The following is a 226,212-nucleotide window of genomic DNA, read 5'->3' as shown; positions in this document are numbered from 1 at the left end:
GGCGATTGAGCAGATCGATTAGGTCGAGTCGCAGCCGTGAAGTGAGGAGCAAGTTAGGATAATCTGTTTGAAATACAATATCCACATCGCTGTCGGGGCTAGCTTCCCCACGGGCGTAGGAGCCAAAGTAACCCAATGCAGTTAGTCGAAAGCTTCCTCCCCGCTGCTCTTTAAATTCTCGCAGAAGCCTTTGCAACTGCTCCGGAGAAATGATGAGCTGACTCTCTAAAGGGGAAATGGTCATGGCATTGCCTAGCTTGATTGCCTGCCTGCAATAATTCTAGCGTGTGTTTTTTTAGAGTCAACAATAATACCAGTTCAGCAAGGTGCTAGCGGAACCGAACAAATCTCTATTCATTGTTTGGTTTTACTTCGATTCACCCAGCCTAATTACTATCCTACCATTGCAACCTGTGTGCCAGACCTGAGCCTAGTCTGTGCTAGGGACTGCCTGTATTCTGAAGCTTCAGCTATTTTGGTAATCCTAAACTCAGAAGTACAAGTGTTCAACTCCTTGTCAATTTGCTGCACAGCTTTTTCGATTTCCTCTAGAGATGCCTTAAAAAACTCTTTTCTTGTGTTGACAGCATTCACACGCCTGGCATCAAACATTCTGTGCAGGCTTAATTCTAGTTCGGGAGCATTGCTACAAGAAATCATTGCATGAATGTCAAACGGAAAGGGAACTGATGCATCGCTTAATTCCTTGACCCTATCATCTGGGTTAAGTCTTCTAGTCATGCCTATCTTGTAAACATTCTCACCGAAAGAGCCAATATTTGAAATGATATATACATGACCAGACTTGGTCAGTTGCGCTTGCGAAATAGCTCTTTCTTTATTAGCTTCAGCTTCAGCAACTCTTCTTTGCAACTCCTCAATCCTTGCCTGTAGTTCTTTCTGTAGCTTTCCTGTGGCACTTTCCGCTTCCCTTTTGGCTTTTTCAAGTGCCTCTTGATACTGTCGCTCTTCCTTCTCGGCTTCTAGTCTTGCGCGTTCCAATTCCTTCTGCGCTCTTTCCTCTTCTCGCATCTGTTCTCTTATTTGCCGCTGCTCTTCTTGCTCCTGATACCGCTTCTCCTGATATTCATACGTAAGCCTTAGTTCTTGAATTTTCAGCTCAAGATATTCTGGCGTAATTTCGCAATGGGTAGTCTGTGAAAGCTTGTTTAGAGATTCATACGCTTTTTGAATTCGTTTCTCCATTGTTTGAATATTGTTGTATTTGACCTTGCTTACAGCAGCATCACATTCCCCATTGAATGCTCGAAGTACAAGCTTCAAAAAGCTCTCGACCATTCTTTGGCCTTCCTTCTTGCTTCCAGAGACCGTCCATTCTGTTTCACATACTGCTGCGCGTCGATTTTTGATAAGTTGCTTTTGTCTTAAGCGAATCTCGTCAAGGCGATTCTTATACTCTACTGCTTCCTTAAAGTCATACTTTGACTCGTAAAAACCAAAATCCTCTACAAAATCTTTTTCTTCTAGTTCAAATAGCTTTACATTTAGGGCACTGATTTTGTGGGTTATCTCTTGTTCTTCAGAGTCAGCTTGTTTCTGGAGAAGTTTGATGCGGTCTTGAAGAATTGAAGCTTGGCCTTGAAGCTTTTTGACCTCTTCTTCTTTTGAAATCAATCCTCCATATTTTTCGTCTACAGCTTGCAGTCTTTTGTTGGCCTCCTGAGTGCGCTGCTGCGCTAATTTATTTTCTTCCTTGCTCTTTTGTAGCTGCTGATGGAGCAACGCTGTAGCAGTGGCAAGGCCGATTGAAATCAAAAACAGCAAGAATGTCATAGCTTGAAATCGTGAGGGTCTTTTCCTTTTTCATAAGATTCCCTAAAAACCCTAAGAAAACCAAGCCTTTTAAGGCCATAGCCGCACTAAAGCAGACCCCCGAGTTTTTGAAAAACTCGGGGGTCTTGGCGAGAGCCTACAAGGGGCGATAGACGCGGTAGTTGATGTTGGGGAAGATGTTGTCTACTACCTCGATTTTTTCTAGCCAGCCAGAGTCGATTTTGCCGCGTAGGATGTCATCCCAGAGCTTCTGGAAGCGCATTAGGTGCGATCGCGTCCGCCGCACCGCATAGGGCACCATCGTCCCTGTTCGCATGATGAAGGCCCAGTCGGACGATTGTGCCAGCAGCAGTTCTCGCGCTGCCTGGTTGAGGGCGCGCCACTCTAGCTCATCGGCGGGTTCGCGGCGGGCCAGGTCGATCATGCGCTCGGCGGCCTTGTGCAGGTGGGGGTAGATCCAGGCGTTGGTTTCGTTCAGCCAGTACTCGTGGAAGCCTTTGTAGCCCCAGCTCGACTGGGAGGGGCGGCAGACCTGCTGGGTGGGGTGCCCCTGGAGGTAGTCGCTTAGGTGGGTCATTTCGTAGGTGTTTTGGTCAAACCAGCTCTTGCGGAACAGGTAGTCGAGGAACCAGGGGCCTTCATACCACCAGTGGCCAAACAGCTCGGCGTCGTAGGGCGAGACAATAATCGGCGGGCGCTGCATCAGGCCGTGGAGGTGGCCGATCTGTTGCTCGCGGTTGTACATAAAGTTGGCGGCGTGCTCGGCGGCTTTTTCTCGCGCCCAGTAGGGGTCGTAGAGCTGCTTGTCTGACAGGCCCAGGCCCTTGCCGGTGATTTTGTGGTACTTGATGCCCACATTCTTGCGCTGGCCGTTGGGCATGATGTAGGGCTTGATGTACTCGTACTCGGCATCCCAGCCCAGGTCGCGGTAAAACTCGCGGTACTCGGGGGCACCGGGGTAGCCAACCTGCGACGACCACACCTGCTGCGACGACTCGTGGTCGCGACCAAAGGCGGCCACACCGCTCTCGGTAAAGATGGGGGCATAGCTGCCGAAGCGGGGGCGAGGGCGGGCGTAGAGAATGCCGTGGCCATCGGTGAGGAAATAGCGCAGGCCAGCGTCGGCCACCATGCGCTCTAGGCCTTCGTAGTAAGCGCACTCGGGTAGCCAAATGCCCTTAGGGGCGCGGCCAAAGGTATCTGCATAGTGCTCGGCAGCTACCTGAATCTGCGCCCACACGGCCTCGGGGTACATTTTCATCAGCGGCAGGTAGCCGTGGGTGGCACCGCAGGTGATGATGTCAAGGTTGTTGCTGTCTTGGTACTGCTTAAAGGCGGTGACCAGGTCGCCGCTGTAGCTCTCCCACACGTTGCGCACGTGGTTGAACTCTTTGGCGTAGGTTTCGGCTAAATATTGCAGGTGGCCGTTGTGGACGTGGCGCTCGACCTCTAGCTCGGTGAGTTCTTCGAGCATAGCCAGGTGGGCATCGAAACGCTCTTGCAGCAGCGGATCGCGCAACATGGAGACCAGGGGCGGGGTCATGCTCATGGTGAGCTTGAAGTCGACGCCGTCGCGCTTGAGCCCCTCAAACATAGTGAGCAGGGGCACGTAGGTCTCGATGATCGCCTCGTAGAGCCATTCTTCCTCTAGGACGTAATCACTCTCGGGGTGACGCACGTAGGGCAAATGGGCATGGAGTACGAGCGCGAGATATCCAGTAGCCATAGGGTGCCGTTGAAGGAAGTGAACTGAGAGCCGAGCTGTCGGGAGGGTAACCGCCGTGACCAAATTCTAAGGCAAAAGGTAATCGCTAACGGCACTGTGGGCTGCATCCACCAGCCGGGGATGCTCAAGCCGTTTGCTGGGATTTGCGGTTTGCCAGATCGGCACTGGTATGCCATGAAGTGACGACCCCAGAAAGTTCATGGAGAACTCTCTGGGGAAAGGTTAATCGCGATCGCAGGCTACTGGGCTGCGCCCACCGCTCTAAGCTCAGGATCGGCCTCTACTTTGGCCGTGGCAGCTTCGCTGGCTTTGGTATCAGCCCCAGCAGGTTCACTGGCCGCGATCGCATCCGCTTCGGCCTCGATGAAGTCTGCTGCTTCGATTTCAACGGGTTCATCGGCAGCGATCGCCTCTGCCTTAGCCTCAGCAGGTTTAGCTTCATCCACTTCAGACTCTGCTGCAGCGACGGAAGTAGGGACTGAAGCGGGGGCCTGGGGCGCTACCACGCTAACCGGGGTAGTCTTGGCGGGTTTGGCCGTTGCCTTTGTCACGGTCGGGATGTCGCCGGTCAGCATGAGCTGACGAACGATGCCGCCATCTAGGTCGGTTAGCCCTTTGGCTTGGGAAATTTCGACAATTTTTTGGCCCAAAGCTGCGCCAGCTTGGGTAGCTTCTTCTAGCGTACTGTAGGGCTGTTGGGCGAGCCGCTGCACGGCCAGGGTGAGTTCCTTGTTGCCGCGCCGGGTGGAAGGCTGAATGCCACCTGCCACCAGCGCAGCTTTTGCCCCGCGCCGGAGAGCCTGTTGAACCTGGCGATTGCCTGGGGTGGATGTCTGCGTCGATGCCATAGCGTTGTCCTCAGTTACTGCGTTTTGGTGGGCCAGGAATGGCCCAAGGTCACGCTACAGCAGGGCTAGAGGTTTGCCTTGCTGTGTGGAATACATCGGGGAGGGGGATGGAGGGGTGGGCGGGTAGCCGGGTGGAGGGGTAGGGGGGTGGTAGAGGCGATAGAGTGTTAAGCCAAGGGGTTTTTGCTCACAATCAGGAATTCAACATTCAAAGTTCAAAAGGCAAGTAGCAGACGAGATTTATGGGAAAAGTCTTTGGTTGGGTACTTTGTACRGCNTTGRSCMTSSYSGGYTGSYRGMKRSAGSCSRCRGTGCCGNTNGNGNNYASMWKWYGMCKYWSWMKKTRGWSRCGKYRGWKAMCCTNMCYKACNSCWCSSYTYTYAGNTCRMTKCCNYMAACGGCCGCTCGCTACCGACAGGAGGGGCTGGCGTTTCGGCAGCAGGGCGACTTTGAGCGGGCGATCGCAACCCTAAAAATTGCCGCCGCCCTCAACCCCCGTAACCCCGAGGGCCAGGTGCTGCTGGGCTGGACTCAGCACCTGGCCGGGTACTCTGCCCCCGCCATCGACGCGCTGCAAGCCGCCCTCACCTACAACCCCGAGTACGTGCCCGCCCTCAACGCCCTGGGCATTGTTTACCTGGTAGATGGTCAGCTAAATGCGGCGGTGGATACCCACGTTCTGGCGGCCTCCCTCGAACCGGATAACGAAATCGCCCACTACAATCTCAGCCTGGCCTACCAGCGGCTGGGGCAAACCGAGCAGGCGATCGCCGAAGCCATTATCGCCACTGAGCTAGAGCCCAACAACCCTCACCCCTGGGTAGCGCTGGCGCTGGCCCACTGGTCGGCAAAAAACAATGCCGAAGCGATCGCCAACTACCGCCAGGCCCTGGCCCTCGACGGTCGCTACATCAGCCGAGACTATTTAGATCACCTGGGGCAGGCCGGTTTTAGCCCAGAGCAGATTGAAGCAACCGAGACCATTCGGCAGGCAACAGGGCTGTAGAGGTTTGAAGCATCAGGTTTAGAGGTGACGTACAGGCTGAAGTTTAAACCCTAGGCTCTGCGCCCTTGACATTCGCTTAATGCTGCCATGGTAGTGGTACTAAGGCTTGGCCTCTACCTTTAGATAGGCATGTCGCCGGTCACGCTGTGAGACCCTGCTGTTAACAATCCCGGTATTTTGAGACTATGCCCCCTGCAACTCTGCCTGAGCTATCGGCCCAAAACGTGCTCTACGCCCGCGCCCGGCTGGGCGAAGGACCGCTGTGGGACAGCGACCAGCAGGTGCTCTACTGGGTCGACATTCTCAACCACCGCGTCCACGTATTTGAGCCCAGCAGCGGCGATGACTGCCACTGGGACGTGGGCGATGTGGGCAGCGCCATAGCCCTGATGCGGGGCAACCGGCTGCTGGTGGCGATGGGCAACCGCATTGCCAGCCTTGATCTCAGCTCTGGTGCCGTAGAAACCCTGCACACCTTTGAATTTGATGCCCCCGGCACCCGCTTCAACGACGGCAAGTGCGACCCCCAGGGCCGCTTTTGGATCGGCTCGATGAGCCCCGAAAACCCTGGCCACGCCGCCCTCTACCGCTACGACCCCGACGGCTCGGTGCGCACAATGGAAACTAACCTGACGATTTCTAACGGGCTGGGCTGGAGCCCCGACGGCGGCACCTTTTATTTGACCGATTCGCCCCAGCGCAAGATTTTTGCCTATCGGTTTGATGGCGAAACGGGAGAGATCAGCGATTGCACCGTCGCCGTTGACCTGGGCGATGAGCCGGTAGAACCCGACGGTCTCACCATTGACAGCGAGGGCAATATTTGGACAGCCCTATGGGATGGCTGGTGCGTGGCCTGTTTTAGCCCCACAGGCGAGGCCCTAGGCCGGATCAAACTGCCGGTGCAGCGGCCTACCTGTCCTACCTTTGGCGGCCCCGACCTATCGACAATCTACGTCACTACGGCCTCGGTGGGGCTGAGCCAAAAAGAGATTCAGCAGGGGTTTTACTCAGGCGATGTGTTTGCGATCGCGGCCCCGGCACCAGGGCTACCACCCAATCCGTTTGGGCTTGGGTGAGTTTTGTAGACGCGCCACCCACCCCGCTTCACTGCTGAGAGGCCACAGAGCTTGTCAGCCAGCTCAGGCACCCCAGGTGAACGGCGAAATCTGAGGGGCAGGCGTTTGTCTGCACAGTCAGGGTTCCACCCTACTTACATGAATTAATTCGAACCGTTTTTAGACGGGAACGAACGGCTGTTTTCACTAAATACTTCTCACTATTTTACATAGCTAAAACCGGAGATTGTTGCCACTTCAAAAAGCTTCGCAAAAACTCCAAAGGTTCTGTTTTCGTGCGGTTTTTCGCCGTCATTTTATACCTGAGACAGACGCTCAACCCTATGGTGCTTTGCTAATCTACCTCTAGGTAGAGCGCAAACCGATGCGCCAGCTCAGTGAAACCCATTAAATTATTAGCGAGGCAAAATTCCCATGAAAGGGCGAAGTTCCTCTGCCAAAAATATTGGAAATCGAGCAGAACAAACTGCAAAGGATGTTGCCGAAAACCCCTGGATGGAGGGCCTAGCGCGAGCAGGATTTGCGGCTAAAGGGATTGTGTACGCTCTAGTTGGCATCCTGGCAGCCCAAGCGGCCCTTGGGTCGGGCGGTCAAACTACCGATACGCAAGGTGTCTTGCCGACTATCGTCGCCCAGCCCTTTGGTAAGGTGTTGCTTAGCCTGGTGGCGATTGGCTTGTTGGGCTATGCCCTGTGGCGATTTGTGGAGGCGATCGCCGACCCCGAGCACAAGGGGCACGACATCAAGGGACTTCTCCAGCGCTGTAGCTACGCCGGCAACGGACTGATCTACGCCGGTTTAGCCCTGACTGCAGCGCAAATTGCCCTGGGCTCTGGCAGCGCTAGCGATAGCGATGCAGCCTCTCGCGATTGGACCGCGCGACTGCTGGCTCAGCCCTTTGGCCAGTGGCTAGTTGGCACCATTGGTGCCCTCTTTATTGGGCTAGGCGTTTACCAATTTTACAGAGCTTATAAAGCGACCTTCAAGCGGCAGCTCAAGCTCCGCGAAATGAGCAGCACCGAAGAGAAGTGGATCACGCGCACTGGCCGCTTTGGGTTTGCGGCTCGGGGTGTTGTCTTTGCCATCATTGGCTTTTTCTTTATTCAAGCGGCGCGGCAGTCTAACCCTGACCAGGCACTGGGCTTGGGGGGTGCCCTCGGCTCGCTGCAGCAGCAGCCCTACGGCGCATGGGTGCTAGGCGTTGTTGCCCTGGGGCTGCTGGCCTACGGCATTTATTTCGTTGTGCAGGCGCGGTACCGCTACATTGGGGCCAGAGCCAACGCCCAGCGCTAAACGCCCAGGGGGTGACGGTCTGAATCCTAATTCTTCGCGCCGCTAGCGCGACATTTCCACAAAAACAACAGCCGTAGCCGTTCCCATCGACGCCGTGCCCTGAGTAAAGTCGATAGGAACGGCTATTATTTGGGGCAAATCCTAGTTGTCTATCTCCGATTGGTTGAGGGCAAACGGTTGTTTGCCCCTATGGGATAGCCATTTTGAGCTATGTCTTTGAACTTGAACTTGATGTAACCCACCGCCGCCAGTCCCAACCGTAGCGCCTGGGACTGTGCCATTGATGCCCCTTGCGACCCATTCACTTCAGAGAACGAATATAGCCTGCGACATAGGCAATGCCCTGGTAGCCAGCCTTACCATGACAACCACAGTCCACAACTTTGGTTAAAACCTATGTCGTCCTCCGCAAACCGCGAGCTAACTCAACCTACCCTCGTCGATCGCACCTTCCGCGATCGCGAGGGCAACATTGTCATTGGTCAAATGCCCAACCTGCCAATTCTGGTGGCGGTGGGGGCAACCATTTTGCAGGCCGTTCTCCCCAGCGGCAATTTGCAGGTGGTAACCGCGCTGGTTGCCTTTGGCACCTGGTATACCTGGGCCTGGCAAGAACTGTTTGCCGGAGTCAACTACTTCCGGCGATCGCTGGGGTTGCTGACCCTGGTAGGTCTTATTACCCTCACCCTCAATTTGATCAGTCGTTACTAGGAGCTGTCATTCAAGTAGCTGCTAAACGCCCAAAATCAAGGTTTACAGCCCCTAGCCCATTCTTGGGGTCGGGCGTGGCAAGGCTTGCGATATCGGGCTTTTGGCCGCAATTGATGACACACCCTAGGAGGCTCTACGACCCGGCTGGCTCCTGCTGTTGCTGACGCACCAGCTCAACGCCCCGCGAGGTGCCCAGCCGGGTAGCTCCTGCCTGCACCAGCGCCACCGCCTGGGCGGCTGTACCAATGCCGCCCGAGGCTTTGATGCCCACCCGCCCCTGGGTAATCTCCCAAAGCTGGCGCACCACCTCGACGGTAGCTCCTCCCTGCCAGCCGGTGCTGGTTTTGAGAAAGGCCGCCCCCGCGTCCATACAGACTTCGGCAGCCAAGATGATTTCTGACGGGCTGAGCACGGCGGTTTCGAGAATCGCTTTGACTAGCAGCCCGGTCTCTTCACAGATGGTGGCAATCTCTCGGTGGATTGCCTCGGTTTTGCCTTCCTTGAGCCAGCCCAAATTGATCACCACGTCCAATTCGTCAGCTCCCCGCTCGGCGGCCTCCTGGGCTTCGTAAAGCTTGGTAGCCGAGGTGGTCGCCCCGGTGGGAAAACCAATCACCGTACAGACTTTAACCCTGCTGTTGTGCAGCAGATCGACTGCCTGAGCCACGTGGCAGGGCGCAATGCACACAGCCGCAAACCCGTAGCGATCGCCCTCAGCACACCACTGGGCCACTTGTTCTGCTGTCGCCACTGGATTCAGCAACGAGTGATCAATTAAAGGAGCCAGATCAATGCCATCTTCGGTTGCAGGTAGTCGGGCCATGTCTTACTGCCTCTAGGTGCCAAGATTATGTTGCCAGAAATTCAGGCCCGCTTCGGCGGTGCATTGGCAAGTTTGGAGCGCCTGGCAGCGCAGTTTTGCTCATTCACCGCACTGCACCAAAGCTGTAGCTCGCTAGCTCACTATGGCACCCAGCGGCTCACCATACCGAAAGTTACTTAGCTCACCCTGCGGTTGCCCTGCCAAGTTGAAGAAATGTATCGCAAGGATGCGTAGATCCACGAGGATTTTAGCCGAGCCGTTCAGCTACTTGCTTTAAACAACTTAAAGAAGCCCGTTATTGGCCTCATTCTGGCGAGTGAATGCGACTTAACCAAGCCTTAATTTAGAGCGCTTAAGCCTGAGAAAAAGCCACGCTTATTCATAAACATATTCCTGTCTTACTGCGATCCCGAAATAAACAATTGAAGGGTTGCTAAAGTGCGATCGCTCTAATGTAACTTTAGCATTCGTCAGCCCGACATTAGCACGGTTAATATTGTTTAACTAGTTTACATTACTTCACCTCAACAAGAGTGCTTTGGGTAGTTTCTTAAGAAATAAGCTGCTCCCTGTTTTAATGCACAACCGCCAAACCTGTCATCAAACGATAAAGACTACCATTTTTGACCGTAATAGCAGCAAAAACTGCTATTGCCGAAACTTTAGGTGTTACTTCGATGTTGACCCCTAGGGCTCAAAAGCTAAAACAAGGATGTTGATTCGAAATCGTTTTTGCAGGATTAGTTAAATGAGTCTTGAGCCAACCGAATTCATGTCGAAGATGGTGTCGCGTACTGGCCTCAGCGCAGACGATCAGAAAACACTTCAGACAAACGCCAATTGGGGTTTAGAAATCGCGCCTGAAATGGCCAACTATTTCTATGACTACATGGGCCGCGATGCCGAAATGAGCGCCATTCTAAATGAGTCTGAAGGCCGTATTCACAGACTGCGCGAAACCTTTGTGGCCTGGTTTCACGAAATGTTTACCGGCATGGATAACTGGGGCACTGACTACGCCGATCGGCGCTGGCGAATTGGCCTCATCCACGTTCGCATTGGTATTGGCCCTCAGCACGTCGTACCGGCGATGGCTGTAGTCGTCCATGAGGCCGGCAAGCGCGCCCAGGTCGACGGCAAAGACCAGCAGCTGTGCGATGCCCTTAGCAAAATTTGCATGGTTGACCTGGCTTTTATCGAGCAGGCCTACATCGAAGTATCGTCAGCGGCGGTACTGAAAGAAACAGGCTGGTCTGAAGGTCTCTTTAGACGGCTTGTAGCAACTGGCGCAGCAACGATGTAGCGGTCGCCAACTCAACTTTTAACTGACTGAATGTCCCTGTCTTTTTTCCTCAAACTTTTTCCTTAACCCGAGAGACTCACCATGGCGATTAGCACAGAAAAACTAACCCACATTCTTCAGAGCTTTGTTACGTCTACCACCGATATTCAAGGGGCTGCGGTAGTCACCCCCGACGGTCTGCCCCTGGCCGCCAGCCTGCCCGGCAGTATGGATGAAGAACGGGTTTCAGCCATGTCGGCGGCTATGCTTTCGCTGGGCGATCGCATTGGTAGCGAACTGGCTCGCGGCGGCATCGATCGCATCTACGTAGAAGGCGATAAAGGCTATGGCATTCTGACCAGCTGCGGCGAAGATGCCGTGTTTCTGGTTCTGGCCGACAAGGCAGCAAAACAGGGCCTGCTGCTGCTCGAAATTAAGCGCACCCTGAGCGAGCTTAAAGCCGTTTTGATGTAGCCCTTTGCCGGTAGCGGAGTGGGTTGCCCCCCCCGGTTTAGCAGTTTGCTCCGCCCTCTCTTTATTCCTTCGTTGCCGCCTCCAGCCATGGAAATTATGCGTTTAGTGGTCACTGGCCCCGTGGGGGCCGGTAAATCGACCTTCATTCGGTCAGTGAGCGAGATTGAGGTGGTCGACACCGATCGCCGCGCCACCGACGAGGCCCTGCTGATCAAAAAGCGCACCACCGTAGCCTTTGACTTTGGCCGCCTGCAGTTTGGCCCCGATATGGCCCTGCACCTCTACGGCACCCCCGGCCAGTCGCGCTTCGACTTCATGTGGGACATTCTGATTCAAAAGGCCCACGCCTACATTTTGCTGGTGGCAGCCCATCGGCCCCACGAGTTTCGCGAGGCCCGCCGGATCATGATGTTCATGCAGCAGCGATCGCCCGTGCCTATGATCATCGGCCTCACCCACACCGACTGCCCCAACGCCTGGGATGCCGCCAACATTGCCCTGGCTCTGGGCTACCCCAACCCCAACCGCCGTCCGCCGCTGGTGACGGTCAACGCCAACGAAACGGCGTCAGTAGCCCAGGCGGTAATTGCCCTAGTGCAGCACACCTGGTCGGGCAGTCTGGCCACCACCTAGCCACCCGTTGCCCAACCGCCCGCTGAAAATCTCGCCATTTTGTGCGGGATTTACGGAGGCAGTGTTGAAGCTACCGAGACCACGCGCGTAGCCACCCACGTCCAGTCCGACGCAGCGTTGGCAGAGCCTGGCCTTTGGTCAATCGCCCCCCTCCCATCGTCCATTCCCTCTCTCTGCTTACCGAAAAGGAACAGCACCATGACTGTTACCGGATACCTAGCCGATTTCTCCCTGCCCGAACTGTTTCAGCTGCTGGAACAGGGCAACAAAACTGGGTTACTCACCATCTGCACCCTGACCGACACCCTTACGGCTGAACGCTTTAACCACCATATCTGGTTTAGCCAAGGGCAAATTGTCGCCGCTGGCAATGCCCTCGACCAGCGGGGGCTCATGCGGCTGATTGCCCAGCGCGGCTGGATGGGCGACAACGCCGTCTCCCGCTTGGCCCAGACCTGCCAGATCAACACTCCCCTAGGGCTGTGCCTCAAAAACCAGGGGGTGCTGACCGCTGAACAGCTCAAACTGCTGTTTTATACCCAGGTCATGCGCCAGGTGTGCGCCCTGTTTGCCCTGCCCGACGGCTGGTTTCAGTTTGACCCCAAAGCACCCACCCCACGGGCCGAAATGACCGGGCTAATTGCCACGGCCACCGATGTTACCCTGGCGGGGCTGCGGGCGCTCAAAGACTGGAACGCCCTGGCGGAGAAACTACCGGATCCTTCTTCGGCCTTAGTCAGCACCGTCGAGGGGAAGCCCAGCCTGCGCCTCAACCCCAACGAGTGGCAGGTGTGGGAGTTTACCAACGGCACCATGGCGCTGGCCGACGTGGCCAAACAGCTCAACCTGCCCGTGGCCAAGGCTCAGCAAATCGCCTTTCGCCTAATTGTCACGGGCCTGGCCGAAGAAATGCCGCTGATGGCCACACCACCAACTTCGTCAGCTAACCTGATCGACCCCGAAAGTCTCGAACTCGGTGTTGCCAGCACAACTAGCAGTGGAGCCGCTCCGGTAAGCAACTCGTTTTTGCAAAATCTAGTCGGTTTTCTCAAAGGCAAGGTGTAGCCATGACCCACGGCACATTGCGACTACTGCAAGGCTTTTTGGGCCTGCTTAAGCTGGCCGATCTGGTCACCAGCCTGCCCGGCCTCGCCCTCACGCTGTGGCTCTGGCTCTACCTCACCCTACCCTACGACACCGCCCTAACCCTCTGGCTCATCGCCCTGGTGCCCTTCGTAGCCTACACCAGCACCGAAACCCAAAACTGATCCCTCCCACCCATCTATCCTCCTAACCATCCACCCCCCGACTTCCCCACTTCCCATGAACTCCACCACCCTTCAAACCTTCACCTGGGATGACTCCCTCAGCACAGGCGTACCGATGATCGACGCCCACCACAAAGAGCTAATTGCCGCTGTGAATGACTTGGGATTGGCGATCGCTCACCACAAAGGCGCTACCGCCATCAAAAAGCTGTTTGCCTTTCTCAAGTTCTACGCCGAGTGGCACTTCGAGCACGAAGAAGCCTGCGCCGCCAAGCACCAGTGCCCGATCGCCGAGGTCAACCAGCAGGCCCACGCCCAGTTTATTGAAACCTTTGGCAACCTGCACGAGCAGTACAAAGCCAGCGACGCCAGCGAGGCCGTAGCCCTAGAGATCTACCAAAAACTGGTGGCCTGGCTAACCAGCCACATTCTCAAAATCGACACCCACATCGGCCGCTGCATTCGCAGTTCAGCATCTGTGTAGAGGCAAACGCCGTTTGGTACCAACCCAAGGGCTAATTAGCAAAATTCAGCCCCATACCCACAGTCGATTTTCCTATCTAGAAGCATCCTTAGAGCCAGCGCCGTTGGTCAGACGCTCGCTCTCGCTGAACTGGGTTTGATCAAACATATGCAATGTGCGAATCGGGTAGGGAATGGAAATACCCGCCTCGTCGCAGGCCGCCTTTAGCGCCATCGACACCTGAGACTTAACCCGTCGCACCTCGGCAATCTGCGGCGTTGTCCAGTAGCGCACCTTAAAATCAATCGAGCTTTCGCCAAAACCCACCACGTCTACTTCCGGCGCTGGGTCGCTCAGCACGCCATCGGCGCGGCCAATAACCTCCAAAAAGGTCTGCTTGGCCAGCGGTAGGGGCGTAGTGTAATCGACCCCGATATCCAAGTCGGTGCGACGGCTGCGATAGGCTGTCAGCACCCGCACCGGGTTGGTAAACACCATCGCATTGGGAATTTCCACCATTTCTCCGGTGTAGGTGCGCAGCTGGGTTGAGCGAATTTTAATCGACTCTACCGTACCTTCGTAGTCGCACATCATCACCTGATCACCCAGGCGAAAGGGTTCTTCCACCAGCAGCAAAATGCCCGCCAAAAAGTTTTTAAAGATGTCTTGAAAGGCAAAACCAATCGCCACCGAGCCAAGCCCCAGCAGCCCAATGATGTCGCCCAAGCGTAGGTCAGGAAACGCCACCACCGCCGCAATAATGAAGCCCAAAGCCCATGTGCCGATGCGAGTCACCTGCACCGCCAGCAGTTGCAGCGATCGGCTGGGCAGCAGGCGCTGGGTCATTTTGCGTACCACCCGCTGGGCTACCTTAGCGGCATAGCCGGTCAGCAGCACTATCACCAAACCTATCAGCAACCCCGGCAAGAGCTGAATAAACTGCCCCACCAAATCAAGCAGGCTGGTCTGAACGCGCTCAAGCAGGGGATTCATGGTGTTAGATCAAATCTGTTACAACAAACCTCTCGCAGGGTAGCACCGACCAGCGCGATCGGCATCAGACCCAGAGGGCTTGACCATTGTTAGGGAAATAGCCTTGGTTAAACAAGGCAGGGTAATATCCCACACCCAACGAAGCATGCCCCGTGGACTACAGTGAGCATCCCAAAAACGTTTCATACCCGCGCTTGAACTGACTTTTGCCGTCGCCCTCTACAATGCTGCCGTGGGCCACAATCACTCGCTCAAAATCCCAGCGCAAGACCTGCTCAACCGAGGCCTTGACCTTGGCTTTCTCTGTCGTTGCCACACGCTCTAGCAGCGATGGGCTCAGGCTTTTGTAGCCGCCACCAATTTTAGTCACCAGCTGCGTCAGCCACGGAAAGCTTTCGTCGAAGCAAAAGGCCGTATCCGTCAAAATCAGCGTGCGGCTAGCGATATGCAAGAATACCCATTCCTCAAGCGGATCAGGGCCGCTAGGGGCAAGGGTTTTAAAGCCGTCGAAGAACAGGTACTCCAGGCCAGGCCAGGGGGGTTCTGGGCTGTCGGCGTTGGCGAAGCCTTGCCTGTGGCAAATCGCCCGATCGATCGCTAACTCTGGCTTTTTTGCCCTTAGCCCCGCCGTCGCCCAAAACGTCGCCGCCGGGTACACCGCTTTGAACTCAGCCGCGAACAGATAGTGATACAGGTTGGGAGCAATGATGTGCGCAACCGTCCCCAGCTCATTCAGCTCGCTCACCAACCCATCACTCACCTGAATTGGCGAAATCACCACCAGCTCATTGCCCGCCAGTCGCACTACCGTCATGCGGGTGCCAATGCCCAGGCCAAAGTAGCGAAAAGGCTGCTCGACCACCCAAAGATCTCGATCAACTGCTTTAAGCATCATTCCACCTCACCCATCTACCCATCCACCCATCCACTCCCTACGGCAGCCAGGGATATTGCCGAAAATCGGGCTCCCGCTTCTCCAAAAACGCCTGTTTGCCCTCGGCTCCTTCTTCGGTCATGTAGTAGAGCAGAGTAGCGTTGCCCGCCAGTTCTTGCAGCCCCGCCTGGCCGTCGCAGTCGGCGTTAAAGGCGGCCTTGAGACAGCGAATGGCGATCGGGCTTTTTTGCAGAATTTCCTGGGCCCACTGCACCCCCTCGGCTTCCAGCTGCTCCACGGGCACCACGCAGTTCACCAGGCCCATATCGAGCGCCTCCTGGGCGCTGTACTGGCGGCACAGGTACCAAATTTCGCGGGCTTTCTTTTGGCCGACAATGCGAGCCAGGTAGCTGGCCCCAAAGCCGCCGTCAAAGCTGCCCACCTTGGGGCCAGTTTGGCCAAAAATGGCGTTGTCAGCAGCAATGGTGAGGTCACACACCACATGCAGCACGTGGCCACCCCCGATCGCGTAGCCCGCCACCAGCGCAATCACTACCTTAGGCATCGAGCGAATCAGCCGCTGCAAGTCGAGCACGTTGAGCCGGGGCACGCCGCCCTCATCCACGTAGCCGCCGTGGCCGCGCACGCTCTGGTCGCCGCCCGAGCAAAAGGCGTACTTGCCGTCGGTGTGGGGGCCTGCCCCGGTCAGCAGCACCACGCCGATACGGCTGTCCTCGCGGGCGTTGGAGAAGGCTTCGTACAGCTCAACAATGGTTTTGGGGCGAAAGGCGTTGCGCTTGTGGGGCCGATTGATGGTGATTTTGGCGATGCCATCGGCCTTTTGGTAAATGATGTCTTCGTAGGGCTTTACGTCTTGCCAGTCAACCTGCATGGGGAGATCGTCCAGTTAACACAGGCTTCTAGCGTCTCACACTGGGGAAACCTCAAACCATATTCACCGCATCCGAGACGATCCTAGAGTTTGCTGCCCACCCATAGACTAAGCACCGACCCTATCAGCCATGGCATGATTAGAGGAGTGGTTCAAGTTGTGCCATCGCTCTACAAATTTGCCAATTTCCCTTCTCGCGCGAGGTGATTTCATGGACGGTGTGCAGTTTTTGATCAATGAAAAAGGAGAGAAAACCGCCGTCCTGCTAGATCTTGAGCAATGGGGAGATCTTTGGGAAGACTTTTACGATATTCTTGTCACGCGATCGCGGGCAGAGGAAGAAACCGTTAGTTGGAGCGATCTCACAGCTGAGCTCGAACAGGAAGCTTCACCCGATGGCACCGTATGAGGTTCAGTTTAGAGCCTCAGCTGCCAAGGAGTTTCGTAAGCTCACCTTAGACATTAGAGGCCGCCTTCAAAAAGCTATTGATGGGCTCAAAACTGAACCTCGACCTGCTGCCACGAAGAAATTGGCAGGCGAAGCCAGCCTTTACCGCATCCGCGTGGGCGACTACCGTGTCATCTATGAAATTGATGACACCAATCAACTCATCGTTGTCACTCGGGTTAGACACCGTCGCGATGTTTATCAGTAAACCAACTTCGGCATGAAGTCAGACCCTCGTTGCGTTTCCTAACTCTCCTACATCTGCTTTAGATGGTGAAGGCTAAAGAGCTGATGCTTATCGGTCCAAACCTGAACAGGCTGAAATCCGGCCTCCATTGCCAGCAGCTGAAACTCATTGACGGTGTATTTGTAGGAGTGCTCGGTGCGCAGGGTTTCGCCCGCTTTGAACGAAATCTCTGCATCGCCCAGACGAACGGTTTGATCACAGAGGCTTGCGATCGCCATCTCAATTCGCCCGGCTTTCTCGTTGTAGTGGGCTCGATACTCAAACTGGGTCAGGTCAAAGTTGGCCCCTAGTTCGCGGTTGATGCGTGTCAGCACGTTGAGGGCAAAGGCAGCAGAAACTCCTTGGGCATCGTCGTAGGCCGGTTCTAGAATGGCGGCGGATTTCTTCAGGTCTACCCCAACAATTAGATCGCCCAGCACTGCTACAGTTTTGAGAAAAGCGATTACCTCTGCCGGTTCCAGGTTGCCAATTGAGGAGCCGGGGAAAAAGCCGATGGTGGGGCGATCGCGCAGTTCAGGGATCGTGGCAAGGGGCAACGGTTGGGTGTAGTCGGCGCAGACGGCGATCGCATCCAATCCCTCAAAATCAGCCATTAGCGCCGCACAGGCCTCCTGCAGGTGCTGGCGCGAAATGTCGACCCCCACGTAGGTTTGCACCTGGGGGGCCGCATGCAGCAAAATGCGAATTTTCTGGCTGCTGCCGCTGCCCAGTTCCACCAGGGCGCGGCGATCGAGAGCCACAGCAATTTCTTTGGCATGGGCGTGCAGAATCGCCATCTCGGTGCGGGTCAGGTAATACTCCGGCAGCTCACAGATGGCATCGAATAGCTCAGATCCTCGCTTGTCGTAGAGAAATTTAGGAGAAATCGTCTTTTGGCTCTGGCTCAGCCCCCGCAGCACCGCGCTACGAAAATCTTCTACCGGCGGGTGAAAGTCGTACAGCTTAACGGCGGGCTGCTGGGTCTGAAAGCGGGGGCTAGCAGTCATAGGAAATTCCTTGAGTTCGATAGTCGTAGAATTCGGCAGCCGATAGCGGCAGGCGTGAAGAGCGGCAGGTTTAAGGAGCATGGCGCAGCAAGCCAAGTGCTTCCCCAGCCCGTCATTAAAAGGGACTCGCCAAGGGGCAGAACAGCCGAGCCCCCGACTGACTCCCTCTCCCAGGGAAAGAGGGCCAGAGACAGCGCAACGAGGTCTGGGTCACCGCGCTAGCCGAATGCCGCTAAACTGCCAGCGAGCGCTGGGCGGGAAAAAGTTGCGATAGCTGGGGCGAATGTGCCCAGGCGGCGTTACGCAGGAGCCGCCTCGCAGCACCATTTGGTTGCACATAAATTTGCCGTTGTATTCTCCCACCGCGCCAGGGGCGGGGCGAAAGCCGGGGTAGGGTAGGTAGGCGCTCTGGGTCCATTCCCAAACATCACCGTAGAGCTGCTGAAGCTTGGGCGTGCCATCGGCGGGTTGGGGGTGCAGGTGGTCGGCGGCGAGGAGGTTACCCCCGCTAGAGGCATAGGCGGCGGCTACTTCCCACTCGGCCTCGGTGGGAAGACGGCAGCCGCGCCAGGTGGCAAAAGCATCGGCCTCGAAGTAGCTGAGATGGCACACGGGCTCCATCAAGTTCACTGGCTGTAAGCCGCCTAGAGTAAAAATCCACCACTGGCCGTCGCGCTGCTCCCAGTAGAGAGGGGCCTGCCAGCCTTCGCTCTGCACCATGGCCCAGCCCTCGGCGAGCCAGTGGGCGGCGGTTTGGTAGCCCTGGTCAGCCATAAACTCCAGGTATTCACCGTTGGTAATCAGGCGGTTGGCCAAGGCAAAATCTTGCAGGTAAACCAGGTGAGCAGGGCCTTCGTTATCAAAGGCAAAGCCCTGGGCTTGGTGGCCAATGGTGTGCAGCCCGCCAGCAAAGTCTACAAACTCCAGCGGTGTGGGGCAGGCGCATTCGACCACGGCGACATCCTGGCGGTAGGCGGGGCGCAGGGGGTTTATGGCCAGGTTGTACTTGAGGTCGGTGAGCAGCAGTTCCTGGTGCTGCTGCTCGTGGTGCAGACCCAGGTTGACCAGTTCCCCAACGGCAGGATGATAACTGAGCTGCTGCAAAAGCGTTGCCATTGCCCCATCGACGTGGGCCCGGTACTGGTAGACCTCGGCCACTGTAGGCCGCGACAGCAACCCGCGATCGGGGCGAGGATGGCGATCGCCCACTGCCTCATAGTAGGAATTAAACAAATACCCAAAGCCCGGATGAAACTCCAGGTAGCCCGGCAGATAAGGGCGCAGCAGAAAGGTCTCAAAGAACCAGGAAGTGTGGGCCAAATGCCACTTGGGGGGGCTAACATCGGCCATTGCCTGCACCCCGTAGTCTTCAGTTTCGAGGGGCTGACAGAGCGTCTCACTGAGGCTGCGCACAGCCCGGTACTGAGTAATCAGGTCGTGGTTAGCTAAATTGGCCGCTGAGGACGGGGCAACGGGGGAAGAAAGCGTCATTTATTGGAGCTTTTGAGGACATTGCTGGCAATTGTGGCAGACATAGACCCATCGCTAGATGATGATTGCCTTAAATTGCCTAAGACCTTTCTGAGAAAGTTCTTCGCCCTAGCTTGACCCCTCCCTTGGGCACTGACATCTATCCACAGAACAGCATTTCAGCTGAGATGATGGGGGCAAAACCTCTCCACAGCTAGTACGGTTCTACCTACCCAGCCACAAAAGGGAGCCTGTTACCTTAGTTACATAGGTTTCAGGAATGGCTGCACTCCCCTATGTAGAAGCAAACAGCGATGTAGACAACAAATAGTAGCCTTCTACATCTGATAGGGAATACTAACCACATCCAGCTCAATCTGATAAACCCAGGCCGCACTTACTGCCAGCCAAGCGAGGTATCCACCGTGAGCAATTCTTCCAACAAAGCCCAAGACCTTTTTAACGGCTTTAAAAACGCTGATCAGGTCAACTCTCTCATGCAGTACGTTCACAGCATGAGTCCAGAGACTGTCTCTCAACTCTCTAGCCCAGCCTCTACCGAGGTGCAGCAGATGATGGAGCACAACATCATTGGGCTGCTGGGCGGGCTGCCCTCTCAGCACTTTGACGTTGAAATTACCACCAACCGCGAAAGCCTGGGCCGCCTGCTAGCCTCTGCTATGATGAGCGGGTATTTTCTGCGCGGTGCCGAGCAGCGGATGGCCTTCGAGCACTCGCTGCTGTCGGCAGAGTCATCCTTTGAGGCTGAGTGAGCGATCGTCCAAGACTAACCCAGGGGGAAGCCTCTCCCCCCGTTTCCTCCTCAGGCCGTCGCCGTGATACCGCACGCGATGCTGAAGGATTCTACACAACGAGCACAACGAGTAAAGCGAGGGTTCTCAACCAGCCCCGACTTTCCCCCAATCCGGCCCAGGCGCATTTGCCCTGGCCGGATTTTCCTGTGGGGGCGCTGCGAGGGGCACTGCTGGCCTGGTATGGCGACTGGGGCCGCACCCTGCCCTGGCGCAATATCGACAACCCCTACGCCATTTGGGTGTCGGAGATGATGCTGCAGCAGACCCAGGTCAAAACGGTGCTGCCCTACTACCAGCGCTGGCTAGAGCAGTTCCCAACGGTGGAGACCCTGGCGGCCGCCGACCAGCAAACGGTGCTCAAAGCCTGGGAAGGACTGGGCTACTACGCCCGCGCCCGCAACCTGCACCGGGCGGCCCAGCAAATTGTGGCCGACCACAACAGCGAAATTCCAAGGGATTTTGACACCATTACCGCCCTGCCCGGCATTGGCAAAACCACCGCCGGGGGCATTCTTAGCTCGGCCTTTAACCTGCCCCACGCCATTCTTGACGGCAACGTGAAGCGGGTGCTGGCCCGGCTGGTGGCGCTGCCGGTGCCCCCAGCCCGTGCCCTCAACGACCTGTGGCGGCTGTCTGAGTACGTGCTCGACCCCGATCGCCCCCGCGACTTTAACCAGGCGCTAATGGATTTGGGGGCGACGCTCTGTACGCGGCGCAACCCGGCATGCGATCGCTGCCCCTGGCAGGCCCACTGCCAGGCCTATAATCGCAATATTCAATCGGAGTTGCCCATGTCAGAACCCAAAGGGCCCCTGCCCCACAAGCAAATCGGCGTCGCCGTGATCTGGAACGACCAGCAGCAAATTTTGATCGATCGCCGCAAGCAAACCGGTCTACTGGGCGGCCTGTGGGAGTTTCCCGGTGGCAAAATCGAGCCGGGCGAAACGATTGAGGACTGTATTGCCCGAGAAATTCAAGAAGAGCTGGGGATTGAAATTGCGGTGGGCGATCGCCTCTGCACCGTCACCCACGCCTACTCGCACTTCAAAGTCACCCTCAATGTGCACCACTGCACCCATCTGAGCGGCGAGCCGCAGCCGATCGAGTGCGACGAGGTGCGCTGGGTGAGCCTGGATGCGATCGAGGAATACCCCTTCCCCAAGGCCAACATCCACATCATTGACGCTCTGCGAGCCCACGTGGCGGGCCAAGCGCCCGTAGATGTGGTCGAAGTCGCGCCTGCAACGTAAATAAACCGCCATATTTTACAGACATCGCTCCTGCTCTCGGTTTTGATAGAAAGGACTGTTTGGAGCGCTGCGGCTATGGGTACTGGCAACCGGAGACTGGGGTGGAACGAGTGGGCTGGCTGGTCGAGGATTCTTCCTGTGAGCCGAAGGTTAACCTTGGGTTTAATTGGCTCAACTCTGGCCGTGAGCACCATACCACCACTGGCTACCCACGCCGCCGCAACCGAAAGCTGGCGGCACTTGCCCCACAACACCGCCCTGGTGCTGCTGCTCGACACCACCCCTGACACCTGGGGGCAACTCAGCCAGTACCAACTCTTTAAGCTGCTGGCTGAAGAACAGGGACTGACCCCGACCCTGCCGGGGCTGCCCTACCTGCCCTACGGAATTGACTTTGCCAGCGAGGTGGCCCCCTGGATAGGCGATACGGCTGCGGTGGCGCTGCTGCCAGTGCCGCCTGGGGAGACTGCGACCATTGCCGATGCCTCGATTATGGTGGCCCCGATCGCTAACACTGAGGCCTTTGCCGCCTTTCGCGACACTTTTTTTGAGCTGCAGGGGAATGCCCCTGAGATCACCGCCGCTTTGGGCACCGAAATTTATTTTTGGCCCGGCCCCGAGGTTGACGACTGGTCTGAGCCAGCCAGTCCTGAAACCTGTGCTTCTACTGAAACTGAAGCCGACCTCTGCGATGGGGAATCTGACAACTGGGAGTCAGAGTTGGATCTAGAAGCCCTCGATAACCCCACCCCTGATACCGGAGAGGCCGAATTTTCGCCCCTTAAGGCTCACCCCGAGCCAGCACAAATTCTGCGCTTTAACCAGGCCGTGGGGCTCCCCCTTACCGTCAAACCCTTCCACGAGGAGGAGGAGTTTGAGGTCGAGGTGCCGGTGCCCCTGCCTGAGTTTGGGCCTAGCGGTCTGGCCGTAGCCTTTTTGCCCGACGCCCTGATTACAGCAGAAAACCCCGCCGCCATTGAGCAATACCTGCGCCTGCGCCAGAGCGAAGCCCAAAACTCCCTCGCCGATAGCCGAGAATTTCAGCGCACCCTGAGCAATCGGCAGCGCACCCAGGCGCTCTTTGCCGTCTACGGCAACGCTCTGGAGCTGCTAAACTACGACCTCTCGGAGACGGCACTACCCGCCGCCGAGCTGCCGCTGCCGCTCCCTCCGGCCAGCCTGGATGACGATACGCTGCAAACCCTGCGATCGCTCAATTTCGGCGGCACCCTGGAGGCGCTGGTGTACCCTGCGGCGACCGGCACGCAGTTTCGGGGCCGCTATTACTACGATGCGGTGCCCTTTACCTTTGGCCTCACCCCCGCAGTGGCCAACGCCAACAGTCCCCTGGAACTGCTGCCCGCCTCGACCTTTGTAGTCATGAGCGGTCGCAATATCACGGGCTTTTGGCGCACTGTGACCAGTATTTTAGATCGGGCCAGCGACTTTACTCGCGACGGGTTAGCCACGGTGCGCGCTGGGTTCACCCTCTTCACCGGGCTCGATCTCGACGACGATGTCTTCGGCTGGATGGACGGGGAATATGCGATCGCCGCTTTTCCCACCCAGGGCGGCCCCCTGCGGTACGTCGGGCTGGGGCTGCTGCTGCAAACCAGCGATCGCCCCACCGCCGAGCGCACCCTCGCCGCAGTGGATGACCTGCTGCCCAGCGTTGGCCTGGCCGTCAATTCTAGAACCGTCAACCGGCAGCCCGCCACCAGTTGGGAGCTATTTTCTAGCTTGAATAGCGACTACCTGCCTAACCTCAGCGTGGGCAGCCACGGCTGGGTCACCGACGATACCCTGGCCATCACCTCCGGGGCAATACCGATGGCCAGCGTTTTGGCCCCCTCGCCCCACGATCCTTTGGCCGACTTTTTCTTGTTTGACCAGGCTACGGCGGCGTTTCCCACCCCCAACAACGGCTACTTTTATCTCAACGTGGGCGCTACCCTGGCCCTGGCCTACCAGGTGTTTGACCTCCACGGCGACCCCAGCTTTGATTTTGCCAAACCCTACCTCGGCAGCGTGCGCAGCCTCAGTGCCACCACCGCCCAAACCCCTAACTACATAGAGTTTCAGGGGCAGCTAGGTCTGGCCCCCAGCCGCGATTAAGCCGCCGCAATTTGGTCGTCAAGCCTACGCATACCGCTGCTTGACGGGCTGGGGCAGCTCAAGGGCGCTGGCGGCAACCTCCGCTGCAACGACTTCGGGCTGATAGCTGCGAATAAAGGCCTCAAACTGGGCCATCAAAGCCGGGTCGCGCCAGCCCCGCTCCACCTCCTGCCACATAATGCCCAGCGACTCTGCGAGGGAGAAAGCGGGCTTGTAGGGGCGATCGTGGGTGAGGGCATCAAAAATATCGATCAGCTGAAAGATCTGTGCCAGTCGGGGAATTGCCGCCCCAGCCAGCCCGTCGGGATAGCCGCTGCCGTTCCAGCGCTCATGGTGGTGGCGAATGATCGGCAGCACCCCCTGCATGGTGCGCAGCGGTTGACAGATGCTTTCGCCAATGGCGACGTGCTGCTCCATGACCCCCCGTTCGGCCTCGGTGAGGGGACCAGTTTTAAGCAGTACCGCGTCGGGAATACCCACTTTGCCGATGTCGTGCAGGTAGCCCGCCCAGGCCAGATCGCGAATGTGAGCCGGGGAGAGGCCCAGGTATTCGCCAAAGCTGCGGGCCAGAATGACCAGGCGATCGCAGTGGTCGCCGGTATTGGGGTCACGGCTCTCGATCGTACGGGCAATGGAGAACAACACCTTCTCGGCGTGGTCGAGGTCCTCGTTGAGCCGCTTTTGGTGAATCAATGACTTGACCCTGGCTGAAAGCTCCAGCTGGTCGAAGGGCTTGGTGAGAAAGTCGTCGCCACCTGCTTCAATGCCGCGCAGGCGGGCCTCGCGATCGCCCAGCGCGGTCACAAACACCACCGGAATCAGCCGTGTGTTTTCGTTTTCCTTGAGCTGACGGCACACCTCAAAGCCATCGAGGCCGGGCATCATCACATCCAGCAAAATTAGGTCGGGCTGGTGCTGAAAAATGCGGCTAAGGGCATTTTGGCCACAGTGGGCCTGCTCTACCTGGTAGCCCTCCACCGCCAGCAGCGCTACGGCGGCCATACGGCTGGGGGCGTGGTCGTCAACCACAAGCACACGGGGCGGCAAAGAAGTTTGGTAAAGCACAGCAACAACCTGAGGGTGGCAACAACCGGGCACAAGATGCACAAGGTGTAGATCTCTAGCCTATCGAGCAGGGGGGACTTTTTGGTGCAGGGGCAGCCACCGCTTGCGCCAGCGCGACGTTGGTACTAGGTCTGAAACAGCTTGTTCTTGCTGGCGGCGGTGATGAATGGCAGCGGCACTGTCCCTGAGAGTTAGATCGCGGTAGGGCACCGCCGCCCGAGTTAGCAAATGCTCCTGCTCTTGCTGCGACAGCGGGGCTAGCCCCACGGAACCTATTTGAGCAAGAGTACCCGGCCAGCGACGACCCGCAGCATTCACCGGGCCAACCGACAGCCCGGCGAGCCGAAACGCCGTTCGCACCGCCGCCGCACAGGAGTAGGTAACCAGTTTTCCCTTGGGGTGCAGGCAGGCCGCTAGCCGCTGGATAAATTCTACTGTCCACAGTTCGGGGCAGTGGGGCGGCGAAAAGGGGTCAAAGAAAATGACATCAGCCTGAAAGTTTAGCGTTTCTACGGCCTGAATGCGCTGCCGAGCATCACCCCAGAGCAGAGTGGCCTCAAGCCAGGGGCGCTGGGCCCGTCCGGTACTAGCCAGATCCTGCAGACAGGCTTGCACCGGGGCGGGCCAGCCGCTAATTAATCCGCTGTCTACCGCCTGACGAGGCACGCGGGGGTCTAGCTCCAGCGCCACCAGCCGCACTTGGCAGGCCGGGTTGACCCGCAGAATAGTGTCTAGGGCCGCCGCCGTGTTGTAGCCCAGGCCGTAACACACGTCCAGCAGAGCCAGGGTGGGTGCCTGGGCCAAACTGGCCAGGCCAGTAGCCTCGACGTAGGTGGCGTAGGCTTCGGTGTAGGCCCCCTGGCGGCTGTGAAACCACTCGCCAAAGTCCTCCGAAAACAACGTCATTGACCCATCGGCGGTGGGTTCTAAAACCAGGGCTCCGGTCGGAGTGGGCATAGGTCGTGGGCTCAGGTAGCGGTCTGAGGGCGTGTGATCAATTCTCGCTACAACCCTTGTTCCACCAGCAGTGCTACGCCCGACCCAAAAAACAGGCCAGAGGCTGAAACCGCCGATTTTTGAGCCACCAGCAGTTAGCAGTTAATTGTGACAGCCCCAAGGGCTGGAGGCTTGAGATTTGGCCTTACCATTGTCAATGGTTACCGATCGCAATTAAAGCGATAAGGGATTTTAACCCTCAGGCCTCGGGTTTAAAGCGAGAATAGGGATGTTAAGAAACGTTTTGGTTGCTAAACCTGGGGCCTAAGTCACACCTTCGGCACGCGGTTGGTTGGCAGCACCTAATTTTGTTTGCAGGAGGTTCTCCATGGTTGTAGCGACACCAGCGCAAAAGCGCCTCACCGTTCAGGTAGAAGCGGTAGCCGAAGACACCACCACCATTCGTTCCCTCGACTGGGATCGCGATCGCTTCGACATTGAGTTTGGCCTGCAAAACGGCACCACCTACAACTCCTTCATCATTCGCGGCGAAAAGGTGGCCCTAGTTGACACCTCCCACGCCAAGTTTCGCGAGCTGTATCTCAAGACGCTGACCGGCGAAATCGACCCCAAAACCATCGACTACCTGGTGATTAGCCACACCGAGCCCGACCACAGTGGTCTGGTGCGCGACGTGCTAGAACTGGCCCCCCAGGCGGTGGTGGTGGGCGCTAAGGTGGCGATCGCCTTTCTCGAAGACCTGGTGCACCGCCCCTTTGAGCGCATGGTCGTCAAAAACGGCGACACTCTTGAGCTGGGCAACGGCCACACCCTGGAGTTTATTAGCGCCCCCAACCTGCACTGGCCCGACACCATCTTTACCTACGACCACAAAACCGGCGTGCTGTTTACCTGCGACGCCTTTGGCCTGCACTTTTGCAGCGATGCCACCTACGACGAAAATTTAGAGCTAATTTCCCCCGATTTTCGCTTCTACTACGAGTGCCTGATGGCCCCCAACGCCCGATCGGTGCTGGGCGCGATGAAGCGCATGGATGCCCTGCCTCCTGTGAACATGGTGGCCACGGGCCACGGCCCCCTGCTGCGCTACAACGTGGCCGAGCTGACCGGGCGCTACCAGCGCTGGAGCCAGGAAAAAGCTAAGGCCGAAGACCTGGTAGCGGTGTTCTACGTGTCTGACTACGGGTACAGCGATCGCCTCTCCCAATCGATTGCTCGCGGCATTACCAAAACCGGCGTTGCGGTCGAGATGATGGACATGCGATCGGCCGACCCCCAGGAGGTGACCGAGCTGGTGGGTCGGGCCAAGGGCTTGGTGATCGGCATGCCCCCTGCCTCTGGGGTCGGCGCTAAAGAAACCCAGGCCACCCTGGGCACTATTCTGGCGGCGGTGCACGGCAAGCAAACCATCGGCCTGTTTGAGTCCTACGGCGGCGACGACGAGCCGGTAGACCCGCTGGCCAACAAGTTTCAAGATTTGGAGCTAATTCAGGCCTTTGCCCCCATTCGCATCAAAGACACCCCCACCGGAGGAATTTACCAGTCCTGCGAAGAGGCCGGTACTGACCTGGGCCAGGGGCTAGCCCAGGCCGTCAAGCTGAAGAAGCTCAAGTCCCTCGATGCTGACCTGGAAAAAGCCCTGGGCCGCATCAGCAGCGGGCTTTACATCATCACCGCCCAAAAGGGCGAGCTGTCTAGCGCTATGCTAGCCTCCTGGGTAGCCCAGGCCAGCTTTCAGCCCCTGGGCTTTACGGTGGCGGTGGCCAAAGACCGCGCCATTGAGTCGCTGATGCAGGTAGGCGACACCTTCGTGCTCAACGTGCTCGAAGAGGGCAAGCACCTGGGCTTGATGAAGCACTTTCTGAAACGGTTTGCCCCCGGTGCCGATCGCTTTGCTGGCGTGCGCACCCGCCCCGCCAACAACGGCTCGCCCCTGCTAGCCGACGCCCTGGCCTACCTGGAGTGCGAGGTCACCAGCCGCATGGAAGTCAGCGACCACTGGATCGTCTACTGCACCGTGCAGGACGGCAAGGTGTCTGACCCCGAGGGCCAAACCGCCGTCCACCACCGCAAAGTGGGCAACTATTACTAAGCCGAGATCGGTAGGGTCCGTCATCGTCTAAGACAGGCAGAATGCACCCAGTTCTCTGACTGAGCAGTGGGCGGTGGTGGGCAGTGCCCTACAATTTGTGAGATAGTCCAGGGATTTGTGGGATAGCCGTTCCGGCTGTTCGCCTGGGGGCAATGATGTCTTCTAAGATGGAGTACTTGACTGAAGTACTCCAGGTTCTTTGAGGTTTATTGTTGTCGTCCTTCGCTGCGATCGCTGTCACCCCCGCCGGGCTCAAAGCTCTGCTGCCCCTGGTCACGGGTCTCCCCGCCGATCTGTGGGTTCCCCAGAGCCTGGTTGCCGATGCAGAAGCCTGGAATGTTGAGGTTCAGGTCTGCGATCGCTCCCTCAAAGACACCCTTGCTGACCTGTGGATCACCCACGACGGCCTCATCTTCGCCCTGGCCACCGGGGCGGTGGTACGGCTGATCGCGCCCCTGCTGATGGATAAGGCCAGCGATCCTGCCGTGGTCGTGGTGAGTGAATCGGGGGCACAGGCAATTGGCCTCTGCGGCGGCCACCAGGGCGGCGGGGACAAGCTGACCCGCCAGGTCGCCCATCTGCTCAATGCCGATCCAGTCATTACCGGGGCATCCCAGTCTCACGGTCTGCCGGGGGTGGATGTGTTGGGGCTGCCCTTTAGCTGGAGCAAGGGCAGCGGCAACTGGACAGGGGTAAGCGCAGCGGTGGCCCACGGCAAACCCGTCGAGGTCTTGCAGGATGCTGGTTCTACTCTCTGGCAAGAACACCTGCCTCCAGGCCATCCCTTCGTATTTGAGGCGGTGAAATCTCCAGCGGCGAGACTGTGGATTAGCCCGATTCAGCGGCGCTTTGACCCCGACAGCAGCTTCCCCAAGGCCCAGTGGCACCCGCGCGTGCTGTGGGTAGGCATCGGCTGCGAACGGGGCACGCCTCAGGCGGTGATCGAGGCGGCGATCGAGCGGATTTTTCGGGCCGGGCATTTTGCCCTGGGGGCGATCGCGGGCATTGCCAGCCTCGACCTCAAGGCTGATGAAGTGGGGTTAGTAGCCCTCTGTGCCGAGCGCCAGTGGCCCCTGCGCTGTTTCACCGCCGAGGAGCTAAAGGCGATTCCGGTGCCTAATCCGTCCACGGTTGTGGAACAGGCGGTGCAGACCCCCAGCGTGGCCGAAGCCGCCGCCACACTGGCATCAGGCGGCAAGCTGCGGGTCGCGAAACAGGTGGTGCGCGTGGAGGGGCAGCCAGGGGCGGTGACGGTGGCGATCGCCCAGGCCGAGCGCGAGTACATTCCCCACCCCGGCCACCTGGCGCTGGTGGGCACCGGCCCCGGCGACCTGAATCAAATTACCCCGGCTGCGAAGGGTGCGATCGCCCGTGCCGACGCCGTAATCGGCTACGGCCTCTACATCGACCAAATTCGCCCCCTCTGCCGCCCCGGCCAAATTGTCGAACCCTGGCCCATCACCCAAGAACGCCAGCGGGCCGATCGCGCCATTGACCTGGCCCGCTGGGGCCTGAGCGTAGCTGTCGTGTCGTCGGGCGACTGCGGTATCTACGGCATGGCCGGGCTGGTGCTCGAACAGCTCCAGGGCAGCGGCTGGGATGGTGAAACGCCCTCGGTGGAGGTGTTTCCTGGCATTTCGGCCCTCCAGGCGGCGGCGGCACGGGTAGGGGCACCGCTAATGCACGACTTCTGCGCCATTAGCCTCAGCGACCTGCTCACCCCCTGGGAGGTGATTGTGAAGCGGCTGGAGGCCGCCGCCGCCGCCGATTTTGTGGTGGCGCTCTACAACCCCAAATCGAAGACACGCACCGAGCAGATTGCGATCGCCCACCGCATTTTTATGGCCCAGCGATCGCCCGATACCCCCGTGGCGGTAGTCAAGTCGGTCTATCGCCCCGACGAAGTCATTCACCGCACCACCCTGGCAGATCTGCTAGAAGCCCCTATCGACATGCTGACCTTGGTATTAATCGGCAACCAGAGCACCCAGCGCCACGGCCCCTGGCTGATCACCCCCCGAGGCTATAACGGCGGCCCCAAAAGTAAACCAGAAGGTGGGCCAGAAAGGGCCGGGTAAACGTACCCGTCAGGGTGAGGGTACAGGGGCCAGTCTGCGACTAGGATTGGGGAGGGTGCCGCAAGCGTAGATAGGTTTCTCTTTCCCTACCGAGGAGGTTGACGATGCCACCTGAGGATCTGACCTCTGCTGCCCCTGCCCCCGAGATCGCGACCACGATGATTAGCAGCCTCAGCGCCTACGGCAGGCTCTACGGGCTGCCCAACTCCCCAGAGCAGGTGCAGGGTATTCTGGGCACTCTGTTGCGGCTTTACCAGCCCGACCTGCCCGCTGCCCTCGTCGATGCCCTAGCTCAGCAGGTGCTTGACGGCCTCACCCCTGACGCCCTCAAAAATGCCATTGTCAATCGCGCCAGCAGCGCCCTGGCCAAAGCCGCCCGCCGCTGGCAGCAACACCTGAGCGACCAGGCCAAGGGCGTCTTAACCGCCTACGTGCAGCGCTACAGACCCACCGCAACCCCAGACGCCTTAAGCAGTATGGCCACCTCGGTAATACCGCTGGTGAGCGATGGCAAAATCACTCGCTCAGAGGCGATCGGGCTGGTGAGCCTGGTAGTAGAAACCTTTGATTTAGAGAGTGCAATACGCGGAGGCGTTTCGGCAGAGCTGGCCGCCGTAGTCGACAATGCCTTCGCTGCGCTGGCTCAAACTCTTGCCGTCATCCTGAGCCAAAAACCCATGGCCGAAGCCGTCGGCGAAACCGTCACCGCCTACGTTGAAAAGTACGCCCCCGGCCTTGTCACCATTGGCTCTGACTTAATCGCCATGGCTCTCAGCGCCGTGCTTCAAAACCAGGTCGATTTCGACTTCGACGTTGAGCTCGCCGTCATCGATCAGGCCTTGCTGATTGAGCAGGTGAGCTTTCAGCTCAATATTTTGCGGCAGTCGCCGTCCCCTACCAAGGCCGCCGAGGCGATCGCAAACCAGGTCAGCACTGCCGTCGAGCACTACCGCCAAAACCGCGAGGGCAGTGTCGATGTCACGGCTGGTCTGGTCACCGACGATGGGCTCTCGATCTCCAGCCCCTTTACCTCCACCCGCCGCCTGAGCGATCGCCCCCCCTCAGACTTCCCCGCTCTCGAATAGTTTAGCCTCGGCCCGCAGCGCCTCCAGGCTTTGCCACAGATCGCCTGTGTGCAGCCACCCCACGTAGCCTGAGTACAGACAGTCGCCCTCAGCTGAAGCCAAGAACACGTGGTGAATGCCCATAGGGCTGCGCCACAGGCGAATGCTGGTGCCATCGGCAAAGGTGTGCCAGGGCACAGCGCGGGCAAAATCGCGCCGATGGGCATCGGTCATGCCCGGTATCTGGCGCAGCTGGTCTACCAGAGCGTGGAGCAGCAGCGGCGCGCTGAGACTGCTGCTACTCCAAAACTGCTGAATCTGCTCGATTACCCGAGGGTGACAGCGCAACGCGGCATGGCTAATGCCCCCTAGGCAGACAAACTGCCCATTGGGCACCCGCGTACTCTCGACGGTAATGGTGCCATCACTGCCGCCATCGACATCGCCGGCAATCACTAGAGTAGGAATAGCGGCGGCGACACGGGCCGCTAGCGGGCGGCGATCGCGGCCCAGGTCGGCGGCAATGCCTACCCCCACCTGCAGCGGGTCGAGAATGCGGCCCAGATCTGACCCGCCGACCGGAGAGCCCACCAGCACCAAAAAGTTGACTCGCGGCCACCATTCAGGGTGCCGGTTCAGCACCTCCAGCCAAATCAGCCCGCCCATGGAGTGGCCCACAATGCGCACGGACAAGCTGGGCTGCCGCACCAGGGTAGCCGTGGCCAGAGCGTCTACCTCATCTATCAAAGGAGTTATCCGCAGCCAGGTCATGGCGTAGTTCAGGCAGGGGGCCACAATTTGCGCCTCCCCTGTAGCTGGCTCGCCTGCAACCAGCGCCTCGGCCAGGGTCATCATTGACTGGTTGGTGTCGGCCCAGCCGTGCTGAGCAAAGAGAATGTAGGGTTCAGGCATTCTTTAAGCGGCTCTAGGCCCTTTCTTTGCGAAGGGCAAGGGCAGCCCCCAGCAGCGAAGATCCACTCAATAGTAGGCTAATACCCATGTATAAGCCAATCAGCCATAGAGCGTTGAAGGGCCAGCGATTGATCGCTAAAATTCCCAAAATTAGCGTAACAATGCCATTGATGGCCACAAACCACGACATGCTGCCCCCGGCCCGATGGCTAAACGCCATGGCAATGGTAAGCACGCCCTCGGCCATAAATAGCAGCCCCAAAGCCAGGGCGAGCAGCGCTGTGGCTTTGTCGGGGTTAAACAAGATATACAGCCCTGCGATCGCGTAGAGAATGCCCACCCCCAGGCTCAACCCCTGTCCCTTAAATGCCCTTGACTGAGACGACTGCACAACCTGAAAAACCCCGCCGACCAGCGCTATCCACCCGATAGCTGAGGTAAAAGCAACCGAGGCGACGGCGGGCATTAAAATAGCCAAAACCCCTAAAAAAATTAGCCCTACGCTGAGGGCAATTACCAAGCCCGTTGCCGCGTTGGTCGCCCTAATCTCAATACTCTCAGTACTCGGGGGAGGTTCCATAGTCATGACAGCACCTCGATGAATAGGATCTGCTGATGGAATAGTTGGCTAGTTCAGCCCGTGAACGTAGTTGATTCGAAGCGAATATCGGCGTTGCTGACTTGAGGCATGAATTTAGGTAGGGGCATAGACGAACCAGGCCATCTGATTCATACCTGTGCTTAGCAACTCCCAAATATCGATGCACCGCAGCAGCTACACCAAGTCCAGCTCGAGAAGTGGAGTTTTCCTACCGGCAAACCTCCTCTTCTGACCTTGAATCTGGTCTCGTGTCGCCAGTTCAGCAACCTTATACCCTACTTTTATAATGCAGCGCTATCCCCTGGAGGAGATAGCTACCGTGCCCTAACCGCAACGTTTTGTACCCATGACCTACCCCTGCAATTTGGTAACCGCCGACTGGCTGGCCCAGCACCTCAACGACCCCAATGTGGTGGTGGTCGACTGTCGCTTTGCCCTGGCCGACCCTCGGCAGGGCCAGCAGCAGTATGCCGCTGGCCACATTCCTGGGGCCTGGTACCTGGATCTCAACCAGGACCTGTCTAGCCCGGTGCAAACCCACGGCGGTCGTCATCCCCTGCCCGACCCTGAGGCTTTTAGCCAAAAGCTCTCAGCGATCGGGGTAAGGTCTACCCCGCCCACCCTGGTGGTGGCCTACGACGATGCGCGCTTTGCCTTTGCCGCCCGCCTCTGGTGGCTGCTGCGCTATCTGGGCCACGACCAGGTAGCGGTTTTAGACGGCGGTTGGTCGGGCTGGATGCAGGCAGGCCAGCCGACAACGACAGAATTGCCTACGCCGCAGCCCGGTCACTTTGCCCCTGCGCCCCGCCCCGACTGGATAGTCGATATTGGGGCCGTGCGCCAACTCGGCAAAGAAACGGTGCTGATCGACTCGCGATCGCCCGAACGCTACCGGGGCGAAGTCGAACCCATCGACCCCGTCGCGGGCAGCATTCCGGGTGCGGTGAACTACTTTTGGCAGGATGTTTCCCACCCGAACGGCGAGATCCAGTCTCCCCAGACCCTGGCCCAACATTGGGCTACCCTGGATGCCGCCGATGAAATCATTGTCTACTGCGGTTCGGGCGTCACCGCCTGCGTCAACCTGCTGGCCCAAACCCTGGCCGGGCGACCCATGGCCAAGCTGTACCCAGGCGGCTGGAGCGATTGGTGCTCTTATCAGTAACGCCTACCGCTAATCCTGGTGGAGAGGCAAGGCTGGAGTGGGGTCCTCTTGGTTAGAAGAAGCCTCTGCCGGGGTGCTGCCCTGGGCCTCTAGCTCTGCAATCGTAGGCACGTTGTCCTGCCCTAGATGGGTTGAGTCTGCGCTGGCAACCACAGGCGTACGTTTTGAAAACCCCCAGGCAAAGACCAGGGCAATCACCAGCACCATCACCCATTCGGGAGGTACCAGGGTGGGGTCAATCACCCGCACCAGCAGACGAATACCGACGAACGCCACGGTAATAAATCCGGCGTCTTCTAAGTGCTCAAATTCTTCTAGCCAGCGAATAAACAGCCCCGCCATAAATCGCAGAGTGATAATGCCTATGGTGCCGCCCAGCAGAATCACCACCACATCTTTCGAAAGGGCCAGAGCCGTGGTGACGCTATCGAGGGAAAAGGCCAAATCGGTAAACGCAATTACCGGAATGGCCTGCAAAACACTGGCAAATCGAGGCTCATGGTGCTGAGCGTCGGCATCGGTGACCGCCGTAAAGTGCTTAAACACCAGCCACAGCAGGTAGGCTGCCCCCATCACCTCAAACTGCCAAAATTGCAGCACCCAGCCCGCTGTCAAGATCAGCCCTACCCGCAGCACAAAAGCCATCACCAAACCCAGGTTCAAGGCTCGACGCTGCATCGCTTCGCTGTCTAGCCCTTGGGCGATCGCCGCCAGGGCGATCGCATTGTCGGCCGACAGCACCGCCTCCAGGGCAATCAGCACCGGCAGCAGCAGCAGGGTATCGACCCCAAAGTTGTTAGAGATATCCAGCAGGCGATCTAGCATTAGCTCAGGTCAGCCACCTAGGGCAGCAACAGTAAAGGGCTAGGGTAAAGGCATAACGCTCGACTGGCTCCGGGCGCAAACGCCACAGGTACAATCCTGTGGGCGTAAACCCCAAGGGCGCGACCCAGAGGGCGCAACTGGGCCAGAAAGTTTCCCAGCCTGCGTCCGATTCGGTCAGCGGCGTAATGGCTTCAGTCTAACGTGCCCCACTTCCCTAGAATAGTACGGTTACCATCCGCCCGCAGGGGAGACATCCGGAGTGCTAAGTTCGCTGCTGAGTCAATTTCGACAACGGTATCCCCAGGGCAGCCTGACCTCTGATCTGCTAACCATCCACGACGGGCTGTACGTGGTGCGGGTCTACGCTGGCGTAGATGGTATTACCCTGGCCAGCGCCTTGGGGGCCAACACCGCCCTAGAGGCAGCGGAGGATGCCGCCACYRNCNCCRKGCMMKMSRKCKCSTSRSCRYCWWMGKCGCSSYGMCSRKCGTTNCCRKCNNSSYTMKCSWWCSGNTCGACSGTCNWGCNCGSCCAGCRMYCCKGRYGCNNCRKSGCCSSCGCAYTCSMACNKCYCCRSCCCGNMCSTSCTCANCRCCTMRRGYSRRWTCSRCRGCNRAKYYCSAWCTNKWGCGYGCCARCNSSCCYRMRGMYMGKCTYKGCCCRSCGNMCKMRMMCCMYSGKMRCCSGYKWMYCWSACCMTNTCSMCKGGCSCAWSSYGNGCCANNGCNCANGNWACMGSSSCGRCCSTCNAYCNRMCSCCSACCNCNTNGNTRGCMCKMCMCKGMSSRMGKYCGSWWCTNSGSCKCCRRWCTNNCCCKANNCCASGGNNKYCGNTRKYCKRYMGSGKYSATNGWSCAYGNYGRWTYKAYGNKMTCNGRSCAGCGNNWMSCWGCSMYYTSCNWTGNCCKNGNTYSGACANCRYTGYCSASACYGANRWMGMANTTCNWKCGACYNGGNTKRSGWKTMWWCCWGGKYCGYGNSTYWYYMRAARMAWCMTMMRGMARGMRWTYGCKCNSWCGRSSTCASMGMMGAMKMMCKRCYKSASTTCCNKAMWGTKSYTRRAMRYSCWSMMSACCCNCCGNGSWGCCSSYRMSSCKCCCMYSRWCKANRMWWYCMMSMAGMANNRTSCSGRSKKCAWMGKSCKMRASRYGCYGCSCGNANTCGKCTNCGGNNMCATSAMCGYSANNGCGGGCGAGACCCTACAGAAGTGCGATCGATCACCTGGTCGATCAGGCCGTATTCCACCGCCTCGTGAGGGCTCATAAAAAAGTCGCGCTCGGTGTCTTCGGCAATTTTGTCGTAGGGCTGGCCGGTGTTGTTAGCGATCGCCTCATTCAACTGCTTTTTCAGGTAAAGAATTTCTTTAGCCTGAATTTCAATGTCGGTGGCCTGACCCTGGGCACCACCGAGGGGCTGGTGAATCATGATGCGGGAGTTGGGCAGGCTCATGCGCTTGCCCTTTTCGCCTGCAGTGAGCAAAAATGCCCCCATGCTGGCTGCCAGGCCCAAACAGATGGTGCACACCTGCGGGCGAATGTGTTTCATGGTGTCGTAGATGCCCAGGCCCGCACTCACCGACCCACCAGGGGAATTGATGTACAGGTAGATGTCTTTGTCAGGATCCTCGGCTTCAAGAAACAGCATTTGGGCCACAATCAGGTTGGCCGAGTCGGCAGTGACTTCTTGACCGAGAAAGATAATGCGCTCCCGCAAAAGCCGGGAATAAATGTCAAACGCGCGCTCGCCACGCCCGGATTGCTCAATAACGGTTGGGATCATCGTGATAAGCCACTTCGTACGGGTTTACCTGATTCTAGCGAGTTGTGTTCTCCAAAGGGACGGCAACATGGAGGGATAGCCGAATCGTAGTTTGCTATTCTGGCAACCATACCCCTTCCCCAGGCGCAGCCATGGCCGTTAGCGTTGATCGAATTTTGCGGTGGAAGCAGACGGGCGCACCGGCCCAGCCGATCGCCGTACTCACCGCCTGGGATGTGATGTCGGCGCAGATTGTCGATGCGGCAGGGGCCGACATTGTGCTGGTGGGCGACTCGCTAGCGATGGTGGCCCTAGGTTACGACACCACCCTACCGCTAACCCTGGAGGACATGCTGATCTGCGCCAGGGCGGTGCGGCGCGGGGTGACGAACGCGCTGGTGGTGGTAGATCTGCCCTTTCTCAGCTACCAAGCCAGCGGGGAGGACGCCATTCGCGCTGCGGGTCAGATGCTCAAGATCGGTGCCCAAGCCGTGAAGCTGGAAGGGGGCCACAGGGAGGTGGTTGAAACGGTGCGTCGCCTTGTGCAGTGGGGCATTCCGGTGATGGGCCACGTAGGGCTGACGCCGCAGTCGGTGAACCAGTTTGGCGGCTTTCGCAAGCAGGGCAAAACGCAGACGGAGGGCGATCGCATTCTGGCCGAGGCCAAAGCCCTAGAGCAGGCGGGGGCGTTTTCCATTGTGCTAGAGCACATTCCCCCAGAGCTGGCCCGCGACATTACCAAGGCGCTGGCCATTCCCACCATTGGCATTGGCGCGGGAGGCCACTGCGACGGGCAAGTATTGGTGACGGCCGATGTGCTGGGGCTCTCGGCCTGGCAGCCGCCCTTTGCCAAGGTCTACGCCAACCTGAGGCAGCAGGCGATCGAGGCAGCCCAACAATTTTGTGGAGAGGTGCGATCGGGAAAGTTCTCCGTATGATATATCGGGGCAGTACCCCGCATGAAATTCCGTTAAGCTAAGAACGCTGGCAATTGACACAGACACGATTTATTACGGTTGATACCCTCGCTATGACCACAACACTCCAATTTAAGTACGACGTCAAAGACATTTCCCTGGCAGCCCAGGGCAAACAGCGAATTGAGTGGGCCGGGCGCGAGATGCCTGTGCTGCGCCAGATTCAAGACCGCTTCGCCCAGGAAAAGCCTTTAGCGGGCATTCGGATTTCGGCCTGCTGCCACGTCACCACTGAGACGGCTCACCTGGCGATCGCCCTCAAAGCTGGCGGTGCCGATGCCGTACTGATTGCCAGCAACCCCCTTTCCACCCAAGACGATGTGGCCGCCAGCCTGGTTGCTGACTACGGCATTCCCGTATTTGCCCTGCGCGGTGAAGACAGCGACACCTACCACCGCCACGTCGAAACCGCCCTCGACCACCGCCCCAACATCATCATCGACGACGGCAGCGACGTGGTGGCAACCCTGGTCAAAGAGCGCCAGGCCCAGCTGTCTGACATCATCGGCACCACCGAAGAGACCACGACCGGCATCGTGCGCCTGCGGGCCATGTTCAACGACGGGGTGCTCAGCTTCCCCGCCATGAACGTCAACGATGCCGACACCAAGCACTTCTTTGACAACCGCTACGGCACCGGCCAGTCGACCCTCGACGGCATTATTCGCGCCACCAACGTGCTGCTGGCGGGTAAAAACGTAGTGGTGGCTGGCTACGGCTGGTGTGGCAAAGGTACCGCCATGCGCGCTCGGGGCATGGGGGCCAACGTGATCGTCACCGAGATTGACCCGATTCGGGCGATCGAGGCCGTCATGGATGGCTTCCGCGTCATGCCGATGACTAAAGCCGCTCCTCTGGGTGACCTGTTCATCACCGTGACCGGCAACAAGCACGTCATTCGCCGCGAGCACTTCGAGGCCATGAAAGACGGTGCGATGGTTTGCAACTCAGGCCACTTCGACATTGAAATTGACCTCAAGTCTCTGGGCGAAATGGCCAGCGAAGTTAAGCAGGTGCGCAACTTCACTCAGCAGTACCTGCTCACCAGCGGCAAGTCGGTGATTGTGCTGGGCGAAGGCCGCCTGGTCAATCTAGCCGCCGCCGAAGGCCACCCCAGCGCCGTGATGGACATGAGCTTTGCCAACCAGGCCCTGGCCTGCGAATACCTGGTGAAAAACAAAGGTTCCCTTGAGCCCGGTCTGCACTCCATCCCGGAAGCGGTAGATAAGGAGATTGCCCGCCTCAAGCTGGTCGCCATGGGCATCGAGGTCGATAGCCTGACGCCTGAGCAGGAAATCTACATCAACTCCTGGACTGTAGGCACCTAGTACTAGACCAGAGAAATTCTGGTTGCTGTTGTAATGCTGTGGGGGGGATAGAGGTTACGCCTTTATCCCCTCCTTAGGCTTTATGGGTATGGTCTGGATGGCAGAGTTCTGTATATCTACATCCATGACCAAACTATTTTCCAAATTGTGGGCCGCTGTTGCCCTCGGCGCAGCGCTAGGGGTGATTATTTTCAACCTCTTTAGAGTTAGCCCAGCGCTCTCGACCGTAGCTGAAGCCCCCCGCCTGGTGCCCGCCATCCTCAACGGCAACCCCATCAGTGTGCTGTACGTAACCCGCAGCAGCGATACGGTGCTGGTGCGCTGCTACCCTGGCTTTGAGCCGTCCATTGCCGTGCGCCCTATGGGCGGCAACTCTCCCCAGGGGGAAGGGGTGTTAACCTGCGTCAATAGCGAGCCCGATCGGCCCTGATCTAGCTAAAAAACCATTAAATAGCCCCCGAGGCCAAGGCTCCGGGGGCTGCTTAGTATAGGGATTTAGCTATAGATTGCGTAGGTCTGTCGTATCTGTACTTAGAATGCCCTATAGCCAGCGTTAGGTCACCCCTAATGTGCCATCTTTACGGCAGGTTAGTCGAGGTTTAAAGGTTCTCAAGAGTTTGGCGAACTGTGACCTCTATCACTTACAGGGTTTCCTAAGCCGATGTTACAAAGCTTAGCTGCGCGATAGGCAATTTTTCCACGGCTAGGCAAACGAGGAAACGTTTAAGATGAAACCCGGTAGCACGGATTCTCCGGAAAGCTGGGTAGGCAACCGTCTCACCGCCGCCGCTTGCCCAGGTCGATAAACCTCTACCCGCTGCCCTTTAGGGTCAAACAGCCAGCCCAAACGGACGCCGCTGACCATGTACTCGTGCATTTTGGCTTGCAACAGCTCCAGGCTGTCAGTAGACGATCGCACTTCCATGACAAAATCTGGCGCGATGGGGGGAAACTTGCGCCGTTGATCAGGGGTCAGCGCCTCCCAGCGGGATTGTTCGACCCAGGCGGCATCGGGGGAGCGCTTGCTGCCGATCGGCAGCTGGAAAACAGTGGACGAGCTAAACACCACACCTAGCTTGGTTTGTCGGTTCCACAGGGCTAAATCGGTCCCCAACTCCATTTCTTGGTTGCCGCTCTCGCCGCCAACAGGGGGCATAACTATCAGTACTCCTTGGGCATTTTGCTCGATCGCCATCTCTGGGTTATGGATGCAGAGCTGGTAAAACTGCTCATCAGTAAGATGAACAGCTTTAAGGTTAATTTCGAGGGGCAAATCCAGGGTGGTCATAGGATGCTCCAGGGGGAGTGGGCGATCTCTAACTGGGGGCAGTGCCTTCTATGGTAGCGACTCGTCTATGGTGTGAAAATCGTCAAAAACCGTTGCAGGCGAACAACTCTACGGAGTGAACTGTCTAAACTATTCACTAACTTGCGCCACCGATCGTGATTTTGACCGTGATTCGTCACCGACTTCAGCCCAATCTCCTGGGCGTTTCCCCAATTTATAGCTATTCCATGGGTAGATAACCTCTGCCTTGTCGTTGCCCTGGTTTGCCCAGGGCGTTTGGCTTATGGGGATGTCGCTAGCGGTGAAGCGAGTGAGCAACAAACCCTCGTTTTTATATCCGTTTAACCATGAGCTATAGCTTTGACATCATTGGTATTACTCCAGTGCTGCAATTCTTTAACCACCAGCAGCAGGTGGAGGCAAAGCGCGATCGCGCTCAGGCCTACCTCGGCAGCTACTGCTGCACCCTCGACGCTTTTATCAGCGCCACTGAGGTCGTACACCGCAGGCCCGATTGGGACTGGGATGCGATCGTCAGCACCATCGTCAACTTCTGGCTCAGCCAGGAAAAAGACGTTCTCCACTGGAAGCAGCAGTTTGCCGCCGCCCAAGACGACCCAAACCTGGGCGACCAGAACTTAATTGTGGCTCGCGTCATCAATTACGACAGCCTGCGCCACGAGTTTGAAACCCTGTTTGACGGCTAAGACGCGAAGAACATGCCAGAATAAAGGCTGAATTTAACATCCAGCATTCGATAGGTTCCGTTGATCAGGCTTCTGGTAAAAACTCGCGATATCTTCCTGCGCTGGTGGGGCGACTTCACCCTTCAAACCCGACTGATGGCGGGGGCAACCCTGGTGGTGTCGCTGATTACCAGCGCCCTTACCTTTTGGGCCGTCAACACTATCCAAATGGATGCCCGCCTCAACGACACCCGCTTTGCCCGCGACCTGGGCCTGCTGCTGGCCGCCAATGTTGCTCCCTTGGTCAACGAGGCCGATCGCACCGAACTGGCCCGTTTTTCCTACAGCTTTTACCAGAGCACCTCTAGCGTGCGCTACATGCTCTACGCCGACGAAAACGGCGATATTTTCTTCGGCATTCCTTTCTCAGAGGCATCGGTCCAAAGCTCCCTCACCCTGAGGCGGCGCATGCAGCTGCCCGAGGGCTATGCCCAAAACACCGATCGCCCCCTGGTACGCCAGCACCTCACCCCCGTGGGTGAAGTTACCGATGTGTTTGTGCCGCTCAATTACAACGGTCAGCATTTGGGCGTTCTGGCCCTGGGCATTAACCCCAACCCCACTGTAGTTGCCTCGTCCCACCTGACCCGCGATGTCACCGTTGCGGTATTTGTCTCGATCTGGGTGATGGTGATTTTGGGGGCAGTCTTCAACGCCCTCACCATTACCCAGCCCATTAAAGAACTGGTGGTGGGGGTCAAAAACATTGCCGCTGGCAACTTCAACCAGCGCATTGATCTGCCCCTAGGCGGTGAGTTGGGCGAGCTGATCTACAGCTTTAATGATATGGCCGAGCGCCTGGAAAGCTACGAAGAGCAAAACATTGAAGAACTCACCGCCGAAAAAGCCAAGCTCGAAACCCTAGTTTCGACCATTGCCGACGGCGCTATTTTGCTCGATAGCGACATGCACGCGGTGCTGGTTAACCCCACCGCCCGCCGCATCTTCGGCTGGGAGCACCAGACCCTAGACGGCGAAAACATTCTGGGTCACTTCCCTGCCCCGGTGCGGGTGCAGCTCACTCGCCCCCTGTTTCAGGCGGTCAAGGGCGAATCAGAGGCGATGGAGTTTCGGGTGCCGATCACCGAGCCCAGCCACCGCACTTTGCGCATTTTGCTCAACACGGTGCTTGACCAGGCCAAAGAAAACGTTAAGGGTCTGGCCATTACCGTGCAGGATATCACCCGCGAAGTGGCCCTCAACGAGGCCAAGGCTCAGTTCATCAGCAATGTCTCCCACGAGCTGCGCACGCCGCTGTTTAACATCAAGTCGTTTATCGAAACCCTGCACGAGTACGGCGAAGACCTCAGCGACGGCGAGCGCAAAGAATTTCTCGAAACCGCCAACCACGAGACCGATCGCCTCACCCGCCTAGTCAACGATGTGCTCGATCTGTCGCGCCTGGAGTCGAGCCGCCAGTACCAGCTCGAAGCGGTAGATATCATTCAGCCCATCGAGCAAACCCTGCGTACCCACCGTCTCAATGCCAAAGACAAAAAGATCGAGCTGCGGCAGGATGTCGAACCCAACCTGGCCCCGGTGATTGGCAACTACGATCTGCTGCTGCAAGTCTTTAGCAACCTGGTCGGCAACGCGCTCAAGTTCACCGAACCCGGTGGTCAGGTGATGCTGCGGGCGCACCAGATTGTGCCACCTGGGGATGGTCCCGACGACGGGGGCTACGTTCGTATCGAGATTTCAGACACCGGCATTGGCATTGCTCCCGAAGACCAGCAGGCCATTTTCGATCGCTTCTTCCGCGTTGAGAACCGCGTCCACACGCTGGAGGGCACCGGCCTGGGCCTCTCGATCGTCAAAAATATCATCGAAAAGCACAGCAGCCAGGTGCACCTGGTTAGCGAAGTCGGCGTCGGCACCACCTTCTGGTTTGATGTCGCTGCCTACCAACCCGATGCGATCGAGGTGCTGGCCAAAGACACCACCCACGTCAAAGCAGAGAGTAAAGATCTCGCGATCGCCGCCATCAGCTCCTCCTCCTCAGACACGTCACTCGCACCCAAAGCCGACCAAAATTGATTCTTGGCAGGATGGGTATGGTGTGCCATAAAACCCTAAACCGTGGAATGCAGCCAGGGCTGTAATTGTTCAAACAGGTGTTTAACCAAAACCAAATCCTTCACGCCGGGCTGATGTTCAACGCCGCTAGAAAGGTCAATGCCGTCGGGGTTGAGAGTCGCAAGCGCCGTAGGAATATTCTCGGGAGTTAGCCCGCCCGCCAGCATCCAGGGGCAGGCGGGTCGAAACGATACCAAAGCGTCCCAATCGAGCGTTAGCCCGGTGCCGCCCAGCTGTTGGGGATGGTAGGCATCGAGCAGCAGCGCATCGACGTAGGGAGCGTAGGTTTCGGCCCGCAGCAGGTCGGCGGCGGTGCGAACTCGAATGGCTTTGATTAGAAAGATGCCGGGTAGCTCGGACAAAAGCTGCTGGCAGTGTTCGGGGCTTTCCCGGCCGTGGAGTTGGATATGGCTGAGGTTGGCCTGACGGGCGATCGCAGCCATCTCTGCCAGAGGTGCATTGGCAAACACGCCCACGGTTTTGGTCACGACGCCAGCGGCATCAAGCGCCTGGGTGATGTTAGCAATGGCGGCGGGGGCCAAGTAGCGGGGCGACTGGGGCACGCAGATAAAACCCAGGTGGGTGGCACCGTGGCGAGCGATCGTGATCGCCTGCTCTGCTTGAGTAATGCCACAAATCTTGACCCGCATGTTAACTCTATTGAACATTTCGCTGAGGGGGTGTCGCCGGATTTTTATAATCCAACTAGGCCTAAATGCCCATGCTAAGGCCATATCTAAGCTAAGCGTTAAGCGATCGCCGTTAAATTCTGTTTCTCAAGCCCCAATTTTAGACCTCTAGCGGAGAAATAACATTGCTGTTTTCTAACCTACTGCTTGCCGCCTACACCGTACCCACCACGCCCGAATGGTCGTACAAAGTGGCGCTGATCATGATTACCTGCAATCTGTTTGTGCTGGCCATTGGCAAGTATGCCATTCGCAAGCCTGGGGCGGGTCCAGCGCTGCCCGTAGGCCTACCAATGGTGTTTGAAGGCTTTGGCCTGCCCGAGCTGCTGGCGATCGCCAGCTTTGGCCACATTCTCGGCGCGGGGATGATACTGGGCCTGGGCAACGCCGGTTTGTTGTAGTATCCCCCCCTGCACCGCCCAGCGGGGCGATGGGCCAATTGATAGAATAAAGCCATAGCCCAGACCCAAGTGCCCAAGTCTTCAATGGGGCACCGGGTCTGGTTTAGCATTTGAGACTGTTAATTAGGGGGTAGGCAATGCAATCTAGCTGGCGAATTGGGGCTATTTTGGGTATTCCCCTGTTTATCGATAGCTCCTGGTTTATTATTTTGCTGCTGGTCACCGTGTCCTACGGGCTAGAGCCTAGCTGGCACTCGGCCTGGGGCAACCTGGCCTGGGTAATGGGGTTTGCCCTGGCGCTGCTGCTGTTTGCCTCGGTGCTGCTCCACGAGCTGGGCCACAGTATGGCCGCTAAGGGCCAGGGCATTGCGGTTAACTCGATCACGCTATTTTTGTTTGGCGGCATTGCCTCCATCGACAAAGAGTCGAAGACCCCTGAAGACGCGCTTAAGGTGGCGATCGCAGGCCCCCTGGTCAGCTTTGGGCTGTTTTTGCTGCTCACTGCCGTTTCCCTAATTCCGGCCCTGCCGACCCCGGTATCGGTAATTACCGGCAGCGTGGCCCAGATCAACCTGGTGCTGACGCTCTTCAACATGATTCCCGGACTGCCGCTGGACGGTGGCCAGGTGCTCAAAGCCCTGGTCTGGAAGGGAACCGGTAGCCGCATCAAGGGCATTCGCTGGGCGGCCCGGTCTGGTCAGCTCTTGGGCTGGTTGGCGATTACCTTTGGGCTGGTCATGGCTCTGGCTTATCACGCATTTTCGGGTTTTTGGATTGCCGCCATTGGCTGGTTTGCCCTGCGCAACGCCGCCGCCTACAACCAGGTGACTAACCTACAAGAGGCCATGCTGGCGCTTACCACCGCCGATGCTATGACCCGCGACTTCAAGGTGGTTGATGCCAATATTTCGCTGCGGCAGTTTGCCGACACCTACCTGCTTGAAGAAAACCGCGCCCCCGCTTACTTCGCCGCCTCTGACGGGCGCTACCGGGGTCTGGTCAGCGTTGACGACATGCGGGCAATCGAGCGCAGCCAGTGGGAAACCCTGCCCCTGGCCCACATCGCTAAACCCCTACTCGACATTCCTTCGGTGCGGGAGGGCACACCACTGACCGAGGCCATCGATCAGCTCGAAGCGCTCCAGATCCCCAGGCTCACGGTGCTTACCCCCGCCGATGCCGTCGCAGGCACAATTGATCGGGGCGATGTGGTGCGCGCGATCGCTGACCATTTGGGTCTGCGCGTTTCCCCCGCCATGATTCAGCGCATTAAAGACGAAGGGCAATACCCGCCGGGGCTACAGCTGCCCTCGATCGCCAAGGCGGTGATCGAAGAGGCGCGGGCTTAGGATATCTATCCTAGCTTTTCCCGTCGGGCATCCTGCGTAAACGGTTCTGCTTAGCTGCCAGCATCTTCGGTAGCTGAGCGGAGTCGAAGCTACCAGCGGAGAGAGCCACCCAAAAGATTTAGCTCATACCGAATTCCGATACTAACGCCTCATCCGAATCATCGGCGATGGTGGCCACAATGGTCAGCAGCCGAGAGATTTCAGCAGGCGAAATATCCTTGAGAATGCGGCTTGAGATCACTAGCACCTGATCGCCAGAGATGCCAAAGCGGGCTTCTAGGGTTTCGTTGCAGTTTTTCTCGAGCAGCTGCTTCATGAGCTTGGGCTCGTCTTTGGCGGGCAGGCTGAGCACGGGCGACCACGCCGTCAGCGTATCGGTCTCGGTTTCACCAGTTAGCTGCACGTACACGTCTACGCTGCCATACTTAAACCGCCACAGGTGCCCCTCGGTGGTTTGGCTAACCATTGCCCCATCGCCCTGATCGAGACTGGCAATTACTGCCTCAATGGTATCCAAACAAGGCACGGCATCAATGTCTTTCTCGGTTAGCGAATTGACGTAGGACTGTTCCATATCGATCGCGTCATTAGCCATGACAAACCCTTGGTAGCTACTGCCAAATCAACCTATCTGAGGGCCAGCCCGCAAAGCGCAGCATGACCCGATAATTTCCAAATTCTAGGGCTAACTGGCCTAGAAACAACCTCCTATCCGGGAGATTGCCGCGGCTATCCGGCCGCTTCCACCTGCTCCTGAAACTGGTCTTCGAGGGTGTCAAAGCTATAGTCTCTCACTTCGGGCACCTCGGGCGGCACCTCAAACCCAGTCAGGGTGCAGGCTTGACGGCGCTCGGCCCGCGACGAGTAGCGACAGAGGTGCTCAATAAAGTGAAACACCACCTTGGGGTCAGACCATTTCATTTCGGCCCGCTGCTTGAGAATAATCAGCGCCTCTTTGTCGCTCATGGAGCTACGCCACCCCTTGCGCTGACGACACGACACCCAGGCGTTGAGCACCTGAAAAATGCGGGCCAGGGAATTTTGCGGAATCGCCCGCAGGTGGTACTGCTCTAGCACATCGGCGACTTCCTCAAGGCCCGCATCTCGGGCTAGCTGAGCACTCTCCCTAAACAGCACCTCCATTTGAGCCACGGCGGCACTGTGGTCGCGGTATTCCTGCTTGAGGCTCTGGTCGTCGAGGTAGATGGCCCCCAGGTTTTTAAAGTGGGCGGCGAGAAATAGGGTTTTTTTGTCGCGATCGCCCAGACCGGCAATGGTGCCGTAGGCCAGACACAAATCCGCTAAAAAGATTGATTCTTCAAACAGCCAGGGCTGCCTGCGCTTGAGCAGACTGCGCAGTAACTTAATAAAGCTGTGAAAGCTGGGGTAGCTCATGGGTCAAGGGTTCCCTGAGAAGGCCGGCGGCAAACAGAATGAAACACCGCTAGATGGAGCGTTGCAGACTACTTAGGGCACTAGGGGCAAAAAACCTCTAGCTGTAACCCTAACGTGGCTAAGCCACCCTAGACACAGGGCCATAGCCCTTAGCCTGCACCCAACCTGGTTGCCGAATCAGTGGAGCCAGTGGTTAGTATAGCAACCGCCCTCCGGGTTAAAGGACCCCTATAAAGGTGGTTTAGGCAGTTGTAAACCAAGTAATTACCCGGTCTCAGCCAGCTGCTGAGTAAATCCGTCCTGCGCTAGTTGGCCAATGCTATGTTTTCAGAGAACATCCCAAGTTTAAGCCAAAACCAGGGCGGCGAGACGTGGCAAGCCGCATCTCTCTAGCTCCAGTCGGCCAGCCGGGTTTAGGGAGCGACCCAGCCGAGGGAGGCCATCCAGTCGGCCAGGCCGTTGAGAATGAGCTGCACCCCAATCGCCATCACAAACAGCCCCAGCAGGCGGCTCATGGCCTGAATGCCGCTGGCCCCCAGCACCTTGAGCAGCAGCGTAGACGATCGCAGCGACAGAAAAATGGCCAGCCCAATTAGCCCGATCGCGGCGGCAATCGCCAGCAGGTTCAGCGCCGTGGCCACCGAAAAATCGCCGCCAGCCTGGGCGGCCAGGCCAAGGGTTACCGCGATCGCCCCTGGCCCCCCCAGCAGCGGAATGGTCATGGGCATAAAGGCGATATCTTTGTGCTCGTCAACCCGTTGGACGGCCTCCTGGCTATCGACATTGGTGAGCTTGGGGTCGGAATTCATCGCCCGCCAGGCCGCGTGGAATACCACGATGCCCCCGGCGATGCGCACCACCGCCAGGGAAACGCCAAAAAAGCGCAGCACGCTGCCCCCTACCAGCAGGGTGCCCACCAGCAGCAGCACCACATTGCGGGCAATGCGCAGGGCGTAGTGATGGCGCAGGCTAGCGGGCACGCCCGTGGTCAGCACCAAAAAAATTGGCACGCTGCCAATCGGGTCTACGACCGGAAACAGGGCCGCAATACCGCCTACTACAAAGTCAAAAAATGTGCGCACCGCTGGACTGCCTCCAACAGGTCTTTGTTCTCAGAATACCGCCTGCGGCCGATCGGTTTGGTGATCTGGGCGGCAGTCCGCCAGGTGCGCCTCAGCGGAGTCGCCAGAACAGCGGTCAGAGCAACGCGACCCAAACGTAGGTGATGGCCAGAGTTAGCAGCGTCAGGGGCAGGCCAAAGCGCAGGTGCTGGCCAAAGGTGAGGGGGTAACCCTCAGCGGCAGCGGCTTCGACCATAATCAGGTTGGCCACCGAGCCAAACAGGGTGAGGTTGCCCGCCAGGGTAGAGCCCGCCGCTAGCAGCAGCCAGCCCTGGGTATCGCCGGGGGCAATCAGCGTTTGAATTAGTAAGACGGCTGGAACGTTAGAAATCAGGTTCGACAGCACGGCCGTTACCGCCAGCAGTCCGGCAGGGTGGGTCACCCAGGGGGCCACTCGGTCGAGCACCTGAAGCGACTGCACTGCCTCGGTCAGCACAAACAGCCCCGAGAACAGCACCAGCAGCGACCAGTCGACCGCTGCCAGCACCCGCTGGGGCTTAATGCGGCGAGTAATCAACAGGGCAGCCGCCGCTAAAAACGCCGACTCGGCCAGGGGCAGACCCACCACAAAGGCGGCCAGCAGCAGGGTAGAAACCACCAGGGTTTTAACCAGTAGGGGGCGGTGCAGGCGCAGTCGAGGCAACTGGGGGGGCGGGCAGGGGGCCAGCGATCGCAGCTCTGGGTATAGCCACCACAGCAGCCCCACCTGAAGCACCAGCCCCACCAGCGCCACCGGCAGCAGCGCCTGGGCAAAGGCCAGGTAGCCAATCCCCGAAAACGACCCCACCAAGATGTTTTGAGGATTACCGCTGAGGGTGGCGAGGGAGCCAAGATTAGTCGCCCCCGCGATCGCCAACAGGTAGGGCACCGGGTTGAGCTGCAGGGCACGGGTGAGCTGCAGGGTCAGCGGCGTGCTCACCAGGGCCAGGGTGTCGTTGAGAAATACCGCCGACAGTGCCCCTGTCCCCAGAGTGAGCAGCACCAGCAGACCCAGGGGGCTGCGAGTCAGGCGCAGCAGCTGCACCAGGGCGAGCTGAAAGAACCCAGCGTAGGAGAGGTAGGCATTGACCACCATCATGCTGAGCAAAAACACGATGGTGTTGGCATCGATGGCGGCCCAGGCGGCCTCTAGGGGCAGCGTGCCCAGGGCCACCAGCACCGCCGCGCTGACCAGGGCAATGGTGGCTCGGTTCATGCGCAGCCCCGGCACGTAGCCCAGGGCCAAACTCAGGTAGCTGAGCACCAGCACCAGCCCCTGCGCTAGGGTGAGTGGGTTAACGGTGGTGGTCATGGTCCCAGCCGACCGACCAGCTGGGGGCGGCTCGACAGGGGCGGGTTGAGTTCGATGGTGGCCACCACCTGGCCGTGGTCAGACTGCCAGGGTTCGATGCTGTCTTCCAGCAGGGTTTGATCAAAGATGTGGTCGTTAAAAACCGAGACGTAGGTAACGCGGCCGATGCGATCGCGGTTTTGAGCCGAAAATTCTTCGCTCACCATGATGTGGTCGAGGCTGTCGTAGTGGCCGTTGTGGATGTGGGTGTAGTAGTGGTCGCCGTAGCCCAGCCGGGCCTGAATGTCTTTGACCTGGTACAGCAGCACGTCCCACACGGGGGCTTTTTTGCGGTAGGGCCAGCATTCCCACGGCGGCTGCCCAGTCACAATTTGCGTGGTGACGGCGGTGTGGTTGTCGTTGACATCGCCCACGACAATGACCGGGTAGTTGCGATCGCGCAGTCCTTCCATCAGCAAAAACCTGAGGGCAGTGGCCTCGGCGGTGCGGCGAATCAGCGAGCGGGCGTGGCCCTTGGCAATTTCGACCGGGTCGCTGCGATCGACGCCATTGCTCATCATGGGCCGCTTCGACTTCAGGTGCACCACAAACACCGTGCACTGAATGGCCTCCGTCAGGGCCAGATCTACCGCCAGCACCGGATGCGAAAACCGCCGGACCGGAATCTCAGCGCCGTCTAAATCCAAAATGCTCTCGGGCGGAAACTCGTCGTACACCCGCTGCCCCAAAATCGGGAACCGCGTCGCCAGCGCCACCCCCGGCCCCCGCCCAAACCCGTCGGCCATAACGATTTCGTGCTGCTGGTGGTACTCGCTGCGGTGCAGCGCTTCTTTGAGCGCCCCCCGGTGAAACACCTCCTGAAAGCCGCAGATATCTACCGTCATGCGATCGAGCTGTGCCCCAATCCAGGCCAGCTTTTTGAGGTAGTCGGCCTGGGAGTGAGCCTCGCCGGGGTAAAACTCGCGATCGGGCAGCATTAGATTGTTGAGGTTGAACGTGCCGATGCGAAACTGGTTGCGTTCCATAGCGGTGGCAAAAGGGGAGTGCGTTTAAGAATAGCCCCGTTGCGTTAGTAGAGAGCACATGGTGATAACCAGCCCCGACCTCACTCTATGGCTCAGGGCAAATTGGTTTCAGAGTGCAGTTTCATATCAGCTTCGGGGGACAGGGTTTCAGAGGCGGCGGCGCTAGCCGGAATCGCTTCGGCAAACTGGGCCTCTTGCAGAGTGAGCTTGATGGCGGCCAGCACCCGAGAGGTGACCTGCAAAAACGACTGTTTGCGCGAGTTAACCCAAAACTGCGCCTCTAGGTTCACAGTAGATGGGGTCAGTTCACGCACGAGCACGATCGGTTCGGGGTCAAGCTCAACCCCCTCGACCTGCCTCATCTGCTGCTGAATGCGGTGAAACAGGTCGGGCAAGTCGGCATTGTGATCAATACCCACGGTGACGCTGCTGAGGCGAATTGGCGAGGCGGTGTTGTTGGTGATGCTGCTCTGAAACACCTCCTGATTGGGAATGTACACCAGGCGACCGTCATAGGTTTGCACCGTGGTCGCCCGCAGCTGAATTTGGGTGACGGTGCCCTCGTAGCTGTTGATCACCACCTGGTCGCCAATGCAAAAGGGCCGCGTGGCCAGCAAAATGACCCCCGAGATGTAGTTGCTCAGCACGTCGCGCAGGCTAAAGCCGATCGCTACGCTGGTCAGGCCCAGGGTGCCGAGCAGGGCGGCAAAATTTAGCCCCATCACCCCCAGCGCCACGACTGCGCCCAGGGTCCACACGCCGCCGTAGCAGAGGCGGCTGATCAACTCTTCGGTGGTGCGATCGCCCTCGGTTTTTTGGGCCCATACCAGCACGGCATGGCGCACCGCTGCCGCCAGCAGCCAGGTCAGCACCAAAATTACCAGCGCCCCCAGCACGGCGGGCAGGTTGTCCACCGTATTGCGCAAGAGGTCCTGGGCCGTGCGCCGAATGCGGTAGGTCACCGCCACCGCCAGGTTGGTGCGGGCCATTGCCTGGTTGAGCAAATCGGCCCAGCGCTGGGCCAGGGTGGCAATATCGGTGTCAAAGTCGAGGGCATCTTGGGCGGTGACGGTCATGATCAGCCGCTGGTTGACCTGCAGGGTGGCCAGGCCGCGATTCACCGAAGGCACAGGAACCGCCTCAGGATCACTATCCATCCTGGAACCGTGGTCTAGATTGACCGTCACAGGCGCTAAGTCGGTATCTTGGTTAAGCAGGGCGGCAATGCGGCGGTTAATTTGCTCGGCCCGTTCAACGGCGCTAATATCGGGCAGTCCCCCCACCTGAAACACCGGCTGCCCCCGCACCACTACATCGGCGAAAAAGGCTGCTTCAGCGTCGGGTGTTGTCTGGGCGATCGCCACGCTGCCAGAGTGGAGACATAGCCCCCCTATGAGCCCTAAAAACAGCCCCAGCCCCAAAACCAGCCGCCCCAGCCGCCCTGGCCAGGGGACTACTCGCCTTGAGTAGACCTTCCCGCAGAGCGCCCATTGCCGAGGCCGTCTACCCCCCAACCACCGCAGACATCGAGCCATACCCACCAGCCAGCTAGAACGTTTCCATTCAATCCCATATCTGGCCCTATGGAAAACCACCCCTCCAATGCGACCCGTTCTGCCGTCGCCGCCAGCCCCGTCCGGCGACGGCTTTTGGTGACTGGCGCTAGCGGTTTTTTGGGCTGGCACCTGTGCCGCGCCGCCCAGGCCACCTGGCAGGTGGAGGGCACCTACCATCGCCATCTGCCGCCCCTGCCGGGGGTAACGCTGCACGCCATTGACCTCAACGACCTCAGACGGGTAGCGTCCTGGCTGAGCGAACTAGCGCCCGATGCCGTCATCCACACCGCCGCCCTGTCGCAGCCCAATCGCTGTGAGCAAGCGCCCGACCTCTCCTACGCCATCAATGTAGAGGCAACGCGGGTGCTGGCCCAGGTGTGCGGCGCTTCCGGGACGGGTCGCAGCGCGAATCGCAACATTCCCTTTGTCTTTACCTCCACCGACCAGGTGTTCGACGGTCAAGCTCCCCCCTACAGCGAAGCCTCCATCCCCAACCCCATCAGCCTGTACGGGCGGCACAAGGTCGAGGCCGAAACCCTGATTCAAGCGCTGCACCCCAGCGCTGTGGTCTGCCGCATGCCGCTGCTCTACGGCCCCCCTAGCCCAAGGGCCGAGTGCTTTTTGCAGGGTTTTGTGCGCACCCTGGAGGCAGGGCAGCCGCTGCACTTGTTTACCGACGAGTTTCGCACCCCCGCCTACGTCGAAGATGCCGCCACCGGTCTGCTGCTCGCCCTTGAAACTACCGGCCTACTGCACCTGGGCGGCCCCGAACGGCTCAGCCGCTACGATTTTGGCCGTCGCATGGCCGAAGTCTTTGGGCTCAAGCAAGACCTGATTATGCCCTGCAAACAAGCCGATGTCGCCATGCCTGCCGCTCGCCCCCCCGATGTGTCTACTAATAGCGAGCGGGCCTTTGCCCTGGGGTACTGCCCCCGTGGAGTCATTGCGGGGTTAAAAGCCACCCAAACTTGGCGACATGACGGAGCAGTCTAGAGATTGGGCAGGGGGAAGGGTGCCGTTGGAAGTGAACTATTGCACCCTTCGCCAGCATAGTCATAATTCCCTTAGAGAATTTAGGAAAATTTTGGATTAAACCAAAATCCAAGCTTAGAACTGAAGTTTTGTCGGCAGGAAAACTCCAGTTTTTCCGCTGAAATGGGAGTAAAGCGCCAGAATGACTCAATTTACTCATTAAAAGTTGGTTTATACCAAGTACTCCTAAACCTTGGTTGCCTCACCCTGATCGGCTGAGGGCAAATGGTCGCTTGGCCCTGCGGCATACCTGTTTTGATGCGTGGTTTTTGAACTTGGACTTGCCCTAAAACAGCCGTCCCCAGACCCTTTGGGGCGGCTTCACCAACGACTTATCTTAGAGAACGGCTATGGCCGTTGTTATCGTTGGGGGTGCCACATCAGCAGCATGGAATTGCTCTATAAATAGCCATCCCTTCGACTTCGCTCAGGGACCGGCTATGGCTGTTTTTATCGTTGGGGGTGCCGCGCTAGCGGCATGGACGATTGGTATAAGAGCCCGCTTACAAAAGTAAGAGTGTTCTCATAAACGGCCATGGCGGCTGTTTTCTATGGCAATTTAAATTAAATTGAATGCTGCCGGAAAAGATTTTAAACAGGCCGTTTGCGGCGGGCAGAGTTAGCAAAAAAATTTAGGTACAGAAACGATTGGGGGCTGCAACTGCTTTGCAGCCCCTTTGACATCGCTTACCGGCCCAAAGCAGGTTGCCTCTCCACCCGTAGGGATAGCCTCTACTGAAAGGTAGAAGCTCAGAATAAAAAATGTAAAGTAAAGTGAACGCAGCGGTTTAGGGGTTAAGACATGGCGTTTGGGCAGCTTCGAAAGGCAAGGCGCATCCCCATAGGGGTAGCAGGTTTTTTGTTGGTGGGTGGCATTGCGATCGCGACCGTTGCCTGTGGTGGGCCAGCAGAACCCACAGCCCAGGCCCAGCCTGAGCAAGAGGAAGAAGGGCCTGTCGTGGTCGATGTAGCCGAGGCCAAAGCCGCCGAAGATGCGAGCCGTATTTACCCCGGCACAACCCGTCCAGCGAGGCAAGTGTCGCTGCGATCGCAGGCCGAAGGGCGACTGCTGGGCCTAACGGCCGATGTGGGCGATCGGGTGCAGCAGGGCCAGGTGGTGGGCAACCTCGACAATGTGCTGTTACAGACCGCCGTGGGTGAAGCCCAGGCCGAGCTGGCCGCCCGCCAGTTTGAGGTCACTCAGGCCGAGGCCGAACTGGCTGATATTCGCACCTCCATCGAGGAGTCGCGGGTCAGGTTTCAGCAGGCCAGCAACGATGCCCAACGGCTCCAAACCCTGGCCAGTCAGGGGGCCGTTTCTACCCAGGAGGCCGAACAGGCTCAAACCACCCTGGTCGCCGCCGAACAGGCCCTGCAATCGTCTCAGGAACAGGTGCGCACCCGGCAGCAGGCGGTGTCAGCCGCCCAGCAGCGGGTCGAGGCCCAGCGGTCTATTCTGCGCGAAACCCAGCAGCGGCTCTCCTTTGCCAACCTCACCGCATCCCTTTCTGGGGTGGTGCTAGAGCGCATCGCTGAACCTGGCGACCTGGTACTGCCCGGCGAACCGATCTTGACCCTGGGCGACCTGTCACGGGTGCTGGTGGTGATTGAGGTCGCGGATAGTAACCTCAGCGAATTTAGCCTGGGGCAGTCGGTAGAGTTAACCATTGATGCCTTCCCCGACGAAACCTTCACCGGCCAGGTGACACGCATTTCGCCAGTGGCCGACAGCACCTCCCGCCTGCTGCCCATAGAAATCACCGTCGCCAACCCCGGTGGCCGCATCGGCAGCGGTCTGCTGGCCCGCGTTACCAGCGTGGGCAGTCAGTCTAGTGCGGTTGTCGTGCCGGAGAGCGCTCTAGAGACCGCTGAAACCAGCGATAGTCAAATTTTTGTGATTAACGAAGCCGACGGCAGCCTCGCCGTCGAAGCCAGAACGGTGCAGGTGGGCGATCGCGCCGATGGTCAAGTCACCATTCTCTCGGGCCTCACCCCCGGCGAGCAGTATGTCGTCCGCAGCAACCAGCCCCTGGAGTCGGGGCAAACCGTAGAGCTAAGTCTCACCTCTGAAGGGTAGGCGAGTAGGCAAGTAGGCGAGTAGGTGAGTCCCATACCCATCCACCCGCTACCCATCCACCCGCCCGCTCATCCACCCGCCTACCCATCCACCCGCCTACCCATCCACCCGCCTACCCATCCACCCCCCCGCCCATCCACTCCCACACCTCCTACCCATGACCCCCTCCTCCTACCCCAACAACCGCTTCAGCATCAGCGGCTTGGCCATTCGAAGGCACATTGGCACCCTCATGCTGGGGCTGACGGTGCTGGTGATGGGCTTTTTCATCACCACTCAGTTGCCCGTTGACCTGCTGCCCTCCATCACCTACCCCCGCATCGGTGTTCGAGGCGATGCCCCAGGGTTGTCGCCAGAGGTCGCCGTAGACGAAATCACCCGTCCCCTCGAAGAGGCGCTATCGGCCACCGAAGGGGTGATTCAGGTATTTTCTCAAACGCGGGAAGGGCAGATCAGCATTGACTTATTTTTTGAGCCCGGTGGCAACATTGACCAGGCGCTCAACGATGCGACCGCCGCCCTCAACCGCGCCCGCAGCTCCCTGCCCGAGACGATCGAGACCCCTCGACTGTTCAAGGCCGATCCCTCCCAGCTGCCGGTCTACGAAATGGCTCTGACATCCGCTGACCTCAGCCCCCAAGAACTGCGGATTTTCGCTGAAGAAGAACTGGAGCGAGAACTCCAACAGGTGCCTGGGGTAGCCAGTGCCGACGTGTCTGGGGGGGTTAACGAGGAGGTGCAGGTCAACCTTGACCTGCGCCGTTTGCAGGCTGCCGGTATTGGTGTGACCAATGTGCTGGATGCCCTGCGCGATCGCAACCAGGACGTGTCAGGCGGTCGCCTGCGCGGTGGTCAAGAGGAAACCCTGACCCGTCTGGTAGGCCGATTTCAGTCGGCGGACGAGATTCAAAACCTGGCGATTACGGTGCCTGGCACCACCCCACCCCAGCAGGTCTACCTGCGCGATGTGGCCACGGTTGTTGACGGCACTGAGGAGCAGCGCATTGCCGTCAGTCTCAACGGGCAGCCAGCGGTCAAAGTGAGCATTCAAAAGCAGCCCGACGCCAACACCATTGACGTGGTCAACGGTGTCAAGGCCAAACTTGACGAAATGCGCCAGTCGGGGCTGATGCCCGAAGGGCTCGACATGACCGCCACCCTTGACGAGTCGAGGTTTATCAACAACTCGATTCAAAATGTGGCCATCGCTGGTCTGACCGGGGCAGCTCTGGCCGGCATTGTCGTACTGCTCTTTTTGGGATCGCTGCGGCAGACGTTTATCATCGTCACCGCGATTCCCCTCGCCACCCTGGTTGCTCTGGTCTTGATGGGGCTGTTTGGTCTATCGCTCAATATCTTTAGCCTCGGCGGTCTAGCCTTGGGCGTGGGCATCGTAGTAGACAACTCCATTGTGATGCTAGAGAACATGGCCAATCGGGCCGAAGAGATGGAGCGATCGCGCCAGGAAGGGCGGCACAACATTCAAGAGGCCATTTTTCAAGCCGAAGCGAGCAGCCAGGAGCTAGAGAGCGCCCTACTGGCCTCGACCACGACCAACCTAGTGGCCGTACTTCCCTTTTTGTTCATTGGCGGCATTGTCTCGCTGGTGTTTAACGAGCTTATCTTGACAATTAGCTTTTCGGTGGCGGCGTCGCTGGTGGTAGCCCTCACGGTTGTGCCAACGCTAGCCTCGCGGCTGATTATGGGACGCAGTACGCGATCGCTGCAAAGCCGGGGGCCCTTTCGCTGGTTCAACAATCGCCTGGAGGGCATCACCCTGGGCTACGGTCGGCTCCTAAACCAGGTATTGCGACAGCGGCTGCTGGTCATTGCCCTGGCCCTGCTAGTGTTTGGCGGCGGTAGCTATTTCATGGTGGGTCAGATTCCCCAGGAAATTTTGCCCCGCATTAGCACCGGCCAAGCTCGGGTGAACGTAAACCTTCCTCCGGGCACTACTGTGGAGGCCAACCAGCGGGTCATGCGGGCCATTGACGAGGTGCTGCTAGCCCAGCCCGAAACCGACTACGTCTTCACCACCGCCGGGGGGTCTCTGTTCGGCACCAGCACCAACGAAAACACCCTGCGGGGCAGCAGCACCATTACCCTCAAACCTGGTACCGACACGGTTGCCTACGTCGATCGCGTGAATGCCGAACTCAGTCGACTACCCCTTCTAGAGACCCGCATCAACGTAAGTCCGGAGTCGGTGCGGGGCCTCAATCTAACCAACTCCCCAGTGCGGGCCGATCTAGATCTGGGCCTGCAGGGGGAAGATGTCGATGCCCTCTTCGAAGCTGGAGAGCAGGTGCTCGCGGCCTTAGGTGAGCAGGCGACGCTGGCCCGCTACCGCCCCGATGGCGAACCCCCTCAGGAAGAAGTACGAATTTTACCCGACTGGGCGAGAGCCACCGACCTGGGTCTTTCGTCGGTGGATATTGGCAACACCATTCAAACGGCTCTAAACGGTTCGGTGCCCACCCAGCTTCAGCGCGGCAGTCGCCTGGTGGATGTGAACGTGCAGCTAGAGCCGGGCAGCGTGCAGCGAGCGTCTCAACTTTTAGATATTCCCCTGTTTACAGAAGACGGGGCACTGGTGCAGCTCGGCGACATTGCTCAGGTAGGGCTCGGCCCCGCCCCTGGCCAAATTCAGCGCATCAACCAGCGGCAGGTCTTTTTAATCTCGGGCGACCTGGCAGATGGGGCTAGCCTGGGCGAAGCGCTGGCCGAGGCAGACGAGATCATCGCAGGGCTAGACCTGCCCGAGGGTGTGACCCGGCTGCCTAGCTCCGCCGCTGCCACCAACCAAGATCTGCAAGATTCCCTCAAAGTTTTAGGGGCACTGGCAGCCTTTCTGGTGTTTGTGGTGATGGCGGTGCAGTATAACTCGCTGATCGACCCGCTGATTATTATGCTGACGGTGCCCTTGGCCCTGGCAGGGGGAATTCTAGGTTTGTTTCTGACCCAGACAGCGATCGGGGCTACCGTCGTCGTGGGCGCAGTATTGTTGGTCGGTATCGTAGTCAACAACGCCATCATTATGGTGGAGCTGGCCAACCAGATCTACGAGGCCACAGACTGCTCTCGACGGGAGGCCATGCTGCGTGCGGCCCCCCGTCGCCTGCGACCTATTTTGATGACCACGTTTACCACGGTGCTGGGCCTGTTTCCCCTAGCGCTGGGCATTGGTGAGGGGTCTGAGTTCCTGCAACCCCTAGGCGTAGTGGTGTTTTCAGGGCTGTCGCTGGCCACAGTGCTAACGCTGTTTATCATTCCGTGCTTCTATACCCTGCTACACGGCGGCCTGGGCGGCGGCAAAAAACGGCGGGCGATCGCCACCGACGACCTGTCCGAGTCGGTCGATGCATCAGAGGTAGCGCAATCCTAGAGCGCAATCCTATATCAAGGCACTGGAGGGTTAGGAATGGCAAAGCTTGGCGAGACACCCCAACTTCTTCCTCGCCCTGGCAGCACGCTCCTTGTCCTAATCCAAGGCTTTTGAACTCGGACTTGCCCTGACTATAGCCGTTCTCTGAGCGAAGTCGTTGGTGAAGCCGCCCCAAAGGGGCTAGGGGCGGCTATGGCTGTTTTTACTGTTGAGAATGTGGCCCTAGCGGCATGGCCGACCGGAATCAAGGCCTGATTCCTGGCCTGAGCTAAAGCGCCTTAATCGGTGTTGATCATGCCTTCTTCAGGGTTGACCAGTCGCCAGAGTTTCTGCTTGATCTGGGTGTCAAACACTTCCCACTTGAGGCGGTTGTACTCGGAGTTTTCGTAGAAGCCTGACAAAAAGCCCACCGGAATTTCAAACCCGCCCGCCATCGATCGCCCGCCGCCAAAGAAGCGGCCCTCGCTGTCCTGACCAAAGGCCTCTTTAATGAACTCGTCGGGGTCGAGGGTAATTTTGCTGGTGCGCAGCGAGCCAATCACCACCTCGCGCTCCTCGTCTTCGTCGTGGACGATGCCGTAGACCACGGCGGTGTGTACGTTCTCTTCGGTGACTAAAAAGTCAGCCGCCTGGGGAATGGCGTCGCGATCGTCGTAGCGCAGATAGCCGACCCCGGCAATCGACACGTTGTTTTGTACCTTGCGGTTGCGCAGCGATCGCTCGATCACATCCATCACCCGCTTTGAGCGCGAGGCCTGCAGCACTGCGCTGAGCAGCTGCCCGTCGTAAAACTGGCTCAGGTAGGCCGCCGCCATAAAGTCGCTGGCCCCGGCGTGCATGAGCTGGTTAGTATCGGCCCGCAGGCCGTGCATGAGGGCAGTGGCGCACTTGGTGTGCTTGCTGTTGTTGCGATCGAGGTTGAGCAAGCCCTGCTGCAGGTACTGGGTCAAGATCGTCGCCGTAGCCCGAATGTGAGGTCGCAGGTCGATGTACTCAGCATCGAGCTTAGACTGGGGAGCATGGTGGTCGATCACCAGCACCAGGGGCAGCCCCGCCTCGCGCAGATGCTCGTAGAGCTGGCTGGTAGTGCCCTGGTTATCCACCAGCACCAGCCCCTGGTAGTCGGCCAGGTGAGCGCTATCGGCGGCGTTTAACCAGCGGCGGGCAGGCAAGCCAGTCAGGCGCACCAGGGCAATGTTTTCCTGGTGGCTGAGGGTGCCAGCGTAAATAATGTCGCACTCAATCTTGTAGTTGGCGGCAATCAGCTTGTAAGCCCAAGCCGACGACAGCGCGTCGGGGTCAGGAAAGTCTTGCAGCAGCACCAGATGTCGATCTTCTCGATGGGCCTCCAGCAGGCGGCGCACCGCCTGTACCGGATCGTCGGAATCGCTGTCTGGTTCGGGCCTTGGCACCAGAGAGATAGCGCTGTTGCCGTTGGGCAAGGCTACCTCTGAAACCTCGGAGTCGGAGTTAAACGTCATCATAGACATTATCCTGTGTGACAGCGCACCTGGTATTCAACTGAGCTAACTTTCCTCACCCTAGAGCTAAAGACGCCACCCAGGCAGACTGCGTTATCGTCACGATCGGACCTATCTTCACGCGACTGCTTTCGACGTGAAAGGCCCTACCGAAGCACCCCCTAGAGAGTCAACAGCGCTGTAGCTCTATGCCTATTATTACAATTTGCCGTGGAACCGACAGTTTAATGCTAACCAGAGCCAGATCTCAGCCTTAAGGCATAGCTGAGCCCTACGAAATACCAATCACGTATTTTTTCCATTCCTGATGCACCCCGCTGTGAATCTGTCGAGTCACTTCGAAGTAGAGACTGCTGTGGGGCTTACGGGGCTGGCTAAACAGCGGCATGTTGGCCTCTCGGGGGGTGCGGTTGCCCTTTTTGACGTTGCAGCGCACGCAAGCTGTTACCATATTCTCCCAGGTATCACCGCCGCCGCGCGATCGCGGCACCACGTGGTCGAGGGTCAAACCGTCGCCGCTGTAGCTGCAATACTGGCAGGTGTGATTGTCCCGCTGCAGCAGGTTTCGCCGAGTGAGGGGAATATCTTTGTAGGGCACCCGTACGTAATGGCGTAGGCGAATGACCGTTGGCAGCGGAAAGTCAGCATAGACCAACTTACCGTTATGCTCAACCCGCTCGGCCTTCCCCTTAATTACAAGCACAACAGCCCGACGCCAGCTCGTAATATTGAGCGGTTCATAGGAGGCATTGAGCACCAGAACCTTACTCATTCTTTTGCGTGGTTAATTAGCTAAAGAATATTAGACCGATGGTAGCACAGAAGCTAAATAAGGGGTTTGGCCCTGATACACTGCCCTCGGGTCATGTCCGTGGTTGGCCAGCCGAGATCTAGCGCTATGATGGGTCGCTAGTTCCCATAGGCTAACAACAAGCCCCTCAAAAGAAATCCCAGAAATAAGCCTACGGTGAAGGAGGAGTAACGATGCTGAGTTGGGAACAAACCCCAAGTCTGGCCCCCAGCCTAGAACCTATGCGCTGCTGCCGAGCCTGGGTTGAGATTAACCTGGCCGCGCTGCGGCACAACGTGCGCCAGCTCAGGGGAATACTGCCTGCCGCCACCCAGCTGATGGCGGTGGTCAAAGCCGATGCCTACGGCCATGGAGCCGTCACCGTAGCCCAGACGGCACTCCAGGCCGGAGCCGCTTGGCTGGGGGTAGCCACCGTCCCCGAGGGCATTGAGCTACGGGCAGCGGGCATTCAGGCTCCCATTTTGGTCATGGGAGCGGTCAATAGCCCCGAAGAAATGCAGGCGATCGCCCACTGGCGGCTCCAACCCACCCTGGTCAACCCCAAGCAGGCGCTGGTGTTTTCTGACACGCTCTCGGGGCTGGCAGCGGCCCGCCCGGTAGGAGTGCACCTCAAAATCGATACCGGTATGGCTCGGCTGGGGTTTCCCTGGGCAGACGCCGTCGATTTCGTCCGGTTTGTGCGGCAGCTTCCTCACCTCAAAATTGACAGCCTCTATTCCCATCTGGCCACCGCCGACAGCCCCGACCCGACTATCATGGCGCAGCAGCACCAGCGGTTTAGATCGGCGCTGGGGCAGCTTCAGCAGCAGCAGTTGCTCCCACCTCGGCTGCATTTGGCCAATACGGCAGCCACCCTGGCCGACCCCGCCCTGCACTACGACCTGGTGCGGGTGGGGCTGGGTCTCTACGGCCTTTACCCAGCTCACCACCTGCAGGCCCAGGTTAACCTGCAGTCGGTGATGCAGGTTAAGGCTCGCATCACCCATCTTAAAGATGTATCGGCTGGCACGGGTATCAGCTACGGTCACCAATACCTGTGCGATCGCCCCATTCGCCTGGCCGTAGTAGGGATTGGCTATGCCGACGGCGTGCCCCGCGTCCTCTCTAATCGGCTTCAGGTCATGGTCAAAGGCCGCCTGGCCCAGCAAATTGGCGCGATCACGATGGATCAGCTCATGCTGGATGTCAGCCACGTTCCCGACCTGCAGGAAGGCGATGTGGTTACCCTGCTCGGCTGTGACGGCAGTCACGCCATTGGTCCTGACGATTGGGCCACCATGGCTGGCACCATCAGCTGGGAAATTCTGTGCGGCTTTAAGCACCGACTGCCTCGCATTGCCGTTGAACAGCCCCTAGCCGCGACCACCTTGCCCAGCTAAACCGCGCTAAACCAAATGCCATTTAGGGCTAAATAGTTAGCCTACAGCTGCTCTAGCGCCGCCAGCAGGGCGGCGGGTAGAGCCACCGGATGCAGCAGCGAAAATAGATGACCGTAGCGCAGTCGCCCCTGGGCATCGAGCAGAAACTGAGCCGGTAGCGGTGCACCCATAGCCTGCCCCGTATAGTAGGCTCGAAAGACATCACCAGTCGGGTCGCTGAGCAGCGGTAAGTTCAGGCCAAGGTCGTCTATCACCGCCTGGGTCTGGCGCTGGGGCTGAGGACTAATCGCTAGCACCTCCGCCCCGGCATTGCGGAACTGAGCATAGGTTTCGTTTATAGCCACCAGATGAGCATAGCGCTGAGGGCTGTAGGCGATCGCCGTCGCAATGCGGCAAAACACCAGCACCACAGGCTGTTTGCCCCGCCAATTGGCCAGCCGCACGGTGCGTCCGTGGGTCACATCCCACAGGGCAAAATCAGGGGGAATTTGGCCCAGAGGCAGTTCTAAACGCGGTGGCAACGGCAACCAGTAGCGCCATCTAGCCCAGGTTATCGACGACGAAGTCAGCATAGAGGCCATCCAAAACTGCGTCAAAACTCTCCAGAAGCTATCTAGAGACCATTTTGGTATAGCCCATACGCTATCTCAGTCTTTCGAAAACAATCACCTTTGTCCTAGGCAAGCGGACCAGCGTTACCAATTGCAGCGCAACTAAACCTCGGCAAAAAACTCCCGCGCCTTGACCGGGTCGGGGGTCATGGTTCTATCGCCGGGCTGCCAGTCGACGGGGCAGACCTCATCCGGGTTCGTCTGTACGTGCTGAATAGCCTGCAGCACCCGCAGGGTTTCATCCACTTTGCGACCAAAGGCCAGGTTGTTGATGGTAGCGTGCTGCAATACCCCGTCCCGATCGATGATAAACAGCCCTCGCAAGGCCACTCCACTATCGGGGTCGAGCACGTTATAGGCGGTGCTAATATCTTTCTTGATATCAGATATTAGGGGGTAGTTGAGGTCGCCCACACCACCCATTTTGCGCTCGGTCTGAATCCAGGCCAAATGGGCAAACTCGCTGTCTACAGAGATGCCCAAAATCTCGGCATTGAGGGCCTCAAACTCGCTGTAGCGATCGCTGAAGGCCGCAATTTCGGTTGGGCACACAAAGGTAAAGTCGAGGGGGTAAAAAAACAGCACAACGTACTTACCCCGATACTCAGACAGTTTAACTATCTTAAAATCCTGATTGACCACGGCGGTGGCGCTGAAATCGGGGGCCATTTGCCCAACCCGCAAACAGCCGTCTTTCGCATCATTCATCAACTTACCCCCTCGAGGAGCGGTAAAAATGGCTCAGGCGTGATTTGAACACGCGACCAAGGGCTTATGAGTCCCCTGGCATCGCTCCTCAGGGTCAAGTATAGCAGGGGGTTGATAGCCCATGTTCCCGCTTGCGCCTAATTTGCGGCCTAGACTGCCACTTAAGCTGTTAGTAATACCCTGTCGGATAAGGCAAGATTTGAGTAGTAATTTGGCTTATTTTTAGGTGGCAAATCTATGACCGCTTTTGCACCAGCTAACCTGCCTCCCAGCGTGGACTCGCTAGAAAAGTTGGCCGTCTGGTCTCTTGGGGCTTTGTACTCGCTTCGGAAGAATGATCGCTATCAAGAGAGCGAAGCGGCCCCTGTGATTCCCGTGATCACATCCCAAGATGGTTTGGCCGCTGACAAAAAAGAGCACGTAATTTTTAGGGTTTCCTTTATACTCTCCGACGATTGGCGCTCTCAAACTACAAAAATTTGGCAAGAAGTTCAGGAGTTCCCTGGTAATACTCCTCTCCCGACATCATTCTTGCCCTAGGGAAATATTYTYATGAGCCTAGGCCAGCCGCTTAACCTAAGTTCTCCTACCCGATCGCCTGCAGCCAGGCCCGAAWRYTTTCGCTACCAGGGTCAAGATTACGTTCGTATGGGCGACGGCACCGTACTGAACTATGAAAATTATCGAAGCCGTCAGTCTGCCCTGAATCGGCAGGCGGTTTCTGAGGCGATCGATCGGTATAATCCGTCTGCCCCAAGTGAGGCTGTTCAGAGGCAGGTAGCTCGCGACRAYCAACTATTCAAGTCTCCATCCACAGGCCAGGTTGTTCCCCGCAGTCAGTTTTTGGCTGAACATAGTCGAATTAATGCTCARGCCAGGGCTGACTATGAYGCTGCGGCGCARCGYCGTATGGCTAACGTTGGCTCAGCCTGGGACACCCCCCTACCCCGCGGGGTCACTCCCGATATGCTGCCTGCTGGAAGTGGTGCGGCGGTAGCGACTCAAACTGTGGCCCCTCGGGGGGAGGCCCTTCGGCGACCGCTAAATCTTGCGGTCAAGCCACCAGCTCAGCCCCTGCTAGCCAAGCCAGAGGTTTTAGCCAGCGCCGGGGGAGGTGTTCTCTACGGCGGTGCAGCGGCGGCGGCGGCCTGGGCTGGTGGTGCTGGCTTTTGGGAGGGTGTTGGCGCTGGCATTGGTGGTGGTATAGGTGGCGGAACCGGAGGACTGGTAGGAGCTGCCGCGGGCAGTGCTGCAGGGACTCCGTTGGGAACCGCTTCGCTTCCTGTGGTGGGCACCGTTAGCGGTGCAGCCGTTGGGGGCTACATCGGCGGAGCCATAGGCACAGGCATTCTAGGTGGTATTGGTTCGTCTCTAGGCAGCGGGTTGGGCCGTTTCGTTGACGATCTGGTTCCCGACTTCTTTGGCGGCTCCGACGAGTACCCCAACGAACTCAATCCCTTCGCGATGTACGAGGGCGCGCTCATAGACCCTGGGATAGCTCCACCCTTTACTGGCGGCCAAAGTCCGGGTGTCAACTATCGAATCCGCTACAGCGTGGGAGGGGTTCCACGCGAAGGGGTGATCCCCACCATGGACGTCTACGGCCCTGTCTCCGGCCTAACGCGGCAAGAGACGCCCGGTCCCGGTCCTTTTGGTGAATCTTATGGCATTAGCTACCCCGGCACAGTAAGAACCTCTGCTGGAACCTCTGTTCAAGTTTTTTTGAATTTGGGCGGAGCCTCATTCCGATGGATCAATTCTGTCAACGGGGAAAGCGCGTTTTCCGTCACAGGCTTAACCGTCACACCTTGGTATGGTGAACCAGACACCGGGGGCGATCCACCGGGTGGAGTAGATGCGGTACGTGCTCCCAACCCAGCAAGGCAGGCTACGCCTGGCGCTGCCCCGCGCACTCTGCCGTCACCGGCACCGCAACCTACGCCAAGCGATACCTCTTGGCCAGAGACCGCGCCCCAGGACGTGCCCGATACCACGCCACTGGCTTCTCCGGCTCCGGTTCCCAACTTTTCGCCTACGCCCACAGAAGAGCCAACCACCACCACCACGCCGGAGCCAGCTCCTCAGCCCACCGACCTCGAAGCCCCTAGCGAAACCCCGTCCAATCTGGCCGAGAACCCGCTGACGCCGCCCGCAGAAGACCCGCTGACGCCAGTGGACAAAACAAAACCTACAGGTGGGCGGTCGCCTATTCTGGGCGGCCTTCCAGGTACGTTCAGCGGCTCCTCTACTTCGCCTTTGGCAGTGGCTATCCCTGTGGTACTACTCGAAGGGCTGAGGCAGAAGGTCAACACTCCCACCGCCGATCTAACCAATCGCACCCAGCCCAACCCCAGCGTGCAGGTGGTCAAACCGCAGCCAGTACAAACGGCAAATCTACCCCAGCCGCCAACCTGCATCTACGAACAACAGCGGGTGATGGACATCCAAAGCAAGGCGACCGACACCCAGCAGCGAGCCGCTAACCCGGTGAGCGGATTTCCTGGCCTGTATGGCATTGGTATTGAATCGCGTTTAAAGCTGGGCGAGACGTTTGACTTGCTAGGGAACGTGAATACTTTCATGCGTAAAGCGTGGGAGACTACCCGCATCCAAAAAGTAATTAATGCGTTGACTCTAATCACAGCCATTCATAACGCAGCAATGTTGTCACGATTCACTGGACAGACATTACTAGACGCCCTTAGTGGGGCCTTAGACCTGTTTGGAGTGGATGACGAAGAGGGAAATAGGTTAGACCTAAACGCCATGCTGGGTAAGTCCGTCGAGAATTTATTAAAGAATGTCCTGGGAGAAGAAGTCTATAACGATACAAGTAAGACTTGGCAAAAGGCTAATAGGATTGTGCAAATTGGCTCCAACATAGTTTGGAGTGTTCGCAGCATTATGGATACTAGCCTTGAGTTGGCAGAGTATATCGCCAACAATACCGGCAAGATCGGTAATAGTTTGAAACGCTTTGGGGTGATCGGTGAGAATGCTTTCCCTGACATGTCCGAGTCTGCTAGAGCACAAAATAAGTGGCGCAGAACAATAGATAGATACCAAGACGGGCTAGAAACCATAGAGAATGTTGCCGATACCGTTGAATTTGTAACTCAAGCCCCATTAGAAATAGCCAGCGAACTAGGGGAGATTCAAGAGCAAAGAGCCGATTTGAGAACAACAATTAGTGACGGAGAGCCTATCGACTACCCGCAGAATGAGCCAATAGCGACGGTGCAAGCAGAGAATAAAGAAGAGAGCATAGGGGCAGAGCCAACCGTCGAATCTAGTCAAAGGAGCGCAAGCTAATGGCCGTCAGCGCAACGCCTGAGTTCAATAGTGTTGAACATTTACAAGCCTGTGTTAGGCGCTGGTACAACAGAGAGGTGAGGAATTATTTTAGAGACTTAAACATTGATGATAATTGGAGCCCTAACCTGAATGTGCCTAGGGAAAATTTAGCTAGAGCCTGCTTACACTTAGACACTGACAACCTGGCAACAACTCATCTACGCTTAGAGCTATTTAATGAGATTAGAGGTCAGGCGCACCGCGTTCCTTACTACGGGATTCCGGTAACTAGTTTTCAGGAAAGCCGCAAATTCCAACCCCAAATTAAGCTGTTTTTTCAGGAAGACTTAGAGGATGTTGATCCAGATTATTGCCCGATTGCTGGAGAAATAGGGTTTAGGCTGATGGGCAGCGCTTCTATCACCAAGGCCCAGGCCGCAACGTTGGCTAATCGAGTGAAGCTTGCCTTCGGCAATGGTGGATCGGGTTACATATGGCGAAGAGGCAAAGACATGGCTACCTATAACGACTGGAAGAAAGGGTACGCGCTGCAAATTTTGACCCGTAGCAAGTCTGAGGCGCGAGAATTAATCGGGAAGGTGCTAGATGTCCAAAACCACAATCCTAATTGGGCCAATATGAACTACTCCGAGAACGAAGAGCCCATGGAAGCCTACCCCACCATTCCCGACCGAGACACGATTTATGGAGAGCTTCGGCGTTTACCCCGCAAGCGCCCCATTGCCAACGTAAGGTTTCAGTACGCTTTGCTCCACATACATGGAGTCGCTGCGCCAATCGTCCTTTATGACCGTAGTTATACCTACGCGGTCGCGTTGGCCACCTAGGGCCACTCCTGAATTCTGCCTGGAACCCTTTAGGGGTTCCAAGAATCGGTAAGTGCTGATTGTGCAGGCTAAAACGGGGATGAAATCACTACTGTAGGGGGCCGTATGGCTGTACCTCGTTACTATCGGGTTTTAACTGGGGCGCGTGGCATTACTGCCCGGCAAAAATATTTAGACTTTTTGGCTGGGGCGCAAGAGCGGGCGCTTGACCCTGGCGTGGGCGAGGATCGGCCTGAATCGGTCGCTCTGTACGTAAAACCGTTCGCGTTTCCGCTGCCTGCTAGCCACGTGCTGCGAGAGTCGGCATTGTCGCCCTCGTGGGAACATTGCAGAAACATCGCCCCCACCCAGCAGTTCGTTACCGCCGCTCTGGGCGATGATACCGCAATCACCATTAGGAGCTATAAGCCCGCCCGCATCATTCGGACTCAGAAAGGTCCGCGGCAAGCCCAAAAGCGCTCTGACATTACCGGCCTTCCCTACCGCCCCTATAACAACCGATCTCGTTCTATTCCGTTCGGGAAGAACCTGGCCAACGATACGGTTGCATCTGTGGGAGCTACCCTGATTGCGGCCTATGCCACCACTGGTTTTAGCGCCCGCATCACTCCAGAGCGTACATAAGGAGCAACGGCATAGTGGACTATTTAGAACCACTGCTGCCCGTCGTTAACTCTGCCGAGGGAATGACTCCGGCAGAGTTAGCAAAGGCGGTTGATAAGGCTTTGCTACGGGCTACCGTTCTCGACGAAGTGCTTCAGGGCAAGCGCGGTGAGGACGATTTTAACGACCTCCTACGCTCGGAGGACTGGGACCCTGACGAGTTTTGGATCGATGCCGAAGGCGCTGTAGATGCCTTTATTCAAGCTGGGATTGTGCCTGATTCGCTGGAGTTTTTAGAGAGTGGCTTGGTCATCCCTAGGCACTAAACAGCCGGGTTTTGAGTGGGAAGAGTTTGATTTCCCGGTGATTGGTGACGCGGCGGTTAGGATTACCCAAACCTACCAACCGAAGGAAGTTACGTTCCTCAATAAAATTCACCTGGGCGAGTTTTATGCCAACGGCGGCCACAGGTTTCTGAGGACCATCTACCCCAGCACTCTGCCCAGGCTCTACAGCTTTACGGTGCCCCCGGTGCTTGAGGAAGCCGGGTACATCCTGCGCCATTTTGCGGTCAAGCATAATGCCTATGGCGTGGTTGCGGAGGCGAACTGGACGATAAACATTGAGGTCTGGTACCCCGATGGCGCGGCAGCTCAGATGATTGATGGGGGCACCTATGACGGCATTTAGAGTACAGGCCAAGCGAACCACCGCCAGCGGCCCTCCGGCTGAACTCGAGTTTGGCGAGGTGGCCTATAGCGACGCTGACCAGCAGTTCTACGTTGGGCGGGCAAACCCCGCGTTACCCCCTTCTACCTTTGGGGCTACTGAGGCACCCCTGGCGACTGTAGCCTTTTCAGGGGACTACTCCGACCTTAACGACGCGCCCCCCGACTACGGCCCGGCGATCGCCGCCCTCACCAGCAGCGACGCCGCCCAGGGTACCGCGATCGATGGTCTGGCGGCTGATATTGCCCTGCTCGACAGTAGCCAAACGACTCAAGACCTCGCCATCGCGGCGATAGAGGCAGACGAGGACGCACAAAACGCCGCGATCGCCACCCTGGCCACCACCACCGGCGACCAGGCCCAGGCGATCGCCGCCCTCAACACCAGCCAGACGGCCCAAAATACCGCGATCGCCACCCTCCAAACCCGACCCCTCACGTACGGCTTTACCTACGACCAGCAGACAGAACCCACTACTCCAGCGGCTGGGGCCACGTGGCGCGAGCGCAGTGCCGGAGGGCTAATTTTAGGTGAATGGGAATGGTCTGGGAGTTTATGGTTAAGTGTCTCTGAATATGATTCCGGGGGGGTTCCTGAATTTGGCAACATTGCGAATAGCACTATATTTAGGGCCGCACTGCCTTTTAACTGCTTGCTTAAACGCGCCGTATTGCGTGTAGGTCGCCCCTCAACTTACAACAGCAATAGTTACTACAATTTTCAAGTTAGAGGAGTGGGGCCATCGACAACGATTTCTATAGGTTCCTCTTTTGCCGCAAACACAACTCAAATCCTTGCAACCCCTTCAGGAACGACTTTTGAAGTAGGCATAAATCTTGAGTCTGTATTTAACCCATTAGTGGGTGGGAATACTCCTCTTTTTGTCTGGACAGAAACGTCCACGTTCGGCAGTCCTAGCCAATTAGTAAGAGGTGCAGCAGTTTATTCCTACAGAAAAATTCGATGAATAGCATAACCATCCAGACCGTTGACGGCATCACTCATGGCCCAATCGAAGTAGTAAATAGCGTTCCAGAGCTTGCGGCATACTCAAACAGTGCCGCTACACAGAACGCCTTGCAAGCGGCCTACGATTCAGGAAACTGGGAGCCCTACGAGCTGCCCCAGGCCAGTCCGGAGCCACTGCCCCCTGACTGGCCAGCTTTCCGGCTGGCGCTGCTTCAGTCGGAATCGTTTAGAACGTGGTCAGAGGCACTGCCCGACAGCTGGCGCGAAGATCTCAAGCTGGCGGCCATAACGGCCAATGCTGAGGCGCTGCAGAGCATTTATGGCTATTGCAAAACTCTAAATCTACCGGGCCACATGGCCGCATCAGGGTGGCAGCAGATCGCTAACGAGAACCGAATACCCGTGAAATTCTGATGACCATTGACCCGGTTGTGTTTACCCTGATTGGTTCTATTCTGGCTATTTCGACGGTGCTAATTACCGTTGTGCGGTCGATCGATGCTCGCTTTGCTATGGCGAGGGCACAAATTACTGACCTAGAGGGGCGTTTAGCACTGGCGACTGAGCAGCTGGCCAGGGGGGATGAACGGCAGGCGACACGAGAGGCGGCTCACTGGGAGATGGCCGACTACCGCATCAATGCCAACAAAGAGTTGATAGAACATCGCACTAGCCGGTTTACGACTGAGCTGAGCCGAGTGCATGACGATTTGAGGCAGCGAATTAAGGATATTGAGAGCTATTTAGACAAGACGACCGATTTTACGATTCGGGCGGCGGTGCGACCGAAGGCCTAGTTGATTTGGCCTAACTGTAGGTTTTGTACGAAATTGCCCATTAGAGCAGTCTCGAATAATGGGCATGTTTAATAGGTAGCGCTGCAAGTTGATGAGATGAAAAAGAGGATTTGCTTGACTGGTTTGTTGGCGGCGGTCGCGGTGACTGGATGTAGTTCATCCTCGTCAACGACGGCGGAAGCTTTTCCCGAGATGGAGCCCATACCCGATCTGCCTGCTAAAATCGCCCGTGCAGATGGTGCAGCACCAGAAGATGTGCCCACTTATGAAGCTACATTTGCCGACCTCGAAAAGATTTGCACTGAGAGTCGGGAACAAGTCGCTTTAATGGCATTTACGCTAGTTGAGAAGTGGAAAGAGTTGGACTACGAAACTACTCAATTAGACGCCTTGGCCAGCATCGGTTCAATGGCTGAGAGCATGGGGGAAGGGAGAGAAATAAACTGCTTTGACGCTTACTTGGTCTACCGCCGTGGCCAGAAAGAAGAAGTTGCAGAAATGAAGTCTGACCAAGAGTTCAAGTCCTGGTAGTCAACTCTGCATAATGCGCACTAAAAAACCCCCGGCTGAGAGACCGGAGGCTACATGGTGTTGGCTAAGGAGCCGAGTCATCGTTTAAGCAGTTGCCGTCTGGGACTTTACCCAGCGTAGATACCCTTTTTCTTGAAGGTGATCAAGTCGGGAGTAGTAAGGCCGGGGGTCTTTGAGTCCGAGACGAGCAAGTATGTCTGCCGTCTTTGCCCGTTGACCAGGTCGCACCAGCTCCCTGGCTACGCGGTAGGTTTCGGCCTGTGCCGTTGTGCATTGACTGAAATCAGGGGCGTCCCCCTTTAGAAACTCGATGATGATCATCATTCCACCTAGCTAGAGTGGCCACCAGCCCGAGGGCCGGTTCTGGTTATAGTAGTCTTCGTTCTCCTCCTCTGTCGAGCAGTGAACGTCGTCGCGGGCTTCGACCTTGTGATCGACTTCTGAGTCGCCAAAGTCATCCCAGACAGACCGAGGGTCAACGCCTTCCCTGCAATGGTTATTGAGGTAATCGCGCTCCTCATCGTCGGCAGTGTCATCCGTTCCCCAAAAAGGCCAAGGCATTACCTTCTCTCCTCGTAGTGGTAGCCAACGGCCATAGGGCCGTCGTTGCGAATGACCAGCCAGCGATCGCCGTACTGGTAGTAGTCATAGGAGCCGCTAAAGTGCATGGGGAAGCCCAGCAGAGTGGTCATGGCCTCATGGTCTTGGGGCCAGGCCAGCGACTCGACGGTGAGGGCTTGCTCGTCGTTAACGGTGCCGTCGATGCCGTAGGGGTGAGCGCCGGGGGCAAACTCACCGGGCAATGAGCCACGTTCTGGCGCATAGACGGGTTCCATGCAGGCGTTGAGCAGGGCGGAGAGGATGAGCAGCCCTGCGAGTAGGTTGGGGGTTGAGAGGCCGTTGACCTCTGCGAGTAGATCGCGCGGCATAGCTCAATCCTTGACTACGGTAGGGAACCCATCGTCGTCAGCGGTCCAGCGGTGGCTGCCCTGGTCGCTCTCAATGGTGCAGGTGCCTTCATCGTCGTCAACGTCTACAACACGAGCGTTGTCGTAACCAGCATCTTCGGCGGCATGCTCGAAGGTGCGGCGATCGTAGTCGGTGAAGGGGGGGAGTTCGTTAGGATTAGTCATTTTCGGAAATCTCAATAAAGGACAGTTCTTTAACCAGGGCCTGGGCCTGATCGACCGCCCAACCGGCGATCGCGGTGCTGTTCCAGTCGGGATGGGCCTGAATGAGCGCGGCCATAGCCTGCACGGCGGCTTTGTGCAGTAGGCGCTCGTTGTAGCTGCGCAGCCTGGGTTCTTCAGGCGGCATCGCCTTCACCCTCCCAGGCCAGATCGAACTGGTAGCCGCGCATCAGCTTGCGCAGGCTGCGAATGTGGTTCTCGGCCAGGGCACGATCGCCACACGCGCCGACGGGCACCCACTGCTGTCCCCTGAGCATGTAAATCTGCCAGGGCTTGCATGGGCGCACGGATTCGGCCCCCGGTGCGGGGGCGGCTGCATTGGTTAGCATTAAGTTGTTCCTGCTTCTAGATGAACAGTGGACAGGCGCGGGGGTATTGCTTTGGACGGCGACCCCCGCGTTTGCTATGTCGTTTTGTGAATCTCCTCAAAATCAGAGGCTAAATCTTCTGGCCCGCATTGCATCAGTCGGCATAAATCCACAACCTGACGGAGAGTCAAGCGAGGTTCGTGCGTACCAGATTCCCAGAGCTGAATCGCTCTGGTAGATAGGCCAATTGATTTTGCCACCTCAGCCTGAGTGAGTTCGAGGGCCTTGCGTCTTTTCATAAACGGGTGACCTTTAGACATTTTACGAAGTCCACTACGGCGAAGTGGACTTCGTGTAGAATACTGTAGCGAAGTCCACTTCGTATTTGCAATAGCCAGGTGAGGGGGCGCGGCCAAGCATTCCCCTTACTTGGTTGCCCAATTATCCCCACAACACGTGACAGACCTGTGATTCAGCGAATTTCAGACAAATCTTGAGCACAAAAAAACGGCGATCGCTCTGAGGGGCGATCGCCGTTGTCGTTACCTAGGAGTTTGTATGCCAGAAACCCTCGAAGACTTCATTCGCCGTTGGGGCCAAGACTTCTCAATCAGAGTCGTCAACGAATCCCCACTTGAAGTTGTGGTCAGCCCAGACATGCCTGGGGATGGCCAGACAGCCAATTTCCGCATTGATGGCAACACCGTCCAGTGTGTTGCCATCACCCTGGCACCAGGAGAAGCCTAAAAAACGGCGATCGCCCCCCACAGAGCGACCGCCGTTTGTCGTTTAGGGGCCTAGGCCCCTTTTTTAATGCCGAATGCTACCCGAGTGAACAGTATGCCATTCCAAATCACAGATTTTGTAGAGTTCGACACTAGCGGTAGAGCAGTCTGCCCCAGCTGCGCGCTAGATGGCAAAACCACCAAAAAGAACCTATCGGTGCTGGCCACCGGCGCGTACAAATGCCATCGCGGTTGCAACCCCGAGCAGATACGCGGGGCGATCGGGGCCGAGAAGCCCAGCTCACCACCGCCGCAGACCCAACCATCAGCACCAGCGGCCAAAGTGCTGGTGTCACCGGCAAAGGTGAAGCAGGCCAGCGAAAGCTTACTCAACCAGAGCACCCACGCCCTACGGTGGCTAGCAGATCGCGGCATTACCCCAGAGATGATCGCTCACTACCGCCTGGGGGTGGCCCGCTGCAAAGTGGGCGACAGCAGCAAGCCCAGCAAGTCTTGCCACCTCCACGCCGTGAGCATCCCCATTCCTAATGCCGACGGCACCGCCTACTTTCAGAAAAAGCGGGTGGCCCCCTGGCTCGACGAGGGCGATCGCCCCGATGGTTACCAAGCCTGGAGCCAGTACGGCATTCCTCAGATGGTCTACACCACCCACCAGCCCGAGCAACCCAGCGAGACCTGGTTGTGTGAAGGCGAATGGGATGCGATCGCACTTGGGTGGGCTGTACGTCATTCCTCACTCAAAAATGACATACAGGTATCGTGCTTCACCTGTGGCGCTGGCAACGTGCCCCCAGAGCCTGAGCTAGAACGGCTCGCCGGCGACGTGGTGGTGTTCTATGACCACGACGCCCCCGGGGAGAAGGGAGCGGCCAAGGTAGCCGCCCGACTCAAAGACCGCTGCCGGGTGGCTACCGTCCCCGCCACCGGCGAGGACATTCCTGAAGGCTGGGACATCAGCGATGCCTTATCCGCTGGCCTTTTCGACCAGGTCATCACGGCGGCCACCAACGCCACCCCCTGGCAGGCTCCTCCTGGCAACAACCCGCTGCGCTCCAGACTCATTACCAACGATGAGTTGCTGAAGCGAGCCCCCGACTACACCGACTGGCTGGTAGACGACCTGCTGACCGCCGACGAGCTATTCCTGCTGGCCGCCAGCCCCAGGGCCGGTAAGTCGCTACTAGCGATGACACTGGCCAAGGCCGTCGCCACCGGCGGCAGGTTCCTGGGCCGTCCTGTGTCGAAGGGGGCCGTGCTCTACATTCGCTGTGAAGACTCCGAGACCAAAACGAAGGAGCGAGAGATAAAGCAGGGGTGGGAAGCCGGTCTGCCGGTCTACTGGCTCGACAAATTCAAACTCTCAGAGCTGGCCCACCTGGAGGAGCTGGTCGAGGAGCTGGGCGTGCGCCTGGTGGTACTGGACACCTTGAGCCGCATCCGAGACAGTGCGATCAGCGAGTCCTCAGCCGAGATGAGCCAGCTGCTGGAGCCGCTGCAGGAGATGTGCAAGCGCCAGCGCTGCGCCGGGCTGCTGGTGCACCACACAGGCAAGGTCAACCTACAGAACGCTGGCGATGTAGATGTGTTCGACACCATCCGAGGCAGCAGCGCCATCAGGGCCACCTGCCGGGGCACCCTCATTCTCGCCGCCGACGAGCGCAATTACCGCCTGGCCGTAGAGAACGGCTGGGGCAAGCTCGACCTTCAGATCATCCTCGACGCCAACACGCTGGAGTGGCGACTGCTGGGCAATTGGATGGGGCCAAACGTAGACCTCAACCAAAAAGACCGCGTGCTGGCCTTCATGAACCAGGTCGCCAGCGCCAGCATCGACCAGATAGCCGAGGCAACTAACCTACCCAAAAAGTCGCTCTATGAGGTGCTGAAGCGCCTTCAGTGCGAAGACCTGATCGAAAAGCGTGGTGAGCAGCGAGCCGCCGTCTACGTGCGCAGCACGGCCACCCAAATCGAGCTGTTAGAGAAGACGGTCGCCCTCGATGTCGACCCCGAAGACCCAGTTCAACAGCCCCCAGAAGGAGGTGCTCAAATTGGCACACTAAGTGCCCAAATCGTCACACAGGCCCCAGTTCAACAAGTTCAACATGTTGAACTCGTGTTGAACAGCCAAAACCCAGACGGCGTAAGGGCTAAGGTAGAAGTTCAACAACTTCCTATAAGCGCCAATTCTCCAGAAAAAGTGATCAATTTAGAGAAAAGTGATCAAAAAAATGATCACTTTTCTGAAGAGGGGGTACCCCCCACACCCGTAGATTTGTTGAACTCAGAGCCGAAACCCTTACAGGACAAGGGTTTGCAAGTTCAACAGAAGTTCAACACGAGTTCAACACGAGTTCAACGACCTGAGCCAACATGGGTCTACTGCACTGAACTCGAAACCGCTGTAAGGCTTGATAAGAGAGGGATTCACGCCTCTACGGTCTACGTCCCTGGCCTCGGATCACAGCAGTTCAACAACGAATTCTTGCAACCACTAGAAACCCCCTCTGTTGAACTGGGAGGTGAAGCCGATGAATAGCCGCGAGAAGTTTATTGAGGCGCTGCGATCGAGGGTTCCTATCACCCCACGGCTCGAAGGCCCCAGCGAATACCAGCGCAACAAACAGTTGGTCAACATCGCCCGCCTGGCCGCCCATGGCTCCATGCATCACCTGCACATCCTCTGCCGCATGAGCGAGGCCAACAAGCGCACCGCCTGGGCCTTCTCCACTGCTGACGCTAAGGAGCGACTAAAACACATGTTCAATGCTCCAGGGGTGAACAAGCATGGCAAATAAACCCTCTCCCTGGCTCAGCACCGCCGCCGCCTGTCAGCGCCTGGACGTGAGCCGGTGGGTGCTGGCCACTGCCCGTGATAGTCGCCAGCTCCGCAAGGGCTACCACTGGAAAGTGAAGAACCCCCACGCTGCTCGGTTAACCTACCTGTGGCACGTCGATCGCTTAGAAAAGTGGCAAAGCCAGGTAAAGACTCAGCCCGGCGCTTGAGGCCGATCGCCCCGCTGCAAACCCGCCTGATAGATAGCCCAGTAGGTTCCCTCATCAATCCACCGGCGATACACCTTGCAGTGTGTCTCTGGGCTGTGGCCCATCAGCTTGGCCCCAAACTCTGGGCTGTAGCCAAACTCAAGGCAGCGCCGGGCAAAGCAGTGCCGTAAATCGTAGGCCTGGCAGAAACCCAGTCGGTTAAAGGCTCTAGCGGTCTTTGTACCCAGTTGGGCATTGCTGTACCCGGCGATGTCGGCCAGCGGTGGCATGGTCACCGCCGACAGATCCCAGGTGCTGGCCCACTCTGGGTAGAGAGGCCACACAAACCGCGCCCCCGTCTTCGTGTCGGCATGCACCCGCACCGTGGGAAAGTCGGCCAGGTCAGCCGTGTAGGCCTCATGCGGCCTCAACCCATAGGTGGCCAGCATTCCAAATAGCCACCGCCAACCAGGCTCGGCAATGGTGCCCCGCCAACCGGCGATCTGTTCGTCAGTGGGAAGCGAGCGTGGGTCAACCGCTGACGCGCCGTAGCTGCCCTTGAGCGTGGCAAACCCATCCACCGGCAACCCGGCAAACTCGGCTAGCTGCCGGTAGGCATTGCAGGACCGCAGGCGGCTGCGCGAATTTTCCTCGGTCTTCTTCTCGGCGGTTTGCTCCAGTAGAGCCAATGTCAACGGCGCATCCTGGGGCAGCTTATTAAACGGCTGCTGGTAATCGGTTTGCCAAGTGATAGGCGCACCTCGCCACCGGCGACGAAACCGCTCTATCCAATCGCCCACCGTTTCGGCTCGGCTGCCCCGGTACGGCTCCCAATCGAATTTGCCAGCCTCTAAAACCACCCCTATAGCCTTGGCCTGTTCCTCGGCCAGGGAGAGGCCCCTAGGGTTAGCTGGTAACCCCAATGCGATCCGTTGCTGGTATGGAGCCTCTTTCGTGCTGCCTGGGGCAGGCGGGAACGTGCCACGGGCATAAAGCTTCTGGTTGAGCGCCTGCAACCGCACGGGAATTTTAGCTGCCTTCAATCGACCGTTAGCCCGGTTCAACCGCTCCTCAAATTCCATGCCTAAAATTTGCCTAAAAATAGAGGCTCGATTGGCTACAACTAGCTACAACTAGCAACAATACATAAACCGTAACAGAGCTGTGATGCCCTGTCTACGGTGCTTCTAGCCCAAAAATGGGCGCAGTAAACTAAGGCGACACCCGGATTCGAACCGGGGGTGGAGGTTTTGCAGACCTCTGCCTTACCACTTGGCTATGTCGCCGCCTTGTCAGTTTTTGAGTATAGCAAACTCAGGGGTGCAATCAAATTGCAATGTTGGCAGGTTTAGGCCGCAAGAGTTTTAGCCCCATTATTGCTCCCGCCCAAGCGTAAGCCACTAGGGGCAGCGCTAGTCAACGTCGCCCCTAAATGCGTCACACGTGCAGCGCTGAAACGTCTTAATAGCAAGTCATAGCAAGTCGTTGTCTAGCTCGCCCCCTAAACTGGAGTGTCGATTATGGTATGGAACGTTTTTGAGGCGCTTTTCTCCTCTCCCAAGTCAATCCCGGCGGCGATCGCCTGGGAGAACGATCTCAGCATTCGCCCCGTTTTGCACAGCAAGCGCACCCCCGCGCTGCTGCAACAAGCCACCTACGACCTGCAGTCAAAGCTAGTGGCCAAAGGGTTTTTGACCCGTGACCAAATCAGCGGGCAGTTTGACCAGCCCACCCAGCTTGCAGTCGAGGCATTTCAGCGCAGCAACGGGCTCAAGGTTGACGGCGTAGTCGGTCCGCTCACCTGGGCCGCCCTCTGCTACCCCACCCTGGCGCTCAAAACGGCCGATGAGCAAGACTACAGTGCCGATGTTCTGCGGTTACAAAAAATTCTGGTCAAAGAGGGCTTTCAGGCTGAGATCACCGGAGAGTTTGATCGAGCGACAGACAAAGCCCTGCGCCGGTTTCAGCGCTACTACGGTCTGCGGGCCGATGGCGTATGCGGCCCCGTCACCTGGACGATGATGCTAGGCCAGCGCCTGGTGCCCCAGCCCAACCTGTGGCCCTGGAGTCGCCTCAGCTACCAGGGCGAGCGGATTGCTGAGCAGCTGCTGATCATTGGGGCAATCTGGACGGGCATTGTGTGGAATCCGTTGGGTATTGAGCAAGAAGAACTGTCGCTGCTGGCAGCCCTGGTGCTGGCCTACGGGCTCACCATGGTTGGCCCCCTGACGATTGAGAAAATTTTGCCCAACAGCCTTGGCTACGACCATCATCCCCTCTTGCGCTACGCCCCCTACGTCATGGTCGGGCTGCTCTGGAGCCCAATTCTCAACGCCGTGACGGCGGCTCTTTCCTAAGTCCTGTGGCGAGTGAGCCGCGATCGGAGAGGGTAACCCCAACTCCAGCGGCTCACTCGCTCGCTGGGCTGGGCTGGCGAAAGCGGTAGATATCCTCGATCGCGATCGCCCAGCTGGTGGCCAAAGAGGCCAATAAGCGATTGCCCTTTTCCACCGTAGCCAGAGTTGGGTCTCCCAAAACACCGCTGGCGCTGAGGTCGCGGGTCACCCAGGCAAAGGGCAAAGCCCCCTCCATCGTCAGCCAGCTATCGGTAGGCAAATTTTGGGGAAACTCGGCCTTAGCCTGCTCCATCCGCACCTGCTCGGGCAGGATAGACAGCATTAGGCTAGTTTCGGCATCCCCGGCGTGAATGCCCAACTCCATTTCCTTAGCGGTGAGCAAATCCCCGGCGCAGTTGGGCACCGCCCATACAAACAGTGGAAACACCATCAAGTCGGGGTGGGCCAGGTGCAGATCGCGGGCGGCAATCTCGAGCACCTGGGGCTGGCCGCCGTGGGCGTTGAGCAGCACCAGCTTGCGAAACCCGGCCCGGTAGACGCTTTCGGCAATATCGCTAATCACCCGCAGCAGGGTGTCCGCCGAGAGAGTGATGGTGCCCGAAAAGTGCCAGTGTTCATTCGATTTGCCGTAGTAGAGCGGCGGCAGGCTATAGGCCGGTATGGCCGCATCGAGCTGGGTCAGAGCCTGCCCCAAAACCGCTGTGCAGATGGCGCTATCGACCACCAGCGGCAGATGGGGGCCATGCTGTTCGATCGCCCCCATCGGCTGCACGATTACCACCTGCTCGCGATCGGGCATGGCGTCGATCTCAGTCCAGGTCAGGTAGGGGAAGTAGCGCTGGGGCGGAATGGCGTGATGCATAAGAAGGGATGAGGTAAATGGGGCAATGTCATGGTTCCTGGATGGAATGCCTTGACAGTCACGGGCTGAACGGTAACAATGAATACAGAAACAAATCGTTCATCTCTAGGTTTAGAGACGGAAGTAGAGCTTAGGCTCGAAGGAACGCGCCTCTGTTTATACACCTTCACTCATTTAAGGAGAGGCGAAAGATGTCCTTGAAATATCGCGGCGTTGATTACGAACCGGCTACCCCTCAGGTGGCTATCTCTGAAGAAGTTATTGGCCGCTATCGTGGTGCGGTTGCCACCCGCCACGTTGCTAAGCAAGCCAAGGCTGACCATCCCCAAGGCCTCAAGTACCGTGGGGCCGCGGTTCGCTAAGCTAAGTTTGCCCGGTTAGGCTAAGCGCTGGCTCCGGCGGTGGGTTTTGGCCCCTGCTGGAGCCAGCGCTTTTTAAAGGGCGGTGGAGATCCTGAAGCGTTGTAATCGCTGTAGCAGACGTTGGTTTATTTAAAGCGCCTCGCCGAGTAGCGCAGTGGGGTTGGGCTCTGGCCGTTAGCTTAGGCGTAGAAAGGCAACAGCGTGGGATAGCTATCTCAGCTGTTGGCGAGCAGGTGGAATATCAGTCTACAAGCCGTGGGTTGAGCAACAGCCCTACTCCTAAGGTTCCGAATTGATGGTCAACGCAGCATTTAGCTAAAGCACCTCCAAGGGGGGTGCTTTTTTGTGCGGTAGGCTTGGACAATATCACTACTGCGTCTATGTCATTCGGGAGAATCGTTGGGTATTTTTGCGTATCTATTGGGGCTAGCTACCGGGGTACTGCTGCTGATCTGGCAGCAGCAGCGACAGAGTCGCCGCGAGCAGCGACTGATGAGAACCCTAAAGACAACCGATTGGCCCACCGCCCTGGGTCAGGTTGAGCGAATGGTTCAAACTCAGCCCCAGCAGCAGCGGCAGCTGCGATCGCTAGGCACCAGCCGCGACACCCTAGAGCGCATTCTGCAAACGGCTCCCATTGGTTACCTCCAGGTCGATGAAGAAAATCAGTTAATTTGGTGCAATGAGCAGGCCAACCGGCTACTCAAAATGAATCAGCCGCTAACCGGGCCGGTGCAGCGGCGGCGACTGCTGCTAGAAGTGGCCCGCTCCTACGAACTCGATGCCCTAATCGAAGAAGCCCGCGAAAAGCAAACCTGCTGCCAGCAGGAGTGGATGCTCTACCAGATTTCTCCCGATCCGCTGTACCCCAAAGAAGAGCCGACCTATCCCCTGCGGGGCTACGCCCTTCCCCTCGACAACGGCGAAGTGGGCGTGTTTCTAGAGAATCGCCAGGAGGCGGCCCTGCTGGTGCAGCAGCGCGATCGCTGGACCTCAGACGTGGCCCATGAGCTCAAAACCCCCCTCACCTCGATTCGGCTCGTGGCCGAAACCCTTCAGCCCCGCGTCGACGACGGCCAGCGCCGCTGGCTCGATCGCCTGATCAACGAAACCATTCGCCTCAGCAATCTGGTCGAAGACCTGCTCAACCTCAGTCGGCTCCAGGGCGACCAATTTCAGGGATTGACCCTAGAGCCAGTCGATTTGCCCCAGCTAATTCAACGATCCTGGGTCAGCCTGGAACCCCTGGCCCAGGTCAAGGGGTTGTCCCTCACCTACGACGGCCCCACCCACTGTTTAGTCAATCTAGACGAGACCCTGTTTCATCGGGTGCTGCTCAACCTGATTGACAACGCCATCAAACACAGCCCCAACCGCGCCACTATCTTTGTGCACCTGACTGAGCCCGATCGCGGTGCTCAGGTTAGCGATCGCCAGTCTGGCTCCCTTACCCTTGAGGTAATGGACATGGGCTCAGGCTTTAGCGACAAAGATCTACCCCACATATTCGATCGCTTTTACCGAGCCGACCTGTCGCGCAGCCGCAGCGATCCGCTGGTTGATCTGCCCGCGGTTGACCCTGGGGTGGCCACTGAGGTAAGCCGAGGTACCGGCCTGGGCCTAGCGATCGTCAGCCAAATTGTAGAAGCTCACAACGGCATTATTACCGCCGCCAACCACCCCGATTTGGGCGGTGGCTGGCTACGACTGCAGCTGCCGGCCACCGCCCAGGTCCACTGACTTCAGGTCAAATAAAGACCGAAATTTAACAGGAATAACATCGAAATTTAGGCCTAGAGACTGAGAGTTTATACTCAGGCAACCTAAATTGCTGGCATACTTGTTAAGTTGGTTACGTAATCCTGCTGGGCACACCCTGCCCTATTTCCCACGCCATGGCAGAGCGGCTGCAGAAAATTTTGTCTCAGTATGGCCTAGCCTCCCGGCGGCAGGCCGAACAGATGATTGAATCTGGCCAGGTGCGGGTAAACGGGGAAGTCGCTCACCTCGGTCAGCGGGCCGATCCCACCTGCGATCGCATTGAGGTCAATCAGCAACCCCTCCAGGCCCAGGATCGGCCTACCCAGCACTACCTGCTGCTGCACAAACCTTTGGGTATGGTCTCTACCTGTGCCGACCCCCAGGGACGACCGACCGTGCTGTCTGTGCTACCGCCCGACCTTCACACCGTGGGTATTCATCCCGTGGGTCGACTCGATGCCTACAGTACCGGGGCGCTGCTGCTCACCAACGATGGTGACTTCACCTTCCGGCTCACCCATCCCCGCCACGACATTCCCAAAACCTATCGGGTATGTCTTGAGGGGCAGGTGCCGCCCGAGGCGCTTGAGGCCTGGCGCAAAGGCATCGATCTCGACAATCGGCCCACTCGCCCCGCCCGGGTAACGGTGATTGCCCAAGGCCGAAACCAAACCCAGATCGAGGTCGTACTGCAGGAGGGGCGCAACCGACAAATCCGTCGGGTGGCCCAGGCCCTGGGCTACCGGGTGCTAGACTTACACCGGACTGCGGTGGGCTCAGTCAGGTTGGGCAACCTAACTGAGGGGTCCTATAGGGCTTTATCATCTGCCGAAATTGAGGCATTATTAGCAGAGTCATCGGTTCAATCAGCCCCCTTTGCTAAGCTGCCTCCTCCATCAGTAAGCCATTCGCCGTCTTGAGCTAGATTTTTCCCTGTATGAAGACAAAAGAGTTGGTTGACCCTAATGCCGTCTATCGAGAGCAGCTTGTAGAACTGGGTACCCTACTGCGGGCCGCTCGCCAGCAGCAGGGGCTAACCCTAGAATCTCTGGCTGAAACAACCCTGATTCGGCCCACCCTCATTGCGGCCATTGAGCAGGGTGACTTAGATGGTTTGCCAGAGCCCGTCTACATTCGCGGCCTGATCCGTCGCTATGGCGATGCCCTGCAGCTCGACGGTGAAACCTTAGCCAGCCAGTTCTTCACCCCGCCCCGCATTCAGCGCCGCTCCTGGAAAGAGACTCCAGCGGCCCAGCTGCGGCCCCTTCACCTCTACGGGGCCTACTTTATGCTGCTGGTAGCGGCGATTAGCGGGCTCTCCTACCTGCTGCGGCAAACCGCTCCAGAGGTAACAGTGCTGCCGCCCCTAAATCCTCTCGACGGCACGCAAACCGGAGCCGAAGTCAGACCCAGTGCTGGCGATGTTCCTGCCGATCAGGCTCCTCAGCCCACCGACCCCCAATCTCCGATTCAGGTCAAAATGACCCTAACGGCTCAGTCTTGGTTGCGCATCACCTCCGATGGTCAAACCGAGTTTGAGGGCATTCTGCAGCCGGGGGATAGCCGCATGTGGACCGCAGATCAGGCGCTCACTATTCGGGCTGGCAATGCCGGTGCCGTCATGGTCAGCTACAACGATCGCCAGGCCGAAGCCCTTGGTCAGCCGGGTATGGTACGAGAGATCACCTATTCGCCTGCAGAAGCGGTTAGTTTAGCCTGGTAGTTGGCCACTCAGCCTAGTGCTTTTTAGGGCTTTTGAACGATCGCCACAGATCACCCTTTTGCCCGAATAGCTTAAACATTGAAGGTAAGCGGATTAGAGCGTGTTCAACCCGCCTACCTTTGACGTTTCAACCACCGAGCTACCTGTAGCTTTGGCAGACGGATGCTGGCAGATCGATGGTCCGGTGCCTGCTAGCCGGGTTGGGCGATCGCTACCTCATCCTCTGCGGCCTGCTGCATATCCAGAATAAAGGGTACGTTGCTGCCTGAGCCGACCACCAGCACTCGGGGGACCTGGGCACCACCGTCTTTCCACGCCTCGATCGCCTCTTTTTGCAGCACCAGAGATCCACCCTTGGCCTTTAGGGTTTCGGCAATCAGCCGCTGGGCTTCGGCCCGACCCTTGGCTCGGTTAATTTCAGCCTGGGCTTCCTGCTCGGCTTCCTGGGCAATGTAAACAGCCCGGCGAGCGCGCTGCTCGGCAATTTGCTTATCTTCTACGGCCTTGGCAAAATCAGTCGAGAAGGTGAGATCGACCACGCTCGTATCCAGCACTAGGATGCCGTACTTAGCCAAGCGCGTGGTCAGGGCATCGTCAAAGTCTTGCTTTAGCTCCGCCCGCTGGGTAATCGCCTCTTCTACCGTGCGGCGGGCAGCAGCAATCTTGAAAGACTCCTGGGTTTGAGGGGCCACAATTTTAGAGACTAGGTTTTCCAACGTGCCCTGAGTACGGCGAATGTTGACAACCTCGGTGGGGTCAAGGCGAAAGTTGATGGCAAAACGACCCGATAGGTCCTGCAGGTCTTTGGTTGAGCTCTGGGCGGGTACCTCAAACTTCTGCACGGTGACGTCATAGACATCGACCGTAGAGACCAGGGGCGGCTTCAGGTGAATGCCCTCTAGCAGGGCGCCGTCCTGAGACTTACCCAGAACGCTGAGCACGCCAGCCTGACCAGGGTTAATAATGACAAAGCTGCTGGTTAGCAGGGCCAAACCAACGATGGCGAGAAAACTCAGCACCACTGGCGGCCAGTTTAAAGTCGAAGATTTCAACGGCAGTTCCTAATCCTAATCACGCTTCCTTTCTACGGTATCGGCTATTCAGCCGAGCGGCGAGGTTCTTCAGCAAGGCTTCGGATTAAAAGCTGTGGATTAAAGGCTTCGGCTCAGCTGACGCGACGTAGTCGAGGTACCTGCTAAGCCCCAGGCTGGGCTAGTCGGGTAGGCCCGTTACCTGGCCCGAACCGGCAACCACTTCGCCAATAGAATAGGCCGCCACCTGGTGCTGAGCTAGCCAGGCCAGGGTTGAATCGACATGGTTAGCGGGGACGACCAGAGCAAACCCAATCCCCATGTTGAAGGTGTTGTAGAGCGCGTTTTCGGGCACATCGCCCGCCTGTGCCAGCCAGCTAAACACGGGTGGCACAGGCCAGCTGCCAACTTCAAGCTGAATGCTCTGGCCTGGCCCCAGGCAGCGAGGTAAGTTTTCGGGTAGGCCGCCGCCGGTAATGTGGGCCATACCGTGAATGGCCAACCCCTCTCGTCGGGCCTTTAGCACGGGCTCTACGTAAATGCGGGTGGGAGTGAGCAAAACTTCGGCCAGGCTCAGGTCGCCGAGGGTGGGAACGACCTCGTCCCAGCGGTAGCCGGTACCACCGCTGGGGTGCTGGCCCTCGGCGACGACTTTACGCACCAGGCTAAAGCCATTGCTGTGCACGCCGCTGCTGGCTAAGCCAATGACGCGATCGCCCACCTCTATCTGGCTACCATCCAAAATTTGGGACTTTTCAACTATGCCTACGCAAAATCCTGCTAGGTCATATTCGCCAGGGCCATAGAAACCTGGCATTTCAGCGGTTTCACCGCCCAGCAGGGCGCATCCGGCCTGGCGGCATCCCGCCGCAATGCCCTCGACCACCTCCGCCAGGGCAGCGGGTTCTAGCTTGCCCGTGGCTAAATAGTCGAGAAAAAACAGCGGCTCAGCCCCGCTGGTGAGAATGTCGTTGACGCACATCGCCACCAGGTCAATGCCGACGGTGCTGTGGCGCTGAGTCATCTGGGCAATTTTGAGCTTGGTGCCAACCCCGTCGGTGCCCGATACCAGCACCGGTTCGCGGTAGCCAGCAGGGAGTTCGCAGAGACCGCTAAACCCCCCTAAACTCCCCAGCACCTCAGGTCGACGGGTGCTGTCTACCAGGCTGCGGATGCGCTGCACAAAGCCGCGCCCTGCCTCTACGTCTACACCGGCATCCCGATAGTCCATGGGGTTTCAAATGTCCTTGCGTGTGGGCCAGTCTCTTACCTTAAAAACGGGGGTGAGCTTCGTCAATGGGCCAGGTCACTAGTAGCGGCGATCGCCTGGTTTAACGCATCTATTTTTTCAAGAGTTGGATCCTAACAGCGATATAATCAGGAGTCTTTTCGAGCCGTTAGGGCGCTGAGTGGCGTGCCGTCGAGCTGCGATCGCCGACAAGATTTGTATCAGAAAACACAATCCCTGTTCCGCAAACTTCACCCTTTGCTGACAAAACTCTGCCTAAATGATGAGCAGACTGATTATTTTTACATAACTCAGTTGACTGTACTCATAAATAATTCGAAATTTAACGGAGACTCTCGTAGAACAAGCAAGCCCAGTCGTAGCAGTCAATTCAGCCATTCATGTAGGGCGGGATACTTTTTTATTTTGCGGTGGAGGCATAACTTGCCTGTATCTCCCCGGATTCGCAAGCCTGGCTGAACGTGCTAAGTTACGTTTCGTCAAAAAAACCGAAGGCCAATTTGCAACGAGCACGGACTTTAAGGTGATTCCTGTGTCGCCTGTTCTAGGTCATGTTTACTAGGCCCAGAATTTATTCCCTGCTCTTTCTGTTGAATTCTTTTGGTGTACATGAAACATTCCGTATTAGGCGGACTGACGGTTGCCGTCGCGATGTCCGTCTTTGGAGCACCTCTGCCCAGCCACGCCCAGGACAGCAGCAATAGCGGTCTTTCTCTGGATCCCGAAGCAGAGCTTCATGCCGAAGCTCTGTCGCTTACCAACCACCCTGATGCAGGTCAACCTGCCGACTCTGACTCTAACCCTTCAACTTTTGAGCCTACTGAGCCTGCCGAACCTGAATCAGCCTTACTTATTCAGCCCTCTGACACCTCTGGCGAACCGAACAAAGCCCTAGATACAGCTACAGTCCTTCCCCACGCCCTCGATGCTCGCCAGGCCGCCACGGTCTACATTCGCTCAATACCGGTAATTACCCTGGTGGGGGGTGAGCTCGAAACCCTAAGTGCCAGCCAGGGCACGGTTGCTGCTCCCCCTAATGCTCAGGAGCCCGTGCAGCGGGCCAATGACATCGTTGCTCGCCTGCAAACGCTGGCTGCCGATGGCGATGCCACTGCGATCGAAGCTCGTTGGGAAGACGAACCAGAAGCGTTTGTAGTGGCCTGGGGCGATGAAACCCTGCTTACTATCGACGACAAAGCCATTCTGCCTGACACCACCGCTAACCCCGGCGAAGACGCGCTTCAAATGGCTAACCGGCTGCGACGGTTGCTGGGCGATGCTCCTCCGCTGGCTCGGGTTGAAGGTTTGCCAGAGCCAGCAGCGGCAGCAAACCAGGTGGGCGTAGTCGCCTCTAGCCTGACCGGCATGGCCTCCTGGTATGGCCCTGGCTTCCACGGTCGCCGGAGCGCTAGCGGTGAGGTGTTTAACCAAAACGCGTTGACGGCGGCCCACCGTACCCTGCCCTTTGGCACCCAGGTCCGCGTTACAAACCTGTCTACAGGGCAGTCGGTGGTGGTGCGAATTAACGATCGCGGCCCCTTTGGCCATGGTCGAGTGATTGATCTGTCGGCGGCAGCAGCGGCCCAAATTGGCCTTAGAGCCAGTGGTGTTGGTCGGGTGCAGGTCGACGTTCTCGCGGCCCAGGCCCAGTAGCCCCTGATAGACGCCTTTGCCAACGCTCTGCTAAGGCCCAGCTCAACCCTCTCCATCGCCCAGACTGGAGAGGGTTTTTGGTGGGGTACTCTAGCTGTAGGGCCAGGACCGCAGTGGGGTAGGGATAGGGTCATGGAAAAGCGGAGGGCGGGGCGATATGCTCCTGACTTTAAATCTGGTACGGTAATACCTTTGAAAAGGGGTGGCCAGAAGTTTAGCTGTCACATACGCTCATGCGGCAAAGGGTAGAACACTGTGCGGGTACTCAAGGCGGTTGAAGGCTTAACACGTTACTTAGTACAGGCACGTCAGAGCCACGGCAGCGTGCGCGCCAGTGGCAGGGGGCTGAGGTCAACTGACCGCATGGAGGTAGGGCTAGTGCCCACGATGGGCAATCTGCACCGGGGCCACCTCAGCCTGATCGAGCGAGCCCGGCGAGAAAATGCTTTAGTGGTGGTCAGCATTTTTGTCAATCCGCTGCAGTTTGGCCCCCAGGAAGACCTGGCCCGCTACCCCCATACCCCCGACCAGGACCTACACCTGTGTGAGCAGGCCGGGGTGGATGCCGTTTTTATGCCTACTCCTGCGGCGTTCTACGGCACGGCTGACCCACAGGCAAGTGACCTGACCCAGGTTGTGCCGCCCAAGGGCATGGTGGCCGTGCTCTGCGGTCCCCATCGGCCGGGACACTTTGAGGGGGTAGCTACAGTGGTGACCAAGCTGCTGAGTCTGGTGGCCCCCGATCGCGCCTACTTTGGCTACAAAGACGCCCAACAGTTGGCCATTCTCAAACGCCTGGCCCGTGATTTGAACCTGCCGGGCCAGATTGTGGGCTGCCCCACGGTGCGCGAGGTCAGCGGTTTGGCGCTCAGCTCGCGCAATGTTTACCTAAGTGCCGCCGAACGTCAGCAGGCCGCGGCCCTCTACCGGAGCCTGATGGCGGCCCACAGCCGATTTAAGGCAGGCGATCGCCACCACACGGCCCTGGTTGCTGCCGTGCACCAGGAGCTAGCCCAAGAGCCCAGCCTGCAGCCGCAGTATGTAGATCTGGTGCACCCTGAAACGCTAGAACCGCTGGAGCAGGTAGAGACCCTGGGTATGGTTGCGGTAGCGGCCTACCTGGGCACCACCCGGCTAATCGACAACCTGCTGCTGCGCGATCGCCAGCCCATTGTGGCCATTGATGGCCCAGCGGGGGCAGGCAAGTCGACGGTGGCGCGGCGGGTGGCCCAGCGGCTCAACCTGCTCTACCTCGATAGCGGCGCTATGTACCGGGCGGTCACCTGGCTGGCCCTGGAGCGAGGGGTCGATCTACACGACGAGGTGGCGATCGCAGAGTTGGTCAGCGACTGCGACATTCACCTGGCAGCCTCGGGCGACGACCCCGCCTTTGCCGCGTTCCCCAGCCGCATCTGGATCAATGGGCAGGAGGTGACTCAGCTGATTCGCGGCCCGGCGGTTACCGAGCAGGTCTCGCTGGTATCGGCCCAGCCCACCGTGCGCCAAACCCTTCTGCGCCAGCAGCAGCAGTATGGCGTCACCGGGGGGGTGGTGATGGAAGGCCGTGATATCGGTACCCAGGTGTTTCCCCAGGCAGAGCTCAAAATCTTTCTGACGGCCTCTGTAGCAGAGCGGGCTCGCCGCCGCCAGCGCGACCTGGCGGCCCAGCAGCAGCCAGCGGTACCGCTCGACGAGCTAGAGCTGGCGATCGACGAGCGCGATCGCAAAGACAGCAGCCGATTGGTATCACCCCTGCGGCAGGCCGATGACGCGATCGCCCTGATCACCGATGGCCTCTCGATTGATGATGTCGTCGAGAAGATCGTGCAGTTATTTAATGAGAAAGTGATTAGCAAGTGATGTTCGTAACTTGCTAATCACTATTTTTTTCTATGCCTATCACTGGATCCACTCAACTCCTCGGCGTTATCGGCGACCCGATCGCCCATTCGCTGTCGCCTGTTATGCACAATGCGGCGCTGGCAGAGCTAGGGGCCGACTATGTGTATGTGGCGTTTCCGGTGGCGGTAGACGTGCTTGAGACGGCGATCGCGGGGTTTACGGCCACCGGGGTGCAGGGGTTTAGCGTCACCATTCCCCACAAGCAGGCGATCGTGCCGCTGCTGGCGGAGTTAACGACTGAGGCTCAGATGATAGGAGCGGTCAACACCGTGTGGCGCACCGAGCGGGGTTGGGCGGGCACCAATACCGATGTGGCTGGGTTTGTGGCTCCGCTCAAACGGCAGGACTGGTCTGGCAAGACGGCGCTGGTGTTGGGCAACGGCGGGGCAGCCCGAGCGGTGGTGGCAGGCTGCGGGCAGCTTGGCTTTGCCGTTGTCCAGGTTGTGGGCCGCAGTATTCAAAAACTGGCTGACTTTAAGAAAAGCTGGGTTGACTCACCCCTGCAAGCCTCCCTTACCACCCACAGCTGGGCTGATCTGCCCACCCTGCTGCCCACCGCTGATCTGATCGTTAACACGACTCCCATCGGCATGCACACCACCGCCGACCAGACTCCGTTAGCCGCCGATCAGCTTGATCTGGCTCTAGATACCGCTGTGGTCTATGACCTCATCTATACCCCACGCCCCACGCGGCTGCTAGCCCTGGCCGCCCAACGGGGCTTAGACACCGTTGACGGGTTAGAAATGCTGGTGCAGCAGGGGGCTGTAGCCTTAGAAATTTGGCTACAGCGGCCTGTACCCGTGGCGACTATGCGCCAGGCGCTGGTGGAATGGCTGGAGAAAAAGGCGGTCTGACCAACGGCAGCCGCGATCGTGGCTAGGGCAAAAAGGTCTGGGGACGGGTGGCGAGTCTCCTGGGGGGAGGCAGAACCAACGCCTCGGTGGGGGAGACCGCTAGCTCAAAGCCGTTGTGGGTGAGCAGGTGTTGAATGACCTCGGTCACGATCGATCGCACGACCGCTTCGTTAGCACTGCGATCGAGGGTAACGGTAATGATGTAGCGCTGGCCGCCAACGCTGATCGCTGTGGTAGTGCCCAGCACCTTAGAATTTCGGCCCGTTTTCTCACCCAGCCAGGTGACCGGAGGGCGCACAGCAGCATAGCCCAGGTTGCGATCGCGCTGCTCAGCCAAGGCGGCCTGAATCAGCTCGGCGTGGGGAACCTCATGGTTATAGATGGCCACCATCATGTCGGTGAGTTCGTCGGTGGTCAGTCGGTTGGGGTCGGTGCCCACGTTGGCCGGATAGGTGGACTCGCCAACCAGCTTGGTGCTGATGCGGGTGGCCCGATACCCTCGACTGTACAGTCTCTGGTTAACGCCTTCCCAACCCAGGTAGTCGATCAGCTGGTTGGTGGCAATGTTGCTGCTGGCGCTCACCATATCCGTCATGATTTGCGCCAGAGGATACTCGGTTCTCACCCAGGTGGTACCAATGTCCTCGGTCCAGTTGCTTGGGTCTACCCAGACTGGCGCGGCGGGGTCGATGCCTGCTTGATGGAGGTGGGTCATCAGCGCGATCGCCACCGGCACTTTGATCAAGCTGGCGGGGTTAGCGGGGGGCTGGTTACCCCGCCAGCGACGACATTCGCGGGCCAGATTGCACACCGTTAGCCGCACCCGCGAGGCCATCCCGGTTTGCTCCACAATTGGTACCAAAAACTCGGAGCGGGCGGTGTCGTAGTAGTAGGCGGCGATCGCCCGCTGCTGCTCGTACTGCTGCCGCCGGGTAACGGCCTGGGTGGCCCCTAGCGTCTCAGGCGCAATCTGGCTCAGGGCGACGATGGCCGTATTCCAGTGGGTGTAGGCTGCTGCCACCGACTCTGGGGGTAATGTCGCCGGATTGCCCAGGGCGATCGCCGCCGCCGCCGCCTTTTCGGCCCGGTGCCACAGCCGACGAGCAGCGTCTTCCTGCTGCAGACGACGGTCGATGGCCCACAGCTGGTCTAAGGTTGCCGCCGGGGCCACACCTACCCCTGAGCGAGTGGCCACCATCACGGTAGCCGTCTGATGCAGCTCGCCGCCCAGGCGATCGCGCAGATGGTAGAGGTCTGTCAGGGTTTCGACTTGAGGCACGGCAGCGGTGGGGTTGTGCCCCCGCTCTGGAGCAGCCACCGGAAACTTAGGCAACACCACATTGGCCGCCAAAACACCAACTACCACCATCGGCTTAAGCGCCTGCAACCAGCAAGCCTGCATACTCCTCCCGCTGGGTAGAACGACCGCTGCCCCAGGGCAACCCAGTGTTAAGAAATGTAATCGCTGGGCTTCAGAAAAAATGCCAGCCAGGGCACAAAACCGCAGCTTTTGCGCCTTAACGGGCTGTTGTCGCCAATTTTCGCTCAAAGGTTTGCTCTAGCAACGTTTGCCAGCTCGCGTTTAACTCATCCTCGCTGCGGTGGGCTTCCCAGGGGCCAGCATCGAAGCCCGCGATGCTCCACTGCCCGGTTATATGATTGCCATCCTCTGAGACGGTGCCGGTGTAATCAATCGTGGTCTGGTTCGAGGTAATGTATCGCTTCACAAACCGCACCTGGCGACCCGAAACCGTGCCGCTAATCTGGGCCTCGCCCAGGTAGCCATCGTCTAGAATGCTGCCGCTCAGCGTGTTACCCCCCTGCACCAGGGTAGCCTCAAAGCGGGTAGGAGTATCCCGCTGCCAGTAGGTGCCCAGCCACATGCCGCTTAAATCTGCCATAGGCCTACCTTACACGCCCAACCTTACACGTACAATTTGTACAATTTAGAGAGATACTGCGCAGTATCTCTTCAAGTAAACCAATTCTGAGCGGTGCAAGGAGCCTGGCCCCATCTATACTCGTCCCCTGGCGCGATTAATCGAAGAATTTCAGCGACTGCCGGGCGTGGGTCCCAAGTCGGCTCAGCGGCTGGCGCTGCACATTCTCAAGCGCCCCCAAAGCGAAGTCCAAGCCCTGGCCCAGGCGCTGCTTGAAGCCAAAGCCCAGGTCGGGCAGTGCTCGGTGTGTTTTCATCTCTCAGCCGACACCGTGTGCGACATTTGCCGGGCAACCAACCGCGACCCCAACACCCTCTGCGTGGTGGCTGACTCGCGCGATGTGATTGCCATTGAAAAAACCCGCGAGTATCGCGGCCGCTACCACGTGCTGGGCGGCCTGATTTCGCCCATGGATGGCATTGGCCCAGAACAGCTCAACATTGGCCCTCTGGTACACCGGGTGAACAAGGAGAGCACCCAGGAAGTGATTATGGCCATTAGCCCCAGCATTGAGGGCGATACCACTACCCTTTACGTGGGCCAGTTGCTCAAGCCCTTTACGCGGGTCACCCGCATTGCCTTTGGCCTACCCATGGGGGGCGATTTGGAGTATGCGGATGAAGTCACCCTGGCCCGAGCGTTGGAGGGGCGGCGGGATTTGGAGTAGGCGAGTGGGTGGGTAGACAGGTAGGCGGGTGGATGGGTGGWWGRSKSGATNSGYGGMTKSGTKGMKSKGYSSMWGKNTGGATGGGTGGATGGGTGGATGGGTGGRTGGRTGGAGTTAGACTTCAGCAATCTTCTATTGAGAGCCGATCGCTGATGTAGGGGCAAATGGGGTTTGCCTAGCGATCTTGAAATCGCTTCATAAACTCAGTTCCTAAGGTTGGAGCGCTTGCTTTTTGGCTAAACGGTTTGAATACTCGAACCATTTAACTTGCGGGCTTAGAACGCGGTTTTGGGCTTTGCGCCGATCTTCAATATTTAGGTGTGCCAGGTTTGCTTGGGCTGTGGGTTTGTCTTGGGTGAGACAAAATTTAGCTGGGATCTTTGGCTAGGTCATATACAATTTTGAACCTGTTTTGGGTTGCCTGGCGCGTAGGTTAGATTAGGGATGAATGGCCCTCGCTAAGGGCTGCTGCTGAGAAGGCAATGGTTGTAGACCAGGGCTGAGCAGGCGTCACACTGTGGTTACCGTCAGGCACCGATGGGAGTTTTTCTCTATTTTTTGCGCCATGGCCAGACGGCCTACAGCCTCACGGGTGGCTACTGCGGCATGCCCGAAAATGACCCTGGGCTGACCCCGGAGGGGGTGCTGATGGCTAAGGAGTTTGCCGCGACCTACGCCCACTTGCCCTGGACAGCCGCCTATATCAGCCCTCTGCGGCGGGCTGTGGAAACGGCTCGTCCTCTGTGTGAGTTGGTGGGCTTGGAGATGCAGCTGCGCGATGGGTTGCGCGAGGTAATGTACGGTCGTTGGGAGGGCATGCACCCCACAGCGGTCGATCGCGAGCACCACGACGAGTACGTGGCCTGGCTCACCGACCCGGCCTGGTACGCTCCGGTGGGGGGCGAGCGGGCCGTAGATATTGCGCGCAGGTCGGCTCAGGTGCTCGACGAGATTGAGCGCACTCACACCAGTGGTCATATTTTGATGGTGTCTCACAAGGCCACAATTCGCATTATGCTGTGCACGCTGTTGGGCATTGATGTGGGCCGCTACCGCGATCGCATGGATATGCCTGTAGCCGCCGTCAGCGTTGTCGAGCTGGGCCAGCGGGGACCCCTATTTCACACCATTGCCGATCGCTCGCACCTGAGCGACGAGCTGCGATCGCTCCCCTGCACCTGAGGAACCGTGCCCTATGCCCCTGAGGCTTTACCTGCTCCGCAACGCCGAAACCGAGTACTGCCGCACGGGCCGCTACTGCAGCCAGGATGGGGTGCCGCTGTCGGCGCAGGGCCAACAGATGGCTGACTATTTCGCTAAGGCCTACCACCATCTAGACTGGAAGGCGATTTTCTGTAGCCCCCTCAGCCATGCCGCTGCCACCGTACAGCCCCTGTGCCAGATTACGGGTATGGCCGTGCAGCGCCGAGCTAACCTGCGCGAGCTGTCCTTTGGTCGGTGGGAGGGTATGGCCCCCGCTACGGTCAATACCACCTTTCACGACGACTACATTCGCTGGCTGGCCGACCCGGCCTGGAATACGCCTACCGATGGCGAAAAGGGCATTCAGGTAGCCCGCCGCAGCTCCGACGTGCTGGCCGAAATCGAAGAAACTTACCCCGATGGCAATGTGCTGGTGGTTTCCCACAAAGCCACCCTGCGAATCATGCTGTGTACTCTGCTGGGCATTGATGTGGGGCGCTACCGCGATCGCCTGGCCATGCCCGTCACCTCCGTCTCCCTGGTTGAACTGATGGACTACGGCCCCTTTGTGCGCCAGCTCAACGACCGTTCACACCTACCTCTACACCTGCGTCGCCCCTGGGCCGGCAATGGCTCAGATAGCTAATTTCACCCAATTTCAGCCTCTACCCAATGAAATATCCCCCCTGCCAGATGTCAGCCCCAGGAAAAACGGGTCTGATTAAGGAGCAGAGCAAAGGGATGACCCAACATGATTGGATGGTTGAGCGGGATACAAACACATGATATGGGGTGGCTGCCTCTGGCTCAGGTGCCAGTAGCACCAGTAGCGCCAGGGTCACCAGTCGTAACCCCAGAGGATGCTGCCCTCATTTTTTCGGGGCCGCAGTTTTTTATTGCCCTGGTATCGGGGCTGGTGCTGGCCTTTGGGTTTCAGCTGCTGCTGACTAACCTGTCGGTGGCCGTTGGCATTTCTGCCCTTGGGCGTAGCAGCTCTGGCAAACACTCTAGCGATAACGGCAGCAGCCCGCCTATTACCACTGCTGTGGGGCTTTGGACCATCATTACGGTAAGTCTGGCTCTGTTTTTCGCATGTCTGCTAGCGGTTAAGCTAAGCCTCCTTAACAGTGCCCTACTGGGAGCTATTACCGGCTTGGTAATTTGGGGCACCTATTTTTGTCTACTATTTTGGGTCAGTTCTACCACGGTTGGTTCCTTAATCGGTTCGGTGGTAAAAACGGCCACGTCTAGTTTTCAGTCCCTGATGGGTACTGCAACCTCTGCTTTAGGTGCTCGAGCCGCTAGCAACCAGGTTGTGGCCACCGCTGAGGCTACCGCCGCTGCCGTGCGTCAGGAGCTAATGTCTGGCTGGGACAACACTGATATAAAAGATACGCTGCGCGACTACATCTCGACCCTGCGATCGCCGAGTATTGATACGGCTGCTCTAGAATCTGAGTTTGAGCGCCTGCTGCAGGAATCCGGTGTGGCCCGCGCCGATCGCGAGGCTCTGGCTCAGATCGATCGCAGCGCCTTTGAGCAACTGGTCAGCCGCCGCACCGATCTGTCGGCCCAGGAAACTCGCCGGATTGCCGATCGCCTGTACCAGAGCTGGTGCCGAGCTGTGGGTCAAACCCCAGACCGCAATTCTATGGCCGAGCTTACCGACTACCTGAAGTCGGCCCAGCGCGATGAGCTGATGTCGGGCCAGCTGCGCGATCGCCTCGACCAGCTGCTGTCGAGCAACAGTAAAGATCAGTCAGACTCCGGGCAAACACCGGGATGGCTGCAGCAGGGAATGGGCATGCTGATGGGCGTTGCCATGCAGCGCCTTGACCTCAATGACATGGACATGTCCGATATTCTGAGCCAGCTCAAGCAAGCGCAGAGCAAGGTGAGTGGTGCCGCAACTGCGATCGCATCGAGCTCATCGAGCAACGAAAACAAGGAATCCTATAACGTTGTCAAAGCCGACGTTGAAGCCTATCTCTCTAGCGCCTATCCCTGGCAGCTCCAGCCCGAGCGCATGAAGCAGGACTTCTGGCAGGTCATCTACGACCCCTTTGCCGACCCCGGTCAGCTGCGTCAGGCGCTGCTGCCCCTCAATCGCGCGTTCTTTACCGATATTCTGTCCCAGCGGGGTCTGCTCACCCAGCAAGAAATTTCTCGGGTGTCGGCCCAGCTTGAGGATGTCCGTCGGCATGTGCTGGCAGAGGTCTCTGAGCGCTATCGTCTAGAAGCCGCCAAGACTCTGCAAACTCGGGTCTACACCTTCTTGCAGCGGTCTACCCGCGATGAGCTGCTGGCTAGCGACAGCGGCGATCGGTTTACTCGCGTCATCGAAGACCCCTACGCCAAGGCTGAAGATCTGCGCGATCGCTACGCCATCTTTGGCTACGCCACCTTCCGCGATGCCCTGCAGGCACGGGGTGATCTCAGCGAAGCCGAGGTCGATCAGGTGGCCCACACCCTAGAGCGATCGATGAACAACGCTGCGGCCGATGCCGCCGGGCTGCAGGCTGCGGCCACCGCCCGCATCGACAACCAGTGGCAGGGGCTGCAAGACTACCTGCGCTCTACAGGTAAGTCTGAACTCAACCCCGAGGGCATTAAGGCCGACCTTCAAACCCTGCTCGCTGAGCCCGATGCGGGCCTGCACCAGGTGCGACAGCGGCTCGCTCAGTTCGATCGCGACACCTTGGTGCAGCTGCTGAGCCAGCGCAACGATATGAGCGAAGAGCAGGTTCAGCAAACCATCGATCAGGTTGAGGCCAACTGGTACCAGACCATTCACGCTCCGGCCGCTCTGAATGCCCAGGCTAAAGCTAAGTACAACGAAGCGACTACGGCGATCGAAAACTACCTGCTGAAGACCGGCAAGCCCGAACTCAACCCTGCTGGTATCAAGCGCGACCTTGAGCTGCTGGTGCACGACCCCCGACTGGGGCTCCAGGCCGTGCAGGGGCGTCTATCCGATATGGACCGCGACACCCTGGTGAAGCTGCTCAGCCAGCGCGGCGATTTAACCGAGGCTGAGGTCAACCAGACCATTGACGACCTGCAGGGGGCTGTCAACGACTTGCTCAAGCTGCCCCAGCGCTTAGCCCGTCGGGCCAAGACCCAGGCGATTTCCTTCGAGACGGCGCTAGAAGACTACCTGCGCAACACCGACAAGGACGCCCTCAATCCCGAAGGTATTAAGCGCGACCTGAAGCTACTGCTGCAAGACCCCCGGCTAGGGGCCGACCGGCTGCAGACTCGGCTGTCTAGAATCGATCGCGATACCGTGGTGGCCCTGCTTGCGCAACGCCCCGACATGACCCAGGCCGAGGCCGAGGCCGCTGTCGACCGGGTACTGGACATTCGGCACCAGTTTGTGGCTCAGATTCGCCAGGTGCAAGACCGGGTGCAGGGTGTTATCGATGGCATTCTCGGCCGCATTCGCCAGTACCTCGACTCCCTCGATCGCCCCGAGCTAGACTACTTCGGCATCAAGCGCGACCTACAGCAGCTCATGGCCGACCCGAAAGCTGGTGTTGATGCCCTGCGCACTCGCCTCAGCCAAGTCGATCGCGATACCCTGGTGGCTCTGCTGAGCTCCCACGACGCCATCTCCGAGGCCGATGCCCAGCGCGTCATTGCCCAGATAGAAGATGTGCGGACTACAGCTCTCAGCAAAGCCGAACAGCTGGAGCACGAAGTTGAGAAACGCCTCAACGAAATGCGCTACCAGGTTGAGAAGCAGGTGGAAGACACCCGCAAAACCGCCGCCGCTGCCTCCTGGTGGATTTTTGGCACCGCCACGATATCGGCCATCTGCGCCGCGATCGGAGGCAGCCTAGCCACCCTCTAGCCATCCTCGCTATGGTAAAAGCAGCCATCCTACCGAGGGTGGCTGCTTATTGGTTTCTAGGGTTGATTGTTGCCCAGGGTAACCGTGCCCCCTCTAGCTCAATTCAGCCCCGATTGATTCAACCGTTACGACCTTTAATACACCTACCTGACTATGGGTTCTCACTGGTATAAACCCCTTTTTGCTCCCCTAATTGTGAGTTTTGCTCTAGTTAGCTGCGCCGCCTCTGCCCCACAGAGTGGCCCCGCTAGCGAAACCGCCCCGGAACCGGCTCAAGAAACTGCCCAATCCTCACCTCCTCCCGTGGTCGAGTCAGTAGAGCCTGTCACCCTAATTGAGGGGCTAGAGCACCCCTGGAGCATGGTCTGGCTACCCAACGGCGACATGCTGATTACCGAGCGTCCAGGTCGTCTGCGCCGGGTCAGTAATGGCGAACTAGACCCTACCCCCATCGCTGGCGTTCCCAACGTGCTGGCCCTGAGCCAGGGCGGGCTGTTAGACCTCGCCCTGCACCCCCAGTTCGAAACTAACGGCTTAATCTACTTTGCCTACGCCGACGGCAATCAGCAAACTAACCGCACTCAGGTCGCCCGCGCTCGCCTAGATGGCAACACCCTCACCGACTGGACGGTCATCTTTACCAACAATCGCGACAAGTCTGGCGGGCAGCACTTTGGCTCTCGTCTGCTGTGGCTGCCCGACGACACACTGCTGGTGGCCCTGGGCGATGGCGGCAACCCGCCCCTACAACTCGAGGGCGAGCTGATCCGTAACCAGGCCCAAAATCGTCAGTCGCTCCTTGGTTCGGTCGTGCGCATTACCGACGAGGGCAATGCCCCCGCCGACAACCCCTTTCTCGACGAGGCCGACGCCAACCCGTTAATTTGGAGCTACGGTCACCGCAATATTCAGGGCCTGGCCCTAGATCCGGAGACTGATCAAGTTTGGTCTACCGAGCACGGCTCTCGGGGCGGCGACGAACTCAACCGATTAGAACCGGGCGAAAACTACGGCTGGCCGGTGGTCACCTACAGCGAAGAATATTCTGGCGGCCCCGTTTCTACCGAACAGTCGCGCCCCGGCATGGTCGACCCCGTCACCTACTGGACACCGTCCATTGCACCGTCGGGACTGGCGGTGTATCGGGGCGATCGCTATCCCCAGTGGCAGGGCCATCTGTTTGCGGGTGGGCTAGTGTCGCAAGACGTGAAACGTATTGAGCTAGACCCCAGCAGCGGCAGCGTGGTCAACGAAACCTCAATTCCCATTGGCCAGCGGGTGCGGTCGGTTAGCCAGGGTCCAGACGGCTTTCTCTACGTACTCACCGATGACTCCAACGGACGGCTGATTCGCCTTGAGCCAGCGTCCTAAACGTTTGTCTGTGGTCTATCCATAACTATCCCTAAAAAAGCAAAGGGCACTTCCACTGAGTGGAGGTGCCCTTTGCCTACTGGGTCTCAGCCTTCAAAACGACCCTGAATAGAACAATGAAATGCTTTGGTAACGGCATTGGGAGGGGCAGTGCGCCAAAATTCTCCCTAAGTGGCTCGGCCCTGAAACTTCCTTGCTTTAGAACTTCCTTGCTTTAGAAATGGCTCAAGATTGAGATATTTCAGGCTGCGACTAGGTTAGGCCGCGTAATCAAACACGGCATCGAGATAAAGGCGGTTAATGCGGCGATCGCTGATGCCGTTCTGCATCAAAAATAGTGACAGTGCCGCGCAAAACACCCGATGCTGGCTCCAGGACGGGTGGGTCTCCACGTAGTCGCGCATGGCCTCAAACAGTTCCTCCGGCACTTCCACGCTCAAACTAATTCTCGATGCCATTGCCGTCATTGATTGTTCACTCATCTCCACTTCCCCAATCTGAAACTAGACGCCAAAATACTGCCCCTGCCAACATCCTTCGGCGACTGGATCCCTTACTGGTAGGGAATTTGGAGGCCACTCGCGAGGTTGGAACAGAAGCGCTGTGTAAGCTGGTCGCATCATTGTCACCAGATGGCCGGGGGATGTCAATCTTGCCAACCGCTCCCTAATCCGCTATCCCAAATTGGCCCTAGACGAGGCTTTAAGGGTTTCAGCGATCCCCGCCAAATTCAACTGTAGCTACAGCTACACAATAGATCGGGCGTACCTGTGGACAACTTCAACGTTCAGTTCTAGCTCAAACGGTTGTAATACCGTTCGCGCCTGGGGAAAACCTGGGCGTAACTGGGGAAAACCCTGGGGAAAACCCTGCTAGAAAAAGAAGAAAATATAAAATCCAGCTGAGTTTCAGTTTTTTAATAATTCGCCTAATTTCACTTGCGCCTAGATTGCGTGAGCCCTACCAAATACCTCCTTCTCCAGGTATTGACGCATCAGCTCAACTCCCCATCCTCCAACTGTGGATCCAGAGCATCCGTCTGCTCATCGCTGTCCTGGTATAGCGCCTCAAGGGTTTGCTTCTGCTGGCGGCGCGACGGGCGGCGGTACTTTTTAGCCTGAAGCTTAGGTTCCTGGTGCTGCCGTCCCTTCTCGCCCACCCTGAGCTTGAGGGCGGCATCGGGGTCTCGCTGCCGCTGCAGGTTGTCCTCGTAGGCCAGAGCCTCCTCTAACAGCATCAGGTAGAAGTCGTAGCGCGGCCAGTCAGCATCCACTGCACAGCCAGGGTCACCCCGATGCAAGCAGTCACTAAACTGGCATTGCCCCTGGGCAAGTCGCTGCCGCAGTTCTGGAAAACACTGGCCCAGGGCGGCTGGGGTAAGGGCTAAATCAGGTTGGTTAAAGCCAGGCGTATCGGCCAGCAAGCCGCCTCCCGGTAGCTCAAACAGCTCTACATGGCGGGTAGTGTGCCGCCCTCGACTCAGCTTGCCCGATACCGCGCCTGTTCTTAGGCTGGCTTGGGGAATGAGCCGATTGATCAAGCTTGATTTGCCTACCCCAGACGGCCCAGAAATAACGGTTGTATGTCCTTGCAGCAGCGGCTGGAGCGTTGCAAGGGGAGCATCTTCTTCCTGAACACTCATGAGGGTGACCGTATAGCCCCACTGGCTGAGCTGGTCTTGCCAATAGTATCGAGTGTCGGCACTGACCAGGTCCTGCTTATTGAGCAAGACGCTTACCGGCACTCCTGTAGATTCAGCCTGAACTAGAAATCGCCCCAGTTGCTGAGGATCTAGATTGGGCTCCGCCAGGGCAAAGACCAGCAAAATTTGGTCGACATTGGCCACTGGCGGACGTTCAAGTACGCTTTGCCGAGGGGCCACGGCTGCGATCGCAGCTCGCCCCCCAGCCCAATCTAKMYCCTNCAGSMASWSSSGSKMYYYCWCCATCACCTGTTGGCCAGTTTTCTTAAGCCGTGCTCGTCGGGTGCACAGCAAAACGCCTCCGGACGTCTTGAAGGGCACAGCCGCATCAGACATAACCGCGTCGGGCGCAGCTGTGTCCAACTTGACTCGGTAATAGTTGGCCTGAGTTGCAATCACCAGCCCCCAGGGGCCAGCGTTATCAACGCCGCTGGGGCCGCACAATGCCATTACCTAGGCCGGACGCCGCACGTGCAGAACAAAATAGTCGACACAGGGCTCCAGGCGTTCGATCGCGTAGCCTTCCATCGTCAAGCTATCGGGCACCTGCTCCACCGGTTCGCCAGCGTCCAGCCACACCTCCAGCAGGGCTCCTGGGGCCATTTTCTCAAGCTGTAGCTTGGTGCGCACAAAATTGATTGGGCAGGGGGTACCCCGCAAGTCCAACTGGCTATCCACAGGGGTAGACGCTGAATGACTCATCCTCGAAATAGCCCCCCTAAAAAGCCTTCGATGCCGCCTCGATTGACCTTGTCGCCGCGAATCTCCGCCAGTTTTTCAACCAGCTCGCGCTCCTCAGGCTTAAGTCGAGTCGGAATATCGACCTGAACTGTAATTAAGTGATCTCCCCGGCTGACTGGATTACCCAGCTTAGGCACCCCCCGATTGTCAAGGGTGAGCACAGTACCGGGCTGAGTACCCGCCGGCACGTCGAGTTCTTCGGGACCATCAACAGTGTCGATAGCAAGCTTGCAGCCCAGAATTGCCTGTAGATAACTAATCTTTAGGTCAGAGAGAATATTGATGCCGTCACGCTTAAAGGCTGCGTCTTCGGCCACAAACAGGTAAACGTACAGGTCGCCGGCCGGGCCGCCCCGCAGTCCGGCATCGCCTTCCCCCGAAACCCGCAGTCGGGTACCGTTATCGACCCCTGCCGGCACGGTAATCTTCAGCTTCTTGGTCTCCTGGGTCTGACCACTGCCGCCGCACACTTCACAGCGGTCCTCAATGACTTCACCAGTGCCACTACAGGTGGGGCAGGCCGATACCTGAGTAAAACTGCCAAAGGGCGTACGGGTTGCCCGCCGCACCTGGCCGGTGCCGCTACAGGTACCGCAGGTGCTGGGGCGCGTACCAGGCTTAGCCCCACTGCCCGTGCAGGTGCCGCAGGTTTCTAAATGGCTGATTTTAATTTCCTTTTCGCCACCGAATACAGCCTCTTTAAAGTCGAGGCGTAAGTCGAGGCGGAGGTCGTCGCCTCGCGTTGGTCCCCGACGCCTGCCACCCTGGCCCGCACCGCCCGAGAATCCGCTAAAGAAGCTTTCAAAGATATCAGCAAAGCCGCCCATGTCACCAAAGTCTTGGTAGCCACCAGCGCCAGCCCCAATCCCAGCTTCTCCAAAGCGATCGTAACGAGCCCGAGTCTCGGGTTCTGAAAGCACTTCGTAGGCCCGGTTAATCTCTTTGAAAGTATCTTCAGCCCCAGGATCTTTATTGACATCCGGGTGGTACTTACGGGCCAATCGACGATAGGCCCGCTTAATTTCATCCTGGTCGGCGTTGCGCGAAATACTTAGAATGTCATAGAAATCACGGGCCATAGGGGGCTACCTAGACAACTCCAGCAACAATCAAACATTAAACCATTTTAAAAGGAGTGCCCACTTTGACCAGGGGTGATACCCGCCCCCAACCCCAACCCTAGTCAATGGCTTCGTAGTCGGCAGTGACGGTAGCATCTAGCTCTGAGTCACTATCGTAGGTCGCCTCATCATAGCCATCCTCTCCGGCCGCAACGTTGGCAAAATCTGCTGTCGCGATATCCATGTCTACATCAGCACTGCCTTCGGCATCGCGGTAGACATTGGTACCAATGGCAAAGATAGCCGACTGCAGCGCATCAATACACCCCTGGAATATGCCAACGTCAATGCTAGGAGACTGGGTAGCTGCCCGCAGCTCATTGGCCTTCTCTTCTAGATCGGCTCTGGCCAGATCGTCGAGCAGACTGCCATGGTCGCGCAGGGTAGCCTCGTAGCTGTAGAACAGGTTGTCGGCCCGGTTCGTGAGCTCCGCCAGCTGCCGTCGCCGCCCGTCTTCATCGGCGTAGGTTTCGGCTTCCAGGCGCATGCGCTCGACCTCGCTGTCGTTAAGGCCACCCGTGTTGGTAATGCAGATGCTCTGGGCGCGACCGGTTCCCTTATCAAGGGCCGCTACCTTAAGAATGCCGTCGGCGTCAATTTCAAAAGACACCTCAATTTGCGGCACCCCCCGCGGAGCCGGAGGAATGCCAGTCAACTCAAACTTACCCAGGCTCTTGTTGTCTTTGGCCATGGCCCGCTCGCCCTGCAGGACATGGATTTCAACGGAGGTTTGGCCGTCAGTAGCGGTGGAAAATACCTGAGATTTGCTGGTAGGAATAGTAGTATTGCGCTCAATGATCTTGGTAAACACCTCCCCTAGGGTTTCGATTCCCAGGGAGAGCGGCGTAACATCCAGCAGTAGCAGATCTTTGACCTCGCCCCCCAGTACCCCCGCTTGAATTGACGCCCCTAGAGCAACAGCTTCATCAGGATTGACAGAGCGATCGGGAGCTTTACCGTTGAAATAGGCGCTAATGGCCTGCTGCACGGCCGGAATGCGAGTAGACCCGCCTACCAGGAGAATGCGATCGATCGCATCGGGACTGAGGTCTGCATCTTTAAGCGCCTGCTTGACGGGTTCTAGAGTAGCCTGTATTAGTTCTGAGGCAAACTGCTCAAACTGAGCGCGAGTGAGGGCCATTTCTAAGTGTTTTGGACCCGACTCATCGGCCGTGATAAACGGTAGGTTAATTGAGGTCGAAGGCATGCTCGACAGCTCGATCTTGGCCTTTTCGGCAGCTTCCCGAATGCGCTGAAGCGCCATGCGATCGGCGGAGAGATCAATACCCTCGGTCTCTCGAAAAGCGGCCGTCATCCACTCAACAATACAGTTGTCGAAGTCGTCGCCCCCGAGGTGGTTGTTGCCAGCGGTGGCCTTAACCTCAAAAACGCCGTCGCCTAGCTGCAGAATAGAGACATCAAACGTGCCGCCGCCGAGGTCAAACACCAGCACAATCTGGTCTTGGTCCTGCTTGTCAAGGCCGTATGATAGGGCGGCTGCCGTTGGCTCGTTAATGATGCGCAGTACTTCTAAACCAGCAATAGTGCCGGCATCTTTAGTAGCCTGCCGCTGGGCGTCGGTAAAGTAGGCCGGAACAGTAATAACTGCCTGGGTCACTTCTGTCCCCAGGTAAGTTTCAGCATCCTGCTTAAGCTTTTGCAGAATCATGGCCGAAATTTCCTGGGGCGTAAACGCCTTGCCCCGAATCTGCACGTCTACCGTATTGTCGCGTCCACTAACGCAGACATAGGGTACACGGCTGCGTTCAGCCTCGGTATCCTCCCAGCGACGGCCAATAAATCGCTTGATGCTGTAAACCGTATTTTCGGCGTTGGTAACCGCCTGGCGTTTGGCCAGTTGGCCCACCAGTCGTTCACCATTTTTGCCAAAGCCAACAATGCTGGGTACCGTACGGCCCCCCTCAGTGCTGGAAATTACAGCCGGCTTGCCGCCTTCTAGCACGGCGACACAGCTGTTGGTCGTTCCTAGGTCGATACCGATTACTTTACCCATAGCCCACGGTGCTCACTTAATCGTTCGCTATACCCTTCCAAAATCGGCCCAGATTGCTTTATATCCGGACTAATGTGACTAGGTTGCCCGCTTACACTCAGGAAGTTATCGTTTGCAGCGGCAATTTTCAGGGTATGTAACTCGGACCAGGGCAGATAGGGGGCAAAAACGCTCTATCTAGAGAACTTTGATCAGCGCTGTAGCACACTGACTACTGACCGATCTCGACCTATTCGGATGCGCTCCCATCTCCAGCATCGATGTTACTGGGGCCATCTTCTGGCGGAGCAGCGACCTTCACCATAGCGTGACGCAGCACGCGATCGCCCAATTGATAGCCCCGCACAAACTCCTCAATCACCGACCCTTCAGGGTGGTCGGCGGTAGGTTCGCGCATCACGGCCTCGTGCAGCAGCGGGTCAAATTCCTGGCCCTCAGCACGCATAGCCGAAACCCCTAAGCGCTTGAGGGTTTCAACGAGCTGCTTGTAGACGCTCTGATAACTTTTATGAATGGTCATCTCAGCTTCAGTTTGGGGCTTGATCTGCGATCGCGCCCGCTCAAAGTTATCGACAACCGGCAATAACTCAATAACAGTGTCACCTTTGATCTGAGTGGCCAACTCGTCTTTTTCTTTGCTGGTGCGCTTGCGGTAGTTCTCAAAGTCGGCAGCAATGCGCATTGACTGGTTGGCCCGGTCTTCGAGCTGAGCCTTTAACCCTGCCACCTGACGTTCCAAATCGGCCACAACGGCAGCATCAGCACTGCCCCCCTCGGTGGCGGGTTGTTCGACAGGGTCAACGGTAGCTGCCGCCGCCTCAACCATCTCGTCAAAGTCGATGTCAACGGCGTCTGCTTCAAGGAGTTCTTCGATCGCTTCAGGTTCAGAAGCTGGATCGTTCTCGGGGTGGTGAATGTCGTCAACCATGCTGATACGTAACCCGACGGTGAATGCAACAATTTTGTCTGGGCTTAAAGCCTACCCCAACAGGAACTAAACCTGCCGCAGTGGTTTGCCTTTAGCACTGCCTCTGATTCTATCGTGGATTGCGGGTTTCACCGCTCCAAGTTCCGCCAACCTTGGCCCGCAAGATGAGCCCACCTGGTCCTGCCGTGGTGCAGATAAATTGGATAAGGGTATTATCGAGACTACGGGGTCAACGCGGGTAGGGCTTGCGATCGCGCTAACCAGTAGGTGCAGCCTCCCGTTTAGGGCATACTGCCTGCATAGGATTGGGTTCAAGCCTTCTTCACATCAGTATTTTGGCATCAGCGCTATGACTAATTCCTCCTCCTCCCGACGAGCTCTGGTACTCCAGCGGAGCTTTTCGCCCTTCGGCAACAAGCTCATTCAAGCGGGCTATGTTGACTCTGAGCAGATGCAAAAAGCTTTGGCAGAGAGCCGCAAAAGTGGGCAGTCGCTAACTGATGTCCTTGAATCGCTCACCGGGCAGCAACTCTCCCCCGAGCTCCTGCGCCAGTATAAAAAGCAGCAGCTCTTCGAGCTTAAAATTCTTTACGGCGTTGAGTCGCTCGATCCGGAACTCGACAACATCTCCCCGGCCCAGATTGGCCACCTGATCGATACCCTGGTGCCGGTTGATATCTGCCGTCGTCACCGTCTAGTGCCCCTATCTAAGGATGAGGGTGAGGGCGATGTCTCCTCAGTGCTGGTAGCCATGGTTGACCCCGAGAACCTGGAGGCCCAGGACGATCTCAACCGCATTTTGCGGCCCCAAAATCTGGCTCTCAAGCGTATGGTGATCACCGTTGAAGACTATCAGCGGTTGATGTCGACCTACTTAGACGATGCGGTCGCCAAACAGAAAAAAGAAGAGCTAGATGCTGCCGTCGACGTCAACACCAACCTAGAAGAACTCGACTTTGGCGATGGCAGTCTAGAAGACGTTATTGACGAAGAAGCTGACCTGGGAGCCGCCCTGAAGGATGCTGGTGCAGCTCCGGTGATTGCCCTGGTCAACAAAATTCTGGCCAAAGCGCTACAAGAAGGCGTTTCTGACATTCACGTTGAGCCTCAGGAAGAGTTTCTGCGGGTGCGCTTTCGCAAAGATGGCGTGCTCACAGAAGCTCTGCCCAAAATGCCCAAAAAGATTATCCCCGCCGTTACCGCTCGCTTTAAGATCATTGCTGAGTTAGATATCGCTGAGCGTCGAGCTCCCCAGGATGGCCGAATTCGGCGGGTGTTTCAGGGCCGCAAGGTTGACTTCCGGGTCAATACTCTACCCAGCCGCTGTGGTGAGAAGGTCGTGCTGCGGATTCTCGACAACTCTGCCACTCAACTCGGCCTTGACAAGCTGATTACCGATCCTGACTCGCTGCGCATTGTGCAGGATATGGCCTCCCGCCCCTTCGGCCTGCTGCTAGTGACAGGCCCAACTGGCTCCGGTAAGACCACTACCTTGTACTCAGTTCTCTCGGAGCGCAACGACCCCGGCATTAACATCAGCACCGCTGAGGACCCGATTGAATACACGCTACCGGGTCTAACTCAGGTGCAGGTGATTCGGGAAAAAGGAATGGATTTTGCCTCGATTCTGCGCGCCTTTTTGCGTCAGGACCCAGATGTCATTCTGGTGGGTGAGACCCGCGATCGCGAGACGGCTAAGACCGCGATCGAAGCAGCCCTGACCGGGCACCTGGTTTTGACGACCCTGCACACGAACGATGCGGCGGGCGCGATCGCCCGCCTCGATGAAATGGGGGTTGAATCCTTCATGGTCTCCAGCGCCCTGATTGGGGTGCTGGCTCAGCGCCTAGTGCGAAAAGTCTGCTCTGAGTGTCGTGTTGCCTATACACCCAGCCACGAGGAGTTAGCTCACTTTGGCCTAGCGACCGCCTCCGAGGCCGACATCACCTTCTACAAAGCCAATACACTGACGGCCGAAGAGATTGCCGCCGCCAAAGGAAACAACACGCTTTGCCCGCTCTGCCAGGGCGGTGGCTACAAAGGCCGGGTTGGGGTATACGAAGTATTGCGAGTCACTGAGCGGCTGCAAAAGCTAATTTCTGAAGGAGCACCTACTGAGGTGATCAAAGAGGCTGCGGTCGAGGAGGGCATGCAGACTCTGCTGGCCTACAGCTTAAACCTGGTGCGCCAGGGATACACCACCCTTGATGAGGTAGAACGAGTAACCTTTACTGATACAGGACTAGAGGCCGAACTCAAGGCCAAGCGCAAGGCTTCTCTAACCTGCGCCTGCTGTGCAGCCGAGCTGCAGCAAGACTGGCTCGACTGTCCCTACTGTCTCACTCCTCGTTTTCAAGATTAACGATTCGTTTGTCAAGGATCTTGACAGCATTTCGCTTCAAAATGGGAATCTTGTTACCAGCACCAGGCCTTGGGGCACTAACTATTTTTTGACTTCGCCCAAACTGCTCTAACGCTGCACTCTCCTACATTCTCTACCCCCCCATGAGGTAATTCTATGGAATTGATGATCGAAGACTTGATGGAAGAGGTCATTGAGCGAGGCGGCTCTGACCTACACCTATCGGCGGGGTTGCCCCCCTACATCCGCATCAGCGGCAAACTGACGCCCACCGAGCACGAACCGATGACCCCTGAGTCGTGTCAGCGGTTGATTTTTAGCATGCTCAACAACACTCAGCGCAAGCAGCTAGAGCAAACCTGGGAGCTTGACTGCTCCTATGGCGTGAAAGGTCTAGCTCGCTTTCGGGTCAATGTCTACAAAGACCGAGGCACTTACGCGGCCTGTTTGCGGGCGCTGAGTTCCAAAATTCCCAGCATGGAGACGCTGGGGTTACCGAACATTGTGCGAGAGCTATCGGAGAAGCCGCGTGGGCTTATTCTCGTGACGGGGCCAACCGGGTCTGGTAAGTCGACCACCCTGGCTTCGATGATCAACAACATCAATATGACTCGACCCGAGCACATTCTGACCGTTGAAGATCCGATCGAGTTTGTCTACGAACCGATTAAGAGCCTTATTCACCAGCGCCAGATTGGGGAAGACACCAAGAGCTTTGCCAATGCCCTGCGCGCCGCCCTGCGGGAAGACCCCGACGTCATTCTGGTGGGTGAGATGCGGGACCTAGAAACCATCTCGCTGGCCATTTCAGCTGCAGAAACGGGCCACCTTGTATTCGGCACGCTGCACACCAGCTCGGCGGCTCAAACCGTTGACCGTATGATCGACGTGTTTCCTCCCGAACAGCAGCAGCAGATTCGGGTGCAGCTGTCAGGCTCTCTAGTGGCGGTGCTGAGCCAAACCCTGGTGCCCAAGGCAAACGTCAAACCCGGCGAGTATGGTCGCGTTATGGCTCAGGAAATTATGGTGATCACCCCCGCTATTGCCAACATGATTCGAGAGGGCAAAACCCCTCAAATTTATGGCGCAATTCAAACTGGGGGTAAGCTGGCGATGCAAACCCTGGAGAAAGTGCTGGCCGACCTGTATAAGGCAGGCACAATTTCCTTTGAGGCAGCCATGTCTAAAACCTCTCGCCCTGACGAGCTACAACGACTCATTGGGGGAGCACCAACGCCCAATGCCGCAGCACGCCAAGGGGCGGCGGCAGGTCGCCACTAGCGCCTTGACGCACAAAGCACGCGAGTTCGGGTAGATTTAGCGGGTTCGGTCAACCGAACCCATCGCTATAATTTCAGTACTTTAAGCCACTGAGCCATTGAGCCATGCCTACCTACGTTGCCATTGGTCGCGATACCAGCGGAGCCCAGCGCAAAGAGCGCATTTCTGCGGAGACTCCCAGCGATGCCCGTAATCTTCTAAAAGATCAGGGCCTCTACGTGATGGACCTGAAGGAGGAAGCCGGGTTTAACCTTGACCTGGAGAGTATCAAAACCTCCATGACCAAGGTGACCGTGAAAGACAAGGCCATCTTTTCTCGGCAGTTTGCGGCCCTAGTTAATGCCGGGGTGGCCCTGGTACGGGGGTTGGGGGTACTGGCGGACGACTGCACTAACCCCAAACTTAAGAAGGCGCTGCTGGCGATTAACGCCGATGTGCAGCAGGGTACCAACCTATCGGACGCCATGCGCAAGCATCCGGCCTGCTTTGACAACCTCTATGTGGCTCTCATCCAGGCTGGGGAAGTTGGTGGTGTGCTCGATGAGGTGCTAAACCGACTGGCCAAACTGCTGGAAGACCTAGCCCGATTACAGAACCAGATCAAGTCGGCTATGGCCTACCCAGTTACGGTGGGTTTTTTGGCTGTGATTATCTTTGTCGGTATGACGGTGTTCTTGCTGCCGATCTTTGCCGACATGTTTGAAGACCTAGGTGCTGATCTGCCGGTCTTTACTCAAGTCATGATGATGATCAGCCGCTTTTTGCGCCAGCCTCTAAACTGGGTCTTTATGATAGCGGGGATATCGGCGGCGGGCTTTGCCTACCGGCGATACTACGCCACCCTAAACGGGCGTCGAGTGATCGACCGTCTGTCTCTCAAGATGCCCCTGTTTGGCGACTTGATTCAAAAAACGGCGACGGCTCGTTTCTGCCGCACCTTTGGTTCATTGTCTAAGTCGGGAGTACCCATTTTAACGGCCCTAGAAATTGTGCGCGATACGGCGGGCAACCAGGTGATTGCCGAAGCTGTCGATGAGGCCCGCAAGGACGTGCAGGGCGGCGGCATGATCAGTCTGGCGCTTCAGAAACACGCGGTCTTTCCGACCATGGCTATTCAAATGATCAGCATCGGGGAAGAGACCGGAGAACTGGACGCAATGCTGATGAAGGTTGCTGACTTTTATGAGGATGAGGTGGAGCAGGCCGTGAAAGCCCTGACCAGCGTGATGGAGCCGATTATGATTATTGTGCTGGGGGGTATGGTCGGTTCAATTCTGATCTCGATGTACTTGCCGATGTTCAAAATTATGGATGCGATTGGCTAAAGTGCGATCGCGTTTTTGTGCCAGTCGTTAGCTTTCATACTTAAGAACTAATAGCCAAGGCAGACTGTCTTGGCTATTGCTTTTGTTTAGGCTTGCAGAATGGGGCAGAACTAGGACAGCAGGCCAGCACTCAAGCGGCGAATGGCGCGGTGGGCAACCTCACCGTAACTGACCTCGCCACAAAAGATTTTGACCATAGTGAGGGTACTAGAGGGGCGCTTAACCCCAGCTTTGTAGGCTAGGGCGGGAGCCTGGTAAACCAGACGGGCAAGGCGTCTGGCCCAGCGCATTTCCTCACCCCACTCCTGGTTCATGGTGTGGGTGTAGGCTTCGAGGGCAGTACCGCTGCCCTGAAGCGCTTGGGCGATCGCCTGGGCCGCCTTCATTCCGCTAAATATTGAGGGTCGAATGCCTTCCGCTGTAAATGGATCGACGACGCAGGCGGCCTCGCCTGCCAGCACCGCCCGATGGGTGTGCAGGGTTTGCGGCCCGTCCCAAATAAAGATGGGGTGCCCAAAATGCTGTACGGTACTGGCATCGACATCAAAGGCGGCGGCGTAATCGGCTACCGGAGTGCGCAGGTCTTGCTTACGCTGGGGGCCAGAGCGAAACACTCCCCCACCGATGGAGTAGCCGTCGGCCTTGGGAAAGTTCCAGAGGTAGCCCTGCTGAATCAGCCCCAGGTCAAAATGCACCACGGGTTCATTGGGAACCTCCAGCCGGGGTTCGGCCTCTAGGGCGGCGGCCAGCTTGTACCGCCGCTGGGGAAACCCCAGCCACTTTGTCATAGACCCCCGTGCCCCGTCTGCCGCAATTAAAAAGCGCCCCTGCACCGGGCCTTGGCTAGTGTTGACCTGCCAATGGTCTCCCTGATTTTCGATGCCCTGGACCTTGGTGCTATCCTTCAAAGTAGCCCCCTGCTTTTGGGCCTGCTGGACAATAAAGTAGTCAAACTCGTCGCGTCGCACCATCCACAGAGCTTTTTCAGCGGGTAGTTCGGCCTCTATGGGGTCAGCCAGGTTAAAGGTATAGCGTACCTTGCGCACCTTGACAGAGATAGCGGGGGAAAAGTCAAAGTCGAACCACTGCGCCACCTGGGGCGACACGCCGCCACCGCAGGGCTTATAGCGGGGCAGCTCGGCGGCGTCGAGCAGCAGTACCTGATGGCCTGCTTTGCTGAGGTGGTAGGCGGCGGTGGCTCCGGCCGGGCCGGCTCCGACAATAATGCAGTCGTACATGGCTATAGGTTCCTTTGCGCCAGTCGCGTTGCTTAAGCTAGCCAGCAGGCCAGGGGAAATAGTAAATATTGCAGAAAGAACAGCTTCCAAATGAATTGGTAAAACTGAGGGTAAGCCAACTTACTCTGGCCTGTAGCCATCGGATTGCCGTGGGGCACCTGCAGGCTCGCATACCACAACAGGCTTAGCACCAGCAGGTGAGACCCGGCTAAAAATAGCCGATTGATGCCCGCTAGCCAGGGAGCCACAAGCACCATGCCTAAGTAGCAGACGGTAAGAATGCCCCTAGCGAGGTCGAATACGGTACGTTGCCCCAGCTTGACCGATAGCGTACTGATACCGTAGCGGCGATCGCCCTCAATGTCAGGAATATCTTTGAACAGGGCGATGGCGATGCTGAACAGCAGAATAAACGCCGTCAGAGCCCAAACTGTGCCTGGAACCGTGAGAGGAAGGTTAAGGCGATCGCTGATGTGCAGAAACAAGCCCAAATTCACAATCGCGCCCCGGACCGCCAGAATGCACGCAGAGGCCCAGAAGGGAAACCGCTTGAGCCGCAGGGGCGGTAGCGAGTAGGCGGTGCCAATAGCCAGGCTAAGGCCCACAGTGGCCAATAGCCAGGGGCCGCCGATTAGGGCTAGCCCTATGGCTCCCAGGCCCGCTACGGCGACAATCAGACTACCATCGGCGACAGAAAATTCTCCAGCGGCCAGGGGTAGATGGGGTTTATTGACGCGATCGATAGCAATATCTTCGAGCTGGTTAAGCCCGACAATATAAAGGTTGCCCAGCAGGCAGGCCGCTGTGGTAAGCCCCAGTATTTCCAGGAGTAGCCCAGCAGCGGCAATATTATTACTCCCTAGACCGGCCAGCACGATAGCGGCAATGCCCACCACGCTGAGGCTGGTGCCAATGACGGTGTGGGGTCGCCAAAACTTCCAGAGGGCGTAGAGCCAGGATAGAGGAGCCTGGGTAAAGCGCAGCCGCTTCCCCTGAGGAATAGAGGAGTCTGGCGGAGCAGCGTTGGGCATAAGTCGAGGAAAATCACCGGGGGTCAATGTTCTAGCTTATCGGCTGATGGCGTATTTATTGGCTTACCTGTGCCAGATTCGGCTGTTTTTACTCTTGGCTGGGCTTGCCCCGCATAGCTTCGATATCCAGCCAGGTAATAATTACCCCAGCTACGGGCACAGCCAGAAAAAGCCCCAGCACGCCGGCTACAGTGGCCCCTACAATTAACGCAAAAAACATGACCACTGGGTTGATGTCCAACGAGTCTTTCATAACGTAGGGCAGCAGTAGGTTCTCCTCAACTTGCTCTACGGCAATGCAAATGACGACTGCCTGAATGGCCAACCACACGCCTTGAGACAGCAGCAGCAATGTCACGATTCCTATTCCCAGGGTGGCACCAATGCCTGGTATTAGATTAAACAGACCTGCGATAAAGGCCAACACAAGCGGAAAGGGCATGCCTAAAACTGCAAACACCACAAAGGTAGAGGTAATAGAGAATACGGCTAGCAGCAGACGCCCCCAAAAAAATCCCAGTAGATTGTGCTGAATTACGGTGTTAAACCGAATTTTGTTGCGGATGGGTAAATGGTTGAGTAGCCACCACCAAATCTTGGCTCCATCGAGCATCATAAACAAGGTGACTACTGCGACTAAAATAGCGAGCACTAGGTTAGCCAAAGTCGATTGCAGTAGCCCCAGTCCTGTGGTCAAGATAGACACGGCCTGGTTTTGCAGCTGAGGTTCTAGACCCTGCAAGTTGATGGGAAGATTTAACCGTTCTAGGAGATCTTCAAAACTGCTGAGCCAGGGAATGACTGAGGCAGAAAAATCTTGCATGCTGGCTGCCAGCTGCTGACCTTGAGATATCACGGCCATGCCCAGGGTGAGTGAAAGACCCGTGACAACCGCTAAACAGGTCAGAAATACCGCGATCGCCGCCACTCCACGGGGCATCCACTGGCTTAACCAGCTAGCAGGGTAGTTCAGCAAAAACGCCAGAATAGTGGCGGTTACAAACACCACCACCAGCACTTCAAAGTAGGCCAGTAGCTGAATCGCAGCCCAGCCACTGGCAAACAAAAGCAGAAATTTGACTAAATTTTTGGTACCTAAAACAGCCCAAAGGCTGTCTCGGCTAGGAGATTCTGCACCTTGGGCTGGCTGGCCCTGGGACTCCTCAGTTTTCATCAGTCGTACAGTCTTGCACTAGCACGAAAGGTTGAACAATTAGGGATTGAAACTGCTTTTTAGCCGTTTGATCCCAAATTTCGAGCTGGAAGGGTGAGGGTTTGATGAGCAGGGCTTCCGCTATCCATCGATTGACAACTGTGACATTGTCGGTAGCGATCGCCACTCCCACCTCAACCAGGTCCAAACTTTTGTCGACTACCACTACGGCCCCTCGGTTGGCATGGGGGCTGATCCAGGCCCAGTCGGCGGGGGCAACCATTTCTGCGAGTTCGTGCTTGAGGTCTTGGGTCATGGCAGCAGGGGGTACGATCGCGGTCTGTTTTAGGCTACCAGATGAAGATGGGGGTGAGTCGGTGAGCCCATGAGTAAGAGCAGCGAGTTAGCGGCCCAGATCGTGGAGGCGGTGAATTTCGGCAGCGCAGGTTGCCGTAATCGTCTCTAGGCCGGCGCGGTCGTTGGAGGGAGGCGGGGCGATCGGGGTACCAATGCGAATGGTAAGGGGAACCGGGCGCGGGATCGCAGAACCCTTTTTGAAAATGTGCTGAGTACCCCAAAGGCTGACGGGCAGCAGCGGTGCTTGCGCTTTAGCAGCAATCAGCGCCGCCCCAATTTTTGGCTCTGGAATGCGGCCATCGGGCGTGCGGGTGCCCTGAAGAAAGATGCCCACGGCCCAGCCCTGCTCAAGCTGTTTGAGGGCTTCCCGAATGGCACTGCGATCGGCACTGCCCCGTTTCACCGGGTAGGCCCCGTAGAGGCGAATGGCCTGGTTTAACACGGGCACCTTAAATAACTCTTCTTTAGCCATGTAGGAAACCGGACGGCGCACGGCGGCGGAGAGCAGTGGCGGGTCGAAGTCGCTGGCGTGGTTGGCTACCACAATTAGCGGGCCAGCTTTGGGCACCTGATCCGCACCATAGACCCGTCCCCGAAAATATAGGCCCAACATAGGGCTCACCACCGACCACTTAAACAGGTGATACCACAGCAAATTGACGGGGGGTTCGCGATCGCGGCTCATCAGCGTGATTTTGGAGGTTGGATTGGCGATTTTGAATTCATGGCAGGGTTATAGCGTCAGAGCTTTCCTTAATTCGAAAACCCGTCTACCTGCTCCATACTGCCCACATTTACCAAAGCCAGATCGCGGCAGGTGCGCTTGGTCAGCCCCGTCAGCACATTGCCTGGCCCTACCTCCACCACCGTGTCAATGCCCAACGTTGGCAGCGCCAGCGTAATTTCGCGCCAGCGCACCGAGCCGGTCATCTGCTGCACCAGGCGCTGCTTCAGCACCGCCCCATCGGTAGCGGGGGTGGGGTCGACGTTGGAGAGCACTGGCACCTGCGCTGGAGCAAAGGGCGCTGGCTCCAGCACCTGTTGAAAAGTAGCAGCAGCATCGGCCATCAGCGGCGAGTGAAAGGCCCCGCTGACATTAAGCTTCACGGCGCGCTTAGCTTTTACGCCTTCCATAACGGCTGTAACGGCTTCAGGAGTGCCCGAGATTACGACCTGACCAGGGTTATTGTCATTGGCCAGAACAACGCCTGGTGTCGCCTCAATCTTGGCGGCTAGGTCGTCGGCATCGAAGCCCAGCAGGGCGGCCATCATGCCATCAGAAGCTTCGGCCATCAGCTCGGAACGGCGCTGCACTAGGGCTAGGCCAGTGGCAAAGTCAAACACTCCGGCGGCGTAGAGGGCCACGTATTCTCCCAGGCTGTGGCCTGCCACGACAGCGGGCTGGTGACCCTTGGCCTTCAGCAAATCGGCCAAAATGCTTTCGATGACGTAGAGACAGGGCTGGGTATAGAGCGTACTGGAAACCTTGTCGTCAGCATCCTGAACGATGTCGAGCACCGACCAGCCCAGCACCGACTCAGCCTGGGCAAAGCGCTCCTGGGCCAGGGGAAGGGTCGCCAAATCTGCTCCCATGCCAACCGCCTGGGAACCCTGCCCAGGAAACACCCACGCTGCGTTTGCCATGCCAGTACCTTACTTACTCTGCAAAGCAATACTGTCTCACAAAATGTTCGTCTGAAACAGGTGCGGTTAGGGCCAAGATTAACACCACTGAACAATGGCAGCACCCCAGGTGAGACCGGCCCCAAACCCGGCAGTGGCAATAACATCGCCAGGCTGAATCTGACCCGCCCGTACGGCTTCGTTGAGGGCGAGGGGAATGGAAGCGGCAGAGGTGTTGCCGTGGCGGGCCATATTGCTGATCACGCGATCGGAGGGGACGCCCAAGCGATCGGCCACGGCGTCGAGAATGCGCTGATTGGCTTGGTGCAGCACCATCCAGTCGATATCGGTGGTGGTGAGGCTGGCCCGAAAGAGGGCTTTTTCAATCACTTCGGGGACGCGGCTAACGGCGAACTTATAGACCTCGCGCCCGTTCATGGTAATCGGCGAGAAGGTGCCCATCTGCACGTTAATGTCTCCCACCAGTGGGGCTGTTTCGGGTTGGTAGGCCAAGTTGAGGCAGTGATTGAGGGAGCCATCGCTGCACAGCTCAAAGCCCAGCAGGCGATCGCGATCAGCCGCCCGCAGCACTACCGCCCCAGCGCCATCACCAAAGAGCACGCAGGTGGTGCGATCGTCCCAGTCGGTCCAGCGGGAGAGCACGTCGGCTCCAATCACTACCACATTCTTGAACACCCCGGTGCGAATGTACTGTGCCGCTGTGACCAGGGCGAACACAAAGCCAGAGCAGGCGGCGGTGAGGTCAAAGGCTACGGCCCGGGTAGCGCCCAACGCTGCCTGCACGTGGCAGGCGGTGCCGAACAGATCGTCAGGGGTGGAGGTGGCGAGCAGAATTAGATCTACCTCCTCGGCGCTTAGATCGGCCATATCCAGCGCATTCCGAGCAGCTTCAGCCGCAAGGGACGAGAGGGAATCTGTAACCGCAGCGACGTGCCGCTGGCGAATGCCGGTGCGCGCCGTAATCCATTCGTCAGAGGTATCGACGCGCTGGCTGAGAGCGTCATTGGTGAGTTGTACGCTTAAACAGGCCGAACCACTGCCCACCAGTGACACGCCGGGCATAAACTGTTCCACAGGTTATTCTCCGTCTGCTGCGGGCATGGCAACCCGCTGGTACTGCGCCTGAATGCGGTCTTGAACGCGGTTGTCGACGGCCTCTTTGGCCAGGCGAATGGCGTTAAATACCGACGGCGCTTGGGAACTACCGTGGCTAATTACCGTTACTCCAGCCACCCCTAGCAGCAGACCGCCACCGTGTTCGGCGTGGTCTACCCGCTGCTTAATGCGGCGCAGGTTAGGCTTCAGAATAGAAGCGCCAATTTTGCCGCGCACACCCTGGGGCAGTTCCTCTCGCAAAATTTGCAGCACCGACTCGCCTACGGCTTCGGCAAACTTGAGCAGCACGTTGCCCACAAAACCGTCGCAGACCACCACGTCGAACTGACCCGAGAGAATATCGCGCCCCTCAGCATTGCCAGCAAAGGGAATGTTGGGGTTTTCTTCTAAAAGCTGGTGCGCTCGGAGCGCGGCATCGTTGCCTTTGCTGGGCTCTTCGCCAATGTTGATCAGCCCGACGCGGGGGTGCTCAACCCCGAGCACGTAGCGCGAGTAGATAGTGCCCATCATGGCGAACTGCTCTAGATACTTGGGCCGACAGTCTACATTGGCCCCCACATCTAAGATCAGCACCGATTTGTTGGCCACTACGGTCGGAAACACCGCCCCGATCGCCGGTCGATCGATGCCTTTAAGTCGCCCCAGGCGCAGCAGGGCTGCCGCCATCGCCGCCCCCGAGTGCCCTGCCGATACGACAGCGTCGGCCTCGTTGCGCTTGACCAAATCCATCGCCACATTGATGGAGGCCTGGGGCTTGCGACGCAGAGCGCTAAGGGGCTCTTCGTGCATTTCAATACTGCCTTCGGCGGGCACAAGCTCAATACCCTGGAGCTGATCGACATTGGCCGTGGAAGCTTTAATTCGATCGATATCGCCGACTAGGGCGACATCGACATCTAGCTCGGCCTTGGCGCGAATGGCCCCTGCGACAATTTCGCCAGGGGCAAAGTCGCCGCCCATCGCGTCAATGGCAATGCGTGCCCGGTTAAAACCCATCTGCTAAATCTGTTAAAAACCTGAGCAAATTCTAGCAGACTACCCTACCGACTATTCTTCGCCCGGTTCCACTATCCGCTGAAACAGGTAACCGGTACCTCGGGCCGTAAGAATGAGCTCGGGGTTACTGGGGTCGTCTTCGAGCTTGGCTCGCAGGCGAGAAATGTGCACATCAACCACGCGAGTATCGACGTGGCGCTCAGGGGTGTAGCCCCACACTTCCTGCAAAATTTCAGAGCGAGAGAAAGGCTCACCAGAGCGACTGACCAGCAGCTCTAGCAGGCTGAACTCCATGCCAGTCAGGCGAATGCGCTCGTCGCCCTTGTACACCTGGCGCTTATTGGTGTCGATGCGAATGGTGTTGACGGAGATGACACCGGAGCTAGGGATGCCGGTCATGCCGGTTTTGTCGACCCGGCGCAGCACCGAGCGAATGCGGGCCTCTAGCTCTTTGGGCGAGAAGGGCTTGACCACATAGTCGTCGGCCCCGAGTTCTAGGCCGGTAATGCGATCGGCCACATCGCCCAAGGCCGTGAGCATAATAATAGGAATATCAGATTCTTTGCGCAGCTCTTGGCAAACGCCGTAGCCATCGAGCTTGGGCATCATTACATCGAGCACCACCAGGTCAGGGGCGGCATTGCGGAAGGTTTCTAGAGCTTCTTCGCCATCGGCAGCGGTGACAACGTCGTAGCCAATCATAGATAGGCGAGTTTCGAGGATGCGCCGAATGCTGGCTTCATCGTCGACCACGAGAATTTTTTCTTTGTTGTTTTCCAAGGCTTTCAAAGCTCCCTACGTAACGTCATATTCTATAAATAATCGCAACGTTTAATGATTAACTTTTGAAAGCTAATTAGTCGATTGCGCTATGTGGCCAGAGGCACCGCTGACAAAATAGGCCCAAATGCTGCTGAGGCAGGGCCTGAAACATTTGTTTATTCTATTGTGTATTGATTCATGCTGAATGCCAGAAATACCTGTGCTTCAGGCTTTTTTAAGGTTTGTTGCGTTTGTTGTGGTCTGGCGGTACTGCTGGTGACGTTCAGCGTGTTCTAACTTAGTCGTAGAAAGGTGGCAATGGCGAAGTCGCGCTCAATTTTTGTTTGCAATGAATGTGGGGCAGAGTCGCCTCAGTATTTTGGTCGCTGCCCGGTTTGCAACAGCTGGAACTCATTAGTAGAGCAGGCCCAACCGGCCAAGGAAACCACGACAAGGGCTTCGGCTCTGGGGCGTCGCGGTGTGTCTACCGCGACTAAGGCTAGCCAGCCGCGCCTGGCGATGACCCTAAACCAAATCCAGGACCATCCTCAGGCGCGGCTGCCCTCGGGCTACGGGGAGCTAGACCGGGTGCTGGGGGGCGGCATTGTGCCAGGGTCGCTGGTGCTGCTGGGGGGCGATCCTGGCATTGGCAAGTCGACCTTACTCTTGCAGGTGGCTAACCAGCTGGCGGCACGACAGCGAGTGCTGTACGTCTGTGCAGAAGAGTCGGGCCAGCAGGTGAAGCTGCGGTGGCAGCGGTTGGGGCCGGTAGGGCCGGTGGAGCGTGATGGGGTAGGGGGTAGGGGCAAAAAGGGAAGAGGGAAAACGGAAAACGGAAAAGAAGAGACGGAGCCGGAGGAGTTTGAGCCGTCTGGAATGGAGGCGGTAGATTCGCAGCTGTTTCTGCTGCCGGAGATTGACCTAGAGACTATTTTGATGGAGCTGGAGTCGCTGAAGCCGACGGTAGCGATTATCGACAGTATTCAGGCGCTGTACTACGCGGCGCTGACCTCGGCTCCGGGGTCGGTGTCGCAGGTGAGGGAATGTACGTCGGCGCTGATGCAGCTGGCGAAGCGGGCGAATATTTCGCTGTTTATTGTGGGCCACGTGACCAAGGAGGGGGCGATCGCAGGCCCGAAAGTGCTTGAGCACTTAGTGGATACAGTGCTGTACTTCGAGGGCGATCGCTTTGCCAGCCATCGATTGCTCAGGTCGGTCAAAAATCGCTTTGGGGCTACCCACGAGCTGGGCGTGTTTGAAATGGTCGATCGCGGTTTAGCCGAGATCAGCAACCCCTCGGCGCTATTTTTGGGCAACCGCGATGAGCAGGTGCCAGGCATTGCCACCATCGTCGCCTGCGAGGGCACCCGGCCCCTGGTAGTAGAACTGCAATCGCTAGTTAGCCCCACCAGCTACAGCTCGCCCCGGCGCTCAACCACAGGGGTTGAGTACAACCGGCTGCTGCAAATTCTGGCGGTGCTAGAGAAGCGGGTAGGCATTCCCCTCTCTAAGTTGGATGCCTACGTGGCGTCGTCGGGGGGGCTGGCGGTGGGTGAACCGGCGGCGGATTTGGGCATCGCGATTTCGGTGGTGGCCAGCTTTCGCGATCGCCTGGTTGATCCTGAACTGGTGCTGATCGGCGAAGTGGGCCTGGGCGGCCAGGTGAGGCCCATCTCTCAGCTGGAGCTGCGGCTGAAGGAGGCGGCCAAGCTGGGCTTTAAGCGAGCGATCGTGCCCAAGGGGCAATCGGTCAAAGTGGACGGGCTGGAGATTGTGGCGGTGTCGCGGGTGGTAGATGCGATCGCCCATGCGCTAAAAGGGAACGGCTAGCGGCGTTTAGGTTTGAGGGTTCTCAGGGTAGAACGAGGGGAATTGGCCTAAAACCTCAAACCTGCGACCCTTACGCCCAACTAACGTAAAAGACTAAGATAATGTAAAGAACTTGAAACATTGCCCGGAGGCGTGCCATGAACCCCACCGTCGAAATCTATACCTGGAGCAGCTGTCCCTTCTGCATTCGAGCGAAGCGCCTGCTCGATCAAAAGGGTATTGACTACACCGAATACTGCATTGACGGGGATGAAGCCGCCCGCAACGAAATGTCTAAGCGGGCGAACGGGCGGCGATCGCTGCCGCAAATTTTCATCAACGACCACCATGTGGGCGGCTGCGACGACCTGTTTGCCCTTGATGCCCAGGGTGGTGTAGAACCCCTGCTGTCGGCAACTTCTGCCAGCTAATACTAAATCCTGTTCGATTACCCCCAATTCCTCAGAGCGGATGCCATAGGTCCTCTGGTTCGGCTACGCCCCTACAGGTCAGCCTTCATGGAATCAGGGGTATGCGTTTGGGGTTTGCCCTAAAAATAGCTATTCCCTTCGACTTCGCTTAGGGAACAACTTTGGCTGTTTTTATTGTTGAGGGTGCCGCGCTAGCAGCATGGACGATTAGTATAGGGGCCTCCCATTCAACAACAAAAGTCCCAGATTTCTTAGCGAAATCTGGGACTTGGTATTGGCGATAAACGCCAAGGACTAGCTGTGAACAGTGGCTTCAGTAGGGTGCTTAGCCTTGCTACCGTTGCCGTTGAGGTGGCCATTTTGATTGGCCTTGCGGGGCTGGATTAACCCATAGCCGCCGTGGTTGCGCTCATAGATCACGTTTATTTCCTGAGTTTCTGCGTTGAGAAACATGTAGAAATCGTGATCAATCAGGGCTAGCTGCTCCAGGGCTTCAGCTACGGTCATCGGGGCCATGGCAAAGTACTTGGTGCGAATGACCTCGTCGGGCAGCTGGGGCTCACTGGTGCTGAGCACATGGGTAACATCGGTTGCTGGGGCTTCGTTGAGATAGGCTTCGGTGGTTTTACCCAAATTGCCCTGCATGCGGTTGTTGCGCTTTTCTTTGAACTTGCGCAGCTGGCGGCTGATTTTGTCGGCTACCAGGTCGATGCTGGCGTAGAGGTTTTCGCTGCTTTCCTGGGCTCTCACAACGGCACCGTCTACAAATAGCGTGACCTCGGCGGACTGACTGGCCCCAATTCTGGGGTTTTTGGCTACGGACAGATGGACATCAACCTCGTTGGTGAGGTGTTTGAAGTGGCTCACCGCCTTGAGGATTTTTTGCTCTACATGCTCCCGAATCGCGTCTGTGATCTCAATATTTCTGCCATGGATTACCAGCTTCATAAAGCGGACTCCTTGATACGTCGGCTTGGTTTCACCCTAACACCTTGTATTCTGCACAACAGCGTCCGTTAGAATCCTTTGCATGGGTTGATAATTCTTGATTGCCAACGCCTGAAAAAGAGACGATTTGCGCTAATTTACAGTTGACAAGCATGGACCAAAACGACCGGGGAGCAAGGCCTCTCTGCGATGTTTATAGCTTGGGGCTAGCACCCTTTGCCGATATTTGGGCGTTGCAAAAGAACCTAGTGCAGAGCCATCGCGAATCACCTCAGCCCGATCGCCTGCTGCTGGTCGAGCACCCTGGGGTGTACACCCTGGGCCAGGGTTCTACGCTAGCTCATCTCAAGGTGCCACCCGAAGCGTTGCCCTACCCGCTGTTTCGCACCGAGCGGGGCGGCGAGGTTACCCACCACTGCCCCGGTCAGCTGGTGGGCTACCCCATTCTCAACCTCAAGCAGCATCGGCCTGACCTGCACTGGTACCTGCGCCAGCTTGAAGAAGTGCTGATTCAAACCCTGGCTGCCTTTGGCGTGGTGGCCGGGCGACAGCCAGGGCTGACAGGGGTTTGGGTGGGCAACCATAAGCTGGCGGCGATCGGCATTAAGGTGAGTCGCTGGGTGACCATGCACGGCTTTGCGCTGAATGTATGCCCTAATTTGAGCGGGTTTGATGCGATCGCCCCCTGCGGCATTACCGACAAACCCGTGGGCAGCCTAGCCCAGTTTTGCCCAGGAATTACGGTGGAGGCGGTGCGTCCAGTCGTTGTCACTAACTTTGCTCAGGTATTTGGAGTTAAGCCCGTTATACAGAATGCCTTCCCACCGGACCTTTGAGACTTTTGACGGCGCAAATGCTGCACCGTCTCCAGCGCTTGAGTTCCCCCATGGGGCAGTGGCACTGGCACTGGGGGCAAAGGGGTTGCTGGGCGGCAAGCTGCTGAGTCATGCCTGCCCAACGCTCAAAGCTTTCTTCGGGCGTTTGGGGCCGCTGGGCCAACCGCGGAATAGCTCGGGGCTCGTAGCTGGGGTGCTGCCGCAGCCACTCGGGCAATTCTGCGGAAGCTGAAGCTGGGGCAGCGGTGGTTTTACCGGCCTTTTGCCGATACCAGTCGCCGCTAGAAAAACGAATGTCGCTGAGGTTGAGATGGAGGCGATCGTTGAGCTTGGCAAGAATGCGCAGGCGCTCTAGAGTTAGCGTTTGCGCCCACATGGGGTTGACTACCGCCACGTGCAGCACGTCTTGATCGAGGCGCACCGGGGCCGCCTGTCGGGCTACCCCTTCGCCAACCACAGCAGTCCAGTGGTTGAGCACCTGCCGAAACTGCCCCCGACTGCGCCAGCGAGGCTGTTGCTCTAGCTGGTAGATAACGGCGTGAATAGAATCGAGGGGCATGGGTGAGGAGCAATTTTAAGGAAGTCAGTTTACCCTGAGTTTACGGCTCTTTTGCTTTAGGCAGCTCTTCACCGCCACGCAACCATCATTGGCAGGACCCATGGCTTCCATTCTTGACCCGCCCATCTTGCTCAAAGTCGCCAAAATGAAGGAGCGCGTGTGTTGGCAGCACCCGGCCCTGAGGGAACGCCACATTGACCAAACCCGCCTGATTTTAGACGATGGCCGCAGCGAGGATAAAGAGTTTTCGTTTCTGGTAATTGGCGATAGCGGCTCTGGACCACACCCCGACCACCATCCCCAGCGACGAGTGGCTCAGCAGATGCTGCCTCACCTGCAAGACTGCCGCTTTCTGCTGCACACGGGCGATGTGGTGTACCAGGTTGGCTCTAGCGAGCAGTACCCAGAGAATTTTATCAAGCCCTACCGGGAGTTGTTGGTGGGGGGCGATCGCCCCAATCAGGTAGCCTTCGACGAGATGCTGTTTCGCTTTCCATTTTTGGCGGTACCGGGTAACCACGACTACTACAATTTGCCCAGGCTCTACAGCATTGTGGTGCAGCTGAGTCGGCCCATTCGCAAGCTGCTGCGGCTCAACCTCAACCCTAATGTGGGCTGGCGTGGCTCTGGGGTGGGTGACGCCTACGCCCGTGCTTTTTTAGATTACTTAAAGGGGCTGTCAGACGATGAGCTGGCAGCCCACCTCGACCGCCACTACGGCCCCTGGGATGACAAAACCTGGGGGCTGCGCTACCAGCCGGGGCAGTTTACCCGCCTGCCCAACCGCTACTACACCTTTCGCTACGGCGGTATCGACTTCTTTGCCCTCGACTCCAGCACCTTCAACGACCCGGCGCTGTCACCCCAGCGGGCTACCAGTAGCCACTACCACCAGCGACTGGTGGCCCAGCGGCAGGCCATCCTGCGCGAGCAGCAGCAGGTGCGCGACGAGGCTATCCACCTACAGCCTGACGACCCCCACACTCAGGAGCGCCTAGACGACCTCCAGGCCAAGGTTGAGCAGCTAGAAGAAATGCTGCTAGATGTTGAAAAACAGGCTAACCCAGGACCCACTACGCTAGTCGATACCGAGCAGCTGCTGTGGCTGCGAGACGGACTAATTGCCTCCTGGCAGGACAAGTCGGTGCGGGGGCGAGTGCTCTTCTTTCACCACCCGCCCTACGTCACGGAGGCGACCAAGTGGGGGCAGGCGCAGACCATGGCCATTCGCCAAAACCTGCGCTGGGTGCTCGATCAGGTGGCGGCGGCTATACCCGAAATTAGCACCGATCGCCCCCCGGTCAACCTGGTGCTCAACGGCCATGCCCACTGCTTTGAGTACCTTAAAACCGAGGCCACAGGCTACGCCGACAGCCACATGAACTGTGTGGTCTGCGGCGGTAGCGGTCTCAGCCTGAGGCGACAACGACCCGAGGGCACTATGCTCTACGAACCTCTGGGCACCGATCCTGACGGGCAGGTAGCGTTTCGACTAGTGGCCAAGTCGCAGCTATATATGGGCCTGACGGGTCACAAAACTGAGCGGCGACGGCCCTATTCGTTCGTGCGAATCGATGTCACCGGGGATAAATTGCCTCAGTTTGTGCTAACGCCCTATATATCGGAGCGTTTTCACCAGAAGTGGGAGGATTATGCGATGGATCCGTTGGTGTTGAGTTAGGCGGGGAGTGAGGGAGTAGGGGAGTGGATGGGTAGGCGGGTAGGTGAGTAGGTGGGTGGATGGGTGCATGGGTGGATGGGTAGGCGAGTGGATGGGTAGGTGGGTGGATGGGTAGACGGGTAGGGGTTAGGCAATGGAGCGGGCGGAGGGGATTCTGCGGTTTTGGTTTGGAGATCCGGAGGATCTAGAGGGGGAGTATGGTCAGCAGCGAAAGGTGTGGTTTAAGAAGGACCCAGCTTTTGATGAGGTGATTCGGCAGCGGTTTTTAGGGGATGTGGAACGGGCGATCGCAGGTGAGTTGGACGAATGGCGATCGCAGCCTCGTTCCTGTTTGGCGCTGGTGCTGCTGCTGGATCAGTTTCCGCGCAATCTGTTTCGGGGTGATGCCCACTGCTTTGGGGGCGATCGCGCTGCCCTGGCCACCGCCTACCATGCCCTAGAGAACGGCTACGACCAGCAGGTGCTGCCGGTGGAGCGCATGTTTTTTTACCTGCCGCTAGAGCACAGCGAGAATTTGGCCGATCAGGAGCGCAGTGTGGAATTGGTGCGATCGCTCCACGCCCACGATCCCGAAAAATTTGAATCCACCCTTGACTACGCCCTGCGCCACCGCGAGGTGATTCAGCGGTTTGGCCGCTTTCCCCACCGCAATGAGGTGCTGGGGCGAGAAACGACAGCCGAGGAAGCTGAGTTTTTGCGACAGCCGGGGTCGAGGTTCTGAATTTTGAATTGTCGACTGCAAGGTACGCAAGGCAAAATTCAAAGTTCAAAATTGGTTAGCCGTTAGCTGCCCAGCCGATACCCCTTGCCGTAAACCGTATGAATGATAGGTGCAGTGCCTTTGGGTTCGATCTTGCGGCGCAGCAGGCGCATTTGGGCGGCGACAACGTTGCTGCTGGGAGTGTCTTGATCATCCCAGACGCCCTGGTAAATTTGCTCATGGGTGAGTACCTGGTTGGGGTGGCGCAGCAGGTAGGCCAGCAGGCGGGTTTCTTTTTCGGAGAGTTCGACGGGCTGGCCCTGGCGGTGGGCGAGCTGGTTGGTTTCGTCGAGGGTGAGATCATCGTAGGCGAGACGGGCTGGCGGGGAGGCATCGAGGTTGGGCGATCGCCGCAGCAGCGCCCGCACCCGCGCCAGCAGTTCGCGCAGCTCGAAGGGTTTGACCAAATAGTCATCGGCTCCGGCATCGAGGCCATCGACGCGATCGTTGAGAGTGTCTTTGGCGGTCAGGAAGAGAACGGGGGTGGCGTCTTGGCGCGATCGCACCCGCCGACAAACTTCCAGACCGCTCAGCCCCGGCAGCATCCAGTCGAGAATCAGCAGGTCATAGCTGCCACCGATGGCTAGATCGCAACCCGACTCGCCATCGGTGGCGACATCGACCTCATAACCCTCGCGGTTGAGTAAACGACTCAGCGGGTCGGCCAGTTCTACTTCGTCATCAACCAGCAAAATCTTCATGGCGGAGGCAAGTAACGCGGGGTTTAGACAGTGTAGGTAAGGGGGCGCATGGACGGGTGCAAGAGTAGTTCAGTCTAAGCTACACAGACAGTGGTTGCCCCACTGTTCTACTAAAGTGCTACTACAGACAGTCACAAATGGCCTGCTCCAAAATAGCTAGTCCTTCGTCTAGCTCTTCGTGGGTAACGGTCAACGGTGGGGCAATCCGCCAGACGCTGCCCATGCCGGGGAGGGCGGTAATGTTCATACTCAGCCCCAGTTCCAGGCAGCGGCGGGTGATGGCGGCTCCGGTTTCCGGGTCGGGTTCGCGGGTGGTGCGATCCTTCACCAGTTCCACCCCCAGCAGTAGCCCGCGACCGCGCACGTCGCCGATCGCATCGTAGCGATCCTTCAGCTTGAGCAGTCCATCTTTCAAGCAGGCCCCCATCGTCGCGGCTCGCTCGGTCAGGTTGTGGCTGGTCAACACCCGCAGCACCGCCAACCCCACCTCCGCGGGCATCGGATCCGAAACGTGGGAGGTGTAGTAGATAAACCCCTTCTCGTAGCAGTCGGCCTCAATGGCGTCGCTGGTGAGGGTTGCCGCTAGCGGCAGGCCACCTCCCAGAGTCTTCGACAGGGTGAGAATATCGGGCACCATGCCCAGCTGTTCAAAGGCAAAGAAGCTACCCAAACGACCGAAGGCGGTTTGGGCCTCATCTAAAATCAGCACCATGCCCCGCTCTTGGCAGTAGCTCTGCAACCGTTGAAAGTAGCCTTCGGGCGGCTCCACGACCCCTCCCGCGCTGAGCACTGGCTCGGCAATCACGGCAGCGTAGGCCCCTACCGACTGGCGGTCTACCAGGTCAAACCCCACTTCCAGACAGGTCATGTCGCACTGGTCTTGGCAGTGGCGAATGGGGCAGCGGTAGCAGTTAGGGGTGGGCAGCGCCAGGTTGCCTGGAATAGCGGGGCCATAGCCCTTGCGGGCCGAGACAAAGGTGCTGGCGCTGGCCCCGGCGGTCATGCCGTGCCAGGAGGTGCTTAACCCCACTACCTCAAAGCCTCCGGTGTGCAGCTTGGCCATGCGCAGGGCGGCCTCGTTGGCCTCGCTGCCGGTATTGAGAAACAGAGCTTTTTGCAGGGGGGGCGGCAACAGCTGACAGAGCGCGTCGGCAAGGTTTACCACCGCTGGCGACAGCATGCCGCTAAACAGGTGCAGCACGTCTTCGCAGGCTTTGTGGATGGCCTGCACCACGGCGGGGTGGTTGTGGCCCAGGGTGGCGCACATTTGCCCAGAGGTAAAGTCAAGAATTTTGCGGCCCTGGCGATCGTACAGATAGCTGCCCCGTGCCTGCTCAATTAGCCGAGGTGCAAAGCTGCCGCCGTAGCGCACCAGGTGATGCTCAACGATGTTCCACATCTCCTCATCTGCGGGGCGGTTGGGAGGCGCATCGACTAGGGGAGCGATCGCAGGGGGAGTAAGGCCGTGGTCACTGGGGGACTGAACCATAGCAGCAGGGAAAAGAAGATTCCTCCAGAGTAGCGGCAATTTGGGAACGGGTGAGCAGCACCGCCTAGACTGCCCAGTTTTTGGCGCGATCGACGGCTTTCATCCACATCGCAAAGTTGTCCTGGGCTTCAGCCTGGCCAGGGCCGGGTTCAAACACGCGATCGATGGGGCGGTTCTCGACTAAGGTGCGGTAGTCATCCCAAAAACCCACGGCCAGCCCCGCTGCAAAGGCAGCCCCCTGGGCCGTGACATCGAGCACCTGGGGCCGCTCCACCGGAATGCCCAGCACGTCGGACTGGAACTGCATGAGAAAGTCGTTGTTGCAGGCTCCGCCATCAACCTTGAGCTGGCGAATCGGGGTACCGGCATCCTGGTTGACGGCATCGACCACTTCTTTGACTTCATAGGCGATCGCCTCTAGCACCGCCCGCACCAGGTGCTCGCGCTGGGCACCCCCGGTGAGGCCAAGGAATGCGCCACGAGCGCTCATATCCCAGTGGGGGGCACCGAGACCGCTGAGGGCGGGCACGAAGTAGACGCCGTTGTTGGTGAGGGCTTTTTGGGCCAAAATTTCGGTTTCGGCGGCGCTGGAGATTACCTGTAGACCGTCGCGCAGCCACTGAATGCAGGCCCCAGCGGTAAACATGCTGCCCTCGATCGCATAGCCAATGTGGGGCTGGCTGGCATCGCCCGTGACCTCTGACCAGGCCACGGTGGAGAGCAGCTGATTCTGCGATCGCGCCACCTCATCCCCCGTGTGCGACACCAGAAACGCGCCCGTACCGTAGGTGCATTTGAGCAGGCCGGGGCGATCGCAGCCGTGGCCATAGAGCGCCGCCTGCTGGTCGCCAAAAATCGCCGCGATCGGTATTTCGCAACCGAGAATGGACGGATCGGTGTGGCCAAACACCCCGACGCTGGGCTGAATCGCAGGCATCATATGGGGCGGAATGCCAAACAGCTCCAGCAGGGTGTCATCCCACTGGCCGCTGGAAAGGTTGAGCAGCATGGTGCGGCTGGCGTTGCTGTGGTCGGTGGCGTGCACCTGCCGCCCGGTCAGGTTCCACAGCACCCAGCTATCCACCGTTCCCGCCAGCACCTGGTCAAAGTCAACCGGCGGATCGACTTCTTTTTTGGCCTGCTCCAGCAACCAGGCCAGCTTGGTGGCCGAGAAGTAGGCATCGAGAACTAGGCCGGTGCGATCGTAGATTTCCTCGGCTTTGCCCGCCTCGCGCAGCTGGTTGCACAGGGGTGCGGTGCGGCGGTCCTGCCAGACAATTGCGTTGGCCAGAGGCCGCCCCGTGCTGCTGTCCCATAGCAGACAGGTTTCACGCTGTACAGTCAGGCCAATGGCGGCAATATCGGTAGGCTTGAGCCCGGCTTTAGAGATGGCAGCCCCGATCGCCCACTCAATTTCTTCCCAAATCTCGCGAGCGTTGTGCTCAACCCAACCTGGCTGCGGGTAGTACTGGGTCAACTCACGGTAGGCCTGACCTGCGATCGCCCCCTCCCGGTCAAAGACAATCGCCCGGTTGCCGGTGGTGCCCAGGTCTAGGGCCATGATGTAGTTGGCAGTCATTAGTTCGGTATGTTTGCAGCGCCAAAAGCGTAGCAAATCATGCCAAATCACGCCTCATCCCCACGAAAGATCCTAGAGAACAGGCTGGCTTTAGACCTGGCGATTCTGAAGTTAAACGAAGGTCCGCGTTCCAGGCTGACATCCACTCATCATGCTTGCTAGCCTTCGGCCTAGCCCACTCGAGAGTTCGGTATCCCCCTCTCCCCGTCGGCAGGCTGGTGTGAAACAATTTTGAGTAACTCACGGGATACTACCCCCCTGCTGTTGCGCGTTGAAGTTGCGTTATGAGGCTTGCTCCCTTGAAAGGACTCTGGATTCCCCTGAAGCGTCTATTGGTGATGATGCTTACTGCCGTAACGGTATTTGCTACGGCGATCGCACCTCCGGCCTATGCCCAATCTCCGGCAGCAGAGGCGATTGGTAGCGAAAGTTTTGTGGCCGCTGCCGTGCGACAGGTAGGTCCGGCGGTGGTTCGCATTGACACCGAAAAAACCATTACTCGCCAGGCTCGAGATCCAATCTACGAAGATCCCTTTTTGCGCGATTTCTTTGGCGGCGGTGGCTTTCCTCGTCAGCCCCAGGAAGAACTGCTGCGGGGGCAGGGGTCGGGGTTCATTATCGACAACACCGGCAATATCTTGACCAATGCCCACGTAGTCAACGGCGCTGATCGAGTGGTGGTCACCCTCAAAGATGGCCGCAGCTTTGACGCCGTGGTCGAAGGATTTGACGAAGTCACCGACCTGGCCGTAGTCAAAATTGACGATGGCGAAGACGACGTTTTGCCCGTGGCTACCCTGGGCGACTCGGATCGGGTCGAAGTGGGCGACTGGGCGATCGCCGTGGGCAACCCCCTGGGCCTCGACAACACCGTTACATTGGGCATTGTTAGCACCCTCAAGCGCACCAGCAGCTCAGTGGGCATTCCCGGCAAGCGGCTGGAGTTTATTCAAACCGATGCCGCCATCAACCCCGGCAACTCCGGCGGGCCGCTGGTCAACCAGCGGGGCGAAGTGATCGGCATTAATACCGCCATTCGTGCCGACGCCATGGGCATTGGCTTTGCCATCCCCATCAACAAAGCTAAGGAAATTAAAGACATGCTGGCCCGGGGCGAAACCGTGGCCCACCCCTACATCGGCGTGCAGATTGCTAACCTCACCCCCGAGCAGGCCAAGCTCAACAACGCCGACATCAACTCCGGGATGTATTTACCCGAAGTGAATGGGGTGCTGGTGATTCGGGTGCTGGAAGGTACCCCTGCCGCTGCGGCGGGCCTGCGTCGAGGCGACGTGATTTTGCAGGTGAATGGCACCCCCATCCGCAGTGCCGACGGGCTGCAAATCAAGGTCGAGAATACCAAAATTGGCGATGCCTTAGAGCTTCAAATTCAGCGCGGCGATCGCCCCATGACCGTGCAGGTCAAGACGGCCGAACTGCGTGAGCAGGCCGAGTGATTTGGTCCTGAGCGACTACCCAGACTTCAAAATTGTAAATTCAACATTTCTAGGAGATTCCCCATGCATTCCACTGAAGATACCGGTACCCGCAAAATTCTCTCTGCCGTTAGCCACGGCTCCATTTTTTTCAACGCCCTGGTGCTGTCCGTTGGCGTTCCCATCGCCATTCTGCTAATTTCCACCGATTCAGTCATCAAAGAGAGCGCCAAAGAAGCGATCAACTTTCACATCAATATGTGGTTTTGGTGGGCTGTTGCAGGCGTTTTAGCCTGGGTGCTAATCGGCATTCCGCTCCTGGTTGTGCTGGGCATTGTGAACCTCATCATGCCGATTCTCGCCATTGTTCACAGCCTCACTAAGCCCAACGTAGCGTTTCGCTATCCGCTGATTCTACGTTTGTTCTAGCGAGGTTCCTAAGTTGGCGATCTTGGCACTCACGCGGCGTCATCGGTAGCGGCTTACGACGGCTGCTGGGCTTCTAGGATTGTGCTGCGTGCGAGTCGTACGATAGCAGTCCAGGCAAATAGGTGTAATACCAATCGTCCATGCCGCTAGCGCGGCACCCCCAACGATAAAAATAGCCATAGCCGGTCCCTGAGCGAAGTCGAAGGGACGGCTATTTATAGAGCAAATTCGATTTGTATATCCCCAGTTTGTAGGGGCATTGCAGTGCAATGCCCCTACGAGGTATCGGTTTCGAGTGGGGTTATGTCATTTGGAATCTGTAGCTTTATCTATGGATTAGCCATGCGAGGCATCTGAATGTAGCCCCACTTGCCACCCTGGAGCTGGCTGGCGTAAAAGCAGCCGTCACTGTGGGTGCAGCCCGTCTGTACCCGCCTCCAGGTGCCGCCCACATTCACTCGGGCCATGCCGTTTGAGACGTTGTCGGCATCTACAAACCGAGGTGCGATCGCCCACTTTCCTGTGCGGTCGATAAACCCAGCCTGCTCACCTTGTCGCACCATGGCAAAGCCCCCCGAAAAGGGTGTTGCCACCGGGCCTTGATATTCCCGTTGGGCAAAAAATTGAGGCTGAATGGCAACTTCACCAGCACGGTTGATATAACCCCACATAGTTCCGTCACCAGCGGGGCCTCGCACCGCTGCTAACCCTTCGGAGAAAGGCTGCGCCTCATAAAACTGCGGCTCAATGACAAAGGCTCCCGTGCGATCGATGTAGCCCCAGCGAGCCGTATCTGTGGGGGTTGGCCGCACCTTCACGGCGGCCAGCCCGTCTGAAAAGGCCCTAACTTCCTCAAACTGGGACTGAATCACGATCGCCCCCGTTTTGTCGATAAAGCCGTAACCTCGATTTCCTGCGATCGCAGCTAACCCTTCTGAAAAAGAGCTCACGTAGGCGGGCTGGAGCTGAATCGCCAGAGCACCCGTTTTATCAATAAAGCTGGTCTGCCCATTTGCAGAACGAATCGCGGCTAACCCATCCGAAAAGTCGCCAGGTTGGGTCGTAAACTGCAGGGGAATGGCATAGGCCCCGGTGCGATCGATAAAGCCCCATTGGGAACCGACGCGCACCGCCGCTAATCCGTCTGAAAACGCCCAGGCTTCGTCAAACTGTGGCGCAATGACAGTTGCCCCCTGTTGATTCATATACCCGGTTTTGCCATTGAAGGCAAAGGGCACTAATCCCTCTGAAAAGCGGTTGTACCCACCCATTTCGGGGGGAATAGCAAACACCGTGCGATCGCCTGCGACATACTCCAAGGGCACCGTTCGAGCGAGGTTTAGAGACTGGCATAGCACAGCGGCCACCTCGCCCCGAGTGATGGCTCGATTGGGCTGTAGCTGCCGCAGGTTGGGATAGTTCACGACCAATCGCCCAACCGTTCCGGCTGCGACTGCCCTTCTGGCATACGCTGGCACCTGCTGGGCATCGTCAAAGTACCGCTGCAAAACCGTTTCCGGCGGCTCTCCACTGCTCATGTGAGTGGCATTTGCCAAAATTGCGATCGCCTGCACCCGAGGAATGGCCTCTGCAGGTTTAAACAGGCTATCGGGATAGCCCGAGAAAAACTCCCGCGCGTAAGCCTCTCGGATGGCGCGATAGCCCCAGAAGTCGGCGGGCACATCTCGAAACGCCGGAGCCTGACGAGTGGGTTCAACACTGCCAAACGAGTTGAGCATGAGCACGGCAAATTCGGTGCGCGTGAGGGTCGCCTGGGGCCGAAACGTGCCCTCCGGATAACCGTTCACCAGTCCTGTGGCCGCTAATTGGTCGATGCAGGTAGCGGCCCAGTGAGATTGAGTATCTGAAAAAGCAAGGGCGTTGGAAGGGTTTAAAGCCCAGGTGGCAGTTGCGATCGCTGAAAGAGCAAAAGAGCAAAGTAGTTTCGGAGCAGGCATTGCGCACTCAACAAGCTAGTGAAATGGGTGTAGCTCCAAACATCATAGGCAGAAAGTAGATCAGCCGTATTCGGTGGTTTCAAAAGATGAAACCATCCCACAAAGCTGCTGTCCGTTGCTATTCGCTGCCGTGGTGCTGGTTAATCAACGAAAGCCTGGGGTATCTGTAAGCCTTCAGAGCTAGCTTCTAGGCTTTGTAGCATCCTGTAGTGTGGAGGGTAACCCTATATTGTCCTGTGGGGCATTGCATGCGATGCCCCTACGCCATGTTTGCGTTTACCCACCGACTTTCTCCACCCAGTCCAGCGCTCGGTTCCACGCCCACCAGGGGTCGCTATCCCCGGCCAGGCGTTGCCCGGCGCTGCCGCTGTAGTAGCCCACGTGGCCGCCGTGGTCGGTAAGCACCAGGTCGATTTTGGGGTTGGCCGCACAAACTTTCTTTAAGTCGGGAATAATCTCGGGGCTAAACAGCGGGTCATCGGCGGCGTAGAGAATCAGCGTGGGAATGCTCAGGTCGGCCATAAAGGGCAGGGGGCTGCTGGCGTCGTAGTACTCTTCTACGCTGGCGAACCCCAGCCGACCAATCACCAGTTCGTGGTCAAAGCCCCAAATGCTGTTGGCGCGATCGATCGCCGCCAGGTCGAAGTGGTTGGGGTGCAGCTGGTGCAGCCGCTGGGCCAGCCGCTTGAGTTCGCGTGCGATCGATCGCTCCAGGTATTTGCCCAGCGGGTCTGCGGTCAGGTAGCGCAGCGATCGATTCGAGTCGAGGCTAGGGCACACCACCACCACGCCACCAATGTCGCCTGGTACTAACCCACTGTCGGAGGGCAAATCCATCGCGGCCTTAGCCCCCCACAGCGCCAGCTGCCCACTCAGCGAGTAGCCCATCAACCAAAATGGTGGCGCACAGCCCAGCGCTTTGGCTTGCGAGGCTAGAGCAATGTAGTCATGGCCTTCATAGATACCATCGGAGGTCAGGGTTGGTGAGAGTTCGGCCGTTTTGCCGTGGGCGCGCCAGTCAAACATCACCAGGCCGTAGCCCCGTTGATAGGCATTGCGACCTAACACCTCTAGCTGCCACTGGTCATCTAAGCTGCCGGTAATACCGTAGGTAGCAACAACGGTGCCCCTAGACCGCTCAGGAACCGCCCAGCGACCAAAAATGGGCACATCTCCGTAGCCTTTAAAGACGTGGTCTTGGCAGCTGACCGGCAACAGATCCATATTGTGGGACCAGGACTGGTTGGCCACTAGGGCTGTATAGAGGGTCATGGCCAGGCCATTTTGCAGAAACCAGGGGGGCACAAAGGGCGGCATAGGGTTGCGCAAAGACTGCTCCTAGCATTCCAGAGAAATCCGTTGGGCACCATCCCCCCACCGAAGAAAAACGTACGATGATGGCTACCCTGTCGAGGAAAGGCGAATGACCGCCCCCAAAATTCAGAGCGATGTGGTGCGAGTGGGTATGGTAGGCACTGGGTTTGTGGCTCGGCTGCGGGCCGATGCCTTGCGGGGGATGGCATCGGCTCAACTGGTGGCGATCGCTGGCCGCGATCCTGTGGAGGCCCAGATCTTTGCCGAGCCCTATGGGGCGATCGCCTACCCCGACTGGCAGACGTTGGTCAACCAGGCCGATGTGGATCTGATCGTGGTCTGCCACATCAACAGTGGTCATGCTGAGGTGGCACGGGCCTCGCTGGTAGCCGGTCGTCACGTAGTCGTCGAGTATCCCCTGGCCCTGGATCTAGCGACGGCCCAATCCCTGTTGGCCCTGGCGGAGGAAAACCAGCGGCTTTTACATGTAGAACATATCGAGCTTTTGGGGGGCACCCACCGCGCCTTGAAGGAAAATTTGGAACTGGTGGGTCAGCCCTTCTACGCCCGCTACTGCACGCTGGCCCCCCGCCGCCCCGTCCCCCGCACCTGGACCTACTGCCCCCAGCTGTTTGGGTTCCCCCTGGTGGGGGCGCTGTCGCGACTGCACCGGCTGATCGACTGCTTTGGCCCGGTGGCGCGGGTCTACTGCCAAAACCACTACGGCGGCCCTACCCAAAGCCCAGAGGGCATGGCCTGCTACAGCACCTGTCTCTGCACCGCCCAGCTCACCTTCGCCTCGGGGCTAATAGCCGAGGTGGTTTACGGCAAGGGCGAGACGCTGTGGGAGGCGACGCGGCGGCTAGAGGTAACAGGCAGCGAGGGGTATCTCTGCTTTGAGGGCGATCGCGGTATCATTACCGATGCCCAAGGCTCTCGCCCCCTAGAGGTAGGGTCGCGCCGGGGGCTATTTGCCGCCGACACCGCTCAAGTCATCGATCACTTGCTGACGGGGCAGGCCCTGTACTGCACCCCAGAGGCCAGCCTGTACACGCTACAGGTGGCGACCTGCGCCCAGCGATCGGCGGCAACAAGACGGGTGGTAGACGTGGCAACCCCTAGGTCTGCACCATATAGCCCGCCTTCTGAATAGCTAAGGCAGTTGACAGCGAGGCCAGCGTTGATCAAATGATTTGGTAGCGTTGATGACGGCGGGCGTTTATGCCCCTTGGAATCATAGGTCAGCGAACGGGAGTAACAACTATATGACCGTATGTGAGTACAGGCCCGGTTTAGAGGGTGTACCGGCCACCCAGTCGAGCATTAGCTTTGTGGATGGCCAGGCGGGAGTTTTGGAGTATCGCGGTATTCCCATCGAAGAACTGGCTCAGCGCGGCACGTTTCTAGAAACGGCCTACCTATTGATTTGGGGTGGTCTGCCCTCAAAAAGTGAGCTAGAAGCTTTTGAGTACGAAATTCGCTACCATCGCCGCCTCAAGTACCGCATTCGCGACATGATGAAGTGCTTCCCTGAGAGCGGTCACCCCATGGATGCCCTCCAGGCCTGTGCAGCGGCCTTGGGCCTGTTCTACTCGCGCCGCGCTCTCGACAACCCTGTCTACATTCAGCAGGCAGTGGTGCGGCTGCTGGCCAAAATTCCCACCATGGTGGCGGCGTTTCAGCTCATGCGCAAGGGCAACGACCCGGTGCAGCCCAGGGACGACCTCAACTACTCCGCCAACTTTCTCTACATGCTTAACGAGCGCGAGCCTGACCCTTTGGCGGCGCGGATCTTTGACATTTGCCTGACGCTGCACGCCGAGCACACCATCAATGCCTCGACCTTTTCGGCCATGGTGACGGCCTCGACCCTCACCGACCCCTACGCGGTGGTAGCTTCAGCGGTGGGTACCCTGGCGGGGCCACTCCACGGCGGGGCCAACGAGGAGGTAATCGACATGCTAGAGCAGATTGGCTCGGTCGAAAACGTGCGCCCCTACGTGGAGCGCTGCATTGCCGAAAAGTCTAAAATTATGGGCTTTGGCCACCGGGTCTATAAGGTCAAAGACCCCCGCGCCACCATCTTGCAGGGGCTAGCTGAGCAGCTGTTTGCCAAATTTGGCCAGGATGAGTACTACGCGATCGCCCTGGAGATGGAGCAGGCCGTCTCCGAGAAGCTGGGTACGAAGGGCATCTACCCCAACGTTGACTTCTACTCGGGGCTGGTTTACCGCAAGCTGGGCATTCCCACCGATCTGTTTACGCCGATCTTTGCGATCGCCCGAGTGGCAGGCTGGCTCGCCCACTGGAAGGAACAACTGGGCGAAAACCGCATCTTTAGGCCCACCCAGATCTACACCGGCCCTCGCAAGCAGACCTACGTTGACCTCGTCAATCGGCCTCAAATCTGGGATAAGCAGGAATTTTCAGTGTCTTTGCCCTCCTATGAGACTCCGTAGCCAAATACGGTCGCCAAACCTTGGCGACCTCCTGATGGGTCAGACCCCTCTGGGCACCCTCTCCATAAGCGCCGATCATTAGTTTAGTGACGATTTTCAGGAACTCCTGCCCCTCTGGCGCTTGCGTCGGGGGGCTTTTGTTTGAAAAGAATTTTGGGTTTTAGGACCGAATCTGACTGACAAGATCCCTGTAAGGGCAAACAGCCATTTGCCCCTACGGGATTCCTGTATCTAATAACAAATCTAAATTACATAACCCCGATTCCAAACAGGCGACTTGCGTAGGGGCAAACGGTGTTTGCCCAGCCCAACCGGGGCTAGCCAAAGCGAATTCAGTATAAAACCCCAAACGTTGCCCACAAAATCCCTAACAAGCCGGCAAAGCCCAGGTAATAGGCCACCACCGGCAGGAGCTGGCGCATCAGCAGCCCCTCGCGCCCCAGCAGCCCCACGGTGGCGGCGGCGGCCACCACGTTAGACACGCAAATGACGTTGCCCGCTGAGGCTCCCACCGTTTGCAGGGCCAAAATCAGGGCTGGCGGCGTGCCGATATTTTCCGCCACCCCAAACTGAAACAGCGAAAACATCATGTTACTGACAGTGACGCTGCCCGCCACAAAGGCTCCGATCAGGCCCACCCCAGCGGCAAACAGCGGCCAGGTGCCGCCTGCCAGGGCCGACATCCCTTCCGCCAGGGCCAGGGGCATGCTGGGCAGCCCGGCACTGTTCACGTCAGAGTTGATGAATACCCGCGCCATCAGCACCGCCGACCCCAGCGCCAGGGCGGTTTTTTGCAGCACGGGCCGCGATCGCCCCACCGCCTGGCCCAAATCGCTGGGCTTCATCTGGTGCAGTCCGTAAGTGATGGCCACCACCAGCAAAAACATCGTGCCCGGCAAATAGAGCGGGGTAGAGGCCACCGCAACGGTGGTGCCAAAAATCCCCGTCCATGCGGCTCTGGCCCCCTGTAGCCAACCCTTGAGCGGCAGCTGCGACAGCCTTGAGAGCACCAGCAGCCCCCCGAGCAGCATGTAGGGCAGCCACGCTTTTATCACCGTCATCCCCGCTGGCGGAACCGGGAGTGCTGGTGTTACGCTGCCCGACCAGGTCTCTGGCCAGGTTTCTGCGGGCGGAAAATCCCAGGGCTGATCGGGTTGCAGCCAGCCTCGTCGGGCGATCGCCACCACAATCGCCAGCCCCACCAGCCCGCCCAGCATCGACGGAAACTCTGGCCCCAGAAACACCGCCGTCAAGCTGTAGGGCACCGTGAAGGCCAGCCCCGCCACCAGGGCAAACTTCCACAGCCCCAGCCCGGCCCGACCATCGCCAAAAATGCGGGTGACAAGCGCCACCAGCACTAGCGGAATAAACGTGCCGATCGCGGCATGGATCAGGGCTGCCCGGCTGCCCACCTGAGCAATAAAATCTGTCAGGCCGAGGTCCTGGGCGGTCAGGGCCGCATCCACCGCTGTCGCCCCACCGAGGCCCGCATCCATGCCAAACAGCAGTGGCGTGCCCACCGCTCCAAACGTCGAGGGCGTGCTCTGAATAATCAGCGCCGCCAGCACCGCCGCCATCGCCGGAAACCCCACCGCCACCAGCAGCGGCACGCAGATCACCGCCGGAGTACCAAACCCTGACGCCCCCTCAATAAAGCTGCCAAACAGCCAGGCAATAATAATCATCTGCACGCGGCGATCGGGCGAGAGGGCCAGCAGGCTCTGGCGAATGACGCTAATCGCCCCCGAAGCCTGCAGCACATTCAGCAGCAGAATGGCCCCAAACACAATGAATAAAATCTCGGCGGCAATCACCAACCCCTGCACCACCGCAGCCGCAATGTAGTTGAGTGGCACCTGCCACACCAGCCCCGCCACCAGCGTTGTCACCACCAGCGCCCCCGGCATCGCCTGACTGGCTGGCCGCCGCGCCACCACCAGCAGCAAAAACACCGTCGCGATCGGCAGCAGGGCGATGAGAAAGGTCAGCATTGGGCGTCGTAGGGTGGAGTGCTGTCAGGATTGTAAAGGGGAGGGCGGAGGGGATGAGGAGAAGTACTACCCACCTACTCATCCACCCACCTACCCACCTACCCACCTACCCATCCACCACCCGCCTTCCCAATAGCATTGCCCAGGATTTCTTATGAATCCGTGCGCTACAGCTCCGGTAAGTCGGGGGAGATGACGGTAGAATCTAAAAAACTGTTTTTTCCTCGCTAGAGTCAACCGTACCGTTGCTAAGGACTGGCTAATGAACCAAGGAATTGACCTACAGGGTAGCTTCGTCAACGCCCTAGTTGACCTGGGGTTGCCCGCTGGAGCGGCTAAAGCCCTGTGGCTGCCTCTGCCAATGGTGGTCATTTTGGTAGGGGCCACCGTGAGCATTTTTGTGACGGTGTGGCTTGAGCGGAAGATTTCTGCCGCAGCCCAGCAGCGGATTGGTCCCGAGTTTGCTGGGCCTCTAGGCACTTTGCAGGCCGCCGCCGACGGCATCAAGCTCATCTTCAAAGAAGACATCACCCCCGCGAAGGCCGACCCGCTGCTGTTTACGCTGGGGCCTGCGATCGTGGTGATTCCGGTTTTTTTGTCGTACCTGATTGTGCCCTTTGGCCAAAATCTGGTAATTACCGACATCGGTGTCGGTATTTTCCTCTGGATTGCCCTCTCCAGCATTGCCCCCATTGGTCTGCTGATGTCGGGCTATTCCTCCAACAACAAGTACTCGCTGTTGGGCGGGCTGCGGGCGGCGGCCCAGTCGATCAGCTACGAAATTCCTATGGCATTGGCGGTGCTGGCAGTGGTGCTGATGTCCAACAGCCTGAGCACGATCGACATCGTCAACCAGCAGTCGGGCTACGGCATTTTGGGCTGGAATATTTGGCGGCAGCCCGCCGGGTTTCTAATCTTTTGGATTGCGGCTCTGGCGGAGTGCGAGCGTTTGCCCTTTGACCTGCCCGAAGCGGAGGAGGAGTTGGTGGCCGGCTACCAGACCGAATACACCGGCATGAAATTTGGTTTGTTCTATGTCGGCTCCTACGTCAACCTGGTGCTGTCGGCGCTGATTGTCTCCATTCTCTACCTAGGCGGCTGGGAGTTTCCCATCTCGGTGAGCTGGCTGGCTGGCCTGCTTGGGGTTAGCGAAACCACCCCTTGGCTCCAGGTCATTACCGCCTCGGTCGGCATCATGATGACCCTATTTAAGGCCTATGCCCTGGTCTTTATTGCGGTGCTGCTGCGTTGGACTGTGCCCCGCATTCGTATTGACCAGCTGCTTGACTTTGGCTGGAAGTTTTTGCTGCCGGTGTCGCTGGTCAATCTGCTGCTCACCGCTGCCCTCAAGCTCGCCTTTCCCGTCGCCTTTGGTGGCTAGCTCAGGGCTGCTGCTCTACCCTATAAGTGGGTAGGTAGTTTTCTCTGGCGAGGCCCTAGCGCTGTTTCTGCCATATCTCACCAACTACCCTGTAAAACTCTGGAGGCTCCCCCATGCTGGGTTTTCTGAAACAAGTCGGCGACTATGCCAAAGAAAGCTTACAGGCGGCCAAATACATTGGCCAGGGGCTGTCTGTAACCTTTGACCACATGAGCCGTCGTCCGGTGACGGTGCAGTATCCTTACGAGAAACTGATCCCGTCTGAGCGGTTTCGGGGGCGGATTCACTTTGAGTTTGACAAGTGCATCGCCTGCGAAGTGTGCGTGCGGGTATGCCCCATCAACCTACCCGTGGTTGACTGGGAGTTTGACAAAGCCACCAAAAAGAAAGACCTGAAGCACTACAGCATTGACTTCGGGGTCTGCATCTTTTGCGGTAACTGTGTAGAGTATTGCCCCACCAACTGCCTCTCTATGACCGAGGAGTACGAGCTAGCCAGCTACGATCGCCACCAGCTGAACTATGACAACGTGGCCCTAGGACGCTTGCCCTACAAAGTCACCCAAGATCCGATGGTTACTCCCCTACGCGAGCTCGCCTATCTGCCCCAGGGCGTGATGGATCCCCATGACCTGCCGGCCAATGCGCGGCGGGCGGGCCAGATGCCCCAGGAGATTTTAGAGGCGGCCCAGGCTGAAGCCGAGGCCAAAAACTCCGCGGCCCCTAAGACCGAGGGCTAATGCGCCTGTTGGAGTTCCGTGGTACATTCGCCTAAGTTATTGCTGTTACAACCGCTCGATTTATCACCAGGAGATTAGAACTGTGACGCTAGCGGAAGGGGTACAACTCGTTGCCTTTGGCCTACTGGTCGCGATGACGCTGGGGGGTGCCCTAGGAGTTGTGCTGTTAGATAACATCGTCTACTCAGCGTTTTTGCTGGGGGGCGTATTCACCAGCATGGCGGGCCTGTATATTCTGCTCAACGCTGGGTTTGTGGCTGCCGCCCAGGTACTGGTTTATGTAGGTGCCGTCAGCGTGCTGATTCTGTTTGGGATCATGCTGGTGAATAAGGAGCAGCCCTTTGTACCGATGAGGCGGGCCTGGCTGGGCAAAGCCGCTACGGGCGGGGTCTGTGTAGGACTATTTGCCCTGCTGGCCGCCTCCACCCTCAATACGCCCTGGGCCATCTCTAGCGAGGTGCCCACCGGAGATATGGCCACGGCGGCCATCGGCATCCACTTCTTTACCGACTATTTGCTGCCCTTTGAGCTGGCTTCGGTACTGCTGCTGATTGCGCTGATTGGGGCGATCGTGCTGGCTCGGCGGGAGTTTATCCCCGATGTGGCTCCTGGGGATCTTGCTTCCGAAGCACTGCAGCTGCCGGAGCGCCCGCGTGAGTTGGTGTCGTCGGTGTCGGCTTCAGAACCGGACTAGCCTGCCGGTTGGGCTTAGGCTGGCAAACTTGGCATTGTTAGTATTGGCGTTGTGACTGTCGCTGGTTAGTTTAGAACAGGTTTTTGGTAAGCTATGCAACTTGAGTATTTTTTGCTGACTGCCGCTGCTCTCTTCTGCATTGGTATCTACGGCCTGGTAACCAGCCGCAACGTAATTCGGGTGCTGATGTCCATTGAGCTGATGCTCAACGCGGTCAACCTAAATTTGATGGCATTTTCCAACTACCTGGATCCAGTGGGCATCAATGGTCAGGTGTTTGCGGTGTTCGTTATTAGCATTGCGGCGGCAGAGGCGGCGGTAGGGCTAGCCATTGTGCTGTCGATCTATCGCAACCGCGACACAGTAGACATGGAGCAGTTTAATTTGCTGAAATGGTAGGCTAAGACCGTTGAGACCGCAGAATTTTGGGCTGTAGGGGGGGCGATCGCTTCCCCTACAGCTGTTTTAGACATCGACGATGTTGCTATGCTCTAGGCATACGGTTCTAGAACTACCTAAAAATACTGGGGTAGACTAGCCACCGCTTTTTGGGCGGCCTTGAGTTGGTACCCCTGCCCCATCTATCTACGGCCTCTTGTTGTGCAACTTGAGCAAGTCATCATCGTTCACAAAGCCGGCAATCGGCTGAGCCAGAAGTGGGCCGAAAAATGTGCCCACGAGCTAGAAGCCCTAGGCAGCAAGGTTCTGCGTGGTCCCAGCGGCCCCAAAGACAACCCCTACCCGGTTTTTTTGGCCTCGGTTAGTCAACCGATCAATCTAGCGATTGTGTTTGGCGGCGACGGCACTGCCCTTACGGCAGCCCGCAATTTAGCCGCCGAGAATATTCCGATTTTGGCGGTCAACATTGGCGGTCACCTGGGGTTTTTGACCGAAAGCTCTGAGGAGATGGATGACACCGAGGCGGTGTGGGAACGGCTGCTGAGCGATCGCTTTGCTGTGCAGCGCCGCATGATGCTGCAAGCCCGCATCTACGAAGGCCACCGCACCAACCTCGATCCGCTCAGCGAGGTCTACCTGGCCCTCAATGAAATGTCGATCAAGCCCGCCTCCCCCGATCGCATGATCACCTCCATGCTCGAAATGGAGATCGACGGCGAGGTGGTCGATCAGTACCAGGGGGATGGTCTGCTGATTAGCACCCCCACTGGCTCCACCGGCTACACCGTGGCGGCGGGTGGCCCAATTATTCACCCCGGCATGGATGCGATCGTGGTGACGCCGATTTGTCCCCTCAGCCTGTCGAGTCGCCCGATTGTGCTACCGCCCGGCTCGGTGGTCAGCGTGTGGCCCCTGGCCGACCCCGACCTCACCACCAAACTGTGGACCGATGGCATACTGGGCACCGCCATCTGGCCCGGCCAGCGGGTAGATGTGCGCAGCGCCGAGGCTATGGCCCATTTTATTATTCTGCGGCAGGACCACTCCTACTACGGTACTCTGCGCAATAAGCTCAACTGGGCCGGTACGCGAGTTAACTACGTGAACAATCACAGAAACTAGGCAACTTTCTGTTTTTCCCTAGGAGCTGTGGCGATCGCGGTGAATGTCATAGATCGCTTTTTCCCAGCACCACTGCTCGCTCTGGCCGGGGTTGCGCAGCTGCACCTGCTCAACCAGGCGCTCGGCCACGGCCTGGTTTCCCCCCACCAAACGCAGGAGCTGCCGCTGGGTTTGGCCCCGCACCGACCGACTTGGGGCGGTGGCGGTGGGAGAGCGGTAGGCAGCGGGTCGGCGGCGGCTCTGGCGGCGATTGAGCCAGACAATGAGCGCGATGATGAATGCGATCGCCAGTAAAAAAGATAAATCCATTCCAGCGGCATAACGTAGCTGTGGCTATAACCCTCGAATCCCTGAGCTAGAAGTGGTTCACGGCCAGTGGCTTCACTCCTAGGGCCAAATTGGGCTAACTCTAGTTCTACCCAAAAATGCCCTCTACCGGCAGGTGGTGCCAAGGCCACTGCATTAAACCGTCAGGGTTTGCTAGTGTAATTTATATATTTGTCTAGCCTAGCCCCCGAGCCTTTGCGGCGGCAACACCGCCATCCGGGTTAGGTAAGCGTTAAGTCCCTCATTTGCGCGTCGCTACCCATGCCAAGAACCCAACGCAACGACAACTTCATCGACAAATCTTTCACCGTTATGGCCGACATGATCTTGAAGATGATGCCCGCCAAAAAGAGCGAGAAAGAGGCTTTCGCCTACTACCGCGACGGCATGTCGGCCCAGGCCGATGGAGAATACGCCGAAGCTATGGAAAACTACCGCGAAGCCCTCCTGCTTGAAGAAGAACCTTACGATAAGAGCTTCATTCTCTACAATATGGGCCTGATTCATGCCAGCAACGGCGAACATGAAATCGCCCTAGAAAAGTACAAAGAGGCGCTGGATCTCAACCCTCGCCTGTGCCAAGCTCTCAACAACATTGCGGTAATTTACCACTATAAGGGCGAGCAGGCTGAGGCCAGCGGCGACACCGACACCGCCGAAAACCTGTTCGACGAAGCGGCCCGCTACTGGCTAGAGGCGATCACCATTGCCCCCAACAACTACATCGAAGCCCAAAACTGGATGAAGAACACCGGCCGCATGAAGAACGACATCTTTTTCTAAAGCCAGCTCTGTAACCCGTAGGGTGGGCAGTGCCCACCACCGCCGTCGCTATGCAGGTGAATCTCGCCCTGGTTCCCCAAACTGGTGCGCTGGGTTCCATTGCATTTCACCCAACTTACAGCTGATGAGATTCAACTCCCCTTTTTGGATGACGTTTTTATGATCGATCTCGAACAGGTTCGTAAAGTTGCTCTGCTGGCCCGCCTGGAGCTGACTGCTGAAGAAGAAGAGCAGTTTACCGGGCAGCTCAGCGGCATTCTGGACTATGTGGAGCAGCTCAAGGAACTCAACACCGACGACGTAGAGCCCACCACCCGTGCCATCGAGCTTAGCAACATCACCCGCACCGACAGTCTCCAGACCTTTGGCGAACGCGATGCCATTCTCGACTGCGCCCCCGATCGCGAAGACGGCTTCTTCAAGGTGCCCAAGATTTTAAGCGAGTAGGGCTGAGTTTAGGCTCAGCTAATTCAGCATTAATCGCCGCTTAGCTCACTGTGCCTTGAGAAGAACTCGTTTTTTTACGATTTCCTACCGATACCACCGACAGATCTCAACCTATAGGACAATCGACCTCAGTTTGAACCTGTGGTAGCCGCTAGTTATCGCTGCGGCTCAGGTTCATTTTGAGGTTTTCCTACGTTGAGGTGCCATGAAGCGTCGGCAGTTAGTTAGAACGACAACCCTGGGCGTGGCGGCGGCCACAACCGCGAGTGTAGCGGCCTGCACAGGGGCCTCTTCCCCCGTGGCCGAGGGCACCGCTGAGGGTCTGCCTCGCATTGACTGGCAAATGGCTACCAGTTGGCCTGCCGCTCTTGACACAATTTTGGGTGGGGCACAGACCTTTGCCGATCGCGTCAGTGCTATGAGCGGTGGACAATTCACCATTTCACCCCGCTCCGCCGGCGAAATTGCGCCTCCGCTAGAAGTGCTCAACGTGGTCTCCCAGGGGGCGGTGCCCTGCGGCCACACGGCCTCTTACTACTACGTTGGGCGCAGCCCAGTGATGGGCTTTGGGGCTAGCCTGCCCTTTGGCCTCACCCCCCAGCAGCAAAACGCCTGGCTTTACGAGGGGGGCGGGCTAGACCAGCTCCAGGAGTTTTATGCCCGCCAGTTCAACGTAATTCAGTTTCCGGCGGGCAATACCGGGGCACAGATGGGGGGGTGGTTTCGCCGCGAGATCGCCAGCGTCAGCGACCTGGCGGGGCTCAAGATGCGCATCCCCGGTCTGGGGGGCCAGGTGATGAGCAAGCTGGGGGTGACGGTGCAGACGCTGCCGGGGGGCGAGATTTTTCAGGCGCTGCAAACCGGGGCGATCGATGCCGCCGAGTGGGTCGGCCCCTACGACGACGAAAAACTGGGGTTAAACAAGGTGGCCCAGTACTACTACTACCCCGGCTGGTGGGAGCCGGGTAGCACCCTGGAGGTGCAGATCAACCTCGATCAGTGGAATCAGCTGCCCGAGGTCTATCAGCAGATTGTGCGCACGGCGGCCTTTGAGGCCAACCTGGAGATGCTGTCGCGCTACGAAACCCGCAACAACGAAGCTTTGCAACGCCTGGTTGACGGCGGCGTGCAGCTGCGGGAATACAGCGCCGAGATTATGACCGCCGCCCAGGAGGCCACCTTTGACCTCTACGACGAGTTTGCCGCCAGCGATGCCGACTTCAAGGCGATCTATGACGACTGGCGCGGGTTTCGCGATCGCATCTATGCCTGGAGCCAGCTCAACCAGGGAGCCTTTGAGCGCTTTGTCTACAGCAATCTCAGGGCCGGGGGCGAGCCGCCCGCCTAGGTAGGTGAACCGGCTGGCCTATTGGAGCGATCGCTCCACCAGCCAGCTCACCGTTTGGGGAAACACCATCACGACCACCAGCACCACCAGCTGAATGGCCATAAACGGCAGCGCGCTGCGGTGAATCTCTTTAGTGCTGATGGTCTTAGGAGCCACGCTCTGCAAATAAAACAGCGAGAACCCCACGGGCGGCGAAATAAAGGCCGTCTGCAAATTCAGCGCCATCACCACCCCAAACCACACCATGTCGATGCCTAGCGCCTGGGCGGCGGGCACCAGCAGCGGCATGGCGATAAAGCAAATTTCAATAAATTCTAAAAACACCCCCATGGCAAAAATCACCAGGTTGGCCACCAGCAAAAAAGTCAGATAGCCCCCTGGCAGATTCACCAGCAGATTGGTAATCAGGGTTTTGCCCCCCAGGGCATCAAACACCAGGCCAAAAAATGACGAGCAAAATAGAATGATCAGCACCACCCCGGTCACGATCGCCGTGGCGTGGGCGGCCTCTTGCAGTAGCTTGAGCGTCAACCGTCCGTTGAGGGCCGCTAGCGCGCAGGCCCCCACCGCCCCCACCGCCCCCGCCTCGGTGGGGGTGGCAATGCCAAAGAAAATACTGCCCAGCACCACAAAAATCAGCAGCACCGGCGGCACGATCGCCTTCACCGCCCGCTTGAGCAGCTCCCAGCGGCTGATCTGGCGCATGGCCAGGGGCAGCGGCGGCGCGGCATTGGGCTTAAAGTAGGCCACCACCAGCACATAGACCGCATAGGCTCCGGCCAGCATCAGCCCCGGAATCAGCGCCCCCAAAAATAGATCGCCCACCGACACCCCCAGCTGGTCGCTCAGCACCACCAGCACCAGGCTGGGTGGAATCAGCTGCGCCAGGGTGCCCGAGGCAATAATCGCCCCGGCGGCCAGCTCTTTGTCGTAGCCGTGGCGCAGCATAATTGGCAGCGAAATTAGCCCCATCAAAATGACCGTGGCGGCCACTACCCCAGTTGCCGCCGCCAGCAGGGTGCCGACCAGCACCACCGCCAGGGCCATGCCGCCGCGCAGGGGGCCGAGCACCAGGCCGATGGTTTCCAGCAGCTCCTCCGCCAGGCCCGACTTTTCGAGCACCGCGCCCAAAAACACAAAATACGGTATCGCCAGCAGGGTGAAGTTGGCCATGGTGCCAAACCAGATGTTGGGCAGCAGCAAGAGTCGGGCGGGCTCAAAGGCCCCCAGCAGGCAGCCCACCAGGCCAAATACCAGCCCCGTACCCGCAAAGGAAAACGCCACGGGGTAGCCGCTGATCAAAATCAAAAAGAAGCCAACGAACATCGCGATCGCTAACCACTCGTAGCCCATGGCGCTCCTTACAAAGGGGACTTAAAGAACTTGAATCTGAACCTTGAAAACCGTCAAATTGCCTGTCACCGCTCACTCCAGGGGCGGCAGTTCCGCCTCGGCCTCCGGCAGCAGCCTGCCCTCGATATAGCCGCACCACACTGCCCAATATTTAATCGCCTGGGCCACAGCTTGCAGCAGCAGCAGCCCAAAGCCCACTAGCACCATCGATTTAATCGGTGCCCTGGGCAGCCCGCTCGCGTCGGAGGAAATTTCCCAGCGGCCCCAGGTGCCGTCGGGCAGCAGCCCCCACGACTGCATCACCGGGTTCACGGTCACCCACAGCCCCAGCACGCAGAAGGGAATCAGGAACAGCACCGTGCCCCAGAAGCTAATCATGGCCTTGCGGCGATCGCTCCAGCCCGCCTCCAAAAAATCGACCCGTACATTTGCCCCCTGCTGAAGGATGTAGGGGAAGCTGAGCAAGAACGTGATCGAAAACAGGTACCACTGCCACTCAAGCAGCCCGTTCGAGGCCAGCTGTAGCCCCAAAAAACGGCCAATGTACCGAGCCATGACGTTGTAAAAGCCCACGGCAACGGTGAGCAGCACCAGCCAGCTCAGACTCTTGCCAATCCACTCGCTCAAGGTATCGACGGCTTCAGCCACCCGCAACAGCCGTCCAATCAGTCTAGGACTCAGCACTCTTAGCTCCCCCGCCGACTCGCGTTGGAGTTGATAATACCGCCTAATGGAATGGGCTAGATGGCAGTCAACTCGCTTGCCCGGTCGTAAAGAACCACGCCAACGCGATCGATGTGCTCTAACAACGGTTGGCTCGCCAGGCTGTTGTAGTGAACGATGTCGAAAAAATAGGGCAGCGGTAAATCTTCGTTGAGCACATCGGCGAGGTGAGCGACGGTGCGGTGGGTAACGCGATCGCCCTTCACCGCCAGATCCACGTCTGACCCCTGCTTGTAGTTGCCCTTGGCTCGCGAGCCAAACAGCACTACCGTTGCGATCTCCTCAAACTGACGGCAGGCTCCGAGGATATGAGTCATATCGCTTTCTGTTAAACCGTAGGCGTTAGCCATCAGCTTTGACCTTGAGCACCTGGTACAGTTCGGCCAGCAGCGGGAAGTAGTCGTTGCGGATGCTGGTTTCAACGGCGATCGCCGTAGCTTCATCGTAGGTACGCATAGTCAGACGGTCTTGCAGCGCGTTCATCCAGCTGTGCCCTTGGGCAATCAGACCGATCTGAAACCCCTGCTTAATCGCCTCCCTAGGCGTTTTAACCACAATCCCCTCGGCTTCCTCGTAGTCTTTCATCACCCTCCACGCCAGCTCGAAAGCCAGCTCAAAAAACTGAATGATCCCCGCCCGCTCCACTAGGGAAGGTGACTCAATGTCGAGGGCATCGCGCAGCAGCAAAAACGTGCGCTCGAAGTTAGCAAATCGCTGAACCCAGCGGGTGTCGGGGAGGTGCATGGGAAGTCGGCTGAGGAATGTCAGTATCCCTAGGGTATACTCCCCAACCTTCAACAAACCCAGGGCAACAGGGCACGTAGCCTACACAGCCGGATTGCTCAATCCAAAATCACCAATCCAAAATCCAAAATTGCATCAAGCGGGTTTATGGTGCTCGTGCCAGTGGCGAGCGATGTCGATGCGGCGGCAGATCCAGACGCGATCGCGCCCCTGCACATAGTCCAAAAACCTGGCCAGCGCCGCCGTGCGCCCTGGTCGCCCAGCCAATCGGCAGTGCAGGCCAATGCTCATCATTTTGGGGCACTCGTCGCCCTCGGCGTAGAGGGTGTCAAAGGCATCGCGCAGGTAGGCAAAAAACTGATCTCCCGAGTTAAAGCCCGCGTAGGTGGCAAAGCGCATGTCGTTGTTGTCGAGGGTGTAGGGAATCACCAGGTGCGGTCTACCGTACTCGGTATTCCAGTAGGGCAGATCGTCGGCGTAGCTGTCGGCGTCGTAGAGAAAGCCGCCCTCCTCGACCACTAGAGCGCGGGTGCTGGGGCTATTGCGGCCCTGGTAAAAGCCCAGGGGGCGACTGCCCGCCACCTGGGTGTGAATTTCAACAGCTTTGCGAATGTGCTCGCGCTCGGCCTCAAGGCCGAAGTATTGGTAGTCAATCCAGCGGTAGCCGTGGCTGGCAATTTCCCAGTCGGCCTCGGTCATAGCCGCGATCGCTTCGGGGTTACGGGCCATCGCCATCGCTACGGCATACACCGTTAGCGGCAAACCCCGGCCAGTAAACAATCGGTGCAGCCGCCAAAACCCGGCCCGGCTACCATACTCATACATTGACTCCATATTCATGTTGCGCACCCCGGCCAGTGGCGTGGCCCCCACGCTCTCCGACAAAAACGCCTCGGAGGCTGCATCGCCGTGGAGAATGCAGTTTTCACCCCCCTCCTCGTAGTTGATCACAAACTGCACCGCAATCCTGGCATTGTCAGGCCACTGAGCGTGGGGCGGAGTGCGGCCGTAGCCCACCAAGTCACGAGGGTAGGAAGGAGTAATTGCCATGGGAGATGTGAAATCGGGTTTGCAGCGAGATTAGGCTGGATTTTAGAGGGTAAATCACGCCTGGGTCTAGCCCAGCACCACGCCAACTCCCAATTCCTTAGTAAAAAAGGGATCCCCCAAGTTCGCATTCCCATCAAAAAAAGGTCTCAGTTCACGAATTATCCTTTATACGCTCGTTTATGATCTATAGATCGGCTAATGTCGAAATACGGCTAAAGGCGGATAAGAATACAGTGGACTAAGCTACGGTGTAGCATGAACTTTGTGTTCTTAAACATCAATCACTCTGCTGGCGGTCTGACTGACAGCATAACCACCACAGAATTGTGGCGCTGGAGCTACGACTTTGTTGAACGGAAGGAGTAAACCCATGTCAGATACCGCGCTCTTGCCGAGCAAGATGCGGGTCGCCCCCGTTCTAGACCTGGATACTGTCAACCGGGAATGGGGGGAGGCTGACGCGACTAGTCTGGTGCAGTGGGGTCACGAAACCTTCGGCGACGGTCTGGTTTTAAGCACTAGCTTTGGCATTCAGTCGGCGGTTATGCTGCACCTAGTCATTCAGGTGGTGCCCAACATTCCGGTAATTTGGGTCGATACGGGCTACCTACCGGTCGAAACCTATCGCTTTGCCGACGAGTTGTCGGCTCGGCTCAACCTCAATCTCAAGGTTTATCAATCGCATCTCAGCCCGGCCCGCATGGAGGCGCTCTACGGCCGGCTGTGGGAGCAGCACGACGTAGAAGCCTTCAACCGCTACGACAAAATTCGCAAAGTAGAGCCAATGCAGCGGGCCTTAAGCGAGCTAAACGCCACGGCCTGGCTAACGGGGCTGCGCTCTGACCAGACCGACCACCGCAAGTCGCTGGGGCGGGTGGGTCAGCAGGGGGGCCGCTACAAGCTACTGCCCATTCTCAAGTGGACCTCTAAGGACGTGTATGACTACCTGGTGGCTCACGGCCTGCCCTACCACCCGTTGTTTGATAAAGGCTATGTGACCGTGGGCGACTGGCACTCCAGCCGTCCCATTACTGCAGCCGACGACAACGAGCGTGACACCCGGTTTAAAGGGCTAAAGCAGGAGTGCGGCCTACATCTGCCCCAGTCGCCCGAAGAAGCAGCCAGCCTAGACTCTAGCTCGCTGTAGCTGTGGCCAATCTGCGTCAGCTATGGGTTTTCTGCTGCAGGAGCCTCGAAGTTGGCGTGCTTGGCAATCAGCTCTAAAAACTTAGCGGTGCTGCGATCGGGTTCATAGACGCCATTTTCCCACTCGCTGATGGTTTGGCGGCGCACGCCCATCTGTTCGGCGAACTCCATTTGGGTTAGATTCATGTGCTTGCGCAGGGCGCGTATGGCGTCTTGCTGCCAGATGATTTTGCCGTCTCTGGTTTGGATGTTGTACTGAGCCTCAACCTTACAGAAGGTAACGACTTTACTGTCTATATCGATGGCGTGGACGTGATAGCCTGCCCTTACCCAGGCGCTAGATTGCAGGGCGGCGGGGGTTTCGCGGTTGCTCCACCAGTTTTTGCGCTCAACTGCTGAATGGGGCAGGGCGCTGCCCAGCAGAGCCTCAACCTCGGCAAAGGTCAGCACCACTTCGGTCTGGTCAGAGTGCTTGAGATGGTCATGTAAAGGATGATACTTGCTGCCAGGTTTCATGGAGGCGCGCGACAGAATCTCAGGAGTAAGCCATCTGACTCTTTATCATGCCGCAAAAGCTGAGCATCAACCTGGACCCGCCATCTACTGAGGCCGCTCGGCAGGCGATCGCTAGCGCTTGAAGTAGGCGATCGCTAACGATCGACCGACCCCATGACCACGTCAATGCTGCCCAAAATCACAAAAATATCCGCCACCTTTTGGCCCTTGATCAAGTTGGGCAGCAGTTGCAGGTTGTTGAAGTCGGCCGGGCGAATTTTCCAGCGCCAGGGCATCGGGCTATCGTTGCCGATCATAAAAATGCCCAGCTCACCCCGGCCCGACTCGACCCGCACGTAGTGCTCTCCCGCCGGAATTTTGAAGGTAGGGGCAATTTTTTTGGCAATGAACTGATAGTCAAAACCATCCCACAGTGATTTTGGACCTTCGGTGAGGCGCTTGGCCTCCAGGTTTTCCCAGGGGCCGCCGGGTAGCCCGTCAAGAGCCTGGTGAATGATGCGGAGCGACTGGCGCATCTCGTCTAGCCGCACCCGGTAGCGAGCCAGGCAGTCGCCCTCGGGCTGCCACGCCACCTGCCAGTCCAAGTCGTCGTAGCACTCGTAGTGATCGACCTTGCGCAGATCCCACTTTACCCCCGAAGCCCGCAGCATGGGACCTGAACAGCCCCAGTTGATTGCATCGCTGCGGGTGAGCACCCCCAGCCCTTCACAGCGGCGACGAAACACGGGGTTGTCAGTAACTAGGCGCTCGTACTCATCCAGTTTTGGGGCCAGGTAGTTAACGAAATCTCGACATTTTTCGACCCAACCGTAGGGCAGATCAGCGGCCACCCCACCAACGCGAAAGTAGTTGTGGTTGACCATGCGGTAGCCGCTTACGGCTTCAAACAGGTCGAGAATGGGTTCGCGATCGCGCAGGCTGTAAAAAAACAGCGTTTGCGCCCCCATATCCATGACAAACGGCCCTACCCACAGCAGATGGTTAACCAGCCGAGTCAGCTCCAGCAAAATCACTCGGATATAGCTAGCTCGCTTGGGCACCTCGATATCCGCCAATTTTTCAACCGCGTTGACGGTCACCGCTTCATTAAATAACCCACCATAGTAGTCCCACCGGCTGGTATAAGGAATGAACATAGTTGAGGTTCGGCTCTCGGCAATTTTCTCCATACCCCGGTGCAGATAGCCGATCACCGGCTCGCAGTCGATCACATCCTCGCCATCGAGGGTAACCATAATGCGAAAGCAGCCGTGCATTGAGGGATGGTGAGGGCCAAAGTTGATCACCATCGGGTCGGTTCGAGTTTCGAGCTTCACCATCGCTCAGGCTCCAGTTTCAAAAGGCATGGTGCCAGTATTATTCGGGTTGCCCAGTTCGTCTTGCAGGTTTTGAGGATGAGTTGCACAAACTTCCGATTGTCTCGGGTTCACTTCCAAGCCCAACCGCCTGATACCGCAGCCAATTGGGTTAATCCCTGATTTGGTAGGGGCAAAAGGTGTTTGCCCCTACGGCAGCGATCCGTTCTCAGCTGGGGCTGTTGCAGTCGAATTGGAAAAGCGTTGCGCCAGGCTGGGTGGGTTCGTTAGGTTAAACAGCATAGAACCACCGCTGTTTTCTAAAGCCCATGGCGCTACCCAAGCTTGACCCTCAGACCATCGATCGCGTCATTGAAATGGCGTGGGAAGACCGCACCCCCTTTGAGGCAATTGAGACCCAGTTTGGGCTGACTGAAAAGCAGGTGATTGCCATCATGCGCCGCTTTATGCAGCCCTCCAGTTTTCGCATGTGGCGCAAGCGGGTAACAGGTCGCAAAACCAAGCACCAGCACAAACGCGACTTTGCCCTAGGCCGCTTTAAGTCGGCCAACCAAAAATAAACAGCGCCCCAATAACAGCTAACTAGCCTAGCAGTGCAGGTTGCAGGCTAGCGATCGCCGGCACACCCACCCACGGAAGAACCCTCTGCCGCCGGATTACGCCGCACGGCTGAATTGGGTGGCCGAGGGTTGGGCCAGCACCGCATTCGGTGACAGAAGTGGCGAGTTTTACTGAGCAGAAGAGGGGGTTGCGGTAGTCTTAAAATCTTTAGGACACGGCAGCAGGGTGTTTTCTAAAGACACGGCTTGCGACGGGTGGTAGCCCGTGTGCTAAGTCTCCGCTGCACAATTTAGGAGCTAAGACAGACTATTTCTTGAAGGTATGACCGAGATATTACTGAATTTCAGATTAGTCCGGATGCCATCCCCTTTTTGAGGGAACTATAAATGCAACTCCACCCTTCTTTTCACCGGCTATGAAAACCTCTACAGTTCTGGTGTCCTCAACCCTTGCCCAAGCGCCCACCGCCAGTCGGCTGACGGTTGACAACCCTTGGATGCTGACCTCTGGCGGGCTGCTGCTGGTGCTACTAGGGCTAGGGGTGTATTCCCACTTTCAAACCCGCCGCTTGGTCAAACAGCTTAAGTTTGAAACCTACAAAAATCAAGAGCTGCAAAAGAAGGTCAAACTGGCGCTTAAAACCATCAGCAAGATGGAGCAAAACCCAGACCTAATTCACTCGCGCGAGTTTAACCTTGACTACCTGCGCATGCGCATGGACGAAGAGCATTTTCACACCGCGATTGTTAACCAGCTCAAAGTGAAAGTGAAGCAAAAAATCAGCGTTGCCCTGCGACCCCGCCAGGCTGAGGAAGGCATGATTGGCATTGCCAGTAAGCCTCGCGTTGTGGATGAAATTTTTGATGTCGAGTATGCTCCCCACGACAACCCCCTAGCGAAAAAGCGGGTGCTGTTTCGCATTCAAATTCGGCTGGCTAAGCTGCCGACCCAGGCAACCTCTTCAACCATTGGCCAGCTAGTTGACTGCATCGAAAACTTCATGAGCCCCGATGCCGAAGAAACCCATTGGCAGCCCACCATTCAAGGCCGCATTGCCAACATGCACTGGGATCAAAAAGCCAAGCCCACCCCCCTGCTGGTGATTGAACAGTCTGGCGAGGGGGTGAACGTCACCCTCCGCAGCCGCAACACGCTGCTCAACAGCTCTAGTACTGAGCCTAAGTCCAAGTCCAAATCTCAGCCTACCTCTGAGAAAAAGCCAGCGTAGAGACAGTGGACACAATGGATAGTTAAACGGCTGCCGTGGCCATAGCGGCAACATCTGCTGGTGCCGCCGGAGCCGATCGCGCCTCGGCCATATCGGAGAGAATGGCGTCGAGCAGCTGCTCGCGCAGGTCGGGAATGACCGCCAGAGCGCGCGTCCAGTCAGGAATTTGGGTGCCGGTGGGGTCGTCTAGGTACTGGTTACCCGCTTCTAAAATGACCTGTTCGAAGGTTTCGATGGTCATTTCCTCCTGGTGGCGATCGTACTCTAGACCGTTGAAGCGGGCATCGACAAAGTACTGGCGGGCTAGGTTTTGGGCCTCACGGCGGTACTTAATCCGCAGGGCGCGAATGTGGTCGTGGCCGATGACCACCTGCTCGGTTTCGGTCAGGGTTCTAAATACCGATTGCAGAATATCGCGGCACATCTTTTGCAGGCCTGAGTTGGTTGAGCTACCCAGGGTCTGGTGCTTGTGCTCGAAAATGCCCAGGTCGATTTGAGCGATGCGCTTGAGGGCTACGTTGCGGTAGACCTCGGCCAGTAGCCCCACTTCTAGCCCCCAGTTGCCGGGAATGCGGGTGTTGAGAGCCAGGTCGCTGGAGAGGGCAAACTCGCCGGAGAGGGGGTAGCGGTAGGCGTCGAGGTAGCGCAGGTAGTCGCTGTAGCCAAATAGCTCCATCAGCGAGGTGATTAGCGGCGTGACAAACAGCCGGGTGACGCGCCCGTGTAGACTGCGAGGGCGATCGCCGATGCGGGCATAGTAGGCCTTGCTAAAGGCAATGCCAAACTCCTGCTCCAGTAAGGGGTAGAGCAGTTTGAGCGGGTAAGAGCGATCGTAGGTGACAATGTCGGCATCGTGGAGGGCGATCGCGGCGGCGTGCAGCGAGGCCACCCCCAGCCCCAGCCACACGGCCCGCCCCTTACCCTTAAACCGCAGCAGGTCTAGCCCCTTGTCTTTAAGCGTTTGCAGAATGCCGGTAATGCAAGGACCATTCTCCCAGAGCACAAAGGTGGGCTGGGGCAGCGGCTCAAAGAACTGCACCGCGTGCTGGTACTGCTCGAAGGTATCGGCATAGAGGCAGACGACAACGTTGTTGACGAAGGAGCAGTGGCTGAGATGGTCGCGAATAGTGGCCAGGGCCGGGCGTCCTAGCTCCTCATAGAGCGACGGAATCAGGACGGCTGTGGGATGGGTCTGGCTGAGCTCGGTCAGGCGTTGCTCTAGGCGATCGGTCTGGTAACTCAAATCGTGGATGGTGGTGATGAGCTCTTGTTTGTAGTCCATAACCCTGGTGTCCCTAACGGATAAATTTCATCATAGGGACAAGTGGCGATCGCAAGATGTCTGAATTAATACCCGATGGCTTTTGGGGAGAGCAAAGGTAAGGCTGCCGGAAGTGGCAGCTTGGGCGGTGTGTGCCCCTGCGGGCGATATACACAAAATCCCCCTGGCGCTCCAATTACAAGAGCCAGGGGGATCCGCTTTCTGGGTTGCTGCCGCTGTGCTAGAAAATTATCAGTGCCGCCAACCCGCCAGCCAAAACGCCATAGCAGCAGGCCAGCAGCGCCTTAAAAGAGCCCCGGTATTTGTAGCGCCAAAGCATCGCCGATAGGGTAGACGAATAGAGCAACTCTTCAACCGGAAAATAGGCTGTCTCCTTGGTAATGTCAATGCCAATGACGAGCATAGTCCAAAAGAGAAAAATGATGAAGCTATTGATAATTGGGGCTCGGCTCTCTCTACTGGGAATCTGCAGCCGAGCAATGAACCCCAGGTAGATTAAAACGATGAACGGGAAAAGCGCAGCGGCAACGCCCCGTGCCCCAACCCCAAAAGAATAGTTGAAGGAAAGAAAGACGCTAGAGAAGAGCTGGTACAGCAAAAAGCCTAGTGCCAGAAAAAGAACGAAAAAGCTCAGGATGCCCTTCGACCCTTTGGTCCAGTCGTCAGAATTTGGCCTTTGCCGCGATTGCATGTTAAGCCTCAAAAAAATAGCTTTTATACCAAGTTCAGATTTGGATCTTGCGCTTTCTCAGCGGCAAAACGCCGCTTCTGGTCTTGGATGTGATTTACTTCTGCTGTGTATACCCGACTGGCAAAACTTGAGTCACCCTTTTAAGGCCTAACAGGCTGGTTTAGAGAATCCTTAGGATTAACACCTAGACCAACATCCTATAGCACTTCCCACACCCGCGCGCTAGACGAGTGTGGGAAGTGCTGAATTTGTTTGGCCCTAGCAACCCTAATTTGAGCCTTCAGTTCCTTGAGGTTCTTCCACTTCTTCGCCTTCGACCGGGGCTCCCTCGAGGGGCTCGCTTTCTAGCTGCTCACCTTCAAGGGGCTCGTTTACCTCGGGCTCTTGGGCGGTGTCGCAGGCCACGCTTAGGGCAGAGAGACCAAGCAAAAGGGGCAGCACCATTAAGCGCGATACTTTCATGAAAGTTCCTCTAAAAGTCGATAAACGTGAGCTTATAGTTCTGTTTGTCGCCGGGTCTCTATCAGAAGATGTATCTATTGGCGGGCGCGTCAAAAAAACATAAGCTTGAGCAAAGACCCTCGAGGGACTACACCAAAATCAAATGCTGCCGATCAAAATGTCTGCCTAAGTAGACGGACATATTGTACTAGAGGAAAAAGGGTCGCTTCTAACGCAGCCGCTTAGTTCAATTGATAGTTTGGATCAACCCAACACTTGGGCAGTGCCTCACCTGAGGGGAACCGCAGCTGCGATTTGGGAAAAGCCTGAGGGGACTGTTCTTCTTGGCCAGACTGATCCTGCCCCTGCACCTGGTCGTGCAGCGGATCGAACAGTTCGTTAACGTCAATCACCTTAATTAAGGTTTCATCTTGAGTGCTTTTAACAAACATAAGGTTTAACGCCTAGGGGTTTAGTGCCAACCAGTTGTAGATGCACACCTGGGTATGTTTAGGCTATCTGCTTAAAAAAGCGATGGCTTCTGTCTAAATAGATAAATGGGCCTGCGACCTTTAGAGCCCAATAGCAAAGCACGCCACTTAAGCCGTTTAACTTTAACAAAAGTACATCAATAAAAGTAAATGTTTTTTCTATCTCAAGATAGATCTCGCTTTCTATAAACCGGCAGATTATTGGTCATAAGCTATAGAGCATCACCAACTGAGAACTGCAATTAAGAGCTGCGATCGAAAATTGAAGGATGGTATGACTCCCCAAGGGGTAGCTCAGGATGTATTTGTGGCCGAGAACCCAGTGGCGGCGCTGATGCGATCGCGCGACTGGTCACAGACCTCCCTGGGCGAGGCTGCTAGCTGGCCTGGGGCGATCAAGACTACGCTGGGCATTTTGCTCAGTGCAGAAACGCCGATGGGCTGCGTGTGGGGCCGCGATCGCAGGGTGTTTTATAACGAGGCCTGTGCGGCGCTGCTGCCCGCACAGGCAGCGATGGGGCAGCCCCTGGGCGAGGCTGAGGGCTGGGCGGTGCTTGGGGCGACGGTGGAGCAGGTCTTTGCAACGGGGCGATCGCACGCCTTGGAGGCGGCTCCAGAGACCCCACAGAACGCCAACCCTTGGACGGCTAACCCTTTGATGGCGAACCATAGCTGGGCCTGTAGTGCGGTTTGGACTGAGACTGACCAGGTCGGCGGGGTGCTTGCGATCGCCATACCTAGGACTAAGGAGCCTGGGGTTGGCAATCCTCCTACTCAGCAGGTCGGGGCCAGGGATATTGGGGTCGATCTTCGCTCTGGGCAGCTTGAGGCCATGCTTGAGACCAGGGATTTTGACACCAAAGCATCGGCCAAGAACGGGGCTTCTGGCCAGGGCCATGCGGCTTTGCGCGAGAGTGAGGAACGCTTTCGTCACCTGGCCAACAACATTTCGCAGCTGGCCTGGATGGCGGATGCTAACGGCTCAGTTTTTTGGTACAACCAGCGCTGGTTTGACTTTACTGGCACCACCCTAGAGCAAATGCAGGGCTGGGGCTGGCGGCAGATTCATCATCCTAACCACATCGATCGAGTGGTCGAAAAAGTTAGCCACTGCTTTGCCACTGGCGAAGTGTGGGAAGACACCTTTCCGCTCCGGGGCAAAAACGGTCAGTATCGCTGGTTTCTCTCCCGCGCTATTCCGGTGCGCGACGACCGTGGGCGGGTGCTGCGGTGGGTGGGCACCAACACCGACATTACCGAACTGAGACACACCGAAAAGGCCCTCGAGCAGACCACCAAGCGCCTGAATGTTGCCCTCAAGAGCGTCCCCATTACGCTGTTTAGCCAAGACCACCAGCTACGCTACACCTGGGTGTACAACCCCACCCACAACTACACGCCTAGCCAAATGCTGGGTCGGCGCGATGACGACCTGGTGTCTGGTCATGCGGCGGCTCGGCTCAGGCAGCTCAAGCAGCAGGTGCTCGATACCGGAGTGGGGCTGCGGGCCGCTGTGGAGGTGGACCAAGCTATCTTTGATCTCACCATTGACCCGATTCGCGATCGCCACGATCGCATTGTCGGCCTGACTGGGGCAGCGGTAGACATCAGCGATCGCGCCCGCCTCGAAGCCGAGCACAAACAGGCTGCGGCTACCCTGCGCAAGAGCGAAGAACAGCTGCGCCTGGCCCAGCGGGCCGCCGGAGTCGGCCTGTGGGATTGGGATATGGTCGCGAACGAGGTGACCTGGTCAGAGGAATACTACAACCTCTACGGCATCGAGCCCGATGTCGTGCCGTCCTACGAGAACTGGCTGGCCTGTGTTTTGCCGATCGACCGATCGCGGGTTGGGCAAGAGGTTCAGGCGGCCATTGAGCAGGGCAAAAACCTAAAGGTGAATTTTCGCATTGACCACCCTGACGAGGGCCAGCGCTGGATTATGGTGCGAGGGCAGACCTTTTACGACGCCGACCATTCACCCATTCGGATGGCGGGGATTGCCATCAACATTACCGAGCAAAAGCGTTTTGAGCAGGCGCTGATTGAAAGCGAGGCGATCGCCCGCACCCGGGCCGAAGAACTGGCCACACTGATGGAAACCGCCCCCGCCGCAATTTGGATTGCCCACGATGCCAACTGCCACCAAATAACGGCCAACCGCATGGCCCACGAGCTGATGCAAACCGAACCGGGGTCGCTGACCACGGCTACTCCCCCACCGGGAACCGTAACGCTGCCGTTTAAGCAGTGCAGGCAGGGCCAGGAAGTGCCGCCCCAGGACCTGCCGATGCAAAAAGCGATTCGCACCGGGCAGGAGGTGACCGATCAAATTGAGTTTGTTTATCTCGACGGCACGGTGCGCTCTATCTACGGCAAGGCGGTGCCTCTGTTTGGCCCCAATGGGGTAGCGCGCGGCGCGATCGGCGGGTTTACCGAGATCACGTCGTTGAAGCAGAGCGAGCAAGAGCGCGAACAGCTGCTGCAGCGCGAGCGCGTGGCCCGCGAAGAGGCCGAGCAGGCCAACCGCCTGAAGGATCAGTTTTTGGCGGTGCTCTCCCACGAGCTGAGGTCGCCCCTCAACCCCATTTTGGGCTGGTCAAAGCTTTTGCAAACCCGCAGCTTTGACAGCGAGAAAACCAAGCGCGCTCTGGCTACCATTGAGCGCAATGCCCAGCTGCAGGCTCAGCTGGTGGATGACCTGCTCGATTTGGCCAGAATTTTGCGCGGCAAGCTGCACCTCACCCCCATGACCATCAACCTGGCCGGGGTAGTGGAGTCAGCCTTAGAAACGGTGAAAACCGCCGCAGCGGCGAAGTCGATTGCCCTACAGCTCGACCTTGATCGCACGGTGCGCGTTGCCGGAGATGCCGCCCGCCTGCAGCAGATTGTGGGCAACTTGCTCTCCAACGCGGTCAAGTTTACGCCCGATGCGGGTCAAATTACGGTCATGCTGCGATCGCTGCGCGACCAGGCCGAAATCAGCGTGCAGGATACCGGCATTGGCATTAGCCCAAACTTTCTGCCCCATCTGTTTGAGTCGTTTCGCCAGGAAGACATTTCAATTACCCGCAAGCACGGCGGACTGGGGCTAGGACTCGCGATCGTGCGGCAGCTGGTCGATATTCACGGCGGCACGATTACGGCGCACAGTTTGGGCGAGGGGCAGGGGGCTACCTTTAGCGTACGCCTGCCTCAGCTGGCCCCTGAGGTCGAAGACGACCCCGCCGCTGCTCTGCCCCAGCCCGCCCTCGACCTGAGCGGCATTCGCGTGTTTTCGGTCGATGACTCGGCCGACACCCGCGAGTTCTTGACGGTGCTGCTGGGGCAGTACGGGGCCGAGGTGGTCACGGTGGGCTCGGCCACCGAAGCGCTGGAGAAGATCAAGACCTGGCCTGCCGACGTGCTAATTAGCGACATCGGCATGCCCGAAATCGACGGCTATAGCCTGATTCAGCAAATTCGGGCGCTGCCCAGTGACCAGGGGGGCAACATTCCGGCGATCGCCCTCACCGCCTACGCTCGCTACGAAGATCAGCAGCAGTCGCTGGCCAGCGGCTACCAGCGGCACCTGACCAAACCCCTCGATTTAGAGAAGTTGGTGCAGGCGATCATTGAGCTGACGCGGGGGCGATCGTAACGTCTATACCCGCTGCCCCGTTGGGCTGAGCTGTTCTAGCAGAGCATGGGCAGCGGCCTCTGAGGACGCGGGGTTTTGGCCAGTAATCAGGTTGCGATCGCGCACCACATGGGGCTGCCAGTCGTCGGCTTTGGAGTACTGACCGCCGTTTTGAGTCAGCATGTCTTCGACCAAAAAAGGCACGATATCGGTGAGACCCACGGCGGCTTCCTCGCTATTGGCAAAGCCCGTCACGGGTTTGTTTTGCACCAGGGGCGACCCATCGGGCGCTTTGGCATGGCGCAGCACCCCAGGCGCATGGCAGACAGCGGCGACAGGCTTGCCCGCGCCGTAGAAGGCCTCGATCAGCACGATCGAGTGGGTGTCGTTGGCTAAATCCCACAGGGGGCCGTGGCCACCGGGGTAAAACACCGCATCGTAGTCATCGGCGGCGATGGTCGCTAGCTGCGCCGTGTGGGCCAGGGCCGCCTGGGCCTCGGCATCTTGCCGAAAGCGCTGGGTCGCTGCGGTTTGGGCATCGGGGGCATCGCTTTTAGGGTCGAGGGGCGGCTGGCCGCCCTGGGGCGAAGCCAGGGTGATGTCGGCCCCGGCATCTTTAAACACGTAGTAGGGGGCAGCAAATTCTTCCAGCCAGAAGCCGGTTTTTTGGCCGCTATCGCCCAGCTGGTCGTGGGAGGTGAGAACCATCAAAATTTTCATGGGATTTCCTTAAAACTAAAAGACTAACCAGGAAGTTGAGGCAGAGGTCGGCTAGGTCAGCCGCTGCTGATGGCCTAGCCCTGAGCCGCGCCGCTGTGGAGCAGCTCGATCAGGGTGCGAATCAGCTCGTCTAGATCGATGGGTTTGGTCAAATGGCGCTGAAAGCCAGCGGCCAGGGCGCGATCGCAGTTTTGAGCACCGGCATAGGCAGTGAGGGCGATCGCCGGAATGCTGCCCCCCTCGGCCTCGGGCCGCTGCCGCAGGGCGCGAATCAGCATAAAGCCGTCCTGGCCGGGCATGCCAATGTCGCTAATCAGCACATCGGGATGGTGCTGGGTGACCAGCTGCAGACCCGCCTCGGCTGAGCAGGCGGTCAACACCTCCATGGCACAGCCTTCGAGCAGCGCCGATAGCAGATGCAGCGAATCGAAGTCGTCATCAATCACCAAAATCCGCCGCCCAGCCAGGCTCGACCGGTCTTGAGCAGCCGCCGGAGCCAGGATCAGCGCCGCGCCATCGTGCTGGGGCAGCCGCACCGTAAAAGTGGCCCCCAACCCCTCACCGGGGCTGGCCACCGACACCTGGCCGCCGTGCTGCTCGCTCAGGTAGCGCACGATCGCCAGGCCCAGGCCCAGACCGCCAAAGGCGCGGGTGCTGCTGCTGTCAGCCTGGCGAAACTGCTCAAACACGTGGGGCAGAAAGTCGGCGCTAATGCCCTGACCCGTATCCTGCACTTCGATGGTGGCGTAGGTGCCATCCTGCCAGAGCCTAATGGTGACCTCACCCCCCTGGGGAGTGAACTTAATCGCATTGGAGAGCAGGTTCCACACAATTTGCTGTAGTCGGTTGCGGTCTCCTGAGACAGACTTCACTGCCGGGTCAAGGTCGGTATACAGGGCAATGGCTTTGGCCTGGGCCGACAGCTGCACCGTCTCCAGGGCCGCGTTGATCACGCTGGCCAAATCGACGGTGGTAATATCCAACGTCAGCTTGCCTCGCAGAATGCGCGATACATCTAGCAGGTCTTCAATCAGCTCGGCCTGAATTTTGGCGTTGCGCTCAATGGTTTCGAGGGCGCGGGCCTGGGTGATTGCGTTGAGGGAGCGCGATCGCAGCAGCGACACCCAGCCCAAAATGGGGTTGAGGGGTGTACGCAGCTCGTGGGAGAGCATGGCCAAAAACTCGTCTTTGATGCGGTTGGCAGACTCCGCCTCGGTGCGGGCCACGCGCTCCTGGGCCAGGGCGCGATCGCGCTCTGCCAGAGCCAGCTTTTGGTCGTGAATGTCCGTCAAGGAGCCAAACCAGCGCAGCACTTCGCCCCCCTCTCCCTGAAGCGGAAACGCTCGCACCAGGTGCCAGCGGTACTGGCCATCCACCGCCCGCAGCGGTCTGGCTTCGAGCGCCAGCGGCTGCCCCACCTGGAGGGCCTCCGTCCAGGCGGACTGGCAGCGCTTTTGGTCATCGGGGTGCAGCACCGCAAGCCAGCCCTGGTCAAAACTTTGAGCCGCGCTCAGCCCGGTGTAGTTGTACCAGCGCTGGTTGCAGTACTCTAGCTGACCATTGGGCTGGGCCGTCCAAAACATTTGCGGCATCGAGTTGGCCAGGGTGCGAAAGTGCAGTTCGCTCTTGCGCAGGGCCGCCTCTGTGTGCTTCTGCTCGGTGACGTCGTAGTTAATTTCGAGAATGGCGTTGGGTTGGCCCACCGGAGTCTGCTGTAGGGTCCAGCGGCTGCTCATAATCACCGTGCGGCCGCTGCGGGTAGTCTGAATCAGCTCTCCTATCCAGTGCCCCTCCTGCAAAATGGCCGCGCGAATAGTGTCAATCGGCTCCGGCAGAACGGTCTTCAGCAGTGCCGCTGCCGACTGACCAATCGCCTCCGCCGCCGACCAGCCGTAGCAGCGCGCCGCCCCCTGGTTCCAGTAGGTGATGATGGCGCTGTCTAGCTCCCGAATCATGATGCTGTCGTTGGCCAGGTCCAGCATCTGCATTTGCTGCCGGAGCTGCCGCTCATCCTGGCGGCGATCGGTCAGGTCGCGAAAATAAACCGCCAGCCCGTTGACCAGCGGATTCATGTGCATCTCAAACAGACGATCGGGGTGGACTATGCCTGGGGCTTCAACCACCTGCGATCGCCGCGTGGCCATCACCTGCCGAAAGGCTTTGCCCATAGCGCTGCCCTCTAGGTCGGGCAGCACCTCCCAAATAGAATGGCCCAACAAATCATCGAGGGGGCGCTTAAACAGACGCAGCGCCTGGGGATTGACGTAGACAAACCGCCACTGCATGTCGAGGGCGTAAAACCCTTCGGTAATGCTCTCTAAAATGGCCGTTACCCACTGGTTGGTGTGGCCCAAAGAAGCTTCACTCTCCTGCAGCTTGAGCAAGCTGCGCTCCAGTCGCTGCCGAGCCCTGCGGAGCGAACCGCCGATCACGCTGATGGCGCTACCCTGAATACCGAAGACGGTGAGGCGAACAACGGTCGCAGCGTCCAGGCTGAAGGTGTACTCGGGCACGATGAAGAAATAGGTGCTGCTCACAGCGGCCAGCGCCGTGGTCAACAGGCCACAAGCTACGCCGCCCCACCAGGCAGCTGCCACCACGGCCCCCAAAAATAGTAAAAACGGGGTCATGACCATGTCGGCGATGGGGTCGAGGGCCCACATCAGCAGCAGAGCCAGCCCGACGCTGAGAAACGCTACGCCATACGTCTTAGGTTGTAAGTAAGACAGATATAACTTCATCGCAGTCTAAGGTCAGCAGCGTCTGGAAATAACCTTGCGCTTAATCTTGCACTTAGAACATGTTGCTCTTAGCTCGCGGCTTACTCTCAAAAATGCTCAGCACTTGAACGTAGCATGACTACGCTTAATCAATTTATATCTTAAGACAGATAACCTCCCATAGTCCTGTGTCTTTAGACGTATATTCTGAGGGCTTTGGGGCGATCGCCAGGTTTGGTTAATAACGATTTATTACACATCCCCAACCTATCCTTACCAAGAGCCAAGCTGCTTTCCAAGGGCTCTCCAAGCGCAGTGTAGGCTCTAGTTGCAAGCTAAGAAATGGTTATTAGAACAGTTGCAAATTAAAGAATGGGTTCACCCCAAGGGAAGATAACCCAGCATATTTTCAGTCGTTACATTAGGGCAGATTCTTCAGATATGACTGAGGAATGCAGGCGTGTTTTGGTCAGGATTTCTACTGCAAAGATTTCTCCTGAGTCGGCCACTTAGCCTACTACCCCGCTAGCTATGGCTAGCGTTGCCAAAGCTTTTGAACCACTCGCTCTAATTACGATCCCCAAACCGAGATAACCCATGTCGATTACCCCCGATCAAATTCCGGCTCAAACCCAAAAGCGCACCCCTGCCCTAGAGTCGGAAATGGAGCCCAAACCTCAGTACGACGACCCCAACTACAAAGGCAGCGGCAAACTTCAAGATAAAGTAGCGTTGATTACCGGTGGCGACAGCGGTATTGGTCGCTCGGTGGCGGTTTACTACGCTAAAGAAGGGGCCGATGTGGCTATTGTCTACCTCGACGAGCACGGCGATGCCCAGGAAACTCAGCAGGCGGTTGAGGAGTACGGACGCCGCTGTCTGCTAATTCCAGGAGACATTCGCAACGAGCAGTTTTGCCACGAGGCCGTGCAAAAAACGGTGCAGGAGTTTGGCAAGCTCGATATTTTAGTCAACAATGCGGCGGTGCAGTACCAGGAGCCCAGCCTAGAAGAGATCGATGCGGCTCGGCTCGGCGAGGTGTTCGCCACCAATATCTTTTCAATGTTTTACTTTGCCAAGGCGGCTACTCCCCACATGAAGCCGGGCAGCGCCATGATCAACACCACCTCGATCAATGCCTACAAGGGCAACTCTAGCCTGCTCAGCTACTCCACCACAAAGGGTGCCATTTTGGCCTTTACCCGCTCGCTGGCAGAACCCATGCTAGAGAAGGGCATTCGCGTCAATGGCGTGGCTCCTGGCCCCATTTGGACACCGTTTATTCCCGATGCGTTTGATGGTGAAGACGTGTCGAACTTTGGCAAGCAGGTGCCCATGCAGCGCCCAGGGCAGCCCAAGGAAGTTGCGCCAAGCTTTGTCTTTTTGGCTTCTGAAGATGCGTCATACATGGCGGGACAGGTGCTGCACCCCAACGGCGGCGTTGTGATTAACGCATAGACCCAAAGGAGTTATAGCCCGCGATCTCGCCCCACGGCGGTCATCTAGGGCTATAACTCCTGCGTTTCACTCTGTCTTCTATGTACTGGCTCGCCTAAATGGCGTTGTTTGAAGCAGCGATCGCATGATCCTGCCCTGTAGACTCCACTGAGATTAAACTCATGGCTAATATTCCCGCTGAGCCGGTTATCGATAGTACGCTGGGGCTGCTGTTCGACGGCTATGAGTTTATTTCTAAACGTTGCGATCGCCTGCATACCGACATTTTTCAGACCCGTCTGCGGCTAGAGAGAGCGATTTGTATGCGCGGCAAAGAGGCCGCCGAAATCTTTTACGACACCGAAAAATTTTCTCGCAAAAATGCTGCGCCCAAGCGAATGCAAAAAACTCTGCTGGGTGAAGGCGGCGTGCAGGGGTTAGACGGGGAGGCCCACCGCCAGCGCAAGCAAATCTTTATGGGGCTAATGACCCCCGACCGGCTACAGCAGATCAGCGCACTAGTGTTGCAGCACTGCCGCGAGTACGCCCGACGTTGGGAGCAGCAAAGCCAGGTCGTACTGTTCGATCAAATCAATGAGATCCTTTGTCGGGCCGTCTGCGCCTGGTCGGGGGTGCCGCTGGCCGAACCAGAAGTAGCCCAGCGCACTTTAGAACTGGCAGCTCTGATCGACAGCGCCGCCGCCCTGGGGTTTAGGCACGTGCAGGGGGTGCAGGCCCGCAAGCGACTCGAAACCTGGCTAGCAGATTTGATTGAAGACATTCGCGCCGGGCGACTGCAAGCGCCTGAGCATACGGCGATCGCAGCCTTTGCCCACAGCCGCGATGGCGACGGCAATTTGCTCAGCCCTGCTATAGCAGCCGTAGATTTGCTCAACGTGTTGCGCCCTACCGTCGCCATTGGTCGCTACGTTGTGTTTGCGGCATTGGCCCTGCACCAGCATCCCGACTGTCGCCAAAAGCTACAGGCCAATCAGGCAGATTACACCACCCTTTTTACCCAGGAGGTGCGGCGGTTTTACCCCTTCTTTCCCTTTGCGGCGGCACGCACTCGGCAGGCCTTTGATTGGCAAGACTACCACTTCCCTCAAGAGACTCTGGTGCTGCTCGATCTCTATGGCACTAACCACGATTCTGACCTGTGGGAAAAGCCAGAAGACTTTTGGCCCGAGCGATTTACCCACTGGAGCGGCAGTGCGTTCGACTTTATTCCCCAAGGCGGCGGCGACTTCTACAAAAACCATCGCTGTGCCGGAGAATGGCTAACAATTCAGGTCATGAATCAGGTACTGAACTTTTTAGTAAATGAGATTGAGTACGAGGTGCCGCCCCAAAACTTTCAGATCAAGCTGTCTCGCATCCCAACGTTGCCAGAGAGCCGATTTGTGATGCACAACGTCAGGCTCAAAGCATAGGTTTACAGCATACTCGCAGGCCAAGCCCGCGAGAGCTGAGCAGGGATATTACGCCCCAGCTCAGCATACTTTTAATAGTTTTAATTAGCTGCGGTGTAGGCGTCCTTAGAACCATGCTGACTGAGCGAAGGCGAAGCCAAAACCTACCCGAATAAGCCCCCTTGACTCCGATCAAGGGACGGTTGCGCTATGGTTAACACCTCTGCAGATTTGCTTACTCTAACCAGCAGACCCAAGCAGAGGGCATAACCTTAGAACTTAACTGGGGAGCATAATCTTCGATGCCGGATGGTGCTTACAGGCAGCTAGGCCAACGCAATAGGCCGGGTCACAGGCAACTACAAAAAAAGCCCGGTGCAACCGGGCTGTGGATGTGAGTCAGGTGCGAACCGCATTTCTGCAGAAATGCTTTACTGGTTCTAGTTTCATCATGGCGGCCAGAGCAATGGCCTGGGTTAATGTCAGATTAATTTAGCAGCCTGAGGCTGACCCTAGACCTAGCGCTGGGCCTCGGGGGGCAGCACCTCTTCCGTTGAGCGTCCTAGCATCGCGGCGCGGCGGTTCTGCTGCTGCTGACGATTGCGTACCAAAAGGCGACGAGCCTGATCTTGAGTAGAATTCATAACGGATCCCCCAAAAATTCTGTATCTAAAGTTACCGAATACAATTTAAGAATACCCTTTCCCTGGGGGCTCTGGGGTTAAGGTTGCGCTGGGAAAACGTTAATTTTTGAGTCAGCTGGCGCTATCGGATCAGCGGCAGCAGATCAAACTCCTGGCGAATCGACCACAGCGAGCGATCGAGCAGCGGCTGAAAGTCGAGAAAAGGCAGTCGTTTTTGGCGATCGCGGGTTTGAAACCAAATTGCTACCAGCTCTGGAATCAGGGGCGGAATCACCCTGATGATTTCACCGTAGAGCCAGAGCGCGCCCTTTTCCCGAATCATATCGTCGTACATGACATCCACAGCGGGAGTGTTGCGCATCTGCCGAAACCGCTGGAACGTGCACTCGCTCGTCCACCAAAACAGGGGCAAGATTTTCAGCTCGTCGTACATGCTGGTGTCGCAGCCGTAGATGACGTGGCCAACATCGTGGGCCTCTAAAATTTTGGCGAATTCGGGCGGCTGGGTGGCATGGGGCGTAATGTGCGGATTGAGGGCGTAGTATTCGGCCAAGCCCTCCCGCAGGGTTTGGGTGCTGTCTTTATTGAGGTAACAGGGACGCTGGGCCATAGCTTCTACTCTGACACGTTCTATTTCAATACGATACCGTATCGTAATTTATACTAACACCCATGACAGACGCTAATCAAAAATCTCCCGGTAGACCGCGCAGCGCCAGGGCGCACCAGGCCATGCTGCAAGCCACCCTGGCATTGCTGGGCGAGGTGGGCTTTGAGGCCATGAGCATTGAGGCGATCGCTGCCCGCGCCGGGGTGGGCAAAACCACCATCTACCGCCGCTACAGCAGCAAAGACGAGCTGGTTGCCGATGCGATCGAAAGCATCCGTGAGGAGGTTTTGCTGCCCAACACAGGCAGCCTCTGGGCTGACCTGGAAGCGCTAATTGAAAACGCGGCCCAAATTACTCTCACCCCGCTGGGGCGGCAGAGTGTCGCCATGATCCTCAGCAGCGCGGCCAGCCATCCCACCTTCGCTAAAATCTACTGGAATAAATACCTGGAGCCTCGGCGGCAGGCCTTCACCACCGTCATTGAGCGAGCTAAGGCCAGAGGCGAAGCGTCGGCAGCCCTAGATCCCGGCCTAGTCTTCGACACCATGAGCGGTATCATGCTCTACGCCACCGTCTTTTCGCCCACCGCCGAGTCTTGGCAGGCCTATGTTCGCCGCGCCCTGACGTTGATCTTCGCTGCACCTAATCACTGACTCAGGCCGTCTTTAAGGGCCTGCACCCGGCCTGCACCTGGCCTGCACTCAAGGAAAAGATTACACCTTGGTAGGATAAAGACTGAATCTCCAAGAGGTCTACGGTGCAGAAGGCGTTTAAGGTGTCCCGCATCATGCTGTCGGTGTACTACGCCTACATGGTGGAGTACCGGGCGGAGCTAGTATTTTGGGTGCTCTCGGGCACCTTTCCGCTGATTTTGATGGGGCTGTGGGTCGAAGCGGCCCAGGGCGACCAGTTCAACCTCAGCCCTACAGACCTGGTGCGGTACTTCCTGGCGGTGTTTTTGGTGCGCCAGTTTACCGTGGTCTGGGTGATCTGGGAGTTTGAGCGCGAGGTGGTGGAGGGCAGGCTGTCGCCCTACCTACTGCAGCCCGTAGACCCGGCCTGGCGACACTTCTTTAGCCACGTATCGGAGCGGTTTGCCCGGCTGCCCTTTGCCTTTTTGCTGGTGGGGCTGTTTTTGCTGCTCTATCCCTACGCCGCCTGGTGGCCCCGGCTTGACAACCTGCTGCTGGGGCTGCTGGCGATCGCGCTAGCCTTTTGCCTGCGGTTTTTAATGCAGTACACCTTTGCCCTGGCCGCCTTTTGGACGGAGCGGGCCAGTGCCCTGGAGCAGTTTTGGTTTTTGCTCTACACCTTCCTCTCGGGCATGATTGCTCCGCTGTCGCTGTTCCCGGATGCGGTACGCGAGGTGGTGCTGTGGACGCCCTTTCCCTACCTGATCTACTTTCCGGCTAGTCTGCTGATTAACCGACCCGAGCATGTGGCGCGGGGGTTTATGGCCATGATTTTGTGGTCAGCCCTGTTTTGGGCATTCAACCGCTGGCTGTGGCGACAGGGGCTAAAGCAATACTCGGGTATGGGGGCCTAATGGAGCGCTACTTAAAGGTGCTGAGGCTGTTTTGGAGCACGGCGATCGCCGCCGAGCTGGAGTATCGCCTCAATTTTTTGGTCACTGCGCTAATCAGCCTGGGCGGGTTGGCGGGCAGTCTATTTGGGCTGTCTTTGTTCTACCGCAACGACTACGAGTTTGAGGGCTGGAGCTGGGAGGCAGCGCTGCTGGTGCTGGGCCTCTTCACCGTGCTGCAAGGGTTCTCGGCAATGGTGCTGATCCCTAACCTGAACAAAATCGTCAACCAGGTGCAGCAGGGCACCCTCGACTTTGTGCTGCTGAAACCGATTAGCTCGCAGTTTTGGCTTTCGACCCGCATTATTTCGCCCTGGGGGCTGCCCGACGTGATCTTTGGCCTGGTGATGATCGGCTACGGCGGCCGCCGCTTGGGGCTGGGCTGGGTCGACTACGGGCTGGCCATCTTGCCCCTGACTCTGGGGGCCATTACCCTCTACAGCCTGTGGTTCATGCTAGGGGCAACCAGTATTTGGTTTGTCAAAATCTACAACGTTACCGAGGTGCTGCGGGGACTGTTAGAGGCTGGGCGATTCCCGATCGCGGCTTACCCGGTGGCCTACCGAGTGTTTTTTACCTTTGTGGTGCCGGTGGCATTCTTAACCACGGTACCGGCCCAGACCATGTTGGGCCAGGGCGGACGCTGGTGGCTGCTGGCCTCGGCGCTATTGGCCTCGGTGCTGGTAGTGGTAGCCAACCGCTTTTGGCGCTTTGCTCTGCGGTTTTACACCAGCGCGTCGAGCTGAGGGGCTAGGCCAGCCAGCGCTTGAGCCAGCCTGTGCCCTGGGTGACGGCATCGCCGCGATCGCCCCAGCAGCGGGCGCTTTCGGCCACGTATAGGGTTTGTAGCTGAATGGGCTGGGGCTGCGATCGCCGGTTTGCCTTGGTCAGCCAGCGCTGGTATGCCGCCAGGTCTTCCCCCTGCAACAGCAGGGTAGGGTCGCGCTGCTGCCGCTCCCACCGCAGGGCTTTGACCAAAAGCTGCGTGTGGGTTTGGTAATTGTCGGCCTCGTGGTGCAGCGTTTGCACCAGCTGACGGCCCGCAGCAGTTTGCGCCAGCGGTGACACACTGCTGCGCAGGTCAATGGCTTCTAGGGTTTGCAGCGGCTCTGGGAGGCGGTCGGCCGGTACCGTTTCAGCCAACACTGGCACAATGCGCTTGTTCATACTGAGGGCAAACAGCAGCCCCTGTAGGCAAAGCGTATCGACTAAGGAACGAGGCGTGAGCACTAGCAGGTAGTTGTCACACGATTCGGCAGCGCGAGATATGGCCGATTCAGGGTCAACGCTCTTAGGCCAAGGCTGAGGGCATTCCCAGTAGGTGATCTGGGCCTCGTTCAGCAGCTGGCTCAGGGCGTTTAACGTAGCGGTAGCAGGCACCAGCTCGGGCCGAGTGGCCCCAGGCCCGTCTTCGGCAGCATAGGCCAAAAAGACCTGAGCCGTCAGGTCTGTAGAGTGCCGATGACCATCAGCGTTTAAATGGTTCAAAACTTGCACCCATGCTTGCAGTGCGGCCAAACGACGACCAGGCCCATCAACCTCTCTGCCTAAGCCCATGCCTCTAAGCCTTGGGCATGAGAATACCCATTTTTAGAGGCGGGGGCAACTATCCTGGCGGTAGCTTTCACCCCGGTAGCGATCGCTACATTCTTGCCCCCGCCCGCCGAGCGAGGGCGATGGTTTTGATTCTGTTCCTAAGCCGCGATCGCCGTCAGCGCGTCCACAATTTCCGCAAAGCTGGGGCGCGCCAGCACATCGGGCTGCATGCAGGCCTGCTGGAGCGGGCGGAGGGAGTGGGCAGAGGGGCAGCGATCGCACAGATCTTCGAGCAGGCAGCCAAAGGCTTTCACCTCTAGCCGTTCTAGGGCCGGGGCTACAGCGCGATTGGCTGGGTCATAAAAACTGGCGGCCCCAAAATCGCTGAGGCGAGCGTCTCCCGCCGCGTTGACCAGCGTGTTATGGGCATACAAATCGCCGTGGAGAATGCCCCGCTGGTGCAGGTGGGCGGCGGCGGCAGCCACCCCACGGGCAATGGCCAGGGTAGCGGCCAGCGAAAATTCAGTACCGGCAGGGTAGGTATCGCGGGTACAGCTTTCTAGGCTGGGGGGGCCGCCCAGCACTCGGTAGGTGGGTGGCACCAGGGGCAGCACCAACCCTTTTTTGTGCTCCGGATGCCCGATAACCTGCCCCAGAGGGCCAATCAGGTGCGGGTGCGAGCCTGCCGCAATGCAGGCCCGCAGCTCATCCTCCGGCAGGCCGTCGCTGGTCATGGCTCCTTTGAACAGCTTGACCGCCACCGGCAGCTTGCCCTGGGGCTGCCACCACAGCCCCTCGGAGATGACGCCAGAAGCCCCCTGGCCCAGCACATTCCCCAGGCTAAGGTCGGCCCAGGGAATCTGGGCCAGGGAGGTTGCACCCGCCGAGGCAAAGCGCTGGCTAAAGGGGTTGCCCGCGTAGGCCAGCCAGCTGAGGCGGGGCAGGCTGAGCAGCCACGGGGGCAGATGGTCGAGCTGGTTGGCGGCAATGCGAATGAGTTCTAAGTTTTGGCAGGCGGCCATTGCCTCGGGCAGGGCGCGCAGCTGATTGCCCGCCAGCATCAGCTTTTGCAGGTGGGGCAGGTGACCAATTGCCTCGGGCAGCGATCGCAGGCGGTTGTCGGTCAGAATTAGCCAACGGGTTTGGGGCGGTAGGGCCTCGGCCGGTACGGTGGCAATCTGGTTGGCCTTAAAGCCAAGCATTGAGAGGTTGGGGCACTGAGACAGCACCTCTGGCACCGTCTCAAAGCGGTTGTTGTTGAAGAATACGACCCGCAGGTTTTGCAGCCGAGCAAAGCCGTCGGGCAGGGTCGTGAGGGCGTTGTTGGAGAGGTCGAGAATTTCGAGGCTATCGGCCAGCTCCAGAATCTCTTCGGGAAACTCAGTTAGCTCGGCCGCCAGCGCCAGCCGCCGAGCGTCAGTCAGCTGGCGCGATCGCAGCAGCTCCAGGGTGTGCATGGGCTAGCCTCTCAGGGTGAGTTAAGGTCATTACGCCCTAATGTGGCATTTCGCTGAGGCCACACCGATAAAAGTTTGGTGTAGTTTGGCTGCGATCGCCTGTTCCATCCCCCCGGCCTTGCCCCCACTCTGGGTCGTTCTTTTAAGAATCGGCAAAGAGATTAAGGCGTCCGTGCCAGATTAGGTAGGCCGTTACCACTGCACTGAGGGTAAGCAGACTGCCCAACACCAGAAACAGCAGCCCCAGCCAGCGAGCGGTGAACTGCTCGCGCTTTAGCGTGACTAAATAGTCGGCCTTAGTTTCATACCCAATTTCGGCCTCCCCTACCACGGGCTGATTCCGGGACGGATACTCGTTCCAAGTCGGTTCCCGAACGCTTCGCGAATCGCCCACAACAGTAAGGGTGCCCAACACCAAAATTGGATCCTCAACCTGAAAGCCTTCATAGACGCGATCGCGACCGTCCTCGACTTTGGAAGCCGTAGAGCGCAGGGTGTATTCCGCCATAATCTCCACCTCACCCCCCGGAATTTGCACCCACAGGGTAGGGGCGTAGCTGCGCACGTTGTCCCACTCCCATTCGCCATCGCGGCGCACCCGCTGGTACTCGTTATAGGCCACCAGGGGCGGGCGATCGCTGGGGGCGGTGCGATCGCTGACCCAGCCCTCCAGCAGCACCCGCGCCCCCCGCTCATTGAGCGTGTCAGCGGTGGCCACCCGCAGTCGGGCTACCTCCTGGGCATGAGTAGCGATCGTCCGGGGCAAAATCACCCGAATGACTCCTCCAGCAATTAAAAAAGGAACCCCAACAGCGGCCAATATGCCTGGCAACAGCCAGTGCTCCCATTTGCTCATTGCTCTCCCTCATTGACCCTCACCGGGGTGGCGTCCAAGCATTGCCGGCTTGGCCTAGGGACGATTAACACATTCAGGAATTTTGCAGGGCCTGAGGCTCAGGGGTAGCACCCAGAATCTCTTTTTCTTTATCGAGCCGCCGTTTACGGGCGTAGAGCTGAATGGTTGCGGCCATAAACACCACCAGCCCCACCATCAACCAGGTCGTTACCCCAGTAGGAAAGTTGTTCTTAAAGATTACCAGCATAACGATCGCCACCAGCAGCAGAGTTGGGGCTTCGTTGAGAGCCCGCAGCTGCTGACTCGACCACTGACACTCGCCCCGATGCAGCTGCCGCATCAGCCGACCACAGTAGTGATGGTAAACCAGCAGCACGGCTACCAGGCCAAGCTTGGCGTGCATCCAGCCGTCTTTGAGGTACTCAGGCATTTGCACCAGCAGCCCCACCGCCATGGCCACCGTCACCACCATACCGGGGGTAGTAATGATGCTGTAAAGGCGCTTCTCCATCAGGGTGTACTGCTTTTTGAGAATGCCCTGGGCCGGTTCTGGCTCAGCCTCGGCCTCAACGTGGTAGATGAACAGGCGCACCAAGTAAAACAACCCGGCAAACCACACCACCACCCCAATAATGTGAAACGCTTTGAACCAGTAATAGGCCATAGTCTTTCCTTCAGCCCGACGAAAGCAGCGCTCTGACGGGATGTTGCAAACCGTTAAGTACGCTTTCCATTGTCATGCAAGGGTTTGCCCTTGAGAAGACAGGCGCGACGGTTCTTAATGATCTTGGATCTTGGATTTTAGATTTGTGATTCTGAAGCCACCCACGCACCCACCCACCTACCCGCCCACACATCCACCCACCTACCCGCCCACACATCCACACACCCACACATCCACACATCCACACATCCACACATCCACACATCCACCCACCTACCCGCCCACCCAACTCCCCACCCACATTCCCCTACAGCCGCCTAAGCACCTGGGGCAGCAACTCACCCGGCAGCTTAGAGAGCACCGCCTGCTGCCCCGGAATGCCGAAGATCTCAAAGGTGAGGTGGGCGTTGTACACCAGAGCGGTGAGCAGCACCTCTAGCTGATGGGGGCTATCGCGCCAGCCTTCGTAGGCCAGCAGGTAGTAGCGCAGGGCCGCGTCTAGGTGATGCTCGCGGGCTTCGGTTTGGGCTTCGGGCAGCGCCTGGGCAAGCTGGTCGTGGACGACCCCGGCGCTGTGGCAGGTGGCCCACAGATCAAACCCCAGGGTGGGGGGCGGCGACTCTTGCAGAGCGGTTTCGGCGGCCATCAGGGCCATTTCATAGGCGGCTACGGCCTGCTGAAGAGCGTTAAGGCGGTCGTCGCTGCCTGGGGCATGGCTCTGACCATCGGCCCCCGCTGAGGTTTGCCCCTTACTTCTTAGATCTACCTGCTGGGCCAAGTCCCAGTAGGCGGTGCCCAGGTTGTTGGCGGTGGCGGCACAGCCAGCGGGGGCGGCAGCAGGGGTGCGGTACTGAAGGGCAGCTCGGTAGGCGACGATCGCCCGTTCGAGCAAAAATACCGGCTGCTGGTGCTGGGCCAAACTCCAGTAGGCAATGCCCAGGTTGTTTTGAACCATGGCGTACTCGATCGGGGCTTCGGCGGCGGTGCGGTGGGCCAGGGCCTCGCTGTAGGCCGCGATCGCCAGGGGCAGGTGGTGCTGGGGGTCATCGTGCTGAGCCAGCCGCCAGTGAATCGCGCCCAGGCTGTTTTGCAGGTTGGCGTAGTCGATGGGCGATAGTGCCGCCGGGCTGTGCTCCAGGGCTGTTTGATAGGCCGTTACCGCCTTTTCCAGGCACGGTACCGGATCTTCGAGGTTGGCCAAGAGGCCGTAGACTGTGCCCAGGTTGCCAGCAATCCGCCCCAGCGTATCGGCGGGGATAGCCCGACCATCCTGGAGGGCTTTTTCATAGGTTTGAGCACTGCGCCGCAGCCAGGGGGCGGGGTCGATCATGCCCGCCTGCTGCCCCTGGAGCCAGTAGAGGCTGGCCAGGTCGTTGAGGGCATCGCACCAGTCGGTGCTGCCCTCAGGCAGGCCTGCGATCGCGCGATCGTACACGGCCATCGCAAAGTCCAGCACGCTAGCGGCCGGGGCATCTACCGCCAGGCGATCGCGCCCCATCTGACCCAGCGCCAGGTAGGCCCGCGCCAGGGTCATTGGCCCCGCCTGCTGATCAATTAAACCCTGCACGTAGCGCCACAGGTTCACCAGTTCGGCATCCTGGGCCAGGTCTGGAGGCAGCTGCAGGGCAGCCGCCGGTGACCGACCTTCAGGGTTAGAGGGGGCAGCCTCGGCGGCGGCTGGCGCAGGCAAAATGGGCTCTACCCGCTGCAGCGCTGCCAGGGTTTCAGCGGCGGTGGCCCCCACAGGCGGCATAATGACGCTTGAAAGTACGCCCTGCTCCGATGTCCCGTGCGTATGCACGACGTAGCCCTGGGAGACATTGTCACCTTGAGAAACAGTGTCGCGCTGGGGCTGGGCTGACTGAGGCGGCTCTAGCGCTCTGGCCGCCGCATCTAAGAGTGTGGGGAGATTGGGCGGGGTAACGGGCTTGTGCTGAGGGGCAGGAGCCGGGGGTGTTTCCTCTGCGGCAGGCGCAATAGGCGGCTCAAAGGTGGAGAGATCGTCGCGCAGCACTCGCCAGAGGCCGGGAGACTCGGTTGCCGGGCTGGCTGTAGCTGGGGTTGCATTGAGTTTAGTCGCCGGGGCTGCGATCGGAGCCGGCAGGGGGCTAGGTTCACCTGCGAACTCAAACAGACCGCTGCGCGATCGCCAAAAGCCCGGCACCGACTGGCGAATTTTGCCCAGCCAGGGGCGCGGTACCCACACCAAAAGACGACAATCGAGCTGGGTAAGCAGGGCATCGACGCGAATCAGCGAGGCCAAAAACCGATTTTGCACCGTGGGCGACTGGCGCGTGAGTTGGTCAATGCCCACAATTTGAAACACGGGCGTGGTCGGCAAGCTGCTCTGGAGCCGACGCTGCTGCTTCAGCCACAGCAGCACCTCTCGCACCAGGTCGGGGCGATCGCCGCCGAGCCGCAGCGTGACTAGGGTAAACTGCCGCGCCCGCACCTCTGGAGCCAGGGGTACCGTCTCGGGCAGGGGGCTAAAGTTGGCCTCCAGACGCTGGGCCAGCTGTTCTTGCAGAGCCACATCGTCGCAGACCGCAATCAGCAGCTGGCGTCGCAGATTGAGTTGCAGCGCCAGTCGCAGCTCCTGGTAGGCTTCCTGGTTGTGCCCCAGGTAGGTTTGAGAATTCAAAGACACAGCAGCGGTCACAGTGGGTAAGATGCAGACGGCATGGTAAAACTAGTTACTATGAACTAGCACGCAACTAGCACACCATTGGCTGGGTTTAGCTCCAGGTGCTATTGCTCCGCCCCCTTCCATTAGACTTCACCACCACGCCAATCGTTTCAGGACAACCCAATCATTTTCAGCCCTGATGAGTGCGACCCAGACGACCTCTCTAGCCCCATCCTCCCTTGAGCTGGCTCTTTTGCAGCAACTCAAAGCCGCTGGCGGCAGTTGCACCGCCCTCACCGCACTGCCCATCGAGCGAAAAAGCTCTCTGCGCCAGCGCGAGCGGGCCTGCCACACTCTGCGCGATCGCGGCTGGCTTGACTACGACCACGCCATCGCCCAGTTCGGCCTGACGCTGACGGGCAAAACCCTGCTCAGGCTCAGCCTTTCAGTGTGGCCCGTCACCCCCGACGAACTGCTGATTCTCAGGTCGTGCCTGGGCGGCAGAATTCACCCCGACCAAATTCACCGCCGGGTGCCCGCGTACGATCGCCAGCGATTGCTGGAGCGACTGGCCGAGCAGGGGTTAATTGTTGTGTATAAGCGCGCGATCGCCAACCTGCGCCTCACCGCTCTAGGCGAGCATGACCTGGTGAAAAACGGTTAACCTTTCACGTCTAACCAGTGATTAACGTTTGGGTGTGTCTAGTTCGTCGCAATGCCTACAGTGCTCCAAGTTGGCCCCTACAGTTTTATCTTCTTCAGCTCTGATCGAGGCGAACCTGCCCACATTCACGCTAAGCGCGATCGCCAGATCGCCAAGTTCTGGCTCAGCCCAGTTAAATTAGAGAAAAACCGAGGCTTCAAAGATCACGAACTCACAACGATTGCCAAGATCATTCAAGATAACCAAAACGCAATTTTAGAGGCGTGGCATGACTACTTTGACCCTTGAGACTGAACCTCTTGCGGCAGCGGTTTCTGTAGACTCCGAGAAGCTGATGGTTGAACTGGCCGATGGTCGGAGCCTGACCGTGCCTCTAACTTGGTATCCTCGTCTGCTGCACGGCACCGCTGAGGAAAGAAGTCGTTGGCAACTGCTGGGCGATGGCTACGCGATCGAGTGGCCTGACCTGGACGAGCATATTGGTATAGAAGGCTTGCTAGCTGGCCGACGCAGCAGCGAAAGTCAACGCTCCTTTGACCGCTGGCTACTCACCCGCCAGAGAAAAAATTAGCGGAATCCTTCACCACTCATCTACCCATCCACCCTCCTACCCTCCTCCCCACTCCCCCTACTCCACCCCGCCTTCGGCGGTTCGGTATCCCCTCCTTCAGAGAAAGAGGCTTTGCAAGCACTATAGATATAGCTGTCAAGCCGGAGTAAAGAAAGAAAACATGGGTAAAGTAGTTGGAATTGACTTAGGAACTACCAACTCTGTGGTTGCCGTCATGGAAGGGGGCAAACCCACCGTTATCGCCAACGCTGAAGGCTTTCGGACCACTCCCTCGGTCGTGGCCTACGCCAAGAACGGCGATCGCCTAGTGGGTCAGATTGCCAAGCGCCAGGCGGTAATGAACACTGAAAACACCTTTTATTCAGTCAAGCGCTTCATTGGTCGTCGCTTTGACGAGGTCAAAACCGAGTCTACCGAAGTCGCCTACAAAGTGATGAACGTAGGCAATAACGTCAAGATTGACTGTCCTCAAGCGGGTCAGCAGTTCTCACCTGAAGAAATTTCGGCGCAGATTCTGCGCAAGCTAGCCGACGACGCCGGTAAGTATCTGGGCGAAAAAGTGACCCAGGCCGTGATCACCGTGCCGGCCTACTTCAACGACTCCCAGCGTCAGGCCACCAAAGATGCCGGTAAAATTGCCGGTCTCGAAGTGCTGCGCATCATCAACGAGCCGACCGCTGCATCGCTGGCCTACGGTCTCGATCGCAAGAGCAACGAAACCATTCTGGTGTTTGACCTCGGTGGTGGTACCTTCGACGTCTCCATTCTCGAAGTGGGCGACGGCGTGTTTGAGGTGCTGGCCACCTCGGGCGACACCCACCTAGGCGGCGACGACTTCGACAAGAAGATCGTTGACTACCTGGCCGGTGAGTTCCAGAAAATGGAAGGCATCGACCTGCGCAAAGACAAGCAGGCCCTGCAGCGCCTGACCGAGGCCGCTGAAAAAGCCAAAATTGAGTTGTCCAGCGTTACCCAGGCCGATATTAACCTGCCCTTCATCACCGCCACCCAGGACGGCCCCAAGCACCTGGAGATGACCCTCACCCGAGGTAAGTTTGAGGAGCTGTGCGCTGATCTGATTGATCGCTGCCGGATTCCGGTCGAGCAGGCACTTAAAGACGCCAAGATCGCTAAGAGCGCCATCGACGAGGTGGTGCTGGTAGGTGGTTCGACCCGCATTCCTGCGATTAAGGATGTGGTGAAGCGCACCCTCGACAAAGAGCCCAACGAAACCGTGAACCCCGATGAGGTGGTCGCAGTCGGTGCTGCCATTCAGGGCGGCGTGCTGGCTGGTGAAGTCAAAGACATTCTGCTGCTGGATGTCACCCCCCTGTCGCTGGGTGTCGAAACCCTGGGCGGCGTGATGACCAAGCTTATCCCCCGCAACACCACCATTCCCACCAAGAAGTCGGAGGTGTTCTCGACTGCCCAAGACGGCCAGACCAACGTGGAGATCAAAGTGCTCCAGGGCGAGCGCGAAATGGCCAGCGACAACAAGAGCCTGGGTACCTTCCAGCTCTCTGGCATTCCTGCCGCTCCCCGTGGCGTGCCCCAAATCGAGGTGATTTTTGACATCGATGCCAACGGCATTCTCAATGTCACCGCCAAAGACAAGGGCACCGGCAAAGAGCAGACCATCACCATCTCGGGTGCCTCCACCCTTGACGACAACGAAGTCGAGCGCATGGTGAAGGATGCCGAAGCCAACGCCGCCGCTGACAAAGAGCGTCGGGAGCACATCGACCTCAAGAACCAGGCTGACTCGCTGGCCTACCAGGCCGAGAAGCAGCTGAGCGACATGGGCGACAAGGTGCCCGCTGCCGATAAGGAGAAAGCCGAGGAGCAAATCAAGGCGCTGCGCGATGCGATCGCCGCTGAGGACTTTGACACCATCAAAACCCTCACGGGCGAACTGCAGCAGACCCTGTACGGCATCAGCACCAACCTGTACCAGCAAGCAGGCGGCGACGCCGGTGCAGCCCCCGGCCCCGACGCTACCCCCAGCGATAGCTCCGGTGGCGACGATGTGATCGATGCTGAGTTCTCTGAGCCTGGCTCGAACAGCTAATTGGGCGGTCTAGCCCACGGCTTTGCTCTGGCTAGCTAGAAAGGCGGATAGCATTTACGCTATCCGCCTTTTTTTGGTGTCATAGGGAGTATGGTCGAAGCTGATGAACGTGAGATTACTAGCAGTTGGTGAAGGGTAGAAGAATAGGTACTTTTAGAAAAAATAGGCCCTTATAAACTACGTGGCTAAAAGCTTAAATAAATTGGAGCATAACTTAAGCATTCGCCAGAGAAATATCTCTATATTCTGGTTGATTACCGGGTTGAGAAAGTTTGTTTACTTTGAACGTAGAGCGATCGCCATATCGCCTGGAACAGGTTGTTTTATCGACCCTGGTTACTCACCCTTCTAGGTAATTTGGCAGGAACCCCACCAAGCGTCGTGGGTTTACCGTTAACAAAGCTGCGATACCCCTCCAGGTCTAGTCTTTGGCCATCTTGACGGTTCTTTGTCGCTCTAAAGCAAGCTTCTGTGTCCAACCCAAATCAACTCTAAATCAAAGGATAGTAACGTGATGAGCGAACGCAATTGTGCGCTAATTTTGGGCGTTTTATTTACAGCCCTGGGTATAGCTGGCTTTTTCCCAGCCCTGGTATCCCTGCCCTCGCCCGATGTTGCCGGTGTTGCCCCTCTGTCAACCAATTTTGGCGATGCCTATGTGAAAGGGTTTGGCTACCTGTTTGGCCTTTTTCCGACCAACTTAATGCACAACCTGGTCCATCTAACGGTTGGCCTTCTAGGCATGGCTGCTGCATCTAAAACTGTCAGCGGTGCCCGTCTGTATAATCGGTTCTTTGCTATTTCCTACCTGTTAATTGCCGTTATGGGCCTGCTGCCTCTGGCTAACACCACCTTTGGTGTCATGCCGATTTTTGGCAACAACGTTTGGTTCAACGCTTTGACTGCTCTAATTGCGGGGTATTTCGCATTTGTGGTACCCGGCAAACAGAACGAAACCAGCCTCAGCGTTTAGCACCATTCGTCCATGTCGCTGGTGCGGCACCCTTAACAATACAAACAGCCATAGCCGTTCCCTGAGTGAAATCAATGGGACGGCTATTTTTACAGCAAACTCTAGCTGCTGCCTGCCCCCATTGGTTAAGGGCAAATGTCTGTTTTCCCCTACAAGGTACCTGTTTTGATTTGGTTTTTTTGCGACTCAAGTTTGGCATGAGACAGCAAAAAGCGGTGTTTTAGCCTCAGCTAATACTGCTTTTCGCTAGTTTTTTTTTGTGACGTTTCTTATACCAATCGTCCATGCCGCTAGCGCGGCACCCCCAACGATAAAAATAGCCATAGTCGGTCCCTGAGCGAAGTCGAAGGGACGGCTATTTATAGAGCAAGTCCTGTCTGTGTACCCCTGATTTTTAGGGACATTGCAGTGCAATGCTCCCTACGAGGTACCGGTTACAAATCGGGGTTGTGTGACTCGGATTTGGTATTAGCTGGAAACATCATTGGATTAAGGTTTGTCGCAGGTGCGCTACGGGAGCGATCGCACTGTTCTAATCTCGCACGTTGCCGCGCTGGGCCTTAATTTGGCTGCGTTTGGTTTTGCTGTCGAGCCGCTTTCTCTGAGCGCTTTTGGACGGTTTGGTAGGCTTACGCTTTTTGGGGGTAACGGTGACGCTCTGAATCAAAGCCTTGAGGCGATTGAGGGCGTCTTCTTTGTTTTGCTCCTGGGTGCGGTGCTGCTGAGCTTTGATGATGATCACCCCATCCTGGGTGATGCGGCTGTCGTTGAGAGCCAGCAGGCGCTCTTTGTAGAGCGGCGACAGGGAGGAGGCATTGATATCAAACCGCAGGTGAATGGCGGTGGACACCTTATTTACGTTTTGGCCCCCCGCCCCCTGGGAGCGAACGGCACTCAGCTCAATATCGCTGAGGGGAATAGCGGTGCGGGGCGTAATTTGCAGCATAGCGGCGATAGTCATTTAATTACACCTTAGCCCCATCCTGAGCGGAAAGGAACCAGATAAAGACGTAGGCTACCAGGCATAAACTCGCTGACAACCGCAGCGCCAGTTGGGGAATGCTTAGAGCAGTCATTTGCTGAGAACCCTGCAAGCATGTCTATCAAGTCTGTCACCATCAGCCGCTTTGGGACTCTGGGACTGGGTCGAGTTCGCTACTGGCTGTTGGCCGTAGTCAGCGCGATCGCCCTTTTGCTGCCTGCGCTCGTGGGGCCTGCCCAAGCCGCCTATCCCGCCTTTCAAGATGCCTACGTCAACGACTATGGCCAGGTGCTGAGCGCCAGCGACAAGAGCCAGGTCAGGGCTCAGCTAGAGCAGTTTCGCAGTCGCACCGGGGTCCACGCGGTGCTGCTGACGGTGAACTCAATCTATGACTACGGCACGGGCGACGACGCCATCGAGCCCTTTGCCACCAACCTGTTTAACACCTGGGGCATTGGCAATGCCGCCCGCAACGACGGCATTTTGCTGCTGGTGGCCCCTGGCGATCGCAAGGTGCGCATTGAGCTGGGCAGCGGCTACGATCGCAGCTACGACCGGGTAGCCCAAGCCATCATCGACGACGCCATTCTGCCGCAGTTCAGGCAGGGCAATATCAGCCAGGGTACAGCGATCGGCGTCAACGAAATCATCGAAAGTTTTGACCCCAGCCAGCCGCCAGCGGTCAATCCGTTGCTGTCCTACGTTCCGCCCGCGCTAGCCAATTGGGTTTCGCCCGAGGTAGCGATCGGGGGCGGCCTTGCAGCGGGCGGCGTTGGAGCCGTTTCGGGTCTCTTTGCCCTAGGGCATTGGAAACGATACCACAAGCGCAACTGCCCCCAGTGCCAGGTCGAGATGGAGCGCCTCGACGAGCAGGCCGACGATCGCTACCTCAACGCCGGTCAGCGCGCTGAAGAGTCGATTAAGTCGGTCGACTATGATGTTTGGCTCTGCCGCAGCTGCGACCACCACGAGGTTTTCGACTACAGCAGCTTTGGCTCGGGCTATCAAAAATGCCCTGGCTGCCGCCACAAAACCATGAAGGTCAGCAGCCACACCCTGGTCTCCCCCACCTACCACAGCACGGGCACAGCCGAGATCAGCGAAGTTTGCGGGTTCTGCGATCGTACCCACCACTACACCCGCACTATTCCCATGAAAACGCCCCCTAGCTCTAGCAGCTCCAGCGGCGGTGGGCACTCCTCGGGTGGCGGTGCCTCGGGCAGCTGGTAAGTCCTATCAAGGGATGGACGTAACTGGACTCGAACCAGTGACCCCCACGATGTCAACGTGGTGCTCTAACCAACTGAGCTATACGTCCGTGCAGACATAGAAAGTAGCATATTGGGCGGCGCGATCGCAACCCAAAGATTCTTTTTGCTACTGTTCTAGAGCTGGCCGCAGCGCCTCCGGTGAGGGCAGCAGCGGCACGTTCTGTTTTTGCAGCTCGGCTACCCGCACGTTGGAGAGCGCCGTGCCCTGGTAGTAGTAGGCCAAGATTTGCTGATAGGAGTAGCCCCGCGTCGCGAGCCCGCGCGCGCCCCACTGGCTCATGCCCAGGCCGTGGCCATAGCCGCGCCCCTCCACCCGCAGGGTATCGCCCGCTAGGGTAAGCGAACACAGCGTGCTGCGCAGACCCAGGGCCTGGCGTAGCTCGGTGCCCGTCAGGGTGCGGGTGCCCTGGGTGCCCTGTAGCCGAATCGAAGCAATGCGTCCGCGCGGGGTGGCGCGCTCGGTAGAAACCGACTGCAGGCGACCAATGCCAGAAATACGCTGTTCAATTTGCTGAGCCGAAAAGGTTTCAGACCATTGAAATACAGGGGCATCCTGGTCATAGTCGGCCACGCCGCGCAGGTAGGGGGTCGCCCGCTGCCAAATATCTTCAGAATTTTCGGTATGACCGCCCGAAGCGGAGTGGAACACCGCCTCAATCACTTGGCCGCCGTAGGTTAGCACCTGGCCCTGGGTGGCGTTGACGGCAGCCTGTACGGAGGGGGTTTCGGAGGCCAGGCCCTGGTACACCTGGTGGGCGGTGGTGCCCCCCACGTCAAACAGGTCATTTTGGGTGCGATTGCGCCGATACAGCGCGTAGGAGCGGGCCGCTACCGCCTGGGCCTTGAGCGCCTCCTGGTGCCAGCTGGCGGGCATTTCACTACCGACAACACCGTAGAGGTAGGCTTCGATATCCACCCAGTTGACCGCCGTTACTTTGCCCTCGATGGGCACGACCAGCACCCGCCCCCGATACCATTTGTCGTTAATAAAAATGTAGCCGCCAGCCGTAGGCTCTACCCAAAAGGCCTGTCCCTGCCAGTCGGCCAACCGTAGCCCGCTCCCCGAAGGCGTGACAGTGACCGATCGCCCCTGGGGAATCTGGCCCACCCCCTGGCCCGCGCCATTTTTGATCACCGCTGGGGTAGAGCTGCCAACGACCGCCTGATTGAGGCGATCGCCCACGGCCACCCGCATTTCAACCGCCAGGGCTGGCAGCGCTATCAACCACCACACGACTGACAGGCTGAGGCCGTGTTTGAGCCCACACTTGAGAAGCACGAAAGCACGGCTGACCAGCAGTCCAAAGACAATAGGTTGGCGAAGTAGAGTCATGGGTGGAGGAATAGCTTAAGTGAACGATCTGCGGGCATCGGACAGCGCTTTTTACGGTATCACCGATGCCCATGCCCGGAACAATAGGATCCAATATTTACACCTATGACTGCGCCACCGCCCCCAGGGTTGCCGCCCCAGGGCCAGCTCTTAAAGTGGCCTTGGGATGCGCCATCAGTGCTGGCCTAACGGCTTAAGGAATCGGCGTCGCTACGCCTGCCCATCAACAGGTTAGGACTGCCCTCCCGCCAGCTTTTAGGGCGGCAAAATCGAGTCATAGAGCCGCCGCATAAAGGCCATAATTTTGCGACCATACTCAGAGTCGGCGCTCCAGCGACCGCTGAGCTGATTGACCAGGGGCGCTACGCCTCGCACCACAAACTGAAAGCGCGGATCGACCTGGCGCTGCACCAGCGGGTCGAGGCTGGCATAGGCCTTGAGGTGCTGAATTTGCGCCCGCACTCCCACCCGTGCACTGGGGAACGAGGCCCCCTCCATGCCGCCCGTGGGGGAACCAATGCCGCCAAAATTGTTTTGGGCCGGGTTGAGGCTGCCGCCAAAGTTGAGCGAGTTGGTTTCGACCAGCATTTGGCAAAAGGCTACGTCGTGGTTGACCCCCTCGATCGCCGCCTCTTCACGGTAGAGCTTGGGCAAATCGCCGTAGGTATTGGCGGCCGCCGCATTGACGCTTTGCAGAAACAGCTTGAGCTGGGTCTCGTTGGTGCTGCCAATACCCATAATTCGGTCGATCGAGCCAGGGCAAAACTGGACACCGGTGCGCGATCGCAGCCGCAGGGTGCGCGTGGCGGCATCCCACCCCACCGACACGTTGTAGTTTTGCAGGTCTACCGCCTTGATATAGACCACATTGGCGTAGCGAATACGGTTAATGTTGGGGGAGGTCGTTGCATCTACCCCTAGCAAATCGGCGATATCAATAGGAATATAGGCATTGTTGTTCACAATGATGCCCGTTTCTGGGTAAACGCCGCCGTTTAGATTAATTCTAAACTCGGGCAAATTTCCTCCTGGCGTAGTCGGAATATCGCTACCCACCGCCCGACTCCAGGAGGCCAGTCCGTCGGCAATACCGAGGGCCACGTCGCGCCGCTGCCGCTGAATGATGGCTAAGTCTTGCGGGTTGCTCAGGTAGCCCACCTCCATCAGCAGCGAGGGGCAACCCAGATTGCGGCAGAAGGGCAGCATACCCGTGGGCGACTCGGTGTCGGGCTTGACGCCCCGGCTAGGCAGCGAAGGCACCCGCCGAATCAGCGCCAGCAGCAGCAGCTCGGCGTGGGTGCGGCGCACGTCGTTTTTAGCAATATAAAACACTGACGCTCCCCGCACGGCCGGGTCGCTAAAGGCCCCAGCGTGAATTTCCAGGGCTACGTCCTGGGGACGACAGCGGGCGTTGATCCAGGCTAGGGTTTGGGCAGCACTGAGGTCGTCGGGCACAGCCAGTACGGCAAAACTGCGTGACCTGAGCTCAGCCACTACCAGGTCGCGAATCTGAATCATCTCCGCCGCCTCAGTAGTGCCAGGCAGCACGGTACCAGGGTCTACTACCCCATCTTCAAAGCCCCCATGCCCCGCCGAGATGAAAATCTGTGCCATATTGAACCGAATTCTTAGACGCTCTGGGCAGAATCATACCTGGGAAATGGGGAAGTGGAGGGGTGGGAGGGTAGGTGGGTGGGTGGATGGGTAGGTGGGTGGATGGGTAGGTGGGTAGGCGGGTGGATGGGTGTTTAAGAAGCTGTGTCTGATTGGTTGAACAAGTTGGACCGGGGGGTTGCGGAGGAGCGTAGATTTAGGCTGAGACCCTGAGCATTGACGCTTTTGGAGCACCTATACCGTATCTAGATGACAGCCCCCATTCTGGTGCCCTAGCTCTGCCTGGGCACCCTGGTTCTGCGGCTCCGCTGCCCGCAGAGCCTCCGACAAGCATCCAACGCACTCCCACCCATCCACCCATTCACCCATCCACGCTCCCACGCTCCTACCCTCCAACCCTCCCACCTCCTACATCTCCCTAAACCTCTCCAACGTCTCCCCCGTCACCCGGCAGGTCTGCCACTCAGGCTTAATCTCGGCCCCCATGCTCTGGTAAAACGCGATCGCGGGGGCATTCCAGTCGAGCACGCTCCACTCAAAGCGGCCGCAGCCTCGCTCTAGGGCCAGTTTGCCGAGGTAGATCAGCAGGGCCTTGCCAATGCCCTGGCCTCGGTAGTTGGGCTGCACAAACAGGTCTTCGAGGTAGATGCCCGGCTTCATCAAAAAGGTCGAAAAGTTGTGGAAAAACAGGGCCATGCCCACCGGCTGGTCATCGACCCAGGCCAGCACTGCCTCGGCGTAGGGGCGAGGGCCAAACAGGGCAGCGGCCAGGTCGTCGGGGCTGCCGGTCACTTCGTGGGCCAGTTTTTCGTAGTCGGCCAGGGCTTTGATCAGCGTCACTATGGCGGCTACGTCAGCGGGGGTGGCGGGGCGGATGGCGAGGGTGGATGGGGTAGACATAGTGGGGATGAGTGGGCGAGTGGGTGGGTGGGCAAGTGGATGGGTGTAGTATACGTGTACCCCGATGGCCAAGGGCCTGGGATCTGCGGGGCGCGGTCTAGTTTAGGAGAACCGGAATGCCAGCGGCAATCGGCATAATTTTAGGACTGGTGCTTGGAGCGGGTATTACGGGGCTACTGTTGGCCAGCCGTCTGCAAACCGTGCGGGAGCGGACCAAGGCTGAAATGGCGGGCGATCGCGCCGGCCTGATCGAGCGGCTGCATCACAAAGACCAGCACATCGACGAACTGCGAACTGTGCAGCGAGATCTGCAGGCCCAGCTCGACTACAGCCGCCACGAGCTGCGCGACGAAGCGGCCCGCCGTGCCACCGCCGAGGCCCAGCTGGGGCGACTGGGGGAGTTAGAGCAGGCCCTGGGCGATCGCGCTGCCCACCTGGCCCAAACCCAGCAGGAAAATTCGTTACTCAGGGCCAAGCTGGCCGAGCTGCAAACTCAGCTTGCCCACGCCCACAGCGCTACCCAAGAAAAAATTGCCCTGCTCGACCAGGCCCAGCAGCGGCTGGCCCACACCTTTCAGGCCCTCTCTGCCGACGCCCTGGCGCGCAACAACCAGTCGTTTTTAGAATTGGCCCAGGCTACCCTATCGAGCTTTCAAACCCAGGCGGAAGGCAGCCTGAATCTGCGCCAGCAGGCAATCGACTCCCTCGTCGGTCCGCTGAGGGATTCCCTAGAGAAGGTGGATAGCAAACTGCAGGCGCTGGAGCGCGATCGCGTCTCGGCCTACGCCAGCCTGAGTGAGCAGGTCAAATCGCTGGCCATCAGCCAAAACCAGCTCCAGGGCGAAACCGCCAACCTGGTCAAGGCGCTGAGGGCACCGGCGGTGCGGGGTCGCTGGGGCGAAATGCAGCTGCGCCGGGTGGTCGAAATGGCGGGCATGATTGAGTACTGCGACTTTGTGGAGCAGCCCACCGTCGAGGCCGAAGGCGGACGGTTGCGCCCCGATATGGTGATCAAGCTGCCCAACGGGCGGCAGATTATTGTCGATTCTAAAGCGCCTTTGCAGGGATATTTGGAGTCGCTGGAAGCTCCAGATGAGGCAACCCGACGCGATCGCCTCGTGGCCCACGCCCGTCAAGTGCGCACCCACCTGACTCAGCTCGGGGCCAAGGCCTACTGGGATCAGTTTGATGACTCGCCGGAGTTTGCGGTGCTGTTTTTGCCGGGTGAAACCTTCTTCAGCGCGGCGCTGGAGCACGACCCGCAGCTAATCGAGTACGGCGTCAGCCAGAGCGTAATTTTGGCCACGCCCACCACGCTGATTGCCCTGCTAAAGGCGATCGCCTACGGCTGGCGGCACGAAAAAATGGCCGAAAACGCCCAGATGGTCAGCGCCCTGGGCCGCGAACTGTACGATCGCATGGCCGTGCTCACCAGCCACATGGTCAAGCTGCGGCGCGGGCTCGATGCCTCGGTCAAAGCCTTTAACCAGACGGCGGGCTGTCTAGAGAGCCGGGTGCTGGTGACCACGCGCAAGTTCAAAGAGCTGGGGGCTGCCGGGGGAGAGCCGATTGAAACGTTAGAGGGGTGCGATCGCATCCCTCGTCGCCTTACAGGCGAACCGACTGAAACTAACGATCCTTAAACTCATTTACCTACAAAAGAAAGCTGCTTATCAGTAATACGACAAAGGATGATTATTCGATGTTTAGAAAGTCGTAGGGTGGACACTGCCCACCATCCCCTCAGCAACCAACCCGAACCCCTACACCTGTTTCTCCTAGCCCTTGCCCCAACCAACTATTCTCGCACCTACACCCTTTGCGGCTTTGTCTTGCTTACCCTGACAATGGTCTTTTGGCGGCTCTAAAAAGACGCGGTTTATAAGGGAATCGGTTGAATGTGAGAGAGCGAGGGTTTGATGGCGGGCAGTGTCCACCCTACTCATTTTGAAATATGCCGCAAGGTAGACCGAAAAATCTAGAGTAACCTGCCATAATTTCGAAGCCACTATTATTTTTCCAAAAGGATTCTACGGGTATGCCAGAGCCTAACGGCGTGATGATGCAGTATTTTCATTGGTACATTGAACCCGACGGCAACCTGTGGAACGAGTTAGCTAAAAACGCCAAAGAGCTAGCAGAGGTTGGTATTACCGCTCTTTGGCTACCGCCCGCCTACAAGGGCACTGCTGGTGGTCTCGACGTAGGCTACAGCGTTTACGACCTGTACGACCTGGGAGAATTTGATCAAAAGGATAGCGTTCGCACCAAATACGGTACTAAAGAAGAGTACCTGCAGAGCATAAAAGCGGCCAAAGAAGCGGGCATTCGAGTCTACGCCGACGTGGTGTTTAATCACATGATGGGCGGCGATGAGCTAGAAGAGGTCCAAGCGACCCCCATGAGCCACGACAACCGCCATGAGCAAATTGGCGAAGATCGAATGGTCAAGGTTTGGACACACTTCAAGTTTCCCGGTCGCCAGGGCAAATATTCTGATATGGAATGGCACTGGTGGCATTTTGACGCTGTAGATTACGATGCCAATGACCCCGATTACGATGCTGTTTACTTATTCGAAGGCAAACAGTTTGATGAACATGTAGACCTTGAAAAAGGGGCCTTTGACTACCTGATGGGCTGCGACCTCGACATAGAGTCAGATGAGGTACGCAACGCTCTCCAAGACTGGGGAGCCTGGTATGTCGACACTACTGACGTTGATGGCTTTCGGTTTGACGCGGTGAAGCACGTACGGGCGGGCTTTTTTCCGCAGTGGTTGCAGCACTGTCGGCGGCATGCTGGGCGCAGACTATTTGCGGTGGGCGAGTATTGGTCTTACGAAATTGAGGCGCTGCACCACTTTATTGATGTCACCGGGGGCGATGTGCACCTGTTCGACGCGCCTCTGCACTACAACTTTAGCGAGGCCAGCAAAGCCGGGGGCGACTACGACCTCACCACCATTTTTGACAATACCCTGGTCAAAGAGCAGCCCGCCCTCGCCGTCACCCTGGTCGACAACCACGACTCGCAGCCGCTGCAGTCGCTCGAATCGGTGGTGGAACCCTGGTTTAAGCCCCTGGCCTACGCGCTAATTCTGCTGCGGCAGGATGGCTACCCCTGTATTTTCTACGCTGACTACTACGGGGCTCACTACAAAGACACCGGCAACGACGGCGGTGAATACGAGATCTGGCTCGACAGCCACAAGTGGTTAATCGATAAGTTTTTGTATGCCCGCAGCACCTACGCCTTTGGCGATCAGTACGACTACTTTGACCACCCCAGCACCATCGGCTGGACCCGGCTTGGCACCGAAGCCAACCCCGGCGGCATGGCGGTAGTGCTCACCAACGGCAACGACGGCCACAAGTGGATGGAGGTGGGCCGAGCCAACTGCACCTACTACGACATCACTGAGCACATCAGCGAGCCCGTCACCACCAATGACGAGGGCTGGGCTGAATTTAGCTGTCAGGCGGGGTCGGTCTCGGTGTGGGTACCGAAGGAGTAGGTAGCGGTCCCCTAAGCGAAGTCGAAGGGGGTGGAGCGGTCCCTGAGCGAAGTCGAAGGGGGTGGAGCGGTCCCTGAGCGAAGTCGAAGGGGTGCATGGGTGGGGCAAATGGCATCTGCCCAGTGCAATAGCTTTAGCCTTCAGTCGGAGAATGATTCAGACGAGGGGAATGGTGAGCACCTACCTACTTCTACAGCACCATCTTTGCTTTGAGAATGGGGCCTTCGCCCCGGTCTTCGAGCTGGGCAATGCCCAAGAACTCTCTGCTGGCATCGTTTAGGACGCGGTAGGGCGCGTTGGGCGGTATCTCTACCGGGGGCGGAAACTTCTGCCCCTGCTGCCAGCGACGAGCCAGATCTGGGGAGAGGGCGATCGCAGGCAAGTGCACCAGTGATGCAGCTGGGTCCACCAGCTCTAGGGACTGGGTTTCAACCAAACCGGTCACGGCCTCCAGCGACAGGCTGTGCTCCCGGCTAAAGCCGCCGCTGCGGGTGCGGGTGAGGTGGGCCAGGGTGGCTCCGGTGCCAAGGCGATCGCCCAAATCCCGCGCGATCGAGCGAATGTAGGTGCCAGGGCCGCAGTCGATATCTAGCGTTAGCTCCGGCTGCTCCCCCGGCTGCCAGTGCTGCACCGCGAGGTTGTGAACAACGACCGTGCGGGAAGGCGGGGTGACAGCCCGGCCTTTGCGAGCCAGATCGTAGAGCCGCTGCCCCTGCACTTGAATGGCGCTAAAGGCAGGTGGCACCTGATCGATTGTGCCTTCGAACTCGGGTAGGCACGCTGCGATATCTTCCACCGTCAGGCGATCGGCCGCCTGTTGAGTAAGAATTTCACCCTCTAGATCGTCGGTGGTGGTGGTGAGGCCAAAGCGGATCACCGCCCGGTAGGCCTTGCCCTCGGGCAGGTAGGGCAGCAGACGAGTGGCCCGCCCCACCGCGATCGGCAACACCCCCTCCGCCAGCGGATCCAGCGTGCCGCCGTGGCCCACTTTGCGAATGCCCAATAGCCGCCGCACCGCCCCGACGCAGTCGTGGGAACTCATGCCCTGGGGCTTGTAAAAGTTTAAAAATCCCTGCACGGCACTGATGTGTATTTTAGATTTTGGGTTTTGGATTTGCGATTGTAGCAGGCTACAAACATCTACTCACCCACTTGCCTACTCACCCACTTGCCTACTCACCCACTTGCCTACCCACCTACTCCCCACTGCCCCAGACCTCGGCCAGACGGTGATCGCGCCCGCAGGCCGTTCGGTAGTACTTGTAGCGCACCGGGTGCTTGAGGTAGTAGTCCTGGTGGTAATCTTCGGCGGGGTAGAAGGTTTGGGCGGGTTCGATCGCCGTCACGATGGGAGTTTTTCGAAACTTCGCCTGGCGGCTCAGCGCTTGCTTAGACTGCTCTGCCAAGGCCCTTTGATCGTCGCCATCCACAAAAATTTTGGCCTGGTACTGGCTACCTTTGTCGCAAAACTGCCCTCGGTTATCGACCGGATCCACGTTTTTCCAAAAAACCTGGAGTAGCTGGTCGTAGCTGACTTTAGAAGGGTCATAGACCACCTGCACAGCCTCCACGTGACCTGTTCCCCCAGCAGAAACTTCAGAATAGGTGGGGTCAACCTTGGTGCCGCCGGTATAACCCGAGGTGGTGGCAATCACGCCGTCTAGCTTGTCAAAGGGGCCCTCCATGCACCAGAAACATCCCCCGGCAAAGGTGGCGGTAGCCAGGTTTGGATCGCTCACCTCCCCTGCCGCTTCAGGCATTGAATCGGCGGTGGCGTAGAAGGGCAGAGCATCCCACGCTAACCCCAGGGCGGCAAGCATCAGCAGGCCCAACAGCAGTCTGCGCATCGTTTGCATGGTTACCGTTACGTTTATTCGTTATGTACATCTAATTATTAGCTTACGGTAGTGGGCTGAGGTTCTCCTGAGGACCCGTGCGTAGAACTCGACGATCCAAGGCGCTGGCCTCAGCAACCAATCAGAAAAGAACTGACCTGCCGATCGGGCTTGCCCCCGTCAGGAGACGCTGCGCGTTAGCAACGCTTGTCCGAAGGACGGACGGCTGCGCTCAACCATCAGTACCGAAGAGCTGAGCGCGGGCGCAATCTGGCTTCTGACGGCAGACTTGGCGGCACCAGCGCCAGGCTAAGTTGAGCCATTCTTTAAGTTATTGCGGGTTCCCTGCAGGATTTCTGCGGCTTGAGAACTTTCTCAGCCTCTTTACTGACCGAATTTGTATGATTAGGAAGTATTGCCGTCGTGGCAGCCATTCGTCGTCACGGCAGTTTAATGGGCCAGTGCTCCATCTGCGCCAGAGGTTCAACCGCCTGTGATTTTATCGTCTCCCCCTACTATCAACCGCAGCAAGTCGCTGTACGAGCAGGTCTACCACGCGCTGCGATCGGCGATCTTGACGGGTGCCCTCTCCCCTGGCGATCGCCTAGTTGAGACCCAGCTGGCCGAGTGGCTGCAGGTTAGTCGTACCCCCCTGCGCGAGGCCCTGCGCCAGCTGCAGCAAGATGGCCTGGTCACCGCCGATGTCAGCGGTGGACTGCGGGTAACCACCATTACCGCCGCCGATGCCGAAGATCTCTACGACTGTCGGCTGGCGCTGGAGGCGCTGGCAGTAGCTGGGGCCTGCACCCACGCTACCCCAGAGCAGCTTCAGGCGATCGCAGGCTGTGTAGTTAAGGCTGAGGGGGCCACCGCCAATAGCCACGGCAGCCTTTCCCCCGAAAATCTGCTCGATGTTGACTACCAGTTTCACCACTTAATTGCCGAAAGCTCAGGCAATCGACGGCTGGTAACGCTGCTCGATACGCTGTTTGATGCCATGGCCCTGCTGCGCATTCAAACCCTGCAGCAAAACCCTAGCGTGCTGGATATTCGCCTGGAGCACCGCCAAATTTACGAGGCCATTCTCACCCGCGACCCGGATGTAGCTGTGACGGCTATTACCGATCACCTGCGGGCCAGCAAAACCCGTGTAGTTAAAGAGATCGAGGGCAATCAGCCGGTGGCTGTGGCTAAATCCTAGCGGCCCCACACCCATCCAGCGACGGGGATCGCGGTCTGGTAGGATTTTGAGACTACTCACGTTAGCAGGTTTAGCCATGTCTCAGACTCCTACCACCGGAGCCGATGCCGTCGATGCCGCGATCGCAGCGGGCATTGATCTCGACGGCACCCCCATTCCCACGGCCAAGCTCGACCTCTACCACCAGGTGATGGCTAAGGAAGCCGGTCGGCAGCGCAGCGGTGTCTCTAACTCAATGCGATCGCGCATTGTGAGAATTGGGGCCAAGCACTTTTCTAAAGATGACCTCAACGCCATGCTGGAGGCCGCCGATTTTGCCCCCCTCAAAGACAAAGAAATTGCTTACTTCTACGGCGATAAGTAACGCATTTTCGGTTTTGGCAATGCCCCTTTAGACCAGTTTGCTGGCGGTAAAGTTAACCCCTGAATGTCCTTACTGAAAGGAATCAGGGGCGTAAGCCAAACCTCGATTGGCTATGTCTAACGAACTACAACACCCTAGCTAGGCGGCGACTGGGTCGGCCTCAACCACGTTGGCAGCAAAGCTTGCATAGGCTCCGCCCAGCTGCTGGGCCACGCTGTCGGGAAACAGGTGAAATTTGCCATCTCTCAGGGCGGTAACGATTCCTTCGCCAACTAACGAGGGTGGCTCAGCAATTTGGCCCATACCAGCGTCGTGGGCCATATCGGTGGCGATCGGGCCAGGGTGTACGCTGACCACGACAGTGCCCTGCGCGCCCAAAACCTCCCGCAGGGACTGAGTCATCGAGTAAGCGGCGGCCTTAGAGGCTCCGTAGGTGGCAAAGTTAGCAAAGCTTTTGAGCGAGACCACCGAGTTAAGCTGCACAAAGGCACCGCCACCGTTGGCTTTGAGCACCGGAGCAAAGGCCTGGGCCATCCGCATCAGGCCGAAGACGTTTACATCTACCTCAAATTGCAGGGCGGCGATCGCATCCTCAGCCAGCGGGTCTGCCTGGCGCAGCACCCCAGCATTGTTGACCACGATTGCCACATCGGTCGCCGTTTGGGCCGCTTGTACAATCGTTTCAGGCTGAGCCAGGTTGATGTAGATGGGCACAACCCTATCGCCGTAGGTTTCCACCAGAGGTTGAACCGAGTCGAGGTTACGTACCGCAGCGTAGACCTTGGCGGCCCCGTGCTTGAGGAGAGACTCTGCGATCGCTTTGCCAATGCCGCGGTTGGCACCAGTGACCAAAGCTACTTTGCCGTTTATATCAAAAGACATGGGAATGACTCCAGAGAGGAAGATCAGAACAAGGAACCGGAAAAACCTTAAAGCTTGGAGCTGAAATTGGGCTTAGAAAGGTCAGCAAAAGCTGAGACTTTGCCGAGCGAGCATCCCACTGCAGAAGTACTCAATTGAGCACTGGGGCCAAACCAGAGCGGCAGCCACTTTTGGGTCTGCCAGAAACGGCCTAGGCCACGGTGCCAAACTGGCTCTTGTAGGTTGGCTGCAACACATCCATACCAACGCTCACTGCCGGACGCGCCGCGATCGCCTCAACCCAGCGCTGCACGTTAGGGAACTCGTCGAAGGTCAGCCCCATGTAGGGGGTGGTAGCCGCGCTCACCCAGGGGTAGGTGGCGATGTCAGCAATGGAGTAGTCGCCTGCCAGGTAAGGAGCTTTAGCCAGCTGGCCCTCCATCACGCCCAGCAGCCGCAGGGTCTCTTTTTCGTAGCGGTTGATGGCGTAGGGCAGCTTTTCGGGGGCAAAGTTGCGAAAGTGGCCCAGCTGGCCAAACATGGGGCCAACGCTCGCCATTTGAAACATCAGCCACTCGATGGTCTTGATCCGCGCCGTCGTGTCACTCGGCAGCAGCTTACCCGCCTTCTCCGCCAGGTAAATTAAGATCGCTCCCGACTCAAAGATCGCCAGGTCGTTGTCGCGATCGACAATAGCCGGAATTTTGTTGTTGGGGCTAATGGCCAAAAATTCAGGGGCAAACTGCTCGTTCTTAGTAATGTTTACCGAGTGAACGGTGTAGGGCATTTGCAATTCTTCGAGCAAAATTGCGGGTTTTCGCCCGTTAGGAGTGGTAAAGGTATACAGGTCAATCATTGAAGTTAGCTCCAGAGGTAGTGTTGCTCTTAGGGGCAAACGGTCGTTTGCCCTAGCCAAATTTAGGCCGAAAATTAGGCAAATCTAGATCCCAGGCCAAACCAGCCGCAATTACGCCAGATGAATACCGCACTCTTGCTTCAGCCCGTGGAAGCGGGTGTCGCGTTCATCCCGATCGCTGGCCATCAGCGGGCGGCTAGAGTGCCAATCGCCGACGGTAGCGTAACCCTGCTCAAAGAACGGATGGTAGGGCAGGTCGTGGGCCTGCAGGTATTCGTAGATGTCTTTGGAAGTCCAGTGCAGAATGGGCAGAATTTTGTGGATGCCGTGCTGCTGACCCACCACATCGAGCGTTTTGCGGTGGTCAGTTTGCTGCGATCGCAGCCCCGCCAGCCAGGCCGTCGCCCCCAGTTCTCGTAATGCCCGCTGCATAGGCTCAACCTTGCGGATCTGGTCGTATTGGTTGAGTGCCTCAACGCTCCCCTCGGCCCACAGTTTGCCGTAGAGAGCCTCCATGTGGGCGGGGCTGAGGGGCGATTGGTAGAGCTTGAGGTTTAGGTTAAGCCGCTGGGTGAGCTGGTCAGCAAAACGGTAGGTTTCCTCAGGCAAATAGCCTGTATCAACCCAAATGACGGGAATCTCAGGCACCACCTGAGTCACCAGGTGCAGCATTACTGCCGCCTGAATACCAAAGCTGGTACTCATTACCAGCCCGGAGCCAAAGGTATCGGCAGCCCAGCCCACAATGGCAGCAGAGGTTTGTGGGGAGGCCTCTTTTGTGGGGAGAGCTAGCTGGCCTGAGTATGGACCAAAAGCAGGGAGCCTTTGGGGCACGGCGGCCAAACGTTCTGAGCTGGACGACGGAGCAAGGGTAATCATGCAGGAGCCTCCTTAAAGGCTGCGGTTCGAGCTGTGTTGTAGAACAAACTTAAGTAGAACGGTCTGTCTATTTTGATTATGTAGACAGGTCTGTCTATTGTCAATCCCTGCTTAGGGAAAATTTGATTGGGGTGCCTGGGTTGGGCCTCGCGGTAAAGCAGCCCAACTATCTTGCTGCAACGGCCAGAGAGATTCTGTAGGCGTCAAAACAGATGGTTTAGCGGTGTAACAGTGTTGAGGTAAGGGCTGTTGCCAGTGCTATACTATACAGACAGACCTGTATATCGTGCACGCCATGACTCGCTCATCTGCTTCACGCCCCTGCGCCCGCGATCGCATCATGGCGGCGGCCTCTGAGCTGTTCTACAAAGAGGGCGTCCACAGCGTCGGCATCGATCGCATCATTGCCGAGTCGGGGGTGGCCAAAATGTCGCTCTACAACCACTTCAAGTCAAAAGACGCCCTGATCGCCGCCTGGCTCGACGAGCAGCACCACAGCTGGCGCGAGTGGTTTCAGGCTGCGATCGCCCGCCACGCCGCTGCCTCCGGCGAGTCACCGCTGCTCGCCATTTTCGACGCCCTGCGCGAGTGGATTGAGAAACCCAACTTTCGCGGCTGCGCCTTTATCAACTCGGCGGTAGAACTGGTCGATGCCGAGCACCCCGGCTATCAGATCACCCTCGCCCACCAGCAGGCCGTCGCCGACTACATTCTCACCCTAGTCAAAGATGCCAACCTGCCCAACCCCGACGATCTAGCCAATCAGCTACTGATTTTGATCCAGGGGGCCACCGTCGTCGCCATGATGCATGGCTGCCCCAACGCCGCTGGCCAGGCCAAAGCCGCCGCCGCCGTCTTGATTGAGTCGGCCTCTCAATAAGACTCAACATTCATCCTTAGTGACATTTCTAGGATGGATAGGATGCTCGTAGGGTGCATTCGCGCAGCAATGCACCATGCCCAAGGTGATTCCAGGGACACCCAATTCAAAATCCCCAATGGGCACAGGTTTCTTCAGCGGGCTATTCTACACATAAGCCCCTCTCCCCGGAGGCACCTATGACCGCCCTTTGGCCCCAGGCCACCCTCACCTATCCCAGCTCCGACGGTGAACCCGTGGCCGAAACCTACGCCCATCTCTACGCCCTGTTGGTCACGCTAGAGGTGCTACGTCAGTACGTTGCTGGGCGACGCGCCACGGTGCTGGGTAACCAGTTTTTGTACTATGCCCAGGGCTTTCCTAAACTGCGGGTGGCCCCCGATGTGATGGTAATTTTTGAGGTCGAACCCGGCGGACGCGACAACTACAAAATTTGGGAGGAGGGTCAGGTTCCGGAAGTCATTTTTGAAATGACCTCCGCTAGCACTCGTCGCCAAGACGAAGTTGAGAAAAAGACTCTCTACGAAGGGCTGGGGGTGCAAGAATACTGGCTCTTCGACCCCAAGGGCGAATGGATTGCCGAGCAGCTCAAGGGCTATCGCCTGCGAGACGAGGTCTACGAGCCAATTGTGGACAGCTGTAGCGAACCCCTGGGCCTGCGATTGCAGATCGACGGCGGGTTGATTGCCTTCTACCGGCAGGATACCGGCGAAAAGCTGTTGATTCCTGACGAATTGGCTGTAGCTCTCAAGCAGGAGGCCCTGCGGCGACAGCAGGCTGAACAGCGGGCGGCGGCGGCAGAGCGCGAGCTGGAGAACCTGAAGGCAAGGCTACGCGATCGCGGTATCGACCCCGACACTCTGCTTAGCTAGAGCCCTCCTTACCACTGGCGAAAACTGACCTGACTTTCTGGAAAGCCAGCCCGTGGCACTGAAGGACTCTGTGGTACGGTAACCCAACTCAGGCCTGTACCCCATGAAGCGACCTTGGGCATCCTAAACCAGACCGTCCTTATTTGATTGCAATACAACGCTATGGTGGCTCGCACATTTGGTTGCTTAGGCTCTGCAGTGGTTACCGTGGCCGGGCTGGCTGGGCTCACGTGGGTGCTCAACCTGCCCTACCCTATGATTCGCTGGCCCGTAGCCAAGACGGCCCCGCTGATTTTGTTGCCCAGCTACATCAAAATGGACCACGACTATCGGCAGGCGGTGTCGCTGGTTGCCCAGGCCGACCAGCTGGTGAACCAGGCCACCTCCGCCAGCGACATCGAGCTGGGTGACACAAAAGTCACTCAGGCTCAGGAGCATTTAGACGGGCTGCCCGTGTGGTTTTTGGGCTACTACCCCACGGCCTACTGCGGGTTTGTCGGCTGCCGGTGGCAGTTTACCCTAGACGAATTTGAGACCGCTCGCTCCGAAATTGGTCGTATGGAAGCCGTGGTGTTTCAGGAGCGCAACGCCCAAAACTTGATGCAGGAAGGCACCCTGGCTGTGGAGGAGGCCCAGCAGGCCTTTCAAACTGCCCAGTCTGGGGCCGATCGCGCCACCGCCCTGACCACCTGGCAGCGGGGTATGGATAAGCTGAACGAAATTCCGCCCGAAACGCTAGCCGGGCGGCAGTCGGCCACCAAGCTGGAGGCCTACGAGCGCGACTACCAGCAGGTAACCGGGAATGTGGCCGGGGGCGATCGCTCGAACACCCTCGTCGATGCCGCCAAAGCCTTTGCCTACCAAGCCGCGATCGCTGGCCAAAATCCGCCCCACCCTGCCGCTACTTGGGAGCGCGCCGCAGGGCTATGGGAAACCGCGATCGCCCGCCTCAACGAGATCCCTGTTCAAGACCCTGGCTATGGTCAGGCCCAGGTTCTGCTGGCCAAATACGAGGCCAATCTCGGCATTATTCAAGAAAATGCCGCCAGAGAAGAAACCTCTGCCCAGGCTCTCGATAGCGCCATCGAGAAGAACACCCGCATGCTGGCCCAAAACCTAGAAGACATGGAGCGCAACCAGATCGCCAGCCTGATGCAGGACATCATCAACGACCTGGAGAACGTGCAGCCCGGCACGACCAGCTACTCCAGGGCCAGCGACTTGCTTAAGTCTGCCAATCAAAAGCTGGCTCAGCTCAAGTAGCTCAGGCCAGCATGACTCTGCTACTGGCACTCTAAAAAGCAAGCGTGATAGCCACTGGAACCCTACCAGGCCTATCAGCACCTTGGACACACAGCCTGAAGACCGCTGATTGTTGCCCTTCTTTGCAAAACTTCTGGCCTCTCCGGAAGCGAGCTATTTAGGGGTGTATTTAATCTCGGAGCTCACCACCACTGCCACGCTATGCTGAAGTTCGCCAACCTGCAACTAGGCCAAAAGTTTACCCTGCTGCTGCTGCTCGTATTTCTGGGCGGCATTATTGCCAGCAGCATGGCGCTGTCCTCTGTGCTCAATTACAACGCCCAGGCGCAGCTGACGACCAAAGCGCTGATGCTGATGGAAACGATGAACTCGGTGCGCGACTACACCACCAACCAGGTCAACCCAGAATTGGCCGATCGCCTCAGTACCGAATTTCTGCCCGAAACCGTGCCCGCCTACTCGGCCCGTGAGGTGTTTGAAACCTTTCGCGGCAACCCCATCTATGCCGATTTCTTTTACAAAGAAGCCACGCTCAACCCCACCAACTTGAGAGATAAGGCTGATGGCTTTGAGGCGCAGCTAGTCGAGCAGTTTAAGCAGCAAAGTACGGCCCAAGAAACAAGCGGATTTCGGCGCACCCCGGCGGGCAACCTCTACTACATTGCCCGACCAATCAAAATTACCAAGGCGAGCTGTTTAGAGTGCCACAGCACCCCTGCCGCTGCCCCCGCCAGCATGATCGAGCGCTATGGCAGCAGCAATGGCTTTGGTTGGCAGCAGGATGAAATTGTGGGGGCGCAAATGATCTCCGTTCCCGCCGCAAAGGTGCTCAAAAGCGCGCGTCAGTCGCTGCTGCTGATTCTGGGCATTTTTGTGATTGCATTTTCAGCCGCCATTGTGCTGGTCAATCTCTGGCTCAAGCGCTACGTGGTGCGCCCCCTCAATCGTATGGCCCTGGCGGCAGAGGCGGCCAGCATGGGCGACCCCAGTGCAGAGTTCACCGTCAACTCTAAAGACGAAGTGGGCCAGCTGGCCGAGGCCTTTAACCGCATGCAGATGAGTTTGCAGATGGCCATGCAGCGGCTAGAGCGCTACCGCGAAGGCCGCCGCAACTCAGGCGATTTTTCGAATAAATAGCTGATTTACTAACCTAACGCTGCGTTTAATACCAAATTCTGCCTATGCACGCCCAATTTGTAGGGGCATTGCATGCAATGCCCCTACGCGATCTCTGTTTTGAATCGGGATCTCTTGAAGCGGCTTCGATATAAACCGGGGGTTTTCCTGGTTTTGCTGGATGGCCGTCTCGACTGCCAGCAGTGCAGACCGGATACAATTGGACGCAAACCCAGGTTGCCCGTTGCGGCGATGAAGCTTACAGAGATGCGCTGCGGCCCCTATGACATCTTCTACTTATCAGTACGACGCGTTTATTAGCTATCGCCGCCAGGAGCCCGACAAGACCTTCGCCCGCTGGCTGCTCAAAGAATTAACCGCAGCAGGCTATCGCATTGCCTTTGACGAGGTAGATTTTTCGCCTCGGTCCACATTTTTGAACGAGATGGAGCGCTGTTGCCACGAAAGCCGACTGGTGCTAGCGGTGGTCTCGCCTCGCTACTTTGAGAGCGGCAACACCGACATGGAGGCTACCATTACGACGGTGCAGGGAATGAGCGATCGCAACAATCGCTTCATCCCTCTCATCTATGAAGAGGTGCAGCGCCCCACCTGGATGTACAGCCTCGTGGGGGTCAACTTCACCGACGAAGATCCCCTGGTGCCGCCTCTGGAACGGTTGAAAGCGGCGATGGGCGAACCCCTATTTGACACAGCAGCAGCGGACAGTACGACCAGTGCGCCCCCGCCTCGCCCCAACCCGGCCTCAACCGATGAGAAGAAGCCGACCAGGGATTTACAGGCGCGGCTGAAGCTGATGCAGCAGCTCTCGGGGCTGCCCAACCCACAGTTTGAGCAAATCGTCTTCGCCCTACAGCCCCCCGCAGGCTCAATACCGGGGTCATCGGCTCCGCTGGGCGATCGGGTCGCCGCGCTGCTGAACTGGGCCGAGGGCACAGGCGGCTGCGGGTTAGAGGATATAGAAGTCGTCCTGCAGGCTATTCTCAATGGTTAAACTTAGGCCTTGGCGAACAATACTGACAGGATTAGGCCGCTAACCCCATAAACTTCAAACACTTCCTACCTTTTACTCTGGCCTATCACCTATCCGCTCTCAGGCCTTGCCGAAAGGCTTTTGCAGCAGCCAGTGGGTTTGGGTTCTGCAAACAGCGGGTCAGCAGCTCAAGATCTAGATTTGGCAAAACTTCGCTCTGCTGAATGGGTTCATAGCCAGCGGTTTCAGCAAACCGAGTCAGGGCTTCTTCTCGCTGATGGTAGAGAAACAGGCGATTTTTTTGCCAAAACCACACTTCCCGTACTCCTAGACGACGATACAATTCCAGGCGATTAATGCTGCCACTGGTGACGATTACCTCGATCGCCAGATCAGGAAAGTCCTTATCTGTGCCGATACAGTAGCTCTCGTCTGGTTCACCCCCCGCCTGCCGATCGGGCTTCTTTAGCGTGGTCGAACCCATGGGGAAGTATTCTGTCTCGGTTTCTAAGAAGTAAAGCAGCAGCAAATCGCCAATTCGGGTTTTTCCGCTTTCATAATTGCGACTCGGGGCTAAGATTTCCAGCACTCCATCTAAAAAATGCACCCGATAGGCAGACCCCTCGCCCAGATCCGCCAGTAGGGCTTCGTACTGTGCCCACGACACTCGACTCAAAACCCGCCGTTTTTCGGGGTCATCCAGAGCTATTCGGCTGGCCAAATCGTTTAGAAAGACCATCGCACCTTAACCCCATTCGCTTTCGATATCAGTCTTGCGTATTGTGCTGAGTTCGACACCAAAACATTTTGGCAAAGCATGGGCGATCGCAGCGTTTGCCGTCCAACTAGTCTATCTGCCACCTCTAAATCGATGGCGACCTTGCACCAGCACAACCACCAGCGTAACGCAGACAAAGACAGGCAGCGAAACCCGCAGACCTGCCGCGACCGACGTATAAAGGCGAGGTGATGGCAGGCATGAGATTACATCTGCATTTCGATCGCCACAGACTAAAACCTTCAAAATTGGGTTTCCTACTTGATAGGAGAGCAGTGCAAACAAAGCAACCATCGCCCAACCCCATTTCTGAGCCGAAAAGCACCCGTAAAGCCAGTACCTCAGTTTATCTAGCTGTGCGGGGGCGTTTGCAGGATGAGGAGCCATTGAATCGAGCCGATCGGCTACAGATTTGGAGCCATACCAGTGAGCCAGCTGCTGGCCAGTCAGCCCGCCTGCCCACCCAGCAACAGCCGATGCCAGTACAGAGCTAAAGCCAATCAGCACGGCTGTGCTTGGGGTCATACCTGTGTCAGAAAAATACCAGGGCCCAAAGACAATTACGCCTCCCCAAGCGGTAAGAGCGCTAACGACCGTGACCACTACGCGATAGCGATATCTATTTCGCAGGGGATAAAAGAACAGGCATGTCACGGCACTTGTCAGCAGTCCGTTTATGAGTCCCAACCCTAACCCTAGTCCAGCACCGACTATTCCTGTCCAAATAACAAAGAAGAAAAGCGTACTGCCAAACAGCACTCCCAACCCAGCGCCAGCGATTAGGCCGATGGCAGCACTGCGCAAAACAAGGCCCTTGATCAAGTCGAGCCGTGAGATTGCGCTACCGCCCCTTAGGTTAGGTTCATGATTGGCCACTAAAACACATCCTTGCTGCATGAGATACAGTCATTGGGTGAGCCACAGCACGCGATGCCCCTACTGCATTTGCCGGCAAAACTCCTCGGCCTTTTTGCGATCGGGAATTTCGGCAGCCAGGCGATTGACTAGCTCCTGGGGAGCAAGATTGGGAAAATCGGCCAGGGTGTCGTCGATTAGGTAATTGGCCATTGGCCCAATACAGCGGGTCAAGGTTTGCCGACAGCGGTTGAGGAATTCGGGGCTGGGGCGTTCTTCGTCGATGGGCAGGGTTAGCTCTGTAAATCGAGCTGAATCGGGCTCGGGAAAATCTTCAGAGCTGGCGTTTGAGCTGACAGAACTGCCGTCTACGGCAACCTGAAGACGACTGATAAAGTCTGTGGCCTGCCGTCCGTCTGAAAGCTGGCTGGCCAAAATATCGACAAACTCGCCGGGGGTAGCCTGGGGGTACTGGTCGATCATTTCTTCGACAATTACGCTGGCCATCGGGCCAATGCAGCGGGCCAGCTCATGGCGGCAGGTTTCGATAAATGAGGAATCGTGCAGCTCTGAGGCGGTGCCAGGATCGGCGGCAGTGGGAGACTCTGACCGATTGACGGCCTGCGCCCAGCTTGGCTCCACCACCAGGGGCGAGCTAGGGGCAACGGCGGTGGCCAGCGGCGTTAACCGCTGCACTACCTCAGCAGCAGACTGAAAGCGGGCTTTTGGTTTTTGCTGTACGAGCTGGGTGAGAATGTCTGCCAGGGCCGGGCTGGGGCTGACGTAGGACTGCCAGCGCCACTCCAGAGAATCTTGGTCAATTAAGTCGCGGGGGTAGCGGCCGGTCAGCAGCACGATCGCAGTTACCCCCAGCGCGTAGAGATCGCTGCACGGAAAGCACTGGCCCAGCTGAATTTGCTCGGGCGGCGAGTAGCCAAATTTGCCCACCATGGTGGCGGGCTGGGCCTCGTCGGGGGAAGTCGCGTCGCCGGAGAGCAGCGTGCTGATCGCATCGCTGACCAGGCCAAAGTCGATCAGCACCGGCAGGTTGCGATCGCGGCAGTACATAATGTTGTCGGGCGAAATATCGCGGTGCACAATGTTGAGCCTGTGGAGGTAGTCGAGCACCTGCAGCATCTGCATCAGCCACTGGATTACTTCGGCTTCAGAAAACTGGCTGTCTTGCTGGCGGCGCTGCTTGATCAGCTGCGAATACGGCACGCCGTCGATGTATTCCTGCACAATAAACAGGCGATTGCGCTGGGTGAAGCAGGCCAAAAACTTGGGCACCTGGGGATGGTTGAGCTGATACAGCGTTTTAGCTTCTCGCTTAAAGAGATCCAGCGCCTTTTGCAGATTGTTAGCCGTTTTTTTGGTGGGAAAAAACTCCTTCAGCACGCAGGCTTCGCCAAAGCGCTGCGAATCTTCGACCAGATACGACCGACCAAAGCCGCCCTGGCCCAGCACCCGCTGCACAATGTAGCGGCCGCCAATTTTGCTGCCGGGGGCGACCAGTTTGCGATCGCTCGCTGCATCCAGGCCAGGTTCAGGGGCATCGTCAGCTGAGGGGAGCGTTCCCCCACGACTGGCCCTGGGCAACGCGTAAACGTGGTAAGCGGGCACCAGTTCTTGAATGTTTTTGAGCTGCAGCGGCCCCGCATAGGTAACATCTAAATCGAGCCGCGACTTGACCACGTCGTAGACAATTTTTGAAATGCAGAGGCCGCTGGGGTGGGCTTCGGTTTGCAGGCGAGCGGCAATGTTGACCCCGTTGCCCATTACATCTGACTGGCTAAAAAAGACATCGCCCAGGTGAATGCCAATCCGATGCAGCAGCGCCAGGTCACCATCCGCACTGGCGTTGATGCGGGCCAGCTCTTTCTGAATTTCTAGCCCGCAGCTGACGGCCTGCACCGCGCTGGCGAAATACATCAGCAAGCCATCGCCGGTCGATTTCAGCACCTTGCCTTCAAACTGCTCGCAGAGCGTTTCCATCAGGGCCTGGTCGCGCTGAAGCTGGGAGAGAGTTAGCTCTTCGCGTACCGACATGCGGGCGCTAAAGCCCACTGCATCGGTCAACATGATCGCAGCCAGGGTGCGATGTCCGTGGGTCACACTCATCAGCTCCAAGGGGTACTAAGGACATTGAAGTGGATAACGGATGACCATCTGCCCGTTATCTACAGTTACTTTCAGCCAGTGCACAGCCGTTTCCTGAAGTAATCCCTGATGGCTGACGATGCGGTAGCAAACACCCTTGATTTCCTGACATTGGCCCCCAGCGCGGCGACCCCATCGAGCTGTTTCAGAAAACATCTATCATAGGTTTGATTCTAGCCTACCGATTGTTCCCTCACTGTTCAAGCGCTCAGCTTTGATGCGGTTCTCGGTTGGATGGGGTGCGCATCGGCTGAGTTCTAGCTCCCCCAGTTCCTGACTGGTTAAGGGTCACTCTGTCCGCCTTGCTAAGGGGGATTATACAAAATCCGATTTGGTAAGCCCCGGTTCACGATCAGGAACTCTGTAGGGGCGTAGCATGCTACGCCCCTACAAATCGGGGGTATTCATTCCGGATTTGGTATTAGAGGGGATCACCGCAATGTCTTCACCCAAAGTAAGAGCCGCTATGGAGAGTTTTGCGCGTTCCCTGGCGGCTCATTCAATAGTCAGCACCGCTGGCTGCTCCTTAACGCGAGCTTCTAGCGGGCGCACTTTTTCGACCAGGGCGATTAGCTGAGTCAAGTCGGGCGGCGCGGCATTGGGACTGTAGCCCGCATCAGCCGTTAGGGCCGAGGGGGCATTTTGCATGGCCTGCTCGATATACTGCTGCTGGTTGCGATCGACCCTGGGGCTGATCAAAACCGCGCCGGGCGGGACAGCGCGACTGGCGTGCAGCGTGCGAAACACGCCATCCTCAAACCCACTGCGGTACTGCTGAAAGTCGTCTTCTGATATTGCCCCCGCCGCCACCTGGCCGTTGGCAATCCACTCTAAGGCGGTGGCCGGAGTGGGAGCAAACTCAATTTTTTCTAGGGTGAGGCCATAGAGATCGTACAGCGGTAGGTAGTAGCCCGTAGCTGAACCCGGCTCGCCCAGGGCGATCGCTTCGTTGGCCAGGTCGCCCAGGGTTTGAAACGGGCTATCGCTACGCACCACTAGCATCGACCGCTGGTTGGGGGTACCCAGGGTGGGGAAAATGGGCAGGTAATTGGCTTCGGCGATCGCGATCGCCGCCAGCCCCGAGGGGGCAAACACCAGCGACCAGTTGGCCGCTCTCACCTGCTCAACCGCGCGAATTTCATTAAAAACCGGCTCCAGCTCTACCACCGCCTTGAGCTGTTCGGCCAGGTAGGTCTGAAAGCGCTCGTATTTCTCCAGCGAGCTAGCGCCGTCATCGTAGCTCACCAGCCCGATCGTGAGCCGCATGGGTTGCTCAGGCCCGGTGCTACCACCACAGCCAGTAGCCTGGAGCAGCCCGACCACTACCAGGCCCACCAGGCAGAGTTTGAAAAACCGGCGCAGTCGACTCATAGTTTATACAAACGGGGCGATCAAGAGTTTGGGGTAGACCTCTTAAACCCGTTTTTGCAGCTTAGATCGACGGCTCAAGCAATCCAGATCTTCTTCGTATTCTGTGACGTTTGTGCGACATTAGCCAAAGTAATCTGGCTCGTTGCCCGGTGCCCACTTGATATTGCAGCCAATGCTGGGTTTCTGGTGACCGGGCATGGCTTCGGCAGCTAGCACCGCATCGAGTGCGGCGCGCAGATCTTGGCCGGTCACAGGCACGTCGTTGCCGGGGCGGCTGTCGTCGAGCTGACCCCGGTAGGCGAGGGTTTTGGCCTGGTCGAACACGAAGAAATCGGGGGTGCAGGCGGCGGTGTAGGCCTTAGCAACCGCCTGAGTCTCATCAAAGCAGTAGGGAAAGGTAAAGCCCACTTCCTGCGCCTGAGCCTTGAGGTGCTCAGGGCCATCCTGGGGATGGGTTTGCACACTGTTAGCGCTGATGGCGACAATACCCACGCCCTGGGGGCCGTAGTCTTTGCCAATGCGGGCCAGCTCCTGCTCCACATGCTTAACAAACGGACAGTGGCGACAGATAAACATCACCAGCAGAGCCGGAGCGTCGGCAAAGGTGCCCAGGGTAATGGTTTCGCCGCTGACTACATCAGTCAGTTCAAAGTGGGGGGCAGCGGTGCCCAGGGGCAGCATGGTAGATTCCACCATAGCCATGGGTTGAGTCTCCAGGGTGAATGTTTATCGTGTCTCTATCGTACTGAATCGCATTGGGAGATCTGGCTATGACCGCCGCCAAGTTAACCGACATTCGCAACTACCTGGCCCTTTCGCCCAGCCTGGCAACGGCAGGCCAGCCGACGCCAGAGCAGTTTGAGGCCTTGGCCCAGGCAGGCTATACGGTGGTTATCAACCTGGCCCTCTCGACCTCTGACCATGCCATTCCTAACGAGGCCGAGCTGGTCAAAAGTTTGGGGATGACGCACTTTCACATTCCGGTGGTATGGGAAGCGCCGACCATGACCGATTTGGAGATATTTTTTAAGGTAATGGAGCGCAACCGCGACTATAACACCCTGGTTCACTGCGCTCTGAATATGCGGGTTTCTGCCTTTGTCTACCTGTACCGGGTGCTGCGCCAGGGGGTAGATGAACCCACGGCTCGGGCTGACCTGCACCGCATCTGGCAGCCCAACCCCACCTGGCAGGCCTTCATTGACGAGGCGCTGGCGCAGAAGGCGGTTTAGTTAGCCGTCGTTTTTTCGGTGGACGACGGCGACGCTGGTTGACACAATGGCCCTATGAATTGGGGCACTACCCATGCAAATGACCTTGAGCTTTGTTCCCTCCGCAACCGAAATGGAGGCGGCCTTTTATAGCAAAGATGGTCGCTACGACGGCCTGTTTTTTGTGGCGGTACGCACCACCGGCATTTTTTGTCGGCCCTCGTGCTCGTCGTGCCCCAAGCGCGAGAATGTGGAGTTTTTTCTGTCGCTGCGGGAGGCTGTGGTGGCTGGGTATCGGCCCTGCAAGCGCTGCCGCCCCGAAGCCAGCCTGGAGCAGCCGCCCGCCTGGGTGAGTCAGCTGATAGAGCGGGTTGAGGCCCAGGCGGGTCAAAAGCTTTCGACGCAGGATTGGCAGCAGCTGGGTATTACCCCCGAGCGGGCGCGGCGGTGGTTCAAAGACCACTACGGCATGACCTTTGCCGACTGGTGCCGATCGCGGCGATTGGCTGGGGCCTTCACCCAAATTCGCGAGGGTGAACCACTGGATGAGGTGGTGTTTGCCCACGGCTACGACTCCTACAGCGGCTTTCGAGACGCCTTTACCAAGACCTTTGGGGTGCCGCCGGGCCAGACCGATGGCCAGCGCTATATTGCCGTGGAGCTGATCGAAACGCCGTTGGGGCTAATGGTAGCGGGAGCCGTAGACGAGGGGCTGTGCCTGCTAGAATACTGCGATCGCCGCAGTTTAGAACGCCACTATGACACCCTGCGCCAGCGGTTTGACAGTGCGGTACTGCCGGTCAGCCATCCCCATTTAGACGCGCTAAGAACCGAGCTAGGGGAGTATTTTGTGGGCGATCGCACCGTTTTTTCCATGCCCCTCGCCCTCCAGGGCACTCCGTTTCAAACAACGGTCTGGGAGGAGCTGCAGCGCATTCCCCACGGTGAGACTATTGCCTACGACGAACTGGCCCGGCGCATTGGCCAGCCCACGGCCACGCGGGCGGTAGCACGGGCCAACGGCACCAACCGCATCAGCATTGTGGTGCCTTGCCACCGGGTAATTGGCAAAGACGGTTCGCTGACGGGCTATGGGGGTGGGCTGTGGCGCAAACGGCTGCTGCTGGAGCTAGAGCGGACAGGGCAACTGCCGGGGCGGTAGCGGCAAATTTTGGGTTTTGGGCTTGTAGTGAGCTTGTCGAACTATTGGCGAGTTGGCTCGCATTGTTTTGCAGCAAAGAGGCAGCGGAATGAAACGGTGGCAGGCGGTGGCGGAGTTTGTTTTGCTGGCCGCCGTTTGGGGCGGCTCGTTTTTGTTTATGCGGGTGGCGGCTCCGGAGTTTGGCCCAGTGTGGCTAATTGAGCTGCGGCTGGTGCTGGCGAGCGCGGTGCTGGTGCCTTTGGTGATGCGGCAGGGAAAATGGCAGGTTGGTCTGACCCTCTGGCGGCCTCTACTGGTGGTGGGGGTGCTTAACTCGGCGCTGCCCTTTGTGCTGCTGGCCTACGCCACCCTGACCCTACCGGCAGGGTTGACCTCGATTTTGAATGCCACCGCTCCGCTGTTTGGCACAGCGATCGCCTTGATCTGGCTGCGGGAGCGCTACTCAGTGGCGCAGTTCGCAGGCTTAGCGACTGGGTTTGTGGGGGTAGTGGTGCTGCTGGGCTGGCAGCCAACGCTGGATACCAGTGGCTATGGGCTGGCAATGGTGGCCGGACTGAGCGCGGCCTGCTGCTATGCGATCGCGGCTCCCTACGTGCGCCATCACCTGGCTGAGGTGCCGTCTCTGGTGATTGCGGCTGGCAGCCTGGCAGGGGCCTCGCTAGTGCTGCTGCCGCTGCTGCCGTTTACAACTCCTGAGGCCATGCCCTCGGCCCAGAGTGTGGCGGCGGTCGTGGCCTTGGCCCTGCTGTCTACGGCCCTGGCCTACCTGCTGTACTTTCGGCTGATTGCTCACCTGGGCTCGACCCGAGCGCTGACGGTGGGCTACCTGATTCCGCTATTTGCCATGGTGTGGGGGGTGCTGTGGCTGGGCGAAACGGTCACCGCTTCGATGGGGCTGGGCTGCGGGCTGGTGCTGCTGGGTACCGCGATCGCCAACCGTCCCGTGAAGCTGCCGTCCAAAATCTAAAATCCGCAATTTCCCCACCCCCTCCCACCCTCGCCTCTGCTGCCGGTCTCTTTTACAATGACCCTATGGCAAAAGAGACCCACTACCAAACCCTCGACGTTAACGAAACGGCGACCCAGGCGGAGATCAAGCGCGCCTATCGTCGGCTTGCGAAGCAGTACCACCCCGACAGTCAGAGCGATCAGGCGTCGCACGATCGCATCGCCCGCATCAACACGGCCTATGAGGTGATTGGTGACCCGTCGCGGCGCACGGTTTATGACCAGCAGCGTCAGGGTGTGGCGGCGGTGGATCCAGTAACGAGTGCTGCTAACCGGGCCAAGCGCACAGCCGACGCGCAGGAGGCGTATCGCTATGCGCGGGAGGCTACGCAGTCGTCTGAGGCGAGAGAAGATGCCTGGTTGAAGTTAGTGTATGGCCCGGTGGACAGGCTGCTGGGCAAAATTATGTCGCCGCTGAGGGCAGAGATTCGCAAGCTCTCGGCTGACCCCTTTGACGATGAGCTGATGGAGGGGTTTATGGCGTATTTAGAGCAGGGGCGCACGTGGTTGGGGCAGGCCCAGGGCAAGTTTAATTCGATGGCGAACCCGGCGAGTACGGCGGGGGTGGCGGCTGATTTGTACCACTGTCTGGGGCTGCTGGAGGATGGGTTGGATGAGCTGGATCGCTTCACGATGAGCTATGAGGAGAGCTACATCCATACCGGGACGGAGCTGTTTCGGCGGGTGAAGCAGATTCGGGCGGAGGCGAAGGAGCGGGTGAAGCGGTTGGTATAGGGTACGTCCCGTAGGGGCAAACGGTTGTTTGCCCTCACTAGGTTGTTGCTATCTACAGCTTCTTGGATGGTAGTAAGGAGCAGGGTGGGCACTGCCCACCAGCCCTACATCAATGTCATTCTCGCGTAGATGATAATTAGCGGGAGATGGTGTTCAAAACCAAACCTGCCGCTGGGGACATTTCGATTGTCCCCAGACCCCCTCGACCAGGGCCGTGCCGCCGCCCTGGACCCAACGGAAAGGATGGATCGATGGGCCAGTTTAAACCTCTGTTCTGCGAATGGGTCTGTAGGTAACTGCGATCGACCTTAACCATCAACCCGTAGGGTGCATCCGCTCGGCGATGCACCATCCCAAGAGATTCGCCACAACGAAACAGATATGAACCAAGGATGGGTTTACACCGATCGCATCACTCCCACCGAAGCAAATCTTTCGGTACTAGATTTTTACAGCAATCGCTATCGCCACTCTAGTCGGGCAGAATGGCGCGATCGCATCCTCTCTGGGCAAATTCGTCTGAATGGTGACACTGTCTCCCCAGACGATTATCTTCATGCAGGGCACACCCTGACCTACCACCGCCCGCCGTGGCAAGAGCCAGAGGTGCCGCTGGGGTTTGAGGTGCTGTATGAGGATGGGGACGTGGTGGCGATCGCTAAGCCTGCGGGTCTGCCGGTGCTGCCGGGGGGCAACTTTCTGGCCCATACGCTGCTGCACCAGCTCAGGCTGCGCTATCCAGAGAACCCGCCCATTCCGGTGCATCGGCTGGGGCGGGGCACATCGGGGGTAATGGTGCTGGGCAGGTCGCCCCTGGCACGCTCCGTGCTCAGTCGTCAACTGCGAGATTCTACTGCCACTGCCCACAATCCCCAGGCAGCGCACCCGATTCGTAAAACCTACCGGGCGCTGATTGGGGCCAGCAATTTGCCCGCTGCGTTCACTCTCACAACCCCTATCGGCAAGGTCGATCATCCAGCGCTGGGGTATGTGTATGCAGCCTCACCCACTGGTCTACCGGCCTACAGCGAGGGGATCGTTATACAACGCACCACCGATTCCACCCTGGTAGAAGTCACCATTCGCACCGGGCGACCTCACCAAATTCGCATTCACCTGGCGACGGCGGGGTTTCCGTTACTGGGCGACCCCCTCTATGGAGTGGGCGGCATTCCCCTCATCGTCGAACCCGCCGCCGATGGCACAGTTCCCGTCCCTGGCGACATTGGCTATCATCTGCACGCCTACCGGCTAGAGCTGCCCCACCCCCGCACCCAGGAGCCTTTGCAAATCGTCTGTCCTGCCCCCCCTGCATTACAGGCTCCTGAGCCAAAGTTTTAGGTTATGGATAACTCTGCCTAGTACCGCTGCGCGGAGTTCAAAATGCAAGGTTCAAAATCAAAAATTGCTAGTGCGTCAGTTTAGTTGGGCAAACGCCGTTTGCCCCTATACGAGCTGCCTGTACTCAACTAGCACGGCCACCGCCCACCCGCCCACTCGCCTACCCGCCCACTCCCCTACTCCTCACAGGGTCGCACCATCAACAACTGCTCAGCCTGTGTAAAGCCATATTTCTCATAAAACGGCTGCATCTCAGGGGTACAAAAGAGCTGAATGCACTCTACCTGAGCCAGCTGGTGGTGGGTCGTGACATGCTCGATTAGCTTAGCCCCTAGGCCTTGGCCGCGATAGTCCGCTGCCACAATCACATCGAATACGATCGCTCGGTAGACCCAGTCGGTCAGCACTCGGCAAAAGCCCGCTAGCCGCTGCGCTTCCTCATCCCAGAGGCCAAAGAGCAGGTCGCTGTTGTTTAGCAGGGTTGGTATGTCGGCCAGGGCACGTTCTTTGCTCCACCACTCTTGCAAATACAGCTGGTGCAGTTGCTCAACCTGTGTCGGGGTGAGCTGGTGAATGAGGGTCAGCATGGGAATTTCCGATTCTTTACGGTACGGGTATCCTGACCCAATAGCCAAAAGAAAGAGCTACGATCGAGGGACAGCACAGGCGCAAGACCTATCTTACTGCCGATGCTGAGGGTCAGGGCAGCCCGATACACTTCAAATGTAGATGCGTCGTCAATTGCTCTTGCCCATCTTCTCGCCCTAGGGCGAGGCACACGCGAGATTCAGGGGCAAGACTTAGGTCGATCGCAGCAAACTACCGACGCTAGCCAGGCCCAAAGGGCGATCGCCCGAGGAGCGAGCCTTTAACCGTTGAGCTAGCACTGATCATCCATACCGGAGGACACCTCCATGAAACTCACTCTACTCGCCGGGGCCGCGGTGGCTATTCCTTTAGCCTTTGCCGTACCTGCTCAAGCCGAGAACCCAGCCCACGTGCAGCAGCTGCTCGAAACCAACCTCTGCCAGGGTTGTGATCTATCGGGCGCTGACCTCACCCAGGCCCACCTGATTGGGGCCGACCTGCGCGATGCCGATTTACAGGGGGCCACCCTGGTCGAAGCCAACCTAGAAGGGGCCGACCTCAGCCGCGCTGACCTCACCGGGGCAAATATGACCAACGCCTTTTTGACCAACGCCCTGCTTGAGAATGCATCGCTTGATGAGGCTAACCTGACCGATGCTTCCATCTACTTTGCCGAAGTCACGGGCGCTTCGTTCTTCAATACCGACTTGACCGGAGCCGCAGTTGTAGGCACCCCCATCAGCGTGGGTGGCGACTAGCCTCCCCTGGTTTGGCTTCGGGTTTGATTTAAGGCTCGACGGGGGTGTGAGGCAAACGCCCCCACTCATTCCATGACCCGTCGTAGTTGCGAACCTTGGGGTAGCCCAGCAGGTGGGCCAAGACAAACCACAAACAGGCCGACCGCCCCCCGACCGCGCAATAGGGAAACACTTCGCGATCGGCGGTAATGCCTTGCTCATGAAACAACGCCTGCAATTCTTCGACTGACTTAAAAGTGCCGTCGTTGTTCAGCGTTAGCGTGTGTTCTAAATGAATTGCCCCAGGAATGTGCCCCGCCCGTTCTGTATCTTGGGGCGGTTTCAGTAAAAATATTTGCCCCTGATATTCAGGCAGGGTGCGAACATCTAGTAAAACCTGATTGGGGTTTGCGATCGCCGCCTCAACCTCTGCTAAAAGCACTCGAAAACTGGCGTCGAAAGGTTGAGCAGAATATTGCGTAGGCGAAGCCGTTGCCAGCGCATCTGCCACCGGGCGACCTTCGGCAACCCACCTTTGGTAGCCGCCATTGAGAACTTTCACGTTCCGGTGGCCAACGGCCTGAAGCAACCAAAAAATCCAGGCTCCTGTGCCAGGATCGCTGCCGTAGGCGACCACCGTTGTCTCGGGGCTAATTCCAACTTTCGACAGCAGCTCATTAACGGCATTAGGGTCAGTGTTGAGGCGAAGATCTGGCCGCAGTAGTCCAGTTAAAGGATTTAAAAAGATCGCCCCTGGAATGTGGGCTTTCTTGTAAGGGGCAGGGCTCATATCCACCTCCAAAATCCGCAGGTTTGGATCGTGAAGATGGTTCTCGAGCCATTGGGTATCGACTAAAACATCGGGGTGTGCGTAGCGGTTCACGGCAGTTTCCTCGGTAAGTTTAAACGTCATTGGCATCGAGGTTAGGCGACAACATAGGCCTTATCCGATGCACCAGCGTGGTTGATGCCGAAAATAGCGAAAACCCGATCAGCGGGTGAAAAATAGCCAGGGGTAGCGGCGTGTGAACGGTTGCAAACTGAAGCCCCAAAAGCACAGCTAGGCTAATGGCCAGGGCTCGTATGCGTTTAGAAAACGGCATCCACCAGGCCCAAATCAGCAGAATGAGCGATAGCCCGCCGTAGCCTCGCACCAGCCAAACGTGAAGGTTCCACCAGGCGGGGTCGCTAAAATAGGCCAGGCCAACGGTTAGCAGCTGTGCCACTAAACAGAGGTTGAAAAGTATAGCTGCGGCATAAAACCCAAGCACGACCAATCGAGGCAGGAGCGGTGTTTCATTGAGTAGCTGATCTGCGCTAGATTCAGAAGATTTTGAAATAGATGTCATCACTGGCGGCACAATAGGGATAGATTTGGCAGGGAGCAAACTACGCTGCGTTCCACAGCTGTATTCCACAATAGAGAGGTTGCGCTCGGAGCAATAGACCTCGATCGGGTACACTTCGCTGAGGAGCTACCTATGGACATCTCTAGTCAACCTGTTTCGCTACAGGCGCTGTTTGGTGCGATCGCCCAAACCCAAACCGAGGCCGACCTCAGGCAGCGAATCATGGCGCAGCTGGGCGACTACTTCGCAGCCCGCCGCTGGAGCCTAAATTTTGCCAGCGAGTTTCCCACCGTCGATCAAAATTCGCCCAGGTTAATGCGCCTGGCCCTATCGCTGGACTACAACCCGGTGTTGCGCTACCTGGTGCAGCGCCATGCCGCCGTGCACGATGAGGTGGTGCTGCCGCCGGGGGTATGGCAAACTCTGTGCCCCCGCGCCGACCACGGCCACGTCATGGCAGGGCCAATCGTGAGTGAGGGGCAGCTGGTGGGCGGCATCGCGTTTACCCGCCACCGCGACGATGGTGCCTTTAATGCTGAGAATCTGGCTGACCTGGGGGCACTGTGCCTGCACCTATCGACCAAGCTGGCGGCACTGCGGACCAAGCCTGAGACGGGGTTAGACCGCAGCCGCCTCACCCCCCGCGAAGCCGAAATCGTTGAACTCGTCGCCCAGGGGCTAACCAACAAAGAAATCGGGGCTACCCTCTGGATTACCGAAAACTCTGTCAAGCAGGCGCTAAAACGCATCTTTCGCAAGCTCAACGTGTCGTCACGCGCCGAAATGGTAGCAAAACTCGCTGCTTAGCAGATGTAGGTTGGGTGGCGCGTTAGCAGAACCCAACAAAACAAAATCTGGTGTTGGGCTTCACTTCGTTTCACCCGTCATACAGAAGACTTAGAGAATTTAGGAAGTCGTTCAAACGTTATCTATGCTTTTGCAAAGAGTGTTTGCAACATAAAAATCTGCGACCAATTTCATCGCCTTCATAATATATAAGCTCACCTGGAAGGCATGACAGAAATGTTGCCATTCCTCTACCTAAAACTGAATCTAATGCCTCATTGATGCGCATCAAAGCACCGTCAATCTTGCCATTCTCAGAGATCACGTAGCACATTTCCGGCGATCCCTTTTCTTTAAGAAGAATCTCTATCGATCTGCTGCTTTGAAGCTTTGCAGGTATTGGGATGATGTAGCTAGGATCAATATCCTGAAAGTGTGCCAATGACTCTCTAAACTTCCTTCTACCTCTCGAACTCGAAATCAAATTCGAGTATCGAGATCTTTTTTGGGGTGCAAAAAACGATCGAATAAGTTCACTTTCATGAATATTCGTATTTTTCATATTTTCGTCTATATTCTGGTCACTCCTATCGATTAACGCAAATTTATTGCGATCGAAATGAAAATTCCAAACATCTTATTCACGCCTTAAAAGTTGCTTTCAAGTGATCTGCAAGTTGAGAAATTTCCCTCCACCTTTCATCATCTAATATTTCTTTAGGGTCAGAGCAAGAGAATATTTTGCCTTTAAAGGCTCTCATCTTGCTGATAAGTTCTCTTGCCCAAATTAGCTGAATATTGGAAAGCAAACTTTCCTGCTTCTCAATAAATTCTTCAAAGACAAAGTCTTCAAGAAGATTACAGTATAATTCCTCTGGAGATGAGACCTTGTCACCTTGTTCAAACCAGGCTTCTCTTTGAAATTCTTCGTCAGCTATATCTTTTAATACTTCTACGATTTTCTCTTGCCAAAGTTGGACATTCATAATCAAGGTTTCCTGTCACAAAGCGGATTGGGGCGATCGCCCAGCAAACCTGACAGCTATGGCTGTTGAGTTCTCTCTCCGTAGGACAGCAGCTGCTCGATCGCAGCCAGCCGATGCTGCCACGATCGCAGGCGGTAGCGGCTGTTGGCAGTGTCGATCAGCACTCCCTGATTCAGCGGCTCCTGCACTCTAGCAAGTCCGGCTTTCACGTTGGCCAGGTGGCGGCGCGATGGTTCTTGGGATAGGGTTTCAAACTCGGTGCCCAGGGCGTTGACCGCCTCAACCCAGGGTTCTAGAGTGCCGCGATCCATCCATAGACGATCTTGGGTGAGCAGCCAGCTCCACTCGCGCTGGAGCGCTTCATAACGGCTGAAGGCCATCGCATAGGGGGTGGTGGGGCCGGGCTGGCTGCTATTGCCGACTGGGGCCTGGGTCTGGGCCAGCACCGCATTCAGCTCAGCATTCAGGTCGGCGGTGGCAAACAGGGCATAGCCGGGGGTGGGCAAGTCGCGGCTAGCCTGCATCTGGTCGAGGGTAGCGGCATTCGACAGGTTGAGCAGGCGAATGCCGGGGATAACCAGGGTGGAGCCAAACGATTCATTCACCAGCCAGGGGGAGACAATGCGCTCGAAGCGGCTGGTATCGCCCGCGTAGCTCATCAGCACAATCCAGTCGAGGTAGTTGGCTCGCGCCCAGGTGCCCCAGTCTTGCTGAATGCGCTGAAGGCGATCGTGCTCGGGGTTGGCAAACACCGCTGCTGACATAACGAGGCCAGGGCGCTGTCGCCGCAGGGTGCTGGAGATGCCTTCTACAAACGAGGTCACCTGGTGAGTGCGAAACTCAGTCCAGCGCTGCCACAGCACCTGCTGCTGAATCTCTTGATTGCGATCGAGTCCGCTGGCGCGGGGGTTCAGGGTCAACGGATCCACCCCGCTGGTGCTCTCAAACCGATGGCGGGCTACCTCGCCGTAGCCGTAGGTGCGGTTGGCCCCAGGGTCTTGAAAGGGGTAGCGAATGTAGTCGAGGTGCAGGCCATCGACCTCGTACTGGGTGACAATTTCGGTCATCAGTCGGGTCAGGTAGCTGCGCACCTCGGGGTTGGCGGGGTCGAGAAAGGGCTTGTCTTGCCCGCGAGGAATGCGGTTGCCGCTGTTGTCGTAGCCCGCCCAGGTGGGGTGCTGGGAGATAACCGGACCGGGGTAGTCGGCGGGCTGGTTGAGCAGGCGGTTGTGGCGCTGGTTGCCCGCTGCAAACACCCACACCCAGGCGTGCAGGGTCATGCCGCGCTGATGGGCCAGCTCCACAGCAGCAGCCAGCGGATCCCAGCCGCGAGTCAGGGGGTTTTGCTCAGGGGCGACCTGGCTGGGGTAAATGGTGTAGCCCGCATTCACCGTCTCAAAGAAGACGGTATTGATACCAGCGGCGGCCAGCTTGTCGAAGATTGCGCTCAGCCCCTGGGGCGACTTGGCCTGCACAATGGTGCCGCGATCGAGCCACACCGCGCGAATTTCGCCCTGGTCTACGGGACGATCGGTGGCAAAGCTGTCCCACAGGGCGGTGCGGGCGGCCAGCCAGCGATCGCGCACCTCCGTATGCTTGCCCGCCGCCAGCAGCTCGTCCCATTCATTCAAGAGCTGCTGAGCGTTTTGCAGGGCGGGGTGGAGAAAGGTCTCCTGACCGGCTAGCTTCACCTGGCTGGCGGCGCTTAGCGCGGGCTGGCCGGTGGGCAGGGTTAACACCGTCGATGCATTGAGGGAATTGGCCATAATCAGAGCGCTCTCAAAGCGACCAATCAGGTTCTTAAGCTCCTGCTGCATGGCCAAAAATACCACCGGGCTGGGAGGCCGTCCGGTGGGCGACAGCTCGATCACCGCCGGGGCAATCTGTTCGGCTGGGTCGCCCGCAGCGGGGCCGATCGCCTCTACGGCAGCACCGGCTGGGTCAGCGGGCGGCAGCACTCTGAGACGCTGGGATGGGGGCAGGGGCGGTATGGAGGGGACGTGCTCAGGCCGCCGACCGGGCCTTGCCTGTACAGCGGGGGCAGGCGCAGTGCCCTCCGGCGGATCGAAGCGGAGGTCGCTGTCGTCGCCCAGCGCTTCAACGGCAGGCTGCTCCAGGGCAGGGACATCGGTCTGGGCGTAGAGCGGAACGCTGGGGATGCCCCAACTCCCGACTACCCCTGCGATGGCCATCAGTAAAAAGCCCGGCTGCATCACCCGCTGCGTCACAATGTCATCCCTCCATCACACGGCGCTAATTGTGGCACAGGCTAGCGCGTCTGGCGTTGACCCCAGGAGCGATCGCCAAATAGCAAAAGTAGCGGATCCACAATCCACCACTCGGCCCAGGCGCTGTACCACCCCTTCAGTAAACCCACTACGCGGGCAGGCTAACCGTAAACGTGGTGCCAGCCCCCACTCGACTGGTGACTTTGATGGTGCCCTGCTGGAGCTGCACAAACTGCTTGACGATGCTCAGCCCCAGCCCCGTGCCGGGAATATTGCTGACGTTCTGCCCCCGGTGAAAGGGCTCAAACAGCTGCTTGCGATCGCCCGCTGGAATGCCAATGCCCTCGTCCTGCACCCTGAGAATGGCCTGCCCCCGCTGCTTGGCCAGCTTGAGCCAGATTGGGCGATCGCTCGGCGTGTAGCGAATCGCATTGGAGAGCAGGTTGCTAAGAATCGATCGCAGCAGTCGCTCATCCAGACAGGCCAGCACCTGGCGGCTGCGGCAAACAAACTGAATCGGAGCCTGGGGCCGGCGATAGTCGCCCTCGGCCAGCAGATCCTGGCAGAAGCCCACCAGATCTAGCGGTTTGGGGTTGACCTCCAGCACCTTGGCCTCAATTTTGCCAATCACCAGAATGTCGTCGATCATCTGGGTCATGCGCTCGACGTTGGCGTTGATGGTGAGCAGGTAGTCGGTTTTTTCGTCGGGGCGCAGCTGGGTGTCGTAGCGGTTGAGCGACGACACGGTGAGAGCAATGTTGTTGAGCGGGTTGCGAAACTCGTGGCAGACCATCGAGACAAAGCGCGATCGCATGTCGCTCAGCTGCCGCAGCTGCTGGTTCGCCGCCTGTAGCTCGGCGGTGCGCTCCTGCACTTTTTGCTCTAGCTCCTCGTTGGCCCGCTGCAAAACTTGCTCGGCCCAGCGCCGCTGGGTAATGTCGCGAAAGGTGACCACCGTGCCAATCAGCTGCCCCTCCTCATCGCGCATCGGCGTGCTGATATATTCCACCGGAAAGCTGGTGCCGTCCTTGCGCCAAAACACCTCGTTGGTTATTCGCCGCACGCTGCCGTCCTGAAACGCGGCGTAGATCGGGCAGGCTTCGCGCTGGTAGGGGCTGCCGTCCGCCAGGGAATGGTGCATGACCGCATGCATCGATCGCCCAATCAGCTCCTCGGTCGACCAGCCAATCATGGCGGCAGCGGCGGGGTTGACAAAGGTGACGTTGCCGTCGAGGTCGAGCCCGTAGATACCCTCGCCCACCGCATTGAGAATGAGCTGGTGCTGACGGCGCAGGTGCTCTAGCTCCTGCCCCAGGGGAGCGGCGGCAGCAGCCTGTCGAGGGGGCAGCCAGTAGGTTTGGGTCATCTTGATGCTAATCCGGGCATAATTTGGTGCGCTCAGCGCCTCAATCACGGCTGAATTAAACCATCACTCTGGGCCTTGTTTTGCCCTAAGTCGAGGCAGAATGTATCGACCTATACAACAGCCTGTCTACTTAAGGTTTACTAAAGGATTGTAGGGGATGCGATCGCCCTCAAATAGTAACCGCTCAGCTCAACGTCTGACGCGGTAGTCTAACAAAATATCTTGCTCTATCGACACTACTGTCGCCCTAACGTTTTCGTCGATTCCAAGCATTTAATCGCGCTAAGTTGGCACATATTTCCTAAATTATTTTTTGTTTTTTGGGCTAACAGCAGCTCTATATTCATGTCCTTTCTAGCAATCAGCTAACCCTTGAGTAAGGCTAATTCATCAGCCGTCGGCATACGAGTTAACAGCACTGTGAAGACCATTCTGATCATTGAAGACGAAGCCCAAACTCGCAACATTTTTCTTAAATGTCTGGAGTTTGAAGGGTTTCGCGCAGTGGGGGCCAGCGATGGCACTGCCGGTGTAGCCATGGCCCAGCAGCACAACCCCGACCTGGTGGTCTGCGACATCATGATGCCCGATCTAGATGGCTACTCGGTGCTCTCGGCCCTGCGCAAGGCGCGACAGACGGCGCTGATTCCGCTGATCTTTCTCACCGCCAAGGTAGCGATGCACGACCTGCGCCGGGGCATGGAACTCGGGGCCGACGACTATCTGACCAAGCCCTGCACCGTCGAGCAGTTTTTAGCGGCCATCAACAGCCGTCTGCAGCGTCAGGAGCAGCTTTTGGCACTTTATGGCCCCCACCAAGAAGTCCAGAATCAGGCTGCGTCTCCATCTTCGCTCCACGATATTTTTCCTACCGACCCTAAGCTAGCCGCTGTCTTTCGCTTTATTGAGGCCCGCTACGACCAGCCCATCAGCCTTAACGATGTGGCCCAGGAAGCGGGCTACTCCCCCGCCTACCTGACCAACTTGGTGCAATCGCACACCGGACGCACCGTCAAACAGTGGATTATTGAGCGGCGCATGGCCCAGGCCAAAACCCTGCTGGCTACCACCGACCAGTCGGTGCGACACATTGCTGAGACTACGGGCTATGGCGATGCAAGTTATTTTACTCGGCAGTTTCGTCAATTTCACGGTGTTTCTCCACAGGTTTGGAGGCAACAATCTGTAGCTGAAACAACAAATTAGTACTTGATTTTGGATCTAGAAATCAACTCCAAAAGAAAGTCCTATGATGTCCAAAAAATGATCCAACGCAATTTGGATTTGAGCTTGGTAGATTTACTGAGTAGCTTGGGTAAGCTAGCCTTCACAACTTAGGTGATTGGTCTAGGCCATTGAGCAGCGGAGCGGTCTCTACACTTCGCTAGAGCGAGCGCTCAGGTTGGTTAGGGAAAGGTTTTTGTCGCATTCAACTATCCGTTTATGGTCATTTCAGCAGTAGCAAAATCGCTCAACGACTGGGGCAGTTTGAGTTGCACATCCCCCTCCCTGATGTTGCCCGGCCGCCCCTGCCGAGACTGCGGCACGATGCACTTTACGGGTGATCACTCGCGGTTTATGGAAACGATGCCCAGCGACCCCGTCGATATGGTCGACGACCTGGTGAAAATGGGGGTCTATAAGCAAAACCAGCTGTGCGCCGCCGACACCGTCAACACCTACGAGCTGCGCAAGGCCCTGTTTCTCAAGCGGGTGGGCCGCAATGACCCCCAGCGCGAAAAGCTGATTCTGGCGCTGTGCAAGCAGGCGGGCGGGTTAGAAAATGCCTTTGCCGCTGCCTTTGGCCCTCAGGCGGGACTGTTTTTTGCCGACTCGGTGCGCAACAGCGGCGCGACCCGGCGCGAGTTTCTCAAGAATATGGCGCTGGGGGCCGCCCTGGTCACCCTGGCAAGCTGCGCTGGCGGTAGCGACGACCCCGTAGCGGAAGAGGCGGAGGCGGCTCCCATCGACACCAGCAACCTGGAGAAAACCGACATTCAGGTAGGCTTTATTCCTATCACCTGCGCCACGCCGATCATTATGTCGGAGCCGCTGGGCTTCTACGAGAAGTATGGCTTCAACGCCTCGGTGGTGAAAATGCCGAGCTGGGGCGCGGTGCGCGATTCTGCGATCGCAGGCGAACTCGACGCCTACCACATGCTGGCCCCCATGCCCATCGCCATGACCCTTGGCCTCGGCTCCGCCGCCTTTGGCGTCAAGCTGGCCAGCATTGAGAACATTAATGGTCAGGCTATCACCGTGGCCGAGCGCCACAAAGGCAACGTAGAAGGCCCGGCCGATTTCAAGGGCTTTGTGATCGGTGTGCCCTTCCCCTACTCCATGCACAATCTGCTGCTCCGCTACTACCTGGCCTCCGGTGGGTTGGATCCTGATGTGGATGTGCAGATTCGTCCCGTACCGCCCCCAGACAGCATTGCCCAGCTGATCGCCGGGGACATCGACGCCATGCTGATGCCCGATCCGTTCAATCAGCGGGCAGTCTACGAAGGGGCCGGATTCATTCACATGCTGACCAAAGACCTGTGGGATGGCCACCCCTGCTGCGCCTTTGCCGCCAGCGACGACTGGATTACCGCCAACCCCAACTCCTTCCGGTCTTTGAATAAGGCCATCATCGAAGCGGCCGCCTACGCCCAAGACCCTGCCAACCGGCCCGAAATTGCCGCCGCCATTTCCGATCGCGCCTTCTTGAATCAGCCCCCCGAGGTGGTCGAAGCGGTGCTCACCGGCAACTTTGACGATGGCCAGGGCAACACGCTTTCGGTGCCCGATCGCATTGGCTTTGACCCCTACCCCTGGCAGAGCTTCGCCAAGTGGATCTCGTCGCAGCTGGTGCGCTGGGAGCTGCTCGGCGAAGGCAACACCGCCGCCACCGTGAGCAACAGCGACATCAACCAGGTGGGTGAAGAGATCTTTTTAACTGACCTGGCCCGAGAGCTGGCTCTAGAACTGGGCGAACAGCCCCCCTTCGAGACCGATCGCACCGAAACCCTGGCCTTCGACACCTTTGACCCCGCGGCCTCGGCAGACTACGTCAAAGGCCAGGTTGATCAATTTGGCAAATAGAATCCGTGTGGCCCAGGCTAGCTCCACCCCTCCCTACGGGGTGATCTGAGTCATTGGAACATTCGCAGTCGGCGCAGTTTTTAGGAGGCACGAATTATGGCGGCGAGTCACAGTACGCCTGGATTGGTCATAGCGGAGCGGCAAACTCCGCTCTGGCACAACGAAAATGTGAGGGCGTTGGCGCTATTTATAGTCTCCCTCAGCATTTTTCTGCTGTTTTGGGAAATTGGAGCCAAATCTGGCTGGTTTGTGCGGGGCGTGCCCACCGCCACCGAAACCCTTAAAGAGTTTTGGTGGTGGGTGACAAATCCGTTCTACCGCAACGGCCCCAATGACCTGGGCATTGGTTGGAATTTGCTAATCAGCCTCAGGCGGGTGGCGATCGGCTATATTGCGGCGTCGCTGGTGGCGGTGCCCCTGGGCATTTTAATCGGCATTTCGCCCGTGGCCTTTAAGGCGTTTAACCCCTACATCCAGCTGCTCAAGCCGATTTCGCCCCTGGCCTGGCTGCCCCTGGGTCTCTACCTGCTGCGCGATTCCGAGAAAACCGGCATTTTCATTATTTTTATCTCCAGCATGTGGCCGACGCTGATTAACACCACCTTTGGGGTAGCCAACGTTGACCAGGAGTATCTGGATGTCTCAAAAACTCTGGGGGCCTCGCGCCTGCGCACCATCGTCAAGGTGATTATTCCGGCGGCGCTGCCGAATATTGTGTCGGGCCTGCGCATCAGCATGGGCATTGCCTGGCTGGTGATTGTGGCGGCGGAGATGCTGCTGGGCACGGGTCTGGGCTACTTCATCTGGAACGAGTGGAACAACCTGTCAATCCCGAATATTCTGGTGGCCATTTTCATCATTGGGTTGACGGGACTGGTGCTCGATAGTCTGTTTGCTGCCCTCGAAAAATTTGTTGCCTTTGGTCGAAACTCATGAGCATTGCCCCCGTGAACACTCCTATGAATACGCCCACAAATACGATAGAGCCGGTAGGAGCGCGATCGCAGACCGCCCAGCTGTCGATTCGCAATGTGGCCAAGGTCTTCCCTGGTAAAAAAGATCTGTTTAGTAAGCTCACCGGCAAAGCCCGCCGCGATTTTGTCGCCATCCAGAACATTGACCTGGAGATCGAGCCCAACACCTTTGTGTCAATTATTGGCCCCTCGGGCTGCGGCAAATCGACCTTGCTGAACATGATTGCGGGCCTCAGCCCGATCTCCGGTGGTGAGATCTTGCTCAATGGTGCCCCAATCACCGGGCCGGGGCCAGACCGGGGCATGGTCTTTCAAAACTACGCCCTGATGCCCTGGATGACGGTGGAGGAAAACCTGCGGTTTGCTGTGGAAACCGTGGATCCAAAGATTTCGGCAAAAAAGCGCGATCGCATCATCAAAGAGCACATCCAGCTCGTCGGCCTCACCGGAGCCGAGCGCAAGCACCCCCACGAACTCTCCGGTGGCATGCGCCAGCGGGTCGGCATCGCCCGGGCGCTCGCCATTAACCCCCAGATTCTGCTGATGGATGAGCCCTTCGGTGCCCTCGACGCTCTCACCCGAGGCTTTCTGCAAGAAGAGGTGGAGCGTATCTGGGAACAGCAGCGCAAGACCGTGATCATGATTACCCACAGCATCGATGAGGCGCTGCTGCTGAGCGATCGCATTGTGATGATGACCCGCGGCCCCGCCGCCCGCATCGATGAGATTCTCGACGTGCCCTTTCCGCGACCCCGCGATCGTGAAACCATCCAGCAGCACCCCGCCTACCAGGGCCTCAAGGCCGAGATGGAGAGCCATCTGTTTCGCGAAACTCGTGCCGTGGAGGCAGCGCGCGTCGGTGGGTGATGGGTGGATGAAACCCGTAGGGTGGGCATTGCCCACCACCCCGCTTTAAAAATACACAACCTAATTTAGCCCAGCTCCCCCTTGATGCTTGCAAGCGACCGAGCCAAAGGGTGACTGTACAACTGCTGAGTTGGTTGGTGGGCAGTGCCCACCCTTGTATCTTAAAAAGTGTGGCAGACCGTCCCACCCTAGGTTAAGCAAACCGCGTGTAGCTTGGGTCGCCGCACCTTTAAGGATAAAACTCGAAAAATCGCCAGGAGCCTGTGACTCCGTA

The 226,212-nt window shown here is 57.9% G+C and carries 214 protein-coding genes, 2 tRNA genes, 3 pseudogenes and 1 riboswitch (1 of these 220 only partly in view); of the genes and pseudogenes, 112 read left to right on the top strand and 107 right to left on the bottom strand.

Annotation, left to right across the window (positions count from 1 at the left end):
• The 4 genes from IQ265_RS01095 to IQ265_RS01080 all read right to left on the bottom strand — a co-directional run.
• Window positions 1-244: the 5' portion of a nucleotidyltransferase domain-containing protein gene (locus tag IQ265_RS01095; protein WP_194050365.1), read on the bottom strand. It extends 80 nt beyond the left edge of the window; the window shows 244 of its 324 coding nt (coding positions 1-244); its start codon is at window positions 242-244; its stop codon lies off the left edge, out of view.
• Between the two features lie 149 nt (window positions 245-393).
• Complete coding sequence (locus tag IQ265_RS01090) at window positions 394-1,794, bottom strand: DUF4041 domain-containing protein (RefSeq protein ID WP_194050364.1); 1,401 nt, start codon at window positions 1,792-1,794, stop codon at window positions 394-396.
• 136 nt (window positions 1,795-1,930) lie between these two features.
• Entirely contained in the window at window positions 1,931-3,520 is a 1,590-nt protein-coding gene (locus IQ265_RS01085; protein WP_194050363.1) for a glycoside hydrolase family 57 protein, read from the bottom strand.
• Window positions 3,521-3,759: 239 nt separating this feature from the next.
• The gene (locus tag IQ265_RS01080) at window positions 3,760-4,368 is read right to left on the bottom strand and encodes a hypothetical protein (protein WP_194050362.1); all 609 of its coding nucleotides are present in this window, start codon (window positions 4,366-4,368) and stop codon (window positions 3,760-3,762) included.
• Window positions 4,369-4,627: 259 nt separating this feature from the next.
• On the opposite strand from IQ265_RS01080, the pseudogene IQ265_RS01075 reads away from it, so the two are divergent.
• From IQ265_RS01075 to IQ265_RS01060, 4 genes and pseudogenes are all read left to right on the top strand, one after another.
• Window positions 4,628-5,374, top strand: a pseudogene (locus IQ265_RS01075) (tetratricopeptide repeat protein).
• A gap of 185 nt (window positions 5,375-5,559) precedes the next feature.
• Window positions 5,560-6,453 (top strand): SMP-30/gluconolactonase/LRE family protein, encoded by an 894-nt coding sequence (locus IQ265_RS01070; protein ID WP_194050361.1) that lies wholly within the window; start codon window positions 5,560-5,562, stop codon window positions 6,451-6,453.
• 414 nt (window positions 6,454-6,867) lie between these two features.
• Window positions 6,868-7,746 (top strand): DUF1206 domain-containing protein, encoded by an 879-nt coding sequence (locus IQ265_RS01065; RefSeq protein WP_194050360.1) that lies wholly within the window; start codon window positions 6,868-6,870, stop codon window positions 7,744-7,746.
• A gap of 396 nt (window positions 7,747-8,142) precedes the next feature.
• Window positions 8,143-8,457 carry a hypothetical protein gene (locus IQ265_RS01060; RefSeq protein ID WP_194050359.1) on the top strand — a complete coding sequence of 105 codons (315 nt, stop codon included), beginning with the start codon at window positions 8,143-8,145 and terminating at the stop codon, window positions 8,455-8,457.
• A 133-nt stretch (window positions 8,458-8,590) separates the two neighbouring features.
• On the opposite strand, the gene deoC is transcribed toward IQ265_RS01060, so the two are convergent.
• A complete protein-coding gene (deoC, locus tag IQ265_RS01055) occupies window positions 8,591-9,280 on the bottom strand; it encodes a deoxyribose-phosphate aldolase (RefSeq protein WP_194050358.1) in 690 nt (229 codons plus the stop codon).
• Between the two features lie 27 nt (window positions 9,281-9,307).
• Here deoC and IQ265_RS01050 point away from each other — a divergent pair, with 27 nt between their 5' ends.
• The 7 genes from IQ265_RS01050 to IQ265_RS01020 all read left to right on the top strand — a co-directional run bounded on the left by IQ265_RS01050 (window position 9,308) and on the right by IQ265_RS01020 (window position 13,421).
• On the top strand, window positions 9,308-9,460 hold the full coding sequence (locus IQ265_RS01050) for a hypothetical protein (RefSeq protein WP_194050357.1): 153 nt from the start codon (window positions 9,308-9,310) through the stop codon (window positions 9,458-9,460).
• A 568-nt stretch (window positions 9,461-10,028) separates the two neighbouring features.
• Entirely contained in the window at window positions 10,029-10,583 is a 555-nt protein-coding gene (locus IQ265_RS01045) for a protoglobin domain-containing protein (protein ID WP_194050356.1), read from the top strand.
• A gap of 81 nt (window positions 10,584-10,664) precedes the next feature.
• Window positions 10,665-11,036: a roadblock/LC7 domain-containing protein gene (locus IQ265_RS01040; protein WP_194050355.1), complete on the top strand. Its 372-nt coding sequence runs from the start codon at window positions 10,665-10,667 to the stop codon at window positions 11,034-11,036.
• 87 nt (window positions 11,037-11,123) lie between these two features.
• Window positions 11,124-11,669: an ATP/GTP-binding protein gene (locus tag IQ265_RS01035; protein ID WP_194050354.1), complete on the top strand. Its 546-nt coding sequence runs from the start codon at window positions 11,124-11,126 to the stop codon at window positions 11,667-11,669.
• Between the two features lie 198 nt (window positions 11,670-11,867).
• Window positions 11,868-12,734 carry a DUF4388 domain-containing protein gene (locus IQ265_RS01030; protein ID WP_194050353.1) on the top strand — a complete coding sequence of 289 codons (867 nt, stop codon included), beginning with the start codon at window positions 11,868-11,870 and terminating at the stop codon, window positions 12,732-12,734.
• A 2-nt stretch (window positions 12,735-12,736) separates the two neighbouring features.
• A complete protein-coding gene (locus IQ265_RS01025; RefSeq protein WP_194050352.1) occupies window positions 12,737-12,937 on the top strand; it encodes a hypothetical protein in 201 nt (66 codons plus the stop codon).
• 55 nt (window positions 12,938-12,992) lie between these two features.
• Window positions 12,993-13,421 carry a hemerythrin family protein gene (locus IQ265_RS01020; RefSeq protein WP_194050351.1) on the top strand — a complete coding sequence of 143 codons (429 nt, stop codon included), beginning with the start codon at window positions 12,993-12,995 and terminating at the stop codon, window positions 13,419-13,421.
• Between the two features lie 72 nt (window positions 13,422-13,493).
• Here IQ265_RS01020 and IQ265_RS01015 read toward each other — a convergent pair whose 3' ends face one another.
• The 3 genes from IQ265_RS01015 to menB all read right to left on the bottom strand — a co-directional run bounded on the left by IQ265_RS01015 (window position 13,494) and on the right by menB (window position 16,159).
• A complete protein-coding gene (locus tag IQ265_RS01015; protein ID WP_194050350.1) occupies window positions 13,494-14,393 on the bottom strand; it encodes a mechanosensitive ion channel family protein in 900 nt (299 codons plus the stop codon).
• A 157-nt stretch (window positions 14,394-14,550) separates the two neighbouring features.
• Window positions 14,551-15,285, bottom strand: a complete 735-nt coding sequence (locus IQ265_RS01010) for a DUF4336 domain-containing protein (RefSeq protein ID WP_194050349.1) — start codon at window positions 15,283-15,285, stop codon at window positions 14,551-14,553.
• Between the two features lie 40 nt (window positions 15,286-15,325).
• A complete protein-coding gene (menB, locus tag IQ265_RS01005; protein ID WP_194050348.1) occupies window positions 15,326-16,159 on the bottom strand; it encodes a 1,4-dihydroxy-2-naphthoyl-CoA synthase in 834 nt (277 codons plus the stop codon).
• 211 nt (window positions 16,160-16,370) lie between these two features.
• On the opposite strand from menB, the gene IQ265_RS01000 reads away from it, so the two are divergent.
• Both IQ265_RS01000 and IQ265_RS00995 read left to right on the top strand, forming a co-directional pair.
• The gene (locus IQ265_RS01000; RefSeq protein ID WP_194050347.1) at window positions 16,371-16,568 is read left to right on the top strand and encodes a hypothetical protein; all 198 of its coding nucleotides are present in this window, start codon (window positions 16,371-16,373) and stop codon (window positions 16,566-16,568) included.
• A complete protein-coding gene (locus tag IQ265_RS00995; protein ID WP_194050346.1) occupies window positions 16,555-16,815 on the top strand; it encodes a type II toxin-antitoxin system RelE/ParE family toxin in 261 nt (86 codons plus the stop codon). Before IQ265_RS01000 ends, IQ265_RS00995 begins: the two co-directional genes overlap by 14 nt.
• 47 nt (window positions 16,816-16,862) lie before the next feature.
• Here IQ265_RS00995 and egtD read toward each other — a convergent pair whose 3' ends face one another.
• Both egtD and egtB read right to left on the bottom strand, forming a co-directional pair.
• Entirely contained in the window at window positions 16,863-17,840 is a 978-nt protein-coding gene (gene egtD / locus IQ265_RS00990) for an L-histidine N(alpha)-methyltransferase (protein ID WP_194050345.1), read from the bottom strand.
• Window positions 17,841-18,050: 210 nt separating this feature from the next.
• Window positions 18,051-19,331 carry an ergothioneine biosynthesis protein EgtB gene (gene egtB, locus IQ265_RS00985; RefSeq protein ID WP_194050344.1) on the bottom strand — a complete coding sequence of 427 codons (1,281 nt, stop codon included), beginning with the start codon at window positions 19,329-19,331 and terminating at the stop codon, window positions 18,051-18,053.
• 404 nt (window positions 19,332-19,735) lie between these two features.
• Here egtB and IQ265_RS00980 point away from each other — a divergent pair, with 404 nt between their 5' ends.
• The 3 genes from IQ265_RS00980 to IQ265_RS00970 all read left to right on the top strand — a co-directional run bounded on the left by IQ265_RS00980 (window position 19,736) and on the right by IQ265_RS00970 (window position 23,490).
• Window positions 19,736-20,083: a DUF760 domain-containing protein gene (locus tag IQ265_RS00980; protein ID WP_194050343.1), complete on the top strand. Its 348-nt coding sequence runs from the start codon at window positions 19,736-19,738 to the stop codon at window positions 20,081-20,083.
• A 197-nt stretch (window positions 20,084-20,280) separates the two neighbouring features.
• On the top strand, window positions 20,281-21,375 hold the full coding sequence (mutY, locus tag IQ265_RS00975; RefSeq protein ID WP_194050620.1) for an A/G-specific adenine glycosylase: 1,095 nt from the start codon (window positions 20,281-20,283) through the stop codon (window positions 21,373-21,375).
• 138 nt (window positions 21,376-21,513) lie between these two features.
• Window positions 21,514-23,490 (top strand): DUF3352 domain-containing protein, encoded by a 1,977-nt coding sequence (locus IQ265_RS00970; RefSeq protein WP_194050342.1) that lies wholly within the window; start codon window positions 21,514-21,516, stop codon window positions 23,488-23,490.
• Between the two features lie 24 nt (window positions 23,491-23,514).
• Here IQ265_RS00970 and IQ265_RS00965 read toward each other — a convergent pair whose 3' ends face one another.
• Window positions 23,515-24,555, bottom strand: coding sequence for an HD domain-containing phosphohydrolase (locus IQ265_RS00965; RefSeq protein ID WP_347404892.1), 1,041 nt, complete (start codon window positions 24,553-24,555; stop codon window positions 23,515-23,517).
• A 60-nt stretch (window positions 24,556-24,615) separates the two neighbouring features.
• Window positions 24,616-25,512, bottom strand: a complete 897-nt coding sequence (locus IQ265_RS00960; RefSeq protein ID WP_194050341.1) for an MnmC family methyltransferase — start codon at window positions 25,510-25,512, stop codon at window positions 24,616-24,618.
• A 367-nt stretch (window positions 25,513-25,879) separates the two neighbouring features.
• On the opposite strand from IQ265_RS00960, the gene IQ265_RS00955 reads away from it, so the two are divergent.
• The 3 genes from IQ265_RS00955 (at window position 25,880) to IQ265_RS00945 (ending at window position 30,767) form a co-directional block, all read left to right on the top strand.
• The gene (locus tag IQ265_RS00955) at window positions 25,880-27,604 is read left to right on the top strand and encodes a diflavin flavoprotein (protein ID WP_194050340.1); all 1,725 of its coding nucleotides are present in this window, start codon (window positions 25,880-25,882) and stop codon (window positions 27,602-27,604) included.
• Between the two features lie 212 nt (window positions 27,605-27,816).
• Window positions 27,817-29,682 (top strand): precorrin-3B C(17)-methyltransferase, encoded by a 1,866-nt coding sequence (gene cobJ / locus IQ265_RS00950; protein WP_194050339.1) that lies wholly within the window; start codon window positions 27,817-27,819, stop codon window positions 29,680-29,682.
• 104 nt (window positions 29,683-29,786) lie between these two features.
• Window positions 29,787-30,767 (top strand): hypothetical protein, encoded by a 981-nt coding sequence (locus IQ265_RS00945; RefSeq protein WP_194050338.1) that lies wholly within the window; start codon window positions 29,787-29,789, stop codon window positions 30,765-30,767.
• Here the strand turns inward: IQ265_RS00945 and IQ265_RS00940 are convergent.
• Window positions 30,744-31,658, bottom strand: a complete 915-nt coding sequence (locus tag IQ265_RS00940) for an alpha/beta hydrolase (protein WP_194050337.1) — start codon at window positions 31,656-31,658, stop codon at window positions 30,744-30,746. The two genes, IQ265_RS00945 and IQ265_RS00940, sit on opposite strands and share 24 nt — an antisense overlap.
• 13 nt (window positions 31,659-31,671) lie before the next feature.
• Entirely contained in the window at window positions 31,672-32,238 is a 567-nt protein-coding gene (locus IQ265_RS00935; RefSeq protein WP_194050336.1) for a DUF308 domain-containing protein, read from the bottom strand.
• Between the two features lie 367 nt (window positions 32,239-32,605).
• Here IQ265_RS00935 and IQ265_RS00930 point away from each other — a divergent pair, with 367 nt between their 5' ends.
• Window positions 32,606-33,424 (top strand): sulfurtransferase, encoded by an 819-nt coding sequence (locus IQ265_RS00930; RefSeq protein WP_194050335.1) that lies wholly within the window; start codon window positions 32,606-32,608, stop codon window positions 33,422-33,424.
• A gap of 9 nt (window positions 33,425-33,433) precedes the next feature.
• Here IQ265_RS00930 and IQ265_RS00925 read toward each other — a convergent pair whose 3' ends face one another.
• Together IQ265_RS00925 and clpP are read right to left on the bottom strand one after the other, a co-directional pair.
• On the bottom strand, window positions 33,434-34,249 hold the full coding sequence (locus tag IQ265_RS00925) for a DUF475 domain-containing protein (protein WP_194050334.1): 816 nt from the start codon (window positions 34,247-34,249) through the stop codon (window positions 33,434-33,436).
• Window positions 34,250-35,437: 1,188 nt separating this feature from the next.
• A pseudogene (gene clpP, locus IQ265_RS00920) lies at window positions 35,438-36,028 on the bottom strand (ATP-dependent Clp endopeptidase proteolytic subunit ClpP); the annotation flags it as partial.
• A gap of 131 nt (window positions 36,029-36,159) precedes the next feature.
• On the opposite strand from clpP, the gene panB reads away from it, so the two are divergent.
• The 3 genes from panB (at window position 36,160) to IQ265_RS00905 (ending at window position 38,742) form a co-directional block, all read left to right on the top strand.
• Window positions 36,160-36,945, top strand: a complete 786-nt coding sequence (gene panB, locus IQ265_RS00915; RefSeq protein ID WP_194050333.1) for a 3-methyl-2-oxobutanoate hydroxymethyltransferase — start codon at window positions 36,160-36,162, stop codon at window positions 36,943-36,945.
• A 92-nt stretch (window positions 36,946-37,037) separates the two neighbouring features.
• Window positions 37,038-38,312 carry an adenosylhomocysteinase gene (gene ahcY / locus IQ265_RS00910; RefSeq protein ID WP_194050332.1) on the top strand — a complete coding sequence of 425 codons (1,275 nt, stop codon included), beginning with the start codon at window positions 37,038-37,040 and terminating at the stop codon, window positions 38,310-38,312.
• A 124-nt stretch (window positions 38,313-38,436) separates the two neighbouring features.
• A complete protein-coding gene (locus IQ265_RS00905) occupies window positions 38,437-38,742 on the top strand; it encodes a hypothetical protein (protein WP_194050331.1) in 306 nt (101 codons plus the stop codon).
• A 273-nt stretch (window positions 38,743-39,015) separates the two neighbouring features.
• Here IQ265_RS00905 and IQ265_RS00900 read toward each other — a convergent pair whose 3' ends face one another.
• On the bottom strand, window positions 39,016-39,600 hold the full coding sequence (locus tag IQ265_RS00900) for a Uma2 family endonuclease (RefSeq protein WP_194050330.1): 585 nt from the start codon (window positions 39,598-39,600) through the stop codon (window positions 39,016-39,018).
• Between the two features lie 347 nt (window positions 39,601-39,947).
• Here IQ265_RS00900 and IQ265_RS00895 point away from each other — a divergent pair, with 347 nt between their 5' ends.
• Window positions 39,948-40,307, top strand: coding sequence for a hypothetical protein (locus tag IQ265_RS00895; RefSeq protein WP_194050329.1), 360 nt, complete (start codon window positions 39,948-39,950; stop codon window positions 40,305-40,307).
• A gap of 60 nt (window positions 40,308-40,367) precedes the next feature.
• Window positions 40,368-42,383 carry a two-component system sensor histidine kinase NblS gene (gene nblS / locus IQ265_RS00890; protein WP_194050328.1) on the top strand — a complete coding sequence of 672 codons (2,016 nt, stop codon included), beginning with the start codon at window positions 40,368-40,370 and terminating at the stop codon, window positions 42,381-42,383.
• A 35-nt stretch (window positions 42,384-42,418) separates the two neighbouring features.
• Here nblS and IQ265_RS00885 read toward each other — a convergent pair whose 3' ends face one another.
• Entirely contained in the window at window positions 42,419-43,072 is a 654-nt protein-coding gene (locus IQ265_RS00885) for a phosphoribosylanthranilate isomerase (protein WP_194050327.1), read from the bottom strand.
• A 164-nt stretch (window positions 43,073-43,236) separates the two neighbouring features.
• On the opposite strand from IQ265_RS00885, the gene psaK reads away from it, so the two are divergent.
• Window positions 43,237-43,512, top strand: a complete 276-nt coding sequence (gene psaK, locus IQ265_RS00880; RefSeq protein ID WP_194050326.1) for a photosystem I reaction center subunit PsaK — start codon at window positions 43,237-43,239, stop codon at window positions 43,510-43,512.
• Window positions 43,513-43,649: 137 nt separating this feature from the next.
• Window positions 43,650-44,861 carry a site-2 protease family protein gene (locus IQ265_RS00875; RefSeq protein WP_194050325.1) on the top strand — a complete coding sequence of 404 codons (1,212 nt, stop codon included), beginning with the start codon at window positions 43,650-43,652 and terminating at the stop codon, window positions 44,859-44,861.
• 118 nt (window positions 44,862-44,979) lie between these two features.
• Here the strand turns inward: IQ265_RS00875 and IQ265_RS00870 are convergent, their stop codons facing one another.
• The 6 genes from IQ265_RS00870 to IQ265_RS00845 form a co-directional block, all read right to left on the bottom strand.
• A complete protein-coding gene (locus IQ265_RS00870) occupies window positions 44,980-45,435 on the bottom strand; it encodes a YbjN domain-containing protein (protein ID WP_278002691.1) in 456 nt (151 codons plus the stop codon).
• A 155-nt stretch (window positions 45,436-45,590) separates the two neighbouring features.
• Window positions 45,591-46,256 carry a hypothetical protein gene (locus tag IQ265_RS00865; protein WP_194050323.1) on the bottom strand — a complete coding sequence of 222 codons (666 nt, stop codon included), beginning with the start codon at window positions 46,254-46,256 and terminating at the stop codon, window positions 45,591-45,593.
• Window positions 46,257-46,669: 413 nt separating this feature from the next.
• Window positions 46,670-47,338: a MarC family protein gene (locus IQ265_RS00860; protein WP_194050322.1), complete on the bottom strand. Its 669-nt coding sequence runs from the start codon at window positions 47,336-47,338 to the stop codon at window positions 46,670-46,672.
• 115 nt (window positions 47,339-47,453) lie between these two features.
• The gene (locus IQ265_RS00855; protein ID WP_194050321.1) at window positions 47,454-48,668 is read right to left on the bottom strand and encodes an anion transporter; all 1,215 of its coding nucleotides are present in this window, start codon (window positions 48,666-48,668) and stop codon (window positions 47,454-47,456) included.
• Window positions 48,665-49,693 carry an endonuclease/exonuclease/phosphatase family protein gene (locus IQ265_RS00850; protein ID WP_194050320.1) on the bottom strand — a complete coding sequence of 343 codons (1,029 nt, stop codon included), beginning with the start codon at window positions 49,691-49,693 and terminating at the stop codon, window positions 48,665-48,667. Before IQ265_RS00850 ends, IQ265_RS00855 begins: the two co-directional genes overlap by 4 nt.
• Window positions 49,694-49,785: 92 nt before the next feature.
• Window positions 49,786-51,057, bottom strand: coding sequence for a mechanosensitive ion channel domain-containing protein (locus IQ265_RS00845; protein ID WP_347404891.1), 1,272 nt, complete (start codon window positions 51,055-51,057; stop codon window positions 49,786-49,788).
• A gap of 219 nt (window positions 51,058-51,276) precedes the next feature.
• On the opposite strand from IQ265_RS00845, the gene IQ265_RS00840 reads away from it, so the two are divergent.
• The 3 genes from IQ265_RS00840 to IQ265_RS00830 all read left to right on the top strand — a co-directional run bounded on the left by IQ265_RS00840 (window position 51,277) and on the right by IQ265_RS00830 (window position 57,743).
• On the top strand, window positions 51,277-52,242 hold the full coding sequence (locus IQ265_RS00840) for an NAD(P)-dependent oxidoreductase (RefSeq protein ID WP_194050319.1): 966 nt from the start codon (window positions 51,277-51,279) through the stop codon (window positions 52,240-52,242).
• Between the two features lie 904 nt (window positions 52,243-53,146).
• Entirely contained in the window at window positions 53,147-54,358 is a 1,212-nt protein-coding gene (locus IQ265_RS00835; RefSeq protein WP_347404901.1) for an efflux RND transporter periplasmic adaptor subunit, read from the top strand.
• Window positions 54,359-54,515: 157 nt separating this feature from the next.
• Complete coding sequence (locus IQ265_RS00830) at window positions 54,516-57,743, top strand: efflux RND transporter permease subunit (RefSeq protein WP_194050317.1); 3,228 nt, start codon at window positions 54,516-54,518, stop codon at window positions 57,741-57,743.
• Window positions 57,744-58,021: 278 nt separating this feature from the next.
• Here IQ265_RS00830 and IQ265_RS00825 read toward each other — a convergent pair whose 3' ends face one another.
• Complete coding sequence (locus tag IQ265_RS00825; RefSeq protein ID WP_194050618.1) at window positions 58,022-59,224, bottom strand: bifunctional oligoribonuclease/PAP phosphatase NrnA; 1,203 nt, start codon at window positions 59,222-59,224, stop codon at window positions 58,022-58,024.
• A 271-nt stretch (window positions 59,225-59,495) separates the two neighbouring features.
• Window positions 59,496-59,996: an HNH endonuclease gene (locus tag IQ265_RS00820; protein WP_035990917.1), complete on the bottom strand. Its 501-nt coding sequence runs from the start codon at window positions 59,994-59,996 to the stop codon at window positions 59,496-59,498.
• A gap of 212 nt (window positions 59,997-60,208) precedes the next feature.
• Here IQ265_RS00820 and alr point away from each other — a divergent pair, with 212 nt between their 5' ends.
• Window positions 60,209-61,414, top strand: a complete 1,206-nt coding sequence (alr, locus tag IQ265_RS00815) for an alanine racemase (RefSeq protein ID WP_194050316.1) — start codon at window positions 60,209-60,211, stop codon at window positions 61,412-61,414.
• A 41-nt stretch (window positions 61,415-61,455) separates the two neighbouring features.
• Here the strand turns inward: alr and IQ265_RS00810 are convergent, their stop codons facing one another.
• The gene (locus IQ265_RS00810) at window positions 61,456-61,986 is read right to left on the bottom strand and encodes a peroxiredoxin family protein (RefSeq protein WP_194050315.1); all 531 of its coding nucleotides are present in this window, start codon (window positions 61,984-61,986) and stop codon (window positions 61,456-61,458) included.
• Between the two features lie 141 nt (window positions 61,987-62,127).
• Window positions 62,128-62,733 (bottom strand): peroxiredoxin, encoded by a 606-nt coding sequence (locus IQ265_RS00805; protein ID WP_194050314.1) that lies wholly within the window; start codon window positions 62,731-62,733, stop codon window positions 62,128-62,130.
• Window positions 62,734-63,642: 909 nt separating this feature from the next.
• Between IQ265_RS00805 and IQ265_RS00800 the strand changes: the two genes are divergently transcribed.
• The 9 genes from IQ265_RS00800 (at window position 63,643) to IQ265_RS00760 (ending at window position 70,504) form a co-directional block, all read left to right on the top strand.
• Window positions 63,643-66,045: a hypothetical protein gene (locus IQ265_RS00800; protein WP_194050313.1), complete on the top strand. Its 2,403-nt coding sequence runs from the start codon at window positions 63,643-63,645 to the stop codon at window positions 66,043-66,045.
• Window positions 66,045-66,875 carry a hypothetical protein gene (locus IQ265_RS00795; RefSeq protein WP_194050312.1) on the top strand — a complete coding sequence of 277 codons (831 nt, stop codon included), beginning with the start codon at window positions 66,045-66,047 and terminating at the stop codon, window positions 66,873-66,875. Before IQ265_RS00800 ends, IQ265_RS00795 begins: the two co-directional genes overlap by 1 nt.
• Window positions 66,876-66,980: 105 nt before the next feature.
• Entirely contained in the window at window positions 66,981-67,499 is a 519-nt protein-coding gene (locus IQ265_RS00790) for a hypothetical protein (protein WP_194050311.1), read from the top strand.
• A gap of 14 nt (window positions 67,500-67,513) precedes the next feature.
• Entirely contained in the window at window positions 67,514-67,804 is a 291-nt protein-coding gene (locus tag IQ265_RS00785) for a hypothetical protein (RefSeq protein WP_194050310.1), read from the top strand.
• Window positions 67,779-68,168, top strand: a complete 390-nt coding sequence (locus IQ265_RS00780; protein ID WP_194050309.1) for a hypothetical protein — start codon at window positions 67,779-67,781, stop codon at window positions 68,166-68,168. Before IQ265_RS00785 ends, IQ265_RS00780 begins: the two co-directional genes overlap by 26 nt.
• Window positions 68,155-69,174 (top strand): hypothetical protein, encoded by a 1,020-nt coding sequence (locus IQ265_RS00775; protein ID WP_194050308.1) that lies wholly within the window; start codon window positions 68,155-68,157, stop codon window positions 69,172-69,174. The genes IQ265_RS00780 and IQ265_RS00775 overlap by 14 nt, the downstream gene beginning before the upstream one ends.
• Complete coding sequence (locus IQ265_RS00770; RefSeq protein WP_194050307.1) at window positions 69,171-69,590, top strand: hypothetical protein; 420 nt, start codon at window positions 69,171-69,173, stop codon at window positions 69,588-69,590. Before IQ265_RS00775 ends, IQ265_RS00770 begins: the two co-directional genes overlap by 4 nt.
• Window positions 69,590-69,973: a hypothetical protein gene (locus tag IQ265_RS00765; RefSeq protein ID WP_194050306.1), complete on the top strand. Its 384-nt coding sequence runs from the start codon at window positions 69,590-69,592 to the stop codon at window positions 69,971-69,973. The genes IQ265_RS00770 and IQ265_RS00765 overlap by 1 nt, the downstream gene beginning before the upstream one ends.
• Before the next feature lie 96 nt (window positions 69,974-70,069).
• Complete coding sequence (locus tag IQ265_RS00760) at window positions 70,070-70,504, top strand: hypothetical protein (RefSeq protein WP_194050305.1); 435 nt, start codon at window positions 70,070-70,072, stop codon at window positions 70,502-70,504.
• Window positions 70,505-70,837: 333 nt separating this feature from the next.
• Here IQ265_RS00760 and IQ265_RS00750 read toward each other — a convergent pair whose 3' ends face one another.
• The 6 genes from IQ265_RS00750 to IQ265_RS29780 all read right to left on the bottom strand — a co-directional run bounded on the left by IQ265_RS00750 (window position 70,838) and on the right by IQ265_RS29780 (window position 72,301).
• Complete coding sequence (locus IQ265_RS00750; protein WP_194050303.1) at window positions 70,838-71,065, bottom strand: hypothetical protein; 228 nt, start codon at window positions 71,063-71,065, stop codon at window positions 70,838-70,840.
• A complete protein-coding gene (locus IQ265_RS00745; RefSeq protein WP_194050302.1) occupies window positions 71,065-71,433 on the bottom strand; it encodes a hypothetical protein in 369 nt (122 codons plus the stop codon). Before IQ265_RS00745 ends, IQ265_RS00750 begins: the two co-directional genes overlap by 1 nt.
• A 3-nt stretch (window positions 71,434-71,436) precedes the next feature.
• The gene (locus tag IQ265_RS00740; RefSeq protein WP_194050301.1) at window positions 71,437-71,637 is read right to left on the bottom strand and encodes a hypothetical protein; all 201 of its coding nucleotides are present in this window, start codon (window positions 71,635-71,637) and stop codon (window positions 71,437-71,439) included.
• On the bottom strand, window positions 71,630-71,821 hold the full coding sequence (locus tag IQ265_RS00735; protein WP_194050300.1) for a hypothetical protein: 192 nt from the start codon (window positions 71,819-71,821) through the stop codon (window positions 71,630-71,632). The genes IQ265_RS00740 and IQ265_RS00735 overlap by 8 nt, the downstream gene beginning before the upstream one ends.
• Window positions 71,811-72,023 carry a hypothetical protein gene (locus tag IQ265_RS00730; RefSeq protein WP_194050299.1) on the bottom strand — a complete coding sequence of 71 codons (213 nt, stop codon included), beginning with the start codon at window positions 72,021-72,023 and terminating at the stop codon, window positions 71,811-71,813. Before IQ265_RS00730 ends, IQ265_RS00735 begins: the two co-directional genes overlap by 11 nt.
• Window positions 72,024-72,097: 74 nt before the next feature.
• Window positions 72,098-72,301: a helix-turn-helix transcriptional regulator gene (locus IQ265_RS29780; RefSeq protein WP_228037485.1), complete on the bottom strand. Its 204-nt coding sequence runs from the start codon at window positions 72,299-72,301 to the stop codon at window positions 72,098-72,100.
• Window positions 72,302-72,560: 259 nt separating this feature from the next.
• Here IQ265_RS29780 and IQ265_RS00720 point away from each other — a divergent pair, with 259 nt between their 5' ends.
• The 4 genes from IQ265_RS00720 (at window position 72,561) to IQ265_RS00705 (ending at window position 75,751) form a co-directional block, all read left to right on the top strand.
• On the top strand, window positions 72,561-72,749 hold the full coding sequence (locus IQ265_RS00720) for a hypothetical protein (protein ID WP_194050297.1): 189 nt from the start codon (window positions 72,561-72,563) through the stop codon (window positions 72,747-72,749).
• 93 nt (window positions 72,750-72,842) lie between these two features.
• Window positions 72,843-75,284: an AAA family ATPase gene (locus IQ265_RS00715; RefSeq protein ID WP_194050296.1), complete on the top strand. Its 2,442-nt coding sequence runs from the start codon at window positions 72,843-72,845 to the stop codon at window positions 75,282-75,284.
• A complete protein-coding gene (locus tag IQ265_RS00710) occupies window positions 75,277-75,543 on the top strand; it encodes a hypothetical protein (RefSeq protein ID WP_194050295.1) in 267 nt (88 codons plus the stop codon). Before IQ265_RS00715 ends, IQ265_RS00710 begins: the two co-directional genes overlap by 8 nt.
• Window positions 75,533-75,751, top strand: a complete 219-nt coding sequence (locus IQ265_RS00705; protein ID WP_194050294.1) for a hypothetical protein — start codon at window positions 75,533-75,535, stop codon at window positions 75,749-75,751. Before IQ265_RS00710 ends, IQ265_RS00705 begins: the two co-directional genes overlap by 11 nt.
• On the opposite strand, the gene IQ265_RS00700 is transcribed toward IQ265_RS00705, so the two are convergent.
• Window positions 75,736-76,812: an integrase gene (locus IQ265_RS00700; protein ID WP_194050293.1), complete on the bottom strand. Its 1,077-nt coding sequence runs from the start codon at window positions 76,810-76,812 to the stop codon at window positions 75,736-75,738. The two genes, IQ265_RS00705 and IQ265_RS00700, sit on opposite strands and share 16 nt — an antisense overlap.
• A 133-nt stretch (window positions 76,813-76,945) precedes the next feature.
• A tRNA-Cys gene (locus IQ265_RS00695) sits at window positions 76,946-77,016 on the bottom strand.
• Window positions 77,017-77,250: 234 nt separating this feature from the next.
• Between IQ265_RS00695 and IQ265_RS00690 the strand changes: the two genes are divergently transcribed.
• A complete protein-coding gene (locus IQ265_RS00690) occupies window positions 77,251-78,087 on the top strand; it encodes a peptidoglycan-binding protein (protein WP_194050292.1) in 837 nt (278 codons plus the stop codon).
• A gap of 52 nt (window positions 78,088-78,139) precedes the next feature.
• On the opposite strand, the gene IQ265_RS00685 is transcribed toward IQ265_RS00690, so the two are convergent.
• Window positions 78,140-78,949 (bottom strand): creatininase family protein, encoded by an 810-nt coding sequence (locus tag IQ265_RS00685; RefSeq protein ID WP_194050291.1) that lies wholly within the window; start codon window positions 78,947-78,949, stop codon window positions 78,140-78,142.
• Between the two features lie 94 nt (window positions 78,950-79,043).
• Window positions 79,044-79,100, top strand: a riboswitch (Glutamine riboswitch).
• Window positions 79,101-79,140: 40 nt separating this feature from the next.
• Between IQ265_RS00685 and IQ265_RS00680 the strand changes: the two genes are divergently transcribed.
• From IQ265_RS00680 to IQ265_RS00665, 4 genes are all read left to right on the top strand, one after another.
• Window positions 79,141-79,311, top strand: coding sequence for a DUF4278 domain-containing protein (locus IQ265_RS00680; RefSeq protein WP_194050290.1), 171 nt, complete (start codon window positions 79,141-79,143; stop codon window positions 79,309-79,311).
• A 399-nt stretch (window positions 79,312-79,710) separates the two neighbouring features.
• Entirely contained in the window at window positions 79,711-81,051 is a 1,341-nt protein-coding gene (locus IQ265_RS00675; RefSeq protein ID WP_194050289.1) for a PAS domain-containing sensor histidine kinase, read from the top strand.
• Between the two features lie 155 nt (window positions 81,052-81,206).
• Entirely contained in the window at window positions 81,207-81,992 is a 786-nt protein-coding gene (locus IQ265_RS00670; RefSeq protein WP_194050288.1) for a pseudouridine synthase, read from the top strand.
• 17 nt (window positions 81,993-82,009) lie between these two features.
• Window positions 82,010-82,795: a RodZ domain-containing protein gene (locus IQ265_RS00665; protein ID WP_194050287.1), complete on the top strand. Its 786-nt coding sequence runs from the start codon at window positions 82,010-82,012 to the stop codon at window positions 82,793-82,795.
• A 191-nt stretch (window positions 82,796-82,986) separates the two neighbouring features.
• Here the strand turns inward: IQ265_RS00665 and IQ265_RS00660 are convergent, their stop codons facing one another.
• Window positions 82,987-83,814 carry a prohibitin family protein gene (locus IQ265_RS00660; protein WP_347404900.1) on the bottom strand — a complete coding sequence of 276 codons (828 nt, stop codon included), beginning with the start codon at window positions 83,812-83,814 and terminating at the stop codon, window positions 82,987-82,989.
• A 193-nt stretch (window positions 83,815-84,007) separates the two neighbouring features.
• Window positions 84,008-85,057, bottom strand: a complete 1,050-nt coding sequence (purM, locus tag IQ265_RS00655; RefSeq protein ID WP_194050285.1) for a phosphoribosylformylglycinamidine cyclo-ligase — start codon at window positions 85,055-85,057, stop codon at window positions 84,008-84,010.
• Window positions 85,058-85,684: 627 nt separating this feature from the next.
• On the opposite strand from purM, the gene IQ265_RS00650 reads away from it, so the two are divergent.
• The 3 genes from IQ265_RS00650 (at window position 85,685) to IQ265_RS00640 (ending at window position 89,487) form a co-directional block, all read left to right on the top strand.
• Window positions 85,685-86,728, top strand: coding sequence for a septal ring lytic transglycosylase RlpA family protein (locus tag IQ265_RS00650; RefSeq protein ID WP_194050284.1), 1,044 nt, complete (start codon window positions 85,685-85,687; stop codon window positions 86,726-86,728).
• Between the two features lie 255 nt (window positions 86,729-86,983).
• Entirely contained in the window at window positions 86,984-88,588 is a 1,605-nt protein-coding gene (locus IQ265_RS00645) for a bifunctional pantoate--beta-alanine ligase/(d)CMP kinase (protein ID WP_194050283.1), read from the top strand.
• A gap of 32 nt (window positions 88,589-88,620) precedes the next feature.
• Window positions 88,621-89,487 carry a shikimate dehydrogenase gene (locus IQ265_RS00640; RefSeq protein WP_194050282.1) on the top strand — a complete coding sequence of 289 codons (867 nt, stop codon included), beginning with the start codon at window positions 88,621-88,623 and terminating at the stop codon, window positions 89,485-89,487.
• Window positions 89,488-89,509: 22 nt separating this feature from the next.
• On the opposite strand, the gene IQ265_RS00635 is transcribed toward IQ265_RS00640, so the two are convergent.
• Both IQ265_RS00635 and IQ265_RS00630 read right to left on the bottom strand, forming a co-directional pair.
• Window positions 89,510-90,889, bottom strand: a complete 1,380-nt coding sequence (locus IQ265_RS00635; RefSeq protein ID WP_194050281.1) for a serine hydrolase — start codon at window positions 90,887-90,889, stop codon at window positions 89,510-89,512.
• Window positions 90,890-91,004: 115 nt separating this feature from the next.
• Entirely contained in the window at window positions 91,005-91,388 is a 384-nt protein-coding gene (locus IQ265_RS00630) for a hypothetical protein (protein WP_194050280.1), read from the bottom strand.
• Between the two features lie 112 nt (window positions 91,389-91,500).
• Between IQ265_RS00630 and recR the strand changes: the two genes are divergently transcribed.
• From recR to IQ265_RS00605, 5 genes are all read left to right on the top strand, one after another.
• Window positions 91,501-92,094, top strand: a complete 594-nt coding sequence (gene recR, locus IQ265_RS00625) for a recombination mediator RecR (RefSeq protein ID WP_194050617.1) — start codon at window positions 91,501-91,503, stop codon at window positions 92,092-92,094.
• A 537-nt stretch (window positions 92,095-92,631) separates the two neighbouring features.
• The gene (locus IQ265_RS00620; protein WP_194050279.1) at window positions 92,632-93,276 is read left to right on the top strand and encodes a histidine phosphatase family protein; all 645 of its coding nucleotides are present in this window, start codon (window positions 92,632-92,634) and stop codon (window positions 93,274-93,276) included.
• A 13-nt stretch (window positions 93,277-93,289) separates the two neighbouring features.
• Window positions 93,290-93,943, top strand: coding sequence for a histidine phosphatase family protein (locus IQ265_RS00615; RefSeq protein ID WP_194050278.1), 654 nt, complete (start codon window positions 93,290-93,292; stop codon window positions 93,941-93,943).
• Between the two features lie 141 nt (window positions 93,944-94,084).
• Window positions 94,085-97,150: an MFS transporter gene (locus IQ265_RS00610; protein ID WP_228037452.1), complete on the top strand. Its 3,066-nt coding sequence runs from the start codon at window positions 94,085-94,087 to the stop codon at window positions 97,148-97,150.
• A gap of 192 nt (window positions 97,151-97,342) precedes the next feature.
• Window positions 97,343-98,521: a PQQ-dependent sugar dehydrogenase gene (locus IQ265_RS00605; protein WP_347404899.1), complete on the top strand. Its 1,179-nt coding sequence runs from the start codon at window positions 97,343-97,345 to the stop codon at window positions 98,519-98,521.
• Between the two features lie 257 nt (window positions 98,522-98,778).
• On the opposite strand, the gene IQ265_RS00600 is transcribed toward IQ265_RS00605, so the two are convergent.
• The 6 genes and pseudogenes from IQ265_RS00600 to grpE all read right to left on the bottom strand — a co-directional run bounded on the left by IQ265_RS00600 (window position 98,779) and on the right by grpE (window position 105,027).
• Entirely contained in the window at window positions 98,779-99,003 is a 225-nt protein-coding gene (locus IQ265_RS00600; RefSeq protein ID WP_106866571.1) for a DUF2811 domain-containing protein, read from the bottom strand.
• 512 nt (window positions 99,004-99,515) lie between these two features.
• A pseudogene (rsgA, locus tag IQ265_RS00595) lies at window positions 99,516-100,673 on the bottom strand (small ribosomal subunit biogenesis GTPase RsgA).
• A 3-nt stretch (window positions 100,674-100,676) separates the two neighbouring features.
• Window positions 100,677-100,925: a sulfurtransferase TusA family protein gene (locus tag IQ265_RS00590; protein ID WP_194050275.1), complete on the bottom strand. Its 249-nt coding sequence runs from the start codon at window positions 100,923-100,925 to the stop codon at window positions 100,677-100,679.
• Complete coding sequence (gene dnaJ, locus IQ265_RS00585) at window positions 100,922-102,043, bottom strand: molecular chaperone DnaJ (RefSeq protein ID WP_194050274.1); 1,122 nt, start codon at window positions 102,041-102,043, stop codon at window positions 100,922-100,924. Before dnaJ ends, IQ265_RS00590 begins: the two co-directional genes overlap by 4 nt.
• Window positions 102,044-102,143: 100 nt before the next feature.
• A complete protein-coding gene (gene dnaK / locus IQ265_RS00580; RefSeq protein ID WP_194050273.1) occupies window positions 102,144-104,099 on the bottom strand; it encodes a molecular chaperone DnaK in 1,956 nt (651 codons plus the stop codon).
• Between the two features lie 229 nt (window positions 104,100-104,328).
• Window positions 104,329-105,027 carry a nucleotide exchange factor GrpE gene (gene grpE, locus IQ265_RS00575; protein ID WP_194050272.1) on the bottom strand — a complete coding sequence of 233 codons (699 nt, stop codon included), beginning with the start codon at window positions 105,025-105,027 and terminating at the stop codon, window positions 104,329-104,331.
• A gap of 349 nt (window positions 105,028-105,376) precedes the next feature.
• Between grpE and IQ265_RS00570 the strand changes: the two genes are divergently transcribed.
• From IQ265_RS00570 to IQ265_RS00560, 3 genes are all read left to right on the top strand, one after another.
• Window positions 105,377-107,389 (top strand): GspE/PulE family protein, encoded by a 2,013-nt coding sequence (locus IQ265_RS00570; protein WP_194050271.1) that lies wholly within the window; start codon window positions 105,377-105,379, stop codon window positions 107,387-107,389.
• Between the two features lie 156 nt (window positions 107,390-107,545).
• Window positions 107,546-108,670, top strand: a complete 1,125-nt coding sequence (locus IQ265_RS00565; RefSeq protein WP_106866578.1) for a type IV pilus twitching motility protein PilT — start codon at window positions 107,546-107,548, stop codon at window positions 108,668-108,670.
• Between the two features lie 104 nt (window positions 108,671-108,774).
• Window positions 108,775-109,995 carry a type II secretion system F family protein gene (locus IQ265_RS00560; RefSeq protein ID WP_194050270.1) on the top strand — a complete coding sequence of 407 codons (1,221 nt, stop codon included), beginning with the start codon at window positions 108,775-108,777 and terminating at the stop codon, window positions 109,993-109,995.
• A gap of 110 nt (window positions 109,996-110,105) precedes the next feature.
• Here the strand turns inward: IQ265_RS00560 and IQ265_RS00555 are convergent, their stop codons facing one another.
• The 9 genes from IQ265_RS00555 to rpaB all read right to left on the bottom strand — a co-directional run bounded on the left by IQ265_RS00555 (window position 110,106) and on the right by rpaB (window position 118,310).
• Entirely contained in the window at window positions 110,106-111,233 is a 1,128-nt protein-coding gene (locus IQ265_RS00555) for a geranylgeranyl reductase family protein (RefSeq protein ID WP_194050269.1), read from the bottom strand.
• Between the two features lie 32 nt (window positions 111,234-111,265).
• Window positions 111,266-112,264: a homogentisate phytyltransferase gene (locus tag IQ265_RS00550; protein ID WP_194050268.1), complete on the bottom strand. Its 999-nt coding sequence runs from the start codon at window positions 112,262-112,264 to the stop codon at window positions 111,266-111,268.
• Between the two features lie 88 nt (window positions 112,265-112,352).
• Window positions 112,353-113,438, bottom strand: a complete 1,086-nt coding sequence (locus IQ265_RS00545; RefSeq protein WP_194050267.1) for an AI-2E family transporter — start codon at window positions 113,436-113,438, stop codon at window positions 112,353-112,355.
• On the bottom strand, window positions 113,428-113,733 hold the full coding sequence (locus tag IQ265_RS00540; RefSeq protein WP_194050266.1) for a DUF2288 domain-containing protein: 306 nt from the start codon (window positions 113,731-113,733) through the stop codon (window positions 113,428-113,430). The genes IQ265_RS00545 and IQ265_RS00540 overlap by 11 nt, the downstream gene beginning before the upstream one ends.
• 87 nt (window positions 113,734-113,820) lie before the next feature.
• Complete coding sequence (locus IQ265_RS00535) at window positions 113,821-114,459, bottom strand: lysophospholipid acyltransferase family protein (RefSeq protein WP_194050265.1); 639 nt, start codon at window positions 114,457-114,459, stop codon at window positions 113,821-113,823.
• Between the two features lie 68 nt (window positions 114,460-114,527).
• Window positions 114,528-115,418 (bottom strand): ACP S-malonyltransferase, encoded by an 891-nt coding sequence (gene fabD / locus IQ265_RS00530; RefSeq protein WP_194050264.1) that lies wholly within the window; start codon window positions 115,416-115,418, stop codon window positions 114,528-114,530.
• A 78-nt stretch (window positions 115,419-115,496) separates the two neighbouring features.
• Window positions 115,497-116,492 carry a beta-ketoacyl-ACP synthase III gene (locus tag IQ265_RS00525; RefSeq protein WP_194050263.1) on the bottom strand — a complete coding sequence of 332 codons (996 nt, stop codon included), beginning with the start codon at window positions 116,490-116,492 and terminating at the stop codon, window positions 115,497-115,499.
• 3 nt (window positions 116,493-116,495) lie between these two features.
• A complete protein-coding gene (plsX, locus tag IQ265_RS00520) occupies window positions 116,496-117,530 on the bottom strand; it encodes a phosphate acyltransferase PlsX (RefSeq protein WP_194050262.1) in 1,035 nt (344 codons plus the stop codon).
• A gap of 51 nt (window positions 117,531-117,581) precedes the next feature.
• Entirely contained in the window at window positions 117,582-118,310 is a 729-nt protein-coding gene (gene rpaB / locus IQ265_RS00515) for a response regulator transcription factor RpaB (RefSeq protein WP_026072530.1), read from the bottom strand.
• Between the two features lie 300 nt (window positions 118,311-118,610).
• Between rpaB and radA the strand changes: the two genes are divergently transcribed.
• Both radA and grxC read left to right on the top strand, forming a co-directional pair.
• Entirely contained in the window at window positions 118,611-120,122 is a 1,512-nt protein-coding gene (radA, locus tag IQ265_RS00510) for a DNA repair protein RadA (RefSeq protein ID WP_194050261.1), read from the top strand.
• Window positions 120,123-120,259: 137 nt separating this feature from the next.
• A complete protein-coding gene (grxC, locus tag IQ265_RS00505) occupies window positions 120,260-120,532 on the top strand; it encodes a glutaredoxin 3 (protein WP_194026011.1) in 273 nt (90 codons plus the stop codon).
• Between the two features lie 294 nt (window positions 120,533-120,826).
• On the opposite strand, the gene raiA is transcribed toward grxC, so the two are convergent.
• Window positions 120,827-121,480, bottom strand: coding sequence for a ribosome-associated translation inhibitor RaiA (gene raiA, locus IQ265_RS00500; RefSeq protein WP_194050260.1), 654 nt, complete (start codon window positions 121,478-121,480; stop codon window positions 120,827-120,829).
• A 152-nt stretch (window positions 121,481-121,632) separates the two neighbouring features.
• Here raiA and lipB point away from each other — a divergent pair, with 152 nt between their 5' ends.
• Window positions 121,633-122,316: a lipoyl(octanoyl) transferase LipB gene (gene lipB, locus IQ265_RS00495; protein ID WP_194050259.1), complete on the top strand. Its 684-nt coding sequence runs from the start codon at window positions 121,633-121,635 to the stop codon at window positions 122,314-122,316.
• Here lipB and IQ265_RS00490 read toward each other — a convergent pair.
• A complete protein-coding gene (locus tag IQ265_RS00490; RefSeq protein ID WP_194050258.1) occupies window positions 122,285-122,875 on the bottom strand; it encodes a DUF721 domain-containing protein in 591 nt (196 codons plus the stop codon). The two genes, lipB and IQ265_RS00490, sit on opposite strands and share 32 nt — an antisense overlap.
• Before the next feature lie 100 nt (window positions 122,876-122,975).
• Between IQ265_RS00490 and IQ265_RS00485 the strand changes: the two genes are divergently transcribed.
• Together IQ265_RS00485 and IQ265_RS00480 are read left to right on the top strand one after the other, a co-directional pair.
• Entirely contained in the window at window positions 122,976-124,556 is a 1,581-nt protein-coding gene (locus IQ265_RS00485; protein ID WP_194050257.1) for a metallophosphoesterase, read from the top strand.
• 133 nt (window positions 124,557-124,689) lie between these two features.
• Complete coding sequence (locus IQ265_RS00480; RefSeq protein ID WP_194050256.1) at window positions 124,690-125,277, top strand: DUF924 family protein; 588 nt, start codon at window positions 124,690-124,692, stop codon at window positions 125,275-125,277.
• Window positions 125,278-125,339: 62 nt separating this feature from the next.
• Here the strand turns inward: IQ265_RS00480 and rppA are convergent, their stop codons facing one another.
• The 3 genes from rppA to glpK all read right to left on the bottom strand — a co-directional run bounded on the left by rppA (window position 125,340) and on the right by glpK (window position 129,085).
• Window positions 125,340-126,017 carry a two-component system response regulator RppA gene (gene rppA, locus IQ265_RS00475; protein ID WP_194050255.1) on the bottom strand — a complete coding sequence of 226 codons (678 nt, stop codon included), beginning with the start codon at window positions 126,015-126,017 and terminating at the stop codon, window positions 125,340-125,342.
• Between the two features lie 121 nt (window positions 126,018-126,138).
• On the bottom strand, window positions 126,139-127,416 hold the full coding sequence (locus IQ265_RS00470; protein ID WP_194050616.1) for an aspartate aminotransferase family protein: 1,278 nt from the start codon (window positions 127,414-127,416) through the stop codon (window positions 126,139-126,141).
• A gap of 154 nt (window positions 127,417-127,570) precedes the next feature.
• The gene (glpK, locus tag IQ265_RS00465) at window positions 127,571-129,085 is read right to left on the bottom strand and encodes a glycerol kinase GlpK (protein WP_194050254.1); all 1,515 of its coding nucleotides are present in this window, start codon (window positions 129,083-129,085) and stop codon (window positions 127,571-127,573) included.
• Window positions 129,086-129,426: 341 nt separating this feature from the next.
• Between glpK and IQ265_RS00460 the strand changes: the two genes are divergently transcribed.
• Window positions 129,427-130,542, top strand: coding sequence for an HhoA/HhoB/HtrA family serine endopeptidase (locus IQ265_RS00460; protein WP_194050615.1), 1,116 nt, complete (start codon window positions 129,427-129,429; stop codon window positions 130,540-130,542).
• A gap of 63 nt (window positions 130,543-130,605) precedes the next feature.
• On the top strand, window positions 130,606-130,950 hold the full coding sequence (locus IQ265_RS00455) for a DUF4870 domain-containing protein (RefSeq protein ID WP_194050253.1): 345 nt from the start codon (window positions 130,606-130,608) through the stop codon (window positions 130,948-130,950).
• Window positions 130,951-131,279: 329 nt separating this feature from the next.
• Here IQ265_RS00455 and IQ265_RS00450 read toward each other — a convergent pair whose 3' ends face one another.
• Window positions 131,280-132,908: a WG repeat-containing protein gene (locus tag IQ265_RS00450; protein ID WP_194050252.1), complete on the bottom strand. Its 1,629-nt coding sequence runs from the start codon at window positions 132,906-132,908 to the stop codon at window positions 131,280-131,282.
• A 276-nt stretch (window positions 132,909-133,184) separates the two neighbouring features.
• Entirely contained in the window at window positions 133,185-134,225 is a 1,041-nt protein-coding gene (locus IQ265_RS00445; protein ID WP_194050614.1) for an alpha/beta fold hydrolase, read from the bottom strand.
• 106 nt (window positions 134,226-134,331) lie between these two features.
• Between IQ265_RS00445 and IQ265_RS00440 the strand changes: the two genes are divergently transcribed.
• Together IQ265_RS00440 and IQ265_RS00435 are read left to right on the top strand one after the other, a co-directional pair.
• On the top strand, window positions 134,332-135,375 hold the full coding sequence (locus IQ265_RS00440; RefSeq protein WP_194050251.1) for a Gfo/Idh/MocA family oxidoreductase: 1,044 nt from the start codon (window positions 134,332-134,334) through the stop codon (window positions 135,373-135,375).
• Window positions 135,376-135,487: 112 nt separating this feature from the next.
• A complete protein-coding gene (locus tag IQ265_RS00435) occupies window positions 135,488-136,681 on the top strand; it encodes a citrate synthase (protein WP_194050250.1) in 1,194 nt (397 codons plus the stop codon).
• A 332-nt stretch (window positions 136,682-137,013) separates the two neighbouring features.
• Here IQ265_RS00435 and IQ265_RS00430 read toward each other — a convergent pair whose 3' ends face one another.
• Entirely contained in the window at window positions 137,014-138,672 is a 1,659-nt protein-coding gene (locus tag IQ265_RS00430) for an L-lactate permease (RefSeq protein WP_194050249.1), read from the bottom strand.
• A 262-nt stretch (window positions 138,673-138,934) separates the two neighbouring features.
• On the opposite strand from IQ265_RS00430, the gene nuoH reads away from it, so the two are divergent.
• The 5 genes from nuoH (at window position 138,935) to IQ265_RS00405 (ending at window position 143,008) form a co-directional block, all read left to right on the top strand.
• Window positions 138,935-140,053, top strand: a complete 1,119-nt coding sequence (gene nuoH, locus IQ265_RS00425) for an NADH-quinone oxidoreductase subunit NuoH (protein WP_194050248.1) — start codon at window positions 138,935-138,937, stop codon at window positions 140,051-140,053.
• A 116-nt stretch (window positions 140,054-140,169) separates the two neighbouring features.
• A complete protein-coding gene (gene ndhI, locus IQ265_RS00420; RefSeq protein WP_194050613.1) occupies window positions 140,170-140,793 on the top strand; it encodes an NAD(P)H-quinone oxidoreductase subunit I in 624 nt (207 codons plus the stop codon).
• 82 nt (window positions 140,794-140,875) lie between these two features.
• Window positions 140,876-141,487, top strand: a complete 612-nt coding sequence (locus IQ265_RS00415) for an NADH-quinone oxidoreductase subunit J (protein WP_194050247.1) — start codon at window positions 140,876-140,878, stop codon at window positions 141,485-141,487.
• Between the two features lie 93 nt (window positions 141,488-141,580).
• Window positions 141,581-141,886: an NADH-quinone oxidoreductase subunit NuoK gene (gene nuoK / locus IQ265_RS00410; protein ID WP_106870777.1), complete on the top strand. Its 306-nt coding sequence runs from the start codon at window positions 141,581-141,583 to the stop codon at window positions 141,884-141,886.
• A gap of 201 nt (window positions 141,887-142,087) precedes the next feature.
• Window positions 142,088-143,008 carry an NAD(+) kinase gene (locus tag IQ265_RS00405; protein WP_194050246.1) on the top strand — a complete coding sequence of 307 codons (921 nt, stop codon included), beginning with the start codon at window positions 142,088-142,090 and terminating at the stop codon, window positions 143,006-143,008.
• Window positions 143,009-143,026: 18 nt separating this feature from the next.
• Here the strand turns inward: IQ265_RS00405 and IQ265_RS00400 are convergent, their stop codons facing one another.
• Complete coding sequence (locus IQ265_RS00400; RefSeq protein WP_194050245.1) at window positions 143,027-143,317, bottom strand: hypothetical protein; 291 nt, start codon at window positions 143,315-143,317, stop codon at window positions 143,027-143,029.
• A gap of 279 nt (window positions 143,318-143,596) precedes the next feature.
• Between IQ265_RS00400 and IQ265_RS00395 the strand changes: the two genes are divergently transcribed.
• The 3 genes from IQ265_RS00395 (at window position 143,597) to IQ265_RS00385 (ending at window position 145,913) form a co-directional block, all read left to right on the top strand.
• Window positions 143,597-144,118: a photosystem I assembly protein Ycf3 gene (locus IQ265_RS00395; protein ID WP_194050244.1), complete on the top strand. Its 522-nt coding sequence runs from the start codon at window positions 143,597-143,599 to the stop codon at window positions 144,116-144,118.
• Between the two features lie 159 nt (window positions 144,119-144,277).
• Entirely contained in the window at window positions 144,278-144,565 is a 288-nt protein-coding gene (gene gatC, locus IQ265_RS00390; RefSeq protein ID WP_194050243.1) for an Asp-tRNA(Asn)/Glu-tRNA(Gln) amidotransferase subunit GatC, read from the top strand.
• A gap of 205 nt (window positions 144,566-144,770) precedes the next feature.
• Window positions 144,771-145,913 carry a TRAP transporter substrate-binding protein gene (locus tag IQ265_RS00385; protein ID WP_194050242.1) on the top strand — a complete coding sequence of 381 codons (1,143 nt, stop codon included), beginning with the start codon at window positions 144,771-144,773 and terminating at the stop codon, window positions 145,911-145,913.
• A gap of 18 nt (window positions 145,914-145,931) precedes the next feature.
• On the opposite strand, the gene IQ265_RS00380 is transcribed toward IQ265_RS00385, so the two are convergent.
• From IQ265_RS00380 to puuE, 5 genes are all read right to left on the bottom strand, one after another.
• Window positions 145,932-147,266: a TRAP transporter large permease subunit gene (locus IQ265_RS00380; protein ID WP_194050241.1), complete on the bottom strand. Its 1,335-nt coding sequence runs from the start codon at window positions 147,264-147,266 to the stop codon at window positions 145,932-145,934.
• 72 nt (window positions 147,267-147,338) lie between these two features.
• Window positions 147,339-147,932: a TRAP transporter small permease subunit gene (locus IQ265_RS00375; protein ID WP_194050612.1), complete on the bottom strand. Its 594-nt coding sequence runs from the start codon at window positions 147,930-147,932 to the stop codon at window positions 147,339-147,341.
• A 74-nt stretch (window positions 147,933-148,006) separates the two neighbouring features.
• Entirely contained in the window at window positions 148,007-148,306 is a 300-nt protein-coding gene (locus IQ265_RS00370; RefSeq protein WP_228037448.1) for a nucleotidyltransferase domain-containing protein, read from the bottom strand.
• Window positions 148,307-148,331: 25 nt separating this feature from the next.
• Window positions 148,332-148,733, bottom strand: coding sequence for an HI0074 family nucleotidyltransferase substrate-binding subunit (locus IQ265_RS00365; protein WP_194050239.1), 402 nt, complete (start codon window positions 148,731-148,733; stop codon window positions 148,332-148,334).
• A gap of 135 nt (window positions 148,734-148,868) precedes the next feature.
• Entirely contained in the window at window positions 148,869-149,777 is a 909-nt protein-coding gene (puuE, locus tag IQ265_RS00360) for an allantoinase PuuE (protein WP_194050611.1), read from the bottom strand.
• Between the two features lie 376 nt (window positions 149,778-150,153).
• On the opposite strand from puuE, the gene IQ265_RS00355 reads away from it, so the two are divergent.
• A complete protein-coding gene (locus tag IQ265_RS00355; RefSeq protein ID WP_228037446.1) occupies window positions 150,154-150,930 on the top strand; it encodes a phosphoadenylyl-sulfate reductase in 777 nt (258 codons plus the stop codon).
• Between the two features lie 20 nt (window positions 150,931-150,950).
• Here the strand turns inward: IQ265_RS00355 and IQ265_RS00350 are convergent, their stop codons facing one another.
• Together IQ265_RS00350 and IQ265_RS00345 are read right to left on the bottom strand one after the other, a co-directional pair.
• The gene (locus tag IQ265_RS00350; RefSeq protein ID WP_194050238.1) at window positions 150,951-151,445 is read right to left on the bottom strand and encodes a helix-turn-helix transcriptional regulator; all 495 of its coding nucleotides are present in this window, start codon (window positions 151,443-151,445) and stop codon (window positions 150,951-150,953) included.
• Between the two features lie 134 nt (window positions 151,446-151,579).
• The gene (locus IQ265_RS00345) at window positions 151,580-152,764 is read right to left on the bottom strand and encodes an NAD(P)H-quinone oxidoreductase subunit H (RefSeq protein ID WP_194050237.1); all 1,185 of its coding nucleotides are present in this window, start codon (window positions 152,762-152,764) and stop codon (window positions 151,580-151,582) included.
• A 305-nt stretch (window positions 152,765-153,069) separates the two neighbouring features.
• On the opposite strand from IQ265_RS00345, the gene IQ265_RS00340 reads away from it, so the two are divergent.
• Window positions 153,070-153,321, top strand: coding sequence for a TIGR03643 family protein (locus IQ265_RS00340; RefSeq protein WP_194050236.1), 252 nt, complete (start codon window positions 153,070-153,072; stop codon window positions 153,319-153,321).
• Window positions 153,322-153,737: 416 nt separating this feature from the next.
• Window positions 153,738-154,550, top strand: coding sequence for a hypothetical protein (locus IQ265_RS00335; RefSeq protein WP_228037445.1), 813 nt, complete (start codon window positions 153,738-153,740; stop codon window positions 154,548-154,550).
• A 22-nt stretch (window positions 154,551-154,572) separates the two neighbouring features.
• On the opposite strand, the gene IQ265_RS00330 is transcribed toward IQ265_RS00335, so the two are convergent.
• The 4 genes from IQ265_RS00330 to IQ265_RS00315 all read right to left on the bottom strand — a co-directional run bounded on the left by IQ265_RS00330 (window position 154,573) and on the right by IQ265_RS00315 (window position 157,416).
• Window positions 154,573-155,832 (bottom strand): glucosyl-3-phosphoglycerate synthase, encoded by a 1,260-nt coding sequence (locus IQ265_RS00330; protein ID WP_194050235.1) that lies wholly within the window; start codon window positions 155,830-155,832, stop codon window positions 154,573-154,575.
• Between the two features lie 220 nt (window positions 155,833-156,052).
• Complete coding sequence (locus IQ265_RS00325) at window positions 156,053-156,523, bottom strand: hypothetical protein (RefSeq protein WP_194050234.1); 471 nt, start codon at window positions 156,521-156,523, stop codon at window positions 156,053-156,055.
• A 267-nt stretch (window positions 156,524-156,790) separates the two neighbouring features.
• Window positions 156,791-156,985 (bottom strand): hypothetical protein, encoded by a 195-nt coding sequence (locus IQ265_RS00320; RefSeq protein WP_194050233.1) that lies wholly within the window; start codon window positions 156,983-156,985, stop codon window positions 156,791-156,793.
• A 221-nt stretch (window positions 156,986-157,206) separates the two neighbouring features.
• Window positions 157,207-157,416 (bottom strand): acetyltransferase, encoded by a 210-nt coding sequence (locus IQ265_RS00315; RefSeq protein ID WP_194050232.1) that lies wholly within the window; start codon window positions 157,414-157,416, stop codon window positions 157,207-157,209.
• A 313-nt stretch (window positions 157,417-157,729) separates the two neighbouring features.
• On the opposite strand from IQ265_RS00315, the gene IQ265_RS00310 reads away from it, so the two are divergent.
• Window positions 157,730-161,092: a PAS domain-containing protein gene (locus tag IQ265_RS00310; RefSeq protein WP_194050231.1), complete on the top strand. Its 3,363-nt coding sequence runs from the start codon at window positions 157,730-157,732 to the stop codon at window positions 161,090-161,092.
• Between the two features lie 3 nt (window positions 161,093-161,095).
• On the opposite strand, the gene IQ265_RS00305 is transcribed toward IQ265_RS00310, so the two are convergent.
• Window positions 161,096-161,791, bottom strand: a complete 696-nt coding sequence (locus IQ265_RS00305; protein WP_194050230.1) for a type 1 glutamine amidotransferase domain-containing protein — start codon at window positions 161,789-161,791, stop codon at window positions 161,096-161,098.
• A gap of 74 nt (window positions 161,792-161,865) precedes the next feature.
• Window positions 161,866-164,532, bottom strand: coding sequence for a PAS domain-containing protein (locus tag IQ265_RS00300; RefSeq protein WP_194050229.1), 2,667 nt, complete (start codon window positions 164,530-164,532; stop codon window positions 161,866-161,868).
• 576 nt (window positions 164,533-165,108) lie between these two features.
• Here IQ265_RS00300 and IQ265_RS00295 point away from each other — a divergent pair.
• Together IQ265_RS00295 and IQ265_RS00290 are read left to right on the top strand one after the other, a co-directional pair.
• The gene (locus IQ265_RS00295) at window positions 165,109-165,969 is read left to right on the top strand and encodes an SDR family oxidoreductase (protein ID WP_194050228.1); all 861 of its coding nucleotides are present in this window, start codon (window positions 165,109-165,111) and stop codon (window positions 165,967-165,969) included.
• 161 nt (window positions 165,970-166,130) lie between these two features.
• Window positions 166,131-167,381: a cytochrome P450 gene (locus IQ265_RS00290; RefSeq protein ID WP_194050227.1), complete on the top strand. Its 1,251-nt coding sequence runs from the start codon at window positions 166,131-166,133 to the stop codon at window positions 167,379-167,381.
• Window positions 167,382-167,878: 497 nt separating this feature from the next.
• Here the strand turns inward: IQ265_RS00290 and IQ265_RS29215 are convergent, their stop codons facing one another.
• Both IQ265_RS29215 and IQ265_RS00285 read right to left on the bottom strand, forming a co-directional pair.
• A complete protein-coding gene (locus IQ265_RS29215) occupies window positions 167,879-168,004 on the bottom strand; it encodes a hypothetical protein (RefSeq protein WP_255523374.1) in 126 nt (41 codons plus the stop codon).
• A 121-nt stretch (window positions 168,005-168,125) separates the two neighbouring features.
• Window positions 168,126-168,614: a hypothetical protein gene (locus IQ265_RS00285; protein WP_194050226.1), complete on the bottom strand. Its 489-nt coding sequence runs from the start codon at window positions 168,612-168,614 to the stop codon at window positions 168,126-168,128.
• Between the two features lie 62 nt (window positions 168,615-168,676).
• On the opposite strand from IQ265_RS00285, the gene IQ265_RS00280 reads away from it, so the two are divergent.
• The 3 genes from IQ265_RS00280 (at window position 168,677) to IQ265_RS00270 (ending at window position 170,942) form a co-directional block, all read left to right on the top strand.
• The gene (locus IQ265_RS00280) at window positions 168,677-169,267 is read left to right on the top strand and encodes a TetR/AcrR family transcriptional regulator (protein ID WP_194050225.1); all 591 of its coding nucleotides are present in this window, start codon (window positions 168,677-168,679) and stop codon (window positions 169,265-169,267) included.
• A gap of 104 nt (window positions 169,268-169,371) precedes the next feature.
• Window positions 169,372-170,160: an ABC-2 family transporter protein gene (locus IQ265_RS00275; protein ID WP_194050224.1), complete on the top strand. Its 789-nt coding sequence runs from the start codon at window positions 169,372-169,374 to the stop codon at window positions 170,158-170,160.
• Window positions 170,160-170,942: an ABC transporter permease gene (locus tag IQ265_RS00270; protein ID WP_194050223.1), complete on the top strand. Its 783-nt coding sequence runs from the start codon at window positions 170,160-170,162 to the stop codon at window positions 170,940-170,942. The genes IQ265_RS00275 and IQ265_RS00270 overlap by 1 nt, the downstream gene beginning before the upstream one ends.
• Before the next feature lie 4 nt (window positions 170,943-170,946).
• Here the strand turns inward: IQ265_RS00270 and IQ265_RS00265 are convergent, their stop codons facing one another.
• From IQ265_RS00265 to IQ265_RS00245, 5 genes are all read right to left on the bottom strand, one after another.
• A complete protein-coding gene (locus tag IQ265_RS00265; RefSeq protein WP_194050222.1) occupies window positions 170,947-171,684 on the bottom strand; it encodes a toll/interleukin-1 receptor domain-containing protein in 738 nt (245 codons plus the stop codon).
• Window positions 171,685-171,890: 206 nt separating this feature from the next.
• A complete protein-coding gene (locus IQ265_RS00260) occupies window positions 171,891-173,189 on the bottom strand; it encodes a leucine-rich repeat-containing protein kinase family protein (RefSeq protein ID WP_194050221.1) in 1,299 nt (432 codons plus the stop codon).
• Between the two features lie 142 nt (window positions 173,190-173,331).
• Window positions 173,332-174,045, bottom strand: coding sequence for a hypothetical protein (locus IQ265_RS00255; RefSeq protein WP_194050220.1), 714 nt, complete (start codon window positions 174,043-174,045; stop codon window positions 173,332-173,334).
• 73 nt (window positions 174,046-174,118) lie between these two features.
• Entirely contained in the window at window positions 174,119-174,709 is a 591-nt protein-coding gene (hemJ, locus tag IQ265_RS00250; protein ID WP_194050219.1) for a protoporphyrinogen oxidase HemJ, read from the bottom strand.
• Between the two features lie 307 nt (window positions 174,710-175,016).
• A complete protein-coding gene (locus IQ265_RS00245; protein WP_194050218.1) occupies window positions 175,017-177,356 on the bottom strand; it encodes a tetratricopeptide repeat protein in 2,340 nt (779 codons plus the stop codon).
• 178 nt (window positions 177,357-177,534) lie between these two features.
• Here IQ265_RS00245 and IQ265_RS00240 point away from each other — a divergent pair, with 178 nt between their 5' ends.
• The 5 genes from IQ265_RS00240 to IQ265_RS00220 all read left to right on the top strand — a co-directional run bounded on the left by IQ265_RS00240 (window position 177,535) and on the right by IQ265_RS00220 (window position 181,611).
• Window positions 177,535-177,999, top strand: a complete 465-nt coding sequence (locus tag IQ265_RS00240; protein ID WP_194050217.1) for a hypothetical protein — start codon at window positions 177,535-177,537, stop codon at window positions 177,997-177,999.
• Between the two features lie 51 nt (window positions 178,000-178,050).
• Window positions 178,051-178,287, top strand: a complete 237-nt coding sequence (locus tag IQ265_RS00235; RefSeq protein ID WP_194050216.1) for a DUF4160 domain-containing protein — start codon at window positions 178,051-178,053, stop codon at window positions 178,285-178,287.
• A complete protein-coding gene (locus IQ265_RS00230; RefSeq protein WP_194050215.1) occupies window positions 178,268-178,570 on the top strand; it encodes a DUF2442 domain-containing protein in 303 nt (100 codons plus the stop codon). The genes IQ265_RS00235 and IQ265_RS00230 overlap by 20 nt, the downstream gene beginning before the upstream one ends.
• A gap of 160 nt (window positions 178,571-178,730) precedes the next feature.
• The gene (dnaK, locus tag IQ265_RS00225) at window positions 178,731-180,638 is read left to right on the top strand and encodes a molecular chaperone DnaK (protein ID WP_194050214.1); all 1,908 of its coding nucleotides are present in this window, start codon (window positions 178,731-178,733) and stop codon (window positions 180,636-180,638) included.
• A gap of 514 nt (window positions 180,639-181,152) precedes the next feature.
• Entirely contained in the window at window positions 181,153-181,611 is a 459-nt protein-coding gene (locus IQ265_RS00220; RefSeq protein ID WP_194050213.1) for a DUF4383 domain-containing protein, read from the top strand.
• 532 nt (window positions 181,612-182,143) lie between these two features.
• On the opposite strand, the gene arfB is transcribed toward IQ265_RS00220, so the two are convergent.
• On the bottom strand, window positions 182,144-182,557 hold the full coding sequence (gene arfB / locus IQ265_RS00215; RefSeq protein WP_194050609.1) for an alternative ribosome rescue aminoacyl-tRNA hydrolase ArfB: 414 nt from the start codon (window positions 182,555-182,557) through the stop codon (window positions 182,144-182,146).
• Window positions 182,558-182,707: 150 nt separating this feature from the next.
• On the opposite strand from arfB, the gene IQ265_RS00210 reads away from it, so the two are divergent.
• Window positions 182,708-183,823, top strand: coding sequence for a TPM domain-containing protein (locus IQ265_RS00210; protein WP_194050212.1), 1,116 nt, complete (start codon window positions 182,708-182,710; stop codon window positions 183,821-183,823).
• Window positions 183,824-183,837: 14 nt separating this feature from the next.
• Here IQ265_RS00210 and IQ265_RS00205 read toward each other — a convergent pair.
• The 4 genes from IQ265_RS00205 to IQ265_RS00190 all read right to left on the bottom strand — a co-directional run bounded on the left by IQ265_RS00205 (window position 183,838) and on the right by IQ265_RS00190 (window position 187,711).
• A tRNA-Val gene (locus IQ265_RS00205) sits at window positions 183,838-183,911 on the bottom strand.
• Window positions 183,912-183,970: 59 nt separating this feature from the next.
• Entirely contained in the window at window positions 183,971-185,197 is a 1,227-nt protein-coding gene (locus IQ265_RS00200; protein WP_194050211.1) for a SpoIID/LytB domain-containing protein, read from the bottom strand.
• 255 nt (window positions 185,198-185,452) lie between these two features.
• Window positions 185,453-186,811, bottom strand: a complete 1,359-nt coding sequence (locus IQ265_RS00195) for an N-acetylmuramoyl-L-alanine amidase (protein WP_194050210.1) — start codon at window positions 186,809-186,811, stop codon at window positions 185,453-185,455.
• Window positions 186,812-187,219: 408 nt separating this feature from the next.
• Entirely contained in the window at window positions 187,220-187,711 is a 492-nt protein-coding gene (locus tag IQ265_RS00190; protein ID WP_194050209.1) for a GNAT family N-acetyltransferase, read from the bottom strand.
• A gap of 116 nt (window positions 187,712-187,827) precedes the next feature.
• Here IQ265_RS00190 and rmuC point away from each other — a divergent pair, with 116 nt between their 5' ends.
• A complete protein-coding gene (rmuC, locus tag IQ265_RS00185) occupies window positions 187,828-189,354 on the top strand; it encodes a DNA recombination protein RmuC (RefSeq protein WP_194050208.1) in 1,527 nt (508 codons plus the stop codon).
• A gap of 395 nt (window positions 189,355-189,749) precedes the next feature.
• On the top strand, window positions 189,750-191,228 hold the full coding sequence (locus IQ265_RS00180) for an alpha-amylase (RefSeq protein ID WP_194050207.1): 1,479 nt from the start codon (window positions 189,750-189,752) through the stop codon (window positions 191,226-191,228).
• 190 nt (window positions 191,229-191,418) lie between these two features.
• Here the strand turns inward: IQ265_RS00180 and truB are convergent, their stop codons facing one another.
• Window positions 191,419-192,306, bottom strand: coding sequence for a tRNA pseudouridine(55) synthase TruB (truB, locus tag IQ265_RS00175; RefSeq protein WP_194050206.1), 888 nt, complete (start codon window positions 192,304-192,306; stop codon window positions 191,419-191,421).
• 118 nt (window positions 192,307-192,424) lie between these two features.
• Window positions 192,425-193,075 carry a peptide-methionine (S)-S-oxide reductase MsrA gene (gene msrA, locus IQ265_RS00170; RefSeq protein ID WP_194050608.1) on the bottom strand — a complete coding sequence of 217 codons (651 nt, stop codon included), beginning with the start codon at window positions 193,073-193,075 and terminating at the stop codon, window positions 192,425-192,427.
• Between the two features lie 481 nt (window positions 193,076-193,556).
• Here msrA and IQ265_RS00165 point away from each other — a divergent pair, with 481 nt between their 5' ends.
• Together IQ265_RS00165 and IQ265_RS00160 are read left to right on the top strand one after the other, a co-directional pair.
• Entirely contained in the window at window positions 193,557-194,264 is a 708-nt protein-coding gene (locus tag IQ265_RS00165) for a GntR family transcriptional regulator (protein ID WP_194050205.1), read from the top strand.
• A 76-nt stretch (window positions 194,265-194,340) separates the two neighbouring features.
• Window positions 194,341-194,628, top strand: a complete 288-nt coding sequence (locus tag IQ265_RS00160; protein ID WP_194050204.1) for a DUF4090 family protein — start codon at window positions 194,341-194,343, stop codon at window positions 194,626-194,628.
• Between the two features lie 138 nt (window positions 194,629-194,766).
• Here the strand turns inward: IQ265_RS00160 and IQ265_RS00155 are convergent, their stop codons facing one another.
• The 3 genes from IQ265_RS00155 to cysH all read right to left on the bottom strand — a co-directional run bounded on the left by IQ265_RS00155 (window position 194,767) and on the right by cysH (window position 197,224).
• Complete coding sequence (locus IQ265_RS00155) at window positions 194,767-195,510, bottom strand: SDR family oxidoreductase (protein WP_194050203.1); 744 nt, start codon at window positions 195,508-195,510, stop codon at window positions 194,767-194,769.
• Between the two features lie 190 nt (window positions 195,511-195,700).
• Window positions 195,701-196,345, bottom strand: coding sequence for a glutathione S-transferase N-terminal domain-containing protein (locus tag IQ265_RS00150; RefSeq protein WP_194050202.1), 645 nt, complete (start codon window positions 196,343-196,345; stop codon window positions 195,701-195,703).
• A 111-nt stretch (window positions 196,346-196,456) separates the two neighbouring features.
• On the bottom strand, window positions 196,457-197,224 hold the full coding sequence (gene cysH, locus IQ265_RS00145; RefSeq protein ID WP_194050201.1) for a phosphoadenosine phosphosulfate reductase: 768 nt from the start codon (window positions 197,222-197,224) through the stop codon (window positions 196,457-196,459).
• Between the two features lie 295 nt (window positions 197,225-197,519).
• Here cysH and IQ265_RS00140 point away from each other — a divergent pair, with 295 nt between their 5' ends.
• From IQ265_RS00140 to IQ265_RS00120, 5 genes are all read left to right on the top strand, one after another.
• Window positions 197,520-198,104, top strand: a complete 585-nt coding sequence (locus tag IQ265_RS00140; protein ID WP_194050200.1) for a TetR/AcrR family transcriptional regulator — start codon at window positions 197,520-197,522, stop codon at window positions 198,102-198,104.
• Between the two features lie 179 nt (window positions 198,105-198,283).
• Window positions 198,284-198,976 (top strand): Uma2 family endonuclease, encoded by a 693-nt coding sequence (locus IQ265_RS00135; RefSeq protein ID WP_194050199.1) that lies wholly within the window; start codon window positions 198,284-198,286, stop codon window positions 198,974-198,976.
• Window positions 198,977-199,231: 255 nt separating this feature from the next.
• Window positions 199,232-200,239, top strand: a complete 1,008-nt coding sequence (locus tag IQ265_RS00130) for a hypothetical protein (protein WP_228037443.1) — start codon at window positions 199,232-199,234, stop codon at window positions 200,237-200,239.
• Window positions 200,240-200,440: 201 nt separating this feature from the next.
• Complete coding sequence (locus IQ265_RS00125) at window positions 200,441-201,376, top strand: DUF3365 domain-containing protein (protein ID WP_194050197.1); 936 nt, start codon at window positions 200,441-200,443, stop codon at window positions 201,374-201,376.
• A gap of 262 nt (window positions 201,377-201,638) precedes the next feature.
• Entirely contained in the window at window positions 201,639-202,370 is a 732-nt protein-coding gene (locus IQ265_RS00120) for a toll/interleukin-1 receptor domain-containing protein (RefSeq protein ID WP_194050196.1), read from the top strand.
• An 85-nt stretch (window positions 202,371-202,455) separates the two neighbouring features.
• Here the strand turns inward: IQ265_RS00120 and IQ265_RS00115 are convergent, their stop codons facing one another.
• The 5 genes from IQ265_RS00115 to IQ265_RS00095 all read right to left on the bottom strand — a co-directional run bounded on the left by IQ265_RS00115 (window position 202,456) and on the right by IQ265_RS00095 (window position 208,215).
• On the bottom strand, window positions 202,456-203,088 hold the full coding sequence (locus IQ265_RS00115) for a Uma2 family endonuclease (protein ID WP_194050195.1): 633 nt from the start codon (window positions 203,086-203,088) through the stop codon (window positions 202,456-202,458).
• A 111-nt stretch (window positions 203,089-203,199) separates the two neighbouring features.
• Window positions 203,200-203,949: a hypothetical protein gene (locus IQ265_RS00110; protein WP_194050194.1), complete on the bottom strand. Its 750-nt coding sequence runs from the start codon at window positions 203,947-203,949 to the stop codon at window positions 203,200-203,202.
• A 114-nt stretch (window positions 203,950-204,063) separates the two neighbouring features.
• The gene (locus IQ265_RS00105; protein WP_194050193.1) at window positions 204,064-206,097 is read right to left on the bottom strand and encodes a protein kinase; all 2,034 of its coding nucleotides are present in this window, start codon (window positions 206,095-206,097) and stop codon (window positions 204,064-204,066) included.
• A gap of 540 nt (window positions 206,098-206,637) precedes the next feature.
• Window positions 206,638-207,513 (bottom strand): PhnD/SsuA/transferrin family substrate-binding protein, encoded by an 876-nt coding sequence (locus IQ265_RS00100; protein WP_194050192.1) that lies wholly within the window; start codon window positions 207,511-207,513, stop codon window positions 206,638-206,640.
• Window positions 207,514-207,633: 120 nt separating this feature from the next.
• The gene (locus tag IQ265_RS00095) at window positions 207,634-208,215 is read right to left on the bottom strand and encodes a thioredoxin family protein (protein WP_194050191.1); all 582 of its coding nucleotides are present in this window, start codon (window positions 208,213-208,215) and stop codon (window positions 207,634-207,636) included.
• Window positions 208,216-208,283: 68 nt separating this feature from the next.
• Here IQ265_RS00095 and IQ265_RS00090 point away from each other — a divergent pair, with 68 nt between their 5' ends.
• The 5 genes from IQ265_RS00090 (at window position 208,284) to IQ265_RS00070 (ending at window position 212,970) form a co-directional block, all read left to right on the top strand.
• Window positions 208,284-208,745 carry a protein tyrosine phosphatase family protein gene (locus tag IQ265_RS00090; RefSeq protein ID WP_194050190.1) on the top strand — a complete coding sequence of 154 codons (462 nt, stop codon included), beginning with the start codon at window positions 208,284-208,286 and terminating at the stop codon, window positions 208,743-208,745.
• A 73-nt stretch (window positions 208,746-208,818) separates the two neighbouring features.
• Entirely contained in the window at window positions 208,819-209,886 is a 1,068-nt protein-coding gene (locus IQ265_RS00085) for a methylated-DNA--[protein]-cysteine S-methyltransferase (protein ID WP_194050189.1), read from the top strand.
• 88 nt (window positions 209,887-209,974) lie between these two features.
• Window positions 209,975-210,853, top strand: a complete 879-nt coding sequence (locus IQ265_RS00080; protein ID WP_194050188.1) for a DMT family transporter — start codon at window positions 209,975-209,977, stop codon at window positions 210,851-210,853.
• Between the two features lie 65 nt (window positions 210,854-210,918).
• Entirely contained in the window at window positions 210,919-211,629 is a 711-nt protein-coding gene (locus tag IQ265_RS00075) for a DnaJ domain-containing protein (protein ID WP_194050187.1), read from the top strand.
• A 381-nt stretch (window positions 211,630-212,010) separates the two neighbouring features.
• Entirely contained in the window at window positions 212,011-212,970 is a 960-nt protein-coding gene (locus IQ265_RS00070; protein WP_194050186.1) for a pseudouridine synthase, read from the top strand.
• Window positions 212,971-213,146: 176 nt separating this feature from the next.
• Here the strand turns inward: IQ265_RS00070 and IQ265_RS00065 are convergent, their stop codons facing one another.
• Window positions 213,147-213,557, bottom strand: coding sequence for a GNAT family N-acetyltransferase (locus tag IQ265_RS00065; RefSeq protein ID WP_194050185.1), 411 nt, complete (start codon window positions 213,555-213,557; stop codon window positions 213,147-213,149).
• Window positions 213,558-213,884: 327 nt separating this feature from the next.
• Here IQ265_RS00065 and IQ265_RS00060 point away from each other — a divergent pair, with 327 nt between their 5' ends.
• The gene (locus tag IQ265_RS00060) at window positions 213,885-214,316 is read left to right on the top strand and encodes a pentapeptide repeat-containing protein (RefSeq protein ID WP_194050184.1); all 432 of its coding nucleotides are present in this window, start codon (window positions 213,885-213,887) and stop codon (window positions 214,314-214,316) included.
• Between the two features lie 28 nt (window positions 214,317-214,344).
• On the opposite strand, the gene IQ265_RS00055 is transcribed toward IQ265_RS00060, so the two are convergent.
• Both IQ265_RS00055 and IQ265_RS00050 read right to left on the bottom strand, forming a co-directional pair.
• Entirely contained in the window at window positions 214,345-215,178 is an 834-nt protein-coding gene (locus IQ265_RS00055) for a sulfurtransferase (RefSeq protein WP_194050183.1), read from the bottom strand.
• A 19-nt stretch (window positions 215,179-215,197) separates the two neighbouring features.
• Window positions 215,198-215,581 (bottom strand): DUF6220 domain-containing protein, encoded by a 384-nt coding sequence (locus IQ265_RS00050; protein WP_194050607.1) that lies wholly within the window; start codon window positions 215,579-215,581, stop codon window positions 215,198-215,200.
• Between the two features lie 195 nt (window positions 215,582-215,776).
• On the opposite strand from IQ265_RS00050, the gene IQ265_RS00045 reads away from it, so the two are divergent.
• Entirely contained in the window at window positions 215,777-216,451 is a 675-nt protein-coding gene (locus tag IQ265_RS00045) for a LuxR C-terminal-related transcriptional regulator (RefSeq protein ID WP_194050182.1), read from the top strand.
• Window positions 216,452-216,569: 118 nt separating this feature from the next.
• Here the strand turns inward: IQ265_RS00045 and IQ265_RS00040 are convergent, their stop codons facing one another.
• From IQ265_RS00040 to IQ265_RS00025, 4 genes are all read right to left on the bottom strand, one after another.
• A complete protein-coding gene (locus IQ265_RS00040; RefSeq protein ID WP_194050181.1) occupies window positions 216,570-216,872 on the bottom strand; it encodes a hypothetical protein in 303 nt (100 codons plus the stop codon).
• Between the two features lie 199 nt (window positions 216,873-217,071).
• Window positions 217,072-217,416, bottom strand: coding sequence for a hypothetical protein (locus IQ265_RS00035; RefSeq protein ID WP_194050180.1), 345 nt, complete (start codon window positions 217,414-217,416; stop codon window positions 217,072-217,074).
• 56 nt (window positions 217,417-217,472) lie between these two features.
• Window positions 217,473-219,644 (bottom strand): family 10 glycosylhydrolase, encoded by a 2,172-nt coding sequence (locus IQ265_RS00030; RefSeq protein WP_347404890.1) that lies wholly within the window; start codon window positions 219,642-219,644, stop codon window positions 217,473-217,475.
• Between the two features lie 148 nt (window positions 219,645-219,792).
• Window positions 219,793-221,010 (bottom strand): PAS domain-containing sensor histidine kinase, encoded by a 1,218-nt coding sequence (locus tag IQ265_RS00025; protein WP_194050179.1) that lies wholly within the window; start codon window positions 221,008-221,010, stop codon window positions 219,793-219,795.
• A gap of 420 nt (window positions 221,011-221,430) precedes the next feature.
• Here IQ265_RS00025 and IQ265_RS00020 point away from each other — a divergent pair, with 420 nt between their 5' ends.
• The 4 genes from IQ265_RS00020 to IQ265_RS00005 all read left to right on the top strand — a co-directional run bounded on the left by IQ265_RS00020 (window position 221,431) and on the right by IQ265_RS00005 (window position 225,938).
• Entirely contained in the window at window positions 221,431-222,216 is a 786-nt protein-coding gene (locus tag IQ265_RS00020) for a response regulator (RefSeq protein WP_194050178.1), read from the top strand.
• A gap of 237 nt (window positions 222,217-222,453) precedes the next feature.
• Window positions 222,454-224,097: an ABC transporter substrate-binding protein gene (locus IQ265_RS00015; protein ID WP_194050177.1), complete on the top strand. Its 1,644-nt coding sequence runs from the start codon at window positions 222,454-222,456 to the stop codon at window positions 224,095-224,097.
• Window positions 224,098-224,193: 96 nt separating this feature from the next.
• Window positions 224,194-225,033 (top strand): nitrate ABC transporter permease, encoded by an 840-nt coding sequence (gene ntrB / locus IQ265_RS00010; RefSeq protein WP_194050176.1) that lies wholly within the window; start codon window positions 224,194-224,196, stop codon window positions 225,031-225,033.
• Window positions 225,034-225,056: 23 nt separating this feature from the next.
• Entirely contained in the window at window positions 225,057-225,938 is an 882-nt protein-coding gene (locus IQ265_RS00005; RefSeq protein WP_194050175.1) for an ABC transporter ATP-binding protein, read from the top strand.
• Window positions 225,939-226,212 lie beyond the last annotated feature (274 nt).

Source organism: Nodosilinea sp. LEGE 06152 (genome assembly GCF_015207525.1).
Lineage (GTDB): Bacteria > Cyanobacteriota > Cyanobacteriia > Phormidesmidales > Phormidesmidaceae > Nodosilinea.
Note: the sequence above shows the minus strand (reverse complement) of the source record. Positions and strands in the feature narration are given on the sequence as shown.

What these genes read in the sequence shown, in the direction of transcription:
- IQ265_RS00160 (WP_194050204.1), top strand. Translation starts at nt 194,341, where the DNA reads ATGTCTCAGACTCCTACCACCGGAGCCGATGCCGTCGATGCCGCGATC.
- IQ265_RS00485 (WP_194050257.1), top strand. Translation starts at nt 122,976, where the DNA reads ATGGCTTCCATTCTTGACCCGCCCATCTTGCTCAAAGTCGCCAAAATG.
- IQ265_RS00280 (WP_194050225.1), top strand. Translation starts at nt 168,677, where the DNA reads ATGACAGACGCTAATCAAAAATCTCCCGGTAGACCGCGCAGCGCCAGG.
- IQ265_RS29780 (WP_228037485.1), bottom strand. Translation starts at nt 72,301, where the DNA reads ATGAAAAGACGCAAGGCCCTCGAACTCACTCAGGCTGAGGTGGCAAAA.
- IQ265_RS00370 (WP_228037448.1), bottom strand. Translation starts at nt 148,306, where the DNA reads ATGACTCATATCCTCGGAGCCTGCCGTCAGTTTGAGGAGATCGCAACG.
- arfB (WP_194050609.1), bottom strand. Translation starts at nt 182,557, where the DNA reads ATGCTGCAAATTACGCCCCGCACCGCTATTCCCCTCAGCGATATTGAG.
- IQ265_RS00735 (WP_194050300.1), bottom strand. Translation starts at nt 71,821, where the DNA reads ATGCCGCCTGAAGAACCCAGGCTGCGCAGCTACAACGAGCGCCTACTG.
- IQ265_RS00300 (WP_194050229.1), bottom strand. Translation starts at nt 164,532, where the DNA reads ATGAAGTTATATCTGTCTTACTTACAACCTAAGACGTATGGCGTAGCG.
- IQ265_RS00600 (WP_106866571.1), bottom strand. Translation starts at nt 99,003, where the DNA reads ATGAGTGAACAATCAATGACGGCAATGGCATCGAGAATTAGTTTGAGC.
- IQ265_RS00630 (WP_194050280.1), bottom strand. Translation starts at nt 91,388, where the DNA reads ATGGCAGATTTAAGCGGCATGTGGCTGGGCACCTACTGGCAGCGGGAT.
- IQ265_RS00560 (WP_194050270.1), top strand. Translation starts at nt 108,775, where the DNA reads ATGCCTACCTACGTTGCCATTGGTCGCGATACCAGCGGAGCCCAGCGC.
- IQ265_RS01040 (WP_194050355.1), top strand. Translation starts at nt 10,665, where the DNA reads ATGGCGATTAGCACAGAAAAACTAACCCACATTCTTCAGAGCTTTGTT.
- IQ265_RS00555 (WP_194050269.1), bottom strand. Translation starts at nt 111,233, where the DNA reads ATGTACGACTGCATTATTGTCGGAGCCGGCCCGGCCGGAGCCACCGCC.
- grpE (WP_194050272.1), bottom strand. Translation starts at nt 105,027, where the DNA reads ATGGTTGACGACATTCACCACCCCGAGAACGATCCAGCTTCTGAACCT.
- IQ265_RS01090 (WP_194050364.1), bottom strand. Translation starts at nt 1,794, where the DNA reads ATGACATTCTTGCTGTTTTTGATTTCAATCGGCCTTGCCACTGCTACA.
- IQ265_RS00490 (WP_194050258.1), bottom strand. Translation starts at nt 122,875, where the DNA reads ATGCCCCTCGATTCTATTCACGCCGTTATCTACCAGCTAGAGCAACAG.
- IQ265_RS00790 (WP_194050311.1), top strand. Translation starts at nt 66,981, where the DNA reads ATGGCTGTACCTCGTTACTATCGGGTTTTAACTGGGGCGCGTGGCATT.
- IQ265_RS01035 (WP_194050354.1), top strand. Translation starts at nt 11,124, where the DNA reads ATGGAAATTATGCGTTTAGTGGTCACTGGCCCCGTGGGGGCCGGTAAA.
- IQ265_RS00810 (WP_194050315.1), bottom strand. Translation starts at nt 61,986, where the DNA reads ATGCTGACTTCGTCGTCGATAACCTGGGCTAGATGGCGCTACTGGTTG.
- IQ265_RS00895 (WP_194050329.1), top strand. Translation starts at nt 39,948, where the DNA reads ATGAGCTATAGCTTTGACATCATTGGTATTACTCCAGTGCTGCAATTC.
- IQ265_RS00315 (WP_194050232.1), bottom strand. Translation starts at nt 157,416, where the DNA reads ATGTTTGTTAAAAGCACTCAAGATGAAACCTTAATTAAGGTGATTGAC.
- IQ265_RS01065 (WP_194050360.1), top strand. Translation starts at nt 6,868, where the DNA reads ATGAAAGGGCGAAGTTCCTCTGCCAAAAATATTGGAAATCGAGCAGAA.
- IQ265_RS00710 (WP_194050295.1), top strand. Translation starts at nt 75,277, where the DNA reads ATGAATAGCCGCGAGAAGTTTATTGAGGCGCTGCGATCGAGGGTTCCT.
- IQ265_RS00715 (WP_194050296.1), top strand. Translation starts at nt 72,843, where the DNA reads ATGCCATTCCAAATCACAGATTTTGTAGAGTTCGACACTAGCGGTAGA.
- IQ265_RS00130 (WP_228037443.1), top strand. Translation starts at nt 199,232, where the DNA reads ATGATTCGCTGGCCCGTAGCCAAGACGGCCCCGCTGATTTTGTTGCCC.
- IQ265_RS00925 (WP_194050334.1), bottom strand. Translation starts at nt 34,249, where the DNA reads ATGCTAGATCGCCTGCTGGATATCTCTAACAACTTTGGGGTCGATACC.
- IQ265_RS00770 (WP_194050307.1), top strand. Translation starts at nt 69,171, where the DNA reads ATGAATAGCATAACCATCCAGACCGTTGACGGCATCACTCATGGCCCA.
- IQ265_RS00690 (WP_194050292.1), top strand. Translation starts at nt 77,251, where the DNA reads ATGGTATGGAACGTTTTTGAGGCGCTTTTCTCCTCTCCCAAGTCAATC.
- IQ265_RS00035 (WP_194050180.1), bottom strand. Translation starts at nt 217,416, where the DNA reads ATGAATGTCCAACTTTGGCAAGAGAAAATCGTAGAAGTATTAAAAGAT.
- IQ265_RS00685 (WP_194050291.1), bottom strand. Translation starts at nt 78,949, where the DNA reads ATGCATCACGCCATTCCGCCCCAGCGCTACTTCCCCTACCTGACCTGG.
- hemJ (WP_194050219.1), bottom strand. Translation starts at nt 174,709, where the DNA reads ATGGCCTATTACTGGTTCAAAGCGTTTCACATTATTGGGGTGGTGGTG.
- IQ265_RS00120 (WP_194050196.1), top strand. Translation starts at nt 201,639, where the DNA reads ATGACATCTTCTACTTATCAGTACGACGCGTTTATTAGCTATCGCCGC.
- IQ265_RS00295 (WP_194050228.1), top strand. Translation starts at nt 165,109, where the DNA reads ATGTCGATTACCCCCGATCAAATTCCGGCTCAAACCCAAAAGCGCACC.
- IQ265_RS00900 (WP_194050330.1), bottom strand. Translation starts at nt 39,600, where the DNA reads ATGACCACCCTGGATTTGCCCCTCGAAATTAACCTTAAAGCTGTTCAT.
- IQ265_RS00940 (WP_194050337.1), bottom strand. Translation starts at nt 31,658, where the DNA reads ATGCCTGAACCCTACATTCTCTTTGCTCAGCACGGCTGGGCCGACACC.
- IQ265_RS00380 (WP_194050241.1), bottom strand. Translation starts at nt 147,266, where the DNA reads ATGGGCTACGAGTGGTTAGCGATCGCGATGTTCGTTGGCTTCTTTTTG.
- IQ265_RS00210 (WP_194050212.1), top strand. Translation starts at nt 182,708, where the DNA reads ATGTCTATCAAGTCTGTCACCATCAGCCGCTTTGGGACTCTGGGACTG.
- IQ265_RS00365 (WP_194050239.1), bottom strand. Translation starts at nt 148,733, where the DNA reads ATGCACCTCCCCGACACCCGCTGGGTTCAGCGATTTGCTAACTTCGAG.
- ahcY (WP_194050332.1), top strand. Translation starts at nt 37,038, where the DNA reads ATGACCACAACACTCCAATTTAAGTACGACGTCAAAGACATTTCCCTG.
- IQ265_RS00480 (WP_194050256.1), top strand. Translation starts at nt 124,690, where the DNA reads ATGGAGCGGGCGGAGGGGATTCTGCGGTTTTGGTTTGGAGATCCGGAG.
- IQ265_RS00960 (WP_194050341.1), bottom strand. Translation starts at nt 25,512, where the DNA reads ATGCCCACTCCGACCGGAGCCCTGGTTTTAGAACCCACCGCCGATGGG.
- IQ265_RS00610 (WP_228037452.1), top strand. Translation starts at nt 94,085, where the DNA reads ATGGGGTGGCTGCCTCTGGCTCAGGTGCCAGTAGCACCAGTAGCGCCA.
- IQ265_RS00760 (WP_194050305.1), top strand. Translation starts at nt 70,070, where the DNA reads ATGAAAAAGAGGATTTGCTTGACTGGTTTGTTGGCGGCGGTCGCGGTG.
- IQ265_RS00325 (WP_194050234.1), bottom strand. Translation starts at nt 156,523, where the DNA reads ATGCAATCGCGGCAAAGGCCAAATTCTGACGACTGGACCAAAGGGTCG.
- IQ265_RS00720 (WP_194050297.1), top strand. Translation starts at nt 72,561, where the DNA reads ATGCCAGAAACCCTCGAAGACTTCATTCGCCGTTGGGGCCAAGACTTC.
- IQ265_RS00025 (WP_194050179.1), bottom strand. Translation starts at nt 221,010, where the DNA reads ATGACCCAAACCTACTGGCTGCCCCCTCGACAGGCTGCTGCCGCCGCT.
- IQ265_RS00075 (WP_194050187.1), top strand. Translation starts at nt 210,919, where the DNA reads ATGGCAAAAGAGACCCACTACCAAACCCTCGACGTTAACGAAACGGCG.
- IQ265_RS00700 (WP_194050293.1), bottom strand. Translation starts at nt 76,812, where the DNA reads ATGGAATTTGAGGAGCGGTTGAACCGGGCTAACGGTCGATTGAAGGCA.
- IQ265_RS01045 (WP_194050356.1), top strand. Translation starts at nt 10,029, where the DNA reads ATGAGTCTTGAGCCAACCGAATTCATGTCGAAGATGGTGTCGCGTACT.
- IQ265_RS00870 (WP_278002691.1), bottom strand. Translation starts at nt 45,435, where the DNA reads ATGGAACAGTCCTACGTCAATTCGCTAACCGAGAAAGACATTGATGCC.
- rppA (WP_194050255.1), bottom strand. Translation starts at nt 126,017, where the DNA reads ATGAAGATTTTGCTGGTTGATGACGAAGTAGAACTGGCCGACCCGCTG.
- IQ265_RS00865 (WP_194050323.1), bottom strand. Translation starts at nt 46,256, where the DNA reads ATGAGCTACCCCAGCTTTCACAGCTTTATTAAGTTACTGCGCAGTCTG.
- ntrB (WP_194050176.1), top strand. Translation starts at nt 224,194, where the DNA reads ATGGCGGCGAGTCACAGTACGCCTGGATTGGTCATAGCGGAGCGGCAA.
- IQ265_RS00765 (WP_194050306.1), top strand. Translation starts at nt 69,590, where the DNA reads ATGACCATTGACCCGGTTGTGTTTACCCTGATTGGTTCTATTCTGGCT.
- panB (WP_194050333.1), top strand. Translation starts at nt 36,160, where the DNA reads ATGGCCGTTAGCGTTGATCGAATTTTGCGGTGGAAGCAGACGGGCGCA.
- IQ265_RS00450 (WP_194050252.1), bottom strand. Translation starts at nt 132,908, where the DNA reads ATGCCTGCTCCGAAACTACTTTGCTCTTTTGCTCTTTCAGCGATCGCA.
- IQ265_RS00085 (WP_194050189.1), top strand. Translation starts at nt 208,819, where the DNA reads ATGCAAATGACCTTGAGCTTTGTTCCCTCCGCAACCGAAATGGAGGCG.
- IQ265_RS01025 (WP_194050352.1), top strand. Translation starts at nt 12,737, where the DNA reads ATGACCCACGGCACATTGCGACTACTGCAAGGCTTTTTGGGCCTGCTT.
- grxC (WP_194026011.1), top strand. Translation starts at nt 120,260, where the DNA reads ATGAACCCCACCGTCGAAATCTATACCTGGAGCAGCTGTCCCTTCTGC.
- IQ265_RS00065 (WP_194050185.1), bottom strand. Translation starts at nt 213,557, where the DNA reads ATGCTGACCCTCATTCACCAGCTCACCCCGACACAGGTTGAGCAACTG.
- rmuC (WP_194050208.1), top strand. Translation starts at nt 187,828, where the DNA reads ATGCCAGCGGCAATCGGCATAATTTTAGGACTGGTGCTTGGAGCGGGT.
- IQ265_RS00320 (WP_194050233.1), bottom strand. Translation starts at nt 156,985, where the DNA reads ATGAAAGTATCGCGCTTAATGGTGCTGCCCCTTTTGCTTGGTCTCTCT.
- IQ265_RS00615 (WP_194050278.1), top strand. Translation starts at nt 93,290, where the DNA reads ATGCCCCTGAGGCTTTACCTGCTCCGCAACGCCGAAACCGAGTACTGC.
- IQ265_RS00290 (WP_194050227.1), top strand. Translation starts at nt 166,131, where the DNA reads ATGGCTAATATTCCCGCTGAGCCGGTTATCGATAGTACGCTGGGGCTG.
- IQ265_RS00805 (WP_194050314.1), bottom strand. Translation starts at nt 62,733, where the DNA reads ATGAATGATGCGAAAGACGGCTGTTTGCGGGTTGGGCAAATGGCCCCC.
- IQ265_RS00310 (WP_194050231.1), top strand. Translation starts at nt 157,730, where the DNA reads ATGACTCCCCAAGGGGTAGCTCAGGATGTATTTGTGGCCGAGAACCCA.
- IQ265_RS00435 (WP_194050250.1), top strand. Translation starts at nt 135,488, where the DNA reads ATGACCGTATGTGAGTACAGGCCCGGTTTAGAGGGTGTACCGGCCACC.
- deoC (WP_194050358.1), bottom strand. Translation starts at nt 9,280, where the DNA reads ATGGCCCGACTACCTGCAACCGAAGATGGCATTGATCTGGCTCCTTTA.
- IQ265_RS00590 (WP_194050275.1), bottom strand. Translation starts at nt 100,925, where the DNA reads ATGAGTCATTCAGCGTCTACCCCTGTGGATAGCCAGTTGGACTTGCGG.
- IQ265_RS00885 (WP_194050327.1), bottom strand. Translation starts at nt 43,072, where the DNA reads ATGCGGGTCAAGATTTGTGGCATTACTCAAGCAGAGCAGGCGATCACG.
- IQ265_RS00800 (WP_194050313.1), top strand. Translation starts at nt 63,643, where the DNA reads ATGGCTAACGTTGGCTCAGCCTGGGACACCCCCCTACCCCGCGGGGTC.
- IQ265_RS00440 (WP_194050251.1), top strand. Translation starts at nt 134,332, where the DNA reads ATGACCGCCCCCAAAATTCAGAGCGATGTGGTGCGAGTGGGTATGGTA.
- IQ265_RS00820 (WP_035990917.1), bottom strand. Translation starts at nt 59,996, where the DNA reads ATGAGTAAGGTTCTGGTGCTCAATGCCTCCTATGAACCGCTCAATATT.
- IQ265_RS01050 (WP_194050357.1), top strand. Translation starts at nt 9,308, where the DNA reads ATGTTGCCAGAAATTCAGGCCCGCTTCGGCGGTGCATTGGCAAGTTTG.
- IQ265_RS00650 (WP_194050284.1), top strand. Translation starts at nt 85,685, where the DNA reads ATGAAACATTCCGTATTAGGCGGACTGACGGTTGCCGTCGCGATGTCC.
- IQ265_RS00330 (WP_194050235.1), bottom strand. Translation starts at nt 155,832, where the DNA reads ATGGACTACAAACAAGAGCTCATCACCACCATCCACGATTTGAGTTAC.
- IQ265_RS00125 (WP_194050197.1), top strand. Translation starts at nt 200,441, where the DNA reads ATGCTGAAGTTCGCCAACCTGCAACTAGGCCAAAAGTTTACCCTGCTG.
- dnaJ (WP_194050274.1), bottom strand. Translation starts at nt 102,043, where the DNA reads ATGGCCCGTGATTTCTATGACATTCTAAGTATTTCGCGCAACGCCGAC.
- IQ265_RS00565 (WP_106866578.1), top strand. Translation starts at nt 107,546, where the DNA reads ATGGAATTGATGATCGAAGACTTGATGGAAGAGGTCATTGAGCGAGGC.
- IQ265_RS00355 (WP_228037446.1), top strand. Translation starts at nt 150,154, where the DNA reads ATGTCAGATACCGCGCTCTTGCCGAGCAAGATGCGGGTCGCCCCCGTT.
- IQ265_RS00955 (WP_194050340.1), top strand. Translation starts at nt 25,880, where the DNA reads ATGGTTGTAGCGACACCAGCGCAAAAGCGCCTCACCGTTCAGGTAGAA.
- plsX (WP_194050262.1), bottom strand. Translation starts at nt 117,530, where the DNA reads ATGGGTTTTAACCGGGCACGCATTGCCATTGACGCGATGGGCGGCGAC.
- IQ265_RS00100 (WP_194050192.1), bottom strand. Translation starts at nt 207,513, where the DNA reads ATGAGTCGACTGCGCCGGTTTTTCAAACTCTGCCTGGTGGGCCTGGTA.
- IQ265_RS00545 (WP_194050267.1), bottom strand. Translation starts at nt 113,438, where the DNA reads ATGAAAACTGAGGAGTCCCAGGGCCAGCCAGCCCAAGGTGCAGAATCT.
- IQ265_RS01010 (WP_194050349.1), bottom strand. Translation starts at nt 15,285, where the DNA reads ATGCTTAAAGCAGTTGATCGAGATCTTTGGGTGGTCGAGCAGCCTTTT.
- msrA (WP_194050608.1), bottom strand. Translation starts at nt 193,075, where the DNA reads ATGCGCAGACTGCTGTTGGGCCTGCTGATGCTTGCCGCCCTGGGGTTA.
- IQ265_RS00455 (WP_194050253.1), top strand. Translation starts at nt 130,606, where the DNA reads ATGCATTCCACTGAAGATACCGGTACCCGCAAAATTCTCTCTGCCGTT.
- IQ265_RS00305 (WP_194050230.1), bottom strand. Translation starts at nt 161,791, where the DNA reads ATGAAAATTTTGATGGTTCTCACCTCCCACGACCAGCTGGGCGATAGC.
- egtD (WP_194050345.1), bottom strand. Translation starts at nt 17,840, where the DNA reads ATGACTGCTAGCCCCCGCTTTCAGACCCAGCAGCCCGCCGTTAAGCTG.
- nuoH (WP_194050248.1), top strand. Translation starts at nt 138,935, where the DNA reads ATGAACCAAGGAATTGACCTACAGGGTAGCTTCGTCAACGCCCTAGTT.
- nuoK (WP_106870777.1), top strand. Translation starts at nt 141,581, where the DNA reads ATGCAACTTGAGTATTTTTTGCTGACTGCCGCTGCTCTCTTCTGCATT.
- IQ265_RS00260 (WP_194050221.1), bottom strand. Translation starts at nt 173,189, where the DNA reads ATGCACACCCTGGAGCTGCTGCGATCGCGCCAGCTGACTGACGCTCGG.
- cysH (WP_194050201.1), bottom strand. Translation starts at nt 197,224, where the DNA reads ATGATTACCCTTGCTCCGTCGTCCAGCTCAGAACGTTTGGCCGCCGTG.
- IQ265_RS00060 (WP_194050184.1), top strand. Translation starts at nt 213,885, where the DNA reads ATGAAACTCACTCTACTCGCCGGGGCCGCGGTGGCTATTCCTTTAGCC.
- IQ265_RS00570 (WP_194050271.1), top strand. Translation starts at nt 105,377, where the DNA reads ATGACTAATTCCTCCTCCTCCCGACGAGCTCTGGTACTCCAGCGGAGC.
- IQ265_RS00470 (WP_194050616.1), bottom strand. Translation starts at nt 127,416, where the DNA reads ATGTGGAACATCGTTGAGCATCACCTGGTGCGCTACGGCGGCAGCTTT.
- IQ265_RS00240 (WP_194050217.1), top strand. Translation starts at nt 177,535, where the DNA reads ATGAGTGCGACCCAGACGACCTCTCTAGCCCCATCCTCCCTTGAGCTG.
- IQ265_RS00935 (WP_194050336.1), bottom strand. Translation starts at nt 32,238, where the DNA reads ATGGAACCTCCCCCGAGTACTGAGAGTATTGAGATTAGGGCGACCAAC.
- IQ265_RS00195 (WP_194050210.1), bottom strand. Translation starts at nt 186,811, where the DNA reads ATGGCACAGATTTTCATCTCGGCGGGGCATGGGGGCTTTGAAGATGGG.
- gatC (WP_194050243.1), top strand. Translation starts at nt 144,278, where the DNA reads ATGATCGATCTCGAACAGGTTCGTAAAGTTGCTCTGCTGGCCCGCCTG.
- radA (WP_194050261.1), top strand. Translation starts at nt 118,611, where the DNA reads ATGGCGAAGTCGCGCTCAATTTTTGTTTGCAATGAATGTGGGGCAGAG.
- IQ265_RS00385 (WP_194050242.1), top strand. Translation starts at nt 144,771, where the DNA reads ATGAAGCGTCGGCAGTTAGTTAGAACGACAACCCTGGGCGTGGCGGCG.
- purM (WP_194050285.1), bottom strand. Translation starts at nt 85,057, where the DNA reads ATGGACTATCGGGATGCCGGTGTAGACGTAGAGGCAGGGCGCGGCTTT.
- IQ265_RS00140 (WP_194050200.1), top strand. Translation starts at nt 197,520, where the DNA reads ATGACTCGCTCATCTGCTTCACGCCCCTGCGCCCGCGATCGCATCATG.
- IQ265_RS00430 (WP_194050249.1), bottom strand. Translation starts at nt 138,672, where the DNA reads ATGCTGACCTTTCTCATCGCCCTGCTGCCGATCGCGACGGTGTTTTTG.
- IQ265_RS00540 (WP_194050266.1), bottom strand. Translation starts at nt 113,733, where the DNA reads ATGACCCAAGACCTCAAGCACGAACTCGCAGAAATGGTTGCCCCCGCC.
- IQ265_RS00875 (WP_194050325.1), top strand. Translation starts at nt 43,650, where the DNA reads ATGCAATCTAGCTGGCGAATTGGGGCTATTTTGGGTATTCCCCTGTTT.
- IQ265_RS29215 (WP_255523374.1), bottom strand. Translation starts at nt 168,004, where the DNA reads ATGAATTCTACTCAAGATCAGGCTCGTCGCCTTTTGGTACGCAATCGT.
- egtB (WP_194050344.1), bottom strand. Translation starts at nt 19,331, where the DNA reads ATGACGCTTTCTTCCCCCGTTGCCCCGTCCTCAGCGGCCAATTTAGCT.
- IQ265_RS00070 (WP_194050186.1), top strand. Translation starts at nt 212,011, where the DNA reads ATGAACCAAGGATGGGTTTACACCGATCGCATCACTCCCACCGAAGCA.
- IQ265_RS00220 (WP_194050213.1), top strand. Translation starts at nt 181,153, where the DNA reads ATGAGCGAACGCAATTGTGCGCTAATTTTGGGCGTTTTATTTACAGCC.
- IQ265_RS00015 (WP_194050177.1), top strand. Translation starts at nt 222,454, where the DNA reads ATGGTCATTTCAGCAGTAGCAAAATCGCTCAACGACTGGGGCAGTTTG.
- glpK (WP_194050254.1), bottom strand. Translation starts at nt 129,085, where the DNA reads ATGACTGCCAACTACATCATGGCCCTAGACCTGGGCACCACCGGCAAC.
- IQ265_RS00620 (WP_194050279.1), top strand. Translation starts at nt 92,632, where the DNA reads ATGGGAGTTTTTCTCTATTTTTTGCGCCATGGCCAGACGGCCTACAGC.
- IQ265_RS01020 (WP_194050351.1), top strand. Translation starts at nt 12,993, where the DNA reads ATGAACTCCACCACCCTTCAAACCTTCACCTGGGATGACTCCCTCAGC.
- IQ265_RS01085 (WP_194050363.1), bottom strand. Translation starts at nt 3,520, where the DNA reads ATGGCTACTGGATATCTCGCGCTCGTACTCCATGCCCATTTGCCCTAC.
- IQ265_RS00255 (WP_194050220.1), bottom strand. Translation starts at nt 174,045, where the DNA reads ATGAGCAAATGGGAGCACTGGCTGTTGCCAGGCATATTGGCCGCTGTT.
- IQ265_RS01030 (WP_194050353.1), top strand. Translation starts at nt 11,868, where the DNA reads ATGACTGTTACCGGATACCTAGCCGATTTCTCCCTGCCCGAACTGTTT.
- IQ265_RS00775 (WP_194050308.1), top strand. Translation starts at nt 68,155, where the DNA reads ATGACGGCATTTAGAGTACAGGCCAAGCGAACCACCGCCAGCGGCCCT.
- IQ265_RS00460 (WP_194050615.1), top strand. Translation starts at nt 129,427, where the DNA reads ATGCTTACTGCCGTAACGGTATTTGCTACGGCGATCGCACCTCCGGCC.
- IQ265_RS00115 (WP_194050195.1), bottom strand. Translation starts at nt 203,088, where the DNA reads ATGGTCTTTCTAAACGATTTGGCCAGCCGAATAGCTCTGGATGACCCC.
- IQ265_RS00445 (WP_194050614.1), bottom strand. Translation starts at nt 134,225, where the DNA reads ATGCCGCCCTTTGTGCCCCCCTGGTTTCTGCAAAATGGCCTGGCCATG.
- fabD (WP_194050264.1), bottom strand. Translation starts at nt 115,418, where the DNA reads ATGGCAAACGCAGCGTGGGTGTTTCCTGGGCAGGGTTCCCAGGCGGTT.
- IQ265_RS00135 (WP_194050199.1), top strand. Translation starts at nt 198,284, where the DNA reads ATGACCGCCCTTTGGCCCCAGGCCACCCTCACCTATCCCAGCTCCGAC.
- IQ265_RS01000 (WP_194050347.1), top strand. Translation starts at nt 16,371, where the DNA reads ATGGACGGTGTGCAGTTTTTGATCAATGAAAAAGGAGAGAAAACCGCC.
- IQ265_RS00795 (WP_194050312.1), top strand. Translation starts at nt 66,045, where the DNA reads ATGGCCGTCAGCGCAACGCCTGAGTTCAATAGTGTTGAACATTTACAA.
- IQ265_RS00840 (WP_194050319.1), top strand. Translation starts at nt 51,277, where the DNA reads ATGGAAAACCACCCCTCCAATGCGACCCGTTCTGCCGTCGCCGCCAGC.
- IQ265_RS00535 (WP_194050265.1), bottom strand. Translation starts at nt 114,459, where the DNA reads ATGAGCCGCGATCGCGAACCCCCCGTCAATTTGCTGTGGTATCACCTG.
- IQ265_RS00190 (WP_194050209.1), bottom strand. Translation starts at nt 187,711, where the DNA reads ATGTCTACCCCATCCACCCTCGCCATCCGCCCCGCCACCCCCGCTGAC.
- IQ265_RS00640 (WP_194050282.1), top strand. Translation starts at nt 88,621, where the DNA reads ATGCCTATCACTGGATCCACTCAACTCCTCGGCGTTATCGGCGACCCG.
- IQ265_RS00740 (WP_194050301.1), bottom strand. Translation starts at nt 71,637, where the DNA reads ATGACTAATCCTAACGAACTCCCCCCCTTCACCGACTACGATCGCCGC.
- IQ265_RS00345 (WP_194050237.1), bottom strand. Translation starts at nt 152,764, where the DNA reads ATGGTGAAGCTCGAAACTCGAACCGACCCGATGGTGATCAACTTTGGC.
- IQ265_RS00045 (WP_194050182.1), top strand. Translation starts at nt 215,777, where the DNA reads ATGGACATCTCTAGTCAACCTGTTTCGCTACAGGCGCTGTTTGGTGCG.
- IQ265_RS00400 (WP_194050245.1), bottom strand. Translation starts at nt 143,317, where the DNA reads ATGGATTTATCTTTTTTACTGGCGATCGCATTCATCATCGCGCTCATT.
- IQ265_RS01070 (WP_194050361.1), top strand. Translation starts at nt 5,560, where the DNA reads ATGCCCCCTGCAACTCTGCCTGAGCTATCGGCCCAAAACGTGCTCTAC.
- dnaK (WP_194050273.1), bottom strand. Translation starts at nt 104,099, where the DNA reads ATGGGTAAAGTAATCGGTATCGACCTAGGAACGACCAACAGCTGTGTC.
- dnaK (WP_194050214.1), top strand. Translation starts at nt 178,731, where the DNA reads ATGGGTAAAGTAGTTGGAATTGACTTAGGAACTACCAACTCTGTGGTT.
- IQ265_RS00090 (WP_194050190.1), top strand. Translation starts at nt 208,284, where the DNA reads ATGACCGCCGCCAAGTTAACCGACATTCGCAACTACCTGGCCCTTTCG.
- IQ265_RS00930 (WP_194050335.1), top strand. Translation starts at nt 32,606, where the DNA reads ATGACCTACCCCTGCAATTTGGTAACCGCCGACTGGCTGGCCCAGCAC.
- IQ265_RS00230 (WP_194050215.1), top strand. Translation starts at nt 178,268, where the DNA reads ATGACTACTTTGACCCTTGAGACTGAACCTCTTGCGGCAGCGGTTTCT.
- IQ265_RS00270 (WP_194050223.1), top strand. Translation starts at nt 170,160, where the DNA reads ATGGAGCGCTACTTAAAGGTGCTGAGGCTGTTTTGGAGCACGGCGATC.
- IQ265_RS00730 (WP_194050299.1), bottom strand. Translation starts at nt 72,023, where the DNA reads ATGCTAACCAATGCAGCCGCCCCCGCACCGGGGGCCGAATCCGTGCGC.
- IQ265_RS00750 (WP_194050303.1), bottom strand. Translation starts at nt 71,065, where the DNA reads ATGCCTTGGCCTTTTTGGGGAACGGATGACACTGCCGACGATGAGGAG.
- IQ265_RS00825 (WP_194050618.1), bottom strand. Translation starts at nt 59,224, where the DNA reads ATGACGTTTAACTCCGACTCCGAGGTTTCAGAGGTAGCCTTGCCCAAC.
- IQ265_RS00350 (WP_194050238.1), bottom strand. Translation starts at nt 151,445, where the DNA reads ATGAAACCTGGCAGCAAGTATCATCCTTTACATGACCATCTCAAGCAC.
- menB (WP_194050348.1), bottom strand. Translation starts at nt 16,159, where the DNA reads ATGCAGGTTGACTGGCAAGACGTAAAGCCCTACGAAGACATCATTTAC.
- IQ265_RS01060 (WP_194050359.1), top strand. Translation starts at nt 8,143, where the DNA reads ATGTCGTCCTCCGCAAACCGCGAGCTAACTCAACCTACCCTCGTCGAT.
- IQ265_RS00150 (WP_194050202.1), bottom strand. Translation starts at nt 196,345, where the DNA reads ATGATTGACCTGTATACCTTTACCACTCCTAACGGGCGAAAACCCGCA.
- IQ265_RS01015 (WP_194050350.1), bottom strand. Translation starts at nt 14,393, where the DNA reads ATGAATCCCCTGCTTGAGCGCGTTCAGACCAGCCTGCTTGATTTGGTG.
- IQ265_RS00705 (WP_194050294.1), top strand. Translation starts at nt 75,533, where the DNA reads ATGGCAAATAAACCCTCTCCCTGGCTCAGCACCGCCGCCGCCTGTCAG.
- IQ265_RS00855 (WP_194050321.1), bottom strand. Translation starts at nt 48,668, where the DNA reads ATGACCACCACCGTTAACCCACTCACCCTAGCGCAGGGGCTGGTGCTG.
- IQ265_RS00005 (WP_194050175.1), top strand. Translation starts at nt 225,057, where the DNA reads ATGAATACGCCCACAAATACGATAGAGCCGGTAGGAGCGCGATCGCAG.
- IQ265_RS00285 (WP_194050226.1), bottom strand. Translation starts at nt 168,614, where the DNA reads ATGGCCCAGCGTCCCTGTTACCTCAATAAAGACAGCACCCAAACCCTG.
- alr (WP_194050316.1), top strand. Translation starts at nt 60,209, where the DNA reads ATGCTGAGTTGGGAACAAACCCCAAGTCTGGCCCCCAGCCTAGAACCT.
- IQ265_RS00235 (WP_194050216.1), top strand. Translation starts at nt 178,051, where the DNA reads ATGCCTACAGTGCTCCAAGTTGGCCCCTACAGTTTTATCTTCTTCAGC.
- IQ265_RS00395 (WP_194050244.1), top strand. Translation starts at nt 143,597, where the DNA reads ATGCCAAGAACCCAACGCAACGACAACTTCATCGACAAATCTTTCACC.
- IQ265_RS00080 (WP_194050188.1), top strand. Translation starts at nt 209,975, where the DNA reads ATGAAACGGTGGCAGGCGGTGGCGGAGTTTGTTTTGCTGGCCGCCGTT.
- raiA (WP_194050260.1), bottom strand. Translation starts at nt 121,480, where the DNA reads ATGAAGCTGGTAATCCATGGCAGAAATATTGAGATCACAGACGCGATT.
- IQ265_RS00945 (WP_194050338.1), top strand. Translation starts at nt 29,787, where the DNA reads ATGCCACCTGAGGATCTGACCTCTGCTGCCCCTGCCCCCGAGATCGCG.
- IQ265_RS00180 (WP_194050207.1), top strand. Translation starts at nt 189,750, where the DNA reads ATGCCAGAGCCTAACGGCGTGATGATGCAGTATTTTCATTGGTACATT.
- IQ265_RS00745 (WP_194050302.1), bottom strand. Translation starts at nt 71,433, where the DNA reads ATGCCGCGCGATCTACTCGCAGAGGTCAACGGCCTCTCAACCCCCAAC.
- IQ265_RS00850 (WP_194050320.1), bottom strand. Translation starts at nt 49,693, where the DNA reads ATGGAACGCAACCAGTTTCGCATCGGCACGTTCAACCTCAACAATCTA.
- IQ265_RS01080 (WP_194050362.1), bottom strand. Translation starts at nt 4,368, where the DNA reads ATGGCATCGACGCAGACATCCACCCCAGGCAATCGCCAGGTTCAACAG.
- IQ265_RS00155 (WP_194050203.1), bottom strand. Translation starts at nt 195,510, where the DNA reads ATGTCTTTTGATATAAACGGCAAAGTAGCTTTGGTCACTGGTGCCAAC.
- IQ265_RS00995 (WP_194050346.1), top strand. Translation starts at nt 16,555, where the DNA reads ATGGCACCGTATGAGGTTCAGTTTAGAGCCTCAGCTGCCAAGGAGTTT.
- IQ265_RS00905 (WP_194050331.1), top strand. Translation starts at nt 38,437, where the DNA reads ATGACCAAACTATTTTCCAAATTGTGGGCCGCTGTTGCCCTCGGCGCA.
- IQ265_RS00680 (WP_194050290.1), top strand. Translation starts at nt 79,141, where the DNA reads ATGTCCTTGAAATATCGCGGCGTTGATTACGAACCGGCTACCCCTCAG.
- IQ265_RS00670 (WP_194050288.1), top strand. Translation starts at nt 81,207, where the DNA reads ATGGCAGAGCGGCTGCAGAAAATTTTGTCTCAGTATGGCCTAGCCTCC.
- IQ265_RS00665 (WP_194050287.1), top strand. Translation starts at nt 82,010, where the DNA reads ATGAAGACAAAAGAGTTGGTTGACCCTAATGCCGTCTATCGAGAGCAG.
- IQ265_RS00635 (WP_194050281.1), bottom strand. Translation starts at nt 90,889, where the DNA reads ATGCAGGCTTGCTGGTTGCAGGCGCTTAAGCCGATGGTGGTAGTTGGT.
- lipB (WP_194050259.1), top strand. Translation starts at nt 121,633, where the DNA reads ATGGACCAAAACGACCGGGGAGCAAGGCCTCTCTGCGATGTTTATAGC.
- IQ265_RS00830 (WP_194050317.1), top strand. Translation starts at nt 54,516, where the DNA reads ATGACCCCCTCCTCCTACCCCAACAACCGCTTCAGCATCAGCGGCTTG.
- IQ265_RS00340 (WP_194050236.1), top strand. Translation starts at nt 153,070, where the DNA reads ATGGCGCTACCCAAGCTTGACCCTCAGACCATCGATCGCGTCATTGAA.
- IQ265_RS00200 (WP_194050211.1), bottom strand. Translation starts at nt 185,197, where the DNA reads ATGACTCTACTTCGCCAACCTATTGTCTTTGGACTGCTGGTCAGCCGT.
- IQ265_RS00335 (WP_228037445.1), top strand. Translation starts at nt 153,738, where the DNA reads ATGAAAACCTCTACAGTTCTGGTGTCCTCAACCCTTGCCCAAGCGCCC.
- IQ265_RS00550 (WP_194050268.1), bottom strand. Translation starts at nt 112,264, where the DNA reads ATGCCCAACGCTGCTCCGCCAGACTCCTCTATTCCTCAGGGGAAGCGG.
- IQ265_RS00095 (WP_194050191.1), bottom strand. Translation starts at nt 208,215, where the DNA reads ATGGCTATGGTGGAATCTACCATGCTGCCCCTGGGCACCGCTGCCCCC.